This is a genomic window from Burkholderia seminalis DSM 23518 (genome assembly GCF_902832885.1).
GTDB lineage: Bacteria > Pseudomonadota > Gammaproteobacteria > Burkholderiales > Burkholderiaceae > Burkholderia > Burkholderia seminalis.
The window spans coordinates 514,748-743,240 of the sequence record NZ_CADFDK010000001.1 but is presented as its reverse complement, the minus strand read 5'-3'; the positions used below and the strand labels follow the sequence as shown (position 1 = coordinate 743,240).

The following is a 228,493-nucleotide window of genomic DNA, read 5'->3' as shown; positions in this document are numbered from 1 at the left end:
TTCGATACGACAACCGACTGAAGGAGCGACACCCATGTCCACGTCCGTCAAACCGATCCCGGAAGGGATGCGCACGCTGACGCCGCACCTGATCTGCGCCGGCGCGACAGCCGCCATCGACTTCTACAAGCGCGCATTCAATGCAGTCGAACAGTTTCGCCTGGCAATGCCTGACGGCCGGCTCGCGCACGCGTGCCTCACGATTGGCGATTCGACGCTGATGCTGGTGGATGAAATGCCCGAACACGGCGCGCTCGGGCCGAAGGCGCTGAAAGGCACGTCGGTCTGCCTGCATCTGTACGTACCGGACACCGATGCGGCGATCGCGAAGGCGGTCGCAGCCGGTGCGACGGTCACGATGCCGGCCGCCGACATGTTCTGGGGCGATCGTTACGGCCAGGTCGAGGATCCGTTCGGCCATCGCTGGTCACTCGCGACGCATCAGCGCGACCTGACGCCCGAGCAGATCGCGGAGGCCATGGCCAGCGCGCCGCCCTGCGGGAGCTGACGCAGCGGCGCCCCCGCGGCTGAACGGCGGGGCGGCGGCAAGTACCCGCGGCCGGCTTGCCGCGGTTACGCGCCGGTCATCTTGCCGCGCTGCTTGTCCTCGTACATCAGTTGATCGGCCGATGCGAGCAGGTCGGCCACGCCCGGATGGCGGGCGGGATCGTACGCGACGTGGCCGACGCTGAACCGGATCGCGTAGCCGCGTGCGTCGGCCGCATTGCGCAAGGCGAGCGCCTGCGTCACGCGTTCGACCGGCTCGACGACGTCGGCCAGATCGGTGGCGCTCAGCAGCACGACGAACTCGTCGCCGCCGAGCCGTGCGATCACGTCGCTGTCGCGCAGCGCACCGGTCAACGTGTCGGCGAACGTCTTGAGCGCACGATCGCCTTCGGCATGGCCAAAGCGATCGTTGATCGCCTTGAAACCGTTCAGGTCGAAGAACAGCAGCACCGCGTGACGGCCGAGGCGGTCGCACAGGCTCAGCACATGACGGGCGAGGATCTCGAAGCCGCGCCGGTTCGTCAGTTGCGTGAGTTCGTCGGTGGTCGCGAAATGCAGCGCAGCGATTTCGCGTTCCGTCATGTGGGCGAGATCGCCGAGCAGGGCGAGTTCTTCGGGTTCGAGCGAACGCGGCCGCGTGTCGATCAGGCAGAGCGTGCCGATGGGGGCGCCGTTCGGTGCCGCGAGCGGCCGGCCGGCGTAGAAGCGGATGCCCGGTGTGCCGGTGACGAGCGGGTTGTCGTGGAAGCGGCCGTCGTTCAGCGCGTCCTGGATAACCATCGTGTCGCCCGCGAGCAGCGCGTGCGCGCAGAACGATACGTCCCGCGATGTCTGAGTGGCGTCGAGGCCCGCGTGGCTCTTGAACCACTGACGATTCTCGTCGACGAGGCTGACGAGCGCGATCGGTACGTCGAACAGCCGGCGCGCGAGACGCGTCAAGCGGTCGAATCGCTCTTCGGGCGGCGTGTCGAGGATCGACAGCGAATGCAGCGCGTCGAGTCGAGCCGCCTCGTTGGCCGGTTTCGGTGCGATTTGCATGGGCCTGGTCGCTTGTCCCGGCTGCAAGGCCGGTCACAGGATCGTATGTTGGACAGTATCGCGCATTATTCGGCGCGTCGCCAACCCGCCCCTCGGTGACGGGCATTCCCGACGCTGTCCCGATCGACGCAGATGCAGTGAGAAGCGGGTGGCATGCGTCTGCGTTGCATCACGATGCAGAATCGGCTGCGCGATGTCTCAAGGTGCGCGGTGCAATGCCGTAAATAGGGCGAGTCCAATCGTTCTTCGCATCCCACCGCCCCATGGTTCGAATTCTGTACGCGGGTTATCTCGCATTTGCGCTGTATCTTCTTTACCCGATGGTTCAGAACACCCTGGCGTTCAGCACGGATTGCGTGCGCAATGCGCTGCCTGCTGTGTCGACGACGCCGGCAAGCAGCGTGGACGGGCACGCGAACCGCTGTGTCCCGACCACGCAGGCCGGTGCCGCGACAGGACGGATCGCTGAAATCCATTGAATGCGCCGTCCGGCGCGCATGTCGTTCGAGGCGTGAAGCGGCGACTGGCCATTCGGCCGAATTGAGCGTCGCGTCACGCTCGCCGATCATCTGCATCACGGCGGTGCGAGCGCGGGGTATCGGGAAGCGGCGCCCAGCCCGTGGCGTGCGTCAGTAGCTGGAGCGGTACGGCGCGCCCTGGTCGAAGCGGCTTTGCCAGTGCGTGAGGTAGCGCGACGCGAGTTGCCGATTGTTCCAGACCACGACGACGTTTTCCGAATTGCGGCTGGCCGCCGACGCGCTGTAGTTGAACGAACCCGTTTCGACGTGCTCGGCGTCGATCACGAGGTATTTGTCGTGGTGGATCGCATAGGTGTCGATCGTGCGGGTCGGGATGCCGGCGTTGACGAGCAGGTTCAGTGCCTGCTTGCTGCTCTTGGCACGGTTGCCCTTGTCGTCGACGACCACCGCGACATTGACGCCGCGTCGCTTCGCGTCGAGCAGTGCGCGCGTGACGGGCGGCGACGTGAACGAATACGCGGCCACGCGGATCGAACTGCGCGCGGCGCCGATCGCTTTCAGCACGAGTGCCTCGGCGCCGCCGTCGGGCGAGAACGCCGATTCGACCACCTGCGTCGCGGGCGCTTCATGCGTGGGCGTCGGCAGCCATCGCGACACGAGGTCGATCGCCTGCTGGAGCAGCGATTCACTTTGCGTCTTGCCGAAGGCGGCGAAGGGTGTGGCGAGCAGGGAGGCGGCGAGACAGGCAGCGGCGAGGCGATTGCGCGACAACATCTTGGACAGCGAATAATTTCGAGACAGCGGGCCGTGAGTGTAACGCAGACGTAGCAGCGCGGTCACGCGCGTATCGCGACGCGATGTCGCGCGCGATGTTCATTCGTGCAGAGCCGATGCAGTGAAGTTGCGTCGCGCGTCAATCCTTGACCGTCGGCGTGCCGGTTTCGCGCGCAGCGATCCACCCGGGGCCGGGCTCGGGTTGCACGTCGCGCGCATCGAGTGGTTCGCCGCAGGCCGAGCAAACGGTGACCGCATGCATCAGCTGGCCGCAGGTACGGTGGCGCAATTGCACCGGCGGCCCCTGGCCGTCGTCCTTCCAGCGATCGCCCCATGCCGTCAGCGCCAGCAGCGCCGGGTAGAGGTCGCGGCCCTTGTCCGTCAACCGGTATTCGAAGCGCGGCGGCCGCTCCTGATACGCACGCTTGACCAGCACGCCTTCGTCGACGAGCCGCGCGAGCCGTTCGGCCAGCACGTGGCGCGTGAGGCCAAGCTGGGTCTGGAACGCATCGAAGCGGCGGCAGCCGAGGAACGCGTTGCGCAGAATCAGCATGGTCCAGCGGTCGCCGAGCACGGCGAGCGCGCGCGCGACCGAACAGTTCAGCGTGCCGATGTCATCCCATTTCATCGTCGAGTCTCTTGCGTCTTGCTGCGGTTCAGCGAAATAGCGGGTTCGATTATAGAACCCGCCTTCGGTTGTCACAGGCGCGGCTGCGTTGACAACGGCCGGCATCGTTGTCAATAATGAGTTCCAATTTAGAACTTACTCGCGCGGCGACGCGCTTTCAACCCGGAGACAACCCGATGAATCCGCTTTCAGGTCTCGATCTGCTGCGCGCAGCCGTCTCGGGCGATGCGCCGCTCGCGTCGATTTCCGAGACGATTCCGATGCGCCCGCTCGACGTCGAACTCGGTTACGTGAAGTTTTCCGCGCGGGCGGACGGCCGTCACCTGAATCCGCTCGGCGGCGTGCATGGCGGGTTCGCCGCGACGGTGCTCGATTCGGTCACGGGGTGCGCGGTGCATTCGATGCTCGACGCGGGCGTCGGCTACGGCACGGTCGACCTGCACGTGAAGATGCTGCGGCCGGTGCCGCGCGATGTCGATCTGGTCGCGGAAGGGCGCGTGATTCACCTGTCGCGTTCGCTGGGCGTCGCCGAGGGGACGCTGAAGACGCCGGACGACAAGATCGTCGCGCATGCGTCGGCGACCTGCTTTATCCAGCGGCCGCAGTAACGGCGGGCCGCAACGCTGCCGTCCGGGCCCGCGGGGGACGCGCCGGGCGGCGTCGAAGGCGGCTTGTAAGCGTGCGCGGCGCACATCTGAAGCGGTCGCTTCAATATGATAGCGTTTCTGCTTTCCACCGACGCGACAGGAACAGCATGGAATACCGCACACTCGGCGATTCGGGCATCGAGGTCAGCCTGATCGGGCTCGGCACGATGACGTGGGGCGAACAGAACTCGGAGCGCGACGCGCACGAGCAGATCGACTACGCGATCGCGCAGGGCGTGACGCTGATCGATGCCGCGGAGATGTATCCGGTGCCGCCGAAGCCCGACACGCAAGGCCGCACCGAGCAGTACATCGGCACCTGGCTCGCTCAGCATCGTGCGCAGCGCGAGCGCATCGTGCTCGCGACGAAGATCGCGGGCCCCGCGCGGCAGCCGCACAACCCGCGCCATATCCGCGGCGAGGGCAACCAGTTCGATCGCAAGAACCTGACCGAAGCGCTCGACGGCAGTCTCAAGCGGCTGCAGACCGACTATGTCGACCTCTATCAACTGCACTGGCCCGATCGCAGCACGACGACGTTCGGCCGTCCCGCGTATCCGTGGGTCGACGACGCCTACACGGTCCCGATCGAGGAAACGCTCGGTGTGCTCGCGGAATTCGTGAAGGCCGGCAAGGTGCGCGCGATCGGCGTGTCGAACGAAACGCCGTGGGGCGTCGCGCAGTTCCTGCGCGCGGCCGAGAAACTCGGGCTGCCGCGTATCGCGAGCATCCAGAATCCGTACAGCCTGCTGAACCGCACGTTCGAGAACGGGCTGTCGGAATTCACGCATCGCGACGGCGTGGGCCTGCTCGCGTACTCGCCGCTCGCGTTCGGCTGGCTGTCCGGCAAGTACGAGAACGGCGCGCGTCCGGCCGGGGCGCGCATCACGCTGTTCGAGCGCTTCCAGCGCTACAGCAAGCCGCAGGCCGTCGAGGCGACGTCGCGTTACGTCGCGCTCGCGCAGCGCCACGGGCTGTCGCCCGCGCAGCTCGCGCTCGCGTTCGTCAACAGCCGGCCGTTCGTGCGCAGCAACCTGGTCGGCGCGACGTCGCTCGAGCAGTTGAAGGAGAACATCGGCAGCATCGACGTGAAACTGTCCGACGAGATCCTTGCCGAGATCGACGCGCTGCACGAACGGCAGCCGAACCCGGCGCCGTAAACGACGCGCGGCCCGGGCGGCAGCGATGCCGCGGCCGGCCGCACCGGCGGCGCAGCGACGCGCTGCCGCTGCCCGGGTTATCGCATCTTGAGCCGCGTGCGCGCGACGAACAGCGCGGCGAGGCTCAGCACCGCGCAGCCCATCAGATAGAGCGCGGGCGACAGCCGGTTGCCGGTCGCGCTGATCAGCCAGGTGATCATGAACGGCGCAAAGCCGCCGAACAACGTGACGCCCGTGTTGTAGCTGACCGCGAGCCCCGTTGCGCGCGTCTGCGACGGGAACAGTTCGGCCATCAGCGCCGGCAGCGCGCCGCAGTACATCGCCTTCAGCACGCCGATCCAGACCAGTGCGGCGAGCATCGTCGCGAACGACGCGTGATGTGTCAGCCACGCGAACGTCGGCCACACGGTGCCGAGCATCAGCAATGCCGCGGCCGCCATCATGCGGATGCGCCCGGTGCTGTCTGACAGATGGCCGACGACCGGCGTGACGAGCGTCAGCACGAAGCCGGTCGCGAGCGTTGCCGCGAATCCGGTCGACGCAGGCAGCCCGAGCTGCTTGATCGCGTAAGTCGGCATGTACAGGATCATGTAGTTGATCGCGGTCGAGATCACGAGCGCGCCGATCGACAGCAGCACCCGCACCTTCTGCTCCGCGAACAGCTCGCGCACCGGCGCTTCGGAGCGCGCCTGCGTCTTGAACTCGACGCCTTCGTCGACATAACGGCGGATATACAGCCCGACCGGGCCGATCGCGAGCCCGAACAGGAACGGCACGCGCCAGCCCCAGCTTTCGAGCTGCGCGGGTGTCAGCGTGGCCGTCAGCAATGCGCCGAAGCCCGACGCGAGCAGTGTCGCGAGGCCCTGGCTCGCGAACTGCCAGCTCGACATGAAGCCGCGCCGCTGCGGCGCGTGTTCGACGAGGAACGCGGTCGAGCTCGCGAATTCGCCGCCGGCGGAAAAGCCCTGCATCAACCGCGACAGCATGATCCCGAGCGGCGCGAGAATGCCGATCGACGCGTAGGTCGGCATCAGCGCGATCAGCAACGTGCCGGCCATCATCATCGCGATCGACAGCAGCAGCGATGCCTTGCGGCCCGCGCGGTCCGCATAGGCACCGAGCACGAAACCGCCGATCGGCCGGATCAGGTAGGACAGCCCGAACGTGCCGAGCGTCAGCATCAGCGACGTCGCTTCGCTCGTCGCGGGGAAGAACAGCTTGGCGATCGTCACCGCGAAGAAGCCGTAGACGATCAGGTCGAACCATTCGAGCGCGTTCCCGATCGACGCCGCGAAGATGATGCGCCGGATCTTCGCCGCGCTGGGGCGGGCGGCGTCCTGCGAGGTCAGGGTGGTCGTGTTCATCGTATGGGCAGGTCCCGAGAAAGGGGCAAAGCGCGTTACAGGGCAGCGCCGGCCGCGGCGGATGCCGCGCGGCGAACGGGCGGCGCGTCGTCGCCGAGATCCCAGAAGAGGCCGGCCATCATCTGCAGCCCCTCGCTGACGACGCTCGCGAGCAGGTGCTCGTCGGGCGCGTGTTGCGAGCACGCCGGGTACGAGTGCGGCACCCATAGCGTCGGCAGCCCGAGCGTGTCGGCGAACACCTCGTTCGGCAGCGTGCCGCCGAGATTCGGCAGGATCGCGGGCTTCTTGCCGGTGGTGCGCGCCAGCGACGCGACGGCCCAGCGGACCCACGGATCGTCCGGCGGCACACGCGTGGCCGGCGCGCCGCGTTCGACGTCGATTTCGATGTCGGTGAACCCGTGCGCGTCGAGGTGCGCGCGCAGGTGCGCATGCAGCGCTTCCCAGTCGGTGCCGACGACGAAACGCAACTGGCAGTGCGCGTACGCGACGGGCGGGATCGCGTTGACGGGATGCTCGGGATTGCCGGCCTTGAATGCGAGGATCTCGAACGTGTTCCAGCCGAACACGCGCTCGGCCGCGGTGAGGCCGGGCTCGCCCCAGTCGGCATCGAGGGCCGGGTCGCCCGGGCCGCCGCCGACGGAAAGGTCGGCGAGCGCGTCGCGCACGGCGGCCGGGATCGGCGGCGGGCGAAGTCCCTCGACGCGAATCGCGCCGCGCGCGTCGACGAGGCTCGCAAGCGCATGCGCGAGCACGATCGCCGGATTGCGCAACAACCCGCCCCAGTTGCCGGAATGGTGTGCGCCGTCGCGGGCGCGCAGGCTCAGCTTGAAGTTGACCGAGCCGCGCGAGCCGAGGAACACGGTCGGGCGCGCGGCGGCGATGCGCGGGCCGTCGGACGCGATCAGCACGTCGGCCGCGAGCGCGTCGCGCGCCTGACGGCACAGCGCGTCGAGCCCCGGCGACCCCGTTTCCTCGCCCATTTCGATCAGCAGTTTCGCGTTGAAGCCGAGCCGGCCGCCGCGTGCGTCGAGCACGCTTGCGAGCGCGGCGAGGTTGATGGTGTGCTGGCCCTTGTTGTCGGCGCTGCCGCGGCCATACCAGCGGTCGCCGTCGGCCGTCAGCGTCCACGGCGACAGCGGCGCGCGCCACTGCGCGTCGTAGCCGCGCACGACGTCGCCGTGGCCGTAGATCAGCACGGTCGGCAGTGCATCGTCTTCATGGCGCGACGCGAGCAGGAACGGGCCGCCGCCAGCGACGGGGTTGTCGACGATCCGCGAGGTGAAGCCGAGGCGGGCGGCCTCGGGTGCGATCTCGTCGGTCAGGTACGCGCGCAGCGCGGCGTCGTTGCCGCTGTCCTGGCTTTCGGTGCGCAGGCCGACGCGGCGGCTCAGGGTCGTGAAGAACGCGCCGGATTCGAACTGGTTCAGCGCGTGCTGGATGGCGGCGGTACGGCTCAAGTCGTATCTCCTCTGACGGGGGCGCTACACGCGCGGACCGCGCATGCAACGTGAAGTGCGATCGATTCTAGGAAGCCGTTTTTTTTGTCACAATGATCGAATTTCGAACCTTTCTTTGCCGAAAAGGCAAAGCGGCGCGGCCGGATGCGGCGCGGAGACAGAACGATGGCGGCTTTCCTGCATGGCCTGGCGTTGCGGTATTTCGTCGAAGTGGCGCGCACCGGCTCGATCAGCGACGCGTCCGCGCGGCTGCACGTGGCCGTGTCGGCGATCAGCCGGCAGATCGCGAAGCTCGAGAGCGAGCTCGGCGCGCCGCTCTTCGAGCGGCGGCCGCGCGGGATGGCGCTGTCGGAGGCCGGCGAGCGGCTGCTGGCGTTCGCGCAGCGCAGCCTGCTGGAAGCCGAGCACGTGATGAAGGACATCGGCGGCCTCGACGCGCTGCACGGCAGCCTGCTGAAGATCGCGTGTTCCGAAGGGTTCGCGATCGATTTTCTGCCCGGCGCGCTCGCAAGCTTCAAGGCGCGCCACCCGGGCGTCGATTTCACCATGTGGGTCGTGTCGCCGGCGGAAGCGACGCGGCGCGTGCGCGACGGCGATGCGGACATCGCGCTGACGTTCAGTCTTGCACCGGAGAAGGGCGTGCGCGTCGAGCATACCGAGCGCGCGCCGGTCTTCGCGCTGGTGCGGCACGATCATCCGCTCGCGACGCGCGACGCGGTGTCGCTCGCCGATGTCGCGCGGCACGCGCATGCGCTGCCCGAGGCCGGCACGACGGTGCGCCAGCTGATCGACATTGCGTGCGCGCTCGACGGGCTGCTGCTCGAGCCCGAACTGACGAGCAACAACACGGCGGCGATGTACGGCTACGCGCGGCGCACGGGGGCGGTGATGTTCACGGGGCTGCTGTCGGTACGCGACCGTTTCGATGCGGACGGTTTCGTCGTCGTGCCCGTGACGAACCCGCAGCTGCGCGAGCGCAGCATCCAGGTGCAGACGATGGCGGGGCGCGATCTGCCCGCGTCGGTACGTGCGTTCCGCGACCACCTGATCGACGCGATGCGGGTTGCATCGACGCCGCCGACGGCCGAGCGCGGCCCGAGACGCCGGCCGTGAGATAATCGTCAATCCGCCTTCCGTGCCCATGCGGCTCTTCGAGCCGCATCGCCCCTGTTCGACGCCAAATTGAAGAACCTGATTGTCACCCTCGATCGCGCCGGCGAGTTCGACGAGATCATCGACGTGCGCACGCCGCTCGAGTTCGCCGAGGATCATATCCCCGGCGCGCTGAACGCGCCCGTGCTCAGCAACGAGGAGCGCGTGCTCGTCGGCACGATGTACCGCCAGGTATCGCCGTACGAGGCGACGCGCGTCGGGGCGGCGATGGTCGCGCGCAACATCGCGCGCCATCTCGACACGACGTTCGCCGACCGGCCGCGCAACTGGCGGCCGCTGATCTACTGCTGGCGCGGCGGCAAGCGCTCGGGCTCGATGACGACCTGGTTCAACCTGATCGGCTGGAAGGCGCGCCAGCTCGACGGCGGGTACAAGTCGTACCGCCAGTCGGTGTGCGCGACGCTCGATTCGCTGCCGACGCGCTTTCGCTACATCGCGCTCGTCGGCCATACCGGCTGCGGCAAGACGCGCCTGCTGAACGCATTGCGCGACGTAGGCGCACAGACGCTCGATCTCGAGGCGCTCGCGTGCCATCGCGGCTCGCTGCTCGGCGCGCTGCCGGGCAAGCCGCAGCCCGCGCAGAAGGGGTTCGATTCGGGGCTCGTCGAAACGCTTGCACGTTTCGACCCCGAATGGCCGGTGTTCGTCGAATCGGAAAGCCGCAGGATCGGGCTCGTGCAGTTGCCGATCGCGCTGATCGAAGCGTTTCATGCCGGCCCGTGGGTACATGTCGAGGCGGCGCACGACGAACGGATCGCGTTCCTTCTCGACGATTACGCGCACCTGTTCGACGAACCGGACGCGTTCAAGGCGCAACTTCATCGGCTGATCGGCCTGCATAGCCGTGAACAGGTGACGCACTGGAAGGCGTTGATCGATGCGAACGCGCGCGCCGAACTGTTCACCGAACTGATCGACAGGCATTACGATCCCGCCTACGCACGAACCTACCGCGCGGTCTACAACAAGCCGAACCGGGCGCTGACGTTCACGTTCCGGCCCAACGCCGCCGACGTGCGCGATCAGGCGCGCACGCTGCTGGCCGAACTCGCGCGAGCCGGGTTGCCCGCATCGGCCGCGCTTGCCGCGGGCACGCAATCCAAAACCGACAAAGACCAATCGACGACTACACGATGACGACCACACGCACCCAACCCAATCCGGCGCTCGGCTGGATGACCTTCCTGCTGATCGCGGTCGCGGGACTGTTCTATGTGAAATGGTTTCCGTACTACAACAAGGCGTTCGTCGCCGCCGAGCACCATTCGATCGGCCAGTCGATCCTGATGGGCACGTCGGCGAGCGCCCCCGAGCCGTCGTTGAAGGCCGCGCTCGACTACGCCTGGGCGTACGGCAAGGCGATCTGGCAGGCGATGGTGCTCGGCCTGCTGCTCGGCTCGGCCGTGCAGGCGCTGCTGCCCGCGCACTGGGTCGCGCGCGTGCTGGGCCGGACCGGATTCGGCAGCGTTGCCGCGGGCGGCCTGCTGTCGCTGCCCGGGATGATGTGCACGTGCTGCGCGGCGCCGGTCGTCGCGGGGCTGCGTGCACGCCATGCGTCGCCGGGCGGCGCGGTCGCGTTCTGGCTCGGTAACACGGTGCTGAACCCGGCCGCGCTGGTGTTCATGGGTTTCGTGCTCGGCTGGCACTGGAGCGCGCTGCGCCTCGTGCTCGGTATCGCGATGGTGTTCGGGATCGGCTATCTGCTGAACCGCATCGCGCGGCCTGAAGACCGCAGCATCGACGATGCGCAGCTCGCCGCGCTGGCGGCCGAGCAGGCCGCGGCCGGCAATCCGTTCGTCCGCTGGGTGAAGCTGCTCGCGCGCATGGCCGTGCGACTCGTGCCCGAATACATCGTGCTCGTGCTGCTGCTTGGCGCCGCGCGCGCATGGCTGTTCCCGCATATCGGCCCGGACATCGGCAATCATCTCGGCTGGATCGTCGCATTCGCGGTCGCGGGCATGCTGTTCGTGATCCCGACGGCCGGCGAGGTGCCGATCATCCAGGCGATGCTGTCGCTCGGCATGGGTGTCGGCCCGGCCGCCGCGCTGCTGATGACGCTGCCGCCGATCAGCGTGCCGTCGCTCGCGATGCTCGCGCGCTCGTTCAAGCCGTACATGCTGGCGATCGTCGCGACGCTCGTTGTCGTATTCGGGATCGTGAGCGGCTTGCTCGCGCTCGCGCTCGGGTTCTGACGCGCGCAAGCCCGGTGCGATAGCCGTATTCATATTCATCCGGCGCCGCCGCTTCACGCGCGCGGTGCCCTTTACAAGAAGCAAACAGGAAAACGCATGACCCAACCGAAGATTCATCCTCGACTCGAAAAGGCGCTGACGCGCGGCGATCTCGCGATCCGCCAGGCCAATTCCGCGCGGGCGACTGCCGTGTTGAACGCACTCGGCACGATGATCATCGAGGCCTCCGCAACGATCGGCGTCGAGGCCAGCATCGACATTCCGCAGGGCGACCGCATTTACGATCCCGTCAACGGCGTGTGGCCGCAGAAGATGCTGGTGTCGTTCGACGGCCCGGTGGAGGAGGCCGACAAGGAAGAGCTGCGCTCGGTCTATCTGGTGGCCGACGATCCGGGTACGCAGTTCCGCGTCGAATGGCACCGCGCGGACGGCAAGCTCGGTCGCCAGGAAGGCGGCCCGCTCGCGACCGTCGCGTTCCTGACCGACGTCGAGATCCCGTGGAGCGACGACGACGAGTAACGTCGTCGCATCAGACCGGCGCCTGGTGCGCCGGCCGTCAGCGCATCATCCGCCGCCGGAACAGCCACGCGGACAGCACGAATCCGCCGACCGCGTAGCCGGCGAGCACCGCGACGTGCAACGCGATGTCGGTTGCCGGGCGGCCGAGCATCGCGGGCCGGATCAGTTCGACCGCGTTCGCGAGCGGCAGCGCCTGGGCCGCGTGCTGCGCGACCGGCGGCAACTGCGTGATCGGGAAGAACACGCCCGACAGCAGCAGCATCGGCGTCAGCACGAGCGTCTGATAAAACATGAAGAAATCGTAGGACGGCGCAAGCGCCGTCACGATCATCGCGACGCTGGCAAACGCGAGGCCCGCGAGCGCGATCACGGGCAGCGCCGCGAGCATCGACGGAAATCGCGCATAGCCGAGCGCACCCGCGACCAGCATGATCGCGACCCCCGACAGCATCGCCTTGCTGGCCCCCCAGACGATCTCGCCGAGCACGATGTCGCCGAGCGCGAGCGGCGTATGCATGATCGCTTCCCAGGTACGCTGCACGTGCATCCGCGAGAAACCCGAATACATCGACTCGAAGCTCGCGGACATCATCACGCTCGACCCGACCGTGCCGGCCGCGAGGAACGCGATATACGACACCCCGTCGACGTGGCCGAGCATCAGGCCGAGCCCGAAACCCAGCCCGAACAGATAGATCATCGGATCGGCAAGATTGCCGAACATCGATGCGAGCGCGAGCTTGCGCCAGACGAGATAGTTGCGACGCCAGACGGCAATCCAGTTGGTGGCGTTCGCGGGCATCGCGATCGCGAAGCGTGATTCGCGCGAAGGCGCGGACGGTGTGGCGGCGGAATAGTTGCGCACGTCCATGATCGATCAGTCCTGCATTTCGCGGCCCGTGAGCCGCAGGAATACATCTTCCAGATTGGCCGGGCGGTGCAGATAGCGCAACCCCGTGCGACCCTTGAGTCTCGCGCTGAGCGGCTCCGCGTCGCTCACATAGCAGAACAGCGTCTCGCCGCTGATCTCGGTGCGCTTCGCGAATGCCGACAACTCGTCGCGCAGCGCGGCCGGATCCGGCCCGTAGATCTCGATCACGTCGCAGCCGATCTCCGATTCGATCAGCGCGTGCGGCGCGCCCTCGGCGATCTTGCGGCCTTCCTCGATCACGCATAGCCGGTCGCACAGGCGTTCGGCTTCTTCCATGAAGTGCGTGGTGATCAGGATCGTCTTGCCGCGCGCGAGCAGCGAGCGCAAGCGTTCCCACATCAGGTGCCGCGCTTGCGGATCGAGGCCCGTTGTCGGTTCGTCGAGCACCAGCACGTCGGGATCGTTGACGAGCGCGCGGGCGAGCGTGAGGCGACGCCGCATGCCGCCCGACAGTTCACCGACCTTCGCCTCGGCCTTGCTCTCGAGCTTCGCGAATTCGAGCAGTGGCGGCACGAGTGCGCGCGCGGCTTGCGCCGATATCCCGAAATAGCGGCTGAACACGAGCAGATTCTCGCGGACGGTGAAGTCGGGGTCGAGATTGTCGAACTGCGGGACGACACCGACGCGCTGGCGTGCATGCCGCGCACGCGACGGAACCGGTTCGCCGCACAGGGAAATGGTGCCGGCATCGGGATGCGCGAGGCCGAGCAGCATCTTCAGCGTGGTGGTCTTGCCGGCGCCGTTCGGGCCGAGCAGGCCGTAGCATTCGCCGGCCTGCACGTTGAAGGACAGGCCGTTGACGACGAGCTTGTCGCCATAGCGTTTTTCGACGTTGCGGAAATCGATCGGTGCGACGGACATGGGCATGTTGTCGTTGTAAGCGGGCGCGCGTGGCTATCCGATGCGTGGCCGGCAAGCGAACGGATCGCGCGAATGCGTGTCACACGGACATGACCGAAGCGCGCGACGCCGGCGTGGCGATGGCCCGCTGGAGTACGAACGGGCCATTCTAGTGCATCGGCTGCGTCTCTTCAGGGCATGCCTGCACGGTGCGATGCATGCGGGCACCGATCGTGCACTGCATCATCGCGCACGCGCCGAGCGGGGCGAATCAGCGTTTTCCATCCCTTGCATCCTGAATTGCGGCGCACCATGATGAATGCGTAGGCTCGTTGTCGCGATAGGGAGGTTTCATGGCCAGTTACAACAAGATTTTGCTGTGTTACGACGGCACCCTCGAAGGGCGCAAGGCACTGCGCTGCGGTGCCAATCTCGCAATGGACCTGAAGGCGGAAACGCACTTGCTGTCGGTTGTCGACATGCGTTCGAGCATTGCGCAAAGCGCAGGTCTGCTGACGGACGTCGCGTGCGGCCGGTTCGAGGAAACCGCGCGGGAAATCCTGCAGGAAGGCGTGAACTGGCTGCGTGAGCGCGGCGTGCAGGCCGAAGGCCATTTCGCATTCGGTTATCCGATCGACGAAATCGCGAATCTCGCGACGGAACTGAAGGTCGATCTCGTCGTCGTCGGCCACCGGTGCCGCAGCGGGCTGTCGAGATGGTGGATGGGGTCGGGCAATACGCAACTGCTCGATCGCGTGAACTGCAGCATCCTGGTGGCGTGTTCGTCCGCGCAGGAGCAGAAGGAAGAAATCGCGCGCGAGCGTGAAGCGGCCATCGCGAACGGCAAATGATCGAATGATGCGATGACGGCCCGACCGGCGCTGCGAGCCGGTCGGGCGCCGCTGCATCAGCGGCGCGGGTACCGCGCAGCCTGCTACGCGTGCAGGTCGATCGCGGACAATTTCCACGAGAACAGGCCGAAGCGGTGGAATATCGCCGCATAGCGCGTGCCGTCGGCGGTGCGCTGGTACGTGACGACGAATTCATCGATATTCCGGTATCCCGCGCTGGTTTGCTGCTGATGCGGCGGATGCGTTGCATCGCCCGCGCTGGCCGGCGCGGCAGACGGGGATGCGGGTGATGACGCAGCCGTTGCGGCCGCGTTGCTGACGGGGCCGGCGGCGCTCGCCGGCGCCGGGCGGGCGGGCGTGTCGGCTGACGCATCGACTTGCGGCTGATTCGACCATTCGGGCGGACGCTCGCCCGGATTGCCGCGCGGCGGCAATCCGCTCATCAGCGCGGCCACGCCCTCCGGCGTCGCGTACGCATCGACCAGCGGGCCGATCAGTGCGGACCCGATCAGCGCGCCGATCACCGCGAACGGATTGTTCTTCTTCACCGCGTCGATCCGGCGCATCAACTCTTCAGTCACCTGCTGCTTCAGGCTGATGCGCAGCGACGGAAAATCGACGTATTCGCTGATGGCCTGCGCGTCGCGCGCGTCGATCGCCGATTTCAGGCGACCGAGCGCGACGTACGGCGACGCGTACGCGTAGCCGACCGCCGCCACGACGGCGACGGCCAGCACGACGATCAGCAGGGGCTTGAGCCGCCATGCGCGGCCCGACGATCCAGTCACGTTGCCTCCGGTGCGGGGATGTTCCGCAATCAGAGACCACCCGGCGTAGCCGATCGTTCCTCCGCGATGCAGCGGTCGATCATCCGGCATACGGCGTCGATCGTGCCGACCATGATCAGCCGCGAACGGCCGTGATAGACCCGCACCGGCGCGCGGCGCGCGGGTTCCGCATGATTCAGGCCGGCGTTCAGCGATACCCGCGCGAACGCGGGGAGCGCCGACGGCAGCAGGGACGCCTGCCGTTCGACTGCGACTTCTTCTTGCACGGGCGCGGCCGCGGACAGCGGTGCGCAGGGCGTGCGGCCGCGCAGATGACGCAGGCGGCCGAATTGACGGAAAGGCAGCAGACGGGCAAGGCGTTCCATGATGTTCTCCTCAGCGAGACGGAATGTCAGAGTTCGCCTGATCGGATCAGTCCGACGGCGATGCCTTCCAGCGCGAACTCCGCGCTGCCGGCCTTGACGAAGATGTTTTCGTAATCCGGGTTCTCCGCGATCAGCTCGAGACCGCCAGGCCGGCGCATCAGGCGCTTGACCGTGACGTCGTCGCCGAGACGCGCGACGATGATCTGGCCGTCCTTTGCCTCCGTGCGCTTCTGCACGGCGAGGAGGTCGCCGTCGAGAATGCCGGCGTCGCGCATCGACAGGCCGCGCACCTTCAGCAGGTAGTCGGGCTTGCTCGTGAACAGCGCGGGATCGCACGCGTAGTGCTGCGAGATGTGCTCCTGCGCGAGGATCGGGCTACCGGCCGCGACGCGGCCGACGAGCGGCAGCGACAGCTGCATCAGGCCGGCGTGCGGCAGCGTGAACTGATGCGGGGCGTCGTCGATGCCGAGCAGGCGGATGCCGCGCGACGCGCCGGCGGCCAGCTCGATCACGCCCTTGCGCGCCAGCGCGCGCAGGTGCTCCTCGGCCGCATTCGGCGAACTGAAGCCCAACTCGGCCGCGATCTCGGCACGGGTGGGCGGGAATCCGGAGCGCTCGATCGCGCGACGGATCAAGTCGAACACTTGCTGCTGACGGGCGGTGAGTTTGGTCATGGCTCAACTGTATGGATAGACAGTGAGCTGTATTTTTATACAGTACTTCGCGAATTTCAAGTGTTACGTGAGGTTCGACGCGATCGCGCCGGTTCCGGCGTGATTTTGCGACGCCCCGACGGCGGTTTATCTGCCGCAACCGTCCGTCCCGTCTGCGTTAGCACTTTTGAGTATTAAAAAATGAGGAACGATTATTTTTAATCATGTAACCCGTTCGCTAGACTGGCCCGACATCGCAATACCGACAACACTGGAGAACCAAGGATGGCGAAGCGCAATACGGGGCTGGTGGGCGGAGTGGGCCGCCTGATCGCAACACTCGCGCTGGGCGCGGCGGCGGCGCTGGGCGTCGCGACGCATGCCCGGGCCGATACGACGTTCCTGAACGTGTCGTACGACCCGACGCGCGAGCTGTATCAGGACTTCAACCAGGCGTTCGGCAAGGAGTGGAAGGCGAAGACGGGCGAGACCGTCAACTTCAAGCAGTCGCACGGCGGGTCGGGCGCGCAGGCGCGCTCGGTGCTCGACGGCCTGCAGGCCGACGTCGTCACGCTGGCGCTCGCGTACGACATCGACGCGCTCGCGAACAAGGGGCTCGTGAACAAGGACTGGCAGAAGCGCCTGCCCGACAACGCGTCGCCGTACACGTCGACGATCGTGTTCCTGGTGCGCAAGGGCAATCCGAAGGGGATCAAGGACTGGGACGACCTGACCAAGCCGGGCATCTCGATCGTCACGCCGAACCCGAAGACGTCGGGCGGCGCACGCTGGAACTACCTGGCGGCATGGGCGTACGCGGTGCACAAGCCGGGCGGCAACGAGCAGACGGCCAAGGAATTCGTCACGAAGCTCTACAAGAACGCCGGCGTGCTCGATTCGGGCGCGCGGGGCGCGACGACGAGCTTCGTGCAGCGCGGCATCGGCGACGTGCTGATCGCGTGGGAAAACGAGGCATTCCTGTCGGTGAAGGAATTCGGCACCGACAAGTTCGAGATCGTCGTGCCGTCGGTGAGCATCCTGGCCGAGCCGCCCGTCGCGGTGGTCGACAAGGTGGTCGACAAGAAGGGCACGCGCAAGCTGGCCGAAGCGTACCTGAACTTCCTGTACAGCCCGCAGGGCCAGGAGATCGCGGCGCGCAACTACTACCGGCCGCGTTCGAAGAACGTGCCGGCGGAACTGACGAAGCAGTTCCCGAAGCTGAAGCTGTACACGGTCGACGACACGTTCGGCGGCTGGACGAATGCGCAGAAGACGCATTTCGCGGACGGCGGCGTGTTCGACTCGATCTACAAGCCGCAGTAACGCCATAACGACAGCGGCGCGCCACGCAGCGCGCCGCCTCCCCGACGGCCCGCCGGCGCGATTCACTGCGCCGGCGTTTGCGTCGGACCCGTGAGCAGCATCGACCCAGCAAGAGCATCCGATGACGACGTACACCTTTCGCAAGCCGAGCGCGCTGCCCGGTTTCGGCGTGACACTCGGCATCACGGTGGCCTATTTGAGCCTCGTGGTGCTGATCCCGCTCGCCGCCACGTTCCTGAAGACCGCGACGCTGTCGTGGGACCAGTTCGTCACCGCCGTCACGTCGCCGCGCGTGCTCGCGTCGTACCGGCTGACGTTCTCGGCCGCGCTCGGCGGCGCGCTGATCAACGCCGTGTTCGGCTTCCTCGTCGCGTGGGTGCTCGTGCGCTACACGTTCCCGTTCAAGCGCCTCGTCGATGCAATCGTCGACCTGCCGTTCGCGCTGCCGACGTCGGTCGCCGGCATCTCGCTCGCGGCCGTCTACGCGACCAACGGCTGGGTCGGCCAGTATCTCGCGCCGCTCGGCATCAAGATCGCGTTCACGCCGGCCGGCGTGCTGGTCGCGCTGACCTTCATCGGGCTGCCGTTCGTCGTGCGCACCGTGCAGCCGGTGCTCGAGGATTTCGAGCGCGAGCAGGAGGAAGCGGCCGCATGCCTCGGCGCGTCGCGCTGGCTCACGTTCCGCCGCGTCGTGCTGCCGGCCGTGCTGCCGGCGCTCCTCACCGGCTTCGCGCTCGCGTTCGCGCGTGCGCTCGGCGAATACGGCTCGGTGATCTTCATCGCCGGCAACGTGCCGATGAAATCCGAGATCACGTCGCTGCTGATCATCACGAAGCTCGAGCAGTACGACTACGCGGGCGCGACCGCGCTGGCGGTCGTGATGCTGGTCGTGTCGTTCCTGATGCTGCTGCTGATCAACACGCTGCAGTGGTATCTGCAGCGGCGGACGAGCAAGGGCGCAAGCGGCCCCGCGCCCGCCACCGTCGCCGCCGTCGCGGCAGGAGGCCAGCAATGAGCCAGGAGGCCACCGTCGTGCTGAAAACCCCGTCGCCGGCCGTGCGCGCCACGAAACGGCTCGATCCCGTCAGCGAGTCGCGCGTCGTGCGCTGGCTGCTCACCGGCATCGCGCTGGCGTTCCTCGCGTTCTTCCTCGTCGTGCCGCTCGCCGCGGTGTTCGTCGAGGCGCTGCGCAAGGGCGTCGGCTTCTATCTCGAATCGCTGGCCGATCCCGACGCGTGGTCGGCGATCAAGCTGACGCTGACCGTCGCCGTGATCGCCGTGCCGCTGAACCTCGTGTTCGGCGTGTGCGCGTCGTGGGCGATCGCGAAGTTCGAATTCCGCGGCAAGGCGCTGCTGACGACGCTGATCGACCTGCCGTTCTCGGTGTCGCCGGTGATCTCGGGCCTCGTGTACGTGCTGCTGTTCGGCGCGCAGGGCTGGCTCGGGCCGTGGCTGCAGAACCACGACGTGCAGATCATCTTCGCGGTGCCGGGCATCGTGCTCGCGACGATCTTCGTCACGTTCCCGTTCGTCGCGCGCGAGCTGATCCCGCTGATGCAGGCGCAAGGCACCGACGAGGAGGAGGCCGCGCGCGTGCTCGGCGCGTCGGGCTGGCAGATCTTCCGCCGCGTGACGCTGCCGAACGTGAAGTGGGGCCTGCTGTACGGCGTGATCCTGTGCAATGCGCGCGCGATGGGCGAGTTCGGTGCGGTGTCGGTCGTGTCGGGCCATATCCGCGGCCAGACCGACACGATGCCGCTGCACGTCGAGATCCTGTACAACGAATACAACTTCGCGGCGGCGTTCGCGGTGGCGTCGGTGCTGGCGCTGCTCGCGCTCGTCACGCTCGCGCTGAAGCTGATCGCCGAGCGTCATCTCGCCGCCGAACTGGCCGGCGCGAGCGACATCGCGCCCGCACATGCCGGCCCCGCCGCCGTTTCGTCGAAATCGTAAAGAGGCAACCAGAATGGGTATCACCGTCCGTAACCTTCAGAAGCGCTTCGGCGATTTCACGGCGCTCGACAACGTCTCGCTCGACTTTCCGCCGGGCGAGCTGGTCGCGCTGCTCGGGCCGTCCGGCTGCGGCAAGACCACGCTGCTGCGCGTGATCGCGGGCCTCGAGCACGCGGACGCCGGCCAGGTCGTGCTGCAGGGGCTCGACGTCGCGTCGGTCGGCGCGCGCGACCGCCAGGTCGGCTTCGTGTTCCAGCACTACGCGCTGTTCCGCCACATGACCGTATTCGAGAACGTCGCGTTCGGGCTGCGCGTGAAGCCGCGCCGCGAGCGGCCGTCGGAAGCCGTGATCCGCGAGAAGGTGCACGAGTTGCTGAAACTGGTGCAGCTCGACTGGCTCGCGCAGCGCTATCCGTCCGAACTGTCCGGCGGCCAGCGCCAGCGTATCGCGCTCGCCCGCGCGCTCGCGGTCGAGCCGAAGGTGCTGCTGCTCGACGAGCCGTTCGGCGCGCTCGACGCGAAGGTCCGCAAGGAGCTGCGCGGCTGGTTACGCCGGCTGCACGACGACCTGCACATCTCGACGATCTTCGTCACGCACGACCAGGAGGAGGCGCTGGAAGTCGCGGACCGCATCGTCGTGCTGAATCGCGGCCACGTCGAGCAGGTCGGCAGCCCGCAGGACGTCTACGATCATCCGCAAAGCGCGTTCGTGTACGAGTTCCTCGGCGCGGCGAACCGGCTGCCGGGCACGGTGGCCGGGCGCGGCTTCGTGGCCGAGGGCGCGGCCGCGCCGATCGAGGTCGACGCCGATTTCGCGGGCCCCGCGAATGCCTACGTGCGACCGCACGACCTGCAGCTGTGGCCGGCGGGCGAAGGGCACCGGGACGGCATCGCGGTGGACGTGCGCCGCGTGATCCCGCTCGGCGGTTCGGTGCGCGTGGAGCTCGAGGCGCGCGCGGGCGGCGCGCTCGAGGCGGAACTGGATCGCGATGCATGGCGTGCGCTGTCGCTGCAGGTCGGCGACGGTGCGACGGCCGTACCGCGCGCGGTGCGTGTCTTTCCCGCGCGTTGACGAGACAATACAGGGCAGGGGGCGGGACATGCTCCGAATCGACAATCAAACAACGACAGCCTAAGAGGCATACCCATGAATTTTCAGCAATTGCGGTTCGTGCGCGAAGCGGTGCGCCAGAACATGAACCTGACGGAAGTCGCGAACGTGCTGTATACGTCGCAGTCGGGCGTGTCGAAGCAGATCAAGGATCTCGAGGATGAACTGGGGGTCGACATCTTCATTCGGCGCGGCAAACGGCTGACGGGGCTCACGGAGCCCGGCAAGGCGGTGCACCAGCTGATCGAGCGGATGCTGCTCGACGCCGAGAACCTGCGCCGCGTCGCGCGCCAGTTCGCCGACCAGGACAGCGGCCACCTCGTCGTCGCGACGACGCACACGCAGGCGCGCTACGCGCTGCCGAAGGTGATCCGGCAGTTCACCGAGGTGTTCCCGAAGGTGCATCTGGCGTTGCGCCAGGGCAGCCCGCAGCAGATCGCGCAGATGATCCTGAATGGCGAAGCCGATCTCGGCATCTCGACCGAGGCGCTCGACCGCTATCCGGACATCGTGACGTTCCCGTGCTATTCGTGGCATCACACGGTCGTCGTGCCGAAGGGCCATCCGCTCGTCGGCCGCGAGAACCTGACGCTCGAGGAAATCGCCGAGTATCCGATCATCACGTACGACCAGGACTTCACGGGCCGCTCGCACATCGACCAGGCGTTCACGCAGGCGGGCGCCGTGCCGGACGTCGTGCTGACCGCGATCGACGCGGACGTGATCAAGACCTACGTCGAACTCGGGATGGGGATCGGCGTCGTCGCTGCGATGGCCTACGATCCGCAGCGCGACACCGGGCTCGTCGCGCTCGATACGCAGCACCTGTTCGAGGCGAGCACGACGCGCGTCGGGCTGCGCAAGGGCGCGTTCCTGCGCGCCTATGCGTACCGGCTGATCGAGATGTTCGCGCCGCACCTGAACGAAGCGGAAATCGCGGGGCTGTTGCGCGAAGCCGTTTGACGGTTGCGCGCCTCGCGCGCCGTCCGGGCCGTTGCCGCGGATGGCGCGCCGTGCGCGCACGGCACCGAACATCCGGCGGCGGCGAAATGGCCGCCGGCGCGATGACCTGATTCATCGAACCATCGACTGTGCCCGCCGCTCCCGGCCGGGCCCTTCGCCGGATGCGGCGTTCAGCATGCGTTCTCCTGCCGACAGAACAACCAGAAACGGCACGGGCGAACGCGTCGATCCGGTTTCGGCCTCCCGGCCGGGCCATGATTCGGAAGATATGATTCAATGCGCGTGCATGGTCTGATGGCGGGCGTTCACGCCGCACGACGAAGGGGCGAGCAATGAATCCGACATGGTTTCTCTTTTCCTTCAAAGGCCGGACCGAGCGCCTGCCGTGGTGGATCTACTCGCTGGTTTCCGGGTTGATCGGCGCGTTCCTCGATGCCGGTTCGCGCGGCTCACCGGACGACGATCTGCCGCTGGCAGTGGTGCTCGTCGCCGGCGCGATCGCCGTCGTGGCAACGTGGTCGTGGCTGGCGGTTACCGTGAAACGGCTGCACGACATCGACAAGTCGGGATGGTGGGTGCTGCTGCTCGTCGTGCCGATCGTCGGTGCGATCGCGTTGTTCGTGATGAACGGTTTCATCGCCGGTACGCCGCATGCGAACCGTTTCGGCGAGCCGCCGTCGGTCGATGAAGCGACACCTGCGCCGCAGGACCCTGCGTGATGCGCGGCAAGCCGCGACTGTCGCATTTGCGCGTCGTGCAGCCCGATCGCACACTCCGAATAAACCCTTAAATATTGATCAGACAGGTTGCGCGGCGAAGCGAATCGGTACAGCATAGCCTTCACTCCGCCGGCGTCCCGCCGGCGGTGGCGCGTCAACGACAGCACGCGCCAGGCAGTCGGCCGTCTGCCTCGCTTCCATTCCGTGGTACCGATAGCAGCATTGATGGCCATTGCCCGGGTAGTGTGGCGCAAACGTTTGCTCACATTAAAACAACAGTCCGGCCCGACGGGCCAGTCGCCAGGAGATGTGTATGAATGTCCGCTTTCGCCGTCGCTTCCTGACCGCCGCGCTCGCCGCCGTCGCGGTCGCCGCCGCCCCGGCCGTCCACGCGCAGTCCGCGGCCAAGCCGAAGGTCGCGCTCGTGATGAAGTCGCTCGCCAACGAGTTCTTCCTGACCATGGAAACCGGCGCGAAGGATTACCAGAAGCACAACGCGAATCAGTTCGACCTGATCACCAACGGCATCAAGGACGAGACCGACACCGCGAACCAGATCCGCATCGTCGAGCAGATGATCGTGTCGAAGGTCGATGCGATCGTGCTCGCGCCGGCCGACTCGAAGGCACTCGTGCCGGTCGTGAAGAAAGCCGTCGATGCGGGCATCGTCGTCGTGAACATCGACAACCGGCTCGATCCCGACGTGCTGAAGTCGAAGAACCTGAACGTGCCGTTCGTCGGCCCGGACAACCGCAAGGGGGCGCGCAAGATCGGCGACTACCTCGCGAAGCGGCTGAAGGCGGGCGACCAGGTCGGCATCGTCGAAGGCGTGTCGACGACGACCAACGCGCAGCAGCGCACGGCCGGCTTCCAGGACGCGATGAAGGCGGGCGGGATGAAGGTGGTGTCCGTGCAGTCGGGCGAATGGGAAATCGACAAGGGCAATGCGGTGGCTGCCGCGATGCTCAACGAATACCCGAACCTGAAGGCGCTGCTGTGCGGCAACGACAACATGGCGATCGGCGCCGTGTCGGCCGTGCGCGCGGCCGGCAAGCAGGGCAAGGTGCTCGTGGTCGGCTACGACAACATCAACGCGATCAAGCCGATGCTGAAGGACGGCCGCGTGCTCGCGACCGCCGACCAGTACGCGGCGAAGCAGGCCGTATTCGGCATCGACACGGCGCTGAAGGCGATCGCCGAGCATCGCAAGCAGGCCGACATGTCCGGCGTGGTCGAGACGCCGGTGGATCTCGTGACGAAGTAACGCGACTCCGGTCCGGCCGCCGCCCTCAAGAATCCGGCGTGGCGGCCGTTATCCGGAGTGAGCGCGATCACGGCCACTGCATGCACATGCACTTGTGAGCGTCATACCCGCGCGCCGCGTGCGCGCGGCCGCAATCAGGATCGCGATGGAACCGACCTTCCAACCCTCCCGTTCAGCCCAACCCGTGCTGTCCGTATCCGGCATCGGCAAGACCTATGGCGAACCCGTGCTCGCCGATGTCACGCTGACGCTCGAGGCGGGCCAGGCGCTCGCGCTGACGGGCGAGAACGGCGCCGGCAAGAGCACGCTGTCGAAGATCATCGGCGGGCTCGTCGATCCGACCACCGGCACGATGCAGCTCGGCGGCCACGCCTACGCGCCGGCGAGCCGCACGCAGGCCGAGGCGCTCGGCGTGCGCATGGTGATGCAGGAGCTGAACCTGCTGCCGACGCTGACGGTCGCCGAAAACCTGTTCCTGAACCGCCTGCCGCGGCGCTTCGGGATCATCGATCGCGCGCGGCTGCGCGAGGACGCGCGGGCCGCGATGGCGCAGGTCGGGCTCGATGCGGTCGATCCCGATACGCCGGTCGGCGCACTCGGCATCGGCCATCAGCAGATGGTCGAGATCGCGCGCAACCTGATCGGCGACTGCCGCGTGCTGATTCTCGACGAGCCGACCGCGATGCTGACCGCGCGCGAAGTCGAGCTGCTGTTCGAGCAGATCGACCGGCTGAAGGCGCGCGGCGTCGCGATCGTCTATATCTCGCACCGTCTCGAGGAGCTCGCGCGCGTCGCCGAGCGCGTCGCGGTGCTGCGCGACGGCCGGCTCGTGCACGCGGGCGACATGGCCGCGACGACGTCCGACGGGCTCGTCACGCTGATGGTCGGGCGCGAGATCGGCGAGCAGATCGAGCTCGGCGAGCGCCACATCGGCGCGCCGCGGCTCGTCGTGTCGGGGCTCACGCGCGGGACGGCCGTGCGCGACGTGTCGCTCGAGGTGCGCGCGGGCGAGATCTTCGGCATTTCGGGATTGATCGGCGCGGGGCGCACCGAGTTGCTGCGGCTGATCTACGGCGCCGATACGCCGGATGCGGGGGTGATCGCGGTCGGCCAGCCGCCGAAGCCGGCGAAGATCGATTCCCCCGTCGACGCGGTGAAGCTGGGCATCGCGCTGATTACCGAGGATCGCAAGGGTGAAGGGCTGCTGCTGTCGCAGTCGATCACCGCGAACGTGTCGCTCGGCCAGCTCGACCGGCTCGCGCGCGGCGGCATCGTCGATGCCGCACGCGAGACGGCGCTTGCCGAGCAGCAGATCGACGCGTTGCGGATCCGCACGCACGGTGCGGCGCAGGCGGTCGGCGAGCTGTCGGGCGGCAACCAGCAGAAGGTCGTGATCGGCCGCTGGCTTGCCCGCGACATGGGCGTGCTGCTGTTCGACGAGCCGACGCGCGGGATCGACGTCGGCGCCAAATTCGAGATCTACACGCTGATGGGCGCGCTCGCGCGCGAAGGCCGGTCGCTCGTCGTCGTGTCGAGCGACCTGCGCGAGCTGATGCTGATCTGCGACCGGATCGGCGTGATGTCGGCCGGCCGCATGACCGCCGTGTTCGAGCGCGGCAACTGGACCCAGGATGCGCTGCTGGCCGCGGCATTCGCCGGCTTCGGCCGCGAGACGCCGCCGGGCGGCGCGCAACATCCGGACGCGGGGCAGGCGCCAGGCGCCGCCCCCGGCAATTCGACGACAGGACCCCAGCAATGACCCAGCCTCCCGTATCCCCGGCCGACGCAGGCGCCCAGCAGGACGTGACGGGGCGCCGCGCGCGCACGCTGTCCGGCACGCGCCTCGGCCTGTCGAACTATCTCGGGCTCGCCGGTGCGCTCGCCGCGATGATCGCGCTGTTTTCGGTGTTGAGCTCGCATTTCCTGACCTACGATACGTTCAGCACGATCGCGAACCAGATTCCCGATCTCGTCGTGATGTCGGTCGGGATGACCTTCGTGCTGATCATCGCCGGGATCGACCTGTCGGTCGGCTCGGTGCTCGCGCTCGCCGCGTCGATGGTCAGCGTCGCCGCGCTGAAATGGCAGTGGGGGCCGCTGCCGGCCGCGCTGATCGGGATCGCGGTCGCGACCATCACGGGGGCGCTGACGGGGGCGGTCACGGTCGGCTGGCGGATTCCGTCGTTCATCGTGTCGCTCGGCGTGCTGGAGGCCGCGCGCGGCCTCGCGTACCAGCTGACGAATTCGCGGACGGCGTATATCGGCGACGCGTTCGATTTCCTGTCGAACCCGATCGCGCTCGGCATCTCGCCGGCGTTCCTGATCGCGGTCGCGGTGATGATCGCGGCCCAGTTCGTGCTCACGCGCACGGTGTTCGGGCGCTACCTCGTCGGGATCGGCACGAACGAAGAAGCCGTCCGACTTGCCGGGGTTAACCCGCGTCCGTATAAAATTCTCGTATTCGCGTTGATGGGGGCGCTCGCGGGGCTTGCGTCGCTGTTCCAGATTTCGCGGCTCGAGGCGGCCGATCCGAACGCGGGCGCGGGCCTCGAACTGCAAGTCATCGCGGCCGTCGTGATCGGCGGCACGAGCCTGATGGGCGGGCGCGGCTCGGTGATCAGCACGTTCTTCGGCGTGTTGATCATCTCCGTGCTGGCCGCGGGGCTGGCGCAGATCGGCGCGAACGAGCCGACGAAACGGATCATCACCGGCGCGGTGATCGTGGTGGCCGTCGTGCTCGATACGTATCGCAGCCGGCGGGCGCGCGCGCGGTAGAAAGACAGACAGAACAGACCAGAGAGAAACGGGAAATGGCGACGATCAAGGATGTGGCAGCCATGGCGGGCGTGTCGTTTACGACCGTCTCGCACGTGGTGAACAATTCGCGGCCGGTGTCCGCGGATGTGCGTGCGAAGGTCGAGGGCGCAATCCGCGAGCTCAATTACGTGCCGTCGGCCGTGGCGCGCTCGCTGAAGGCGCGCGCGACGGCGACCATCGGCCTCGTCGTGCCGAACAGCACGAATCCGTACTTCGCGGAGCTTGCGCGCGGCATCGAGGATCAGTGCGCGGCCAACGGCTATTGCGTGTTCTTCTGCAATTCGGACGACGATCCCGTGAAGCAGCGCAACTACCTGCGCGTGCTGCAGGAAAAGCGCATCGACGGGCTGATCGTCGCATCGGCGGGCGAGGATGCGGTGCTCGCGCAGACGCTCGCCGATATCCATGCGCCGCTCGTCGTCGTCGACCGCAACATCGAGGGGCTTGCGGCCGACCTCGTGCAGATCGACCACGAGCGCGGCGCGTACCTCGCGACGCGCCACCTGCTCGAACTCGGGCACGCGAAGATCGGCTGCATCACGGGGCCGACCGACACCGCCGTCAGCGCGATGCGCGTGCACGGTTTCATCCGCGCGATGGCCGAGCGCGGCGTCGACATCGTGCCGGGCGCGATCGCGGAAAGCGACTTCTCGTGCCTCGGCGGCTATCACGCGGCGTCGCGGCTGTTCGAATCGGTGCGGCCGAGCGCGATCTTCGCGGGCAACGACCTGATGGGCGTCGGCGCGCTGCGCGCGGCGGCCGAGCGCGGGCTGCGCGTGCCCGACGACTGCTCGATCATCGGTTTCGACGACATCGAGTTTTCCCGCTACACGTATCCCGCGCTGTCGACGGTCGGCCAGTCGGTGCGCGCGCTCGGCGAAATGGCCGCGCAGACGCTGATCGAGCGGATCGGCGGCGGCTCGACGGCCGTGCCGAGCCGTCGTCGCGTGGTGTCGCCGCGCCTCGTGCTGCGCGAGTCGACGGCGGTCTATCGCGAGCCGCCCGCGTCGGGCGGCCGCGCATGACGGCGCCCGCAGCGGGTGCCGGCCGCGTCACGGTGGTCGGCAGCCTCAACATGGATCTCGTCGTGCGGGCGCCGCGGCTGCCGCTGCCGGGCGAAACGCTCGCCGGGCATGCGTTTGCCCAGGCGGCCGGCGGCAAGGGCGGCAACCAGGCCGTCGCCGCCGCGCGGCTCGGTGCGCAGGTCGCGATGATCGGTTGCGTCGGCGCGGATGCGCACGGCGCGGCATTGCGCGCGGGCCTGGAAGCCGAGGGCATCGACTGCACCGGGCTCGCGACGAGCGCGTCGGCGTCGACCGGCGTCGCGCTGATCGTCGTCGACGACGCGAGCCAGAACGCGATCGTGATCGTCGCGGGCGGCAACGGCGAGGTCACGCCCGCGACGGTTGCGCGGCACGAGGCCGCGCTGGCGTCGGCCGACGTGCTGATCTGCCAGCTCGAAACGCCGCCGGACGCCGTATTCGCGGCGCTGTCGGCCGGGCGGCGGCTCGGCCGCACGGTGGTGCTCAATCCGGCGCCGGCCGTCGCGCCGCTGCCGGCGGGCTGGCTGCCGCTCGTCGATTACCTGATCCCGAACGAGGTCGAGGCGGCCGCGCTGACCGCGCTGCCGGTGCGCGACCCGGCGGAGGCGGAAACCGCCGCGCGTGCGCTGCAGGCCGGCGGCGCGCGCAACGTGCTGGTCACGCTCGGCGCGCGCGGCGTGCTCGCGCTGACGGCCGACGGCGTCGCGCGGCACTATCCGGCGCCGGTCGTGCAGGCCGTCGACACGACGGCGGCGGGCGATACCTTCATCGGCGGTTTTTCCGCACGGCTCGCGGCCGGCGCGGATGTCGATGCGGCCATCCGCTTCGCGCAACGCGCGGCGGCGCTGTCGGTCACGCGGGCGGGCGCGCAGCCGTCGATTCCGACGCGCGCCGAACTGGCCGACTAGGGCCGGATCGCCGGTTTCCGTTTCCCGATCGCGGCCGGCCGTCTCGTGCGAGGCGCCGGCCGGTCGCGCTTGCGGCAACGTGCCGGCCGGTCGCCGGGCCTTCCCCCCTCCATTTCTCGAATTGGCCCGAATTTGCATCATTCGTTCAGCTATTTGTAATAAATAGACGAATAATTCGAAAAAATCACGCCAAAACCATCAAGTTGTGCGTCGCGCAGTCGTAAATGCAACCAGTGAAGCAATGCTTCCAGCCAACGGGCCCGGCCCGTTCATGACGACGCAATACAGGATGGATGATGGTGTTCAGGAACCTGACGATTCGTGCGCGCATCGGTTTGACGATGGCGTTTCTGGCGATGCTGCTGGGCGTAACCGGCGTGCTCGGGCTGTACGGGATGACGCGTTCGAACGTGTCGACGCGCGAGATTTTCACGAACCAGATGCCGAGCGCGGTCGACGTGGCGGTCGCGGAAATGTTTTCGGCACGCGAACGGCTCGCACTCGACCGCGCGGCGCTGCTGGCCGGCACGCCCGAGTCGGCGGCCGCCGTCGAGCGCAGCCGCGCGATGCGCGCGCAGTCCGACGCATGGTGGCAGAAATACCTCGCGCTGCCGCGCGGCCCCGAGGAAGACCGGCTCGCGCAGGACGTCGCCGCGAAGCGCGTGGCGCTGCAGCGCGCCTGTGACGCGTTCGCGAGCCTGCTCGGGGCGGACCAGCGCGATCGCTTCGGCGACGGCGCCAAGCAGCTCCAGACGCTCTATACCGACCTCTCGGTGGCCGGCGAAGCGCTGCGCAACTTCCAGTTCACCAATGCGCAAGTGCTCTTCGATCAAGCGGAATCGGTGTTCGACACGCTGCGCGTACTGTCGATCGTCGCGCTGCTGGCCGGTGTCGGCGCCGCACTGCTGTCATGGGTGGCGCTGAGCCGCGCGATCGGTCGCCCGATCGCCGACGCGCTGTCGCATTTCGACGCGATTTCCGCCGGCGACCTGCGCCGGCCGATCGTCGTGGAACGGCGCGACGAGATGGGCCAGCTTCTCGAAGGGCTCGCGAAGATGCAGCGCGGGCTGGTCGACACGGTGCGCACCGTGCGCGGCGGCAGCGAGTCGATCGCGACCGCGGCGCGCCAGATCGCGGCCGGCAACATCGATCTGTCGTCGCGCACCGAGGAGCAGGCCGCCGCGCTGCAGGAAACCGCGTCGAGCATGGAACAGCTGACCGGCACCGTGAAGCAGAACGCGGACAATGCGCGCCAGGCAAGCGCGCTGGCCGCGAATGCGTCGGAGATTGCAAACAAGGGCAATACGGTGGTCGGCCAGGTCGTCGGCACGATGGGCGAGATCAACGACAGCTCGGCGAAGATCGCCGACATCATCGCGATCATCGAGGGAATCGCGTTCCAGACCAACATTCTCGCGCTGAATGCGGCCGTCGAAGCCGCGCGTGCGGGCGAGGAGGGCCGCGGCTTCGCGGTCGTCGCCGGCGAGGTGCGCAGCCTCGCGCAACGCTCGTCGAGCGCGGCGAAGGAAATCAAGGCGCTGATCGACGCGTCGGTGGAGCGCATCCGCACCGGTTCGACGCTGGTCGACGAAGCCGGGCGCACGATGAGCGACGTGATCGGCGCGGTGCAGCGCGTGACCGACATCATGGGCGAGATCGCGGCGGCGTCGGAGGAGCAGAGCGGCGGGATCGACCAGGTCGCGCGCGCCGTGGCGCAGATGGACGAAGTCACGCAGCAGAATGCGGCGCTCGTCGAGGAAGCCGCCGCCGCCGCGCAGTCGCTCGACGAGCAGGCCGGGCGCCTGCGCGAAACGGCGGCGGTATTCCAGCTCGACGACGAAACGGCGCGCGCCGTCGCGCCGGTTGCGGCGCGTCGCGTGACGCACGTTCCGCGCTCGCCTTCCGCCGCGGTTGCCGCGCCCGTGCAGCCGCCTGCGCGCGACGATCGCGATGCACCGCCGCAGCGCACGGCCGCCACGATGCCCGCGCGCAAGCCCGTCGCGGCCGCTGCCGCGCCGGCACCGGCTGCCGCCACCGCCGGCGGTGACGACTGGGAAACCTTCTGATTCGCGCGTGCCGCGCATCTATCCCCATTTGGTGACGAACGACGCCCGCGACATGCGGGCGTCGTCGTTTGCGCGGCGGACGCGACGTGACGGGTGCGAACGCACGATCGCGTATCGCCGCGTGCATCGCGCGGCCCGCATCGATGGATGCGCGGCGGCGTGCGCGTCATGTTCCCGCATCCGTCGTACGGGTATCTCCGTAAGGGCGCTGCGAAAAAAATTTGTAACGGTGCACGCGGCGTGTCATCGCACGCGGCTGCTCGAACGTATAGGGATGAAGGGAGGCGGTGACGACGTCGGATGTCTCCAACGCACAAGACGTTTCGTCGTTCGACGAGAGGTGGCGGATGCAGTTTCTGCGGCTCGGGAGATCGATTGTAAAACGACGAAATGCGTTGTCAAAGCGATGTTGTCGAGAATGACGAACTTCATACGAAGAGTTCGTGAAAAAAAATAAGAAAGGGTTTAGGATGAATTCGAACGCGCTTGCTTCTGCGCAGTCGTACGAAGGCAGGCACGTCTTCAGACTTAGGCGAGGGAGGTAGCATGGATATTTACAGCAGCTTCGCGAACCGCTTCGAAAAAACGCGAGAGGAAGAGCTCTCGCTGGAGGAGTATCTCGCGCTCTGCAAGAACGATCCATCCGCGTACGCGACGGCTGGTGAACGCATGCTGGCAGCAATCGGGGAACCTGAACACATCGACACCCGCAACGATCCGCGCCTGTCGCGCATCTTTGCGAACAAGGTCATCAAGGTCTATCCGGCGTTCCGTGAGTTCTACGGAATGGAGGAAGTGATCGAGCAGGTGGTCGCGTATTTCCGCCACGCCGCGCAAGGGCTCGAAGAGAAGAAGCAGATCCTCTATCTGCTGGGCCCGGTGGGCGGCGGCAAGTCGTCGATCGCCGAGCGTCTGAAGCAACTGATGGAGCGCGTGCCGTTCTATTCGCTGAAGGGCTCGCCCGTCAACGAATCGCCGCTCGGGCTGTTCGACTACGACGAAGACGGCCCGATCCTCGAGGAACAGTACGGCATCCCGCGCCGCTACCTGAAAAGCATCCTGAGTCCGTGGGCCGTCAAGCGCCTGCACGAATACAACGGCGACATCCGCCAGTTCCGCGTGGTGCGCCGCTATCCGTCGATCCTGCGGCAGATCGGCATCGCGAAGACCGAGCCGGGCGACGAGAACAACCAGGACATCTCGTCGCTGGTCGGCAAGGTGGACATCCGCAAGCTCGAACAGTACGCGCAGGACGATGCCGACGCCTACAGCTACTCGGGCGGCCTGTGTCTCGCGAACCAGGGCCTGCTCGAATTCGTCGAAATGTTCAAGGCGCCGATCAAGGTGCTGCATCCGCTGCTCACCGCGACGCAGGAAGGCAACTTCAAGGGCACCGAAGGCTTCGGCGCGATTCCGTTCGACGGCGTGATCCTCGCGCACTCGAACGAGTCGGAGTGGAAGGCGTTCCGCAACAACCGCAACAACGAGGCACTGCTCGACCGGATCTTCGTCGTGAAGGTGCCGTATTGCCTGCGCGTGTCGGAAGAAACCAAGATCTACGAGAAGCTGATCCGCAACTCGTCGCTGGCCGAAGCCGTGTGCGCGCCGGGCACGCTGAAGATGATGTCGCAGTTCTCGGTGCTGTCGCGCCTGCACGAGCCGGAGAATTCGAGCCTGTTCTCGAAGATGCAGGTGTACGACGGTGAAAACCTGAAGGACACCGATCCGAAGGCGAAGTCTTACCAGGAGTATCGCGACTACGCGGGCGTCGACGAAGGGATGACCGGCGTGTCGACCCGCTTCGCGTTCAAGATCCTGTCGCGCGTGTTCAACTTCGATTCGAGCGAGGTCGCGGCGAACCCCGTGCACCTGATGTACGTGCTCGAACAGCAGATCGAACGCGAGCAGTTCCCGCCGGAAATCGAGCAGAAGTACCTGTCCTTCGTGAAGGACGTGCTCGCGTCGCGCTACGCGGAGTTCATCGGCAAGGAGATCCAGACGGCCTACCTCGAGTCGTATTCGGAATATGGTCAGAACATCTTCGACCGTTATGTCACGTATGCGGATTTCTGGATCCAGGATCAGGAATTCCGCGACCACGATACCGGCGAAAGCTTCGACCGCGCCGCGCTGAACGCGGAGCTGGAGAAGATCGAGAAGCCGGCGGGCATCAGCAATCCGAAGGATTACCGCAACGAGATCGTGAACTTCGTGTTGCGCGCGCGTGCGGCGAACGCCGGCAAGAACCCGGTGTGGACGAGCTACGAGAAGTTGCGCGTCGTGATCGAGAAGAAGATGTTCTCGAACACCGAGGAACTGTTGCCGGTGATTTCGTTCAACGCCAAGGGTTCGGCGGAGGAGCAGCGCAAGCATGAGGACTTTGTGAACCGGATGGTCGCGAAGGGCTATACGCCGAAGCAGGTGAGGCTGCTTTGCGACTGGTACCTGCGCGTGCGCAAGTCGTCATGACGCGCGCGGTTCCGCGCCCGTACGGCGAGTCCGTACGGGCACTTTCAGAGACGCCGCCCGCATGACGGGAGACGGCATGTGCGGCGAGCGTCCCGGCATATCGACATTCGAGCGGGAGACCGGGAGTGCTTCATCAAATCATCGACCGCAGGCTGGCCGGCAAGAACAAGAGCATCGCCAATCGCGAACGCTTCCTGCGTCGCGTCAAGAACTACATTCGTCGTGCCGTGTCCGACGCGGTGCGCGACCGTAGCATCAAGGATATCCAGAGCACGCAGAGCATCACGATCCCGCGCAAGGACATCGCGGAGCCGAATTTCCGGCACGCGCCTGGCGGGCGTCGTGAGTACGTGCACCCCGGCAACGAGGACTACGTGCGCGGCGACAAGATCCCGCGCCCGCAGGGCGGCTCGGGCGGCGGCGGCAGTCAGGCGAGCAACGAAGGCGAGGGGCAGGACGACTTCGTGTTCGAACTGTCGCGCGACGAGTTCATGCAGTATTTCTTCGACGATCTCGAACTGCCGCGCCTCGTGAAGACGCATCTGCTGACGGTGCCGAGCTGGAAGAACGTGCGCGCGGGCTGGTCGGCGGAAGGCACGCCGAACAACATCGACGTCGTGCGTTCGCTGCGCAGCGCGCTTGGCCGGCGCATCGCGCTCGGCTCGCCGCTCGTCAACGAACTGCGCGAGCTCGAAGCGCAACTCGAGGCACTGAAGAACGACCCCGAGGACCGCCGCACCGAAATCGCGACGCTCGAGGCCGAGATCCATCACCTGAAAGGGCGCATCTGGCGGATTCCGTTCATCGATCCGTTCGACCTGCGCTACATCAACCGCGTGAAGCAGCCGCAGCCGTCGAGCCAGGCCGTGATGTTCTGCCTGATGGACGTGTCGGGCTCGATGGACGAGCAGCGCAAGGATCTCGCGAAGCGCTTCTTCATCCTGCTGTACCTGTTCCTCAAGCGCAACTACGAACGGATCGAGGTCGTGTTCATCCGTCACCACACGCGCGCCGAGGAGGTCGACGAGGACACCTTCTTCCATTCGACCGAGAGCGGCGGCACGGTCGTGTCGAGCGCGCTCGAACTGATGCGCAAGGTGATGGACGAACGCTACTCGCCGACCGAGTGGAACATCTACGGCGCGCAGGCGTCCGACGGCGACAACTGGACCGACGATTCGCCCAAGTGTCGCAAAATCCTGGAAGAGGATATCCTCACGAAGACGCGTTACTTCGCGTATATCCAGGTCGCGCCGGAAGAGCAGAACCTGTGGCTGGAATACGCGCAACTGGCGTTGTCGCAGCCGCATCTCGCGATGAAAAAAGTGGAATCGGCTGCCGACATTTACCCGGTGTTTCGCGAATTGTTCGAAAAGCAGGTGGAAACGTCATGACAACCCGCCATCTGCACAACGAGTCGCGCGGCTACGAGCCGCGCCCTTCCGGCGACGCCCCGGCCGGCCCTGACGCAGTGCAGCAACGCGCGCAGGCCGAACCGCCGCCGCCGGCCGCCGACTTGCCCGGTTCCGGGCAGAAGGAAGCGCGTATGAACGTTGCCGAACGCAAGCCGCTGCCGTGCCCGTCCGACTGGACGTTCGAGTTGCTCGAGGAGTACGACACGCACATCTCGCAGGTCGCTGAACAGTACGAGCTCGATATCTACCCGATCCAGCTCGAACTGATCAGCGCCGAGCAGATGATGGATGCGTATGCGTCGGTCGGGATGCCCGTCAACTACCGTCACTGGTCGTTCGGCAAGCACTTCCTCGCGACCGAGAAGAGCTATCGCCGCGGCCAGATGGGCCTCGCGTACGAAATCGTCATCAATTCGAATCCGTGCATCGCGTACCTGATGGAAGAGAACACGATGACGATGCAGGCGCTCGTCATCGCGCACGCGGCGTACGGGCACAACTCGTTCTTCAAGGGCAACTACCTGTTCCGGCTGTGGACCGACGCGCACGCGATCATCGACTATCTCGTGTACGCGAAGAACTACGTCGCGGAATGCGAGGAGCGCTACGGCCTCGATCGCGTCGAGGAACTGCTCGATTCGTGCCATGCGCTGATGAATTACGGCGTCGACCGCTACAAGCGCCCGCAAAAACCGTCGCTGTCGAAGGAAGCGGCGCTGCGGCGCGAGCGCGAGGCGTACCTGCAGTCGCAGGTGAACGAACTGTGGCGCACGCTGCCGGGCAAGAAGCCCGAGCTGATGGAGGAGCAGGAAGAGCGTTATCCGCCCGAGCCGCAGGAGAACCTGCTGTATTTCGCGGAGAAGAATGCGCCGCTGCTCGAGCCGTGGGAGCGGGAAGTGATCCGCATCGTGCGCAAGATCGGCCAGTATTTCTACCCGCAGCGGCAGACGCAGGTGATGAACGAAGGCTGGGCGACGTTCTGGCACTACACGCTGCTGAACACGCTGTACAACCAGGGGAAGCTGGAAGACGGCTTCATGATGGAGTTCCTGCATTCGCACAGCAACGTGGTCTACCAGCCGCCCGTCACGAAGCCGTACTACAGCGGGATCAACCCGTATGCGCTCGGTTTCTCGATGATGAGCGACATCCGAAGGATTTGTGAGGCGCCGACGGAGGAGGACTACAAGTGGTTCCCGGAGATCGCGGGTACCCCGTGGCTGCCGGCGATGCACTACGCGATGCGCAACTTCAAGGACGAGAGCTTCATCGCGCAGTACCTGTCGCCGAACCTGATCCGCGAGATGCGCCTCTTCTCGGTGCTCGACGACGACATGCGCGATTCGCTCGAGGTTTCGGCGATCCACGACGATTCCGGCTACCAGTACGTGCGGCAGGCGTTGTCGCGGCAGTACGACATCCATCACCGCGAGCCGAACATCCAGGTGTGGGCCGTCAACACGCGCGGCGACCGCAGCCTCACGCTGCGTCACTTCATGACCGACAACCGCCACCTGTCCAGCGACAGCGACGAAGTGCTCAAGCACATGGCGCGGCTCTGGCAGTTCGACGTGTATCTCGAAAGCGTCGACGAGGCCGGCACCGTGCGCAAGCGCTACGAGTGCCGCTACGTGCCGCCGGAGATCCGCGTTTGACCGGTGTCTTCGGCAATGTTTGCATCGGACGCCAGCCTGACGGCTGGCGTTTTCATATGACGAACGCGCGGCGGGAGAAAATTTTTCTACATCCGGACGAACCCGGAGCGCCTGTTACTTTACATTTCGCTAAAATCCCGTAGCGTCGGGCACCGGAACCGGTGCCACATGCGACCGCACGCGGCGGCCCCCAGCCGTCTCGCCCAGAAAGCACTAAAAGGAACAGACCAACCCATGGATGTCCAGACCGACCAAGCTGCGCTGTCCGCGCACGACACCCGGCGGCGCGTGTTCGCCATCGTCGGCGCCTCATCGGGCAACCTCGTCGAGTGGTTCGACTTCTACATCTACTCGTTCTGCGCGCTGTACTTCGCACCGGCATTCTTTCCGAGCGGCAACACGACGACGCAGTTGCTGAACACGGCCGGCGTGTTCGCTGCCGGCTTCCTGATGCGTCCGATCGGCGGCTGGCTGTTCGGCCGCATCGCCGACCGTCACGGCCGTCGCGCGGCGATGATGATCTCGGTGCTGATGATGTGCGGCGGGTCGCTCGTGATCGCGGTGCTGCCGACCTACGCGCAGATCGGCGCGCTCGCGCCGGCGCTGCTGCTGGTCGCGCGCCTGTTCCAGGGCCTGTCGGTGGGCGGCGAATATGGCACGAGCGCGACCTACATGAGCGAGGTTGCGCTGAAGGGGCGCCGCGGCTTCTTCGCGTCGTTCCAGTACGTGACGCTGATCGGCGGCCAGCTGTGCGCGCTGCTCGTGCTCGTGATCCTGCAGCAGACGCTGTCGGCCGGCGAACTGAAGGCGTGGGGCTGGCGCATTCCGTTCGTCGTCGGCGCGGCGGCCGCGCTGATCTCGCTGTACCTGCGGAAATCGCTCGACGAGACGTCGACGAGCGCTTCGCGCGACAAGAAGGACGCCGGCACGATCCGCGGCGTGTGGCAGCACAAGGGCGCATTCTTCACGGTGGTCGGTTTCACGGCCGGCGGCTCGCTGATCTTCTACACGTTCACGACGTACATGCAGAAATACCTCGTGAACACGGCCGGCATGCATGCGAAGACGGCCAGCAACGTGATGACCGTCGCGCTGCTCGTGTACATGCTGATGCAGCCGGTGTTCGGCGCGCTGTCCGACAAGATCGGCCGTCGTACGTCGATGATCCTGTTCGGCTCGTTCGCGGTGATCGGCACGGTGCCGCTGATGCATGCGCTGAAGGACGTGGCGAGCCCGGTGGCCGCATTCGTGCTGATTACGGTCGCGCTGGCGATCGTCAGCTTCTACACGTCGATCAGCGGCCTCATCAAGGCCGAGATGTTCCCGCCCGAAGTGCGCGCGATGGGCGTCGGCCTGTCGTATGCGGTGGCGAACGCCATCTTCGGCGGCTCGGCCGAGTACGTCGCGCTGTGGTTCAAGTCGATCGGCAGCGAGGAAACCTTCTACTGGTACGTGACCGCCCTGTGCGCGATCTCGCTGATCGTGTCGTGGCGGATGCGCGACCCGAGCAAGGAAGGGTATCTGCGTCACGAGCCGTGATCGGCGGCGCGTTGCGCACCCCGGCATCGTGACGAACGTCCCGCCCATCGGCGGGACGTTTTTTTTGTGCGCGCGCTTACGCGGACGGCGGCTTCGCGTGGTCGGGCGCCGGGGCCGCCACGCTCGACCGGATGCCTTGCTCGACCAGCCAGTCGAACATTTGCCCGACGATCGGCGAGCGCGACGGGCCTTCCATCCGCGACAGCCACCACGTGGTGCCGGGCAGGCGCGGGTAGTCGGCCAGCACGGTCAGCGCGTGCTGGTCGAGGCCGGCCTGCGCGACGAGGCGCGGCAGGCACGCAATGCCGCGGCCGCGCTGCACGGCGTCCAGCACGAGCCGCTGGTCGTCATAGATCGCCTGCATCCGGAAGTCCGACAGTCGTTCGCGAAAGACCGTCGCCATGCGCTCGTCGGTCAGGCTCGCTTCGAGGCAGACGAGCCCCGCGTGCCGCGCGTGTTCGGCGCGCGGCACGCGGGCGAGCGTCTCGGCGAGCGGTGTCGCGCACACGGTCACCCACTCGTCGCGCATGAACGGGATATCGACCAGGCCCGGCTGCAGCATCGGCCGCGTGCCGATCGTCATGTCGACGTCGATCTCGTCGACGTAGCGCGCGGTTTCGTCGGTCGACAACAGCGGGCACAGGTCCGGCAGTGCCTGTTGCAATTGCTCGAGGCGCGGCTGCAGCCAGCCGTGCAGCAACGGCGCCGGACACACCAGCACGACGAGCCCCGGGTTCAGGTAGGTCGCGATGCGGTCGAGGCCGCCGCGCAACGTGTCCATCGCGCGCTGGACGCTGCGCTGCAGGACCTCGCCGGCAATGGTCAGCTCGACGCCGCGGCCGCGCCGGCGGAACAGCGGCTGCCCGAGCTGCGCTTCGAGTTGCTGGATCTGATGGCTGATCGCCGATTGCGACAGGTGCAGTTCATCGGCTGCGCGCGAGAAATTGCCCAGCCGGGCCGCGGCTTCGAAGCCGCTCAGCAGTTTCAGGGACGGAACGCGTTGCATCGAGATATGAGGTGAATTGATTGATCAAGCCAATAAATATCAATATTCATCAAGTTTAACCTGACGGAAAATCGCTCATCAATCACAACGGAGTCGGATCGATGGGTCGCTTTGATGCTCGCCAGCGCGGTTACCGGATGCCCGCCGAATGGGAATCCATGCACGCCACGTGGCTCGGATGGCCGGTGCTCGACAATCGCGAGGACCTCTGGGGGGCGCATTACGCGCAGGTCTGCCGCGAATTCGCGCTGGTCGCGCGGACGATCGCGCGTTACCAGCGCTGCGTGGTCGCGGTACACCACAGCCAGGCCGATGCCGCGCGCGAGTTGGTGGGCCCGAGCGTCGACGTGCTGCCGGTCGCGGCCGAGGACAACTGGCTGCGCGATTGCGGGCCGATCTTCCTCGTCAGCGAACGGCACGGGCTCGGCGCGGCCGTGTTCCGCTTCAACTGCTGGGGCGAGAAGTACCAGCCGTACGACGGCTGCCAGCAGGCCGGGCAGGACATCGCCCGTGCGGCCGGCGCCGAGATCTTCAATTCGCACATGGTGCTGGAGGGCGGTTCGTTCTACGTCGACGGGCAGGGTACGCTGGTCACGACTGAAAGCTGCCTGCTGCATCCCAATCGCAACCCGCACCTGAGCCGCGCGGAGATCGAGGCGGAGCTGCGCCGGATGCTGGGCGTCGAGAAGATCGTGTGGCTGCCGGGCAACCCGGACGAAGTGGAGACGAACGGGCACGTGGACGGCATCGCGTCGTTCGTCGCGCCGGGGCGGATGCTGTGCCAGACCGCAGCGCCCGAGCAGGGCGACTATTTCCGCGTGATGCGCGAAAACCGCCGTGCGCTGGAACTCGCGACCGATGCGGCGGGGCGCCGTTTCGAGCTGCTCGACCTGCCGTCGCCGATCGTCGGCGAACGCTTCGGCTCCGAGCGCTACTGCGATTGTTACGCGAACTACATCCTGGTGAACGGCGCGGTGATCGTGACCGCGTTCGGCGTTGAACAGGACGAGGCCGCACGCGATGCGTTCAGCCGCGCGTTCCCGACGCGCAAGGTGCAGATGCTGCCGATCCCGACGCTGTCGATCGGCGGCGGCAGCATTCATTGTTCGACGCAGCAGCAGCCGTCCGTCGCGCACTGAGCGACGTTTCGTCAGCGGTTTCCGGTTTCACCGAGGAGCAACGCAATGCCGTCCAAACACATCACCGTCGCCGCCGTGCAGATGGCGTCGGGCAGCTGGAATCTCGAAGACAACATGGCCGCCGCGGAGCGCCTGATCCGCGCGGCCGCCGCACAGGGCGCGAATCTCGTGCTGTGCCCGGAACTGTTCGCGATGCCGTACTTCTGCCTCGACCAGAACGTGCGTCATCTCGAACACGCGCAGCCGTTCGAAGGCAACGCGCAGATCGCCCGTTTCGCGGCGCTGGCCGGCGAGCTCGGCATCGTGCTGCCGATCGGTTTCTTCGAGCGCGCGGGCAATGCCGCGTACAACTCGATCGCGGTGGCGGACGCCGACGGGCGCGTCCTCGGCGTCTATCGCAAGACGCATATTCCGGACGGGCCGGGCTATACGGAGAAGTTCTATTTCACACCGGGCGACACCGGCTTCAAGGTGTGGGACACGCGTTTCGGGCGGATCGGCATCGGCATCTGCTGGGACCAGTGGTATCCGGAGACGGCGCGCAGCCTCGCGCTGATGGGCGCGGAGATCCTGTGCTTTCCGACCATCATCGGCTCGGAGCCGTTCAGCAGCGCGTTCGATTCGGCCGGCCACTGGCAGCGCACGATGCAGGGTCACGCAGCGGCCAACATGGTGCCGGTCGTGGCGGCGAACCGGATCGGCCGCGAAGTCGGCATCGGCAACGGCAATCCGCGGCAGCAGGGGCTGACCGGCGTGTTCTACGGGTCGAGCTTCATCGCGGATCACACCGGCGAGAAGCGGGCCGAGGCGAACCGCACCGACGAAGCCGTGCTCGTGCAGACGTTCGACCTCGACGCGATCCGCGCCGACCGGCAATCGTGGGGCTTTTTTCGCGATCGCCGCCCCGAGATGTACCGCACGTTGCTGACCAGCGACGGCGTGTCGTCCTGTTATCGATGAGGGATTCGCGATGAAACACCAAGGATGGCTGCGCATCGCGGTGCCGGGCCTCGCGCTGTGCGTGCTGGCCGGTGCGGCCCGCGCCGACGAAGAGAACGTGCTGAACCTGTACAACTGGAGCAACTATTTCGCGCCGGACACGATTGCCGCGTTCGAGAAGGAAACCGGCATCAAGGTGCGCTACGACGCGTACGACAGCGACGAGACGCTGCAGTCGAAGCTGCTGACCGGCAACAGCGGCTACGACCTCGTGTGGCCGACCAACGACTTCATGGCCAGGCAGATCCAGGCCGGCGTGTACCGCAAGCTCGACAAGGGCCGGCTGCCGAACCTGAAGTATCTCGACCCGTCGCTGCTGAAGCAGATGGCGCAGTCCGATCCCGGCAACCAGTACGGCGTGCCGTACATGTGGGGCACCGTGGGCGTCGGCTACGACCGCGCGAAGGTGCGCGCGATCCTCGGCAAGGACATGCCGGCCGACAGCCTCGACCTCTTGTTCAACCCGGCGATCGCGGCACGCGTCGCCGCGCAATGCGGGCTCGGCCTGCAGGACTCCGCGAGCACGGTGCTGCCGCTCGCGCTGCGCTACGTCGGCCGCGACCCGATGCGGCCGTCCGCGCAGGATTACGCGGCCGCGCAGGCGATGCTGATGAAGGTGCGGCCGTTCATCCGCCAGTTCGTCGGCTCGTCCGATGCCGACGCGCTGATCGACGGCGAGCTGTGCGTGACGGTCGGCTTCTCCGGTGCGATCAACCTGGCCGCGCAGAAGGCGAAGGCGCGCGATCCGAAGCGCGACATCGTGTACGACATCCCGCGCATCGGCAGCCTGATGTGGTTCGATGCGATGGTGATTCCGGCATCGGCGAAGCATCCGGACAACGCGCACGCGTTCATCGACTACATCCTGCGTCCGGACGTGATCGCGAAGATCTCGAATGCGACGCGCTACGCGAACGCGAACCGGGGCGCGCTGAAGCTGATGGACCCGGCACTGGTGCGCGATCCGGGCATCTATCCGGACGAGGCGACGCGGCGCACACTGTTCACGCCGATCGCCGAATCGCCGGCCGCGATGCGCCTGGAAGGCCGCACCTGGCTCGGCTTCAAGACCGCGCGGCCGTGACGGCCCGCGCAGAAACAATCGAAATAACCGGCAAGCGAAAGAGGAATGCGATGACCACACGACGTCAACTGTTGAAACGCGGCCTGTCCGTATCGGGCGCGGCGCTGGCCGCCGGCGCGATGGGCGGGTTGTTCGGCCGCGCCGCGCACGCGCAGCAGGGCGCGACCTGGCACATGCCGGACGAAGGCGCGCCGCACACGGCGACCTGGATGGCGTTCGGCCCGAGCGCGGACATCTGGGGCGCGCGGCTGTTGCCCGTGGTGCGCGAGAACCTGGCCGCGGTCGCGAAGGCGATCGCCGCGCACGAGCCGCTCAAGATGCTGGTGCGGGAGCAGGACTACGCGCTCGCATCGCGGCTGTGCGGCGCGTCGGTCGAGCTCGTCCAGCATCCGGTCGACGATCTGTGGATGCGCGATACGGGGCCCGTGTTCGTGAAGAACGCGTCGGGCCAGCTCGGCGGCGTGAGCTTCAATTTCAACGGCTGGGGCAACAAGCAGGAACACGACCAGGACGCGGAAGTCGCGCCGTTCGTGGCCGAACGCGCCGGCGCGCGGCCGATCGACACGAAGCTCGTGCTGGAAGGCGGCGGCATCGAGGTGGACGGCGAGGGCACGGCGATCATCACGCGCAGCTGCGTGCTCAATGCGAACCGCAATCCGGGCGTCAGCCAGGCGCAGTGCGAAGCCGAGCTGAGCCGCCTGCTCGGGCTGAAGAAGATCATCTGGCTGCCCGGCATTGCCGGCAAGGACATCACCGACGGGCATACCGACTTCTACGCGCGTTTCACGAGCCCGGGTGTCGTGGTGGCCGGGCTCGACACGGATCCGGCGTCGTACGACCATGCGGTGACGCGGCAGCACCTCGAGATCCTGCGCAAGTCCACCGATGCGAAGGGGCGCCCGCTGAAGGTCGTCGTGCTGCCGGGGCCGAGGACCGTCCGGCATGCGTACGAGAACGACGAGTTCGCGGCCGGCTACATCAATTTCTACGTATGCAATCGCGCGGTGATCGCGCCGCAATTCGGCGACAGTCGCGCCGACCGCAACACGCGCGACACGCTCGTCGACCTGTTTCCCGGCCGCGAAGTCATCCAGTTGAACATCGACGGCATCGCCGCGGGCGGCGGCGGCATTCACTGTACGACGCAGCAGCAGCCGGCCTGAGCGGGGGCGCGGACCGGTCCGCGTGACCGGTTCGAATGCCGCTGCCATTTTTATATATTTTCGGATTACTGAATAACAATGCGGAATCCGTTTCGTGGAACGGATTCCGGCGCGTACGCATGCGCGCCGTCCGCGCAATGGAGTGGAATACATGGCGAAGCAACGAAACGACGTGATCACGAACCCGAACGCGTCGCCCATGCCGGATGCCGGCCGACGCGGATTCATCCGCTGTTCGGCCGCCTGGCTCGGCATGCCGCTGCTGGGTGGACTGGCCGCATGCGGCGGCGGCGACGGCGGTACGGCCGACGCGGCGTCCGCCTCGCGCCCGACACCGTCGGCACGGCAGGCCGTGTACCGGCTGCCGGCGGAAGATGCGCCGCACGCGTCGACCTACATGACCTTCGCGTCCGGCGTGGACGGCATCTGGTCGCCCGTCACGTCACAGAGTACGGATGCCGGCATCGATCGCGTGCGGGCCGACCTGATGGACGTCGCGAAGGCGATCGGCGCGACCGAACCGGTCACCATGCTGGTGCTGCCGGTCGATCTGGACGCGGCCCGCGCGCTGCTCGCGAGCGCGAGTGTCGCGAATCCGGACCTGCATGCGCGCTATGCGGCGCGCGCCGCGGGCACGGGCGGAATCACCCTCGTGCCGCTCGCCGACGGTTTCAACGATTTCTGGGTGCGCGACACGGGGTGCGTGTTCGTCCGCGACACGGCGAACGGCAATGCACTGAACGCGATCGGTTTCAATTTCAACGGCTGGGGCAACGCCAACACCGACGGCGCCGGCCAGAGCGCGGGCACGATTGCGCCGGCGATCCTGGCCGCGAGCAACCGGTCGAAGGCCGGCAAGTTCTTCCAGCCATTCAGCCAGGACGGCAGGGTGGCGGGCTGGATGGCGCAGACCCAAGGCGCGACCCTGGTCCGCAGCACGTTGACGCTCGAAGGCGGCGCGATCGAATTCGACGGCGACGCGACGGCGATCCTCACCGAATCGGCCGTGCTGCACGTGAACCGCAATCCGCAGCTGTTCGACATCCCGAATGGCGTGATCGCCAACGCCACGCTGCTGCCGACGGCCCGCGAGGTCGTGCTCGCCGAACTGCAGCGCACGCTCGGGGTGCGGAAGATCATCTGGTTGCCGGGCACGCCGACCTATCCGCGCGGCAGCGGCGTGGGCGGTGCCGGCGGCGCGGCGACGCCGGCCGGCGAGAGCGACATCACGAACGGTCACGTCGATTTCTATGCGCGTTTTCTCGCGCCCGGCGTGGTCGCCTGCTGTTACGACGCGTCGAATTCGACCGGCGAGCGTGCGTTGACGGACGCGAACCGGAAGCGCCTGGCGGGCCAGACCGACGCGAACGGCCGGCCGCTGCGGATCGTCGAGCTCGTGCCGCCCGTCAGCTTCGGGACCTCGGCCGGCACGACGCTCAGCGAGCGACAGATGTCGCATTTCGCGGCCGGCTACATCAACTTCTATACGTGCAACGGCGCGATCGTGATGCCGAAGTTCAACGATGCGGCGGCGGACGCGGCCGCGGTCGCCGCGATCCGGCCATATGCGGGCAGTCGCGCGATCGTGCAGGTCGACATCCTCGGCATCGCGTCGGGCGGCGGCGGCATCCACTGCGCGACCCGGGAAGTACCGGCGTGAGCGTGTCGCGTCATATCGATATGGAAATCGATTCGTTGTCCGTTTCACGCGAATTCCTTAATCTGGGCCTGTAGTTCGTGTGACACCTCCTTGACTGGGATTCGCGCCCGCTGCGTGCAGCGGGCGTCTTTTTTTTGTGCGCCGTACCGCGCGCCTCATCACGAAACCCGCAGAGCAAAGCACCATTTGTTGGTTCGGATTCGCCGCACGCGCTGCTACGTTAGCGGCTTCGCGGCGACACACTGCGTCGCGATGTTCTTCGAACCGGGCCGCCGCGCGATCCGCGGCGGCCTTCATAACAAATCAGGTCGTGCTCATGAAATTCCACACTCTCGCTACGTGGCTCGTCGGGGCCGCGCTCATCACCGCAGGCACCGTCGCGCATGCGGACCGGCTCGACGACATCAAGAAGGCCGGCGTGCTGCGCGTCGCGACGTTCGACAGCAACCCGCCGTTCGGTTATGTCGACGCGAAGAACAACCACATCGTCGGCCTCGACGTCGACTACGCGAAGGCGCTCGCCGACAAGCTCGGCGTGAAGCTGCAACTGCAGCCGACCAATCCCGCGAACCGCATCCCGTTCCTGACGTCCGGCAAGGTCGATCTCGTGCTCGCGAACTTCACGATCACCGACGAGCGTGCGAAGCAGGTCGACTTCAGCATTCCGTATTTCTCGTCGGGCCAGCAGTTTCTCGCGAAGAAGGGCGTGCTGAAATCGGCCGACCAGCTGAACGGCCTGCGCGTCGGCGCGGACAAGGGCACGACCAACGAGATCACGCTGCGCGAGAAATTCCCGAAGGCGACGATCGTCGCGTACGACGATACGCCGTTCGCATTCGCCGCGCTGCGCGCCGGCAACGTGCAGGCGATCACGCAGGACGGCCCGAAGCTGATCGGCCTGCTCGCGAATGTGCCCGACAAGCAGAACTACGAGATCCCGGCATTCACGATCTCGAACGACTACATGGGCGTCGGCGTGCCGAAGGGCGAGACGCGCCTGCTCGGCTTCGTCAACGACACGCTGAAGGGCCTCGAGGCGAACGGCCGCGCGACGCAGATCTACGACGCGTGGTTCGGGCCGACGACGAAGACGCCGCTCACGCGCATCTTCCGCATCGGCGACAAGACCTGATTCAGGCTCCGGCCGCACGTGCGCCGCGTGAGCGCCGGGATACCGGCGTCGCGGCGCTTTTCGTTTTCTTTCGATCGCGCGTTTCGCGCCCGTCATACGACATGCTCGGGTTGGCTCCCAAATATCTGTCCTGGCTCTGGCAGGGCTTCCTGCTGACGCTCGGTCTCGCGGCCGCGTCGGCCGTTGCGGCGACCGTCGGCGGGCTGCTGCTCGCCGTCATGCGTCATGCACGCGGCGCGGCACCGCGCGCGGCCGCCGCCGCGTACATCGTCGCATTTCGCAACACGCCGCTGCTCGTGCAGTTGCTGTTCTGGTATTTCGGCGTCGCGTCGTTGCTGCCCGACACGTGGATCGCGTGGCTGAATGCGCGCCATGCGGTGAGCGCCGGTCCGTTCACGCTCGCGTGGCCGTCGTTCGAATTCGTCGCGGGCTGGGTCGGGTTGAGCGCCTACACGGCCGCGTTCGTCGCCGAGGAGTGCGAAGCCGGCCTGCGCGGCGTGCGGCGCGCGCAGCATGACGCGGCCGCCGCGCTCGGCCTCACGCCGATGCAGTCGCTGCGCTACGTGGTGCTGCCGCAGGCCGTGCGGATCGCGTTGCCGCCGTTGTTCGGCCAGTACATGAATCTCGTGAAGAACTCGTCGCTCGCGATGGCGATCGGCGTGGCCGAGCTGTCGTATGCGTCCAGGCAGGTCGAGACCGAGACGTTCAAGACCTTCGCCGCGTTCGGCGTCGCGACGCTGCTGTACGTCGCGGCGGTGGCCGCGATCGAGGCCGGTGCGTACGCGGCCACGCAATGGCGTGACCGGCTCGGCGCGGGGCGGTGACGATGGACCTTTCGCTGCTCCTCTCCAACCTGCCGTACCTGCTCGTCGGCGCATATCCCGACGGCCCGCTGGGCGGTGCCGCGCTGTCGCTGGTGCTGGCGATCGCGTCCGCCATCGCGTCGGCGGTGCTCGGTGTCGCGCTCGGCGTCGCGATGGCACTCGCACGCGGCCCGGCACGCGTGCTGTTGCTCGCGTTCATCGGCTTCTTCCGCGCGATTCCGGTGCTGATGCTGATCTTCTGGACGTATTTCCTGATGCCCGTGCTGCTGCACATGGACGTGCCGGGGCTCGCGACGGTCGTGTGCGCGCTTGCCCTGATCGGCGGCGCGTATCTCGCGCATGCGGTGCATGCGGGCATCGTCGCGGCGGGTGACGGGCAATGGCAGGCCGGGCTGTCGCTCGGGCTCACGCGCTGGCAGACGGTGCGCTACGTGCTGCTGCCGCAGGCGATCCGGATCATGACGCCGTCGTTCGTCAACCAGTGGGTCGCGCTCGTGAAGGACACGTCGCTCGCGTATATCGTCGGCGTGCCGGAGCTGTCGTTCGTCGCGACGCAGGTGAACAACCGGCTGATGGTGTATCCGGCGCCGATCTTCCTGTTCGTCGCGGTGATCTATCTGGTGCTGTGCACGTCGCTCGACGGCGCGGCACGCTGGCTGCTGTCGCGCCGCCCGCGCGCGCAACGCGCCGTGCAGGCGGCGGAGTGCACGGAACCCGCGCAGTAACGGCGCGCCGGACGCAGCGGCACGCGCGTTACGACGCCGAGTAGTGCGTATTGAAGACCGCGCGCAGCGTCGATTTGTCGGTCGCGAAATCGCCCCACAGCGGCCCGTCGTTCTGCGCGAACCCGAACGGCGCCGTATTGATCGACGCGAGGCGGAAGCGCCATTGCGCGGCTTCCTGGCGGAACGCGGTGAGCTGCATGTCAGACAGCGCCGTCTGCGCGCTGGCGAGCGTGACGAGCGGGTCGACCGGATCGTTCGCGACACGCACCTCGAAATGCAGGTGCGGGCCCGTGGCGGCGCCCGTCATCCCGACCGAGCCGATGCGCTGGCCCTGCTTGACGGTTTCGCCGACCTTGAGCCCGCGCGCGAACGCGGACAGGTGCGCGTAGTAGGTCGAGTAGCCGTCCGCATGATCGACGATCACGTAGCGGCCGTAGCCGCCCGGATCGAACCCGGCGAACGATACGACGCCGTCGGCCGCCGCATCGACGGGCGTGCCGCTCGGCGCGGCGAGATCGACACCCGTATGGAACGCCATCGCCTGCGAGAGCGGATGGATGCGCTCGCCGAAGAACGAGCTGATGCGCGTCCACTTGACCGGCATCGTGAACGCGGCCGCTTCGAGCGGCGCGCCGTCGAGCGTGTAGTACGCGCCGTGCTGGGCGCCCGGCGCACGGAACCAGATCGCGCCGAACGTGCGGCCGGCGACGCGCAGCTCGAGCGCGGTGAGGCGCGGCGTGCCGTCGTTCGTGTCGAACGCGACGCGGTAGTAGTCGCCGCGCTGCGCGCTTGCGCGCATCGCGACCTTGCCGGTGACGAGATCGCCGAGCTGGATGCGCACTTCGGGCGGTACGTCGAGGCGGTTCAGCGTGTCGGACAGCGTGAGTTCGATGTCGCCCGCGCGCATTCCGTTCTGGTTCTCGGGCGCCGCGAACCGGAACAGGCTCGCATAGCCGAGCATGTCGTTGCGGTGCGCGCTGAGCGGGGCGAACAGGCCCGGCTGCTGGCTGCGGTCGTTGAGATCGACATGTTCGTTGCGCTCGCCGATCGTGCGGGCGAGTTCGCTCGTCACGAAATGCTGCGCGGTCGGAAACGGCGTGTCGGACAGTACGCGCTGCGGCAGCGCGGCCGTGCCGGAATCGACGGCGCCGGGCAGTTGCGATACGGCCGGCAGCGCGGCGGCGAGACCGAATGCGGCGAGGGCGCCGAGCACGGCGGCCGGCACGAGCGCGCGCGCGATGCGCTGCGCGCGGCCGGGCGCGAAAGCATCAGGAGTAGCGGCAGACTTGACCAAGGTGTCCACATCCAGGAAAGCGGTTCAAAGGGGTGTGGGCAGGGGCCGCCGGCGGCTCATCCGTCGAACGGCGACGGGGCGGGCGGCGGGCGTGCAACAAAACAGGCCCCGCCAGGGGCCTGTGTCGTTTCCGTTCGACCCAACATACGGGGCGAGCCCGCTTCGAACGGCGGCGTGCATACCGGGTCGAACCCGGTTATCACGAAGACGCTAAAGAAAGATGACAGCGTCAGTCTACCGATGTTCCGGGAAACGTTAAAAATTTTAAAGAGGGTCAGCTCATTCGTTTCGCAGTGCGGTAAATCGGGCTAAATCAGCATTTGTTACGACGTTTTTCACTGGCCTGGCAATTTTTGCGCGCGAACGCGCAACGCGGCCGATGTCCGGACGGTGTCGAAACCGGCGTCGAGCATCGCTTCGGCGTCGTTCCACAGATTGCCGCGCAGCCGGTTGGTCCAGATCATCGACGCGAACACGCCTTCGAGCAGCGACACGAGATAGACGGCGGCCAGGTGCACGTCGAGATCGGCGGCGATTTCGCCGGCCGCGATCGCGCGGCGCAGCAGCGCCTTCGTGATCCGCAGCATCTGCAGTTCGAGCAGCATGCGGCGCCGCTGCAGCGCGCCGTTTTCCTCGCTTTGCTCGCACTTCGTATAGAGGATCACCAGCACGCGCTGCATCGGGCCCGGTGCGCCGCATTCCTGCAGGTAGTGCGACGCCGCGCGCCGCAGCGTGGCGAGCGGCGGCAGGCCGTCGCCCGCGTCGAAGCCTTCCGACGTGCGCGCGAACGCGCGGTCGCACATCGCGAGACACACTTCCATCTTGTTGCGGTAATGGCCGTAGACGGCGCCCCGCGGCATCCCGGCGGCCTCGGCGAGGTCCGCCATCGCGGTTTGCGCGACGCCTTTCTCGAGCAGCACGAGCTCGGCGGCGTCGAGGATCCGGTGCTTGATGGCGAGCGATTCTTCCCGGGTCTTGCGGGCCATGTCGTGAAGCTCCTTACAATTCGCTGTCGTTTTATTGAGACAGTGTGTCGGTCAGATTGAAACGGAAAGTATTTAATCAGTCGTGACTGATTATAATCGGCCACCCTGAGCCGCCGCATTGTATCGGCGGCGAACGATCCGAGGTCACACATGAATAACAATCGCTCCCTGTCGCGCCACGGGCTGGCGCCGTTCGCGCTGGCGGCCGTGCTGGCCCTGGCCGGATGTGGAAAGGGCGACAAGGACGCCGCGCCGGAGACCGCGAAGCAGGCCACCGTCGTGACGGTACGTCCGACGGCCGTGCCGATGACCGTCGAACTGCCGGGCCGGCTCGACGCGTACCGGCAGGCGGAAGTGCGCGCGCGGGTCGCGGGCATCGTCACCGCGCGCACCTACGAGGAAGGTCAGGAAGTGAAGCAGGGCGCGGTGCTGTTCCGCATCGATCCCGCGCCGCTGAAGGCCGCCCGCGACGCCGCGCAGGGCGCGCTCGCGAAAGCGCAGGCCGCGGCGCTCGCGGCGAGCGACAAGCGCCGCCGCTACGACGATCTGGTGCGCGACCGCGCGGTGAGCGAGCGCGACCATACCGAAGCCGTTGCGGCCGATACGCAGGCGAAGGCCGAGGTCGCATCGGCGAAGGCCGAGCTCGCGCGTGCGCAACTGCAGCTCGACTATGCCACCGTCACCGCACCGATCGCGGGCCGCGCGCGACGCGCGCTCGTGACCGAAGGCGCGCTCGTCGGCCAGGACCAGGCGACGCCGCTCACGACCGTCGAGCAGCTCGATCCGATCTACGTGAACTTCTCGCAGCCGGCCGCCGATGTCGACGCGTTGCGCCGCGCGGTGAAGAGCGGGCGCGCGACGGGCATTGCGCAGCACGACGTCGCGGTGACGCTGCTGCGCGCCGACGGCACCGCGTATCCGTTGAAGGGCAAGCTGCTGTTCAGCGATCTCGCGGTCGATCCGACCACCGACACCGTCGCGATGCGCGCGCTGTTCCCGAATCCGGAGCGCGAACTGCTGCCGGGCGCGTACGTGCGGATCGCGCTCGACACGGCGGTCGACCAGCGCGCGATCCTCGTGCCGCGCGACGCGCTGCTGCGCACCGCCGACCGTACGTCGGTACGCGTGGTCGGCACGAACGGCAAGGTCAAGGACGTCGAGGTCACGGCCGACCAGATGAGCGGCCGTGACTGGCGCATCACGCGCGGCCTCGCGGGCGGCGAACGCGTGATCGTCGACGACGCGTCGCAGTTCGCGCCCGATACGGCCGTCAAGCCCGTCGAGAAGTCGCCGCCGTCGAAGGCGGCGCCGGCCGCGGCCGCTTCGCAGGCGGCCGCCCGTCAAACCTGACCGGTTCAAACCAACATGGCACGTTTCTTCATCGATCGCCCCGTCTTCGCGTGGGTGATCGCCATTTTCATCATGCTGGGCGGCATGTTCGCGATCCGCGCGCTGCCCGTTGCGCAGTACCCGGACATCGCACCGCCCGTCGTCAGTATCTATGCGACGTACCCGGGCGCGTCCGCGCAGGTCGTCGAGGAATCGGTGACCGCGCTGATCGAGCGCGAGATGAACGGCGCGCCGGGGCTGATGTATACGTCGGCCACCAGCAGCGTCGGGATGGCGTCGCTGTACCTGACGTTCAAGCAGGGCGTGAACGCCGATCTCGCGGCCGTCGAAGTGCAGAACCGGCTGAAGATGGTCGAGGCGCGCTTGCCCGAACCGGTGCGCGGCGACGGCATCCAGGTCGAGAAGGCCGCCGACAACATCCAGCTCGTCGTGTCGCTCACGTCCGACGACGGCCGGATGACCGACGTGCAGCTCGGCGAATATGCATCGGCGAACGTCGTGCAGGCGCTGCGTCGCGTCGAGGGTGTCGGCCGGGTGCAGTTCTGGGGCGCGGAGTACGCGATGCGGATCTGGCCCGACCCGGTGAAGATGGCCGGGCACGGCCTCACCGCGTCGGACATCGCGTCGGCCGTGCGCGCGCACAACGCGCGCGTGACGATCGGCGACATCGGGCGCGGCGCGGTGCCGGCCAGCGCGCCGATCGCGGCGACCGTGTTCGCCGATGCGCCGCTGAAGACGCCGGCCGAATTCGGCGCGATCGCGCTGCGCACGCAGGCCGACGGCTCCGCGCTGTTCCTGCGCGACGTCGCGCGTGTCGAGTTCGGCGGCAACGACTACAACTACCCGTCGTACGTGAACGGCAAGGTCGCGACCGGGATGGGCATCAAGCTCGCGCCGGGCTCGAACGCGGTATCGACCGAGAAACGCGTGCGCGCGACGATGGACGAGCTGTCCCGGTTCTTCCCGCCGGGCGTGAAGTACCAGATCCCGTACGAGACCTCGTCGTTCGTGCGCGTGTCGATGAACAAGGTCGTCACGACGCTGATCGAGGCCGGCGTGCTGGTGTTCCTCGTGATGTTCCTGTTCATGCAGAACCTGCGCGCGACGCTGATCCCGACGCTCGTCGTGCCGGTCGCGCTCGCGGGCACGTTCGGCGTGATGTATGCGGCCGGCTTCTCGATCAACGTGCTGACAATGTTCGGGATGGTGCTCGCGATCGGCATCCTCGTCGACGACGCGATCGTCGTCGTCGAGAACGTCGAGCGGCTGATGGTCGAGGAGGGGCTCGGGCCGTACGACGCGACCGTCAAGGCGATGAAGCAGATCAGCGGCGCGATCGTCGGGATCACCGTCGTGCTGACGTCGGTGTTCGTGCCGATGGCGTTCTTCGGCGGCGCGGTGGGCAACATCTACCGGCAGTTCGCGCTGTCGCTCGCGGTGTCGATCGGCTTCTCCGCGTTCCTCGCGCTGTCGCTGACGCCCGCGCTGTGCGCGACGCTGCTCAAGCCCGTGTCCGGCGACCATCACGAGAAGCGCGGCTTCTTCGGCTGGTTCAACCGTTTCGTCGCGCGTGCGACGCAGCGCTACGCGACGCGGGTCGGCACGATGCTGAAGAAGCCCGTGCGCTGGCTCGTGGTGTACGGCGCGCTGATCGCGGCCGCGGTGCTGATGCTCGCGCAGCTGCCGACCGCGTTCCTGCCGGACGAGGACCAGGGCAACTTCATGGTGATGGTGATCCGCCCGCAAGGCACGCCGCTCGCGGAAACGATGCAGAGCGTGCGCGAGGTCGAGTCGTATATCCGCAAGGACGAGCCGGCCGCGTATACGTTCGCGCTCGGCGGCTTCAACCTGTACGGCGAAGGGCCGAACGGCGGGATGATCTTCGTCACGCTGAAGAACTGGAAGATGCGCCAGGCGGAACGCGATCACGTGCAGTCGATCGTCGCGCGCATCAACGCGCGATTCGCGGGCACGCCGAACACCACGGTGTTCGCGATGAACGCGCCGGCGCTGCCCGATCTCGGCTCGTCGAGCGGCTTCGACTTCCGGCTGCAGAACCGCGGCGGGCTCGATTACGCGACGTTCAGCGCCGCGCGCGAACAGCTGCTCGCCGCGGGCGGCAAGGACCGTGCGCTGACCGACCTGATGTTCGCGGGCACGCAGGATGCGCCGCAACTGAAGCTCGACATCGATCGCGCGAAGGCGTCCGCGCTCGGCGTGTCGATGGACGAGATCAATACGACGCTCGCGGTGATGTTCGGTTCGGACTATATCGGCGACTTCATGCACGGCACGCAGGTGCGGCGCGTGATGGTGCAGGCCGACGGGCTGCACCGGCTCGATCCGGACGACGTGAAGAAGCTGCGCGTGCGCAACGCGCGCGGCGAGATGGTGCCGCTCGCGGCGTTCACGACGCTGCACTGGACGCTCGGGCCGCCGCAGCTCACGCGCTACAACGGCTATCCGTCGTTCACGATCAACGGTTCGGCCGCGGCCGGCCACAGCAGCGGCGATGCGATGACCGCGATCGAGCGGATCGCCGCGCAGCTGCCGGCCGGCATCGGTTATGCGTGGTCGGGGCAATCGTTCGAGGAGCGGCTGTCGGGCGCGCAGGCGCCGATGCTGTTCGCGCTGTCGGTGCTCGTCGTGTTCCTGGCGCTCGCGGCACTCTACGAGAGCTGGTCGATCCCGTTCGCGGTGATGCTGGTCGTCCCGCTCGGCGTGATCGGCGCGGTGCTCGGCGTCACGCTGCGGGCGATGCCGAACGACATCTATTTCAAGGTGGGGCTGATCGCGACGATCGGGCTGTCCGCGAAGAACGCGATCCTGATCGTCGAAGTCGCGAAGGATCTCGTCGCGCAGCGCATGTCGCTCGTCGACGCCGCGCTCGAGGCAGCACGCCTGCGGCTGCGGCCGATCGTGATGACGTCGCTCGCGTTCGGCGTCGGCGTGCTGCCGCTCGCGTTCGCGTCGGGCGCCGCGTCCGGCGCGCAGATGGCGATCGGCACCGGCGTGCTCGGCGGCGTGATCACGGCGACCGTGCTCGCGGTGTTCCTCGTCCCGCTGTTTTTCGTGATCGTCGGCCGCCTGTTCGACGTCGGCCCGCGCCGGCGCGGCGGGGCGCGGCCGGCGGCGATGGAGGGTTCGCAATGATGGTTGCGCTGAATGCACGCGCGGTGCTGCGGGTTCGGCTCGCGCTGGTCGCCGCGCTCGCGCTCGCCGGGTGCTCGCTCGCCCCGCGTTACGAGCGGCCCGCGGCACCGGTGCCGTCGAGCTATGCGCCGGTCGACGGCAGCGCGGCGCCGGCCGCCGAACCGGTTGCGGCGCGGGATGCCGCGCTGCTCGACGACTGGCACGCGTATTTCACCGATCCGGCGCTGCAGGCGTGGATCGACGCCGCGCTCGCCAACAACCGCGACCTGCGGATCGCGGCCGGCCGGCTCGACGAAGCGCGCGCGCTGTACGGCGTGCAGCGCGCGGACCTGATGCCGTCGGTCGATGCGAATCTCGGCTACGAGCGCGCCCGCCAGTACGACCCGGTCGTGCGCGAAAGCGCGATCAGCGGGCTGTACCGCGCGGGCGTCGGCGTCAGCGCGTACGAGCTCGACCTGTTCGGGCGCGTGCGCAACCTGTCCGATGCGGCGCTTGCCGAGTATTTCGCGACGGCCGACGCGCAGCGCACGGTTCGCATCGGCGTGATCGCCGAAGTGGCGGGCGCGTACGTGTCGGAACGCTCGCTGCACGAACAGCTTGCGCTCGCGCAGCGCACGCTCGATGCGCGCGAACGCATGGCCGCGCTCACGCAGCGTCGTTATGCGGCCGGCACGAGCGACGCGATCGAGCTGCGCTCGGCCGAGATGCTGGTGGCCTCCGCGCGTGCCTCGCAGGCCGCGCTGCAGCGCGAGCATGCGCAGGCCGTGCGGGCGCTGCAGCTGCTAGCGGGTGACTTCGCACGCAACGGGCCCGACGACGCGAGCGCGCTCGACACGCTGTCGATCGCACCGGTGGCGCCGGGCGCGCCGAGCGCGCTGCTCGAACGGCGGCCAGACATCCGGCAGGCCGAGGCGCGGCTCAAGGCCGCCAACGCGCAGATCGGCGCCGCGCGCGCGGCGTTCTTTCCGCGCATCGCGTTGACCACCGACTACGGCTCGGTCAGCGACGCGTTTTCGAGCCTGTTCTCCGCCGGCACGAGCGTATGGACGTTCGCGCCGCGCATCACGCTGCCGATCTTCGCGGGCGGCCGCAATCGCGCGAATCTCGACGTCGCGAACGCACGCAAGCACATCGCGGTCGCCGAATACGAGAAGGCGGTGCAGACCGCGTTCCGTGAAGTGGCCGACGCGTTCGCCGCGCGCGACTGGATCGATCGCCAGCTTGCCGCGCAACAGGCGGTGTATGCGGCCGACGGCGCGCGGCTGAAGCTCGCCGAGCGTCGTTATGCGGGCGGTGTCGCGACGTATCTCGAACTGCTCGACGCGCAGCGCAGCACGTACGAGTCGGGGCAGGAGCTGATCCGGCTCAAGCAGCTCAGGCTCGCGAATGCGATCGCGCTGTACCGCGCGCTCGGTGGCGGCTGGACACCGGCCTCGGCCGAGGCGGCGATTTCCGCGTGACATGCGTGTCGTCGCCCGGTGCCGCGGCGCACCGCACGACATGACGGCGGCGGTACGATCCGGCGTGCGGCCGCCGCCGCGACAGTCGTACTGCCGGCCGTATCGCCGGTCGCTGTCGGCACTTCCTTTCGCTGTCCGGCGAATCCTCCAGGTGTGATTCATTTCGCGGCGGGGCGCACGCGCGCCTTCCGCGGCAACCCGCATCCGACGACCGCTCGTGTCGCCTGCCGGCGCAAACGTATGCGCTGCATTCTCGTCTCTTCGTCTCGTTCCTCCGGGCCGGCCAATCGCGTTCCGATGACCGCGCAGGCGTGCGATTTCAAATGGGCAATTGACGAATGGATTAATCAATGAATTGGAATTAATCATGGCGGCAAAGTGTCGCAGTAAAACGTTTGTATCTTTTCGCAATCGTTTGCGCGGCGATTCCGTATTGGTTAAATACCTCGGTTAATTTCCTGTCAGTTGGAAATGATTTGAGATTGCCGTTGTCTCCGGACAACGATGGCGGCATTGGACAATATTTTGTCTTTTGATTGGCGGTGATTGCCGGGGTCAATACAGGCGGGGCGATGCGGGGTGTCGACGGTCATCGGAAAGATTTTCCCCTAATCTTCAATCGGTTCCGTGAAATAAAAAAGGACTGCGGATGGAAAATGCAGGATTGGAAATCGAGCGGAAGGAATGTGGTTCAAGAGGGGTAAATCGGAGATTGTCATAAGCATTTGACAATGATTTACAGAAAACTTTCACGATTATCTCGATAATGCCGCCTCGTGTCGGACGGGGGTCGCCATGCGCTGCCGTTTGTGTCCGATACGTCGTCCATTCCATTTGCACTCCTTACGGGAAACGTCATGAAAAAATCCATCCTGACCGCTGTCGCACTCGCGGCCCTGTCCACCTCGGCCTTCGCAGCGGGCACCGGCACGATCAACTTCACGGGCGAGATCGTCGCGGGCGCATGCGGCATCGACTCGGGCTCGGTCAACCAGACCGTGAACCTCGGCAAGGTGCCGACCAACGTGTTCAAGCAAGCCGGCGACAAGTCCACGCCGACCAACTTCGACATCAAGCTGACCGACTGCGACACGAGCATCGCGCAGAACGCGTACTTCACGTTCACGGGCACGTCGAGCGCGGGCCAGCCGAAGCTGCTCGCCACGATCGGTTCGGCGACCAACGTCGGCATCCGCCTGCAGGCGGCGTCGGGCGAATACCTCGACAACGGCGCCGAGCAAAAGGCACCGACCGTGCTGCAGAACGGCACGAACATCGCTCGCTTCGCAGCGATGTACGAAGCGACGGCAGCCGGCGTGACGCCGGGTACCGCCGACGGCGTCGCCAACTTCACGGTCCGTTACCAGTAAGCGGCCGTACCGGAGGAGGGATGCGCGCATCCCTTCCTCCTTCTTCCTTCCTCCCGTTTTCTTCTTCCTGGACTTCCGGTAGCGCCGCGTGCGAATCAGACATTCCTTCCTTTGCGTCTCCGTGCTGGTCGTCGGCAGCCAGAGCCATGCGACGGAATTCAATTCGTCGTTCCTGAACATCGACGGCACGAACAATGTCGATCTGTCGCAGTTCTCGCAGGCGGACTTCACGTTACCGGGCGAGTACATGCTCGACGTGCAGGTCAACGACCTGTTCTACGGGCTGCAGGCGATCCAGTTCATCGCGCTCGACTCATCCGGCGCGGGCAAGCCGTGCCTGCCCCCGGAACTCGTCGCGCAGTTCGGGCTGAAACCGTCGCTCGCGAAGGACCTGCCGCGCTTCCAGGGCGGACGTTGCGTCGACCTCGGCGCGATCGAGGGCGCGACCGTGCGTTACCTGAAGAGCGACGGGCGGCTCAAGATCACGATTCCGCAGGCCGCGCTCGAATTCACCGATTCGACCTATCTGCCGCCGGAGCGCTGGTCCGAAGGGATTCCGGGCGCGATGCTCGACTATCGCGTGATCGCCAACACGAACCGCAACTTCGGTGCGGGCGGCGGGCAGACGAATTCGGTCCAGGCCTACGGGACGGTTGGCGCGAACTGGGATGCATGGCGCTTTCGCGGCGACTACCAGGCGCAATCGAACGTGGGCAACACGGCGTACGCGGACCGCACGTTCCGCTTCAGCCGGCTGTATGCATTCCGCGCGCTGCCGTCGATCCAGTCGACGGTGACGTTCGGCGACGACTACCTGACCTCCGACATCTTCGACACGTTCGCGCTGACCGGCGCGTCGATCCGCAGCGACGACCGCATGCTGCCGCCTTCGCTGCGCGGCTATGCGCCGCTGATCTCGGGCGTCGCGCGCACCAACGCGACCGTGACGGTGTCGCAGGCGGGCCGCGTGCTGTACGTGACGCGCGTGTCGCCCGGCGCATTCGCGCTGCAGAACATCAACACGAGCGTGCAGGGCACGCTCGACGTCGCGGTCGAGGAGGAGGACGGCAGCGTCCAGCGCTTCCAGGTGACGACGGCCGCCGTGCCGTTTCTCGCGCGCACCGGGCAGCTGCGCTACAAGGCCGCGGTCGGCAAGCCGCGCCTGTTCGGCGGCGCCGGCATCACGCCGTTCTTCGGCTTCGGCGAAATCGCGTACGGCTTGCCGTTCGACATCACCGCCTACGGCGGCTTCATCGCGGCATCGGGCTATACGTCGGTCGCGCTCGGCGTCGGCCGCGATTTCGGCGCGTTCGGCGCGGTGTCGGCCGACGTCACGCATGCGCGTGCGCGGCTGTGGTGGAGCGGCGCGACGCGCAACGGCAACTCGTATCGCATCAACTACTCGAAGCACTTCGACGGGCTCGATGCCGACGTGCGCTTCTTCGGCTATCGCTTTTCCGAGCGCGAGTACACGAACTTCGCGCAATTCTCGGGCGACCCGACCGCGTACGGTCTTGCCAACAGCAAGCAGCGCTATTCGGCGACGATGTCGAAGCGTTTCGGCGACACGTCGACCTATTTTTCATACGACCAGACGACCTACTGGGCGCGTTCGTCCGAGCAGCGTGTCGGCCTCACGCTGACGCGTGCGTTCTCGATCGGCACGCTGCGCAACCTGAACGTCAGCGTGTCGGCGTTTCGCACGCAGAGCGCGGGCGCGAGCGGCAACCAGTTCTCGGTGACCGCCACGCTGCCGATCGGCGGCCGCCACACGGTCACGTCGAACCTGACGACCGGCAGCGGCAGCACGAGCGTGAACGCCGGCTACATCTACGACGATCCGGCCGGCCGCACCTACCAGGTCAATGCGGGTGAAACCGACGGCCGCGCGTCGGCGAACGCGAGCTTCCGCCAGCGCACGTCGGCGTACCAGCTCACCGCGCAGGCGTCGACGCTCGCGAATGCCTACGCGGCCGCGTCGCTCGAAGTCGACGGCTCGTTCGTCGCGACGCAGTACGGCGTGTCCGCGCACGCGAACGGCAATGCGGGCGATACGCGCCTGCTGGTGTCGACCGACGGCGTGCCCGACGTGCCGCTGTCCGGCACGCTCGCGCGTACGGATGCGCGCGGCTACGCGGTGCTCGACGGCATCTCGCCGTACAACGTGTACGACGCGACGGTCAACGTCGAGAAGCTGCCGCTCGAAGTGCAGGTGACGAACCCGATCCAGCGCATGGTGCTGACCGATGGTGCGATCGGCTTCGTGAAGTTCTCCGCCGCGCGCGGCAGCAACCTGTACCTGACGCTGACGGATGCAGCCGGCAAGCCGTTGCCGTTCGGGGCGTCGGTGCAGGACGCGGCGAACGGCAAGGAGCTCGGCATCGTCGGCGAGGGCGGTGCGGCGTTCCTGACCCAGGTTCAGCCGAAGTCGACGCTGGCGGTGCGCGCGGGCGAACGCACGCTCTGCACGGTCGATGCACTGCCGAACCAGCTTCAACTCGAAGGCACGCCGATCCCGGTGACGTGCCAGACGTCCGGCGAGTCGCATGCAGCGGCCGCGCGGGTCGAACGATGATTTCATGGATCCAGCGATGAAGAACGCTTTCTCCCTTTCCTTTTCGCGGCGCGCATGGTGCGTGCTCGCGACCGCCGGTACGTTGCTCGCGGGCGCCGCGCAGGCGGCGATCGTGCCCGACCGCACGCGCGTGATCTTCAACGAAGGCGAACAGGCGGCGATCGTCACGATCACCAACAAGAGCACGACGTATCCGTATCTCGTGCAGTCGTGGCTCGAGGACACGAAGGGCAACAAGATCGCGACGCCGCTGATGGTCGTGCCGCCGCTGCAGCGCGTCGAGGCGAACGAGCGCAACGTGCTGCGGATCGCGAAGCTGCCGGGCACGGAGCTGCCGGCCGACCGGGAATCGGTGTTCTACCTGAACATCCGCGAAGTGCCGCCGAAGACCGACACGCCGAACACGCTGCAGATCGCACTGCATACGCAGATGAAGCTGTTTTACCGGCCGAAGGCCGTGCAGCCCGCGCGCGACGAGGACTGGACGCTGCCGATGACGCTGCGCGTCGACGCGGCCGCGCACAAGCTGGTGTTCGACAACCCGACGCCGTATCACGTGACGGTGGTCGACGTGAGCGCGGGCGCGCAGAAGACGACGGTGCCGATCGAGCCGGTGATGGTGAGCCCGATGAGCACGGCCGACGTGCCGTTCAAGGCCGCGACGCCGTCGACGCTGTTCGTCACGCATATCGACGATTACGGCGGCCAGGTGGCGGTCGAGTATGCGTGCGACGCCGGTGCCTGCAAGAGCGTGAAGAAATGAGCGGGCGAATGCATCTTCGGGCATCCTCCGCGGCCTGGTTACGCTGGATCGTGCTCCTGCTGCTGGTCGCGGCCGTGCAGCCCGCCTGGGCGCTGCGCTGCCTGACCAACAGCGGCGCAACTTCGTTGACGGAGCCAATCGGCGGCGTGGCGTCGTATCCGACCGATGCGCCGGACGGCTATGTGATCTGGGTGTCGCCCGTGCGCACAACCTCGGGTTATTGCTACAAGGACCTGGGTGACGACAGCAGCCTGAAAGTGGTCGACAACATCTATTTCTACGCGAATCCGAACCGCACGAATCCTGCCGCATGGGGGCTCGAGATCGGTATCCGCTACCAGGGGGTCGATTACTTCGACAAGACCAGCAACCGCGGGGGTGGGGTGTTCACCGGCTATTCGGTGCCGCCGTGCAGCAGGTACGACTTCGACCGTAAGCGTTGCCTGCAGACGCGAATCAGCATCGACTATCAGGTTGTCGTACGCAAGAAGGGCAACTGGGTTCAACCGCCGAGCGACATCTATACGGTGTTCCAGTTCGACGGCGAGTTCGGGCTGAATGCTTACAACCCGAGCTTCCAGTACCGCCTGAGCGGGCTACGCAATCTCAAGCCGACACCGTGCTTCGTCGACGTGCTCGTGACTCCCGAGCCGGGCATCGTCAATTTCGGGCAGGTGCAGGCGGTGGGCAACGGCTTCCTGCCGGCGGTGCCGCGCAAGCGGTTTTCGCTGTCGTTGACGAAGAAATGCAACGTTGCGGTACGCGTCGACGGGTACTTCGAAACGAGCTATCCGGTGCAGAACGGCTTGCTGGTGCCCGCGAAGGACAGTAATTTCGGGATCGGCATCGAGGACAGTCAGGGCAAGGCGATTCCGTTCAACGAACAGTTCAACCTGGCTCAATTCCCGTCCAACGTCATGAACCAGAGCGTATTGATGGACGCGGTGCTGAAGTCGTTCGGGCCGCCGAAGATTGGTCGGTTCGACGCGACGGCGACGATCCGGCTGTTCATCTACTGACGCGGGCGAATGCGAGGGGCGACAGCCGGGCGTTTTGTCCCGGAGGAGACGGGGATACGCTTGAAGGGCACCACGATGGCCGTCCTGTTCGTTGTCTCGACGATGGGCGCGGCGCATGCGCAGACGATGTCGGTCGGCGGGTATGCGTTGACGGTACTCGACGACCTCGGCGGGCCGCGCGGCGGTCACGACTATGGTGCGACGGTCAGTGCGGCCGGGAAGACGATCGCTGGCTTTTACCAGCGCGACGCGTCGCCCTCCCATGTCGAATCGCGCAGTCTCGCGAAGGGGCGGTCGAGTTGGCGGACGGTATCAACGGCGCCGGGCTCGCGGTGATCCTGTCGTTTCAGGCAGGGCTGGCGCCGGAGCACTGGCAGCGCTAGCGCCCGGCCATCCGGTCCGTTCCTGTCGCGACGACAAAAAAGCGCCGGCTTGCCGGCGCTTTTTCGCATCTGCCGCACGGCGCTCAACGCACCCAGCGGCACACCTTGTGGTGGTGATGCTCGAAGTGGCATACGCGGTGCGGATGCGCTTCGGCCATGGCCGGTACGAGCACGGCGGCGGCGACGGCCGCGGCGGTCAGGGTTTTCAGTAGCGTTTTCATGTCGAGTTCCTGTCGTTGAATGGCGGATCAGGGGAGCGGCCTTTCTTTACCACTGCGGCCGCTGATCGTCGCGACGGTCGTCACGCGGGCCGGGGTGCCGGGCTTCCCAGTCGCGGCGCTCCCAATAGCGATTGCCGTCCCAGTACCGATCGCCATGCCAGCCGATCGTGACTTCGGCAGGGCCGGGGTAGGCAACGCATCCGGTCAGCATCACGCTCGACAACGCGCCAGCCATGACAGCGGACAACACGATGGATTTCATGGTTTTCTCCCTTGGAAACGGCAAGTCGATCGTACGAGCCCCCAAAATTTCACGTAGTAAGAAGTTGCTACCGCCCATGACACGTGCAGGCGTTTCGTCAGGCGCGTGAAAGATCGCGTCGGCCGCCCGCAAACCGGGTACGCCGGACGAACGCACGCTCCCTCCGCCCGCACGACGATTCCGCCGATTGTTCAGACAAATCCTGACAACTGAAAGGGTCATCCTGTAATCGGATTGAGAATGATTTGCGTTTACGTTAAATTGCGCTATCTCGGAATTAGACGGAGCAGATCGATGGCCATGGCGGAAGTGCTCGACCGACCGGCGGCGGCAGCGGCGAACCCGTTCCTCGGCAGTTGTCCGGACCTGCCGCCGCGCGCCGCGCCGCGTACGCGCCGTGCGTCGGAGCCCCGCGCGCAGGGCGCGCTGCTCGATGTGCTGATCTCGCATCGTACGATGCTCGTCAATGTCGCGCGCGGCTTCGTCGGGTGCGCGAGCCGCGCCGAGGACGTCGTGCACGACGTGTTCGTGAAGCTCGTCGAATTCCCGAACCAGGACGCGGTGCGCCAGCCGGTCGCGTACGTGACGCGGATGGTGCGCAATGCGTCGATCGACGCGTGCCGCCGGCAAAGCCTCGAAAACGTCTATCACACGGAAGAGGACGACGGCTTCGACGTGCCGTCGCCCGAGCCGACACCGGAAGCCGCGCTGATGACGCGCGACACGCTGCGGCGCGTGTGGGCCGCGCTCGACGACCTGCCGGCGCGCAGCCGCGCGGCCTTCGAGATGGTGCGGCTGCGCGAGGAAACGCTGCAGACCGCGGCGCGCGCGCTGAACGTATCGCAGACGCTCGTGCATTTCATGGTGCGCGACGCGGAGCGCCACTGCGCGGAATGCCTCGACGCGTGCCATCGCGGCGTCGCATGCCCGGTGTTCCTGGGCGGCCGCGCGCGGCGGCGGTAAAAAAACGCGCCGGCCAATCGTCTATCAGGCAGGAGCGGCCGAACCCGCCGCTTCGCCTCCTTCAACCGCCTCAGCGATTTCCGATCATGACGCAAGCCCCGACGCCTACCGCCGACACCGACGATCTCGTCTACACGGTCGTCATCAACGACGAAGAACAGTATTCGATCTGGCCGACGTTCCGGCCCGTGCCGGCCGGCTGGCGCGAAGTCGGCGTGAGCGGCCCGAAGGCGGACTGTCTCGCGCACATCGAGACCGTCTGGACCGACATGCGCCCGGCGAGCCTGCGCCGCGCGATGGACGGCGAGCGCGCGACGCGCGCATCGTGACCTGCTGCGCCGTGATCCGGCGCGCCACCTGAAGAGGACGTTGCATGACCCTGCTTTCGTTGCCGACGCTCGACGACCTGCGTATCGAGCCGGGGCTGCCCACCGTCGTGTCGCCGCGCGGCGGCGACGGGATGTCGATCGACGATGTCGCGCCGCTCGCGCGCGAGATCGCGGCCGACGCGCTCGAACGGGCGGGCGGTGTGCTGTTCACGGGTTTTCACGTGCCGTCGATCGACGCGTTCCAGCAGTTCGCGGCATCGTTCGGCGATCCGCTGATCGGCTATGAATACGCGTCGACGCCGCGCAGCCAGGTCGAGGGCGCGGTCTACACGTCGACCGAATATCCGCCGCACCGCGCGATTCCGCTGCACAACGAGCAGTCGTACACGCGCGAATGGCCGCTGCGGATCTGGTTCCACTGCGCGCTCGCCGCGCCGAAGGGCGGCGCCACGCCGATCGCGGACAGCCGCGCGGTGTATCGCGCGCTCGATCCGGCGCTGGTCGCGCGTTTCAAGAAGCGCGAGCTGCTGTACGTGCGCAATTTCGGCCAGGGGCTCGACCTGCCGTGGCAGCAGTCGTTCGGCACCGACGAGCCGGCCGAGGTCGAGCGGATGTGCGCGGCGCGCGGCATCGAATGCGCGTGGCGCACCGACGACGACGGCGAGCTGCTGCTGCGCACGCGCGAACGCTGCCAGGCCGTCGCGCGCCATCCGCGCACCGGCGACCGCGTGTGGTTCAACCAGGCGAACCTGTTCCACCTGTCGGCGCTCGACGACGACATGCAGGAAGCGCTCGTCGATGCGGTCGGGCTCGAGAACGTGCCGCGCAACGTGTACTACGGCGACGGCGAACCGCTCGAGGCCGACGCGCTCGCGGAGATTCGCGGCGTGCTCGACCAGCAGCGCATCGTGTTCCCGTGGCGCACCGGCGACGTGCTGATGCTCGACAACATGCTGACCGCGCACGCGCGCGACCCGTTCGAGGGGCCGCGCAAGGTCGTCGTCGCGATGGCGCAGAGCTATACGGTCCCGCGCGACCGAACGGAGGATTGATGACGCGTAGTACCGCCGCGCTTGCCGCGCGCGGGCTGTCGGTAGGGTATCGCGACCATGTCGTGATCGACGGGCTGGACCTGTCGATCGCGGCCGGCCGCGTCACCGCGCTGTGCGGACCGAACGGCTGCGGCAAGAGCACGCTGCTGCGCACGCTCGCGGGCCTGCAGCCCGCGCGTGCCGGCCATGTCGAGGTGAACGGCCGGCCGCTCGCATCGTTTCGCCGTCGCGCGCTCGCGCGCGAGCTGACGATGCTCGCGCAGTTCAACCAGATTCCGTCGGGCCTCACGGTGCGCGAACTCGTCGCCTACGGGCGCTATGCGTACGGCGGCTTCCTGCGCGGCCTGTCGCGGGCCGACCATGCGGCGATCGACGAGGCGCTCGACACGAGCGGCCTCGCCGACGACGCGGAGCGCGACGTCGGCGCGCTGTCGGGCGGGGAACGCCAGCGCGCGTGGATCGCGATGGCGCTCGCGCAGCAGGCGCCGATCGTGCTGCTCGACGAACCGACGACCTATCTCGACATCCATCACCAGCTCGACATCCTCGACGCACTGCGCACGCTGAACCGCACGCGCGGGCTGACGATCGTATGGGTGCTGCACGACCTGAACCAGGCGGCCGCGTACAGCGACGAGATCGTGCTGATGCGCGCGGGCCGTCTCGTCGCGCAGGGCACGCCCGACGCGATGCTCGATCCGGCGCGGCTGCGCGCGGCGTTCGGCGTCGACATGCTGAAGCTCGCGCATCCGCAGACGGGCGCGCCGATGTGCGTACCGGCCTACGGTCCGACCACCGACGGCGCGCCGCGGGCGGCCGGCGTCTTCGACCGGGATCTCGCCGTATGACGACGTTCGCGATGCGCAAGCGCCTCGCGGCGGCGGGCAAGGGCGCGGCTACCGGGCGGGCCGGCGCGATCGCGTTCGGCCTCGTCGCGCTGATCGTCGTACTCGCGGCGCTGCGTGTCGCGCCCGACCTGCGCGTGTGGTGGGACGCGGCGCCCGGCAGCGATGCCGCGGCGCTCGCGCACGTGTTCCTGTTCGACCTCAACCTGCCGCGCGTCGCGGCCGCGCTCGTCGCGGGCGGTTGCCTCGGGATCGCCGGCGCGTTGTTCCAGTCGCTCACGCGCAATCCGCTCGCGTCGCCCGACCTGCTGGGCGTGACGGGCGGCGCCCAGCTCGGCCTGCTCGCGGCGATGCTCGTGCCGGCGCTGGCGGGCGTCGCGTCGGTGCCGCTGCTGTTCGTCTGCGGGCTGGCCGCCGCCGCGTGCGCGATCGCCGCGGCCGGCGGCTGGCGCGCGACACCGCTGCGGCTCGTGCTTGCGGGCAGCGTGTGCATGCTGCTGTTCGCCGCGCTGTCGACGCTCGTGCTCGCGTTTTTCGAGCAGAACATCGCGGGCGCCGCGCTGTGGACCAACGGCAGCCTTTACCAGCCGGGCGCGACGGGCCTCGCGCTCGCCGCCCGCTGGCTCGTCGTGCCGCTGGTCGCGCTGCCGTTCGTGATCCGGCCGCTGAATCCGCTCACGCTCGGCGACGACGCGGCGGCCGCGGCCGGCGTGCGTGTCGATGCGACACGGCTCGCCGCGACGATCGTCGCGGTCGCGTTCACGAGCGTGGCCGTCAGTATCGCGGGCCCGCTGTCGTATGTCGGCCTCGTCGCGCCGAACCTGCTGCGCCAGGTGCGCGGCGCGCGCGCCGCGCGGCTCGGCGTGCTGGTGCCGCTGTCGGCGCTCGCCGGCGGCGCGCTCGTGCTCGTCACCGACAGCGCGGTACTCGCGTCGGGCCTCGACGCGACGCTGTCGACCGGCGTCGCGATCGCGCTGGTCGGCACGCCGTTAATGCTCGCGATGATCCGGCGCGGCGCCGCCTGGTCGGGCGTGCTCCATGCCGCGGCGGAACCGGCGGCGGGCGGCGGCTCGGCGCGGCTCGTCGGCTGGCTCGAACGGCTCGGCTGGCCGCTGCGCACGGCGCTGTTCGTCGTGGCCGGCGCACTCGCGGTGTGGGTCGGCGTGTCGGCCGGCCCCGAATGGCTGTCGCCCGCGCGCTGGTCGGCCGCGCTGTCGGGGCAGGATGGGCTCGCGCGGATGCTGATCGACCTGCGCATGCCGCGCCTGCTGTGCGCGCTGCTCGCGGGTGCGCTGCTCGCCGTCAGCGGCGTCGCGATGCAGAGCGTCGTGCGCAATCCGCTCGCGGGCCCCGAAGTGCTCGGCGTCACGCAGGGCGCGGGGCTCGTCACGTTGTTCGCGTTGTCGACGTGGCCGCTGATGGGCCACGTGACGCTCGCGGCCGCCGCGCTGATCGGCGGCGGCCTGTCGCTCGCGATCACGCTCGCGCTGAATCACCGGCATCGCTACGCGCCGCTCGCGGTCGCGCTGACCGGGATCGTCATCGGCGCGTTGTGGACCACGCTCGCGCAATGGCTGATCACGCAGGAAAGCGTGCAGCCCGCGCGCTTCGTCGTGTGGCTCGTCGGCGGCACCTATGGCCGCAGCTGGGGCGAGGTGTCGATGCTGCTGCCGTGGTGCGTGCTCGCGGTGCCCGTGTTCGCATGGCTCGCGAAACCGCTCGACATGCTCGCGCTCGGCGACGACCAGGCCGCCGCGCTCGGCTTGCCGGTGGCCGTGCTGCGGCCGCTCGCACTGACGATCGCGACGCTCGCCGCGTGTGCGGCCGTCGCGGCGGTCGGGCCGGTCGGCTTCATCGGGCTGATGGCGCCGCACGTCGCGACGATGCTCGGCGCGCGCCGGCATCGCACGCGGCTGTGGCTCGCGGCCGCGTGCGGCGCGCTGATCCTCGGTGTCGCGGATCTGGCCGCGCGCACGGTCGTCGCGCCGCGCGAAGTGCCGGCAGGCGTGCTGACCGCGCTGATCGGCGCACCGTATCTGCTCGGGCTGCTGATCCTCGAGGGGCGCCGCGCCCGGCGCGCGGGGCGATGACGCCGGTGCTCGACGAGACGCGCGCCACGCGCTTTTCGGCGTTCGCGCCGCAACCGTTCGCCGAACCTCTCGATGTCGTCTGGCTCGGCATGCCCGACGACGCGCACGCGCCGGATCGCATCGTCGTGCCCGTCACCGAATTGCCCGCGCATCGCGACATCGTGCTCGACGCGATGGTCGGCCACTACGGCGGCGATCCCGCGCGGCATGCGCGCGCGCTGATGTCGCAATGGAGCAAATACTATTTCGGTCGCGCGGCGCCGGCCGGTGTCGTCGCCGCGTTGACGCTCGGCCGGCCGCTCGACATGAACCCGGCGCGCACGTTCGTCGCGCTCGACGACGGGATGCCGGCCGCGCTGTATTTCGCGCCGGACGCGCTCGGCGCGCCGTGCGACGATCCCGCGCCGCGCTATGCGGGGCTCCTCGCGCATCTCGGCGCGGTGATCGACCTGCTCGCGGCGATGGGCCGCGTCACGCCGCGCGTGCTGTGGAGCAACGCGGGCAACCTGCTCGACTATCTGCTCGATACGTATCGTTCGCTGCCGTGCGCGGCCGACCCCGTCCGCGATGCGGACTGGCTGTTCGGCTCGACCTGCGTGCGCGGCGAACCGAATCCGCTGCGGATGCCCGTGCGCGACGCCGTGCCGCGCTCGGCACTGCTGCCGACGCCGTTTCGCGCGCGCCGCGTGTGCTGCCTGCGCTACGAAATTCCTGGAGAAACGCAACTGTGTGGAAGCTGCCCCCTGCTACTGACGATGGACGACGCGGCGCTGGCCGAGCAGGACGCGATCCGGTGACGCGCGCCGGCCGCCGGCATGCGCTCGGCGTACTCGCGGCGGCACTCGGCGCCGCGTGTTGCGGCGCGTTTCCCGCCTCGGCTGCCGCGGCTTCCGTTGCCGACGGCGCGCGCGGCACGCAGGGCACCGCGTCGCTCGCCGGCAACCCCGTCGTGTCGCAGGCGAGCGCGAAGATGCCGGTGCGGCCGCAGCGCGTGGTCGCACTCGACTTCATGTTCGCGGAAAGCGTGATCGCGCTCGACCTCGTGCCGGTCGGGATGGCCGATACCGCGTTCTACCCGGGCTGGCTCGGCTACCGGAGCGAGCGGCTCGCGCACGTGACCGACATCGGCTCGCGGCAGGAGCCGGGGCTCGAGGCGATCGCGGCGGTCAAGCCCGACCTGATCATCGGCGTCGGTTTCCGCCACGCGCCGATCTTCGACGCGCTCGACCGGATCGCGCCGACGATCCTGTTCCAGTTCAGCCCGAACGTATCCGACGGCGGCGTACCGGTCACGCAGCTCGACTGGATGCGGCAGATCTTCCGGACGATCGGCGCGGTGACGGGGCGCGACGCGCGTGCGCAGGCGGTCGATGCGCAGCTCGACGCCGGCATCGCGCGCAATGCGGCGCGGCTCGCGGCCGCGGGCCGCACGGGCGAGCGCGTCGCGCTGCTGCAGGATCTCGGCTTGCCCGATCGTTACTGGGCCTACACGGGCAACAGCACGTCGGCGGGCCTCGCGCGTGCGCTCGGGCTCGATCCGTGGCCGCGCAAGCCGACGCGGGAAGGCACGCTGTACGTGACGTCGGCCGATCTGCTTCGTCAGCGCGACCTGGCCGTGATGTTCGTCACCGCATCGGGGATGGACGTGCCGCTGTCCGCGAAACTCGATTCGCCGGTGTGGCGCTTCGTGCCCGCGATGAAGGCGCGCCGGATCGCGCTGATCGAACGCAACATCTGGGGGTTCGGCGGACCGATGTCGGCGCTGAAGCTGGCCGACGTGATGACCGATACGATGCTGACGCTGCCGGCCGTGCGCAAGAGCTGACGGGCAGGGTGTCGCGATCGGCGCGATCAGTGCATTGCCCGCCGGCACGATTCGCTTCCGAAATGCAAATCGCCGACGCACTGCCATGGCAGCGCGTCGGCGATTTTTTTGTCGCCCGTCGCTCAGGCGCTCAGTGCATCGACACCATCCTGCGCACGCGAGCGCGCAGGCATCGTGTCGCTGACGATGCGCCCGTTGTCGAGCTTCAGCAGCCGGTCGGCGAGATCGAAGTAGCGGTCGTCGTGCGTGATCACGATCACGGCCTTGCCGCGCGCGCGCAGCTCGGGCAGCAACTGCTCGTAGAACACGGCCTTGAACGACGGGTCCTGGTCGGCCGCCCATTCGTCGAACAGGTAGAACGGCCGGTCTTCCAGATAGGCGACGACGAGCGCGAGCCGCTTGCGCTGACCGGTCGACAGCGCGCGCGTCGAGAACGCGCCGTCGACCACCTTCACCTTGTGGTCGAGCGCGAGCTTCGCGACGAGCGCGTTCGCCCGTGCGTCGGCCTGCGCGCGCGACGGATCGTCCGGATCGACGATGCCGAGCAGCGCATCGAACAGGTGGAAGTCGTTGAATACCGCGCTGAAGCGCTGCCGGTACGCGGCGCGCTCGCGCCAGCCGATCGTGCGGCCGTCGACCTCGATCGTGCCTTCCTCCGGTTCGTAGAGCCCCGTCAGCACCTTCGCGAGCGTCGTCTTGCCGCTGCCGTTGCCGCCGACGATGAACACGAGTTCGCCCGGCTTGATCGTCAGGTCGATCGGCCCGATGCTGAACATCCGTTCGTCGCGTTCGTGGAAGTACGCATGCGTGACGCCGCGCAGCGTGACGGCGCCGGCCGGCGGCACGTCGGGTGCGTCGGCGGCGGGCGGCACCGTACGCAGCGCGCCGAATTCGGCCATCACGCCTTCGATCCGCGTGAGCGACACGCGCGCGGCGTTGACGGTCGGCAGGTTGTTCAGCAGACCGTCGAGCGGCACGAGCATGAACAGGAACACGACGACGTAGCCGGCGGCGGCGGCCGGGTCGGCATGCACGCCGAGCTGCGGCCAGAACGACGCGACGCCGAGGAACACGTAGAACAGGAAGATGATCCAGCCGACCCCGACCGCGTATGCGCTGAACGCGCGGCGGCGGTGGTCGCGCACTTCGCCGATCGCGGCGCCGAGCTGGCCGTCGACGAACTGGCGGGCACGCGCGTCGTGCAGCTTCAGTTCCTTCGCGCCGGAGAACAGCGAGCCCAGATAGCCGAACAGGCGGTCCTGCGCGTGGCCGGCCGCCTCGAGCGACGCGATCGCGCGGCGGTCGCCGGTGTGATAGCCGAGCGAGCCTGCGATGATCGCGGCCAGCGCCAGCAGGCACACGGGCCACGACAGCCAGGCGAGATAACCGAGGCAGCCGAACACGATCGAACCGTGCATGACCAGGTTCGGCAGCGCGAAGAACAGCATCGACACGTTGGTCGCGTCGTCGGTCAGCACCGACTGCACGGGCGCCGCGCCGATCCGCTCGATGTCGCGCAATTCGGCGGAGCCGACGCGTCGCGCGAGATGGACGCGCAACCGCGCCATCGTGTCCTGCGACAGGCGGGCGAACAGCGTGCCCGACACGATCCGCGTGACGAGCGCGATCACCGCGCACAGGGCGAAGCGCCACGCGAGCGATGCATCGGCCGCGCCCGGTTGAGAGAGCGCGCGGTTCAGCGTCGCGACGAGCAGCACGCTCGCGACACCATTCAGGACGCACGCAGTGAGCGCAAGCGTGAGCGACACGCGGCTTTCGCGCAGCAGCGCAAGGATCAGGCGCGCCGCGGGGCGGCCGGGAGAGGCGTCGAGGGACGGCGGGGAGGAAGGCTCGTGGGCGGCTGTCATCGGCAACGTCGGTAAAGGGAAGGCAGGCAAAAACGCGGAAACGGTGAATCTGACGCGAAAGCGGCGGGCGAGGCGGGGCCCCGTTCCGGCTTCCTCCCTGATAGACGAACGGGGCACGCAAATATTTAGCGGCACCGTCAAAAAAATGCGGCCGCACGCACTTTGCGTGCAAAACGGTAAAAAATCGGCCGCGTCGTTCGTCACACCAGTGAAGCCGCCCCAAGCGGCCCCGAGACTTGGCCGAAGCGGCCGGACCGAAGGACTTCACGCACATGACGAGTTTCCCGACTGCGCTGCATCACCGAATCCGCGAACTGGCGCGCATCGCGCCCGACGCACCCGCGATCGCGGTTCCTTTCCAGAATGACCTGCGCCTGTCGCGCGGCGCGCTCGACGCGCGGGCGGCGTACCTGGCCCGGCAACTGCGCGCGGCCGGTGTCGGCGCGGAAGTGCGGGTCGGCGTCTGCGTCGAGCGTTCGTGCGAACTGTTCGTCGCGCTGCTGGCCGTGCTGAAGGCGGGCGGCGTGTTCGTGCCGCTCGATCCGCGCCATCCCGCCGCGCGCCTCGACTGGATCGTCCAGGATGCGCAACTGCGGCACGGCATCGTCGACGCGGCCGGCCGCGCGGCGCTCGGCACGCCGTTCGAACATGCGTTTGATCCGGCGGCGGCATCGGGCAAGCAGGATCTCGTCGCCGGCGACGAAGCCGTGCCGGTTCACCCGCGTTCGGCCGCCTACATGATCTATACGTCGGGCTCGACCGGCACGCCGAAGGCGGTCGTCGTCGAGCACGGGCCGCTCGCCGCGCATTGCGCCGCGCTCGCGGCCGCGCTGCCGATCGAGGCCGGCGACCGCCTGCTGCATTTCGCATCGGTCAATTTCGACGCCGCGCACGAATGCTGGCTCGCGCCGCTCGCCGTCGGCGCCGGCATCGTCGTGGCGCCGCCGCAGCCGTTCGCGCCGGACGCCGCGCATGCGCTGCTCGTGCGCGAGTCGGTCAACGTCGCCGCGTTCCCGCCTGCCTACCTGCGCGAATTCGCGGCCGTCGCCGCGCGCGACGGCGTGCCGCCGGCGCTGCGCGTGCTCGCGTTCGGCGGTGAAGCGCTGCCGCAACAGGCATTCGAGTTCGTACGCGGCACATTTCCGTCGGTACGACTGATCAACGGCTACGGGCCGACCGAGGCCGTGATCTCGCCGATGCTGTGGCCGGTCGAGCCGGGCGAGACGCCCGTGCTGGCGGCCGACGACGCGTATGCATCGCTGCCGATCGGCCGCGTGATCGGCCCGCGCGTCGCGCGCGTCGACGGCGCCGCGGCCGATGGCGTGGGCGAGCTGCTGCTCGGCGGTGTCTGCGTCGCCCGCGGTTATCACGGTCGCCCGGCCTTGACGGCCGAACGTTTCATTCCCGATGCGCAGGGTGAACCCGGCGCGCGCGTCTACCGCACCGGCGACCTCGCGCGGCTGCGCGACGACGGCGCATTCGATTATCTCGGCCGCCTCGACGATCAGGTCCAGGTGCGCGGCGTGCGCGTGGAGCCGGCGGAAATCGCCGCGTGCCTGCGCTCGCACCCGGCCGTGGCCGACGCGGCCGTGGTCGCCGAAACCGGCAACGGACCGACACGGCTGATCGCGTGCGTCGCGCTGCGCGCGGCGGCCGACGATGCAGCGCTGAAAGCGCACGTGGCCGCGCAATTGCCGGCCGCGTGGCAACCGCACCGCTTCGTGCGGGTCGATGCGTTGCCGTATACGTTGAACGGCAAGATCGACCGTGCCGCGCTGCGCGAACGGATTGCCGCCGCGCGCGACACGACGCAAGGTGCGGGCGATACGCCGCGTACGCCGACCGAACGACAACTGGCCGATCTGTGGCAGACGCTGCTGGGCCTTGACGTCATCCCGTCGCGTGACGACCGGTTCTTCGCGCTGGGCGCCGATTCGCTCGCCGCGATGCAGCTGCAGGCCGCGATTCGGGCGACCCTGCGCGTGAACCTGCGGCTCGACACGCTGTTCGCCGATCCGGCGCTGGCCGAACTGGCCGGGACGGTCGATCGGGCGGAACGCGAGACCGGCGAGCCGCTGGCCGCGATTTCCGCGCGTCGCGCCGCGGCCGATCCAGCGGCATCGGCCGCGGCGCATGTCGACCGTGCGGCCTCGCTTGCGCAGCAACGTTTCTGGGTGCTCGCGCAAACGCGTGACGCGAGCGCCGCGTATCACATCGCCGCGCACTGGACGATCGACGGTGCACTCGCGCGCGACGCGCTGCAGCGCGCGCTCGATCACGTGATCGGGCGTCATGAGGCGTGGCGCACGACGCTCGTCGACAACGACGACGGCATCGTGATGCAGCGGATTCATGCGCATCTGCCGGTGCCGATCGCCGATATCGACCTGCGCGACCAGCCGCCCGCCGCCCGCGACGCACAAGCCGCGCGCCTCGCCGAGCGCGACGCGGCCGAGCCGTTCGACCTCGCGCGCGGCCCGCTGCTGCGCGCGACGCTCATCGCGCTCGCCGACGACCGCCACCGCCTGCTGTTGACCGCGCATCACGCGATCACCGACGGCTGGAGCTCGCGCTGCGCGTTCGACGATCTGTCGGCCGCGTACCGCGCGTACGCCGAGGGCCGCGAGCCGTCGCTGCCCGAGCTGCCGATCCAGTACGCCGACTACGCGGACTGGCAGCGCGACATGCTGGCCGGCGGCGAGGGCGAGCGCCAGCTCGACTACTGGCGCGGCGCATTGCGCGACGTGCCGGGCCCGCTTGCGCTGCCGGTCGACCGCCAGCCGGGCGCCGTGCGCACGCTGCAGGGTGCGCGCGTGTCGGTGCGCCTGCCCGACGCGGTTGCGGCAGACGTGCGGCAACTCGCACGCGACGCGCAGGCGACCGTCTTCACGGTGCTGCTCGCCGCGCTCGACGCATGGCTGTCGCGCCTGACCGGCGCAACGGATGTCGTCGTCGCGGTGCCGGTCGCGCATCGCCAGCGCCCCGAAACGCGCGCGCTGCTGGGCCTGTTCCTGAATACCGTCGCGCTGCGCGTGCAAGTGGCGCCCACGCTGCCGTTCCGCGCGCTCGTCGACGCGGCGCGCACGGCGGCGCTCGATGCGGTCGCGCACCAGGACGTGCCGTTCGAGCGCGTCATCGATGCGGTGAAGCCGCCGGTCAAGCGCGGCGACGAATGGCTGCGGGTGAAGTTCGCGCAACAGTTCGATGCGCGGCACGACAGCGTGCTGCCGGGCGCCACGGCAGTCGCGACGCCGGGGCCCGATCTCGCCGCGCGCTTCGATTTCGCGGTGGATTTCACCGACGACGCGAACGGGATCGAACTGGTCGCCGCGTACGCGACCGACTGCATCGACGCGGACACCGCGCGTGCCTGGCTCGACAGCTATGCGGCGCTCGTCGGCGCGGCCGCGCACGATCCGCAACACCCGACGGCCGTACTGCCGTGCGACGCGTCGGCAAGCTCGCGCCAGCCGCGCGACGGGCGCGCACTGCGCATCGAGCATGCCGACGTCGTCGCCGCGTTTGCGCGGCAGGCGGCGGCCTACCCGCATCGCGTCGCGCTGTCCGACGCATCGACCTCGCTGACGTTCGCCGAGCTCGACGACGCGTCGAACCGCGTCGCACGCGCACTGGTGCAGCGCGGCATGGCCGCCGAGGCGTCCGTGATCGTCTGCATAGAACGGTCGGCACGTTTCGTCGTCGGCCTGCTGGGCGCGCTGAAGGCCGGCGCGCTCGCCGTGCTGCTCGATCCCGCGCAGCCGGCCGCACGACTCGGTGCCGCGGCGGCCGACTGCGGCGCACGCTGGGCGCTCGTGGCGGACACGGCCGCGTGGCCGGCCGGCATCGATACGCAGCCGCTCGACGTCGACACGCTCGCGCAGGATGCGACGCTCGCCCACGCGGCCGGCGTGCGCGTCGCGCCGCATCCGGAGCAGGGCGCGTACCTGATCTACACGTCGGGCTCGACCGGCACGCCGAAGGGCGTCGTCGTGTCGCACGGCGCACTGGCCGACTACGTGCAGGGGATGCTCGATGAACTCGCGTTCGCACCCGACGCCTCGTTCGCGATGGTGTCGACCGTCGCGGCCGACCTCGGCCATACGACGCTGTTCGGCGCGCTGTGCGCCGGCCGCACGCTGCATCTGCTGCCGGCCGCCTGCGCGTTCGATCCGGACCAGTTCGCGGACGAAATGCGCCGCCGTGAAGTCGGCGTGCTGAAGATCGTGCCGAGCCACCTGCAGGCGCTGCTCGACGCGCGCGTGCCGGCCGACGTGCTGCCGCGCCACGCGCTCGTGACGGGCGGCGAGACGCTCACGTGGGCGCTCGTCGCGCGCCTGGCCGCGCTCGCGCCGGCCTGCCGCGTGATCAACCATTACGGGCCGACCGAAGCGACGGTCGGCGCGATCGCGTGCGACACCGCGTCGATCGCCGCCGATGCGCGCGACCCCGCGAGCGGCGTGCCGCTCGGGCTGCCGCTGCCGAATGCGCGCGCGCTCGTGCTCGACGCGTTCGGCGCCTGCGTGCCCGCCGGCGCGACGGGCGAGCTGTATCTGGGCGGGCCGGGCGTCGCGCGCGGTTACCTCGGGCGCCCGGCGCAAACCGCCGAGCGTTTCGTGCCCGATCCGTTCACGCCCGGTGCGCGGCTGTATCGCACGGGCGACCGCGTGCGACTGCGCACGGATGGCCGTCTCGCCTTCCTCGGCCGTATCGACGACCAGGTGAAGATCCGCGGCTACCGCGTCGAGCCGGGCGAGGTGAGTGCGGCCGTGCGCGCGGCCGCGCCGGTCGCGCAGGCCGAAACGCTCGCGATCGAGCATGACGGCCGCCTGCGGCTCGCGACGTTCGTCGTGATGCGCGACGACGCGGCCTTCGACGAAGCCACCGTGCGCGCGGCACTTGCCGCGAAGCTGCCCGACTACATGGTGCCCGCGCAGTTCGTCGCGCTGGCTCGCCTGCCGGTGACGGCGAACGGCAAGATCGATCGCGCGGCATTGCGCGAGCTGGCTGCCGCGCCGGTTGCGGTTGCGTCCGGCGATGCGCCGCGCGGTGCGGTCGAAACCGTGCTCGCCGAGGTCTGGCAGGCCGTGCTGAAAGCGCCGAAGGTCGGCCGCGACGACAATTTCTTCGAACTCGGCGGCGATTCGATCCTCGTGCTGCAGGTGATCGCCCGTGCCCGCAAGCGCGGCGTGCGCTTCACGCCGAAGCAATTGTTCGACGGCCCGACGGTGGCCGAACTCGCGCGCATCGCGAAGACCGACGATGCGGCCGCCGCCGTCCAGCCCGCGAGCGCTGCCGCGACGCCGGTGGCCGCATCGGTCCTGACGCCCGCGCAGCAGCGCTTCTTCGCGCTCGACGTTCCGCATCCGGGCCACTGGAACCAGTCGGTTGCGTTCGACGTGCGCGGTGCATTCGACGCCGACGCATTCGCGCGCGCATTCGACGCGCTGCTGACGCATCACGACGTGTTCCGCCAGCGCTTCGCGCGCGGCGCGGACGGCGTCTGGCGCACAAGCGAGGCAGCCAAGCCGTACGACGCATTGCCGTTCGTCGAAGTCGCCGCACGCGACGCAGCCGACGGGCTCGCACGCTTCGACGCGCTGCAGCGCCGTCTCGACCTCGGCCGCGGGCCGCTCGCCTGTGCATGCGCGGCGCGCCTGCCGGACGGCTCGACGCAGCTGTATCTGGCGATTCACCACGTGATCGTCGACGGCGTGTCGTGGCGCATCCTGCTCGACGACCTCGACACGGCCTACCGCGCCGCATGCGAACGCACGCCGGTCCGCCTGTCGCAGCCGGGCCTGCGCGCAGACGCATGGGCCGCGCGGCTCGCGCGTGCCGCGACGGAACCGGGCTCGCCGTTCACGGCGGAGGCCGCATACTGGGCCGGCATGGCGCAGGGCGACGACGTCGTCCCCGATCATCCGGACGCAACGGCCACGAACGCCGATGCGGCCGTCGTCGTGCAGACGATCGACGCGGCATTGACCCGCGCCGCGTTGACCGACGCGCATGCCGCCTATCGCACGCAGACGATCGAGCTGCTGGGCGCGGCGCTCGCGCTGGCGCTGGCCGGCGCGCGCGACGCCGCTGCGTGCCGCGTCGAACTGGAAGGACACGGCCGCGAAGCGCTGTTCGACGAGGCGGACGCGAGCCGGACGATCGGCTGGCTGACGAGCCATTACCCGGTGACGCTGCCGGTCGCGGCGACCGCGCGCGACACGCTGTGCGCGGTCAAGGACACGCTGCGCGCCGTGCCGCACAAGGGGCTCGGCTTCGGCGTGCTCGCGCACTACGGCGATGCGGCGATGCGCGCGGCGCTGGCCGCCGTGCCGCGCCCGCGCGTCACGTTCAACTATCTCGGCCAGTTCGACGCGCCGCGCGATGCCACGCTCGTACCGCGCTTCGGCGGCACCGGCGTCGAGCGCGATCCGCGGGGGCCGCTCGGCAACACGCTCGCGATCCACGCATACCTCGATACGGACCGCGACGGCGCGCGTACGCTCAAGGTGCACTGGGTCTACGGTGCGCCGCAGTTCGAGCGCGCGACGATCGACGCGTTGGCCGAACGCTTCGCGTCGGCGCTGCGCGAACTCGTCGACGCGTGCGCGTCGCGCATCGCGCATCGCGGCGCCGGCGCGACGCCGGGCGATTTCCCGCTCGCGCAGGCCGCCGGGCTCACGCAGGCCGCGATCGAACGCACGCCGCTCGACTGGCGCGCGATCGACGACGTGTATCCGCTGTCGCCGATGCAGCAGGGCATCCTGTTCCACGCGCTGTTCGCACCGGGCCACGCGAGCTACGTGAACCAGCTCGTCGCGACCGCGACCACGCTCGACGCCGACCGGCTCGCGGCGGCGTTCGACGCGTCGATCGCGCGTCACGACATTCTGCGCACGAGCGTGATGCCGGACGAAGCCGCGCCGCTGCAGTGCGTGCACCGCCATGCGCGGATCCCGGTCGAGCAGCTCGACTGGCGCGAGCGCGGCGACACGCTCGACGCCGATTTCGACGCCTGGCTCGCGGCCGACCGCACGCGCGGCTTCGACTGGCGCGAGCCGCCGCTGATGCGGCTGACGCTGATTCGCGTGTCGGACGACGCATGGCGCGTCGTGTGGACGCGTCACCATGTGCTGCTCGACGGCTGGAGCACGGCGCGCCTGCTCGCCGACGTGCTGCGCGACTATCGCGACCCGGATGCCGTGTCGCCGTTCGCGAGTCGTCCGGCGCTGCGCTACCGTGACTTCATCGCATGGCTCGGCACGCGCGACCGCGACGCCGACGAGCGTTTCTGGACCGGGCGTCTTGCCCGCCTGGATGCACCGACGCTGATTGCCGACCGGTCGGCCGATCGCGCCGAGGCCGAGATGGTCACGTGGCGTGCGACGCTCGATGCGCACGCGCTGGCGCGCGTCGCGCAGACGGCGCGTGCGCTGAAGCTGACCGTCAACACGCTGGTGCAGGGCGCCTGGGCGCTCGCGCTGCAGCGGATGACGCATCAGCCGGCCGTCGCGTTCGGTGCGACCGTCGCGGGCCGTCCCGACGCGCTCGCGGACGTCGACTCGGTGCTCGGTCTGTTCATCAACACGCTGCCGGTCATCACCGCACCGGCGCCGCAGCAACGCGCGGCCGACTGGCTGCAGGCGCTGCAGCGCGAGAACGCGGCCGCCGCCGAACATGCCCACACGCCGCTGGCCGACATCCAGCGCTGGGCGCGCGGGGCGGGCGGCGCACTGTTCGATACGCTGGTCGTGTTCGAAAACTACCCGGTCGACGACACGGCGCGCGACGCCGATCCGCGCGCGCTGGCATTGAGCGGCGTGCGCAGCATCGAGGCAACCGATTTCGCGCTGACGCTCGTGATCGAAAGCGGCGCCGAACTGACGATCGACTACGGTTACGACGCCGCACGTGTCGATGCGCGTCAGGTCGAGACCTGGCATCGTGCGTTCGCATGTGCGCTCGATGCACTGGCCCGTACGCCGTACGCGCTGCTCGGCACGCTGTCGATCGCCGACGCCGCCACCCGCGACGCACTGGCGCATGCGCAAGACACCGCGCATGCGTGGCCGATCGCGCAACGGCAGCCGCTGCACCTGCAATTCGCCGAGGCGGCGCGGGCGACGCCGGACGCGATTGCACTCGAATACGCCGACGTTCATGGCGGCGTGCATCGTGCGACCTATCGCGAGCTCGACGTGGCAACCTCGCGCATCGCGGCCGCGCTGCGCCGGCGCGGTGTGCGGCCCGACACGCCGGTCGCGCTGTGCGTCGAGCGTTCGTTCGACATGGTGATGGCGCTCGTCGGCGTGCTGAAGGCCGGCGCCGCGTACCTGCCGGTCGACCCCGACTATCCGGCCGAGCGCATCGCGTACCTGCTGCGGGACGCGCGGCCGGCCGTCGCAATCACACAGGCCCATCTGCGCGAGCAGGTCGAGGCCGCGCTGGGTGAAGGCGCCGACACGCAGTTGCTGACGGTGGCGGACCTGCTTGCCGATGCGGCGGACGAAGCGGACGGCGCGCCCGCAAGCGGCACCGCCGCGATCGACGACGCACGGCTCGCCTACCTGATCTATACGTCCGGCTCGACCGGCAAGCCGAAGGGCGCCGGCAACACGCACGGCGCACTCGCGAACCGGATTGCGTGGATGCAGCACGCGTACCGGCTGACGCGCGACGACGTCGTGCTGCACAAGACGCCGTTCGGTTTCGACGTGTCGGTCTGGGAATTCGTGTGGCCGCTGGCGATCGGCGCGAAGCTCGCGATCGCCGCACCGGGCGACCATCGCGACCCGGCGCGTCTCGCGGCCGCGATCCACGCGCACGGCGTGACGGTGCTGCATTTCGTGCCGTCGATGCTGGCCGCGTTCGCCGCTCATCTCGACGACTTCTCGGCCGCCGCGCAATGCGACAGCGTGCGCCTGATCGTCGCGAGCGGCGAAGCGCTCGCGCCCGAACTCGTCGCGAAGATGGCGCGGCTGCTGCCGAATGCCACGCTCGTGAACCTGTACGGACCGACCGAAGCCGCGATCGACGTGTCGCACTGGACTTGCGGCCCCGACGACGCGAATGCGGTCGCGGTGCCGATCGGTCATCCGATCGCGAACCTGCAGCTGCACGTGCTGGACGCCGCGTGGCAGCCGGTGCCGGCTGGCGCGACCGGCGAACTGTACCTGGCGGGCGCCGGTCTCGCGCGCGGTTATCTCGGCCGCCCGGCGCTGACCGCCGAGCGCTTCGTGCCCGATCCGTTCGTGCCGGGCGCGCGCATGTACCGCACCGGCGACCTCGCGCGCCGGCGCGCCGACGGTGCGCTCGACTACCTTGGCCGCGTCGACACGCAGGTGAAGCTGCGCGGCCAGCGGATCGAGCCGGGCGAGATCGAAGCGCTGCTGCGCGCGGCGCCCGGCGTGAACGATGCGGTCGTGATCGTGCGCGACGAGCAATTGATCGGCTACGTGGCCCGCGGCGATGCGGGCCCGCTCGACCGCGCGGCGCTGCTCGACGCACTGCGCGCGCAACTGCCGGCGTACATGGTGCCGTCGCAACTGATCGAGCTCGACGCGTTGCCCGTCACGCCGAACGGCAAGTGCGACCGTCATGCGCTGCCCGCGCCGGTGCGCGACACGGCCGAAGCCGTCGAACTCGCGACCGACACCGAACGCGCGCTCGCGGCAATCTGGCAGCGCGTGCTGCACGTGGACGCGATCGGCCGCGACGGCGATTTCTTCCTGCTCGGCGGCCACTCGCTGCTCGCGACGCAGGCCCACGCGCAGGCCAACCTGCACTGGGGTCTTGCGCTGCCGCTGCGCACGCTGTTCGACACGCGCACGCTGGCGCGCTGCGCGGAAGCGATCGACGCGGCCTGCGCGGCGCGCGGCGAGACCGATGCGGCGAGCGCGATCGACGCGCTGCTCGGCGAACTGGAAACCCAATAAGGACGACGGATGACGAAGGCTCAACCCGACTGGCTCGCGCTCGCGACGCGTTTCGCGCAACTGCCCGACGCGCAGCGCGCGGTCTTCATCGACAAGCTCGGCGCGGCCGGCATCGACTTCCGCGTGCTGCCGATTCCGCCGCGCGCGCCGCGCAGCGAGCGCGTGGCGGCTTCGTTTGCACAGACGCGGCTGTGGTTGCACGCGCGGCTGATCGACGCGCCCGACGCGTATCACATCACCGAGCGCCTCGCGCTGACGGGCCCGCTCGACGTGCATGCGCTGCGTCTCGCGTGCGATGCGCTGATCGCACGTCATGAAGCGCTGCGCACGACCTTCGACGAAGCGCAGGACGGTGTCGCGCAAACGATCCACGCGCCGCTGCGCTGCCCGTGGCGCGAGACCGACCTGGAAGCGTTGCCGGCCGCGCAGCGCGCGGCGCGCGCGGAGGCCGTCGCGACGGCCGACGAAGCCGAGCCGTTCGATCTCGGCACGGCGCCGCTCGTGCGCGCGCACCTGGTGCGCTTCGACGCGACGCATCACTGGCTCGCGCTGACGGTCCATCACATCGTGTCGGACGGCTGGTCGTCCGGCGTGATGCTCGACGAACTCGCGGCGTTCTATCGTGCGTATGCGTCCGACCGGCCGGTGCCGCTCGCGCCGCTGCCGATCCAGTACGCCGACTACGCGCTGTGGCAGCGCCGCTGGCTCGATGCCGGCGAGCGCGACCGTCAGCTCGCGTTCTGGCGCGAGCGCCTCGACCCGCAGCGCGGCGTGCTGACGCTGCCGGGCGCGGCCGCGCGGCCGGCGCGCCGCAGCGCACGCGGCGCGCGTCATGTGTTTTCGCTCGACGCGCGCGTCGGCGCGCAACTGCGCGCGTTTGCGGCCGCATCGGGCGCGACGCCGTTCGCCGTGCTGCTGGCCGCGCTCGATGCACTGCTCGCGCGCGCGACCGGCGACGCGCGGATCTGCGTCGGCGTGCCGGCCGCGAACCGCGAACGCGCGGAAGTCGCCGGCCTGATCGGCTTCTTCGTCAACACGCTGGCGATCGACGTCGACGTGCCCGCGCACGGCGATTTCTCGTCGCTGGTCGCTCGCACGCAGCGCGCGCTCGTCGACGCGCAGATGCACCAGGACGTGCCGTTCGAGCAGGTGGTCGACGCGCTCGGCGTGCCGCGCAGCGCGAGCCATCATCCGCTGTTCCAGGTCATGGCCGCGTATGGCGAGCGGCGCGCGCTGCCGGCGCTCGGCGCGGCGTCGGCCGCGTTGCTGCCGTCCGGCACGCCGTCCGCGAAATTCGACCTGACGCTGTCCGTCGAGGCGACGCCCGACGGCACGTTCGACGCCGCTTTCATCTACGCGCTCGACCTGTTCGACGCGGACGCGATCGCGCGGCTGGCCGCGCGATTCGTCACTCTGCTGACCGATGCGCTCGCACGTCCCGACATGCCGGTCGGCGATCTCGACTGGCTGCCCGCCGACGAGCGTGCCCAGCTCTTTGCGTGGAACGCGCCGGCCGGCGCGACCGATGCCGAACCGTTCGTGCCCGTGCATGCGCGTATCGCCGCGCATGCGCAAGCGCGGCCGGACGCGCGCGGTGTCGCCGATATCGACCGCGCGCTGACGCGCGGCGAAGTCGATGCACGCGCGGCGCGCCTCGCCCGCCATCTGGTCGCGGCCGGCGTCCGGCCCGAGATGCGCGTCGGCGTCGCGCTGCAGCGCTCGGTCGACCTGCTCGTCGCGCTGATCGCGGTGCTGAAGTCGGGCGCCGCGTTCGTGCCGCTCGATCCCGCGCATCCGCGCGAACGGCTCGCGCAGATCGTCGGCGACGCGAACATCGCGCACGTGCTGACCGACGGCGCAAGCGCCGCATCGCTGCCCGAACTGCCGGCGCTGCGCGTCTGGCGCGCCGATGCGATCGATGCGCTCGACGAGGCCGGGCACGTCGTGCTGCCGGACGTGCTGCCGGGCCACGCGGCCTATGCGATCTACACGTCGGGCTCGACCGGCAAGCCGAAGGGCGTGATCGTCGACCATGCATCGTTCGCGCTGCATTGCGCGGCGATCGCCGAGCGCTACGGCGCGGGCGAGCACGACGTGTTCCTGCTGTTCCAGTCTGTCAACTTCGACGGCGCGCATGAAGGCTGGTTTTCGCAATACATGTCGGGCGCCGCCGTGTCGGTGACGGCCGACGTTCTGTGGCCGCCCGCGCAGACCTGCGCGATGATGGTGCGCGACGGCGTGACGATGACCTATGTGCCGCCGGGCTGCGCCGCGCAACTCGCCGAATGGGCGCTCCAGCACGGTGCGCCGCCGACGCTGCGTTCGCTGACCGTCGGCGGCGAGGCCACGTCGCGCGAAGCGTTCGCGATGCTGCGCCGTGCGCTGCCGAACGTGCGCGTGGTCAACGGCTACGGCCCGACCGAGACGGTCATCACGCCGACGCTGTGGATGTTCCGGCCCGGCGACGATCTGGCGAAGCTCGGCGACGCCGCTTACCTGCCGATCGGCACGCTGGTCGGCGCGCGCACCGCGCATGTGCTCGACGCGCGGCTGCATCCGCTGCCGGTCGGCGTGATCGGCGAACTGTATCTGGGTGGCGAGGGGATCGGCGTCGCGCGCGGCTATCTCGACCGTCCGGCACTGACGGCGGAGCGCTTCGTGCCCGACCCGTACGGCGCGGCGGGCGCGCGGCTGTACCGCACCGGCGACCTCGTGCGCCGCCGCGCGGACGGCGTATTCGACTTCATCGGTCGCGTCGACCACCAGGTGAAGCTGCGCGGGCTGCGCATCGAACTCGGCGAAATCGAGGCGCAGCTGGCCGCGCACGATGCGGTGCGCGAGGCGTGCGCGGTCGTGCACGGGCAGGGTGCGCTCGCGCAGCTCGTCGCGTATGTCGAGCTGACCGCCGATGCGCGGGCCGCCGCGCAGCCGGTCGAAGCCGCGACGCTCGATGCGCACCTGCGCCGCACGCTGCCCGATTACATGGTGCCCGCGCAACTGATCGTGCTCGACGCGCTGCCGCGCAACGCGAACAGCAAGGTCGACCGTGCGCGGCTGCCGGCGCCGGTGCGCGTCGAACGCGCGTACGAGGCGCCGCGCGACGGCGACGAAACCGCGCTCGCGGCGATCTGGTGCGACGTGCTGAATCTCGAGCGCGTCGGCCGCGGCGATCACTTCTTCGATCTCGGCGGCCATTCGCTCGCGGCCGTGCGGGTCGCGACACGCGTGGCGGAACGGCTCGGCCGCGACGTGCCGGTACGCGCACTGTTCGAGGCGCCCGTGCTCGCACAGTACGCGCGGCAGGTAGTCGATGCGCCGCGCGCCGCGCATGCCGGCGCCGCCGCGCCGGGCGTCGCGGTGGCGAAGCCCGACGCGCATGGCGTGTGGCCGCTGTCGCCCGCGCAGCTCGGCCTGTGGTTCCTGTGGCGCGCGCAGCCGGACAGCGCCGCGTACAACATTCCGGTTGCGCTGCGCGTGCGCGGCCCGCTCGACGTCGATGCGCTGCGCGCGGCGTTCGCGGATGCCGCGGCCGTTCATCCGGCATTGCGCGCGCGGCTCGTGGCGCGCAACGGCGCGCTGCCGGGCCAGCGGATCGACGCGGATGTTGGCGTCGAACTGCCCGTGATCGACCTGTCGGCCCAGGCCGATGCGCTTGCCCGAGCCGCCGCACTGACCGACGAGGATGCCCTCGCGCCGTTCGACCTTGCGGCCGATGCGCCGCTGTGGCGTGCCCGCGTGCTGCGGCTCGACACGGACGACCACGTGCTGTCGGTGACGATCCATCACATCGTGTCGGATGGCGAATCGATCGAGCTGTGGCTCGATGCGGTGCGCACGCGTTATGTCGCTCGGGTGCACGGCGACGCGCTGCCGGCGCTGGACGCGATCCAGCCGGCCGCGCCGCTCGTGCTGCCCGCGCCGTGCCATCCGGCCCGCGTCGCGTATTGGCAGGATGCGCTGGCCGATCTGCCGTCGCGCGTGCTGCCGCAGCGTGCGGACGCGCCGGCCCATCCGCAATGGCGAGCGGCCCGTCTCGCATTCGAATTCGATGCGCACCTGATCCGCGCCGCACGCGACGCCGCATCGGCCGCGCACGCCACGTTGCCGATGCTGCTGCATGCGGCGCTCAATACCGCGCTGTTCCGCGTGACGGGCGCGGCCGACCAGCCGGTCGGCGTGCTGGCGTCGACGCGCGCGCTCACCGGCGATGCGGCCCGCGACGCGCTCGGTCTCTTCATCAACTCGGTCGTCGTGCGCACGCGGATCGACCCGGCAGACCGCCGCGCGGACGTGCTCGCGCAGGTGCGCGATACGGCGCTCGCCGCGTATGCGCATGCCGACGTGCCGTTTGCCGACGTCGTCGCCGCGCTGCGCGCACCGCGTGCCGCGCAGGCCAATCCGCTGTTCCAGGTGATGTTCAACTACCTGCGTCCGACCGGCGCGGCCGCGCGCGACTGGGCCGGTCTGTCGCTCGCCGAATTCGACGACGTGCGCCATCGCGTCGTGTTCACGCTGGAGCTGGACGTCGTCGAGCATCCGGACGGGCGCGTCAGCGCTGCGTTCTCGTATGCGGACGAACTGCTCGACCGCGGTTTCGTCGATGCGCTCGTCGATGTCTATCACGATGAAGTTGCCCGCTTCGCCGGTGCGTCGGAAGCGGCGCTCGGCGTGCCGGACGCACGCGACGCCGCGTTCGGCGCGCATGCACACGCGGCAGCACGGGGCCACGCGCCGTCGTCGCATGCGGCGGCGGTGCTGGCGGCCTTGTGGTCCGACACGTTCGCGACCGCCGCACCCGAGCCCGATGCGGACCTGTTCGAAGCCGGCGCGACGTCGTTCGACGTCGTGCGCTTCGTCGACGCGGCCGGCCGTGCCGGTCACGCGCTGACGGTCGCCGACGTGTTCGCGTCGCCGACGCTCGCAGCCCTCGGTGCACGGCTGGATGCGCGTGCGGAAACAGCACAGGAGGCGCGCCATGCTGGCTGAAGTGCGTCCGGACGGATTCACGATGCTCGATACGTACCGCCTCGCATTCGCGGACGGCCTGTTCGCGCTGCGCGACGGCACGGAGATCCGTGTCGCGCAGGGCGACGGCATCGGCGCGCAGCTGCTGCGCGCGCAACTCGGCGACGACGGTGCGCTGCGCCTCGTCGCATACAACCATCGCGCGGCGCCGGCCGACCAGCGGCGCGCGCTGCTGGCGGCGCTGGCCGCGGCGTTTTCGGACAGCGCGCGCCATGCGGCGATCCGGCTCGACCCGGCCGCATGGCCGGCGGTCGCGCTCGATGCGCTGCGCGCGAGCGGCGTGCTCGCCGACGGCGGCCGCTGCGTGCGTGACGGCTGGGCGCAACAGGCCGACCTGTGGCTCGTCGGCCCGCATCTGCCGTGCGCGACGCTGCCGATGCTCACCGACGGCCGGCGCCACCCGCGCCGGCCGCCCGCGCCGCGCGGCGACGTCTACGCGCGCGACCTGCCGGCGCTCGGCGTGCGCTTCACGCTGCGCGGCTGGCAGCCGGCGGAGGACACCGAACGGCTCGCGCGCTGGTTCGACGAACCGCGCGTGCGCGACGGCTGGCCGGGTGCGCACCCCGCGCCGCGCGGCACGGACGGCGCGCGAGGCGCCGCCCTCGACGCCGATCCGCACGTGACGCCGCTCGTCGGCTGTTTCGACGGCGAGCCGTTCGCGTATTTCGAAGCGTTCTGGCTGAAGGAGGACGCGCTCGCGCCGCACGTCGCGGCGCGCGACTACGACCGCGGGCTGCGGATGCTGGTCGGCGAGTCGCGCTGGCGCGGCCCGCATTGCGTGGCCGGCTGGTTGCCGTCCGTCGTGCATTACCTGTTTCTCGACGACCCGCGTACCGAAGCGGTCGGCTGTGCCGTTCCGGCCGGCCACGCGCGGGTTGCCGACCATCTCGCGCGGCATGGCTTCGCGCGGCAGCGCCGTCTCGCGCTGGCCGACGCGCAGCCGCTGTGGATGCGCACGCTGCGCGAGACGTTCTTCTCCGGCCGTCACGTCTGACGGGCCGGATTCACCGACAAGGGAGCTGAGACATGCAGAGAGAAACCGTATTCGACCTGATCGGCGTCGGCTTCGGGCCGTCGAATCTGGCGCTGGCCGTGCGCCTCGCGGAGCGCAGCGGCGCGCGCACGTTCGCCCATTGCTTCGTCGAGCGCCAGCCGGAATTCGGCTGGCATCGCGGGATGCTGCTCGACGACTGCCGGATGCAGATTTCGTTTCTGAAGGATCTCGTCACGATGCGCGATCCGAAAAGCCGCTACACGTTCATCAACTACCTGTTCGAGCGCGGCCGGCTGAACGAATTCGTCAACCTGAAGAACTTCTATCCGACCCGCGTCGAATTCCACGACTACCTGAGCTGGGTCGCCGACGCATTCGACGACCGCGTGCACTACAGCGAGACCGTGCTGGCGATCGAGCCGGTACGTGGCGACGGCGCGAAGATCGACGCGCTGCGCGTGCTGTCGCGCGACGCGGCGGGCCACGAGCGCCAGCGCGTCACGCGCGCGCTGTCGGTCGGCGTCGGCGGCACGCCCGCGATTCCGGACGCGTTCGCCGCGCTCGGCCGCGACCGCGTGATCCATTCGTCGTCGTACCTGACCGACATCGACCGACTCGTCGCATCGCCCGACGGCGAGCGCCGCCGCGTCGCGGTGATCGGCGCGGGGCAGAGCGCGGCCGAGGTGTTCATCGACCTCGCGCGCCGCTTCCCGCATGTCGACGCGAGCCTCGTGATGCGTGCCGGCGCGCTGAAGCCGGCCGACGACAGCCCGTTCGTCAACGAGATCTTCAGTCCCGAGTTCACCGACGTCGTCTATGCGCAGCCGCACGACGCGCGCCGCGCATTGCTCGAGCGCTACCGCGACACCAACTACGCGGTGGTCGACCGGCCGCTGATCGAGCAGATCTACGAAATGCTGTACCTGCAGCGCATCGACGGCACGCCGCGCCATGCATTGCTTGCGAACAGCGCGATCGAGGCCGCGGTGCGCACGGCCGACGGCCGCATCGAGCTGACGCTGCGCGACCGGTTGAGCGGCGCCACCCGCGTCGAGCGCTTCGACGCGCTGGTGCTCGCGACCGGCTACCGCCGCGACACGCACTCGGCCTTGCTCGAAGGGCTGGCGCCGCACCTCGGCGATGCGCTCACGCGCGGCGACGTCACGCGCGATTACCTGCTCGCGACGCCCGCGGACTTCGCGCCGCGCATCTACCTGCAAGGCTGCTGCGAAGACAGCCACGGATTGTCCGACACGCTGCTGTCGGTACTGGCGCGCCGCGCGGACGAAATCTGCGCGTCGCTCGAAGACGGGATCGCGCCCGGCCATGACGAAGGCGCGGCCCGGGCAATGCACGAAAAACGACCGGAAAACGGGGTGAGCGCGGGCCGGATGGCTTTCGCTCTTTGACAAAGGCGCGGTCGGAGACCGCATGAAAAAAGTGGAGCAGAGAAAGATGGAGTGGGCAACAGGCACGCGTTTGCGTGCGATCGCAGCCGCGGCGAGCGTGGCGTTCGGTACGGCGGCGGCAGGGCACGCATACGCCCAGACGGCGCCGGCCGTGAACGCGGGCGTCGCGGCGTCGGCCAGCAGTGCACAGAACGGCGCGGCGGCCGGTCCGTCGACCAGCGCGCAGAACGGCACGCTGCCGGCGATCACCGTCAACGCGGCCTCGGCCGGCGACGGCACGGTCGGGCTCGTCGCGAAGCGCAGCCGGTCCGGTACCAAGACCGACACGCCGATCAACGAGATCCCGCAGACGATCAACGTCGTCACCGCGCAGCAGATCGAGATGACCGGCGCGACCGACGTGAACGCGGCGCTGCGCTACGTGCCGGGCTTCTCGTCGTACGGTTCGGACAACCGTTCGGACTGGTATGCGGCGCTGCGCGGCTTTACGCCGACGGCCTACGTGAACGGCCTGCAGGTGCCGAACACGATCAACCTCGCCAGCTGGCGTGTCGATCCGTACATGATCGACAGCATCAGCGTGCTGCGCGGGCCGACCTCGGTACTGTACGGCGCGGGCGACCCGGGCGCGATCATCGACGTGCAGACCAAGCTCGCCGACGGCGAGCGCGTGCGCGAGGCCGGGGTGCAGATCGGCAACTACGCGCGCAAGCAGTTCATGATCGACGTCGGCGACAAGCTCGACCCGGACGGCAAGTACGCGTACCGGTTCGTCGGCGTCGCGCGCGACGGCAACGCGCTGACCGGTCCGAACAACGACCAGCGCGTCGCGCTCGCGCCGTCGTTCCGCTGGCGCCCGGACGCGGATACGTCGCTGACGCTGTCCGCGACGTACCTGCAGGACTGGGGCGACATCTCGTCGAACTTCGTCCCGGCGGTGGGCACGGTGCTGCCGAACCCGAGCGGGCAAATCAACAAGGACGTCTACGAAGGTGACCCGAACTTCAACTACTACCGCAAGAAGCAGTGGTCGGTCGGCTACCAGTTCGAACGAAACCTGACGCCGGCGTGGACGTTCCGCCAGAACACGCGGCTGATGCACCTGTCGCTCGACAACGGCTCGGTGTTCGGCAACGGCTTCGTCGACGGCAGCACGACCGACGTGTCGCGCTGGGCCGGCGTGTTCCAGATGAACTACAGCCGCTTCGACATCGACAACAACCTGGAAGGCCGGTTTGCAACGGGCCCGCTCCAGCACACGCTGCTGCTCGGCTTCCAGTACAACCGCCAGACCGCGACCGACAGCGAATGGCTCGCCGCCGCGTCGCCGCTGAACATCTACAACCCGGTCTACACGCCGGTCACGCTGTCGGTGTTCTCGAATCCGGACACCACGTTCCGTACGAACACGTACACGACGATGAACACGTTCGGCCTGTACGCGCAGGACCAGATCAAGTGGAACCGCTGGACGCTGACGCTCGGCGGCCGCGAGGACTGGGTCAACATGCGGATGGACGACCGCGCGGGCGGCACGTCGACGAAGGCGGACGTCACGGCGTTTACCGGCCGCGTCGGCCTCACGTACCAGGGCGATTACGGGCTGTCGCCTTACGTGAGCTATGCGACGTCGTTCAACCCGCTGATCGGCGTGAACCTGCTCGGCGGCGGGCTGCCGCAGCCGACGCGCGGCAAGCAGATCGAGGCCGGCCTGCGCTGGCAGCCGCCCGGCAAGAACCTGATGCTGAACGCGGCGATCTACCAGATCAACCAGACCAACGTGCTCACGTCGGCGTTGCCGGGCCAGGACCCGACCGGCACGAAGTCCGTACAGACGGGCGAAGTGCGTTCGCGCGGGATCGAGCTGAGCGCGACCGGCAAGGTCACGTCGAATCTGTCGGTGATCGCGTCGTACGTCTACCAGGACGTGAAGAACGTGCAGGCCAACGACGTGTCGCTGAACAACTGGCCGGTCGACATTCCGCGGCCGCGCCAGATGGCGTCGCTGTGGACCGACTGGACGTGGCACACGGGGCCGCTCGCGGGCTTCGGCCTCGGCGGCGGCATCCGCTACCAGAGCGCGTCGGCCGGTGCGGCGGACAACTCGCTGACGGTGTCGAGCGTCACGCTGTTCGACGCGGGGCTGCATTACGACGTGCGTAACTGGCGCTTCGCCGTGAACGGGACGAACCTGTTCAACCGCCATTACATCAGCGGTTGCCAGTCGTACAACGTCTGCGTGTTCGGAACCGACCGCACGGTGATCGCGACCGCGAAATACAACTGGTGATGTTGCGCGCCGCGGTCCGCCGGCCGGCCTTCGCGGCCGGCGCGGGCGGGCCGCGGCGCCTTCGTCCGCTTTTCCTCGACGCATCCATGCCGAAAAAAAATCTCGTCTACATCCAGTCGCTGCGCAACGGCGCGGCCGATCGCGCCGGCCAGCCGGTCGCTTATCGGGGCGGCACGCGCTACATGAAGGCGCCGCTCGAATTCCTCGTCGAACGCCTGAACGATTCGCCGCTCGGCGAGCGCTACACCCTCAAGGGCGTGATCGTCGACGACGACGAAGGCTCGCCGGCCGACCGCGCGAAAGTGGCCGACTACGGCTTCGCGCGCACGCCGGGCCGCCCGTGGATCCTGCCGGAGGGGTTGACGGTGCAGGGCACGCCGGTCGACGCGCTGTTCAGCGCGATTCCGTCGACGTACCGGCGGCTGCCGCGCGACGCGCGCGAGCGCGTGGCCGGCAAACAGGCGTTCGAGCGCCGCCTGCTCGAGCGCCTGCTCGAACTCGATGCCGACATCGTCGTGCTCGACGGGCTGCTCGTGATTCTCGATGAGCTCGTGCGGCCGGGCGCGCGCTTTCACCGGCGCATCGCGAACATCCACCCCGGCATCACGGCCGACGATTCGCCGTACCAGCGGCGCGGCGCGTGGGCGACGCTCGATGCGCTGCACGGCGCGCGCGGCGAACGGGTCGACTGGGCGAGCGGCACGACGTCGTCCGTCGAGCCCGTGACGATGACGGGCGCGTCGTTTCACTACGTCGACAACGGCATCGATTCCGGCGAGGTGATCTGCGACGTGCTCGACACGCCGATCGCGCCGGACGACACGATTCTCGAACTGCGCTGGAACAACTTCCAGCGCAGCCTGTTCCCGGCGCTCGAGCGGGGGCTGCATGTCCTCGCCGACCGCCACGACGCGGGAGTACTGTGATGGAAGACACGCTGACGAAACCGGCCGGTGCCGCCGACGCCGTCGCAGGCGAGGTGGCTGCCGCACTCGACGGCGCCGCGCAGGGGCAGGCCGTGGCGGTCGTCGAGCACACGCTCGACGCCTGGCGGCCCGACGGTGCGCCGGACGAGCTGCTCGCGGCGTTCGTCGCGCTGTTCAACACCGACACGCGGTACGACATCGCGACGATCTCGGTGCCGCTCGCCGGCGCGGAGGCGGCAGCCGTCGAGTCGTACGTCGCGCGCGCGGTGCGCGAGGGCGTGATCGACGGCGCGCAGGTCGTGGGCGACACGCTGCGGCTCACCGTGTCGCGCACGACGTTCTGGCAGAACCCGCGGCCGTGGCTGAAGGCGCCCGCGTCGGGCGGGATGCCGCTGCGCTACGCGATCACGAACGGCCACCGGCATCCGGTGCGCCCGCCGTCGCCGGCCGGCGAGATCTATGCGCGCTACATGCCGCAGGTCGGGATGACCTTCAGCCTGCGCACCGTCGACGTCGACGCGCATGCGGACCTGTTCAGCGGCTGGATGAACCTCGATCGGGTCGCGCATTTCTGGGACCAGCGCGGCACGCGCGACGAGCACGCGGCCTACCTTGCCGAGCGGCTCGCCGATCCGCACATGCACCCGATGATCGGTTATTTCGACGATACGCCGTTCGGCTATTTCGAGTTCTACTGGGCGAAGGAGGACCGCCTCGCGCCGTTCTACGACGCGCACGACTACGACCGCGGCTTGCACCTGCTGATCGGCGACTCGCGCTTCCAGAGCGCCGGCAAGCTGCATGCGTGGTGGAGCGGGGTGCTGCACTACATGTTCGTCGACGAACCGCGCACGCAGCGGCTCGTCGGCGAGCCGCGCGTCGATCACGTGCGGCACATCGCGTACATGCACCGGCTCGGGTTCTACACGCTGAAGGAATTCGATTTCCCGCACAAGCGCGCGGCGCTCACGGTGATCGAGCGCGATACGTTCTTTGACACTTTCCGCTTGCCGTGACGGCGCGGGCGCGCGGCGTCGGCACGCGCACGGGCCGCGCATCGAAGCGCCGGGTTGCGCGGCCGAACGCAGGGCAGGCTTCGTCGAGAAGGTGCTGTTTCGACCTCGGGAGCGTGGTGTTCTTGCGCATCAGGAAGGATCGCTTGTTCACTTTTGCATCAGCGCACACAAAAAACGTACAAGCGTCGAAAAGTGAACAGGATTTCGCAAGCCTTTGATGTAAAGGCACTATTTTCTCTACATGAGCGGCCACGCTTTCCTCTCATACGAACCATCGATGTGAAGCGCGCAGTTTTGCGTGTCGACGGCACGCCGGGCAGTCGTCCAGATGGTCGGGCCCCTGCGGCGCGAGTCGTGCCCGCATCCGGCAACTCCAGGTTGCCACCGTGACGACTTTCCGTCTGTCCGGTTGCCGTCGAATCGACTATCGTTGCCTGCATGTTCCGCACCGTACTTCAGGAGACGACACCGTGACGCACAGCGTGATCCCCGCAGGCCTGGCCGACGAAATGATCCAGATCCGGCACCGCATTCATGCCCACCCCGAACTGGGGTTCGAGGAATTCGCGACGAGCGACCTCGTCGCGGAGCAGTTGCAGTCGTGGGGTTATACGGTGCATCGCGGGCTCGGCGGAACCGGCGTCGTCGGGCAGTTGAAGGTGGGCGATGGCGCGCGGCGCCTCGGCCTGCGTGCCGACATGGACGCGCTGCCGATCCACGAGGCGACCGGGCTGCCGTACCAGAGCACGATCGCCGGCAAGATGCATGCGTGCGGCCACGACGGCCACACGGCGATGCTGCTCGCGGCCGCGAAGCATCTCGCCCGCGAGCGCCGTTTCTCGGGCACGCTGAACCTGATTTTCCAGCCGGCCGAGGAAGGGCTCGGCGGCGCGAAGATGATGCTCGACGAAGGGCTGTTCGAGCAGTTCCCGTGCGATGCGATCTTCGCGATGCACAACATGCCGGGCTTCCCCACCGGCCAATTCGGTTTCCTGCCGGGGCCGTTCATGGCGTCGTCGGATACCGTCGTCATCGACGTGCAGGGCCGCGGCGGCCACGGCGCGGTGCCGCACAAGGCGATCGATCCCGTCGTCGTGTGCGCGCAGATCGTGCTGGCGCTGCAGACGATCGTGTCGCGCAACGTATCGCCGCTCGACATGGCGATCGTCACGGTCGGCGCGATCCACGCGGGCGACGCGCCGAACGTGATTCCCGATCGCGCGCAGATGCGCCTGTCGGTGCGCGCGCTGAAGCCCGACGTGCGCGACCTGCTCGAAACGCGCATCAAGGAAGTCGTCCACGCGCAGGCCGCCGTGTTCGGCGCGACCGCGACGATCGACTACCAGCGCCGCTACCCGGTGCTCGTCAACGACGCGGAAATGACGGCGTTCGCGCGGGGCGTGGCGCGCGAGTGGGTCGGCGATGCAAACCTGATCGACGGGATGGTGCCGCTCACCGGCAGCGAGGATTTCGCGTTCCTGCTCGAAAAGCGGCCGGGCTGCTACCTGATCATCGGCAACGGCGACGGGGAGGGCGGCTGCATGGTGCACAACCCGGGCTACGACTTCAACGACGCGGCGCTGCCGACCGGCGCGTCGTACTGGGTCAAGCTGGCCGAGGCGTTTCTGGTATGACGCGGTTTCGCGAACGTCGTCGTTGCCGGGCTCGCATGAGCTTTTCCGGCCGCGACGGATGTGCTCGGATTTGACGCTCCTTGACATCGGCGGGACAGGTCGCGTGCTACGCTGCGCGCGACGCCGGATCGGCTCGATGAATACAGGTGTGAATGACATGCGAAAACAGCTTCTGACCGTGCTGACGGCCTGTGCGGTGGGCGTTCTGGCGGCCGGGTGTGACGACCAGAAGGTGGCGGACGCGGTGAATTCGATCAAGCCCGACCCGCTCGCGTTCGGCAAACTGCAGCCGGGTGTCTCGACGACCGAGGACGTGCTCCGCCAGGCAGGCAAGCCCGAGATGGTCAGGCAGGGCGACGACGGCTCGCAGCGCTTCGAGTACCCGCGCGGCCCGTACGGCACGCGTACCTACATGCTCGATTTCGGGCCGGACGGCCGGCTCGTGTCAATCACGCAGGCGCTGACCGCGGCCAACATCGCGAAGGTCGTGCCCGGCATGTCGAAGGACGACGTGCGGCAACTGCTCGGCAAACCGACCGAAGTCGCGCAATACGCGTTGAGCCATGAAGAGGTGTGGAGCTGGCACTGGGCCGAGGGCGGCGTATCGGGCGACGCGATGTTCAACGCGCATTTCTCGCCCGACGGCACCGTGATCCGGACGTCGCGCTCGGAGGCGCCGGGGCGCGAAAAGCCCTGACGTCGCGGCACGCACGCAGGCTGTTCCGTCAGAATGCCGTGCCGCCGAACAGGGCCGCCGCCATCTCCGGATTCGACGGCCAGTACATGTGCATGTACGTCGCGACGATCGCGCTGCTGCGGTAGACGGCTTCGCCGCTGCCCGGCGCGCCGTCGGGGCGCGCGGCGCTCGCGACCGGCACCAGCGGCGTCGCGAACCGCGAATAGTGGAACGTATGGCCGCGCATCGGCCCGTTGCGCGTCTCGAGTTGCTGCATGCCGAGCGCCGCGAACCGGCGCTGCATCGTCGCATGACCCGGCAACACGCCCAGCATCGGCGTCGTCACGCCGTCCACGTCGGTCAGCGATTCGCACAGATACACCATCCCTCCGCATTCCGCGACGATCGGCCGGCCGGCCGCCGCGTGCGTGCGAATCGTCCGCGCGGTCCCGGCATTCGCCGCGAGCGTCGCCGCATGCAGTTCCGGATAACCGCCCGGCAGGAACAGCGCGTCGCAATCGTCGGGCACCGGTTCGTCGGCGAGTGGCGAGAAGAACCGCACCGCCGCACCGAGCGCATCCAGCAGCGCGAGGTTCGCCGGATAGATGAACGAGAACGCCGCATCGCGTGCGACGGCGATCCGCTTGCCCGCAAGCACGCGCGGCAGCGGCGCCGCGGCGTCCGGTGCCGCGAACGCGACGGCCGGCGGCAATTCGGCGAGCGCCGTCCGCGCGAGCACGTCGGCCGCGCGCTCGAGCCGCGCATCGAGATCGTCGATGTCGGCCGGTTGATGCAGGCCGAGATGCCGCTCCGGCAGCGTGATGCCCGCATCGGCCGGCACGTGTCCGAGCCAGCGGAGGTCGCCGGGCAGCGCCTGCTGCAGCAGTTCCGCATGCCGCGCGGAGCCGACGCGGTTTGCCAGCACGCCGTGAAACGGCAGTGTCGGCCTGAACCGGGCGAGCCCGAACGCGATCGCCGCGAATGTCTGCGCCATCGCCTTCGCCGAAATCACCGCGACGACCGGGACGCCGAACGCGGCCGCGAGATCGGCGCTGCTCGGCGTGCCGTCGAACAGCCCCATCACGCCTTCGATCAGGATCAGATCCGCGTCGCGCGCGGCATCGGCGAGCAGCGCGCGGCAGCCGGTTTCGCCGACCATCCCGAGATCGAGCGCATGCACGGGCGCGCCGCTCGCGCGCTCGAGCAGCATCGGATCGAGAAAGTCGGGCCCGGTCTTGAACACGCGCACGCGGCGGCCCAGCCGGCGGTGCAGCCGTGCAAGACCGGCCGTCACCGACGTCTTGCCCTGGCCCGACGCGGGTGCGCTGACGAACAGCGCGGGGCAGGCCGGCACGCTCAGAACTCCACGCCGCGCTGCGCCTTCACGCCTTGCTCCTTGTACGGGTGCTTGACGAGCCGCATTTCGGTGACGAGATCGGCCGCGTCGATCAGCGCATCGGGCGCGTGCCGTCCCGTCACGACGACGTGCACCGAAGCGGGACGTGCGGCGAGCGTCGCGAGCACTTCGTCGAGCGGCAGGTATTCATACTTCAGCACGGTGTTCAGCTCGTCGAGGATCACCATCCGGTAGTCGCCGCTCTCGATCATCCGGCGCGCCTCGTCCCAGCCCTTGCGCGCGGTCGCGATATCCGCGTCGCGGTTCTGCGTGTTCCACGTATAGCCGTCGCCCATCGTCACGAAATCGCACTCCGCGACCGCGCCGAGAAAGTCGCGCTCGGACGTATGCAGCGCGCCCTTGATGAACTGCACGACACCGAGCCGCATGCCGTGGCCGAGCACGCGCACGGCCATGCCGAACGCGGCCGTGCTCTTGCCCTTGCCGTTGCCGGTATTGACGATCAGCAGGCCCTTTTCCAGGGTGGCGGCGGCCTGCTTCTTCTCGTGGCCGGCGCGGCGGCGTTCGGTCATCCGCTGATGGGATTCGGCATCGGTCTTCATCGGAAATCGTCCTGTCGAAAGCGAAACAAAGGGTTCAGAGCGGGCCGGCGAGGGCAACCGTCACGCCGTCCCGGATGGATTTGGGGCCCAGCAGCCGGCCATGCGGTGCCGCGAGCTGCGCGCAGGGTTCGGCCACGCCCGCCACCCCGAAGCGCGCCAGCGCGGCGTCCGACGGGCTGCTCGCGGCCAGTTCGGGACGGCTCGCCAGCTGCGCCGCGTCGAACGCGACGAGCGGCCAGCCGCGGCGCGCGCACAGCACGCGCAGCGCCCGCGCACACGCCTTGTCGGCGAGCGTCGCGACGAGCGCCGGTTCGGCGGCCGGGTAACGCGCCAGCGCCGCCCGGATCGCGGCGTCGAGCTGCGCGGCCGTGACGCCCGCGCGAAAACCGATGCCGAGCGCGACGCGCATCATGCGCGGCCGCCGAGCGCCGCACGCACGGCCGGATCGTCGGCAAGCGCCGCGACGCGGCCGATCACGACGATGGCCGGTGAACCGATGCCGGTTGCGCCGACGCGTTCGACGAGCGTGTCGAGCGTCGCGAGGACGTGCCGCTGCTCGGGGCGGGTCGCATGCTCGATCGCCGCGCACGGCGTATCGCCGGGCAGGCCGCCGCCGCGCAGCGCGGCGGTGATCGCCTCGAGCCGGCGGATGCCCATGTAGATCACGATCGTCATGCGCGTGGCCGCCAGCGCGCGCCAGTCGGGCTCGTCGGCGCCCGCGCCGTGGCCCGTGACGAAGATCACGCCCTGCGCGGCGCCGCGCTGCGTGACGGGAATGCCGAGCGCGGCCGGCGCGGCAATGCCTGCCGTGACGCCGTTCACGATCTCGACCGCAAAACCCGCCGCGCCCAGCGCGGCCAGTTCCTCGCCGCCGCGGCCGAACACGAACGGATCGCCGCCCTTGAGCCGCGCGACGCTGCGGCCCGCCCGCAAGTGCTCGAGCATCGCGGCGACGATCGCTTCCTGCGGCGTCGACGCATGGCCGCCGCGCTTGCCGACGTGCTCGACCTGCGCGTCGGCGCGTGCATGGCGCAGCACGTCGGGATTCACGAGATCGTCGACGAGCAGCACGTCGGCCGCGCCGATCGCACGCACGGCCTTGAGCGTCAGCAGGTCGGCGTCGCCGGGGCCGGCGCCGATGAGCCACGCGCGGCTCATCACACGCGGCACGGCACGCACCGTGTCGAAACAGTGGAAGGGAACAGGCGGGCGGCACCTCGGCGGCCGGCGGGCAGGCAGTGCATGACGGATCGGACGAAGCCCGCGCGGACGCGGGCGGAATGCGCACCCCATCCGTCCCCCGCGGATCGGGCGTTCGGCGAGCATCGGGCTCGCCCCTTGCGTCGGCCGGTATCCGGGCTGGCCGCTTGCCAGGCCGCAGCCTTCCCGCCCGGTGAAGGGCAGTGGCATCGCGGGCGGCCTGGGCGCGTGCGCGGGGAGCGCGGCGCGCGGGCGGCGTACCGTTGCGGGGACAGCACAGGCCGGGCGGTCGTCCGCCTCCTGTTTCCCGTTTAACTGCATGCGCGGAATGCGCATGCGAGCACCGAACGCGGCGCATACGATAGCACAGCGGTTCGCCCGCGCGAACCGGCCACGGCCGGCCTCCGACACGGTGCGCCGGCGGTGCGCAACGCGGTCCGGCGCACCGTGCCGCCTTGACGCTCCCGGCCCCGCCGCCTACACTCGCACGCGTTTTGGTGCTCGCGCGTGCCGCTCCGGCGCGCGCAGTTAAACGGGAAACAGGGAGCCTGCCTGCACCGCAGTCGAGCCAACCTGTGCTGCCCCCGCAACGGTAAGCGAACGTGTCGCGCGCGAGCGCGATGCAGCGCCGCTTCGCCGCCTGCCGCGTGCAGGCGGACGACCGCCACTGGATGCCGCGCGCATCCGGGAAGGCGAAGCGGCGTGTTCGCCAGCCCGGATACCGGCCTAAACGTTGGGGTTCAGCGCCGCGGGGAGGCGGCGCATCGTCCACGGCCGCAGCAGGCCCGACGCCCGGGGTGTTCCGCTTCCTCCGCCGATCTGCCCCCCGCGCGAACGCGCCGGGCCTGGACGGCGAACGGCAGGCGGCCCGGGCAGGGCCGACGGCAGCCGTGTTGGCATTCACGATGTCGACCGTTCGCAAGGAAGCACCATGTCCGATTCGTTGTTCCGCCCGTCGCGCGGTTGTTCGCGCGGATCGCGCGGCGGTCTGCCTGCGCGTCGCCCGATGAATGGCCTCGCCGCCGCCAATGCGACGATCCCGTCCTGATTCCCTCTTCGACACCGGACCTACCATGACCCTACGCAAGCTTCCCGTCACGATCGTCACGGGCTTTCTCGGCAGCGGCAAGACGACGCTGATGCGCCACATCCTGCAGCACGCCGCGGGCCGCCGCATCGCGGTGATCGTCAACGAATTCGGCGAGCTCGGCATCGACGGCGAGATCCTCAAGGGCTGCGGCATCGGCTGCGAGGACGGCGACGGCGCGCAGGGCGAAGCGTCGGGCCAGCTGTACGAACTCGCGAACGGCTGCCTGTGCTGCACCGTGCAGGAAGAGTTCTACCCGGTGATGGAGGCGCTCGTCGAACGGCGCGCGGACATCGACCACGTGCTGATCGAGACATCGGGCCTCGCGCTGCCGAAGCCGCTCGTGCAGGCGTTCAACTGGCCGACGATCCGCAACAGCTTCACGGTCGACGCGGTCGTGACCGTGGTCGACGGGCCGGCCGCCGCGAGCGGCCAGTTCGCGGAAAACCCGCAGGCCGTCGACGCGCAGCGCCGCGCCGATCCGAACCTCGACCACGAATCGCCGCTGCACGAACTGTTCGCCGATCAGCTGTCGTCGGCCGATCTGGTGATCGTGAACAAGGCCGATCTGGTCGGCGACGCGGAATTCGCCCGGATCGAAACCGCGATCCGCGACGAGATCCCGCCGCAGGTGAAGATCGTGCGCGCGACGCGCGGCGAGCTCGATCTCGCGATGCTGCTCGGCCTCGAATCGGCATCGGAAGACACGATCCACCTGCGTCACGATCATCACGGCTCGGCCGACGACGGCGATCACGATCACCATCACGACGATTTCGACTCGGTGGTCGTGTCCGGCGACGCCGGCACGCGCGAGGCGACGATCGCCGCGCTGCAGCGCGTGGTCGAAGCGCACACGATCTACCGCGCGAAAGGGTTCGCCGCGCTGCCCGGCGCGCCGATGCGGCTCGTGATCCAGGGCGTCGGCCGCCGCTTCGACAGCTATTTCGACCGACGCTGGCGGGACGGCGAAACGCGCGCGAGCCGCTTCGTGCTGATCGGCGAGGATCTCGACGCGGCCGCGCTGCAACGCGCGTTCGACGCCGCGTGCGCGGCCGAGCCGCAACAGGCGTAACGCACGATGCATCTGCTGCGCACCACGCCGGGCGGCTTCGTCGACGATACGCAGGGCGTCGTCCGGATCGACCAGCAGCCGGCCGACATCGTGATCCTGAGTTCGGCCGACACGACGCTGTCGCTGCTCGCGAGCGTCGTGCCGCGGTTGCCGGCCGGGTTCCCGAGCGTGCGGCTCGCGAACGTCACGTTCCTGCGGCAGCCGGCGTCCGTCGATTTCTACGTCGACGACGTGCTGCGTCATGCGAAGACGGTCGTGATCGATCATCTCGGCGGCGAAGCGTACTGGCCGTACGGGATCGAGCAGGCCGTGTCGCTCGCGTCGAAGCGCGGGCAGCAGCTCGCGATGTTCTCGGGCGACCTGCAGGAAGATCCGAACCTCGTCGCGAAGAGCACCGTCACGCCGGCGCTGTGCCGGCTGTGGTGGCGCTATCTGCGCGAGGGCGGCGTGCACAATGCCGACGCGCTGCTGCGCAGCATCGCGTTCCATACGCTCGGTTTCGGCGCCGAACCCGAGCCGCCGCGCCCGCTGCCGGCCGCCGCGCTGTATCACCCGGCGCGCGACCGCGCGAGCGTCGACGACTGGCGGCCGCGCTGGACGCCCGGCGCGCCCGTCGTCGCGATCCTGTTCTATCGCGCGCACTGGCAGGCCGCGAACACGGCCGTGTTCGACGCGCTGGCCGACGCACTGATCGCCGAGGGGCTGAATCCGTTGCCGATCGCGGTGACGTCGCTGAAGGATGCGGTGAGCCGCGAAGTCATCACGCAACTTTGCGACACGCACGGCGTCGCGCTCGTATTGAACACGACCGCGTTCGCGGCCGGCGCGATCGACAGCCCCGAACACGACGTGCTCGCCGGCGACGCACCGGTGCTGCAGGTGATCCTGTCCGGCGGCAACCGCGACGCGTGGGTGGCCGACAACCAGGGCCTGCATGCGCGCGACATCGCGATGCATATCGCGCTGCCCGAAGTCGACGGGCGCATCGTCACGCGTGCGGTGAGCTTCAAGGGGCTCGCGTATCGCTGCCCGCATACCGAGGTCGACGTCGTGCGCTATCAGCCGGACGCCGAGCGGATCGCGTTCGTCGCGGCGCTCGCGCGCGGCTGGTGCCGGCTGCGCACGCTCGACAACGCCGACAAGCGCATTGCGCTGATTCTCGCGAACTACCCGCAAAGCGAAGGGCGGATCGGCAACGGCGTGGGGCTCGACACGCCGGCATCCGCGCTGCGCGTGCTCGCGGCGCTGCGCGACGCGGGCTACACGCTGGCCGGCCTGCCGCCCGACGGAGACGCGCTGATCGCGCGCCTCACCGAAGGCGTGACCAACGACGCGGCCGTGCATGCATTGCGACCCGCGTTCCAGAGCTTCCCGCTGGCCGACTACATCGCACGCTTCGCGCGGCTGCCGGCCGCCGTGCGTGACGCGCTGAACCAGCGCTGGGGGCCGCCCGAAGCCGACCCGACGCTGCGCCATGGACGTTTCACGATCGCCGGCTGGCGCGCCGGCAACGTGTTCGTCGGCATCCAGCCGTCGCGTTCGCGCGGCGAGAACGACTACGCGAGCTATCACGATGCGGATCTCGTGCCGCCGCACGCGTATCTCGCGTTCTATTTCTGGCTGCGCGATGCGTATCGCATCGACGCGGTCATCCACCTCGGCAAGCACGGCAACCTCGAATGGCTGCCGGGCAAGAGCGTCGCGTTGTCCGACGCGTGCTGGCCCGACCTGACGCTCGGGCCGTTGCCGCATCTCTATCCGTTCATCGTCAACGATCCGGGCGAGGGCAGCCAGGCGAAGCGCCGCGCGCAGGCCGTGATTATCGATCACTTGATGCCGCCGCTCACGCGCGCGGAAAACTACGGGCCGCTGCAGGATCTCGAGCGGCAGGTCGACGAATACTACGAAGCGCTGATGGTCGACGCGCGGCGCGCGAAGCTGCTGCGCAAGACGATCCTCGCGACGATCGCCGAGCATCGCCTGCACGACGAGCTGAGCGTGTCGCCGCCGCGCGATGCGGGCGACGAGGATGCGCTGCTCACGCGCGTCGACGCGTGGCTGTGCGAACTGAAGGAAGCGCAGATTCGCGACGGGCTGCACGTGTTCGGCGCATCGCCGGCCGCTCGCCAGCGCCGCGACACGCTGCTCGCGCTCGCGCGTTTTCCGGTCGGCGACGGCAAGGGCGCGCGGGCGGGGCTGATCGGCGCGCTGGCGCGCGATCTCGCGCTCGGCGACGACTTCGATCCGCTGTCGGCGGACTGGGCCGCGCCGTGGATCGGCCCGCGCCCGGCGATCCTGCAGGCGCTCGACGCATCGCCGTGGCGCCACGCGGGCGATACGCGCGAGCGCCTCGAATGGCTCGCGCAACAATGGCTGGACGGGCTGTGCGCGGCCGACGGCGGAAACACGGGTGCCGACGCGACGCCGCCCGGCGAATGGCCCCACACGCTCGCGGTGCTCGGGCGCGTTCGCGCGACGCTGCTGCCCGCGCTCGACGCGTGCGGCGGCGAGGAAATGCGCCAGCTGCTGCGCGGGCTCGACGGCCGTTTCGTGCCGCCGGGGCCGAGCGGTTCGCCGTCGCGCGGCCGCCCCGACGTGCTGCCCACCGGCCGCAACTTCTACTCGGTCGACACGCGCGCGGTGCCGACGCAGGCCGCGTGGTCGCTCGGCCTGAAATCCGCGCAGCAACTGATCGAGCGCCATCTGCAGGATCACGGCGACTATCCGCGCGCGATCGGCCTGTCGGTATGGGGCACGGCGACGATGCGCACGGGCGGCGACGACATCGCGCAGGCATTCGCGCTGCTCGGCGTCCGGCCGAAATGGGCGCACGGCAGCCATCGCGTGACCGACTTCGAGATCCTGCCGATCGAGATCTTCGACCGGCCGCGCATCGACGTGACGCTGCGCGTGTCCGGCTTCTTCCGCGACGCGTTCCCGAACCTGATGCACCTGTTCGACGCGGCCGTGCAGGCCGTCGCCGCGCTCGACGAGCCCGAGGAACTGAACCCGATCCGCGCGCGCGTCGAGCGCGAGCGCGCGAAATGGATCGCGCAAGGGGTGACGCCCGACGAAGCGCGGCGCCGCGCCGGCTGGCGCGTGTTCGGCGCACGGCCGGGCAGCTACGGCGCGGGCCTGCAGGACCTGATCGACCAGCGCCGCTGGCAGACCGACGCCGAGCTCGCCGATGCGTATCGCCAGTGGGGCGGCCACGCGTATGCGCAGAACAGTGCCGGCGACGCGGCGGCCGACGTCTTCGGCGAGCGGCTCGCGACGATCGACGTCGTCGTGCAGAACCAGGACAGCCGCGAGCACGACATCCTCGATTCGAACGACTACTACCAGTTCCAGGGCGGGATGACGGCGGCCGTGCGGCACTTGTCCGGGCAGCAGCCGAGCATCTACCACGGCGACCATGCGAACCCGGTCGCGCCGACGATGCGCACGCTGCGCGAGGAAATCGCGCGCGTGATCCGCTCGCGCGTCGTCAACCCGAAATGGCTCGACGGCGTGAAGCGTCACGGCTACAAGGGCGCGGCCGAGATGGCCGCGACCGTCGACTACCTGTACGGTTATGACGCGACCGCGCGCGTGCTGTCCGACCACCAGTACGCGCTCGTCGCCGACGCGTACCTGTTCGACGACGCCACCCGCGCATTTCTCGAACGGCACAACCCGAAGGCGCTGCACGGCATCTGCGAACGCTTCGTCGAGGCGATGCAGCGCGGCCTGTGGCAGCAGCCGGGCGACTATCGCGAGCGGATCGAAGCGGTCTGGCTCGCGAGCGAACAACTTCAGGAAGGGGGGGCGGCGATGACCGATCCGACGACGCACCGCGCCCGCGCGGTCTTTCCGTTTGCGGCGCTCGTCGCGCAAGATGCGCTGCAGCAGGCGCTGCTGCTCGCCGCGATCGACCCGTCGCTCGGCGGCGTGCTCGTGAGCGGCCCGCGCGGCACCGCGAAATCGACCGCCGCACGCGGCCTTGCGGAACTGCTGCCGGAAGGGCAGTTCGTCACGCTGCCGCTGTCGGCGAGCGACGAGCAGGTGACGGGCACGCTCGATCTCGCGCATGCGCTGGCCGGTAACGGCGTGCGCTTCCGGCCTGGATTGCTCGCACGCGCGCACCTCGGCGTGCTGTATGTCGACGAAGTGAACCTGCTCGCCGACGGGCTCGTCGATACGCTGCTGGACGTCGCCGCGAGCGGCGTGAACATCGTGGAGCGCGACGGCGTGTCGCACGCGCACGACGCGCGCTTCGTGCTGGTCGGCACGATGAATCCGGAGGAGGGGGAACTGCGCCCGCAACTGCTCGACCGCTTCGGGTTGATGGTCGAACTGGAGAACTGTTTCGACGCCGCGCAGCGCGAACGGATCGTGAAGGCGCGACTCGCGTTCGATCTCGACCCGGACGCATTTCGTGCACGTCATGCGCCCGTCCAGCGTGAACTCGGCGACCGGATCCATGCGGCGCGCGCGCGGCTGGCGACGCTCGATTTCGACGATGCAGTCCATGCGCGCGTCAGCGCGCTGTGCATCGACGCGGCCGTCGACGGGTTGCGCGCCGACCTCGTGATGCTGCGCGCCGCGCGCGCGCTGGCTGCGCTGGAGCAGGCCGACGCGGTGACGGTGTCGCATGTCGAGCGTGTGGCGCAAGCGGTGCTGCGGCACCGGCGCCATGCGGATACGCCGCCGTCGCACGGGTCGTCGCAACACGGCGGCGATCGAGACGAACGTTCGCCGCCGGATGCGCGCCAGCGGGACGACAACCGGCAGGACGAGACGCGAGGCGAGGCATCCGCCGCGCAGAGCGACTGGGGTTACCTGCCGCCCGAGCCGGCCGGCCTGCGCGAAGTGAAAGGCGTGGTGCCGCTGCCGCTAAAAAAACGCTGAGCCATCGAGCCGGCGCCGCCGCGAACGCCGTTCGCGGTCCTCGATGGCAGTCAGGCGCAGCCGCGCACGTACCGGGCACGGCACGCGCGGGCACGACCGTTGCGTGGCCGGCGACGCTCGCCGCGAAACGCGGCGGCCCGCTGCTTCACGAACATGTGCGGTTCCGGAAACGCGCAGGGACGCCGCATGCACTGCATTGCTTCGTGCTCGACTGTTCGGCGTCGATGCTGTCGAACGACCGGCTCGCGCTCGCGAAGGGCCTGATCGTCGCGTATTTCGATCGGGCCGCGCGCGATCGGGTCGAAACCGCGCTGATCTGCTTCGGCGGTCAAGGCGCCGCCCGGCGTTTCGGCCCGGCCGTCCCGCGCTGGTGGAACGCACGCTGGCTCGAACCGGTCGACGGCGGCGGCGGCACGCCGCTCGCGGACGGCATCGCCGCGGCCGCGCAGCTGCTCGCGCGAGACGCACGGAGCGAGCCCGGCAAGCAGCGCTGGCTGTGGGTCCTGTCCGACGGGCGCACGCGCGAAACGCCGCCGAAACCCGCGTCGGCCGACCACGTCGTGTTCGTCGACTTCGACGATGCGGCCGTGCGGATCGGGCGGGGCGCGCGGCTCGCCGCCGCCTGGGGCGCGCAGTGGCTGACGGCCGACGCGCTTCGCACGGATCTCGCGCGCTGAGGGCCGGCTGGCGGTGCGCTATGATCGCCGCTTCTGCTCATGCCTACTGGAAAACCCCGCCATGCAAGTACTGGTCGATGCCGACGCGTGTCCCGCCGTCATCAAGGACATGCTGTTTCGCGCCGCGCGTCGTGCCGAAATCAGCGTGACGCTGGTCGCGAACCAGTTCCTGCGCACACCGCCGTCGCCGTTCATCAAGGCCGTCCAGGTGCCGGCCGGCTTCGACGTGGCCGATGCGCGCATCGTCGAGCTGGCGGAAGCCGGCGACCTCGTGATCACGGCCGACATCCCGCTGGCCGCGGCCGTCCTCGACAAGGGCGCGCATGCGCTCGACCCGCGCGGCAACTGGTTCAGCCGCGAGAACATCGAGGAGCGCCTGTCGACGCGCGCGATGATGGACCAGTTGCGCAGCGCGGGCATCGACACGGGCGGCCCGGCGCCGTTCAGCGCGCGCGACGGCAAGGCGTTTGCGTCGCAGCTCGACCGGTTCCTGGCGCGGCAGGGCAAGCCGTAAGGCTGCATGTCGGCAGGCACGCGTTGCCGCGTGTGCGCAGATGGAACCGAAGCGCGCACACGTGGTGTATGAATCGTCCGCCGATGCGCAGCGGTGCGCGCGCTTCGCGCCTGTCCAGGATGCAGGGTTGCGCCGACGCTGCTATCGTGACGCAAACCACAATACAGGAGCGCACGCGTGTCACCGACCCAACTTCTCGTTCCGACCTTCACCCAGATGCTGCGCGCGCAGTCCGCATGGCTCGACAAGGCCGTCGCGCACCGGCAGGCCGCGGGGATCGAACCCGACGCGGTGACGACGTTGAAGCTCGCGCCCGACATGTACCCGCTCGCCGCCCAGGTGCGCTTCTCGTGTTTCCAGGCGATGGAACCCGTCTACCGGCTGCGCGGCGAAGCGTTGCCGGCTGCGTTGCTGTCGTTGCGTGAAGCGGGATGGAACGCGGATGCGCAGCCGGGTTCGCCGGGCGACGCGCAGTCGATCATCGCCGGCACGCTCGCATTTCTCGGCGAACTCGCGCCAGATGCGCTCGATGGGGGCGCCGCGCGGCCGATCGCGCTCGAACTGCCGAACGGGATCGCGTTCGACATGACGGGCGAACAATACGCGCGCGACTGGGCGCTGCCGCAGTTCTACTTCCACGCGATCGCCGCGTACGCGATCCTGCGCCATCACGGCGTCGATCTCGGCAAGGCCGACTACGTGCCGCACATGCTCGCGTATGTGCGGCCGGACACCATTCCGCAAGGGTAAGCGGGCCGCCCGCGGCCAAGCGCGAAGCGACATGACACGGACACTGTTCATCTGCAGCCGCAACCGGCTGCGCAGCCCGACGGCCGAAACGATGTTCGCCGCATGGCCGGGCATCGAAACCGACTCCGCGGGCCTCGCGCCCGATGCCGACACCCGCCTGTCCGCCGAGCAGCTCGACTGGGCCGACATCGTGTTCGTGATGGAGCGCGCGCACAAGGCAAGGCTGTCCACGCTGTTCGGTGCGCATCTGAAGGGCAAGCAGATCGTCTGCCTCGAGATTCCCGACCGCTACGCTTTCATGCAGCCCGAACTCGTCGCGCTGCTCGAGCGCAAGGCCGGGCCGTTCCTGCGCGCGTGACCGGCGTGCGCAGGAACGGCCCTCAACGAAGCGGGCCGTTGACGATCGCCGAAAAACAGTCGAGACGCAGCAGCTCGATGATCTTGCGCGTCGGCACGCTCGCATGGAGCGTGTCGAGCCGGTCGGCGGCGAACCACTTGCAGCGGGCGATCTCGTTGCTCGCGCGCGGCGTCAGGTGCGCCGGCACCTCGGCCACGAACACGTGATGGAGCTTCGTCAGCCCGCCGAACTGCACCGCGTAGTCGAGCGCGAGCCCTTCCAGCCGCGTTTCCTCGGCAAGCTCCCGCCGCGCGGCTTCGAGCGGCGTCTCGCCGCGCCGGATCGTGCCGCCCGGCAGCGACCAGCGCGATGCCGTGCGGGCGACCAGCAGCACGCTGCCGCGCTGACGGCACACGATGGTGGCGCGTTCCTTGGTGACGGCGAGGGTATCCGGCCCGGTGCTCATGTTCGGCAAAGCAGGTACTGAATCGTGGGGAAGTGCGCGGCGGCGGCGGGTTGTCCGGCAACGGGGCGCGACGGCGTACAAGCTGCCGCGTGGAGGTTACCCGCCGTTCGTGACAGTTCCGTGCATGGCGCCGGGCGCCGCGTTACGCGTGCGTATAGATGCCGTTGCGCGTCGGCTTCGCATGGCGCGAGTGGCGACGTTTGTGAACGGCGCGCCGGTGATGCGGCGACGGCGCGTGCCGGGCCGTGGGCGCGCCGGCCTGCGGTGCCGCGGCGGGCATGCGCGTCTGTCCTTCGCCGAAATGGAAAGTTTGGGTTTGCGCGCGCGCGGCGCCGAGCGTCGACGCCAGCATGAAGGCCGCCAGCCATATCCGTTTCATGAATGCTTCGCCTGACTATTTTCGGGATGAACGTTTCCGCCAGCTTAACGAAGGGCGGGCCGACCTCGCAACCGGCCCGCATTCGGTGTCGTCCCCACTTGCGCTCGACCACGTTATCCGCGCGGCACGCCGGGTGTATCCGGGCTTGACAATGAAATTCCTGAGTGTGAATATAAATTCACACACAAGAATTATTCGTCGAGTCCGACGGGCGCGCCGCAGGCATTGGCCCGCCGGTGCCGACAGTCCGATCAACCGGAACCAGGAGCGGGACGCATGGCGGAACACGAGCAGCAGGGCGCGCTGGCGGGATTGCGCATCATCGACCTGTCGCGGGTGCTGGGCGGCCCGTACGCGACGCAGATCCTCGCCGACCATGGCGCGGAGGTGATCAAGGTCGAGCCGCCGTCCGGCGACGAGACACGTACCTGGGGGCCGCCGTTCGACGGCGACACCGCATCGTATTTCCTCGGCGTGAACCGCAACAAGCTCGGCGTTGCGCTCGACCTGACGCAGCCGGCCGACCGCGAGCGGCTGCTGGGCCTGCTCGAACACGCGGACGCCATCGTCGAGAACTTCAAGATCGGCACGATGGAGCGCTGGGGGCTCGGCTTCGACGCGCTGCATGCGCGGTTTCCTCGCCTCGTCCATTGCCGCGTGTCGGGGTTCGGCGCGGACGGGCCGCTGGGCGGGCTGCCCGGCTACGACGCGGCCGTCCAGGCGCTCGCGGGGCTGATGAGCGTCAATGGCGAAGCGGGCGGCGCACCGCTGCGCGTCGGCGTGCCGATCGTCGATCTCGTCACGGGTCTGAACGCGGCGCTCGGCGTGCTGATGGCGCTGCGCGAGCGCGATGCGAGCGGCCGCGGCCAGTTCGTCGAATCGACGCTGTTCGACTGCGCGCTGTCGATCCTGCATCCGCATACGCCGAACTTCTTTCATTCGGGCAACGCACCCGTACGTACCGGCAACGCGCATCCGAACATCACGCCGTACGACAGCTTTCCGACGGCGAGCGTCGACATTTTCCTGGCGGTCGGCAACAACGGGCAGTTCGCCGCGTTGTGCGACGTGCTCGGCACGCGCGGCTGGCTCGACGATCCGCGTTTCGCGGACAACCGCGCGCGCAGCGCGCACCGCGCCGCACTGCGTGCGCTGCTCGAAACGGCGCTGGCCGGACATGACGGCGCGGCGCTCGCCGAGCAGCTGATGCGCCGCGGCGTGCCGTGCGCGCCGGTGCTCGGACTCGATGCGGCGCTCGATCATCCGCATGTCGCGCATCGGGAGATGAAGGTGACGCTGGGCCGGCATCGCGGCATCGCGTCGCCGATCAAGCTCGGCCGCACGCCGGCGACGTACCGTCGACCGCCGCCCGCGCTGAACGAGCACGCGGCGCAGGTGTTTGCGGACCGCGACGGCCGCCACGACGATCGCAGGGACTGACCGGCATCGCGGCCGCCGGCCGCGCGGGCCGGCACGCCATCATTCGGACATCACGCCGGCTTGCGCACGGAAGACGCCGTACCGGCGGAAGAGGAGACGCATCATGCTTGCATGGATCGGCGCGATCGCCATCGTCGCGCTGTTCGGCCTGATCATCACGAAGCGGCTGTCGCCGCTCGTCGCGCTGATCGTCGTGCCGGTGGCCGCGTCGCTCGCGGCCGGCTTCGGATTGACGACCGGCAAGTTCGTCGTGCACGGCGTACAGAACATCGGCCCGATCGCCGGGATGTTCGTTTTTGCGATTCTATTTTTCGGAATCCTCACCGATGCGGGGATGCTCGACCCGATCATCGCCGGCGTACTGCGCTTGATCGGCTGCCATCCGCCGCGCATCGTGATGGGCTCGGCGCTGCTCGCGCTGCTGATCCACCTCGACGGCTCGGGCGCCGTCACGTTTCTCGTCACGCTGCCGGCGATGATGCCGCTCTACACGCGCCTCGGGATGGACCGGCGGATTCTCGCGTGCGTCGCGTCGATGGCGGCCGGCGTCAATTTCCTGCCGTGGGTCGGGCCGATGCTGCGCGCCTCGGCGGCGCTGCACATCCCCGGCTCGGCGATCTTCACGCCAATGATTCCGGTGCAGATCGTCGGGCTCGCGTTCGTGTTCGGCACCGCGTACGTGCTCGGCGTGCGCGAGGCGAAACGGCTCGGGCTCGACCGCGCCGGCGCCGCGTCGCTGGCGATCGCGCCGCGCGAGCTGACCGACGCCGAACGCGCGTTGCGCCGGCCGGGCCGCTTCGGGATCAACGTCGTACTGACGCTCGTCGTGCTCGTCACGCTGGTGTCGGGCGTCGTCGACCCGATGGTGATGTTCATGCTCGGCACGGTCGCCGCGCTCGTGATCAACTACCCGGACGTGCAGGCGCAGCGCGAGCGGATCGACGCGCACGCGAAGGCCGCGCTGATGATGGCGAGCGTGCTGCTCGCGGCCGGCGCATTCACCGGCATCATGTCCGGCACCGGCATGCTGAAGGCGATGGCCGGGGTCGTCGTCGCGCACGTGCCGGTCGAGCATGCGCGCCACATGCCGTTCGTACTCGGGCTGCTGTCGATGCCGCTCAGCCTGTTGTTCGATCCCGATTCGTTCTACTTCGGCGTGCTGCCGGTGCTCGCGGAGAGCGGCAAGCTGCTCGGCGTGCCGCCGATCCAGATGGCGCAGGCCGCACTGCTCGGCCAGATGACGACCGGCTTTCCGGTGAGCCCGCTGACGCCCGCGACGTTCCTGATCGTCGGCCTGACCGGCGTCGAGCTCGCCGAGCACCAGAAATTCACGATTCCGTTTCTGTTCGCCGCCACCGTGCTGATGGTGTTCGCCGCGGTCGCGACGGGCGTGTTTCCGCTATGAACGGCCGGGCCGTTCACGTTTCCCGGGAGAGCAGTCCATGCAGTTCGACCTGACCGACGACCAGCGCGCGATCGAAAGCGCGATCGAGAAAATCTGCGAGCGCTTCGGCGACGACTACTGGCTCGAACGCGATCGCGCGGGCGGCTTTCCGGCCGACTTTCACGCGGCGCTCGCCGAAGCCGGTTGGCTCGGCATCGCGATGGACCCGGCCCACGGCGGCGCCGGTCTCGGGATGACCGAGGCCGCGCTGATGATGCGCACGATCAGCGCATCGGGCGCCGGCCTGTCCGGCGCGTCGGCCGTGCATATGAACATCTTCGGGCTGAATCCCGTGCAGGTGTTCGGCAACGACGCGCAGAAGGCGCGCTTCCTGCCGCCGCTGATCGCCGGGCGCGACAAGGCGTGCTTCGCGGTGACGGAGCCCGACGCGGGCCTCGACACCACGCACCTGAGCACGCAGGCGCGCCGCGACGGCGACCACTACGTGCTCAGCGGGCGCAAGATCTGGATCTCGACCGCGCAGGTCGCGAACAAGATGCTGATCATCGCGCGCACGACGCTGCTCGACCAGGTCGCGAAGCCGACCGACGGGCTGAGCCTGTTCTACACCGACCTCGACCGTTCGCATGTCGAGGTACGCGAGATCGAGAAGATGGGCCGCAAGGCCGTCGATTCGAACATGCTGTTCATCGACAACCTGCGCGTGTCGCGCGACGACCTGATCGGCAACGAAGGCGACGGCTTCCGCTACCTGCTGCACGGGCTGAATCCCGAACGGATCCTGATCGCGGCGGAGGCGATCGGGCTCGGGCAGGCCGCGCTGCGCCGCGCGACGCAGTATGCGTGCGAGCGCGTCGTGTTCGGTCGGCCGATCGGGCAGAACCAGTCGATCCAGCATCCGCTCGCGCAGGCGTGGATGCAGCTCGAGGCCGCGTGGCTGATGGTGATGAAGGCCGCGGCGCGCTACGACGCGGGGCAGTCGTGCGGCGCGGAGGCGAACGCGGCGAAATACCTCGGCGCGGAAGCGGCGTTCCAGGCGTGCCAGACGGCGGTCGCGACGCTCGGCGGGATGGGTTACGCGAAGGAATACCATGTCGAGCGCTACCTGCGCGAGTGTATGATTCCGAGGCTCGCGCCCGTGAGTCCGCAACTGATCCTGTGTTACATCGCGGAGAAGGTGCTCGGGCTGCCGAAGTCGTACTGACGCGCGGCGACTCGCCCGGCGCGCGGTTTCCCGTTTCGATTCAAGCGCTCGTCATGGACGTCAAACTCGTTGCCCGCACGCTCGACCTGTTCGAGCTGTTCGCCGCCGAACGGCGGCCGCTGCCGCTCGCCGAACTCGCGCGCCTGCTCGATGTGCCGCCGTCGAGCTGCCTCGCGATGGCGCGCACGCTCGTGAGCCGCGGCTATCTGTACGAAGTGCGCAAGCGCGGCGGCTACTACCCGACGCGGCGCCTGCAGACGATCGCCGCCGCGATCGACGCGACCGATCCCGTCGTCGACATCGTGCACCCGCACCTCGTCGCGCTGCGCGACGCGAGCCGCGAGACAGCCGTGCTCGGCAAGATCCAGGGCGTGTCGGTCACGTATCTCGACGTCGTCGAGTCGGAGCAGGCGATCCGCTATACGCGCCAGCCGGGCGAGCTGCGCCCGCTGCATGCGAACTCGATCGGCAAGGCGATCTTCGCGGAACTCGCCGGCGACGCGCAGCAGGCGCTCGGCATGCAACTGCCGTTCGAACGTTTTACCGACGCGACGGTGGCCGACCTGCCGGCGCTCGTCGCGCAGACCGCGCGGTTTCGCGAACTCGGCTGGGCCGAGAACTTCGGCGAGAGCGCGCCCGAGCTGTCGGCGATCGCGGTCGCGCTGACGCTCGACGGCGACTGGTACGGGCTGTCGGTCGTCGGGCCGACCGAACGGATCCGCCAGCAGCGCGACGCGCACGCGGCGCTGCTCGTCGACGCGAAGGCGCGGCTGCTGGCCGAGCACGCGCGCGGGTAGGGCCGCCCGCCGGCGCACGATCCTGCTGCGCCGGAAGCGGCCCGCCGCGCGTCACGCGCGCGCGCGTCGCGGCATCACGACTTCACCCACACGCCGCCCGCACTCGGGTTGTCGCCCTGTGTCCACCATTTCGCGCAGTACTTCGCGCCCTGGTACATCACGCAGGTGCCGCCCGGGTAGGCGGTCGTCGCCGACCACACCGGCGAGCCGCCGCCGACCGGCTTCCATACGGCCGCCTGGCCGGGCACGTCGCCCTGGGTCCACCACTGCGCCTGGTACGTCGTGCCCTGGTAGGTGACCGTCGCGCCGGCCGTATAGACCTGGCCGGCCGCCCAGGGCGCGCCGGGCTGCGGCGTGCCGCCGTCCGAGCCGCCGCCGTAGTTCGGATCCTGCGTGACGCCCGCGCCCCACTTGCCGTCGATCTGCTTGAAGATCGTCGCGAACGCGTACGGCTGCTGCGCGACGCCCGAGCAGGTCGGCGACGCATACGTGCCGCCGGACGGGCACGCCTGATCGCGGCCGACCGACCAGTTGCCGAAGAAACCGTAGCCGTTGCCGATCGCCGCGTTCACCACGCTTTGCGCATTCGCGAGCGTGAAGGTTTCACCCTGCACGTCGTTCACGCCGATCATCGGCGTGACGCCGACCATCTGCCAGAGCTGCGCATGGGTTTTTGGTTGGCCGGCCGACTTGAACGCCGTGTCGAGCTGCGCGTACAGCGCCTGCGCGGCGCTGATCGCGGCGGCGCCCATGTCGATGTTCGCGGGGCCGTAATCCATCGCCATCACGTTGACCGCATCAAACGCGGCCCGATTCGCGAGCGCCGCGTTGACGACGTTCAGGCCGTCCTGCGTGAGTCCGGTCGGCATCGTCGGTAGCGTCAGCGTGACGTGTAGCGGCTTGCCCTTCGCCGCGTAGTCGGACTGCAGTTGCGCGACGGCCTGGAAGTTGCGCGCGACCGCGGCCGTGTCCTGCTGCGACGCGCCTTCGATGTCGAAATCGATATGCGTGAGTCCGTACGTGTCGATCACGGTCTGGTAGGCCGCCTTCAGCGCGGGGACCGTCGAGCACGCCTGCATCAGCGGCGTGCCGTTCGCGCCGCCGAACGAGACGGCGACTTCGCCGCCTTTCGCGCGGTAGCTCGCGATCGACGTCGACAGCGCGGTCAGGAGGCCGCCGCTCGCGCCGTTGCCGATCGGTTGCACGCCGCCCCACGACGGCACGCAGCCGTTGCCCGCGACCACGAACGCGAGCGTGAATTGCTGGATGCCTTGCCGGACGCCGATCTGATCGACGAGCGGCGTCGGATAGAGCGTCACGTCGACGAAGGGCGCATAGACGCCGGCACCCTGGGACACGCTCGCCACGGCAAGCAGACAACCCGCGGCAAGTGCACGCGGGATGAAACGCGGCAACAGATTGTTGTTCATTGTGTTCTCCAAGTGGAAGAGGGATACGCTGGCCTGCGTATCGCTGCCGGCCGGGTGACCGGGCGTGCCCGGCCGGCAGCGTGCTCATCTTGGAGGATTCGCGCCGAATAGTGAATGGTTAGGTGTTCTTTTTGTTATTTGATTCCCGATACGTAACGATCTTGCCGATTCGACACGATCGTGCAACGCGGGGCGGGCGATTTTCCCGATCGGTGCCCGCGGCGCGATACGTGCCGCTTACGTCGATGCCGGCTGCGCCAGCGAACGAGCCAGCGCAACGAAGCGCTCGACGCACGCCGACGAAAACGGCGCGTTCCACGACACGATCTGCTCGACCGCGCGCGCGCCGGCGAGCGGCACGTAGACGACACCGGCGCGTTGCAGCGTTGCCGTGAAGGCCGGCACGATCGCGACGAGCGGTTCGCGCGACACGATGAACGGCGCATCCGGCCTTACGCATGCCGACGCGCGCACCGTCACGCTGCCGCGGTAACCGCGATCAGCGATACCAGCGCGGCGTATAGACCCATTCGCGCGCGTTGCCGATCGCGAAGCGCCGCGTCGTCGACGAGCCGACGATCACCATCGTCCGCATGTCGACCTGGTCGCTGCGCAGCGCGCCGAGCGTCGTCGTCGCGAGCGTCGCGCCCGGCCGGCCGATGTCGCGGCCGAGTACGACCACCGTATCGGCCGCGCGATGCGCACGCACGAGGTCGAGCGCGCGGTCGAGCTGCCACGGCCGCGCACGCGAGATCGGGTTGTAGAACGCCATCACGAGGTCGGCTTGCGCCGCATGCAGCAGGCGCGTCTCGATCACGTCCCACGGCTTCAGGTTGTCCGACAGCGAAATCGCGCAGAAGTCGTGACCGAGCGGCGCGCCGGCCTGCGCGGCCGTCGCGAGCGACGCCGAGATGCCGGGCTCCACGCGCAGGTCGACCGCGGCCCATTGCGGGTCGCGCGTTTCGTCGAGCGCTTCGAGCACGGCCGCGGCCATCGCGAACACGCCGGGGTCGCCCGACGACACGACCGCGACGCGCCGGCCTTCGGCCGCCAGTTCGAACGCATGGCGCGCACGCTGCATTTCCTCGCGATTGTCGGTGCCGTGCACGCGCTGGTCGCCGCGGAACGGGCCGGCCATGTTCACGTAGGTCGTATAGCCGAGGATGTCGGTCGCTTCCGCGAGCGCGGCGCGAGCGGCCGGCGTGAGCCATGCGGCGCCGCCCGGGCCGAGGCCGAGCACCGTCAGGCGGCCGCGCGCGCGGCCGAGCGTGGCGGGATCGACCGGATGCGACGCGACCGCGCATGCAAGGCCGTTCGATACCGGACGCAGCGTATGCGCGACACGCAACGTGCGGCCGAGCAGCGCGGCTGCATCGGCGGGCGCGCTGCCGTCGGCATCGGCGAAACGCAGCGGCACGTCGAGTGCCCGCGCGGCTTCCTCCAGCGCGGGTTCGCCGATCGACGACGCCGGCGCGACGAGGGCCGCGAGTGCCAGCCGCGCGAGACCTTGTGCGTCGAGCATGGCGGCGATGCGTGTGGCAAGCGCCTCGTGCGCGTGCATGGCATCGCCTGCGATGCCGACCACCACGCTGCGAGGATGGATCACGAGTTCGTCATGCGTGCCGCGCCATGCGTCGGGCGTCACGCGGATCGCATGCTTGGCCGCGTCGTCGCGCGGCAGCGCGACATCGTCGAGCCACGCCGCCGCGCCGTCGACACGCGTCGATGCGCCCGCGAGCAGGTCGGACACGAAGCGCTTGCCCTGCGCGAGATCGGCCAGCGCATACCCGTCGGGCGGATTGAGCACGCATGCGCCGAAACGCAGTTCGCCGCTGGTCGTGATCGCCGGCGCGACGCCCACGCATGCGGCGATTTCGCGCGCGATCACGTTGACGCCCGTCAGCCCGCCGAGCAGCGGCACGACGGCCGAACCGTCTTCCGCAACCGCGAGCACGGGCGGCTCGACGCCCTTGTCCGCGAGCGCGGGGGCGAGGCAGCGGATCACGATGCCGGCCGCGCACAGCGCGACGATCGGCAGGCCGCGTGCGTAGAGTTCGCGCAGGTGCGCACCGAGTTCGTCGAACCGCACGTCGGCATCGACGCGCGACGCGAGGCCATGCACGCTAGCGCCCGGATAGCGCGCCTGGATGCGTCGCGCGGTGTCGAGCGCGCCGGCACCGAGGATCACGATCGCCGGCGGGGTCGTCATCCTTGCCATTTTTCCCCCGGCACGACGAGCAGCGAGAAATACGGCGACGCCATCGGATCGACTGCGTCGAGCGGCACGATGCGCTGGTTCGCCATCGTCGCGCGCTCGACGTACAGCGCGCGCTTCGCGAGCCCGAGTTCGTCGAGCACGCGCCGCACCTTGTCGAAATTGCGGCCGAGCTTCATCACGACGGCCGCGTCGGCGCGCGCGAGCCGCTCGCGCAGTTCATGCTCGGGCAGCACGCCGGACAGCACCGACAGGCTCTGGTTGCGATAGACGAGCGGCTGGCCGAGCACGGCCGTGCCGCCGAGCATCGCGCAGACGCCCGGGATCACCTCGGTGTCGTAGCGCGGCGCGAGGCGGTCGTGCAGGTACATGTACGAGCCGTAGAAGAACGGGTCGCCTTCGCAGATCACCGCGACGTCGCGTCCCGCGTCGAGATGGGCGGCGACGATCTCGGCGGCCGTGTCGTAGAAGTCGGCGATCACGGTCTCGTAGCAGAGCGGCGGCGGCAGCACTTCGGTCGTCACCGGATAGACGAGCGGCAGTTGCGTCTGCCCGTCGAGCAGATGGGCTTCGACGATGCCGTACGCATTGCCCTTCTTGCCCTTCGCGACGAAATACGCGACCACGGGCGCCGCCTGCAGCACGCGCAACGCCTTGATCGTCATCAGTTCGGGATCGCCGGGGCCGACGCCGACCCCGAACAGCCGGCCGCGCGTGGTCGTCATTCGACCTCCGTGGCCAGGGCGTTGACCGCGGCGGCGGCCATCGCGCTGCCGCCGCGCCGGCCGAGCAGCGCGACGTACGGCACGCCGCGGCTGTCGGCATCGAGCATCGCCTTGGATTCGGCCGCGCCGATGAAGCCGACCGGAAAACCGAGGATCAGCGCGGGGCGTGGCGCGCCGGCGTCGATCATGTCGAGCAGGTGGAACAGCGCGGTCGGCGCATTGCCGATCACGACGACGCTGCCCGCGAGATGCGGCCGCCACAGTTCGAGCGCCGCCGCCGAGCGCGTGTTGCCGAGATGGCGCGCGAGATCGGGCACCTCCGGCTCGCCGAGCGTGCAGATCACGCGGTTGTCGGCCGGCAGCCGCGCGCGCGTGATGCCTTCGGCGACCATCCGCGCGTCGCACAGGATCGGCGCGCCGGCCGCGAGCGCGGTGCGGCCGGCCGTGCCGGCGCCAGCCGAAAAGCGCAGGTCGTAGACGACGTCGACCATCCCGCACGCATGGATCACGCGCACCGCGAGTTTCTCGAGGTCGGGCGGAACGCGCGACAGGTCGGCCTCGGCGCGGATCGTCGCGAACGACTGGCGGTAGATTTCCTGCCCGTCGCGAATGTAGTCAAGCATCGGTGGTGTCCTGGCTGTGCCGCGCGTCCGTCAAACGGGCCGCGGCCTGGTCAATCGTCAGATGGCGCGCGAGCGGGGCGCCAAGGCCCGCGGCCGCGTCGCGCCGGTAAAGGTCGTAGTGCGCGGGCGCCACCGCGACGAGCGTGTGCGCCGCGGGATGCGGCAGCGCGCAGTGGCGCTCGCAGCCGGTCAGGTGCACGTCGACCGGATGGCCGATGCGCGCGGCGAGGGCGAGCGCGTCGTGTTTCGTGTCGGCCCGCGCTTTCGCGCAGCCCGTGCTGCCGGTGCAGGCGACGAGGGTCGCCAGCGGGTCGGACGATGCGCAGACGAGGCCGAGCGACGCCAGTGCCGCCAACGTGGCCGGGGCGCGTTCGTTCGGCACGCCGTGGAGAAACACGCCTTGCCACGGCGTCATCGACAACGTGCCGTCGCCGTCGGCTTCGGCCAGCGCGGCGAGCCGTTCCAGTCGTGTCGCGTCGAGCCGCCCGAGCACGCATTGCGCGCCGACGCTGCAGCGTGCCGCATCGCGCGACGGGCGCATGCCGAAACGCAGCGCCGGATCCGCGCGCGTGCGACGCCAGCCGGCGAGCGCGGGATCGGCCGTGAGCGGGAAGGGCAGGTAGTGCTGCGCGCGTGCGAGCAACGCGCATTCGCCGGCGGTCGCGAGCACCCCGCGCATCCGCGTGACCTCGGCCGGTGCGAGATCGAGGAACGCGAGCAGCAGTGCGCGAACCAGTGCGACGGCCTGATCGGGCGACACGTCGACCGATGCGGGCCGGTCGTCCTGCGCGACCGGCGGGCAGCCGGACAGCCCGGCCGCGACGCGTACCGCGCCGTCCGCGCGGCGCCAGGCGGCCAGCCAGATGTCGTGCGGGTGATCGAGCGCCGCAACCGATTCGCCGCCGTCGAGCTGGATCGAGAATTTCGGCGACAGCTCGCCGCGGCGCGGCTCGCCGGCCAGCATGTCGAGCAGCGGCATCGCGAGCGCGCGGCTGTCGACGAGCGCGGCGGGATCGTGCCCGGCGAGCGGGCTGAGCAGGAGGTTGCGGACGTCGTCGCTCGCGGCGAGCGCGGCCGTCTCGTCGACCGCGCCTGCGGCAGCGTCGACGCGCGGGCCGAGCCCCGCCTCGAGCAATGCGCGCGTCAGCGCATCGGCGGCGCTGTCGCGAATGCCGCGCAGCTGGAGATTCGCGCGATTGGTCGCGTCGATCGCGCCGGAGCCGTACGCGCGGGCGGCGGCGGCAATCGCACGCGCCTGGCGCGCATCGAGCCGGCCGCCCGGCAGCTTGACCCGGCACAGCCCGCCATCGGCGGCCGTGACCACGCGCACGAGCCCCGGGCAGGCCGACGGGCGCACGACGGGCGACGCAGGAATCGAATCGGGGGCGGAACTCAACGGGATACCGGGACAGTGTCGCGCCGCGGCCAACGCGTCGGTACACCCCGCCCGACGCCGACTGGCACGCACGCACTTTCTGGCCGGCAGGTCTCCTGGCTGACAGGTCGACGCCGGCTCCCGGCCTTCCCGGTGAAACCAGTGGCATGAGGGGGAGATCGGCTCGCTGTCTACAGTTGCGGGGGCAGCCACAGCGGCGCGTGGCGCGCCCTGTGTTCCCTCTTCGGCCCCGAAGGGCACCGGCGAACGAACGGCCGTAGGATACCCGATTTCGGCACCGGCCCGACATCGGCCATGTGCGTCGCAACCGTGTCGCAGCATGGCTGCGACGACCTGCGCGCGGCAGCGCGGATGGTACGATTGGCGGCTCGGCACTGGATCGGCGACACGCCGGTATCCGCGACGATGAAACTGGGCGGGGCCAGCTGTTCGCCATGCGGATCGCGCGGGCCTGGCCGACACCGCTGGCGCGTCCCGCGCCGGGCAGTCGGCGCCGACGGCAATCGCCGGATCGACGCGCGGCGGCGCAACGGCCGCGCATCGCAACACACTGGATGAAATCGAACGATGGGGAAGGGTGCATGACGGCGTGGCTGACGGTAGTGGGCATCGGCGACGACGGTTACGCGGGGCTTGGGCGCAATGCGCGACGCGCGCTGCTCGGCGCGACGCGCGTGGTCGGCGCGAAGCGGCATCTCGACATGCTGCCCGCGCGGTTGCCGGCCGCGCGCGAAGCGTGGCCGTCGCCGTTCGATCTCGCGGGCGTGCTCGCGCGGCGCGGCTCGCCCGTCTGCGTGCTCGCAAGCGGCGACCCGATGCTGTTCGGCGTCGGCGCGACGCTCGCGCGCCAGCTTTCTCCCGACGAATGGCGCGTACTGCCCGCGCCGTCGTCGCTGTCGCTCGCGGCCGCACGCCTCGGCTGGGCGCTGCAGGACGTCGGCGCGGTGTCGCTCGTCGGCCGTCCGCTCGCGACGCTCGCGCGTCATCTGCTGCCGGGCCGGCGCCTGTTCGTGCTGAGCGCCGACGGCCGCACGCCGGCCGCCGTCGCGGCCGAACTCACCGCACGCGGCTTCGGGCCGACGCGCATCAGCGTGTTCGAACATCTGGGCGGCCCGCTCGAACGGCGCGTCGACGGCCTCGCGCAGGACTGGAAAGTCGCCGAAACGGCCGCGCTCAATCTCGTCGCGCTCGACTGCCGGGCCGGCCCCGACGCGCCGCGCCGCGCGCTCACGCCGGGCCTGCCCGACGATGCATACCGCCACGACGGCCAGCTCACCAAGCGCGACTTGCGCGCGATGACGCTCGGGCGCCTCGCGCCCGCACCTGGCGAGCTGCTGTGGGACGTCGGCGCGGGCAGTGGCTCGATCGGCATCGAATGGATGCGTGCGCATCCATCCTGCCAGGCGATCGCGGTCGAGGCGCATGCGGAACGGCAGCGCTTCATCGAACACAACCGCGACGCACTCGGCGTGCCGGGCCTGCAGCTCGTCGCGGGCCGCGCGCCCGACGCGCTGGCAGGGCTCGCCACGCCCGACGCGATCTTCATCGGCGGCGGTGCGACGGCGCCCGGCGTGCTCGACGCGTGCTGGGTCTCGCTGAAACCCGGCGGCCGGCTCGTCGCGAACGCGGTCACGCTGCAGGGCGAGATGGCGCTCGCCGCGTGGCGCGACGCGCACGGCGGCACGCTCACGCGCGTGTCGCTCGCGCATGCGGAACCGCTCGGCCGCTTCGACACGTGGCGCCAGCCGCTGCCCGTCACGCTGTACGACGTGCGCAAGCCCGACGCGGCTGACAGGGTCGAGACGGCCGATGCGATCGACATAGCCGGCGCATCGAACCCGGCGAACGCAACGGACGCGTGATGCGCGACGAAACCCCCGAACAGCCCGCGCCGCTGCGGTTCGGCTACACGACCGGCAGCTGCGCGACCGCGACGTCGCTCGCGGCCGCGCGGCTGCTGCTCGCGGGCCGGGCGGACGACGCGGTCGAGATCGTGCTGCCGAAAGGGCAGCGCGTGATGATGCGGCTCGAGTTCTGCCGCCTCACGGCCGAAGGCGCGGAAGCCGGCACGATCAAGGATGCCGGCGACGATCCGGACGTCACGCACGGCGCGCTGATCTTCGCGCGTGTCGCGCTCGCGGCCGCGCCCGGCGTGCGCTTTCACGCGGGGCCGGGCGTCGGCACGGTCACGCGCGCGGGGCTGACGCTGCCGGTCGGCGAACCGGCGATCAACCCGGTGCCGCGCCAGATGATGACGACGCATCTGGAGGCCCTCGCAGCCGAGCACGGCTACGCAGGCGGCTTCGACGTGACGATCGGCGTCGAGGGCGGCGAGGCGCTCGCGCTGAAGACGATGAACCCGCGCCTCGGCATCGTCGGCGGGCTGTCGATCCTCGGCACGACGGGCATCGTGCGGCCGTTCTCGTGTTCGGCCTATATCGCATCGATCCACCAGGGGATCGATGTCGCGCGCGCCAACGGCATCGCGCATATCGCCGCGTGCACGGGCAACGCGAGCGAGGACGCGATGCGCGCGCACTACGGCTTGCCCGACATGGCGCTGATCGAGATGGGCGATTTCGCGGGCGCGGTGCTCAAGCACCTGCGCCGCGCACCGGTCGCGCGGTTGTCGATGTGCGGCGGATTCGGCAAGCTCAGCAAGCTCGCGGCGGGCCATCTCGACCTGCACAGCCGCCATTCGAGCATCGACCTGCCGCTGCTCGCGCAATGGGCGGCTGAAGCCGGCGCGAGCGAGGCGCTGCAGGCCGCGATGCGCGCCGCGAACACGAGCCAGGAAGCGCTGAAGCTCGCCCTGGCCGACGGCGTGCCGCTCGGCGATCTCGTCTGCGCGCAGGCGCTGCGGGTCGCACGCGACATCGTGCCGCCGTCGGTCGCCGTCGAGATGTTCGCGATCGACCGGCAGGGCCGCTTCGTCGGGGAAGCGCGATGAGCATGCGCATCCTGCTGCTCGGCGGCACCGGCGACGCGCTGAAGATCGCACGCGCGCTCGGCCCGCATCACGTCTACAGCCTGGCCGGTCTCGGCAAGGTGCCGGACGACCTGCGCTGCGACGTGCGCGTCGGCGGCTTCGGCGGGGCCGCCGGGCTGGCCGCGTATCTTCGCGACGCCGGAATCGGCCTCGTGATCGACGCCACGCATCCGTATGCCGCGCAAATCAGTACGAACGCCACTGCCGCGACGCGCGACGCGGGCGTACCGCTATGGGCGCTGCGCCGCGCGCCCTGGACGCCGCAACCGGGCGACGACTGGCGGATGGTCGACGACTGGGCCGGCATCGAGGCCGCGCTCGCGCCGTTCAGGCGGCCGCTGTTCACGCTCGGCCGCGAACCGCTCGCGCACCTCGATACGATCCCGCCGCACCAGTTCTGGCTCGTGCGCTGCCTCGACGCGCATCCCGGCAATGCGCATGCGCAGGTCATCGCCGCGCGCGGGCCGTTCACGCTCGACGGCGAACGTGCGCTGTTCGCGCTGACGGGCATCGACGTCCTCGTCAGCAAGAACAGCGGCGGTGCGGCCACCGAGGCCAAGCTCGATGTCGCGCGCGAACGCAGGGTGCCGGTCGTGATGCTGCGCCGGCCGTCGCTGCCCGATGCCGACCGGGCGTTCGATTCGGTCGCGGCACTGCTCGACGCACTCGATCCGGCCGCGCGCGTTTGACGCCGCGCAGCGGATCATCCAACGTATTGACGGAGAATTTTCGATGACGGTGTATTTCATCGGCGCGGGGCCCGGCGACCCCGAGCTGATCACGGTGAAGGGCCAGCGCCTCGTGCGTACGTGCCCGGTGATCCTGTATGCGGGCTCGCTGGTGCCCGCGGCCGTGCTCGACGGTCATCGCGCGGAGCAGGTCGTCAACACGGCCGAACTCGACCTCGACGCGATCGTCGCGCTGCTCGCGGACGCGCATGCGCAAGGGCGGGACGTCGCACGCGTGCATTCGGGCGACCCGTCGCTGTACGGCGCGATCGGCGAGCAGATCCGCCGGCTGAAGGCGCTCGGGATTCCGTACGAAATCGTGCCGGGCGTGACGGCGACGGCCGCGTGCGCGGCGACGCTCGGCGTCGAGCTGACGTTGCCCGGCGTCGCGCAGACGGTGATCCTCACGCGCTTCGCGGGCAAGACCACGATGCCGGAAGGCGAGGCGCTCGGTTCGCTCGCCGCGCACCGCGCGACGCTCGCGATCCATCTCGGCGTGCGCCATCTCGAGCGCATCGTCGACGAAGTGCTGCCGCACTACGGCGCGGATTGCCCGGTCGCGGTGATCTATCGCGCGAGCTGGCCCGACGAGGAGCGCGTGACCGGCACGCTGGCGGACATCGTCGACAAGGTGCGCGGCACGCAGATCGAGCGCACCGCATTGATCCTGATCGGGCGCGTGCTCGATGCCGACGGGTTCGCGGATTCGACGCTGTACGCGAGCGCGGGCTGATCACGCCGGCCCGGCGGACGGGCCGCTCAGGCCCGCGCCGTCTGCCGCGCCAGCCGCGGCGCAAACCCGGCCGCCAGCGCGAACAGCGCGACACACAGGCACGCCATCGCGATCCACGCGGGCGTCAGGTCCGCGAGATGCTGGCGCACGAGCCCGGCCGCGAACGGGAACAACCCGGCGACCAGATAGCCGACACCCTGCACGAACCCTGTCAGCGATGCAGCGTCGGCCGGCGTTGCCGCATGGTCGACCGTGACGATCAGCGACAGCGGAAACAGCGCGCCGATCCCCGCGCCGAGCAGCAGCGCGGCCGGCAGCGCGAACGCGTCGGGTGCGGCCAGCATCGCCAGCAACCCCGCGAACAGCGACGCGATCGCCGCATGCAGCGCGGGCCGGCGATCGGGCAGGCGGTCGATCGTTGCCGAGATCGTCAGCCCCGCGATAACTTCCGCGAGCGTCACGCCGCCGAGCAGGCTGCCGGCCGCCGTCGGCGACCAGCCGAGCCGCATGTAATACGGCGGCAGCCAAGCGAGCACGAGCGTGTAGGCGCCCGTCGCGATCCCGAAGAACAGCGCGAGCCGCCACGCACGCGCCGAACGCGACGGTCGTGCATTCGACGTCGAGACCGGCCCGGTGGCGAAGCCGTCGCCGCCGCGGCTGGCGAGCGGCCATGCGAGCGCGGCCACCGCGGCCGGCAGCGCCCAGCCGGCCAGCGCGGCGAGCCAGCCCCAGCGCGCCGCGGCGAACGGCGCGACCACGCTCGCCAGCACCGCGCCGCCCATGATCGACGTCGAATAGACGCCCATCGCGCCGCCGATGCGCGTCGCGAAATGCGCCTTCACGAAACCGGGCAGCAGCGCCTGCACCATCGCGATCCCGACGCCCGCGCAGCAGGCGCTCGCGAGCAGCAGCCACGCGTGCCGCGCGCCGATGCGCGATGCGCAGGCCAGCCCGATCAGCGCGACGCCGAGCCAGACACCGCCCGCGATGCCGGTAACGCGCTGCAGGCGCCGCGCGCCCAGTGCGCCGAGCCCCATCAGCAGGATCGGAATCGTCGTCAGCAGGCTGGCCGCGCCGTCGCCGATACCGGTCGTGCGCTGGATCATGTCGAGCAGCGGGCCGACCGCGGCGAGCGCGGGACGCAGGTTCAGCCCGACCAGCACGATGACGGCCAGCCGCCATCCCGGGGAAGTGAAGCGATTCATCGACGAGGCCCTCGATATCGGTGCGCGGCTGCCGTCGAGACGCCGCGCGTTTTTCAGGTAAAGTATCTCGACATCAAGATAAACGCCGATTTATCTCGACGTCAAGATAACTGGTGAGCCGAGGAGGGTTAATGGATCGAGCCGCGCATGCGCTCGCGCAATGGCGCGCCGAGCGTCCGGATCTGGACGCGTCGTCGATGGTCGTGATGGGGCGGCTGCAGGAAGCCGCGCTCGTGATCGCGCGCGACCGTCTCAATCCGCTGTTTGCGCGCTACGGGATGCAGCCGGGCGAATTCGACGTGCTCGCGACGCTACGGCGCAGCGGCGCGCCGTTCGCGCTGACGCCGACCGCGTTGTACGACGCGCTGATGATGTCGTCGGGCGGCATGACCGCACGCATCGACCGGCTGCAGAAGGCCGGTTGGGTCGAGCGCCGGCCGAACCCGGCCGACGGGCGCGGCACGCTCGTCGCACTGACGGACACAGGTCGCGCGCTGATCGACGACGCGGTCGTTGCCCACATCGAGAACCAGCGCGCGCTGCTGGCCGTGCTGTCGGAGGCGGAGCAGGCGCAGTTGTCGCACCTGCTGGGAAAGCTGCTGGCCGGTCTCGAAGGTGCGGCGCCGGAGGCTTGAGGCGGGTGCCCGGTGCGGGTGACAAAGGCATCGTGGACGTCGCTTGCCGACCCCGAGCCGCCATTCGACTCAGTGGGTCGTCAGCGACCGTTATCCAACTGGAACGGCCAACGTGGTGGCCGTACGCGAAGCCGTGTGCCACGACCGCGTCCTTCCATTCCGCATTGCTACGCGAGCACCGCGCGCAGTACGCCCCTACGATTGACCGATTTGCTGTGCGGCCATCCGGTATCGATCGAGTAGGCGAGTCGTCGAAGTCGCGCGGGCAGGTCGTCTCGGATTTGCAATCAAGGATTGGTCGAACGTCGATGACGGTCGGGCACGACTTCTGTCAGGCGAACGCCGGCTGGTTCTTGACGCTGGGGCGCTCCCGCATTCTCGTGTACCAATCCAATAGCGCCTCGCACTCCGCGGGCACGGTCAACTTCACGATCGACGCAAAGACCAGACCGCCGATGACGGTGATGTCGGCCATGGAGAAGGCATCCCCAGCGACAAACGGCTGCTTTTTCAGAACGTCATCGAAGTAGTGCATGCCCCTCAGGGCCTTGTCGCGCTGACGAAGCCCCCATTCGGCGTTCTGATAGCGCTCGACGTTGGGTCCCAATCCTGGCGTGGCATGGTGGAAATAGACACTGATTGCGTCGAGCAACTCCAGCTCGGCGCGCTTGCTCATCATGTGGATCACGCCCTTTTCGAGTGGTGTCTTGCCGGTCAGCGTGGGTGCGCCATCAAGCGTATCGAGGTATTCGGTAATGGCAGTGCATTCGGCGATGCACGTTCCGTCGTTTAGTTCAAGGACCGGCAGCGTTCCCGAGTAGTTTTTCTCGGAGATGAATTCGGGCCTTTTGTGCTCCCCCTTGTAAAGGTCGACCATCACGAACTCGACGCGCGATCGCAGACCTTTCTCGGCCAGGGCGATACGGACGCGTGTCGGATAAGGTCCCTTGGGGAAATCGTAAATCGTCATGATCGGGAGTTGGGTTACGTCGAAATCGGTGGTGCTGAAAGTCATGCGTGCCTCTCTATGCGGTTTGTCACACGGGATTGGACGATAAGGGGAATGGTCACTCATGCCTACCTAACGTTCGTTAGGTTTACCATAGAAGGTATAATTGCCGGTGTCAACGGTCGTGGAGGCGGTAGCAGAGTGAAGAACGAGTCAGGCCTGAGTTCCAGGGAGCGAATCCTGGTGGCCGCCACAAAGATTGCCCAGGCGCACGGCTACGGCGGGCTGAACTTTCGTGATCTCGCTGAAGCCGTCGGTATCAAGGCTGCGAGCATCTACCACCACTTCGCAAGCAAGGCCGATCTTGGCGCAGCGGTGGCGAGGCGGTATTGGGAGGAATCGGCAGCTACGCTGGATGCGATCTTGGCCGAATCCGCAGATCCGATCGATTGCCTGCGCCGCTATCCCGATACGTTTCGCAAGGCGCTTGAGCGTGGCAATCGCATATGCCTGTGCAGCTTCATGGCTGCCGAATCCGATGACCTGCCGGAAACGGTGACGAAAGAGGTCCAGACTTTTGCCGATGTGAATGTTGCGTGGCTGAGCAAGGTGCTGTCCGCTGCGGCCGTGGTCAGCGCCGAGGATAGCGAACGGCGTGCTCGCGCGATCTATGCCGCGGTCGCCGGCGCTCAGCTCGTTGCCAGGAGTCGCTCCGATATTTCCGTCTACGACGGGTTGATTGAAAGTTATCGCATTGCGGGTCTTCTGCCGGCATAGCCGCCGCATCGAGCAAGTCGACTTTGCGGACTTTCGTCTCGGCGAGGTACGGACGGTTGCGTTTCGCAGTGAACGGATCTACGAACGTGGGATCAGGCGTCGCTCATGATGTCGCTTCCTGATCGAATGTGGTCGGCCTCCGCTCGGTGACACATGACCGGCGCAGATCGACCCATTGCGGCCAGCAGCGGCACTTCGAAGCGGACACTGAAAAGAAGGGGAAAGTCCCCATCACTGGTTGTTCCCACTGCTGAAAATTGTTGTCCTATCAGCTCTCTTGAGAAGCTGACATGTAGACATTGATGTACTCCTCTAAATGCCGTTCTCGCAATAGTGACAAATCAATTACATCCTTACCCGATTTTCCATTGGCGTTTTTAAATTTCACCACGACCGATGGAGTCCTCCTGTATCCACCAGTCACAGTTACATTTTCAATGAAAGACCATGGGAGTTGCAAATCTCCGTGTTGATAGCCAGTTTTTGAAAGCATTACTGCAGGCGTGTTGATATTCCACAAAATTCGGACAACGTCACGAGCCTTCTTTCCAAAGAAAAACGTTGCGGGTAACAACATGGTGCCAAACACGATTGCAGCCAGATGATCATTTGGCTGCTTCACGGGAGCCCAAAACCACACCGTGTTTATGAACAGAAACACTCCGGTGATGACTAGTAAAGCCATCGCCTCAAATGCAACGACCCGTTTTGAATAGAAAAAATTCGTGGATTGAGGGATATCTTTGGTTTCTAATATTTTCTTGACCTCGGCATGCCACTTTTCGGCGTCTCTTCCAATTTTTACCATTCCATACGGAACGATGACGAGGAGTGCAGGCAATATCAGTAAAAAAATCAATTTACCCAATTCTCAACCCCCTGACTCAAGCGATAGATCATGGATTACTTTCAATTCATCTTCGAGATTTTTATAGAAGAAAGTGGCCCCAAACTAAGCGTATTGCAATGTAACCCGACCCAACCACTTGCACGCAGTAACCGCCCCCCCAGCTAGGGTATCGCCGATTGTCGACGATTTCTCCTGATGTGTCGAATGTCGCTTCCTGGCCGAACGCCGACATTCCTCCCCGGCGTCCCCCCGGAACTCCACGAAGAACAAAAAAGCCCGCCGCGCAATGCGGCGGGCTTGAGCAAAACAGCGGCCACCTGCAGCGGGCCGCCCAGATTCAGCCGCGTGCCGGGATATTGAGCCCGCGCGCGACGGCCGGGCGGGCAACGAACGCGTCGAGCGCGCGTGCCACATGCCGGAATTCACTGAAGCCGACCAGGTCGCCTGCTTCGTAGAAACCGACAAGGTTTCGCACCCACGGGAAGATCGCGATGTCGGCGATCGTATAGGTGTCGCCCATCACCCACTGGCGGTTCGCGAGATGCGCGTCGAGCACGGCGAGCAGGCGTTTCGACTCGGCGACGTAGCGATCGCGCGGACGCTTGTCCTCGTAGTCGCGGCCGGCGAACTTGTGGAAGAAGCCGAGCTGGCCGAACATCGGCCCGATGCCGCCCATCTGGAACATCACCCACTGGATCGTCTCGTAACGGCCGGCGAGATCCTTCGGGATCAACTGGCCGGTCTTGTCCGCGAGATAGATCAGGATCGCGCCCGATTCGAACAGCGGCAGCGGCTTGCCGTCGGGGCCGTTCGGGTCGATGATCGCCGGGATCTTGTTGTTCGGGTTCAGCGACAGGAATTCGGGCGAAAACTGGTCGTTCGTGTCGAAGCGCACGAGGTGCGGCTCGTATGGCAGGCCGGTTTCCTCGAGCATGATCGACACCTTGACGCCGTTCGGCGTCGGCAGCGAGTAGAGCTGGAGACGGTCGGGATGCTGGGCCGGCCACTTTTGCGTGATCGGGAAGGCGGACAGATCGGGCATGAAGGTTCGCTCGTCGAAGGGAATGTTCCGCGCTCCGTCCGTACTGCCGCGCGCTCCGATGGACCACGCACGGCGGCGGGCCGGGGCGCGCCGAAAACGCCCACTGTAGCCGATCCCCGGAATCGATGCAGGCGTCGGCCGACCCCGCACGCAGGCAGCCGTCAGCGTTCGATGACGCAAACACGCGCACCGGCCTCACTTGCGCGTCGACGGACATGGTGGGGCAGGGCATCTCGATTCCGCGCGTCGCCGACCTTGAAGACCTCATGGTCGACATGGCCGACGCGAGCGTCACGAGCGAGGAACGGGCCGAATATTTCCATGCGCTCCGGGAATTGTCGCGGCCGCGCTGAAAGCGTTCTCTACCGGATCATTCACATGGCAGGCCCTTGGCGGTCGTCCAGCATGAGTCGATCCGCCACGCGACATATGATGTCCTAACACGTATCGCGTCACGCGGCATGGCGATCCCCGAAATAGTCTCTGCCAGTCGGATCGTATCTCGGCGGAAGGTTTTTGTCAGGGAAAGTCCCGTCCCGCGCGCCACGGTTTTTTGTTGACCGACATCGTATAACGCCGTCATGATTTCCTGAAAAGAAAGGTCCCATCTACCGACCGAAGTGAGGAGACATGAACACCACCACGATCGCTCGCCGTGTCCGCCGGATCGCACTCGCACTGGGTTTCTCGCTGTCTGCCGCGGCGGCCGTTGCGGCGCCCGTGTCGCTGAACATCGTCGACGTCGCGGGCAACCTCCAGCTCACGCAGAAGGCCATCGAGGCGTTCCGGGACAAGAACCCGACCCTCGTGTCGAACGTCACGTTCACGAATGCGCCGGCGCCGCAGCTGCCGGGCAAGATCAAGGCGATGCAGGCGGCGGGGCGCGCCGACATCGACCTCGTGCTGACGGGCACCGACGCGCTGGCCGCCGGCATCGAACAGAACCTGTGGCTCAAGCTCCTGCCCGACAATGCAGCCGCGTTCCCCGGCGTGCTCGACAGATACGCGCCCGGCCCGCGCAAGATGCAGGATCTCGCGCAGGGCTTCGGCCTCGAAGTCACCTACATGCCGGCCGGTCCGCTGCTCGAATACAACCCGGCGAAGGTCGGCAACCCGCCGAAGACGCCCGATCAGTTGCTCGCCTGGTGCAAGGCGCACCCGAACAAGCTGATCTATGCGCGGCCGGCGAACTCCGGCCCGGGTCGCACGTTCCTGATGGGGCTGCCGTACGTGCTCGGCGACAAGAATCCGCAGGACCCGATCAACGGCTGGGACAAGACCTGGGCGTTCCTGAAGGCGCTGAACGACTGCGTGCCGTACTACCCGGGCGGCACGTCGGCGGTGATGAAGGAGCTCGGCGAAGGCACGCGCGACATGACCGTGACCGTCACGGGCTGGGACATCAACCCGCGCGCGCTCGGCATCGTGCCGGCCGAGTTCCGGATCCAGGCATTCGACGACATGACGTGGGTCAACGACGCGCATTTCATGGTGATTCCGAAGGGCGTGCCGAAGGACAAGCTCGACGTGCTGTTCAAGCTGATGAACTTCCTGCTCGAACCGGCGCAGCAGGCGATGACCTACGACGACGGCTATTTCTATCCGGGCCCGGCGGTGAAGGGCGTGACGCTCGAGATGGCGCCCGCGCACAGCCAGGACGTGGTCCGCAAGTTCGGCCGCCCCGAGTACGCGAAGCTGCTCGCCGATCGCCCGCACGTGCAGCCGCTCAGCGCACAGGCGATGGTCGCCGCGTTCCAGAAGTGGGATCGCGAGATCGGTTCGCAGAAGTCGAAGTGACGCCAGTACCGGCGGGCGCCGCGGCGCCCGCGTCGAGGGAGTTTCGTGCAATGAAGCACAGTTTCGAACGGTTGCGGCTCGACGGCGTGTGCCGCAGTTTCACCAATGCGCAAGGGGCGCAGGTCGCCGCGCTGAACGGTCTCGACCTCGAGATCCGGCGCGGCGAGTTCATCGCGCTGCTCGGCCCGTCGGGCTGCGGCAAGTCGACCGCGTTGAACTGCATCGCGGGGCTGCAGCCGCTGACGCGCGGCGGCATCTGGCTCGACGACACGCGCATCGACGTGCTGCCGCCCGAGCGCCGCGGCTTCGGGATGGTGTTCCAGAACTACGCGCTGTTTCCGCACATGTCGGTGCTCGAGAACGTCGGCTTTGGCCTCAAGATGCGCGGCGTGCCGAAGCAGGAAACGCGGCGGCGCGCGCAGCAGGCGCTCGAACTCGTGCAGCTCGTCGGCCATGAGGGCAAGCTGCCCGGGCAGCTGTCGGGCGGCCAGCAGCAGCGCGTCGCGATCGCGCGCGCGATCGTGATCGAGCCGCCGCTCGTGCTAATGGACGAACCGCTGTCGAACCTCGACACGAAACTGCGCATCGAGATGCGCGCCGAGATCCGCCGCATCCACACGCAGCTCGAGCGCGCGACGATCTATGTGACGCACGACCAGGACGAAGCGCTGTCGATGGCCGACCGCATCGTCGTGATGAAGGAGGGCGTCGTGCAGCAGGTCGCGTCACCGAAGGACGTCTACACGCGCCCGCGCAACCTGCACGTCGCGCGCTTCATGGGCTACCGCAACGTGCTGCCGTTCACGCTCGAGGGGATGGCCGGCGACGACGTCCGGGTCGCGGCCGGCGGCGTCAGCCTCACGGGCGTCCCGATGGCCGGCTTCGATACGAAGGACGTCGTGGTCGCGCTGCGCCCCGACGACATCGAGCGCGCGGACGAAGGCAGCCACAACGCGTTCGACGCGACCGTCGAAACGGTCGAATACGGCGGCCGCGACTCGCTGCTCCGCGCGGTCACGCCGTTCGGCGCGATCTGGGCGCGCGTCGCCGGCGATTTCGCGCAAGGCGAGCGGTTGCGGCTGCGCGTCGCGCCTGCCCGGACGCTCGTCTACGCGGCGGAGCGGGCATGAGCACGCTCGCGTCCGGCGCGCCGCGCGACGCGAAGGCGTGGCTCGTCACGCCCGCGCTCGCGTTCATCGCCGCGCTGTTCGTCTATCCGTTCGCGTACGGCCTCGTGCTGTCGTTCCAGCCGATGAACGGCGGCGGCGCGCTCGCGAACTACGTGCAGTTCTTCACCGACACCGCGATGTGGCCGACCGTGCTCGTCACGCTGAAGCTCGCGTTGCCGGCGACGCTGCTCAACGTCGGCATCGCGGTGCCCGTCGCGTTCGCGCTGCGCCGCCACTCGCCGTACCAGAAGCTCGTCACGACGCTGCTCGTGATTCCCGTCACGCTCGGCACGGTGCTCGTCGCCGACGGGATGCTCACGTATTTCGGGCCGAACGGCTGGTTCCCGCAGGTGCTGCAGGGGCTGCACCTGTACACCGACGAGGTGCGCCTGACGCACAACTACTGGGGCGTGCTGCTGTCGCTGATCGTGTCGGGCTTTCCGTTCGCGTTCCTCCTGATGCTGTCGTACATCAGCGGCATCGACCCGACGCTCGCGCGCGCCGCGGCCACGCTCGGCGCGAACCCGTGGCAGCAGTTCCGGCAGATCTACCTGCCGCTGCTCGTGCCGGGGCTCACGATGGCCGCGTGCCTGTCGTTCGTGCAGGCGTTCTCGGTATTTCCGTCGGCCGTGCTGCTCGGCGCGCCGGCCGGGCCGACGCGCGTGATCTCGATCGCGGCCGCCGAGGCTGCGTTCGAGAGCTACGACTATTCGCTCGCGTCGGCGATCGCCATCGTGATGGGTTTCGTCCAGCTGCTGGTGGTCGCGTCGATGCTCGGCGCGCGCCGCTTCTTCTATACGGGCGCGGTGACGGGAGGCAAGGGCTGATGGCAACCGACAATCATGCCGCGCGCGCATGGCCGCCGAAGCACGACGCGCCCGATGCACGGCCCGTCGACGCAAGGAAACCGCACCGGATGAAAAACAACCTCGCCGGCCGTGCCTGGAAGGCGCTCGTCTGGGGGCTGATGGCGTTCTTCCTGCTGAACGTGCTGCTGCTGATCGCGACCGTCGCGGTGAACTCGGTCGCGACGCGCTGGTTCGGCACGCCGCTGCCGCAAGGCTTCACGCTGCACTGGTACGCGAAGGCCTGGGCGGACTTCCAGCTCGCGAGCGTGCTGTGGGTGACCGTCGAAGTCGTCGGCGCGGTCGTGCTGCTGTCGATCGCGCTCGGCGTGCCGGCCGCGTATGCGCTCGCACGCGTGCGGTTTCGCGGCAAGCGCTTCGCGCTGCTGGTGTTCCTGCTGCCGCTGATGGTGCCGCCCGTCACGTACGGGATCCCGATGGCGACCGTGATGTACAAGATCGGGCTCGCGGGCACGCTGCCCGGCGTGATCCTCGCGAACCTCGTGCCGGCGCTGCCGTTCGTGATCCTCGTGATGACGCCGTTCATCGAGCAGATCGATCCGAACCTCGAAGCCGCCGCGCGCATCTTCGGCGCGAACACGTGGCGCTATTTCCGCTACGTGCTGCTGCCGCTGCTGGTGCCCGGCATGCTCGCGGCCGGGCTGCTCGTGCTGGTGCGCACGATCGGGATGTTCGAGCTGACGTTCTTCACCGCGGGGCCGAGCACGCAGACGCTCGTCGTCGCGCTGTATTACGCGGTGTTCTCGACTGGCGTGCGCGCGCCGCAGTCGATCGACGCGATGGCGATGATCTACATGGCCATCACGCTCGTCTGGGTCGTGATCGCGCTGCAGTTCGTGAGCCCGACGCAACTGGTCAGCCGCGTGAAGCAGGAGCGTCAGTAGACGAGGGGGCAAGCGGTCGCGCGCGGCATCCGTGCAATTGGTTACAAATGGATACCGCGCCCGGCACGCGGACGTTGCAGACTACGCGGCGTTCCACTCGATCGACGGATCTCCATGAAGTTTCAAACGCTGCTGACACTCGCCGGCGCAACGACGCTACTGGCCGCCTGCAACCTGCTCCACGACGGTCCCGGATCGAGCGACGTCGACGCGGCCGTGCGCCGCGCGCTCGAAGCGGAAAACCACGGCGGCCTGAACGCGCTGTTCGGCCAGCCGCTGCCTGTCTCGGCCGATGTCGTGTCGGCCAAACCCGACGGCGACTGCAAGAAGCTCGGCGATCGTACGTACGCGTGCGACGTTGTCGTCACGTGGCGCAATGCCGACTACTCGCCGTCGCGCGCGAACCTGACCTTCGTGAAGGCCGCCGACGGCTCGTGGCAAACGTCGGGCGTCGATGCGGCGCTCGTGACGGGCACCGCGAAATCGCTGATCGACCATATCGGCAACGCGTGGCCCGGCAATGCGGCAAGCGGCGCGTCGGCGCCGCAATGATGGGCCGGCGGCACGCCTTCGGCGCCTTCTGCCGGTACGCGGCCGCGTCCTGATCGGCCTCTCGGTCTCGCTGCTCCCCCTCCCCAAAAAGGGCGCGTACACTGGCCCGATTCCGATCGAAGGCATCCTCGGTATGCGGGCCGGCTTATAGGGAAAACCCTTATTTCGAGATATAATGGCGGCCTAAGAGAAAGGTCGGACCATGCCTGAACGCTTCCAAACCCTTGAAAAATTTGTGTTTTCCCTCGTCGTGATGTCTGCCGTGGTGTGCTCGGCATTCCTCGCCTACGAGCGTCACCCCGAGATCAAGATCGCGCTGCACGAAGGCGAAGCGCTGATGCGCGAGAGCGCGAAGTACTCGGTGATCTGCTCGCCGTCCAAGGTCGATCCTTGCGTCGAGATGTCCGCATACTGAGCGGTTTTGCGGGCTTGCCCTGCATCGTCGTCGATCTGAATCCCTTGAAGCCGCGCTCACCGGGTGTCCGGAAACCGGCCGCAAGACAGGCCGGATGCACGAACCCGCCACGAGCCGAGTCGCTGGCGTAAGCAGCCCCGAATCCAGCCGGCCCCGCTTCGAGCAATCGAGCGGGGCCGTTCCGTTTCTGCCCGCCTCACACGACATGCCGCGGCGCGCCGCCGGCGAACGCGGCCACGTTGTCGACCAGCTGGTCGGCGAGCGCCTGCATCGCCTCGTCGCTCGCCCACGCGACGTGCGGCGTCAGGATGAACGCCGGATGCGACAGGATCGCGTGGAACGGATGTGCGGCCGGCAGCGGCTCCTGTGTCACCACATCGAATCCCGCACCCGCGATCCGCCCCGACTGCAACGCGTCGACGAGCGCGCGTTCGTCCACGAGGCCGCCGCGCGCCGTGTTGATCAGCAGCGGCCGGCGCGCCATCCGGGAGAATGCTTGCGCATCGATCAGGTGGCGCGTCGCCGGTGTGAGCGGGCAGTGCAGCGTGATCACGTCGCTGTCGCGCAGCAGCGTGTCGAGCGGCACATGGTCACCACCCGCGGTATCGCCGTGCGCCGCGAACAGTACGCGCATGTCGAGCGCACGGGCGATACCGGCCACCGTGCGGCCGAGCACCCCGTCGCCGACGATCCCGAGCGTCGCGCCCGCCAGGTCGCGGATCGGGTGATCGAAGAAGCAGAACTGCCCGCTGTCGAGCCAGCGCCCCGCGCGCACCGCATCGCGATACGCCAGGAGGCTGCGTCGCAGCGCGAAGATCAGCGCGAACGTGTGCTCCGGCACCGTGCGGACCGCATAACCGCGAATGTTGCTCACGACGATGCCGCGTGCCGCGCACGCAGCGAGATCGACGAGGTCCGTGCCGGTGGCGGCAATCGCGATCATCCGCAGGTTCCGCGCGTCGGCGAGCGCCGCCGCGTCGAGCCGCACCTTGTTGATCACGACGATGTCCGCGTCGTCGATGCGCGCGGCGACGTCGTGTGCGGCCGTCCGGTCGAACGTTCGCATCACGTGCGGAAACGGGAACGGCTTCAGCACGGTCTGCGGCGACAGCGTCGCACGGTCGAGAAACACGATCTTCGCGGGAGCGGAAACGGAAAACATGGCGGGTCTCGCTGACAGGCGCCCGGTGGCGCGGAACGGCTTCGATTCTGCCGGCGGCGCGCGCGCCGTCGTTTGACCGTTGCGCGAGCGCGCTTTCCCGGACGGAAAGGCCGGCGCACCGCACGGTGGCCGGCGCACCGCACGGTGGCCGGCGCGACGCTCGTGCTGCCGCGCGCCTTTCCGTTTCGGAAAGCCTGGTTGAGCATCGATCGATTTTCGCGGTGCGCGAACGCCGTCATGATCGCCGTCATCGATTCCACGATCTGAACGGAGACAACCATGACACGACCGCTCGACGGCATTCGCGTGCTGGAACTCGGCCAACTGATCGCCGGGCCGTTCGCGGGCCGGATGCTTGCCGAATTCGGCGCGGACGTGATCAAGGTCGAACCGCCCGGCCTCGGCGATCCGCTGCGCAAGTGGCGGCTGCTGCACGACGGCACGTCGGTCTGGTGGGCCGTGCAGTCGCGCAACAAGACGTCGCTTACGCTCGACCTGCGCACGCCTGAAGGGCAGGACGTCGTGCGCCGCCTCGCCGCCGAGGCCGACGTGCTGATCGAGAATTTCCGGCCCGGCACGCTCGAAGGCTGGGGGCTCGGCTGGGACGTGCTGTCCGCGCTCAATCCGGGGCTCGTGATGCTGCGCGTGTCGGGCTTCGGGCAGACGGGCCCGTATCGCGACCGGCCGGGCTTCGGCGTGATCGCCGAGGCGATGGGCGGCCTGCGGCACCTGACCGGCGAGCCGGGCCGCACGCCGGTGCGCGTCGGCATCTCGCTCGGCGATTCGCTGTCGGCGCTGCACGGCGTGATCGGCGTGCTGCTCGCGCTGCGGCATCGCGAGCAGCAGGGCGGCAAGGGGCAGGTCGTCGACGTCGCGCTGTACGAATCGGTGTTCAACCTGATGGAAAGCCTGCTGCCCGAATACGCGGCGTTCGGCGCGGTGCGCGAGCCGGCCGGCAGCAGCCTGCCCGGCATCGCGCCGACCAACGCGTACCGCTGCCGCGACGGCAAGTACGCGCTGATCGCCGGCAACGGCGACAGCATCTTCCGGCGCCTGATGGACCTGATCGGCCGGCCCGACCTCGGCCACGATCCCGCGCTCGCGCACAACGACGGGCGCGTCGCGCAGGTCGAGCGCATCGACGCGGCGATCGGCGCGTGGAGCGCGCGCCACGATCTCGACGACGTGCTGGCGGCGCTGAACGAGGCGCGCATCCCGTCCGGGCGCATCTACGACGTGGCCGACATCGCGGCCGACCCGCATTACCGCGCACGCGACATGATCGTCGACGCCGCGCTGCCCGACGGCACGCCCGTGCTCGTGCCAGGCATCGTGCCGAAACTCGACGTCACGCCCGGGCGCATCGAGCGTCCGGCGCCCGCGCTCGGCGCCGATACCGACGCGGTGCTCGAATCGCTCGGCATCGATGCCGCGACGCGCGACGACTGGCGCACGCGCGGCGTGATCTGAACCGGACCCGGGAGAAGACGACATGAGCGGGCAACGCAAACGGCTCCATATCCACGAAGTCGCGACGCGCGACGGTTTCCAGAACGAAGCGGCCTTCGTCGACACCGACGACAAGATCGCGCTCGTCGACGCGCTGAGCGCATGCGGCTACGCGAAGATCGAGGTCACGTCGTTCACGTCGCCGAGGGCGATCCCCGCGCTGCGCGACGCGGAGGCGGTGATGCACGGCATCGTGCGCGCACCGGGCGTCGTCTACACGGTGCTCGTGCCGAACGTGCGCGGCGCCGAGCGCGCGCTGTCGTGCGGCGTCGACGAAGTGAACCTCGTGATGTCGATGAGCGAAAGCCACAACCGCGCGAACCTGCGGATGACGCGCGAGCAGTCGTTCGCGCAGCTGCGCGGCGTGATCGACGCGGTACGCGGCGCGCGGGTCGCGATCAACGTGTCGCTGTCGACCGCGATGGGGTGCCCGATGGAAGGCGATGTGCCGGCCGAAACGGTGCTCGCGTGGATGCAGCGCTTCGCGGATCTCGGCGTGCACGGCTTCACGCTGTGCGACACGACGGGCATGGCATTTCCGTCGCAGGTGCGCGCGTTGTCCGAACGCGCACGCGAACGCTTCCGCGCGCTGCCGCTCACGCTGCATTTCCACAATACGCGCGGGATGGCGCTCGCCAATACGCTCGCGGCGCTCGACGCCGGCATCGACCGCTTCGACGCATCGCTCGGCGGGCTCGGCGGCTGCCCGTATGCGCCGGGTGCGACCGGCAACGCATGCACCGAGGAACTCGTGCACATGCTCGAACTCGACGGCTACGATACGGGCGTCGACCTCGCGGCCGTGCTGGCCGCGTCGGCGCGACTGCCCGCGCTGATCGGGCACGATGTGCCGAGCCAGATCCTGAAGGCCGGCCGCCGCTCGGACCTGCATCCGCCGCCGCGCGCCGACGCGGGCGAGATGCCCGCGCAACGCGCTTTCTCATGAACGACAACCGGAGCGAATTCCATGGCGCTGATTGACCACCTCGACCATCTCGTGCTGACCTGCGTCGATCCGGACAAGACCCGGCATTTCTACACCGAGGTGCTGCAGATGCAGCTCGAAACGTTCGGCGCCGGCCGGCTCGCGTTCCGCTTCGGCAACCAGAAGATCAACCTGCACGTGCGCGGCGCGGAGTTCGAGCCGAAGGCGCACGTGCCGGTGCCCGGCGCGCTCGACCTGTGCTTCATCGCATCGGTGCCGCTCGACGACGTGATCGCGCACCTGCGGCGCGTCGCATGGCCGATCGTCGAAGGGCCCGTCGAGCGCACGGGCGCCACGCGGAAGATCCGCTCGGTCTACGTGCGCGATCCCGACCTGAACCTGATCGAGATCGCCGAGCCGATCTGAGCCGAAGCAGCCGGTCGCCCGCGAGCACGCGACGTTCGCAGTCCTTCGCCGAAAGCGGACAGGCGGGCGCCGCGCCCGCCGATTCCGGATAGCCGGACGCGGCCGCGCCGCGGATAATGGCGCAACGGCGTCGGCCCGGCCGTCGCCTGCTCAACGCGCACGGCGAACCTGCTTCCCGCGCATCCGCAACCCGATCCAGGCGCTCCCCGAATGACGATCCTCTATCGCGGCATGGACCGCGCGGCGCTCGATGCCGCGTACCTGAACACGAAAGCCGTTCCCGATTTCCCGGCGCTGCTCGCGTCGTGCCAGGCGCGCAGCGCCGCGTTGTACGACGCGACGCCCGGCCGCCGCGACCTGCGTTACGGCGCGCAGCCCGCGCAACGCTTCGACTGGTTGTCGTGCGGGCAGGCCGGTGCGCCGCTGTTCGTGTTCATTCACGGCGGCTACTGGCAGCACTGCACGAAAGCGGATTTCGCGTATGCGGCGAGCGGGCCGCTCGCCTGCGGCTTCGACGTCATCCTGGCCGAATATACGCTCGCGCCGGTCGCGACGATGACCGGCATCGTCGCCGAAATCGGCATGCTGCTCGATCATCTCGCCACCGACCCCGACCGCCTCGGCACCGCGCGACGCCCGATCCACCTGAGCGGCCACTCGGCGGGCGGCCACCTGACGGCCATGCATCGCGCGCATCCGGCCGTCGTGTCGGCGCTCGCGATCAGCCCGCTCGTCGACCTCGAACCGATCTCGCTGTGCTGCCTGAACGACAAGCTGCAGCTCACCGCGCACGAAGTCGACGCGTGCAGTCCGCTGCGTCATGTCGGGCCCGGCGCGCCGACCGTCGTTGCGGTCGGTGACGCCGAACTGCCCGAACTCATCCGGCAGGCGGACGAATACGCGACGGCATGCGAAGCGGCGGGCGAACGGATCGCGCGCGTCTGGCTGCCCGGCATGCAGCACTTCGCGGTGCTCGACGATCTCGCGCGGCCGGACGGGGCGATGCTCGCCGCGCTGCGGTCGATCGCGCCGCGCTAGCCGCAGCGCTTCACACGCGCACGGCCGGGCGTATGATCGGCGTCAGGCCGTCGCGGCAACGTGTGCGCCGCACGGTTTTCCCAGGACCCACGACATGGTGAACCCGCTTCATTTCGATCTGCAGTCGCTGCGCGTGTTCGCGCTCGTCGCCGAGCACGGCAGCCTGACGAAGGCGGCCGAGCATGGCCAGCTCACGCTGTCCGCGGTCAGCAAGCGCATCGCCGAACTCGAAAGCGTGACCGGCAGCGCGCTGTTCGTCCGGCATGCGCGGGGCGTCGAGCTGACGCCCGCGGGCCGTGCGCTGCTCGACCATGCAGCGAAGGTGATCGAGCAGGTCAACCGGATGGCGCACGAGATGAGCGACTACGCCACCGGCGTGCGCGGCCACATCCACGTGTGGACCAACACGTCCGCGATCGTCCAGTTCCTGCCCGCCGATCTCGCCGCGTTCCTCACCGACAACCCGGGTATCAAGGTGAGTCTAGAGGAGCGGCTGAGCCACGAGATCGTCGACGCGCTTGCCTCCGGCAAGGCCGATCTCGGCGTGTTCGCCGACAACGTGCCGGCGCCCGGCATCGACCGGCGGCTGTACCGGCACGACGAGCTGGTGCTGCTCGTGCCGCGCACGCACCGGTTCGCCACGCGCGACAGCATCCGCTTCGCGGAGACGCTCGACGAGGACTACGTCGGCCTGAGCGACGGCAGTTCGCTGCTCGCGCGCATGACCGACGCCGCGTTCGCGGCCGAGCGCTCACTGAAGCTGCGGATCCAGGTATCGAATTTCGACGGCGTGAGCCGGATGATCGAGGCCGGGCTCGGTATCGGCGTACTGCCGCGCGAGGCGGTGACGGGCGAACGCGCGGCCCGGCTCGGCGTCGTGAAACTCGACGACGCGTGGGCGACGCGCACGCTGTGGGTCGGCGTAAAGGCGGGCAGCGTGTTGACCACCGATATCGCGAAACTGTTCGATTTCATGTCGGCGCGGTGAAGGCGCCGGCACGACGAAACACGGGGCGCGCGCCTGCGTACCCCGGCCCCGTCACCGCGTTACACCGGATTGATCTCGTCCTGGCTGCGCCGCGTGGTCAGCGGCCCGAGCACGCGCAGCGTCACCGCCACGATACCGAGCGCGACCGAAATCACACCGAACATCGCACCCCCGCCGTAGTTGCCGAGCACCGGCAGCAGCACGAACGGCAAGACGCCGCTGACGATGCGCGACAGCGCATAGGTACTGCCGATCGCCGTCGAGCGCACGCGTGCCGGGAAGATTTCCGCCTGGTACACGTGATACGCATTGCTGAACACGTTCGACGCGCAGGTCGTCAGGAACCCGAAGCCGACGATCAGCACGGTATGGCCGGAATACGCGAAGCACAGCCCGAATACCGCGATCGACAGGATCGACACGATCACGAGCGTGCGGCGCTCGATCCAGTTCAGCAGCGGAATCGACAGCAGCGAACCGATCGGGTAGCCGATGAACGACAGCGCGATGAACAGCGTGCTGTCCGTCACGTCGAAACCGCGGCTCTTCACGACCGTGCCGGCCAGCGTACCGAACCCGTAGTAGCCGAAGCCCTGGAACAGGTGAAAGATCGCGAGCATCAGGTAGCGCGCGCCGTAGGGCTCACGACGCAGCAGCGCGATGCGCTCGCGGAGGCCGAGCGGCCGCTGCGGCTCGACCGGCTCCGCGAACTGCTCGGGCACGCGCACGCCGGCGCCGTCCGCGAAACGCTGCAACGCCGCGTGCGCGTCGGCGGTGCGGCCCTGCGCGAGCAGCCAGCGCGGGCTCTCGGGCAAGCGGTGCTGGACGAGCAGCACGTACACGGCGCCGAGACTGCCGATCGCGAGGATGATGCGCCAGCCGGCCACACCGGCCACATGCAGCGGGTTCAGCCACAGCGCGAGGAAGCCGACGAGCGGCACCGCGACGTAGGAAGTCGTATAGGCCCACGCGGCGAGCCGCCCGCGTTTTTCCTTCGGCAGGATCTCGGACAGGAAGCTGTCGGCGACCGGATAGATCGCGCCGACGCCGATGCCCGTCAGGAACCGGCATGCGACGAGCATGTCGGCGTTCACCGAAAACGCGCCGACCAGCGAAAACGCGCTGTACCACGCGAGCGTCAGCAGGAACGCCTTGCGCCGGCCGATGCGGTCGGCGAGGCTGCCCAGGCACATCGCGCCGACGAACATGCCGATGAAGGCCGACGCCAGCAGCAGCTTGAAATCGGCGCTTTGCCGGCTCAGCCCGTATTCGTTCTGCAGCGCGGAGCCGATCGTGCTGACGAGGAAGATCTCGTACATGTCGAAGAACAGCCCGATGCCGATCACCCAGACGACGAACCGGTGCAATGCGCCGACCGGCAGGTCGTCCATGAAATCGCCGAGCGTGACGCGACGGGCGGCAAGGGCCGCCGCATCGGCGCCGACGCCGGAGGAAGCGGCCGGCAGTCGGGCGGACGCGGGGCCGCCCGCGCGGCCGCCGAGATCGAGGGATGGGCTGTTCATCGTGTCTCCTGATTGTCGATATGCCGTGGCGCGCGGCCCGGCCGTTCGCAGCCGGCGTGACGCGCCCGGCCGCACGACGCGGCGGCAGGCATCGCAAGGCCCTCAAAGGGCCGGACATGCGCGCTGCGCCGATCGTCCGACACATGGTGGGCATATCGGCGGCGCGTGATAATTGCGGATGCTTCAAGCATCCTTTCCCGGGCAGAAAGGGTAGGGCGCGTGCGGCGGCCCGGATTCGCGCAGCGGGCCGCTGCGGCTTGCGCGGCACGTGATGCCGCGCCGGCAACGGTGTGCCCGCGCAGTCGAGCGGACCGGGAAAACCATGAGGCTTCGGCCGTCAGACCGCGCCGCGCATGGCTGCGAGAATCAGGCTTCTGAAGAACACGACGGACCCGGCGCGCGCCGGTACGCCGCATGTCTCCGCGGCACACCGGCGACGTACATCATTTCTCAACTCGCGATGACGATGAATGCCGTCAGCGCGATCGGGAACAGTGCGAGGCCCAGCAGGCCCAGCGCGCCGTCCGCCGCCATCGTGATCGGCGACAGCGCGAGCTTCGCGCCCTTGCCGAGCATCGACGGCCGCTCGACGACCTCGACGTCGTACGCATGATTGAACGCCTGCGGGAGCGTCGCCGGCGTGACGTCGTTCGGCTGGTAACGCTTGCCGCTGATCGTGCCGCTCTCCGTCAACTGGTGGCGCTGGTCCTTGAAACCGTCGGCGAGCGCGCGCTCGCGAAGCTCGGAGCCAGGCGGCGCGTCCTCGCGCGAAAGCCGCAGCACGTAACGCCCGGCGATCTGGTCGCCATGCGTCTCGAAATCGTAGAAATCGGTATACAGCTTCGGGCGATAGGGCGCCGTGAGGTTGACGGCAAGCGCCGGCGGCACATCGAAGATGTAGTGATACCGCTTGCCGATCACGACAAGTTTCTTCCCGTCCGCGCTGATCAGAAACGCCGACAGCGTTTCCCGGTATTCCGGATCCTTCATCATGCGATCGGTGACGGGGCCGATGCTGACGTTGGTGCAGCCGGCCAGCATGCCGGCCGCCGCCACGGCGGGCAGCGCGAGGAATGTTCTTCTTTTCATAGGTGCTGTAGTTGTGTTGTTGGTTATTCAGCGCAACCGCTTGAATGTCGGGCCCGGCGTTCGAGGAACGCGGCTCCCTGACGGCCGTTCGTGCGGTTTCTTCGCTCGCGCATTGCAGGGCCAAATCAGCGATACGGCATCCCCGCGGCCGGACGGCTTGCCCGCGTGCGGTAGACTGCACGCTCGCTTGCCCGCCGCCCATTACACGACCGCCCGCGCCCTGCACACACGCCATGGATCGAATCGATGCGATGAAGGTGTTCGTCGCCACGCTGGACGAGGGCAGCCTCGCGGGCGCGGGCCGACGGCTTGGCCGGTCGCCGGCGGCAGTCAGCCGCGCGATCGCGTTTCTCGAGGAACACACCGGCACCGCGCTGCTGTACCGCACCACCCGGACGATCCGACTGAGCGAGGCCGGCGAACGCTACGCGGCCGCGTGCCGCCGCATCCTGTCGGATCTGGAAGAGGCCGACATGCTGGTTGCCGACGAACGCGCCGCGCCGCGCGGCATGCTGACGGTCACCGCGCCGGTCGCCGCCGGCGAGGACGTGCTGCGTGCGCTGCTCGATGCATTCATCGAACGCCATCCGGCCGTGTCGATCCGCCTGCAACTGCTCGACCGTCCCGTCAGCCTCGTCGACGAAGGGATGGACGTCGCGCTGCGCATCGCGCACCTGTCCGATTCGACGCTCGTCGCGATTCCGGTCGGCTCCGTGCGGCGGGTCGTCGTTGCATCCCCCGCTTACCTCGCGAAGCATCCGGCCATCGACGCACCGGCCGATCTCGCGCGGCACCGGATCATCTCGATGACGCACTTCGGGCTCGACTCGTGGAGCTTCCCGCCGGCGGCGCCGTCGGCACTGCCGCAGGTCGTCCAGTTCGCGCCGCGCTTCATCATCAACACGATCCGCGGCGCGGTCGCGTCGGCCGTCGCCGGCCACGGCGTCACGCGGCTCTTTTCGTATCACGTCGCCGAACAGGTACGCGACGGCACGCTGCGAATCGTGCTGCGCGACAGCGAGCATGCGCCGCTACCCATCCATCTCGTGACGCCGTACGGGCGGCTGTCGGTCCCCAAGGTACGTGCGTTCGTCGATTTCGCGGCGCCGCGCCTGCGGGAGCATTTCTCGCGGCTGGCGGCCATCACCGACGGCGATTGAACCGCCATGCGGAAGAATGACTTTCGCACGACGGTGATTCTCCCGGCATTCGACTCAATCTAGACTTTCCTCGACCGACGGACGCGCCTGGCGTCCGTCCAGCGAATGGAGGTCGACATGCATCGGGCACTTCCGGATCAACCGCGCGGGCGCGCAGTCCACGCGTCGCCCGGCACGGCGGGCGCGACGCCTGCGGCGAGGGCGCGATGAGCACGACCGTCCACGCACCGGCCGCCGCGCGCGCCGAGCGTCCGGCCGTCAGTTATGCCGAACGCAACCTGCGCTACTGGCGGCGCAATCTCGCCGTCTGCGTGTTCGGGTCATTCACGACGCTCGTCAGCCTGAGCATGCTGCTGCCGTTCTTGCCGCTGTACGTGCGGCAGCTCGGCGTCGACGCGCAGTCGGCCGTCATCCAGTGGTCGGGCATCGCGTTCGGTGCGACGTTTCTCGGCACGGCCGTCACCGCGCCGCTGTGGGGCCGCCTCGCGGACCGCTTCGGCCGCAAGCCGATGCTCGTGCGCGCGGCGATCGGAATGGCGATCGTGATGTCGCTGATCGGCGTCGCGCACAACGTGGTCGAACTGGTCGCGCTGCGGTTGATCGCAGGGCTCGTCGGCGGCTACGCGTCGGCGTCGACCGTGATGGTCGGCACGCAGGCGCCGCGCGAACGCGCGGGCTGGGCGCTCGGCATGCTGTCGACCGGCGCGCTCGCGGGCAATCTGGTCGGCCCGCTCGTCGGCGGATTGCTGCCCGGCTGGGTCGGCATTCGCGGCACCTTCTTCGCCGGCGGCGCGATGATCGCCGTCGCCGCGCTGCTGACGATCTTCGTCGTGAAGGAGGACTTCCACGCGGGCACCGACGCGCAAGCCCGCAGCGCCGGCACGGCCACCGGCACGACGCACCGGACGAATCGCGCAGCGGTCGCCGCCTTGCTGGTGACGGCGATGATGGTGCTGCTCGCGAACATGTCGATCGAGCCGATCATCACGGTCTATATCGGCGGACTCGGCGTCGCCGGCGCCTCTCTCGCGCGAGTCGCCGGCGTCGTCATGGCGTGTTCGGCGCTCGGCAGCATGCTGACCGCCGCGCGGCTCGGCGCGCTCGCCGACCGGATCGGCAGCTGGAACGTGATCGTCGGCTGCCTGCTGCTGACCGCGCTCGCGATGGTGCCGCAAGCGTTCGTCACGCACTGGTGGCAACTTGCCGCGCTGCGCGGACTGATGGGCATGACGCTCGCGGGGCTGCTGCCGTCGATCGGCAAGCTCGTGCGGCAATCGGTCGACGAGCGCTCGACGGGGCAGATGCTCGGCTACCTGCAGTCCGCACAGTTCAGCGGGCAGGTGATCGGCCCCGTGATCGGCGGGCAGATCGGCGTCGCATTCGGCCTGCATTCGGTGTTCTTCGTGACAGGCGCGCTGCTGGCCGCTTGCGCCGGGCTCGCGCACTGGGCACGCGGCCGCTAGCCGCCGGCCCGCGGGCCGACGTCTGGCGTAGGATGGATAGCGTTGCCGGTACCGCATCCGGACGCAGGCAGCACCGCACGGGCGCCCACCTTTTTCTCGTGACCGGTGCGCGCGAAGCACGACTTGCACGCGCCGGGCCGAACCGGACTCACGCGCGTCGGCGCGCAGGCGACCGGCGCCTTTCGATCACGGCTATGGGGAGACAAGCGACATGAATCAACCGACCGACAACCGGGCGCTGTTGCGCACGCTCGGTATCCGCGCACCGATCGTCCAGGCGCCGATGGCCGGCGTCAGCACGCCGGCGCTGGCCGCCGCCGTGTCGAACGCCGGCGGGCTCGGCTCGCTCGGTGTCGGCGCGACGCATGCCGACGGCGCACGCAAGATGATCCGCGAGACACGCGCGCTGACCGACCGCCCATTCAACATCAACGTGTTCTGCCATGCCCCGGCCCGCGCGGACGCAGCCGTCGAACGCGCGTGGCTCGACTGGCTCGCGCCGGCGTTCCGCGAATACGGCGCGACGCCGCCCGCGTCGCTGTCGGAGATCTATACGAGCTTCGTCGCGGACGATGCGATGCAGGCGATGCTCGTCGAGGAGAAACCGGCCGTCGTCAGCTTCCATTTCGGGCTGCCGCCAGCGGACGTGATCGCCGCGCTGAAACGCGCGGGCATCACGCTGTTCGCGACCGCGACGCATCTCGACGAGGCACGGCAGATTGCCGCCGCCGGCATCGATGCGATCGTCGCGCAGGGCATCGAAGCCGGCGGGCATCGCGGCGTGTTCGATTCGACCGCGCATGACGATCGCCTCGGCACGTTCGCGCTGACCCGCCTGATCGTGCGCGAATGCGCGCTGCCCGTGATCGCCGCCGGCGGCATCATGGACGGCGCAGGCATTGCCGCCGCGCTCGCGCTCGGCGCGCAGGCCGCGCAGCTCGGCACCGCGTTCGTCGCGTGCCCGGAGACGTCGATCGACGACGGCTATCGCCGCGCGATCCTCGGCGACGCGGCGCGCCGCACGACGTTGACGGCCGCGATCTCGGGCCGGGCCGCACGCGGCATCGCGAACCGGCTGACCGCGCTCGGCGACGATCCGCACGCGCCGGCCACGCCCGCGTATCCGATCGCCTACGACGCGGGCAAGGCGTTGCATGCGGCCGCGAAGGCGAAGGGCGAATTCGGCTACGGCGCGCAGTGGGCCGGGCAGGCGGCGGCGCTCGTGCGCACGCTGCCGGCCGCCGAGTTGTTCGCCGCACTCGAAAGCGAAGCGCGGGCGGCGATCGAGCGGCTTCGGCACGCGCTGGACTGATCGCGCGCACCGCGGATGTGCAAGGCTTTGTATCGGCACGAACTGCAGATACAGAGCGATACAACGGCCCCGCGCGGGTTCGCTATAAAGCAGGCATGACCGCTTCCGGAGTCCATCATGTCTGCAACGTGGTTCAAGGGATCCTGCCATTGCGGGGCCGTCAAATTCGAAGTCAGGGCGGCCATTACGCCGGCCGTTCGCTGCAACTGCAGCCTGTGCCGCCGCCGCGGCGCGCTGATGAGCCCGATGTTCGCCGCCGCCTGTCTGACCATCGTCGAAGGCGAGGACGTGCTGACGTGCTACCGCTTCAACACGCGCACGGCCCGTCACTATTTCTGCAGCCGGTGCGGCGTCTATCCGTTCCATCAGACGCGCAAGGACCCGGCATGCTGGCGCGTCAATCTCGGCTGCCTCGACGGCATCGATCCGTATGCGCTCGACGCGACGGTCGCCAACGGGGCAAGCCTGTCGGTCGTGGAGGACGCATGAAACGCTGGCTGATGATCCTGCTGTTTGCCGCAGGCGGGCTCGCGACTGAAATCGCGCATCCGGTGCAATGCTCGCTGCTGTCGGTCAGCCGTCAGCAGACCGGCAAGCGCCGCGGGCACGGCTGAGGCCGCACCGGTTCATCGAGACCGATTGTCATGCTTCCGATAAGATCGCATGCGATATATAATGCGGTTGTCTGCGACCGTTCGCGTCGCTGGAGGAAGCCCATGAAACCGACCGAAGCCTCATCGCCCGCCACGCCGAAGCTGTCCGAGTTCCTTTGCTTTGCGATCTACTCGGCGAATCTCGCGTTCGGCAAGGCCTACAAGCCGATCCTCGACGAGCTCGGCCTCACGTATACGCAATACATCACGATCATCGCACTGTGGGAGCAGGACAACCAGACCGTCGGCCAGCTCGGCGAGAAGCTGTTCCTCGAATCCAATACGCTGACGCCGATCCTGAAGAAGCTCGAAGCGATGGGCTACCTGGAGCGGCACCGTGACCCGTCCGACGAACGCCAGGTGCTCGTCAGCCTGACGAAAAGCGGCCGCCGCGTGCGCGAGAAGGGGCTCGACATGAATCTGGTCGAAGCCACCGGATTGAAGCCGGACGAATTCGCGAAGGTGCAGAAGGCGATCGTCACGCTGCGCGGCAACCTGATCCGTTCGACCGAAGAAGCATGAGCCGATGAACCGCCGGCGGCCGGCGCGTGCATCGCGCCGGCCGCGTCGTCATGCGTGCGCGTCGCCCAGCACCAGCAGGCGCATCTCGCGGCGCACGACGAAACCGAGCGCGACATAGCGCTCGATCGCCACCTGGTTCGTTGTGAGGACGTGCAGGAAAGGCGTTTCCGCGCGCGCACCGATCGACGCGATCAACGACCGGATCAGGCGCGCCGCAAGGCCTTGCCGCCGAAACGCGGCATCCACGCACACGGCGCTGATCTCCGTATACCCGTCGACCCGCATCCGCTCGCCAGCCATCGCGGCGAGCCGGCCTGCGCTGCGCACGCCGATGTAGCGGCCAAGCTCGACCGTGCGCGGGCCGAACGGGCCCGGCTGCGCCGCCGTGGTCAGCGCGAGCATGTCCGGCACATCGGCTTCGCCGAGTGTCACATGCTCCGATTCGTCGGCCGGATCGGGCGCGCCTTGCCAGACCATTTGCAGCAGTGTCGCGCGCCGGACGACCGCCCATCCCGCCGGCGGCTCGATTTCGTCCGGCGTGACGAGGGCCGCTGGCCCGTGCGCGGCGACCAGTTCGCGCAGCGCGTCGAACGAAGCCGCGCTCGTGTCGGCGATCGCGGCGAATGGCGCAATGGCCGACGGAAACCGCCACGCGCGGTCATTGCCGAGCGCCAGATGGCGCTGCTTGCCCGTCAGTGCGTTCCAGGCGACCGGATCGAGCACGTGTGTATCGCCTGTCGCGTTTCCGGTCGTGGCATCCGGCATCGGCTGCTCCTCGAATGAAGATGGGGGACGCACAGCATAGACCGGATGCTCGAGGCAGGTAGCAGCGTCGATCCAGACACCGGCTTCCCCATGACAAAAGCGCATGCGATTACATCGCATGCGCTTTATAAGGCGATAGAGGGCGACCGTTTTCGTCGTGCCGCGCTCAATGGCCGAAATAAACCGAGCGCCCGGCCATGCGAACCCCGTCGCGGCTGCCCGACTGCGCCGCGCCGCTCGCGTCGCTGCCGTATCCGGCTGCCTGCGTGTCGGCCGCATCGGCGCCATTGTCGTGAATCCGGTTCAGCGCCGCCTGGATATTGTCCGGATAGTTCGGGTCGTTGGGGCGGTTCGGCAGGTAGCCGGCCGTTTGCAGCGCGACCAGTTCCGCACGCACCTGCGCGCGCGTGACGGTGCTTTCGCTGGCGAACGCCGGCGCGGCGGCGGAGGCCGACACGGCGACGAGAAGGGCTGCGATCAGTTGGGTCTTCATCATTTACCTCGACAGGGAAACAGGCATTCAGGGGTTGCGTACGGTACGCCGGCCATCGGCGCCGTTCGCGGTTTCATTCAGTGACCGAAGTAGATCGAACGTTCGGCGATGCGCGTCGCGGGCCGGCTGCCCGACTGCGTCGCGGCGGCAGCGTCGGGGCCATAACCCGACGACGCGGACGTGTCGGCCGCCACGGCGTCGTTCGCGTGAACGCGCGTCAATGCGGCCTGCAGGTCGTCCGGGTAATGCGGATCGTTCGCCCGGCCGGGACGGTAACCGGCCTGTTCGAGCTGGACGAGTTCGGCGCGCACCTGCGCGCGGGACACGGCGGCCTGGTCGGCGAACGCCGGGGCGGCGGCGGAAGCGGAAACGGCGACGAGCAGCGCAGCGATCAATTGGGTTTTCATCATTCACCTCGACAATCTGGAAACGGGAAAGGATTCAGGGTTCGCACACCGGCGCGCCGCTCAATGACCGAAGTACACCGAGCGCGCGGCCACGCTGAGCGCGGGCCGGCGGCCGGATTGCGTCGCGGCGTCGCCGTTGCTGCCGTAGCCGGACGCCGGCACGTGGGCAACGACGGCATCGTCGGCATGGATCTGCGTGAGCGCGGCCTGCAGATCGTTCGGATAGGTCGCGTCGGACGCACGGTTCAGCGGATAGCCGGCCTGTTGAAGCTGGGCAAGCTCGGCGCGTACCTGTGCACGCGTCACGGCGGTTTCGTTGGCGAACGCCGGGGCGGCAACGGTGGCCGAGACGGCGACGAGCAGGGCAGCGATCAATTGGACTTTCATCATTCACCTCGATAGAAAAGAAATCGGAAATTCGGGCGGGCGGCGTTCGGCCGCCCAATACGACGTTCAGGCGATGCGGATGTCGACGTCGATGTTGCCGCGCGTCGCCTTCGAGTACGGGCAGGTCTGGTGCGCGGCGTCGACGATCCGTTGCGCGACGTCGCGGTCGAGCCCCGGCACGCTCACGTTCAGCCGGGCCTGCAGGAAATACGCGTTGCCGCCGGTGCCGAGATCCACTTCGGCGTCGACCGCGAGATCGGCCGGCAGCGTCACCTTCGCGGCACGCGCCGCAAGCTGCATCGCGCCGATGAAACAGGCCGACCAGCCGGCGGCGAACAGCTGTTCCGGGTTGGTGCCGGTGCCGGCGCTGCCCGGCGACGACAGCTGGATGTCGAGGCGGCCGTCGGAACTGCGCGCCGCGCCGTCGCGGCCGCCGGAAGTCGTATGCGTCTTGCCCGTGTACAGCACTGTTTCGATCTTGCTCATCATTGGCTCCATCAGTGGGGTTTGTTTCAGATGCGATTCGATCGCATGCGATGCAGTTTGGTCGAGACGACTTCCTCAGTCAAGCGTATTCGATTAAATCGTATGCGATATTTTGTATTTCAATGTATCTGGCACGTGTCGCGCCTTTCCGGACAAGGCTTTCCGACGATCGCGCCCTGATATCGAGCAGATCGGCAAACGTGCCGGATTCCGGGCAGGGCACACGAAAACGCCCGGGAGACGGGATGACCGCCCCGCAGGGCGGCCGTTCCATCAGGCTGAGGCAATCTCGGCGATCACGACGAGGATGACGGCCGCATCGGCCGGCAACTGGCGCGGGGAGAACGCCGAACGCGCGTGTCGCAGGGAAGGCTGCTTGCCGCGCCGGCATCGGAAACGCGCCGATCTGCCTGCCTCGAAACCCGCAGTTTGATAAAACGATCGACATATCCGGATAACTTTTCTTATCACAACACGACGATTGAATATCCAAACTCGTCGCTTCAAAAACGCTTCCGACATCGAACAGGGGGCGCCTCGCAGGGCAGGGCAGCGAACACGCGCCGTCAATCCGGCGCGCCCAGCCGCGCCAACAGCACCGTCAGCACGTCCGCCGTCGCCCGCGCGACACCGTGAGCGGTCGTGTCGACCAGCGCATGCGCGCATTCGCGATACAGCGGGTCGCGCATCCGGTATTGCGCGGCGAGCGTTTGCCGCGGTTCGGCCACCTGCAGCAGCGGCCGCCGCGTGTCGTCGCGGGTCCGGCGCCACAACGCATCGGGATCCGCATGCAGGTAGACCACGCAGCCGCGTTCGTTCAGGCGCGCGCGGGTGCGCGGATTCAGGATCGCGCCCCCGCCGGTCGCCACGATCACGTTCGCGCGCTGCGTCAGTTCGTCGACGATATGCGTTTCGAGCAGCCGGAAACCGCGTTCGCCGACGCTGTCGAACAGCGCGGCGACCGAGCGGCCCGTGCGCCGCTCGATCTCGTCGTCGCTGTCGGCGAACGCCCAGCCGAGCGATGCCGCCAGTGCACGGCCGAGCGTCGACTTGCCCGCGCCCATCATGCCGACCAGGAACGCGCGCGCGGGCAGCGCACGCGCACCGGCCGTCACGACGACGGCGCTCATAGCCGCCGGGCGAGCGGCCAGCCGGCCCGCGTCGCCAGGCAGATCCGCCGCGTGCGCACCGCGTCCGACAGCGTATCGAGCGCCGCGCCGGTCGACGCGTCGTCGGCGTCCAGCAGCGCGCCGAGCACCTGTTCGCCGGGATTGCCCGCTGCGAGGTGTTCGGCCGCCTCCGCCGCAATGGTCCGCGGCGTGCGGTCCGGCCCCCCGTCGCCCGCCGGCCGCCGCCACCGCCCGTGCCGGTCGCGCCATCGCACGACCAGCCCGTAGAGCAGCGCACCGCCAGGCACGACCGTGTCGTCACGTGCCGCCGCCGGGCCGTCCGGCGTCGTACACCGTGTGACCCAGCTCGCGAACTCGAGCAGCGACGCATCGTGCACGAGAGTCGCCGCGTCGAGCGCGACGGCCACGCCGGCGTCCCGCAACCGGCCGAGCAGCGGCCGCACGCCGTCGTGCGCGCCGCCGCACGGCTGCAGCAGCACCTCCAGCTCGTCCTCGTGGCGGTACGCGAGCACACGGTGCCGCTCGAGCGCAGCCGGCTCGAGCAGCGCCTGCGCCGCCTGACGGACGATCACGATCGCACGATCGTCACGCCGCTCGACGATCGCGCCGATCCGGCGCCGGGCGCGCGCCACCGGGCAGTTCACGTGTCGCTCCCGACCGCGTGAGCGCGGCTCACAGCGAACCCTGGAATTCGAGCACGCGCGTCTTGAATTCGTCGGGCACGGCCAGCGTCGTGTTGTTCGCGTAATCGAACATCACGTGCGTCGACACGCCGCGCGCGACGATGGTCTGGTCGTCGCGCTCCATCAGGTGTTCGAGATCGAAGCTCTTGCTGCCGAAGCGCACGATGCTCGAGCGGATCGTCAGGTTGTCGCCGAATTGCGCCGGTGCGAGGTACTCGCATTGCGTCTTCACCATGATGTGCGGCAGCTTCTCGCTGCGCGGCAGGCCGAGCAGGTCGAACATGTAGCAGAGGTACGAATGCTGCAGATAGTCGTAATAGACGGGACTGCTCACATGCCCCATCGAATCCGTATCGCGATACTTGACGTGAATGGGCGTTTCGTAATGTCGCTTCGCCATGGTGATTCTCCGCAATGACTGGGTTGATTTATATTTTCTTGCCCGAGTGGCCTGTCGGGCATCCGAAAATTAATCGAACGACTATCGGGCCGCCACTATCAGAACGAATAGCAACCCCGCGTGGAGCCCCGTAAAATCAAGACTTCCCTTCAACCGGATCGCTCCCCTGATTTCCAAATGAAAATCGAATGACCGACCGCCTTCGCCTCCTGCAACCCGGCACGAAAGATGCCGGAATTATCGAATTCGACGCTTATTTCCCTCATTCATAAGATTATGAATTAGAAACTGATAAATGTGTTAGTTGCGCACCAAAAGCACCATTCAATACAGTCGCGCTGTAGTAAAAAGTCCCGTTCATTATCGACAGGAGGGCAGTCCCCATGCATGCAAACGCCTGGACGACAAACCGCGACGCCGTGCTGCGCTTGCCGTCCCCTGCGGATCTGGCCGGCGCGCTGCCGCCGGCCTTGCGCGCGTCGCGCACCGTTCATACGACCCGCCGTGCGATCGTCGACGTGCTCGACGGCACGGACGACCGGCTCGTGGTCATCGCCGGTCCGTGCTCGGTGCACGATCCGGCCGCCGCGCGCGACTACGCGGCACGGCTCGCGCTGCAACGCGCGCGCTTCGCCGACGAGCTGGAAATCGTGATGCGCGTGTACTTCGAGAAGCCGCGCACGACCATCGGCTGGAAAGGGCTGATCAACGATCCGCTGCTGGACGGCAGCGACCGGATCGATGCCGGGCTGCAGGCGGCCCGCGCGCTGCTGTGCGACATCAACGGTGCGGAGATGCCGGCCGCGACCGAGTTTCTCGATCCGCTGTCGCCGCGCTACCTCGCGGATCTGGTTGCGTGGGGCGCGATCGGCGCGCGCACCGTGGAGTCGCAGGTGCATCGCGAGCTGGCATCGTCGCTGCCGATCCCGATCGGCTTCAAGAACGGCACCGACGGCAACGTCCAGGTGGCCGTCGATGCGATGCGCGCGGCGGCGCATCCGCACCGGTTCCTGTCGATCGATGCGGATGGCCGGTTATGCGCGGCTGCGTCGCCCGGCAATCCGCACACGCACGTCGTGCTGCGCGGCGGGCGCGAGCCGAATTTCGACGCGGCCGCCGTGAATGCGGCATGCGAGCGCATGACCGGCGCGCAGGTCGCGCCGCGCGTGATGATCGACGTCAGTCACGGCAACAGCCGCCGCCAATACCGCAACCAGCTCGGTGTCGGCGCGGAAGTCGCCGCGCAGGTGGCGGCCGGCGATACGCGCATCGTCGGCGTGCTGATCGAGTCGAACCTGATCGAAGGGCGGCAGGACCTCGTGCCCGGCGTGCCGCTGCGCTACGGGCAGAGCATCACCGACGCGTGCCTGTCGTTCGCCGATACCGCGCGGCTCTTCGAGACGCTCGCTCACGCCGTGCGTACGCGGCGACGCGGCCATGCGCTGCCGCCCGGCGTCGAGTTCGCACACGAGCCGCTGCTCGCGTGCTGCGCGTGAGCGGCCCGGCGCGCCGCGCTCAGACGGCGGCTTCGTCATGAATCCGCGTCGCGTCGCCGGCCCATGCGTCGCGATAGCGGGCCAGCCAGTGCTCGGCCTGGGTCGGCGCGCCGGCGACGATCGCGTCGAGCGGGGCGAGATACCTCGATTCGTCGTGGCCGGCCGCGTCCCGGCGCGCCCGCGCACGCAGGCCGCGATGCGCGATCCCAAGCGCGTCGGCCGCCAGCGCGCGCAATGAACGACCGTCGACGCGCGTGTCGAGCCCGGTACGCGGCACGTCGCGACGCAGCGTGAGCAGCGTGCCGCGGTCGATCCCGGCCGCCAGCGTCTCGGCCTCCGACAGCGCGGCCGGATCGTACAGCAGGCCGGTCCAGAACGCGGACAACGCGACCATCATGTCGGGCGAGCCGGCATCGGCGCCGCGCATCTCGAGATAGCGCTTGAGCCGGACCTCGGTAAACACCGTCGTCAGGTGGTCCGCGAAATCCCCCAGTGTCGGCGTCTCGCCTTCGAGATGCGGAATGCGCCGCCGCATGAAGTCGCGGAACGTGTGCCCGGTCGCCTCCGCATAACGATCGCCGCGCCGCACGAAATACATCGGCACGTTGTCGAGCAGCCAGCTCACGTAGCGCTCGAAGCCGAAGCTGCGCGACAGGAACAGGGCCGGCGCGCCGCAGCGATCCTCGTCGGTGTCGAGCCACGTGTGCGCACGCGTCGACAGCAGGCCCGACGGGCGGCCGTCGCGAAACGGCGAATTCGCGAACAGCGCGGTCGCGACCGGCTGCAGCGCGAGCGACACGCGCATCTTGCGCGCCATGTCGCTTTCCGACGCGAAATCGAGGTTGACCTGCACGGTGCAGGTGCGCTGCATCATGTCGAGCCCGCGCGTGCCGACGCGCGGCATGTAGCGCCGCATGATCCCGTAGCGCTGCTTCGGCATCCACGGCAGCGCTTCGCGCGACAGGTGAGGGTGAAAACCGAGCGGCACGCAGCGCAGGCCGAGCGGATCGCATGCCGCGCGGGCCGCGGCGAGGTGCGCATGCAGTTCGGCGTGCGTGTCGTGCAGCGTATCGAGCGGCGCGCCCGACAGTTCGAGCTGGCCGGCCGGCTCGAGCGAGATCGCCGCGCCGTCGCGCTGGATCACGCCGACGACCTGGCCGGCATCGACGATCGGCGTTCCGTCGCCGCGCAGCCGCTCGAGCACCGCGGCAATGCCGGACGATCCCTCGTAACGCGCGGCCGCGTGCGTCGCGCGGGCCACGACGAACTTCTCGTGCTCGGTGCCGATCCGGAACCGCGCGGCCGGCTTGCAGCCGGCGGCCAGATGATCGGCGAGCTGCTGCTCGGAGACGATCGGCGTGTTGTCCGATCCGACGGCATTCGACATCGACATCCTCCACAGGTCACATTGAGCGACCGACCGGCCGGTCGCACGGCGACTATAGCGACGTCGCCGCGCGCGCAGTACTGGCAGGGGTGATAGGGCGTCGTGCGATTCCGCGCCGCGTTACGGCTGCTTGCGCTTCGCGAAGTAGTGCGCGGGCGAATCGCCGAACGCGCGGCGGAACATCGCGATGAAATTGCTCGGCGTCGCATAGCCGAGCGCGTCGGCGATGTTGGCAACGCTGTCGCCGTTCGCCAGCCGTTCGAGCGCGTGCGTGAGCCGCGCCTGCTGCCGCCACTGCGCGAAGCTCGTGCCGGTTTCCGCGACGAACAGCCGGCTCAGCGTCCGGGCGGACAACCCGGCCCATTCGGCCCACGCGTCCAGCGTGCGGCTGTCGTGCGGCTGCCCGAGGATCGCGTTCGCGATGCGCAGCAACCGCCGGTCGTGCGGCATCGGCAAGTGCAGCGGTTCGTGCGGCGCGCGCCGCATCTCGTCGAGCAGCACGACGCTGATGCGCGCCTGTTCGATGTCGAGCCGGTCCTGGTCGGCCCACGACACCGCGCGCCGCACGAGCGCGCGCATCAGGTCGGTGATCGCGATCACGCACGGTTGATCCGGCATCCGGCGGCTCGCGGCCGGCGCGATCACGACGCTCCAGCCGCTCAACGCACCGCTGATGCTGACCTTGTGCTGCTCGCCCGGCGGAATCCAGCCCGCGCGATGCGGCGGCAGCAGCCACGAACCGTGCGGCGTGCGCACGTGCGCGAAACCGCTTTCCACGCAGAACACCTGGCCGCGCAGATGGCTGTGCCAGTCGACCTCGCGCGTGCCGAGCTGATACGCGTTGCTGCCGTCGTCCTCGCCCCAGACGGCGATCAGCGACGGGCCGTCCGCGCGTTCGCTCGGATCGGCGTCGGCGCGTGGCATGGCACGGGAGGGAGAAGCTTCTCGGATGGGCATGGCCGGAATTCATTATTTTTTGTCTAAACAACATTATCAGCTTTGCCCGGGAGCGTCCAACAATGCGTGTCGTGTTCAAACCCAATCGAAGCAGAGGAATGCGATGCATGCAGCACTTGCTCCCTCGCCACGCGATGCCGTCGCGCTGCGCGCCCTGTCGCGAACGGCCGTTGCCGTGGCGCTCGCCCTGCTCGGCGCCTGCGCGAGCCGCGACGGGCTCGCGCCCGCCGGCACGCTGCGCGGCGCCGATACGCTCGCCGCGTCGCGCAGCCTCGCGCATGCGCCGATCGCCGACTGGCCGGCCGCCGACTGGTGGCTTGCGTTGCACGATGCGCAGCTGGATGCATTGATCGACGAAGCGCTGGCCGGCAATCCCGATCTCGCGACCGCCGATGCGCGTGCGCGCGAGGCGCAGGCGCTGGTGATCGAAGCGCAGGCCGCGCGACTGCCGCACCTCGTCGGCCGCGCGAGCGCGAAGGGCGAACGCACGTCCGGCACGCAGTTTTCGACGGACCAGGGCGGCGGTGTCTTCAGCCACACACGCGAGATCAATCTCGGCCTGAGCTGGGATCTCGATCTGTGGGGCGGCCGCCGGGCGACGTGGGAAGCCGCGCTCGGCGAAGCGCGTGCGGCGCGGATCGATGCGCAGGCCGCGCGCGTGCTGCTGTCCGTCAACGTCGCGCGCGCCTACGTGAATCTCGCCTATGCGTTCGATCAGCAGGATGTCGCGCAGGCCGAATTCGACCGCGCCGACGAAGCGCTGTCGCTGACGCGCCAGCGCGTCACGAAAGGCATCGACAACGTCGCGCAGCAGCGCCAGGCGGAAAGCGAAGTCGCGGCGGCGACGCGCGAGCAGGCCCGCGCGGCGCAGGCGATCGACAGCGCGCGCATCGCGCTCGCGATCCTGCTCGGCGCAGGCCCCGATCGCGGCCTCGCGCTCACGCGGCCCGCGCCGCTGCCGACCGCCGCGCTCGCGGTGCCGGCCGACCTGCCGGCCGCGCTGCTCGGCCGGCGCGCCGACCTCGTCGCCGCGCGCTGGCGCGTGGAGGCCGCGAGCCGCAACGTCGCGGCCGCCCGCGCGGATTTCCTGCCCGACGTCAGTCTCACCGCGCTGATCGGGCTCGCGACGCGCGGCGGCGCATCGCTGTTCCAGGCCGCCTCGCGCACCTACAACGTCAACCCGGCCGTGAGCCTGCCGATCTTCGACGGCGGCGAACGGCGCGGTGTGCTGCGCAAGCGCGACGCGCAATACGACCTCGCGGTCGCCGGCTACAACAAAACGCTGATCGGCGCGATCGGCGAGGTGGCGGACGATCTGCACCGGCTGCGTTCACTCGCCCAGCAGGCCGATGCGCAGCAACGTGCGTTCGACTCCGCCGCCGATGCATGGCGGCTCGCGGACGCGCGCTACCGGGCCGGCGTCGGCAGCTATCTCGATGCGCTCGTCGTGCGCCAGCAGCTGCTGATCGCGAGCCGCGAGGTCGCCGCGCTGCGCGCCCAGCGCGCGGACCAGTCGCTGCAGCTCGTCGCGGCGCTCGGCGGCGGCTTCCGCGCCGAGCCGGACGACGTCGCGCTCGCCGCCACTCCTTCCCACCGTCCTTGACATCGAACCATGAGCAGCGACAACACCTTGCAGACTCCCGCGCGACCGGCAGTCGCCGATTCCGCCAGTGCCCGCCAGCAACCCGCGGCCGACCACACCGGTGCGCCGCGCGCGCCGGGCGCACCGGACGCCCGCGCGCAACCGTCGCCGGGCGGCGCCGCACCGGCGACGCCGCCGCCCGCGCGACGCAAGCACCTCGTGCGCGCGCTCGTCGGGGTGTTCGCGTTCGGCATCGTCGGCTGGGGCATCTGGTACGCGCTCGTCGGCCGCTGGTACGAAGCCACCGACAACGCCTACGCGCAAGGCAACGTCGTCGAGCTGACGCCGCAGGTAACGGGCACCGTCGTGTCGATCGACGCGGACGACGGCAACCTCGTGCGCGCCGGCACGCCGCTCGTCCGTCTCGACGCGAGCGACGCGCAGATCGCGCTCGCGGCCGCGCAGGCCGATCTCGCGGCCACGGTCCGCAAGGTGCGCGGCCTGTACAGCAATGAACGCGGGCTCGCGAACAGCATCGACGGCGCACGCGCCGACCTCGACGCGCGACGTACCGCGCTCGACAAGGCGAAGGCCGATTACCGGCGCCGCGAGGACCTCGGCCGCTCCGGCGCGATCTCGCGCGAGGAGCTTGCGCACGCGCTCGACACGCTGACGTCCGCGCAAAGCGCATATGCCGCCGCGCAAAGCGCGCTCGCCACGTTGAGCGAACAGCACCAGACGAGCAAGGCGCTCGTCGACGATACCGCGGTCGCGTCGCATCCCGATGTCCAGGCCGCGGCCTCGCGGCTGCGCGCCGCGTATCTCGCCCGCGCGCGCACCGATATCGTCGCGCCCGTCACCGGCTATGTCGCGAAACGCACGGTACAGGTCGGGCAGCGCGTGTCGCCCGGCGTGCCGTTGCTTGCGGTCGTGCCGCTGCGCGAGCTGTGGGTCGACGCGAACTTCACCGAGAAGCAGCTCGAACACATGCGGATCGGGCAACCGGTCGAGCTGACGGCCGACCTGTACGGCGACGCGGTGCGCTACACGGGCCGCGTGCAGAGCCTCGGCGTCGGCACCGGCAGCGCGTTCTCGCTGCTGCCCGCGCAGAACGCGACCGGCAACTGGATCAAGATCGTCCAGCGGCTACCGGTGCGCATCGAACTGACGGATCCGGCACAGCTCGACGCGCATCCGTTGCGCATCGGCCTGTCGATGCACGCGCGCGTCGACCAGCACGACCGCAGCGGCGCGATGCTGTCGCGCCGCGAGCAGCGTTCGCCGGTGTTCCGCACCGACGTGTACCGCGACGAACTCGCGCGCGCCGACAGCCTGATCGCCGACGTCGTGCACGCGAACCTGCCGGCGGCGGTACGCACGGAGCGTGCGCAATGAGCGGCCCGATGCCGGCCGCCGATGCCGGTTTTCGTCCGTCGAGCGTCGCGCTGACGACGTTCGGCCTCGCGCTCGCGGTCTTCATGCAGGTGCTCGACGGCACCGTCGCGAACGTGTCGCTGCCGACCATCGCCGGCAACTTCGGCGTGAGCACGACGCAGAGCGCCTGGGTCGTCACGACGTTCTCGGTCAGCAATGCGATCGCGCTGCCGCTGACCGGGTTTCTCGTCAAGCGCGTCGGCCAGGTGAGGCTGTTCGTATGGGCGACGCTGGCGTTTACGTTCGCGTCGCTCTTGTGCGGCCTCGCGCAGAACCTGCCGCAGCTCGTCGCGTTCCGCGCGCTGCAGGGCCTCGTGGCCGGGCCGATGATTCCGACCACGCAAGCGCTGATGTTGTCGATCTACCCGCCGCAGCGGCGCGGCTTCGCGCTGTCGATGATCGCGATGGTCACCGTCGTCGCGCCGATCGCGGGCCCCGTGTTCGGCGGCTGGGTGACGGAACATTACTCGTGGCGCTGGGCGTTCCTGATCAATCTGCCGATCGGCGTGTTCGCCGCGATGTGCGTGTTCGCGCAGATGCGGGCGCGCGTCGAGACGACGGTCGCCGCGCGCGTCGACTACGTCGGGCTGGCCGCGCTCATCGTCGGCGTCGGCGCGCTGCAGATCGTGCTCGACAAGGGCAACGAGGCCGACTGGTTCAACTCGACGTTCATCGTCGTGATGTCGGTGGTCGCCGCGTTCGGGATCGCGCTGTTCCTGATCTGGGAGCTCAACGAACCGAATCCGATCGTGAACCTGCGGCTGTTCGCGCATCGCAACTTCGCGGCCGGCACGCTGACGCTCGTGCTCGCGTACTCGGCCTTCTTCGCGGTCAACGTGATCGTGCCGCAGTGGCTGCAGCGCACGCTCGGCTACACGGCGTTCTGGGCCGGGCTGGCGGTCGCGCCGATGGGCGTGATCCCCGTGCTGATGACGCCGTTCATGGGCAAGTACGCGCCGCGCTTCAACATGCGCGTGCTCGTGTGCTGCGCGTTCGCGATCCTCGGCACGTCGTCGTTCCTGCGCGCGGGCTTCGTGCCCGACATCGACTTCACGCACATCGCGCTGATCCAGCTGCTGCAGGGCCTCGGCCTCGCGCTGTTCATCATGCCGATCAACAGCATCCTGCTGTCCGACCTGAAGCCGGACGAAATCGCCGCGGGCTCCGGCCTGTCGACGTTCCTGCGCACGCTCGGCGCGAGCTTCGCGGTGTCGATCACGTCGTTCCTGTGGGACCGGCGCGCCATCCTGCATCACGCGCAGCTCAGCGAACACCTGAGCGGTTTCGATCCGGCCGTGCGTGCCGAAGTCGCACGGCTCGGCGGCGGCGATCCGCAACGCGCGGCGACGCTGCTCGGCAACCTGGTCGACGCGCAGGCGTACCAGATCTCGTTCAACGACGTGTCGTTCGCGCTCGGCTGCGTGTATCTCGCCGTGATCGCGGTGGTGTGGCTCGCCCGCCCGCCGTTCGGCCCCGGCGCGGCCGCGAAACGATGAAGCGGGCGCTGCGCGGCCCGTTCCGACCCATGCTGTTCAATTCGATGGAGATTGACCCGATGCCTACCTCCCACGCTGGAAACACGCCGCCCGAACTGGCGACGCTCGCCGTGTTCGACGTCACGGAATTTCCGCTCGTCGTCGTGCGCAACGACGCGATCGCATCCGGCGGCTACGCGCAGCGCTGGCTCGACGACATGCACGCGCTGATGCGGCACGGCGAGCCGTTTGTCATGATCTTTCCGCCGGCCCGCCCGGACGAACCGCACGACGACCGCAAGGAACGCGGCATGTGGCTCAAGCAGAACCGTGCCGCGCTTGCCGCGGTCTGCCGCGCGCTCGTGTCGGTCGAACCGGACCCGACCGAGCGCGAAGCGGCCATCGCGAACGCGTCCGGCATCGAAAAGGCGTTCGGGATTCCGTTCGACGTGACGGCTTCGCTCGACGACGCGAAGCACGCGGGTCGGCGACGTCTGACCGAGGCGCTCTAGCGCGGCCCGTTCGCGCGCAACGCCTCGAACCGGTTGCGCAAGTCCGCCTGACTGCAGATTCCAACTAATAAACGGGGTGGCTTGTATGAAAGGACTGGATTGTCTGAAATGGTTGGTACCCGGCGACACGGACGCGTCATGGCAGCGGATGACCGACGCGGCCGCCGGAATGGGATTCGACAAGGTCGTGCTGATCGTGTTGCCGTTTACCGGCGCGTCGTTCGATCTCGCGCGCAAGTGGAGCAGCGGCGTGCCGGGCTGGACGGCGCTGTACCGGCAGCGCCAGTTCGACCGCGTCGACCCGATGCTGCGGCATTGCTTCCGTTCGGCACTGCCGCTCGTATGGGACGACGCGCTGTTCGCGCAGCCCGGGCAGCGGCCGTGCTACGAAGCGGCGGCCGCGTACGGCATGCGCAGCGGCGTCGTGCTGCCCGTGCGCGGCGCGAAAGGGGAGGTCGGCATGCTGTCGTGCGCGAGCGCGGACGATCTTGCCGCCACGCGCGAGCGCTGCGACCGTCACCTCGCGGCGCTGACGCTGCTGCGCGACGTCGCGTGCGAAGCGATCGCCGGCACGCCGTGCCACGCACCGCCCGACAGCGTGCCGCGGCTGAGCCGGCGGGAAGTCGAGTGTCTGCGCTGGCATGCGGCCGGCAAGACGTCGTGGGAAATCGGCCACATCCTGAACGTGACCGAGTCGTGCATCAATTTCCACTTCATGAACATCCGCCGCAAGTTCAACGTGTCACGTCGGCATGAAGCCGTGCTGCGCGCGGTCGAGTGGGGGCTGATCAGTATCTCCGACGTGACGGTGCCGACCTGATGCCGGCGCATCGTCGAGCCAGCGGTCGAGAAACGCGCTGAGCCACGCAGCCGTCGCGCGGTCGTGCCGCCGGCCTTCGCTCGCCTGCGTCGCGAGATCCTGCGCGCCGGGCGCCGCCAGCTTGTGCGCGGCGGCCGTGCTCCAGCGCCGCATCATCGGAAAGCTGACTTCCGGATGGAACTGGACGCCGTACGCGCGCTGCCCGTAGCGCACGGCCTGGTTCTCGAAGTGCTCGCCGGTCGCGAGGATCTCGAGCCCGGCAACGCGCTCGAAGCCCTCGCGATGCCACTGGTACACGTGCGACGGCCATGAACCGAGTCGCCGGCCGGCGTGCGTCGCGGCGATCGGCCAGTAGCCGATTTCCGCGCGCCCGTCGCGGTGCGCCGTCACGCGGCCGCCCAGATGACGGATCATCATCTGCGCGCCGAGGCAAACGCCGAGAAACGGTGCCGACTCGCGCAGCGGCACGCCGATCCAGTCGATCTCGTCGCGGATCCAGCGATCGCCGTCGTTGGCGCTCATCGGGCCGCCGAACACCACGGCGCCCGCATGCCCGGCAAGCGTCGCCGGCAGCGGGTCGCCGAGCGGCGGGCGGCGGATGTCGAGCGGATGGCCGCGCGCGGCCAGCAGCCGCCCGATCCGGCCGGGGCTCGACTGTTCGCGATGCAGTACGATCAGGATCGGACGAAGTGCGGAGTGCGTCATGTCGTGTGGTCGGATAGAAGGTCAGCCCGGCTGGCCGCGCAGCGCGTCGAACGACACCATCACCTGTTCGCGGTAGGCAGGCCGTCGGCACAGGCGGGCGTACCAGGCCTCGACGTGCGGCAACGGCGGCCGCTCGACGTCGAGCGAGAAGTAGCGGAACAGCGTCGCGCCAGCCGGAATGTCGGCCAGGCCCGGCGTCGCACCGCCGAGAAACGGCTGGGTCGACAGCAGCCGGTCGAGCAGCCGGTAATGCGTCGCGCTGCGCGCGGCCTTGTCGAGCACGATCGCGTCGTCGCGCCGCTCCGGCGGCGTTCGCACGAGTGCCCAGAACAGCCCGGTCATCACGTCGGGTTCGAGCGCGGTCTGCGACCAGTCCATCCAGCGCTCCGCGCGCGAACGCGCGTACGTGTCGCGGCACCAGAACGGATTGTTCGGCACGCGCGCGGCGAGATAGCGCAGGATCGTGTGCGACTCCCACACGACGTCGCCGTCCCAGTCGATCACCGGGATCCGGCAGGTCGGATTCAGCGCCGCGAACGCGGGCGTCTGCAGCGTGCCGTGTTCGCCGCCGGCCGCGATATGCCGATACGGCAGGCCCAGCTCGCCGATGAGCCACAGCACCTTCTGCACGTTGAACGACGTGCGGCGCCCCCAGACGGTCAGCATCGCGCGGCATCCTCGCGGGCAGCGGATCGCGCGCATGCCGCATAGCGGTCGAGACCGGCGGCAAGATCCGCGATCAGGTCGTCCGGATCCTCGAGTCCGATGTGCAGGCGCACGCCGCGGCTGCCGGGCGGCCAGCGTTGCGCGAGGCCGTGCGCGTCCAGTTCGAACGGGAGCGCGAGGCTCTCGTAGCCGCCCCACGAATAGCCGAGCCCGAACAGCGCCAGGTGGTCGAGAAACGCGTCGATCGCGTGCGGCGCCGCCGGTTGCAGCACGACCGAGAACAACCCGGACGCGCCACGGAAATCGCGTCGCCACAGTGCGTGCCCGTCGTCGCCGGGCAGCGCCGGATACAGCACGCGCTGCACCTCGGCGCGCGTCGAGAGCCAGGTCGCGACCGCGAGCGCGTTGCGCTGATGCTGCCGCAGCCGCACGCCGAGCGTGCGCAGTCCGCGCAGCGCGAGATACACGTCGTCGGGGCCGGCGCACAGGCCGAGATCGCCATGCAGTTGCTTCAACGCCGGCCATGCGCGTTCGTTGGCCGACACCGTGCCGAGCATGGCGTCCGAGTGCCCGACCAGATATTTGGTGCCCGCCTGGATCGACAGGTCGATACCGAGCGCATGCGGCTGCAAGAAGAGCGGCGTGGCCCAGCTGTTGTCCGCGATGACCCGTGCGCCGTGCGCATGGGCGAGCCGCACGAGTGCGGGGACGTCGTGCATGTCGAACGTGTAGGAGCCGGGCACCTCGACGTACAACGCACGCGTGTTCGACCGGAACGCGGCCGCGACCGGCGTGCTGCCGTCGTACCACGTCGTCTCGACGCCGAGTCGCGCGAGTACGCCTTCGCACGCATGACGCACCGGGCCGTAGACCGATGCGGTCATCAGCAGGTGATCGCCGGGCTTCAGGCACGACAGCAGCGCGAGCGTGCACGCGGACAGGCCCGACGGGCACAGCACCGTACCGGCGCCGCCTTCGAGGCTCGTCACCGCGCGTTCGAGCGCATCCGTCGTCGGCGTGCCGCGGCGGCCGTAGATATACGGCTGCGTGCGGTTCAGCAGATCCGACACCGTCGGGCTGAGCACGGTCGACGCATGGTAGACGGGCGGGTTGACGAAACCGTGCCATGCGGCGCTGTCGCGGCCCGCGTGCGCGAGCCGCGTGTCGTCTTGCAGGCGGTCATGCGGGCCGTCGCGCGGCGGCGACGGCGGTTCGACGGACTTCACGGCCATAGCGCGCACCGCTCCCAATGCTGGCCGGCACGCCGGTAAGCCTGCCGCGCGAAGCGGCGCGCACTGTCGGCCCGCCAGAATTCGGCTTCGTCGGGCGCCAGCGTGTACAGGTGCCAGTCGTCCGACACGAGCGCCGGATCGGCGGCCAGCCGCTCGAGCTGCGCGTCGATCGCGCGCGTCAGGTCGGCCGGATCGTCGAGCCGTTCGCTTTGCCGTCCGGCCAGGATGCTCGCGCGCGATCGTTCGGGGCGGCCCGCGAAATCGGCGCGGCCTTCGGCGGCCGGCAGCCGCTCGACCGGGCCGCTCAGCCGGATCTGGCTCGCGATCGCGGGCCAGTAGAACGTCATCGCCGCGTACGGCCGGTTCGCGAGCTGGCGCCCCTTGGGGCTGCGCGCATTCGCCGCGAAATGCCAGCCGCGCGCGTCGACGTTGAGCAGCACGACGGAGCGTGCATCGGGCCGTCCGTCCGGGTGGACCGTCGACAGCGTCATCACCTGCGGCTCCAGTGCGCCGGCGGTCACGGCTTCGTCGAGCCAGCGTTCGAACTGCGCGTGCGGCGTGTCCGCCCAGTTTTCGGGCGGTACGTGCGGCGCGGCATGCGCGAGGGTTTTCAGCGCCTTCAGGCGCGTTGCGATCGTATCCATGGCGACCCTCATGCGATGCCGAATTGCGTCGCGCGGGCGATCAGCCGATGCGCGGCGAGATAGTCGGGGACTTCCGCGAGGAAACCGTCGACGACGGCGGCCGCCACGCGCCGGCCGCCGGACGCGCGCCGCGCGGTGTCGAACGCGTCGATCACGCGGCGGGCGAGGGCGACTTCGTCGGCCGTCGGCGTCAGCACGCGATTGACGACCGGCACGAACTGCGCGTTGACGATCGCTTTCGCCTGGTACCCGAGGCCGCGCGACACGCGCATGTCGAGTTCCGCGCCTTCGTTGTCGGCATAGCTGTACGGACAATCGATCGCGGTGACGCCGACGGCCGCGCATTCGACGCGAAAACGCGAGCGCACGTAATCGAGCTCGCGGCCCGCACGCGTGCGCTCGGCCCCCATGTCGGCCACCATGTCCTCGGTCGCGACGAGCACCGCCGACACGCGCGGGCTCGACCGCGCGATCGCCATCGTGTTCACGAGGCCGAGCGTCGTCTCGACGTTCGGCACCAGCTCGGTCGAACCGGGTGCGATGTCGTATTCGCGTTCAAAGCGCGTGACGGCGTCGTCGAGCGCGACGACCTGCTCGGGCGTCGCGACGTACGACATCATCACGATGTCCGGACGGCCGCGCATCGCGGCGCGCAGGTCGTCGATGCCGCCCGCATCGAGCGGGTTCACGCGCACGGACGCCAGCGCGCCGGCATCGCGCCAGCCCGCGAGCACGCGCTCGCTCAGTTCGCGCGCGGCCGGGCGCCGGTCGGGCGGCGTAAAGGTTTCGAGTTCCTGGATCAGCACGTCCGCACCGCTCGCGGTGCCGTCAACGAGCGCATCGTGATCGGCGCCGGCGAGAAAGAGCCAGGAGCGGCGCAGGCGGGAAGGGCGTCGGTTCGTCGGTGTCATGCGTGGTTTCCTGTAGGTCGCGTGGTACGCGGGGCGATGGCGCGGGCCGTCAGCCGGCGCGCATCATCTGGTTGAAGATGTTCTTGCGATGCATTTCCTCGGTACCGCCGACGCTCATGAAGCCCAGCGCGTCCGACGCGAACGCGGCCACCGGCCCGGCCTGGTAGCCGAGGCTGCCGTACAGCCGCACGAGGCCGAGCGCGCTGTCGACGAGATCCTGCGCGCCGACCAGCTTCGCGATCGAGCAGGTCATCAGCGCCTGCGGGTGATCCGTCAGCAACTGCGCGAGTGCGCCGCGCGCGAGCCACGTGCCGCGCTCGATGCCGATCTGCAGGTCGACGAGGCGGCGCTGCACGTACTGGTGTGCATCGATCGTGCTGTCGAAGCTGCGTCGTTCGCGGCAGTAGCCGATCGCATCGCGCAGGTACGGCGCCGTCACCTGGGCGGCGACGAGGCCGTAGTAGAGCCGGCCGAGCGAGATGATGTCGATCAGGTTGCCGAGCCCCGCGCCCGGTTCGCCGAGCAGCTGGCCGCGCGTGATCGGGCAATCGTCGAAATGCAGCGCGCCGGTGGGCAGGTCGTCGAGGCCGAGCTTGCGGTCGGGCGCGGCCACCGTCATGCCCGGCTGGTCGCGATCGACGATCACGAGCGCGGTGTTGCGCCGGCCCGGCGTTTCGATGCGCGTGACGACGAGGATGAAACGCGCGAGCGGCGCGTGCGCGATATTGAATTTGCTGCCGGTCAGGCGGTAGCCGTCGCCGTGCTCGGCGAGCGTCGTCGCGATGCTGCGCACGTCGGTGCCGGTGCCCGGTTCGGCGATCGCGGTCGCACTCAGTTCGCCGCGCAGGATCGCGCCGAAATAGCGGTCCTGCTGCGTCGCCGTGCCGTATCGCTCGAGTGCGCGCACCATGCCGGCCTGCGCGATCACCGACAGCAGCAGCGCCGGGCGGCGGATCGACGATGCAAGCCCTTCGAGCGCCGCGGAAAAATGCCACCAGCCGTGACCGTCGCCGCCGTACGTCTCCGGCACGATCATGTCCCACAGTCCTTCGTGCCCGAGCCGCGCCCAGCCGGCTTCGTCGAATCCGGCGGGCGCGCGGCCGTCGTGCGCCGCGGCCGCGGCGATCTCCGCGCCGATGTCGCGAAAGCGCGCCAGCGTCGCGTGCTGTTCCTGCGTCCAGTCAAATGGCATCTGTCGTGTCTCCGGTCGAAGCGGCGCGGCCTGCGACGGCGCGCCAGCGATGCCGACAAGGTTAAGGGGGCACGGACAGCGGAGGTACTGGCAGTAGTGGTAGTTGCCGCGCCAGTGACGGCGATGACACCCGGCACATGGCGCACCGGTTTCGCGTTGCCGGCCCATTGTTTCCGCGCGGCCAACTGTGAAGTCTTCCGCCAGGCATCGATCGGGCGGGCGGCCGTTCCGATAATCGATGCACAAGGTCAGGGCAGGGTACGCGGCGATCCGGTCGCGACACGCCCGACCCGCGGGAAAAGGCGGAGGGCATGATGGATACGATGGCGCCCGAACGGAAGGCCTGCATCACGGCCGGGCAGGACGCGCCGGCGCTCGGCATTCGGCGCATCTGGGGCGCGAAGGACGGAACGCCGATCCTCCTGCGCGCGATCGAGCCCGGCGATCTCGACATCGAACGCGAGCTGGTCGACCGTCTGTCGAGCCGCAGCCGCTACATGCGGTTGATGTCCGCGCGCAAGCCGACCGAAGACGAGTTGATCCGATGGACCCGCATCGATCGCCGGCGGGAAGGCGCGGTGATTGCGACGATCCGCGCCGGCGGCCGCGAGCGGTTGATCGGCGTTGCGCGTTATGCGACGGACGACGGAGCAACCGAGGTCGTCGAATGCGCGATCGTGATCGACGACGTATGGCAGCGGCAAGGGCTCGGCCGTGTGCTGCTGTCGAGCCTGATCGATCTGGCGCGGCGCTCGGGCATGCGGCAGATGGTCGGCACGATGCTGACCGAGAACAGTGCGATGAAAGGCCTTGCGCGTTCCGTCGGCTTCACGCTGTCACGCCAGCCGGGGCGCGCATTCGTGACGGATCTGCGGCTCGACCTGGATACCCGTTGGGGAGCTTGAAGGAGGGCGCTTGCAGGCTTCCGGGGCGCCACGACACGCGGTGAATCATGCGGATTCACCCGCTCTTGCCGGATCGTCGAACAACGCAAGGAGCGCGGATTGCGACCCGACACCGAGCTTTGCGTAGCGATGCTTTTTATGCGCACGCACGGTCTCGAACGAGATCGACAATTTCTCGCCGATCGCGCACGACGAGAACCTGCTCAACGACAACATCGCCACTTCGACTTCGTGCGTCGTCGACGCACCGCGGCCGTTCTTGCCGGTCAGCACGCCGAAGCGCGCGCGGATCGGGGGTCTCGTTTTCCGTTGCACGCGGCGCCTCCTTCGCGGGGAACGTTTCGAAGCACAGACGCTGCTGCACAAGGCCATCTCGCGGTCGTCGTACTTGCTCGTCTTGCCGAGCAAAAAACCCGCGTGTGATCGCGATCGATCACGAGGCCCGTGTTCTCATAGCCGGGCGACCAGCCGGCGAGTCTGTCGTGTCGTCAATTCCAGCCGTTCCGCCGCACGGCCGGGCAGCTTACGCGGCACGAAAGCGGACATTTCAATCTAGCCACTACAATCCAAACTGTCGATAATTATGATTATGTCAAATAATATATTTCCGTCCGGATTGGCACCATCCAACCGCTGACCCGACCGAAAACGACCCGCTTCCCACCCTCAATCCACCTCCAGATCCCCGACCGTTTCCGCCCGCCGCGCGTCGCGCGGCGTCCCGACAGCCTGCCGGCCGCGCCGGCCGGCGGACGCCACCAGACGAAACGCGACCGGCGCAAACACGAGCCCGAACAGCGTCGCCGCCAACACGCCTCCAAACGCGCCCGTACCGATCGACCGCCGGCTTTCGGCGCCCGCGCCCGTCGCCAGCACGAGCGGCACGACGCCGAGCAGGAATGCCATCGACGTCATCACGATCGGCCTGAACCGCGCGGCAGCCGCGTCGATCACCGCCTGCCGCAGCGGCACGCCGCGCGCGGCCAGGTCACGTGCGTACTGCACGATCAGGATCGCGTTCTTCGCCGCCAGCCCAACCACCGTGATCATCCCGACCTTGAAATACACGTCGTTCGGCATGCCGCGCGCGAACGCCGCCGCGATCGCGCCGATCACGCCGAGCGGCACGATCGTCAGCACGGACAGCGGAATCGTCCAGCTTTCGTACAGCGCGGCGAGCGCCATGAAGACCGCGAGCACCGACAGCCCGACGAGCAGCGGCGTCTGCCGCGCGGCAGCCTGTTCCTCGCGCGCCGCATCGACCCAGTCGAAGCCGATTCCGGCCGGCAGCGCGCCGGCGAGCCGCTCCATCTCCGCCATCGCCGCGCCCGAACTCGTGCCGGCCGCCGCCCGGCCGCTGATGTCGAGCGACGGATAGCCGTTGTAACGGTTCAGCATCACCGGGCCGATCGTCCAGTGCGGCGCGGCGATCGCCGACAGCGGCACCATGTCGCCGGTGCGGTTCGGCACGGTCAGCGCCATCAGTTGCGTGTCGGTCGCGCGGGCGCCCGGCTCGGCCTCGATGATCACCCGGCGCATCCGGCCCGACGCCGGAAAATCGTTGATGTAGTTCGAGCCGAACGTGCCGCCCAGGAGCCCCGCGATCCGCTCGAACGGTACGCCGAGCGCATACGCCTTCGCGCGATCGACGTCGAGCTCGATGCGCGGCGCGTCCGGCAGGTCTTCGAAATGCACGGCAGCCAGCAGCGGATCGGCCTTCGCGTGTTCGGACAGTTGCTCGCGAGCCGCCTTCAACGCATCGAGCCCGACCCCGCCGCGATCCTCGAGCCGGAACGTGAAGCCGTCGGCATGCCCGATGCCGCGCACCGAAGGCGGCAGCGACGCCTCGACGTCGCCGTCGAGAATCTCGCCGAAACGCCCGTTGAGCCGGTCGCGCAACGTCATCGCGTCGACGTCGCGCCGTGCCCAGTCCTTCAACTCGACGAACGCCATCCCGACGTTCTGCCCGCTGCCCGCGAAACTCCAGCCGACCACGCTCGTCACGTTCGCGATCGCCGGCTCCGCGCGCAAGATCGCCTCGACACGCTCGACGACCCCGAGCGTGCGCGCCTGCGTCGCGCCAGCCGGCAACTGGATCATCACCTGCAGCTGCCCCTGGTCCTCGGTCGGCAGGAAACCGCCCGGCATCATCCAGTACAGCAGCGCGCATGCGATCACGAGCGCCGCGTAGACCGCGACGACGACGCCGGTGCGCCGCACCGCGAGCACGGCGACGCGCCGATACCCGGCCTCGACGCGCGCGAAACCCGCCCCGAACCGGTCGGCCAGCCGTGCGCCGATGCCGCGGCGCCGCGCATCGGCGGCCCTGCCGTCGTGCCGCGCGACCGGCTTCAGCAGGTTCGCGCACAGCGCGGGCGTGAGCGACAGCGCCATGAACGACGACACCAGCATCGACGCGATCATCGCCACCGCGAACTGCCGGTAGATACCGCCGACGGTCCCGGAAAAGAACGCCATCGGCACGAACACGGCGGTCAGCACCGCCGTCACGCCGACGATCGCCCCGCCGATCCGCTTCATGGCGCGCCGCGTGGCATCGCGCGGCGACACGCCCTCCTCCATCACGCGGTGCACGCTCTCGACGACGACGATCGCGTCATCGACGAGGATGCCGATCGCCAGCACGAGACCGAACATCGTGAACACGTTGATCGACAGCCCGAACGCCCACATGGCGACGAACGCGCCCATCAGCGTGACCGGAATCACGACGGTCGGCACCAGCGTGTAGCGCAGGTCGCGCAGGAACAGCCACATCACGCAGAACACCAACACGACCGCCTCGAGCAGCGTCAGCACGACCTCGCGGATCGCGATCGTCACGAAATGCGCGCCGTCGAACGGGATCTCGATCGCGACGCCCGGCGGCAACGTCCTCGACAGCTCGGCGAGCCGCGCACGAATCGCATTCGACGTTTCGAGCGCATTGCCGCGCGGGCCGAGCTGGATGCCGACCGTCGCGGCCGGCCGGCCGTTCAGCCGCGAATAGAACGAGTAGTCGTCGCGGCCGATCTCGACGCGCGCGACGTCGGCGACGCGCACCGCCGAACCGTCCGTCTTCGACTTCAGCACGATCCGGCCGAACTCGTCCGGCGACGCGAGCTGCCCCTTGACGACGATCTGCGCGGTGAGCTGCTGGCCGCCCGGAAACGGCGCGTCGCCGATCGCGCCGGCCGTCACCGTCGCGTTCTGCGCGCCGATCGCCGCGATCACGTCGTCGGCGCCAAGGCCGTATTCGCGCAGCTTGTGCGGATCGAGCCAGACCCGCAGCGCCTCGTCGGCGTCCCACAGCTCCGCCGCGCCGACGCCCGGCGCGCGCTTCAGTTCGCGCAGCACGTAGCGGTTCAGGTAATCGCCGAGCTGCGCGGAATCGCGCATGCCGTCGGTCGACGTCAGCGTGACGAGCATCAGGAACGTGTTCGCCGCCTTGAACACGCCGATCCCCTGCTGGACGACCTGCTGCGGCAACCGCGACTCGACCTGCTTCAGCCGGTTGTTCACGTCGACGAGCGCGATGTCGGGATCGGTGCCCGGCGAAAACGTCACGTCGATCTCGAGGTTGCCGTGACCGTCGCTGCTCGTCTCGTAGTACAGGAGCCCGTCGGCCCCGTCGAGGCTTTCCTCGATGATGCTGCCGACGTCGCCGTCGACCGTCTCGGTCGACGCGCCCGGATACGCGGCGGTGATCACGACGCGCGGCGGCGCAAGGCGCGGATATTGCGCGATCGGCAGTTGCGGAATCGCCAGCACGCCCGCGACGACGACCGCGAGCGCGACGATCCACGCAAACACCGGACGATCGATGAAGAACGACGGCATCGACATGCGTCAGCGCACCGCCGGCGTTCGGCCGCCCGGCACGCGGGCGGCCTGGGCGCGCTGCGCCCGGTACACGTCAATCATCGGTTCTCTCTCGGGAGCCGCGCACCGGCGCCAGCATCGACGACGCCAGCAGCGCGCGCGTATACGGATGGGACGGCGCCTGCAGCACGTCGAGCGTATCGCCCTCCTCGACCACGCGCCCCGCCTTCATCACGACGACCCGGTGGGCCATCGCACGCATGACCGCGAGATCGTGCGTAATGAACAGGTAGCTCAGTTTGTACTTCTTTTGCAGATTCGTCAGCAGATTCAGCACCTGTTTCTGGATCGACACGTCGAGCGCGCTGGTCGGCTCGTCCAGCACCAGCAGTTCCGGCTCGACCGCCAGTGCGCGCGCGATCGCGATCCGCTGGCGCTGGCCGCCGGAGAATTCGTGCGGATAGCGCAGCATCGACTCGGCCGGCAGGCCGACTTCCTGCAGCAGCGCGGCGATCCGCGCGCGCCGCGCGTCCCCGGCCACCTGCGGCCGGTGCACCGCGAGCCCTTCGCCGACGATCTGCTCGACCGTCATCCGCGGCGACAGCGAGCCGAACGGATCCTGGAACACCACCTGCATCCTGCCGTACAGCGCGCGCCTGCCGCCCCTGGTCCGCAGCGTGTCGAGCGGCAGGCCGTCGATTTCGATCGCGCCGGCCGCCGGCCGCTGCAGGCCGAGCACCGTCGCCGCGAGCGTCGATTTCCCCGAGCCGGACTCGCCGACGATCCCGAGCGTTTCGCCGCGCTTCAGCGACAGCGTCACGTCGTGCACCGCGCGGAACGTCGTCTTGCCGAGCGCCCCGCGCCAGCCTTTCACCGCGATGCGGTAGTCGACCGCGAGATCGCGCACGTCGAGGATCGTCCGCGCCGCGGCCGCGACGGGCTCGACGGCCCGCTGCGGCGCGCTGTCGAGCAACCGGCGCGTGTACGCATGCTGCGGCGCGGCGAACAGCGCATCGGTCGTGTTCGTCTCCACCAGCACGCCCTGCTCCATCACGGCCACGCGCTGCGCGAAGCGCCGCACCAGGTTCAGGTCGTGCGTGATCAGCAGCACGGCCATGCCGCGCGCGGCGGCTTCCTGCTCCTGCAGTTCGAGCAGCAGATCGACGATCTGCTGGCGCACCGTCACGTCGAGTGCCGTCGTCGGTTCGTCCGCCAGCAGCAGCCGCGGCCGGCAGGCCAGCGCCATCGCGATCATCGCCCGCTGGCGCTGCCCGCCCGACAGCTGATGCGGAAAACTGTCGATGCGCCGCTCCGGCTCCGGAATCCCGGTGCGCCGCAACAGCGCGATCCCGCGTTCGCGTGCGTCGCCGGGCCGCAGCCCCTCGTGCAGCCGCAGGCTCTCGGCGATCTGCTTGCCGATCGTATACAGCGGATTCAGCGCGGTCATCGGCTCCTGGAACACCATCGCGATGTCGGCGCCGCGAATCCCGCGCATCTGCTGTTCGGTCTTCGCGAGCAGGTCCTCGCCGTCGAACAGGATCCGTCCCGACAGCGCCGCCTGTTGCGCGAGCCGCAGGATCGACAGCGCCGTCACGCTCTTGCCCGACCCCGATTCGCCGACGAGCGCGACACGCTCGCCGCGGCCGATCGACAGGCTCAGGTCCCGCACCGCGGGCTTCGCGCCGAAGCGCGCCGAAAACCCGTCGATCTGCAGCAACGCGTTCGCCATCATCGCCCTCCGCCGAACGCCGAGCCGCGCGCACGCGTGTCGAGCGCGTTGCGCAACGCGTCGCCCATGAACGTCAGCAGCAGCAGCGTCACCACCAGCGCGGCGAATGCGGAGATCGAGATCCACCACGCATCGAGGTTGTTCTTGCCCTCCTGAAGCAGCTCGCCGAGGCTCGGCGTCGGCGGCTGTACGCCGAGACCGAGGAAGTCGAGGCTCGTCAGCGACAGGATCGCGGCGCTCATCCGGAACGGCAGGAACGTGATCACCGGCGTGAGGCTGTTCGGCAGCACGTGACGCCACATGATCTGCGCATTCGTCAGCCCCATCGTGCGGGCCGCTTTCACGTAATCGAGCATGCGGTTGCGCAGGAATTCGGCGCGTACGTAGTCGGACAGCACGAGCCAGCCGAACATCGACAGCAGGATGAACAGCAGCCACAGCGACGGCGTGAAGATCGATGCGAAGATGATCAGCAGGTAGAGGTCCGGCAGCGCGCTCCAGATCTCGATCAGGCGCTGGCCGATCAGGTCGGTGCGGCCGCCGTAGAAGCCCTGCAGCGCCCCCGTCAGCACGCCGACCAGCACGCCCGACACGGTGAGCGCGAACGCCATCAGCACCGACAGCCGAAAGCCGTACAGCAGCCGCGCGAGCACGTCGCGCCCGAACTGGTCGGTGCCGAGCCAGTTGCTCGCCGACGGCGGCGCCGGATACGGCCGCGACGCGAAGTAGTCGATCGTGTCGTAGCGATAGCGATTCGGCGGATAGATCGCGAAATTGCCGTGCGACTCGAGCTTCGCACGGATGTACGGATCGAGGTAGTTCGTCTTCGCGGGAAAGTCGCCGCCGAACTCGGTCTCCGGGTAGTCCTTCACGATCGGGAAATAATAGTGCCCGTCGTAGCGCACGAGCAGCGGCCGGTCGTTCGACAGGCCATCGGCACACAGGCTGAGCGCGAACAGCACGACGAAGATCACGAGGCTCGCATGGCCGAGCGGCTGCGCGCGAAAGCGCTGCCAGGTACGCCGCCACGGCGAAGGCGACGGCGCGCACGCGGGATCAGTGGTCCAGGCGGCTGAACTGGATACGGGGGTCGACGAGGACATAGCAGATATCCGCGATAAGCTTGGTCAGCAGACCGATCAGGGTGAACAGGAACAGCGAGCCGAGCACGACCGGATAGTCGCGACGGATCACCGCGTCGTACGACAGCTGCCCCATTCCGTCGAGCGAGAACAACGTCTCGATCAGCAGGTTGCCGTTCAGGAATGCGCCGACGAAGGCCGCAGGCAGCCCGGTGAGCAGCGGGATCGCCGCGTTGCGCAGCACGTGCTTCCACAGCACGTCGCGCTCAGGCGCCCCCTTCGCCCGCGCGGTCAACACGTACTGCCGGCCGATTTCCTCGAGGAACGTGTTCTTCGTCAGGATCGTGACGATCGCGAAATTGCCGATCACGGCCGCCGTGACGGGCATCACGATGTGCCACAGGTAGTCGAGCGTCTTGCCGATCAGCGTCAGGTCGTCGAAGTTGTCCGACGTGAGCCCGCGCATCGGGAACACCTGCCAGAACGTGCCGCCGCCGAACAGCATCAGCAACAGCACGCCGAGCACGAAACCCGGCACCGCGTAGCCGGTCAGCACCAGCACACTCGTCACGGTGTCGAACCGCGAGCCGTTGCGCACCGCCTTCGCGATGCCGAGCGGCACCGACACGAGATACGTGAGGATCACCGTCCATAGCCCGAGCGTGATCGAGACCGGCAGCTTCGAGCGGATCACCGCCCACACGCTGCGGTGTGCGAAGTAGGACTGGCCGAGGTCGAACGTCGCATAGCTTTTGAGCATCAGCAGGTAGCGTTCGAGCGGCGGCCTGTCGAAGCCGAACTGTTTTCGGATTTGCGCGATCTGCTGCGGGTCGACGCCCTGGCTGCCGTGATAGCCGCCCCCGCCTCCGCCCGCCTCGCCCCCGCGTGCGCTGCCGTGCCGCAACTGCGCGAGCACCTGCTCGACCGGGCCGCCCGGCACGAACTGCGTGACCGCGAACGTGATCGTCACGACGCCGACCAGCGTCGGAATCATCAGCAGCAGCCGCCTGAATATGTATGCCAGCATCGTCGTTCCCCGTCAGGCCGCCGGTGCGGGTTGTGCCGCCGGCTTCTTCACGTACCAGTAGTCGATGATCCAGTCCTCGTACTGATAGGAGTTCGGCACGACCGCCGGATGACCGAGCGTCGCCTTGTACCCGATCCGCGCGTTCGGCAGGTAGTACTGCGGGATCAGCACGTACAGGTTGATCAGCACGCGGTCGAGCGCATGCGTGGCCGTCTCGAGATCGTCGAGCGTGTCGGCCGCGAGCGCCGCGCGGATCAGCGCATCGACGGCCTTCGACTTCACGCCCGGATAGTTCTCGGAGCCCGGCTGCGACGCGGCCGCGCTGCCGAACCGGCGCGTCAGCTCCGCGCCCGGGATCGTCACGGGCAGGTAGATGTACGTCGTCATGTCGTACTCGAAATTGTCGAGCCGCTTCAGGTAGACGGCGCTGTCGATCTCGTGCAGGTACGCGTGGATGCCGAGCGTCGCGAGCGCCTGCGTGTACGGCAGGATCAGGCGGTCCATGCCGGGCTGGTCGTCGATGATCTCGATCGTCATCGGCGTGCCGTTCGCATCCCGCAGCGCGCCGTCCCGGTAGTGCCAGCCGGCCTGCTCGAGCAGGTCGCGCGCCTGCTTCAGGTTCGCGCGCAGCGAGCCGGGCGGCAGCGTCGACGGCTGCGCGATCATCGGGCCGAATACGGCCGGCGGCAACGTCGACCGGTATGGCTCGAGCAGCGCGAGTTCCTTCGCGCTCGGCATGCCGGACGCCGCGAACGGGCTCGCCTCCCAGAAGCTGTTGGTACGGCGGTACTGTCCGTAGAACATCATCCGGCTCATCCAGTCGAAGTCGAACGCCAGCGCGAGCGCATGCCGCACGCGCACGTCCTGGAACATCGGCTTGCGCAGGTTCATCAGGAAGCCCTGCATCTGCGCGGGGCCGTCCGGGAACTCGCCCTTCCTCAGCATCCCGTTACGGAAATTCTTGCCGACGTACTTGCGTGCCCACTGCGTCGAGCTGTACTCCATCCGCGCATCGATGTCGCCGGCCTTGAACGCTTCGAGCGACGTGTACTGGTCCAGGTAAAGCTTGAACGTCACGTGCGCGAAGCGGAACATCCCGCGCCGCGACGGCAGGTTCGCCGCCCAGTAGCGCGGGTTGCGCACGTAGCGGATCTGCTTGTCGTTCCTGCGCTGCTCGATCAGGTACGCGCCGCTCGCGATCGGCGGCACGTTCGCGATCTGGTCGAACGGCGGCCGCGTGCCGTCCGCGCGTTGCCCCCATTTCGGCGAGAACACCGGCAGGTCGCCCGCGATCAGCGCCGCGTCGCGCTCCGCGTGCTTGAACTCGAAGCGGATCGTGTGGCCGTCGACCACCACCGCGCGCTTGATGATCGAGAACTGCGCGTTGTAGAGCGGCGACGCCTGCGGGCTCGTCAGCGTGTCGAACGAGTACTTGACGTCGGCCGCGGTGATCGCGTCGCCGTTCGAGAATCGCGCGGCCGGGTTGAGGTGGAACGTCGCCGACAGCCGGTCCGGCGCAACCTCGACGTCATCGGCGATCAGCGCGTATTCGGACGCGAGTTCGTCCCAGCTGCGCTGCATCAGCGTGTCGAACATCAGGTTCTTGATGTCGGGCGCGGGCGAACCGCGCACGAGGAACGGGTTCAGCGAGTCGTAGCTCTGCGCTTCGTCGTAGTTTTCGAAATCGAGCGTGCCGGTGTCGGGTGCGTTTACATCCGCGTAGTCGAAATGCGTGAAGTCCGGCGGATATTTCGGCTGATCGTATTGCGAGATCGCCGGCGCCGCGAGCGCGTCCCGCGGCAGCGCACCGCTCGACACGAGCAGCACCGCGCAGGCAAACAACGCGGCACGCACGCCGCGACGCATTCGCGCCTGCGCGCGCATCAGACGTGTGCGGTGCGACACGCGTGCCCCTCGCCATTTCAACAGTCTCATGGTCAGTCTGTCCGGAAGCGTGCGGGCGCGAAGCCTTCGCACGGTCGATGCCTGTGCCGGACGCCGCGTGCCGGCCGCGTCCCGCTGGTGGTTCATGGTGCAAGATCGAAACGCCGCGCCGTCGCGTGCCGCGATTGCGGGCCCGCGTGGCGCCAGGCGAAAAAGGGCCGCTCCAAACAAAGGGGAGGTGTGGACGTGGAGCGGCCCGTCCAAGCCTGTCAATCCATCGCCGCCTCCATCAGAACTTGTACGTCGCGCCGACCTGCGCGAACCGGCCGATGTACGAGTACACCGACGTGTCGTACCCGCTCTGGCTCAGCGTGCCGTTCGCGAAGATCGGATCGTACGGCGGCGTGCGGTTGAAGATGTTGTCGATGCCGCCGTAGATCGTCCAGTTCTTGAAGCCCGTGTACGTCAGCATCAGGTTGAACTGGCTGTACGAACCGACTTTCGGCGGCTCCGCCATCAGGTTCTGCGCGTACGGGCCCGTGAACTGCCACGTCAGCGCCGCATCGAACTTGCGATAGTTCCAGTCCAGCGTCGTGTTGCCGCGCCAGCGCGGGAAGCTGCCGCCGAACGGCTGCGTGATCGTGAAGTTGTTGCCCGCGCCGTTCACCGGTGCGCCGCCCGGGAAGCCGATCTTGTAGCTGTTGATGTACGCCCAGTCGCCCGACAGCGTGAGCATGCCCCAGCCCTTGAGCGGCAGCCCCTGGCGGAACGTGCCTTCGAAGCCGTTCGTGTCGAGGTAGCCGAGGTTCTGGTACGGAATGACCTTGTACAGCAGCTGGCCGGTCGTCGGGTCGGTCACGACCTGCGACGGCTTGCCCTGGCCGATCACGTTGTCGATGCGGATCTTGTACCAGTCGAAGCCGATGTCCGTGTAGCGGGCCGGCGAGACCTGGAAGCCGATGTTGAAGTTGCGCGTGCGCTCCGGCGCGAGGTTCGGGTTGCCGACCGTGATCGACGTGTAGTTCTGCCCGGTGGCCGGATCGACCTGGATGCCGAGCGTCTGCGACTTGCTGTCCTCGACGAAGGTAGGCGCACGGAACCCGCGGTTGTACGACGTATACAGCGTCAGCGCCTTGATCGGCTGGTAGCGCAACGCAAAGCGCGGCGAGAAGGCGCCGCCCACGTCCGTGTAGTGGTCGTAGCGGCCCGCCTGGCTGAACGTCAGGTTCTCCAGGATCGGCACGTTGATCTGGTAATAGACGGCCGCGACGTTGCGCGCACCGTTCACCGTCTCCAGGTCCGGCGAGATCACCGCGCCGGACAGGTACTCCGAGCCCGGCGTCAGCGTTTCGCTCTGGTGCGTGAACTGTGCGCCGAAACCGATGCCGACGTCACCGGTCGGCAGATGGAACAGGTTCGGCGTCGACAGCGTCGCATCGATCGTGTCGAGCTTCGAGATGCCGAGGTTGTTCGCTTCCTGGTACAGCCCGTTGAACGCGTTCGGCGTCGCGGCCGGGTTCGCGAAGTTCAGCGTACCGTTCTGGTAGATGTTGTTCAGCGCGTTGACGTTCAGCTGGTTCGTGAACACGTTCGACACCGTGCTCTGCGAATGGCTGACCGACGTCGCCCAGTCCCAGTCGCCGTACGGCAGCGTGAAGGAACCCTTGATGCCGGCCGCCGCGCGCCAGTAGTTCGCCCAGGTCTTCTGCGCGACCGTGTTCGGGAACGCGTAGGTCAACGGCGTCGCCGCGCCCGTCGTGTTGTACGGGTTGGTCACCGGCACGACCGTGTTGAACGGCGACAGCAACTGCGTCTGCGGATTCCAGACGAGCGCCGGGTTCTGCGGGTTGCCGATCACGTTGTTCCACAGGCCGTCATTGGTCGTGGTCGTGTTGTAGCTTTCCAGGAAGTCCGCGAACGCCGTCGTCGTGTCGTTGATCTTGAAGTCGCCGTGCAGCTTCGCGTTCAGGCGTTCGGTCATCGGCAGGATCGACGTGCTTTCCGCCGTGTTGAACGCGCAGATCGTGCCCGGCAGGCCGGCCGACAGCGAGTTCGGCGCGGCCGGGCGAACCGCCCCGCCGGACGGGCAGCCGTTCAGCGCCTGCGCACTGCCGTCGGGCATGTTCCAGTAGGACGGCGCGAGCAGCGAAAAACCGCCCGGCTTGCCCGTGAAGTCCTGGTTGCGCGTCGAATCGCGATCGGCCAGCGTGAAGCCGTTCGACTTGTAATAGCTGAGTGCCGCCGTCACGTTGAAGCGGTCGGCGTTCAGGTCGCCGAAGCCGCCGAGCACGCCGAATTTCGTCGTGCCGTCGCCGTTGCCGGCATTGATCGCGCTGCCGATGCTGCCGTCGAGTTGCAGCCCGCGGAAATTGTGCTTCGTGATGATGTTGACGACGCCGCCGATCGCGTCCGACCCGTATTGCGACACCGCGCCCGTCTTCACGATTTCGATGCGCTCGATGTCGTTGAGCGGCAACGTGTTGAGGTCGAAGAACGAATCGACGCTGTTCGAGAAGAACGCATACGGCGCCACGCGCTGGCCGTCGACCAGCACGAGCGTGTATTTCTCCGACAGGCCGCGCAGCGCGATGCCGGCTGCGCCGGCCGCGAAGTTGCCCGATTGCCCTTCGCCCCAGCTGTTCGCCGAGTTGGCCGTCGCATTGCGCAGGAAGTCGGTCACCGTCACCGCGCCGCTGGCCTGGATTTCCTTCGGCGTGATCGTCTGCACCTGCTGGAAGCCCGTCTTGTCGGATTGCCGGATCAGCGAGCCGGTCACCTCGAACCGCTTGATCTGCGCGACCTTGCCCTGCCCGTTCTCGGCGGATGCCGCAGGCGTTGCCTCGGCTGCCGCACCGGACGCCACATCGGGGGCCGCGGCCCCCGCAGCGGCGGCGCCGCCCGCCTGCGCGACGGTCACGGGTGCGCCGTTCGCGACCGCATCCGCGATGGCGACGGCGCCCGGCGCCGGCTGGCTCTGGGCGAACGCCGACGGCGCCAGTGCGGCCGTCAACGCGAGTTCCGCCCAGACTATCCTCTTGATGGCCAACGCCAACACTCTCTGCTTCATCTTGTTTCCTCTCGCTCGTAGTAAGACCCCACCTGCCGTGCGCCGGAACCTTGTGAATTCCTTGCGCGTCCTGGGTGCCCGTGTACCGGAACCCGCGATTGCCACTGTTTCGACTGCCATGACTCGAACGGATCGGCCTCGGGGCACCCGCACCATTCAGCACGACCGTTTTTTCTTTTGATTCGTCATACTAATTACCTACATTGAGCGCACCGCCTGCTTCCTCCCGGTTCGACGGATGGCGCATCGTGACGCGCGCCCCTCCTTCGATCGGGTACTTCTCCTTCGTCGCGGCCCGAAGCGTGGCCGGCGCCGCTAGAACAACCTCGGCGTGCCGACCCAGACGATCACGGCTTCCTCGTCGGCCGTGTTGTGCCACGCATGCGGCATCGTCGACTCGTAATGCGCGGTATCGCCCTCGTTCAGCGTGAACGTGCAGTCCTCGAGGGTCAGCGCGACCTGCCCGCGCATCACATAGACGAACTCCTCGCCCGCATGCGTGGTCATCTCGGACGGCTGCTGCCCCGCCGGCATCCTGACGAGGATCGCGTCGAGCTTGCGGTCGTCGGCCGGATTCGTCAGCCGCGCGAACAGGCTCGCCGAGTTCGCGAACTGGAAATATCGCAGCGCGTTGCCGCGACACACCGAACGCGCTTCCGTCGGCGTATCGATGAAGTACTGCATCGTCACGCCCAGCGCTTTCGCGATCCGGACCAGCGACGTGATCGACGGCGTGGCCCGCCCGCGCTCGACCTGCGACAGGAACGGCTTCGAGATACCGGCGATGCCGGCCGTTTCGTCGAGCGTGAGTTTCAGGCGCTGGCGCAGCGCCCGGATCTTGTTGCCGAGCGACACGGCGACGAGCACCGACTCATCAGGGGGCACAACCATGGAAGGACGGAGCCTCGCAGTCGAAATCGGTTTGATGTCGGCGATCGTTGACCGAAGCCACGATGCGCACGGCCCGGCGCGATACCGGCCCGTGCACGGCAGCCGCGGGCGGGCCGTGCGCGGCGCGGCGCGGTACCGTCGCGGCCCGCGCGCACGCGTCTCGCTCATTTCATTCGGTTTACTAACTAACAAGGTTGCCCCTTTTCGTCGTTGAACCTGACCGCCATGCATCGGAACGCTCGCGGCGGCACGCCGCTTGCCGACTGACTGCGCCCGCGTCGTGTGCCGGCGCCCTTTCGTTGCGTTACCGGGAAGCCACCGCCGTCCACAGCCTGGCCAGGTCACCGGAACCGTCGGTTCCCTTGACCGTGCGCAGCACCTGCACCGCACGCGCCTTCTGGCCGGCCACGTAGTACGCCTCGCCGAGCCGCAGTCGCGCCGCGTCGGGATGCTCGAGGCCGCCCTTGGCGATCGCCTGCTCCATCATCGGCAAACCCTGCTGCGCCCGGCCCGAAAAGACGAGATTCATGCCCGTGTCGAGCGGCGTCACCGGCGTCGCGGCGTCCCCGCCCGGTTGCGCGCGCTTCGCGGCAAGCGCCTGCAGCCGCTTCTCGCGATCCGCCTGTGCGTCCTTGCCGAGTACGCCGGTCGCGAACCCCTGGTCGATCACCTGCTTGCCTTCGGCGGGAGACCCCGCAACCAGCGCGAGTTGGGTCATCTCCATGTACGCGTCGGCCGTCGCAAGCGAGCCCGTCGCACGTCGCAACCGGTAGATGTCGAGGTCGAGCGACGACAGATACCCGGGCGTGCCGCGAATGGCCGCGATCATTTCGTCCCAGTACGCGGGACTCGGATGGTAGGCGACCAGCAGCCCGAGTGCCCCGCGATACGCGTTGCCGTCCTTCACTTTCTGCGCGCACGTCGCGAGCATCTGCAACTGCCCTTCGTCCGGCGCGTGCCCGCCGTTCGCCTGCGCGTCGGTGCTCGCCTTCAACTGGCTCACGACCGGCGCGCAATCGTTCGACAGGTAGTACGACTGCGTGAGCAGCGTGCGCATTTCGGGATCCGTGCCGCCGGCCTTCAGGTAGCGCTGTGCGGTCCGGATCGCCAGCGGGTAGTTCTTTTGCTGGAAGTAGATGCCGGCCAGCGCGGCCGTGGTGCGCTGCTCGTCCTCGCCCGACAGCCGCCCCGAGTTCAGCACCGACTCGTACGCCTGCGCGGCCGTGCCCGTGTCGCCAGCCGCCATCGCCGCCGCGCCGCGCATCTCCTCCACCATGTACGTTTCGTACGGCGTCCGGTTGGGCACGGCCGCCGCCTGGGCGATCTTGCCGAGCGCGTCGCGATACTTGTGCGCGCGGTACAACTCCTGCGCCGCCGCGAGCGGTTTCGCCACGTCCGGCCGCAGCGCGTCCGCCGGCAGCGCCGGCCGGCCGAGCATGCAGGCCGCGCCGAGCGCCGTCACCGCCACCATCCGTTTCCATCGTCGCTGGTTCATCGGCTCGTCCGTTTCGTCATTGCATGAACTGTTCGTTGCCGATCAGGCCGATCTTGGTCGCGCCCACGCGCTGCGCGGACGCCAGCACGGCCGCCACGTCCTTGTACGGCACCAGCTTGTTCGGGCGCAGGTGGATCTCCGCCTGCACGGGTTCCGCCGCGACCTGCGACAGTTTCGCCTCGAGCGCCGAACGGTCCGGCACCGGCGCGCCGTTCCACGTCGTCGTGCCGTCGAAGTCGATATCGATCTGCACGACTTCCGGCGGCGCGGCCGGCGGCGGCGGGTTGCCGACCGGCAGGTCCATCTTCACCGAATGCATCTGGATCGGAATCGTGATGATCAGCATGATCAGCAGCACCAGCATCACGTCGATCAGCGGCGTGGTGTTGATGTCCACCATCACGTCCGGTTCCGCATTGCTCCCGCCCGAAGGCACGTTCATCCCCATCGTCGACTCCTGTGGATCCGCGTTGGCGCCTAACCGCCGCGCGCCGGCGGCTCCGTAATGAAAGACAGCTTCGCGATCCCCGCGCGCTCGCACATCGTGACCACTCGCCCGATGAACTCGTAGCGCGTGTTCTGGTCGCCCCGCACGTGGACGCTCGGCTGCGGCTGTTGTTGCGACACGCTCTTGAGCTTCGCGAGCAGCGTTGTCGCGTCCACCAGCTGCTCGCCCCAGAAGAAATCGCCGTCGCGATTCACCGCGATCTCGATGCTTTTCGGCGTCGTCTGCAGCGGCTGCACCGTCTCCTTCGGCAACTGAAGCTGGATCGTGTGCGTCACGACCGGAATCGTGATCAGGAAGATGATCAACAACACCAGCATCACGTCGACGAGCGGCGTCGTGTTGATGTTGGCGATCACCTCGTCGCTATCGTCCTGCCCGACGTTCATGGCCATCGCGCGCCTCCGTCAGCCGGTCAGTTCGCGAGCGACGCCGCCGGCGCCCGCACCGGGCGCCGGTTGCCGGCCAGCAGCACCGTGTGCAGTTGCGCGCCGAAGTTGCGGACCCGCTCCATCACCGACTTGTTGCGCCGGACCAGGAAGTTGTAGCCGAGCACCGCCGGCACCGCGACGGCGAGGCCGATCGCGGTCATGATGAGCGCCTCGCCCACCGGGCCCGCGACCTTGTCGATCGAGGCCTGGCCCGCGATGCCGATCGCCGTCAGCGCGTGATAGATTCCCCAGACGGTGCCGAACAGCCCGACGAACGGCGCGGTCGACCCCACCGTGGCCAGGAACGCGAGGCCGTCCTGCATCCGGTTCGATACGTTCGTGATCGAGCGCTCGACCGATACGTCGATCCACGTGTTGCGGTCGACCGCTTCGAGCAGCGCGTCTTCGTGATGCTCGCCGGCTTCGATCGCGGTTTCGGCGATGAACCGGAACGGCGACGCCTCGTCGAGCATCCTGGCGCCCTCGGCCAGCGACGGCGCGGTCCAGAGCTGCGCGTCGGCCAGTTTCGCGCGGCGATTCGCGCGCAACTGCTCCAGGAACTTCGTGATCATGATGTACCAGCTTCCCATCGACATGATCACCAGCAGGATCAGCACGAAACGCGCGACGAAATCGCCGTTCTTCCACAGCGCGCCGAGCCCGTACGGATTGTCGACCGCGACCGTCGTGGCCGGCGCGGGCGGCGGAGCCGGCTCGGCGGCGGCCGGGACCGTGGCCGGCGCGGCCGACGGCGCCGCGGCCTGCGCCGATGCATCGGCCGCCCCGCTGGCCTGCGCATGGGCGAGCTGCGGCGCAACGAACCCGTCGACCACGGCGACGGACATCAACATGCTTGCCGCCAGCGCGGCCAGTGAACGCTTCGTCATACCCCACTCCAGTTCTTTCGGTGAACTTATTACGTAAGTTCGAGACGGTTTTCCCCGACCCGGCGCGTGCCGGGCCGCCCACTGCATCAATTCAGATTGAACGAGAACGGCACCTGGACCCGCACCGACTGGCCCTGTGCGACGCATTTGAACCGTTTCACGGTGTTGTACGCGGCTCGATCGAGGATCGGATCCGCGGACTGCGCGACGCGCTCGTTCGTGATGTTCCCTTCCGCATCCACGACGAACTCGATCGTCACGTCACCGGTGATGTTGTTTTCCTGCGCTTCCTTCGGATACTGGATCGACGCACGCAGCGCGTCCGAATTCGGGCAGACGACCCCGACGTCATGGCTGACCGGCTTGGCCGGTGCCGGCGGCGCCACCACCGGCGCCTGCACGGCCGGCGCGGACGGCACCGGGGCCGCCTGGTGCGTGATCGTCGCCTGCGGCGGCGCCTGCACCTGGACTTCCGGCGGCGGCACGAACGGCGGCGGCGGTGGTGCGAATTTCGGTGGCGGGAGTTTGACCACCGGCATCGGCGGTGGCGGCGGCGGTTTGACCGGCTCGATGATGCGGGTCTCGATCGGATGCTGGATCACCTGCACGACTTTGGTCGCGAGGCCGTTGAGCAGCGCGTAGATCAGCACTGCATGCAGTACCAGGACGATCCCGATGCCGCCGAACCGGCGCACCGGGTTCTGCTGCTTCTTGCCGAACTCTCTCGGACGCCCCAGCGTGGCCAGCCCGCTGTTCGAAGTAGCCAGATGTTCTTCGACTTTCATGCCCACCATCCATCCCCCAAGCGATTCGCCCAGTTTCGGGTTGCGGCCGGCAGCGCAGCCAGGTCGGCAGCGCCACCGCATCACCCCGAACATTTCATTTCAAATTCAATTAGCAATCCGAATTGAAAGAATCACATTCGAATTCCAATTCATTCTTTTTCACGAAATCGTTGCGCCGATGCGGCCCGGATTTATACCGGAAAAACACCCACCCGCGCGGTCAGGCAATTGTCAGCTGAGCTGGCGCCCCTCGCAATTCGTATGACGATTCGCCGTTCGTTACGCGGTGATGTCAATGGCGCCGTTCACTTGGGTGCAGACGATAGCAAGGAAAAAATTTTGCCGTCAAACTTTATTTGATGCCCAAATACAAAGTTTGGAGGGCTTATTCAAATAATATTCCGGTAAGCACAAATCAAGTATTTATTATTGAATTGGTAATTGATTTGTATGGATATATTCCAATCCGTATATCGAACCCGTCCGACATGGATTTTCGTGTATTTCCCGTGCGGCACGGGAAATGACCTCCCCCTTGGGGGCAACGAGCCGAACGTACCCCGCCACGCGTCAATATGGGAGGCGGTCGACCGGCGCTTCGGGGCGCCCGCATCGAAGCACGCCGGTATCGCATGCCGTGACACGTCGACGGGACGAGTCAACCTTGCTGGAATAAACAGGAATCCGACACAACAAAGGTCGAATTGAATTTAATTCAGACCTCGTGAAATAGATTCGTATGTCGAATTAACTGGATGGAACATCGCAATCAAGCAGGCACACACCCTCCCCGCCGGTGCGCATGCCTGCGCACCGGCCCTGCGCATCACCGCATTCGAGGCTCCCTCAGGACAGCATCATCCCTTGCATCTTGTGCGAGAAATGCGCGCGTTCGGCCGTCTCCATCAGCGTCAGGAATTCATCCTGCATCATGTGGATCAGCGCTTCGTGGTCGCCGGCCTCGAAATAGACTTCCGGCTGCTGCGCGAGACGTTCCTCGAGGAACGTCTTCATCCCGTACGCCATGCATACCGGCGGCAGCGCGCCCATGTCGCAGTCCTTGAACAGTTCGCGCAATTCGACCTCCCGGGCGAGCACGAGATGGCGTCCCGTCTTCACCCAGAGATCCGACAGGCGCACCGCGTGCGTGGTCGGCAAGACCGCGGCGACGTAGCCCTCGTCGTCCTCGAGGAGCACGGTTTTCGCGAGGCGGTCGCCGGGGATATGCGCGGCGGCGGCCGTCTCCATGCTCGTATGGCTATAGGGGTGGTACACGACTTCGTACCGCGATGACTTCTGGCGCAGGCAATCCTGCAGGGTGGCTGATACAGGCATGGCTCACCTCGTCTGGGCGAATCGGGCGAACGGAGTTCGCTCCGGATTCGTTCAGCATAGGTCGCATTCCGGCCAATGGAAACGCCCGCGCGCAGCGCCCGCCCGGGCGGCCCCGCGCACGGTTCCGATCCATTTTCGCCGGCCCCGGAAGCCGCCGCCGGCACGTGGAATCCCCGGCCGGAATGGACGTGACTGCCCCTCTTTTCCTGCAGACGATTCCAGGCACCAGTGCTGTGGTGCGAAGGCGCCCGTCACTATCCGGGCGCTTTGAAAACCAGACCGTTAGTTGCGTTTATTCCAAAATGTCGACGAAAGCCGGTCACACATTTCGATCCGTCCGACGCCCTGACAACCGTGCGCCGCGCCGCGCAAAGCGCACTGCCAAAGGCCGTACGGTGCCCTATACTGAGCCGGCCGGCCCGCGATCCGGCGGCACCCACCGACTCCGGGAGCGATCATGCATTACCAGTTGATCTACGAACTCGTCGACGATTACCTGTCGCGGCGCGAACCCTTCCGCGCGCAGCATCTCGCACTCGCGCAGGCCGCGACCGAGCGCGGCGAACTGATGCTCGCCGGTGCGCTGGCGGACCCGGCCGATCAGGCCGTGCTCGTGTTCGAAGGCGATTCGCCGGAAGCGGCCGAATCGTTCGCGCGCGCCGATCCGTACGTGCAGAACGGCCTCGTGAAATCGTGGCGCGTGCGGCCGTGGCGCGTCGTGGTCGGCAAGCACGCGCCACGCCAGGCCTGAGCCGGCTACAGCCACCCTGCCCGCTTGAAACGCCACCACAGCGCGAGATCGGCGACGACCATCACCGCGATGCAGCCGTAGAAGCCGTATTTCAGGTGCAGCTCGGGCATGTTCGCGAAATTCATCCCGTAGATGCCGGCGATCATCGTCGGTATCGCGAACAGCGCGGCGAACGAGCCGAGCCGCTTCGTCACTTCGTTCTCGGCGAGCGAAATCATCCCGAGGTTGACCTGGATCGCCGTGACGACCATCTCCCGGCGTCCTTCAATCGTCTTCACGATCCGCTGCAGATGGTCGTACACGTCGCGGAAATAAGCGGCCATCCCGCTGCACACCTGCGGCACGCGCCCGCCGGTGAGCTTGGCGAGCGGCTCCATCAGCGGCGCCGTGTGCTGGTACAGCATCACGAGCCGGCGTTTCAGCGAATAGAGATCCTCGATGATCGCGCGCGACGACGCGGGCGTCGCTTTCGCGAAGATGCGGTCCTCCAGTTCCTCGAGCTCCGCACCGAGCGTTTCGAGGATCGGAAAGTAGCGGTCGACCACCTGGTCCATCAACGCGTAGAACACGAACGCCGAGCCCTCCCGCAGCAGATGCGGCTCCCGCTCGCAGCGCTTGCGCACGTCGCGGAAATCATGCTCGGTATGGTTGCGGATCGACAGCACGTAGTTCGGGCCGACGAACACGTTCAGTTCGCCGACCTTGAATTCGTCGTCCTCGTCGAGCTCGACCGTATGCAGCACGGCGAACAGCGAATCGCCGTACTCCTCGATCTTCGGCCGCTGGTGCCCCTTGCGGGCGTCCTCGAGCGCGAGCTCGTGCAGCCCGAACTCCTCGCCCATCAGGTCGATTTCCTCCGGCGTCGGATCCTTCAGCGCGACCCACACGAAGCACTCGGGCTTCGACACGTAGTCGCTGATGGCGTCGATATCGATGTCGGCCAGCTTGCGGCCATCCTGGTATGCAGCGCAGTTGATCAGCATGTCGTCCGTCATGTTGCGGTTTGTGCATCAGTTTACCGGTTTGCTGCGCGGACGGCCCGGCTTGCACGGCACGCCGATATTGGTCATGATCGGGCTGCGTGCGCCGCAGCACGCGCATCGGGGTACTTCGACCGGCCCGCGGCACCTGCGTTGCGCAACGCACAACGCCCGTGCGGCCCAACCGTCAAGGAGGCAGACCTATGTGGTATTTCTCGTGGATACTCGGCATCGGCGTGGCGCTCGGCTTCGGCATCATCAACGCGATGTGGCTGGAAGCGGAAGTCTTCTCGCGCGGCGACAGGCGCAACGACGCGTCGGGCACGCGGCCGGGGAGCCAGGCTTCGTGACGCACCTGGTGTTCTTCTGCGGTCACGCCGGCACCGGCAAGACCACGCTCGCGAAGCGGCTCATCGGGCCGCTGATGCGCGCCACCGGCGAGGCGTTCTGCCTGCTCGACAAGGACACGCTGTACGGCCGCTACAGCTCGGCCGCGATGGGCGCGCTCACGGAAGATCCGAACGACCGCGACAGCCCGCTCTACCTGAAACACCTGCGCGATCCCGAATATCACGGCCTGCTCGATACGGCCCGCGACAATCTCGCGCTCGGCATCAGCGCGATCGTCGTCGGCCCGCTGTCGCGCGAAGTGCGCGACCGGCGCATCCTCGATCGCGCGTGGCTCGGCATCGCGCCCGACGTCACGCTGACGGTCGTCTGGGTCCACACGTCGGAAGACGTTGCACACGCACGGATCGTCGCACGCGGCAATCCGAACGATGCCTACAAGCTCGCGCACTGGGACGAATACCGGCAGCGCCGCTTCGTGCCGACCGGCCAGGAATGCGACGGCATCGTGATGTTCGACAACACCGCACCGTCCGACGCGGACGTCGACGCGCTGCTGTACCGCATCGTGCCGCCGCCGCAACCTGCGACGATCGTCCCGCCGCTGCCGGCCTGAGCGCACCGCACCGTTCCCGCCTTGCGCGTCACAAACGACAACGCCGGAAGCGCTGCTGCGCTCCCGGCGTCGTACGGCCCTCGTGCCCGAGGCTGGCGGAGGGTCAGGCGAGCGCGTGCACGCGCTCCATCGTGCCGCCGTCGTACAGCTTGCCGAAGCGGTTCGACAGGAACGCCTTCAGCGACACCTTTTCCTGCGGGATGAAACCGCTCTGCGGCAGCTTCTTTTCGCGGAACAGATCCAGCACCGCGCACATCGCGCCGGCCGTCGTGATCTGGATCGCGCTCATGTGCATCCCGCACACGTCCTTCGCGAAGATCTTGCGCGTGAACACGTCCTGCACGAGCTGGCCGTCCTTCACGCCCGTCACCGTGACGAACACCAGCACGACGTCCTGCTTCGTCGACGGCACCGCACGGCGCATGATCGACTTCAGCGTGTCGCGGTCGGTCGACAGGCGCAGGTCTTCCAGCAGGAACTGGACGAGCTCGCGGTGGCCCGGATAGCGCACCGACTTGTAGTCGAGCGTCTCGACCTTGCCCGACAGCGTCTCGCACAGCGTGCCGAGGCCGCCCGACGTGTTGAACGCTTCGTATTCGGTGCCGTCCAGCGAGAAGTGCTCGAGGCCTTCGAGCGGCTGCACCCACTGCTTGCGGCCGTCGCGGATCGCTTCGCACGGCTGGCAGTATTCGTTGATCAGGCCGTCGACGCTCCACGTCAGGTTGTACTTCAGCGCGTTGGTCGGATACTCGGGCAGCGCGCCGACGCGCATCTTCACGTCGCGCACTTCGCTGAAGCCGTTCACGAGTTCGTGCGCGGCGATGCCGATGAAGCCCGGCGCGAGGCCGCACTGCGGCATGAACGCACGGTCGGAGCCGTCGGCCAGTTCGCGGATCGCGTGGGTGGCGCGCACGTCTTCGGTCAGGTCGAAGTAATGGACGCCGGCAGCCTTCGCGGCGGCGGCAACGTTCACCGCGAGGTAGTAAGGCAGCGCATTGACGAGCGCATCGAAGCCCTTCACTGCTTCGCGAATCGCATTCGCATCGGCGGAATCGACGCGTTGCGTCGCGATGCCTTCGCGCGACAGCTTCGTGAGCGCATCCGCGTCGCGGTCGAACGCGACGACTTCGTAGTCGCCCGTTTCACGCAGCATGTGAGCAATGGTGTGGCCGATCAGACCTGCGCCGACGATGGCGATTTTCATGCGCTTATCTCCTGATGATGGGTTGGTGTTGTGAACGGCGTCGAGCCATGAACACAGTTTAGGGACGCGCAAAATCAGTTCCAAGACGAAGAATGATGCGAAACGACCGATAATTTCGACGTTATGACGATACATTTCGTCGAAACGTCCGATTCATCTAAAAATCGCGTATAAGCGCGCCTGCAGGCAGGCCGTTGCAGGCTTCACGCGCAAGAACGAAGGACGAAGGCGAAGACGAGGAATGGCATGGCGCCGACGCACGAACCGCGCGCGTCAGGAGCGGCACGCCGGTCGAAGCAGGCGACACGAAGGCGTTCGGAAGGAAGAGACGCGCCGGATGCGCAGGCAGGCGACGGCCGGCACCCTGCCCATCAGGCAATGCGCCGGCGGTCGGGACGAATATGGCCGCGGGCGGGCGGCAAGCGAAACCCCACGACGTCGCGCAAACCCGCGCAATGCACGCGCTGGCACGCTCGCGCACGGCAACGCGTGCGGCAGGTCAGCCGCCGATCGTCCCGCGATCGATCTTGCGCGACAGGATGATCGACGTCGTCGTGCGCTCGACGCCTTCGAGCGTCCCGATCTGGTCGAGCAGGTCGTTGAGCCGTTCGGGCGAATCGGCGCGCAACCACGCGACGTAGTCGTACTCGCCGCTCACCGCGCACAGCAGCTGCACTTCGGGCATCCGGTCGAGCTTGCGCAATACGTCCTTGCCGAACTTCGGCGTGAGGATGATGCCGACGTACGCATAAATGCTCGCGTCGAGCACGTCCTGCCCGAGCCGCACGCTGTACCCGGCAATCACGTTGGTGCGTTCGAGCCGCGCGATGCGTGCGACGACCGTCGTGCGCGCGACGTCGAGCTGGCGCGCGAGATCCGCGACGCTGGCGCGCGCATCGGCTTGCAGCAGCGCGACGAGTTGCCGGTCGAGATCGTCGAGTTGGTCGAGGCGGGGTGGACGCATGAGGCTGGGCCGGCACGCAACGCGCCGGCTGAGTGGAAGGTGACGCGATGATAGCGCCGAACGCCCGCGTGCCCAACCGGCATCGCCCGAATCCGGGCCTTTCAATTTCGATTCGTATCGGATGTAAGCAAGTGTCGCATTCACTGCCGCGCCGCACGCAACGTGCTACTAATAACGGCGACGCGAGAAGCGCGCTTGCGGCGGTGACCGCCGCGCCCGCTCGCACGACACCACCCCGGAGAGCCAATCATGAAGAAAATCTCGCTCACCCTCGCTACGCTCGCCGTTGCAGCCAGCGCGTTCGCGCAAACCCCGGCACAGCCGCAAGCGCCCGCGCAGGCCCCGGCCACGACGGCCGCGGCGTCGGCCCCGAGCGCCGAGCAGCGCGCGGCACGCCACGAAGCGCGCATCGAGCAGCGCATCAAGTACCTGCACGACCAGTTGAAGATCACGTCGGCGCAGGAACCGCAGTGGAAGACGTTCGCCGACACGATGCGCGACAACGGCGCAACGATGGGCCGCCTCTACAGCGAACGGATGGCCAAGCACGACGTCTCCGCACTCGACGACATGAAGCAGTATGCGGAACTGTCGCAGGCGAACGCCGACGGTGCGAAGAAGCTCGCCGACGCCTTCGCGCCGCTCTACGAGAGCTTCCCGGCCGAGCAGAAGGCGCTGGCCGACACGACGTTCCGCAGCTGGCTGCACCACGGCGGCGAGCATCGCGGCAAGGGCAAGGCGAAGGGCAAGGAAGGCAAGGCGGCAGCCGCGCCGGCCGCCAGCGCACCCGCGCAACCCTGACGCCCACCCCGCCGGCGCCGTGCTGCCCCGCCCGGGCGGACGGCGCCGCGTCTCCGCCGGCGATCGGCGCGCCACACGGCGCGCCGAATTCGGGATAAGCTCCCGGCTTTTCCAGCTTTCCCGTACCTTCCCGCCATGCTCGAACTCAAGCACCTCGATCTGCGTACCGATCCGCAGGCCCGTCGCGTCGTCAAGGACGAAACCGTCGCCGTGGCTTTCGCGGATGCCGACGGCGAACTGATGAGCCTCGAAGGTCCGAACCGCTACGTCGCGGGCGACGCGCTGATCACCGGCTCGACCGGCGATCGCTGGGTCGTGTCGCGCGCACGCTTCGACGCCAAATACCTGCCCGCCGATCCGGCACTCGCGCACGGCACGCCGGGCGCCTACCGGAACCGGCCGGCCGTCGTGCTCGCCCGCCGGATGGACGAGCCGTTCACGATCGCCCGCTCGGAAAACGGCGACACGCTGCGCGGCGTCGCCGGCGACTGGGTCATGCAATACGCGCCCGGCGACTACGGCGTCGTGCAGGCGCAGCGCTTCGCGCAGGTCTACCGCGACGCGTAACCCGCCGCGCCGGCACGATGCCGGCGCACCCGCTCACGCAAAGTCCTCGTCGAGCTCGAGTTCCGCGTTGCGCTCGACGGCCTCGCCGGCCGCATGCCGCTCCTCGAGCGAGCCGAGCATCGCTTCCGTGTACGCATGCAGCACCGCATGGCTGCGCGCACGCTGCATCGGCTTGAGCGCAAGATAGCGCGCGAACGCCGCCGGCACGATGCGGATATCGAGCGTCATCCGCTTCGGCGTCGCGCCGAAACGCATCGCGAGCCAGTGCACGGACAGGAAGCGCCCGCGCGCATCGCTGCTTTCGGCAAAGCGCGTCTGCTCCGGAAAGAGATCGCAGATCACGCGCGCGAGCGCGTCGAATTCCGCGCTCTGGCATTCGATCAGATAGTCATCCATTACGCTCCCCCGTCAGGCTGCCGTTCGCGACGGCCGGCACGTCTTCACCAGCACGGCGACCAGGACCGCGCCCAGCACGAAATACGCGGCCTCGACCCACGCGGCCGGCAGCACGCGCACCTGGTACAGCAGCGTCGGCACGGCCGCGAGCGCATGCAGCACGATCGCGAGCGGCAACACGCCCGCGCGACCGGCGCGCACGCCGCGCCAGACCAGCACCGACAGCGCGAGCTGCACCGCGAACGCCGCGCAGCGTTCGAGCAGCAACAACAGGATCGACTGCGCCGACAGCGTCGCGAGCATCATGTGCAGCCGCACCACGGTGTCGACCGGCAGGTCGGACAACTGCGTCTCGAGCTGGCCGCGGCTCGCGAGCCACGCGAGATACGACCACTGGCCCCACACGAGCACGCCGACGAACCATGCTTCGGCGCCGGCATGACCGATCCCGTAGCCGATCCCGCGGCCGTCGCCGGCCGACTCGCCGTAGCGGCGGTTCAGGAAACGCATCCCGAGATAGCGGCCGGCTTCCTCGAATACGGCCGTCGCGAGCGCGCTGTACGCGACGAACGCGAGCGGCTGCGTCAGCCAGCCGTCCTCCGGCGTGCGGCTCAGCACGAGCCCGTGAAACGCGCGCTCGGCGATCATCGCAAACAGCGTGAAGACGGCGACGCCGACGATCGTGTCGCGGCGATTGAGCGCAAGCGGCTTGCGCAGGATGCGGAAGAGGACGAGCGGCAGCAGCGCGATGATCAGCGTGGCGGCGATCAGCAGCGCCAGCGTGACGGGAGCGACAGTCATGTATTTCCTTGTTCGGGGCAGCGCACCTGACGCGCTGCGTGCCCCGCATGATACTCAGCTTGTGGTCGACGCGCGCGCACACAGCTCGCCGGGCAGCATCGCGACGCGTACGTCGCCCGCCGCGCCGTCGATCCGCTCGTGCACAAATTCGACGGCCTTGTAGCCGATTTCGTAGGTCGGCTGACGAATCGTCGTGATGCCGATCAGCTCGGCCCATTCCGGATCGTCGATCGACAGCAGCGCCGCCTTCTGCTGCCACGCGGCGCCGAAACGCGCACGCAGGTGGCGCGCGATCGCGAGCGCGACCGGCGCGTTCGCGGCGAACAGCGCCGCACGCACGCCGCGCCGCGAGGCGGCGTCGATGCGGGTGTCGATGTCGGCCAGCGCCGCGGCGGCCGCGTCGGGCGCGTTCAGGTCGAGCACGACCGTCGGCGGCACCGGCAGCCCGCGCGCGTCGAGCGCCGCGCGGAATGCCGCCTCGCGCACGCGCCGCGAGCTGACGCGCTCGAACGGCTGCACGACGAAATGGATCGCGTCGAAGCCGTGTTCGACCAGGTGCGCGAGCGCCATCTCGATCGCGTCGGCGTTGTCGAGGCCGATCAGGTCGGCCTCGAAGCCCTCGACCGTCCGGTCGACGAGCACGGCCGGGATCCCCGCGCCGCGCAACGGGCGCAGCACGTCCTCCTCCGCGCCGAGCGCGTTGACGATCAGCCCTTCGACCCGGTAGGTCGTGAGCAGCTGCAGGAAGCGCCGCTCCATCTCGACCTCGTTCGCCGCGTGACAGATGAGCGGCATGTAGCCGAGCGCATGGCACGCGGCCTCGACGCCCTGCAGCACTTCGACGGTGTAGGGATTGGTCAGGTCGGCCGCGAGCATGCCGAGCAGCCGGTTGCGGCCGCGCTTGAGCCCGCGCGCCATCTGGTTCGGCCGGTAGTTGAGCCGCGCGATCGCCGACTCGATCCGCTGGCGCAGATCGACGGACAGCACGTGGGTTTCGCCGTTCAGGTAGCGCGACACGCTGGTCTTGCCCGTGCCGGCCTCGCGCGCGACGTCGCTGATCGTCGCCGGACGCGTCGTGGAAGGTTGCGAATCGGTCACTGTCGTGCCTCGCGACGTACGATCCGCGCCGCTTCGTGAGCAGACGGACCTTTGTTGTTGGAAACGTAAGCCACCCGGCGGACTCCCCTGTCTGAGCGCTTCTGCGCCTGCGCCGGCCCCGTGTTTCGCGGTCGACCAGCGCCCGCCAGTCGCGTGCATCGGCAATCGGCCGCCCGGACCTGGCGCGGATTCCCGCCGCGCGACGCCACCGGCAGTGTAGCCGGCGCGTCGATGCAACGAGAGCGGGCGATCATAACGCAGCCGGCCCGCCCGCACCAAGACCCTCGACTCTAACCGTGCCCGCGCCGTCCCGGCCGGGTGCCGGCGGCGGCTCAGGCGTGCGCGAGCGCGTCCGGATTGACGAGATTCGTGCGCAGCGTGCCGGCCAGCGCGCCGACCAGGTTTTCCGCGGCGCAGCGCGCCATCGCGTGGCGCGTCTCGTGCGTCGCCGAGCCGATATGCGGCAGCGCGACGACGTTCTTCATCCGCAGCAGCGGCGAATCCGCCGGCAGCGGCTCCTGCTCGAACACGTCGAGCCCCGCCCCGCGGATCGTGCCCGCGCGCAGCGCGTCGACCAGCGCGGCCTCGTCGACGACGGGCCCGCGCGACGCGTTGATCAGGATCGCGCCGCGCTTCATCTTCGCGAATTCGGGTGCGCCGATCAGGTGGCGCGTCTCCGGCGACAGCGGCACCTGCACGCACACGAAATCCGACTGGGCGAGCAACGCGTCGAGCGTCACGCGCCGTGCGCCGTACTGCGTCTCGGCTTCCGCATGCGCGGAGCGGTTCGCGTACAGCACCTGCATCCGGAAGCCGAGCGCCGCGCGGCGCGCGACCGCGCCGCCGATTCGGCCGAGCCCGACGATGCCGAGCGTCTTGCCCTGCACGTCGGTCCCGTACAGGTCGGGGCCGATGCTGCGATGCCAGTGGCCGGCCTTGACCCACTCGGCCAGTTCGACCACGCGCCGCGCGGACGCCAGGATCAGCGAGAACACCGTATCGGCGGTCGACTCGGTCAGCACGTCGGGCGTATGCGCGAGCACGATGCCGCGGCGCGTGAGATCGGCGACGTCGAAGTTGTCGTAGCCGACCGAGATCGTCGACCACGCCTTCAGCCGCGGGGCGCGATCGAGCATCTGCGGCGTGACCTTCAGGCTCGCGCCGATCGCGCCGTCCGCGTCGCCGAGTGCGGCGGCAAGCGCATCGGCGCCATCGGCCTGCACGACGTCCGCATGCTCGCGCAGGTACGCGAGAACGTCATCGGGCAGCGGCTTGTACGCGACGATACGGGGCTTCATGTTTCATTTTCCTTGCAGCGGCGCGGCGAGCGGATGCGCATCGCGCGCCTGGGGTTTGACGGACAGCGTGAGGATCACCGCGGCGACGAGCGCGGCGCTCATGAACGCATACGATGCGACGGGCGACCCGGTCGCACCGTTCAGGTAGCCGACGAAGTACGAGCCGACGAACGAGCCGAGCGCGCCCATGCTGTTGATCAGCGCCATCGCGCCGCCGGCGACGTTCTTCGGCAGCAGTTCCGGCACGATCGCGAAGAACGGGCCGTACGGCGCATACATCGCCGCACCCGCGACGACCAGGAGCGCATACGAGATCCAGAAATGCGACGAGCCGAGCGCGTACGACGCGGCGAACGCGGCCGCGCCGATCAGCAGGAACGGCCACACGAAGCCGCGGCGCGAGCCGACCTTGTCGGAGGCCCACGAGGCGGCGAGCATCGCGATCGTCGCCGCCAGATACGGCAGCGCGGACAGCCAGCCGGTCGCGACCATCCCGAGCTCGGAACCGTTCTTGACGATCGACGGCAGCCACAGCACGAAGCCGTACACGCCGATGCTCCAGCAGAAATACTGCGCGCACAGCTTGATCACGGCCGGCGAGCGGAATGCCTCGCCGTAGTTGCGCACGGGCTTGATCGCTGCCTGCTCGGCCGCGAGCGCGGCGTCGAGGTCACGCTTTTCCTGTGCCGAGAGCCGCGGCGAATCGGCCGGCTTGTCCTGCACGAGGAACCACCAGCACACGGCCCAGATGACGGCCGGCACGCCTTCGGCGATGAACATGTGGCGCCAGCCGAATTCATGCACGAGATAACCCGACACGATCGACATCCACAGCACCGTGACCGGGTTGCCGAGGATCAGGAACGTGTTCGCGCGCGAGCGCTCGTTCTTCGTGAACCAGTTGCTGATGTAGATCAGCATCGCCGGCATCACGGCCGCTTCGACGACACCGAGCACGAAGCGGATCGCCATCAGCGACGGGATGTTGCTGACCACGCCCGTGAGTGCCGCGCAGGCGCCCCACAGGATCAGGCTGACGAACACGAGCTTCTTCACGCTGCGGCGCTCCGCATAGATCGCGCCGGGGATCTGGAAGAAGAAGTAGCCGAGGAAGAACAGCGCGCCGATCAGCGACGACAGGCCCTTGCTGACCCCGAGGTCCTGGTTGATGCCGGCCGCCGCCGCGAACCCGTAGTTCGCGCGGTCGAGGTAAGCGAGGCTGTACGTGATGAACACGATCGGCATGATCGTCCACCAGCGTCGGGTTGCAAGATTGGCTGCCATGAGCGTGTCTCCGTATGTCGACCGGACTGGGTGCCTGGACACCCGTCGGCCTGGAACAAAACTGCGTGTGCGTCGCACACGAAATGGATCCGCGGATTGTGCCGTGTCCGGCCTCTCATTGCGCGGTGACGGTTTCCTCTAAGCGATCGGTGCGATTGCTGACATTTTCGAGCCGGTCGAGGGCTTCACGCGTCGGCAACCCTTCCGAATCGCCGATCACCTGGATGGCGAGCGCGCCGATCCGGTTGCCGCGCGCGACGGCCTGCTCGACGCTGCGGCCTTCCAGCAACGCGCTGACCACGCCGACCGCGAAACCGTCGCCGGCGCCGACCGTGTCGACCACCCGTTCGACGCGCTCGCCCACGACCGTGCCCTCGCGGCCGTCGGCCGTGCGGAAATACGCGCCTTCGGCGCCGAGCTTGATCACGACGCCGCGCGCACCCTGCGCGAGATAGAAGCCCGCGATGTCGGCCGGCGTGTCGTGCCCGGTGAGCTGCTGCCCTTCGGCGAGGCCCGGCAGCACCCAGTCGGCGAGCGTCGCGAGCGCGTTCAGCGTTTTCGCCATCACGTCGGCGGACGGCCACAGCGTCGGGCGCAGGTTCGGGTCGAACGAGATCGTCTTGCCGGCCGCGCGCATTTCGCGCGCCAGCTGGAACGCCAGCTCGCACGAGGTCGCGGAGATCGCCGGCGCGACGCCCGTCAGGTGCAGGTGGCGCGCGCCGAGCACGTAGTCGGCCACGTAGTCGTCGCACGACAGATGGCTCGCGGCCGAGCCCTTGCGGAAATATTCGACGGTCGGATCGCTGCCGTCGTCGTTGCGCGACTTCAGCTGGAAACCGGTCGGGTAACGCGGATCGACCGTCACGCACGACGCGTCGATGCCTTCGCGCGCCAGCGTGTCGAGCACGTAGCCGCCGAACGAATCGCGGCCCACGCGGCTCATCCAGCCGACCCGGAAACCGAGCCGCGACAGGCCGATCGCGACGTTCAGGTCGGCGCCCGCGATCCGCTTCGTGAATTGCCCCGCCTGCGCGAGATGGCCGGGCTCGGCCGCGACGAACATCGCCATCGCTTCGCCGTAGGTCACGACATCGAGTGCTGCTTTCATGAATGAACTCCTCGGGATGCGGGTGCGATCACGCGGCCGCGAGCCATGCGACCCGGCGACATGCATCGCCCGCCGGATCGGCCGCGTCGAACGGAAACTCGATGCCGCGCGGCGCGTGCGGCGGCAGCGCCGCGAGCACGCCGGTCACGAGCGCGTCGTCCGGTGCCGGCGCGACCGCGAAACGGCGCGCGCCCTCGCCTTCGACGGCCTTGCAGTGAATGTATTCGACATGCGGCGCGAGCACCTGCGCGCAATCGAGCGGCGCTTCGCCCGGCCACTGCCAGTTGCCGATGTCGAACGTCATCCCGAGCGCATCGCGCACGCCAGCCGCGGCCAGCGCGTCGAACAGCCCGCGGAACTGCATGAGCGCCCCGCCGACCGGAAGCTGGCCGTTCTCGACCACCACACGCGCCTTCGCGCCGCGCGACAGCGCGACGATGTCGGCCGCGTGCGCGTCGCCGGCGAAACCGCCGAGCTGGAATTTCACGAAGCGCGCGCCGAGCGCGTCGGCTTCCGCGAGCGCGTCGTGCAACGCATCGGCGTCGAGCGCACCCGTTTCCGTGTACAGCGTGGCCGGCGTCGAGTACACCGACCACAGCCCGTGGCCGGCGATCTGCGCGCCGAGCGCGGTCAGCGCGCCGGGCGTCGCATCGTCGTCCGACGCGAACAGTTCGCGCCGCACCTCGAAGCCGGTCGCGCCGGATGCCGCGACGGTCGCGATGAATGCACTGTGGCCCTCCTGGCGCACCCGGTCCATCCCGAATGCGCTCGCCACGATCACGATGTCTGCCATTTTGCCCTTTTTTACCGGAATGGAACCGGTTCCATTTGCTTGAGACGGATGGTGCGCCTCGCGCCGGAGCCACGCCATAGAGGAAATCCCTAAGACCTGGCGGGACGCAAACGCGCGCCCGGCAGCCCGCAACGCCCGTTCCCGCGCGGGCCCGGCAGGCGGTTTCGGCGCCTCAGGCGAGGTCCTGCGCGAGGCTCATGTCGAGGAATTGCGCGGCCACGCGCGACGGCGCGCCGCCGTGCGGCAAGAGAATGGAAAAATGCCGGGTGAGCGGCGCCGGCGCGAGCGAGCGCAGCACGAGCGCCGCATCCGGGTGACGCAGCGACATCGCGGACACGAAGCCGACGCCCATCCCCGCGCGCACGGCCTCCTTCACGGCCTCGACCCCGGCGATCTCGAACGCGACGCGCATCGGCGCGCCGCCGTGCGCGAACGCGCGCTCGACGAGTTGCCGCACGGCCGACCCTTCCTCGCGCAACACGAGCGGGTGCGCGGCGAGCGCATCGAGCGTCACCCCCGCGTCGTAGCGTGGCGCGGCCAGCGGATGGCCGGCCGGCACGATCGCGACGATCTCGTCCTCGTGCCACGCATGGACGGCCGTACCGGGCGGCAGCGCCTCGCCGGGCGGCCCCTCGATCAGCGCGATGTCGAGCGACGGCAGCGCGGCCACGACGTCGGCCGTATTGCCGCTCATCGTCTGGATGGTCACGCGCGGCGCAAGCGGCTGGAACGCCGCGATCAGGTACGGCAGCAGGTAGCTCGCGGGCGTCGTGCTCGCGCCGATGCGCAGCGTGCCGGCCTCGAGCCCGCGCACCGCGTCTCGAAACGCACGCGCCTGCGCGAACGTGTCGCGCTGCGCCTTCGCGTACTGCGCGAGCTGCTCGCCGACCGGCGTGAGGCGAATGCCACGGCCGTCGCGCTGGTACAGCGGCTCGCCGAATTCGTCCTGCAGCAGCCGCAACTGGCCCGACACGGCCGGCTGCGACAGATGCAGCGCCACGGCGGCGCGGCTGATGTTCAGGTGTTCGGCGACGGCGGCGAACGTTATCAGTTGATCCGGGGTCATGGGGACGAATTATCGTCTTTCCGGATAGTTTACGTCACAAATCACAATTTTTCATATCGATATAACAAAATTAGGATTACAGCATCGCCACACGCTCCATCACGGTGCTCTCATGTCCACTGCTCCGACTCCCCCTCTCAGCCATGCCGCGCCGTCGATGCGCGGCCAGTTGAACGGCGTGCTGTTCGTCGCGCTGTTCGCCGCCGCCGTCACGAGCCTGTCCGAGCTTCCCGCGATCGCGGGGCTCGGCCTGTCGCCGCTGATCGTCGGCATCGTCGCCGGCGCGCTGTACGGCAATGCGCTGCGCGACGGCATGCCGGCCAGCTGGGCCGCCGGCGTGAACTTCTCCGCGCGCAAGCTGCTGCGCATCGCGGTCGCGTTCTTCGGGTTGCGCGTGAGCCTGCAGGAAATCGCGCAGGTCGGCCTGCCGGGCCTCGCGGTATCGGTGCTGGTCGTCGTCAGCACGCTCGCGATCGGCACCTGGGCCGGCATGAAGCTGATGAAGCTCGACCGCGACGCCGCGCTGCTGACCGCCGCCGGCAGCGCGATCTGCGGCGCGGCCGCCGTGCTCGCGTTCGAATCGACGCTGCAGTCGAAGCCGCACCAGAGCGCGATGGCCGTGGGCAGCGTCGTGCTGTTCGGCACGCTGTCGATGTTCCTGTACCCGGTCGCGTATCACGCCGGGCTGCTGAACCTCGATCCGGCCGGCCTCGGCCTGTTCTTCGGCGGCACGATCCACGAAGTCGCGCAGGTCGTCGGGGCGGCCAGCGACATCAGCCCGGAGGTCGCACACGTCGCGACGATCGTGAAGATGACGCGCGTGATGCTGCTGGTCCCCGTGCTGCTGGTGCTCGGCTGGTGGCTCGCCCGCTCGGCGCGGGCAACGGCCGGCGGCGCGCACGGCAAGCGCAAGGTGGCGGTACCCTGGTTCGCGCTCGGCTTCCTCGGCTTCGTGATCGTCAATTCGCTGAACGTGCTGCCGACCGACGTCACGCATACGCTGAACGTGCTCGACACCTTCGCGCTGACGATGGCGATGACCGCGCTCGGCATCGAGACCCGCGTCGCGCAGATCCGCGCCGCCGGCCCGCGTGCGCTGATGACCGGCCTGATCCTGTACGTGTGGCTGCTCGTCGGCGGCTACGGGATCACCTGGGCCGTGCAGCACTGGCTTGGCTGAATTGCCCGCCCGTGACACTTCGCGCGCCGCGCCCGACGGGACCGTCCCGCCGGCGCGGCGCAGTGCTATGCTTCGCGTCGTTTTCCATCGCCCTCTTTCAGCCGTGCTCTCGTTCCTGCTGAAGCTGCGTACTCGCGCCCAAAAGCTGTTCCGCCTGTCGGACGCCCACACGATGCTGATCTGGTCGGCCATCGTCGGCGTCGGCGGCGCCTTCGCCACGATGGCGTTCCGCGAAGGCATCGACCTGATGCAGCGCCTGATCTCGGGGCACAGCGGCAGCTTCGTGCTGATGGCCAAGAGCCTGCCGTGGTACGTCCGGTTCTGGATGCCGGCGGCGGGCGGCTTCCTCGCCGGCTGCGTGCTGCTGCTCGCGACGCGCGGCGACAGGCAAGCCGCCAAGACCGACTACATGGAATCCGTCGCGCTCGGCAACGGCGTCGTGCCGGTACGGCAGAGCCTGTGGCGCAGCGTGTCGTCGCTGCTGACGATCGGCACCGGCGGCTCGATCGGCCGCGAGGGCCCGATGGTGCAGCTCGCGGCGCTCGCCGCGTCGCTCGTCGGCCGCTTCGCGCACTTCGACCCGCCGCGCCTGCGCCTGCTGGTCGCCTGCGGGGCCGCCGCCGGCATCACGTCCGCCTACAACGCGCCGATCGCGGGCGCGTTTTTCGTGTCGGAAATCGTGCTCGGCACGATCGCGATGGAGAGCTTCGGACCGATGGTGGTCGCGTCGGTCGTCGCGAACATCGTGATGCGCGAATTCGCCGGTTACCGGCCGCCGTACGAGATGCCGGTGTTTCCGGCCGTCACGGGCCCCGAGGTCCTGCCGTTCGTCGTGCTCGGCGCGCTATGCGGCGTGCTCGCGCCGCAGTTCCTGCACCTGCTCGACGCGTCGAAGCACCAGTTCAAGCGGCTGCCCGTGCCGCTGCCCGTGCGGCTCGCGCTCGGCGGCCTCGTCGTCGGCGTGATCTCGGTGTGGATTCCGGACGTCTGGGGCAACGGCTACAGCGTCGTGAACCACATCCTCCATGCGCCGTGGACCTGGCAGGCGCTCGTCGCGGTGCTCGTGTTCAAGGTGATCGCGACGGCCGCGACGGCCGGCTCGGGCGCGATCGGCGGCGTGTTCACGCCGACGCTGTTCGTCGGCGCGGTATTCGGCTCGCTGTTCGGGCTCGCGATGGACGCGCTGTGGCCCGGCCATACGTCGGCCTATTTCGCGTATGCGATCGTCGGGATGGGGGCGTTCATGGCGGGCGCCACGCAGGCGCCCCTGATGGCGATCCTGATGATCTTCGAGATGACGCTGAGCTACCAGGTCGTGCTGCCGCTGCTGGTGTCGTGCGTGTTCGCGTACTTCGTCGCGCGCGCGACGGGCACGACGTCGATGTACGAGATCACGCAGCACCACTACCAGGATGCACAGGAGCGGCAGCGGCTGCGCACCACGCAGATGCGCGAGCTGATCCAGCCCGCGCAGACGGTCGTCCCGCTCACCGCAAGCGTCGCCGACATGACGCGCGTATTTCTCGAATACCCGGTGAAGTATCTGTACGTGACCGACGACGCGGGACGCTTTCGCGGCGCGGTCGCGCTGAAGGACATCACGTCGGACCTGCTCGACAAGCGCGACACGGCCGACAAGACGGCCGCGCACTACGCGCACACGCCGTTTCCGCTGCTCACGCCCGACATGCCGCTCGCGACCGCGCTCGAACGCTTCATGGCGTTCCAGGGCGAACGGCTGCCGGTCATCGAAAGCGAAGCCGAACCGACGCTCGCGGGGGTCGTCTACAAGACCTCGCTGCTCGACGCCTACCGCCGGATGACCGGCGAGCGCTGACGCGCGCAGCCGGCCCGCCCGCGCCGGTCAGTCCGGCGTGCGCCCCAGCACGACCCGCGCGAAGAACCCCGCCAGCACCGATTCGGCCACGTCGGCCGACACGTGCTGCGGATCGGCCGTGTAGTACGACTGCACGCCGTCGCACAGGCACATCAACCCGAACGCGAGCGTGTCCGCCGGCAGCAGCAGCGGCGTGCCGGACCGTTCGGCGAAGCGCTCGATGAACTCGGCCATCTGCACGCGCTTGCCGTGCAGGAACTGGTTGAAGCGCACGCGGAACTTCGCGTCGCGCGCGGCCTGCAGCTTCGCCTCGCCCCACAGCAGCGAATACTCGTCGTCGCGAAACAGCGTGCGGTAATACGCGAGCGACATCGATTCCATCTGCTCGCGCGATCCGCCGCCTTCGAAAATAGCCTCGAAATCGGCCCGCACCTCCGCGTGGTTGCGCTCCAGCAATTCCAGCAGCAGGTCGGACTTGCTGCGGAAGTTCGAATAGAACGCGCCGCGCGTATAGCCGGCCGCCGCCGCGACGTCCTCGACGCTCGCGGCCACATAACCTTTCTTCAGAAAAATGCGATGCGCGGCTTTCAGCAGACGTTCGCGCGTCTGGTCCCTGCTCTGCTCGCGAGTTAAGCGCTGTGGTTTCATGGCGCGCAGTCTAGCACCATTCCCCTTTCAGATTCATCTTTGCATTCAGATACAGGTGTGTATTAGAATTCGCCACAGTTTTCGAAAGTGCTGTCCGCGCGCCCGTGCCGGCGCCGTTTGGGGCAAGCGCTCCCGCGCTTGCCGGCTTCGTTCCGCTCTACCTCACCTGGGGGTTTCGTGAATCGCTCCGGTTCCCGCGCCACGCTGCTGATCGGCGCCGCGCTTGTCCTTGCCGCCTGTCATCCGAAAGAATCCGCACCGCCGGCCCCGCGCCCCGTCGTCGCGCTGCCCGCGCGGGCCGACACCGCGGCGGCGGCCCGCTCGCTGCCCGGCGACATCCAGCCGCGCTACGCGACCCCGCTGTCGTTCCGCATCGCCGGCAAGATCATCGAGCGCAAGGTGCGCCTCGGCGACACGGTCAAGGTCGGCCAGGTCGTCGCGCTGCTCGATCCGTCCGATGTCGAGAAAAACGCCGCGAGCGCACAGGCGCAACTCGACGCCGCGACGCACAGCCTCGCGTTCGCGAAGCAGCAGCTCGACCGCGATCGCGCGCAGGCGCAGGAACACCTGATCGCGACCGCGCAGCTCGAACAGACCCAGAACAGCTACACGTCGGCGCTCGCGCAGCGCGACCAGGCGCAGCAGCAGCTCGCGCTCGCGAAGAACCAGCTTCGGTATGCGACGCTCGTCGCCGATCATGCGGGCTACATCACCGCCGAACAGGCCGATACCGGCCAGAACGTGTCGGCCGGCCAGCCCGTCTACCAGCTCGCGTGGTCGGGCGACGTCGACGTCGTCAGCGACGTGCCCGAGGCCGCGCTCGCGTCGCTCGCGCCCGGCCATGCGGCGACCGTCACGCTGCCGTCGCTGCCGGGGCGCCAGTTCGCCGCGAAGGTGCGCGAAATCGCGCCGGCCGCCGATCCGCAAAGCCGCACCTATCGCGTAAGGCTCACGCTCGCCGCACCCGACCCGGCGATCCGGCTCGGCATGACCGCGAACGTCGCACTCGACGGCGCGCCGGCCGCCGGCGACGCGCAGCCGGTCACGCTGCCCGCGACCGCGCTGTTCCACGACGGCGCGCAGCCGGCCGTCTGGGTCGTGCGCGCGAAGGACGACACGCTCGAATTGCGCCGCGTCGACGTCGCCCGCTTCAACGAGCGCACGGTGACGGTGTCGCACGGACTGCAGCCGGGCGAGCGCGTCGTGCTGCAGGGCGTGCATACGGTCAACGCGGGCGAGAAGGTGCGCCCGGTCGCCCCGCTGCATCCGGAGGACTTCGCATCGTGAGCACCCCGCACGAAGAAGGCCGCTTCAACCTGTCGGCGTGGGCACTGCGCCACCAGGCGCTCGTCGTCTACCTGATCGCGCTCGCGACGCTTGCGGGCATCCTCGCCTACACGCGCCTCGCGCAATCCGAAGACCCGCCGTTCACGTTCCGCGTGATGGTGATCCGCACGTTCTGGCCCGGCGCGAGTGCGCGGCAGGTGCAGGAACAGGTGACCGACCGGATCGGCCGCAAGCTGCAGGAGACGCCGGCCATCGACTTCCTGCGCAGCTATTCGCGCCCCGGCGAATCGCTGATCTTCTTCACGATGAAGGATTCGGCGCCCGTGAAGGACGTGCCCGAGACCTGGTACCAGATCCGCAAGAAAGTGGGCGACATCGGCTATACGCTGCCGCCCGGCGTGCAGGGCCCGTTCTTCAACGACGAGTTCGGCGACGTCTACACCAACATCTGGACGCTCGAGGGCGACGGCTTCACGCCCGCGCAACTGCACGACTACGCGGATCAGCTGCGCACCGTGCTGCTGCGCGTGCCGGGCGTCGGCAAGGTCGACTATTTCGGCGATCCCGACCAGCGGATCTTCATCGAGGTGAACAACGCGCAGCTCACGCGCCTCGGCATCTCGCCGCAGCAGCTCGGGCAGGCCATCAACGCGCAGAACGACATCTCGTCGACCGGCGTGCTGACCACCGCCGACGATCGCGTGTTCGTGCGGCCGAGCGGCCAGTTCGACAACGTCGACGCGATCGCCGATACGGTGATCCGCATCAACGGCCGCACGTTCCGGCTCGGCGATCTCGCGACGGTGGAGCGCGGCTACGACGACCCGGCCGTCACGCAGATGCGCGCGAACGGCAAGGCCGTGCTCGGCATCGGCGTGACGATGCAGCCGGGCGGCGACGTGATCCGGCTCGGCAAGGCGCTCGACGCGGAATCGAAGGACCTGCAGGCGCAACTGCCGGCCGGCCTGAAGCTGACCGAAGTGTCGAGCATGCCGCACGCGGTGTCGCATTCGGTCGACGACTTCCTCGAAGCCGTCGCCGAAGCCGTCGCGATCGTGCTGGTCGTGAGTCTCGTGTCGCTCGGCCTGCGCACCGGGATGGTCGTCGTGATCTCGATTCCGGTCGTGCTCGCGGTCACCGCCCTCTTCATGTACCTGTTCGACATCGGGCTGCACAAGGTGTCGCTCGGCACGCTCGTGCTCGCGCTCGGGCTGCTCGTCGACGACGCGATCATCGCGGTCGAAATGATGGCCGTGAAGCTCGAACAGGGCTACAGCCGCGCACGCGCCGCCGCGTTCGCGTACACGAGCACCGCGTTCCCGATGCTGACGGGCACGCTCGTGACCGTGTCGGGCTTCCTGCCGATCGCGCTCGCGAAATCGAGCACCGGCGAATACACGCGCTCGATCTTCGAGGTGTCCGCGATCGCGCTGATCGCGTCGTGGTTCGCCGCCGTCGTGCTGATCCCGCTGCTCGGTTACCACCTGCTGCCCGAGCGCAAGCGCCAGGCGCACGAGGCGCACCTGCCCGACGATCACGAACACGACATCTACGACACGCGCTTCTACCGCCGGCTGCGCGGCTGGATCGCGTGGTGCATCGAACGGCGCTTCGTCGTGCTGCTGATCACCGGCGCGCTGTTCGTCGTGTCGCTGATGGGCTTCTCGCTGGTGCCGCAGCAGTTCTTCCCGAGCTCCGACCGTCCCGAGCTGCTGGTCGACCTGCGGTTGCCCGAAGGCGCGTCGTTCGCGGCGACGCTGCGCGAAACCGAACGCCTCGAGAAGGCGATCGACAAGCGCCCCGAGATCGACCATTCGGTGAACTTCGTCGGCAGCGGCGCGCCGCGTTTCTACCTGCCGCTCGACCAGCAGCTGCAACTGCCGAACTTCGCGCAGTTCGTGATCACCGCGAAATCGGTCGAGGATCGCGAAAAACTCGCGACCTGGCTCGAAACCACGCTGCGCGACCGCTTCCCGGCCGTGCGCTGGCGCCTGTCGCGGCTCGAGAACGGCCCGCCGGTCGGCTATCCGGTGCAGTTCCGCGTGAGCGGCGACAGCATCGCGACGGTGCGCTCGATCGCCGAGAAGGTCGCGGCGACGATGCGCGGCGACGCGCGCACGGTCAACGTGCAGTTCGACTGGGACGAGCCGGCCGAGCGCTCGGTGCGCTTCGAGATCGACCAGAAGAAGGCGCGCGAGCTGAACGTCACGTCGCAGGACGTATCGAGCTTCCTCGCAATGACGCTGTCCGGCACGACCGTCACGCAGTATCGCGAGCGCGACAAGCTGATCGCGGTCGACCTGCGCGCGCCGAAGGCCGATCGCGTCGATCCGGCGAAGCTCGCGGGCCTCGCGCTGCCGACACCGAACGGCCCCGTGCCGCTCGGCTCGCTCGGCCGCTTCACGCCGACGCTCGAATACGGCGTCGTGTGGGAGCGCGACCGCCAGCCGACCCTCACCGTGCAGTCGGACGTGCGCGCCGGTGCCCAGGGCATCGACGTCACGCATGCGGTCGACGCGAAGCTGAACGCGCTGCGCGCGCAGTTGCCGGTCGGCTATCAGATCAACATCGGCGGCTCGGTCGAGGAAAGCGCGAAGGCGCAGGCGTCGATCAACGCGCAGATGCCGCTGATGGCGATCGCGGTGTTCACGCTGCTGATGATCCAGCTGCAGAGCTTCTCGCGCGTGCTGATGGTGGTGCTGACCGCGCCGCTCGGGCTGATCGGCGTGGTCGCGACGCTGCTGCTGTTCGGCCAGCCGTTCGGCTTCGTCGCGATGCTCGGCGTGATCGCGATGTTCGGGATCATCATGCGCAACTCGGTGATCCTCGTCGACCAGATCGAGCAGGACATCGCGGTGGGCCACGGCCGCATCGACGCGATCATCGGCGCGACCGTGCGGCGGTTCCGCCCGATCACGCTGACGGCCGCGGCCGCCGTGCTCGCGCTGATCCCGCTGCTGCGCTCGAACTTCTTCGGGCCGATGGCGACCGCGCTGATGGGCGGCATCACGAGCGCGACCGTGCTGACGCTGTTCTACCTGCCCGCGCTGTACGCGACGTGGTTCCGCGTGAAGCGCGACGAACGCGACCCGCAGGACGGCCCGCCGCCAGGCGGCAGCGCATCGGCCGCGCCGTCGGGAGCCTGACCATGGATGAATCGATGAACCTGAAAACGAAAGCCGTGCGGGCGCTCGCGGTGGCGAGCCTCGCCGGCCCGCTCGCGGGCTGCGCGTGGTTCGCGCCGAGCGGCGAGCCGCCCGCGATGCCGTCGCCCGCGCACTACGGCACCGTGCCGCAAGTACAGCAGACCGTGTCCGCGCAAGGCGTCGCGCAGCAGTTCGAAGTCGGCGCGCAGCCGGTGCCCGACTGGTGGAAACAGTACCGCTCCGACGCGCTGAACGCGCTCGTCGACGAAGGGCTGCGCAACAGCCCGACGCTCGGCGCGGCGTCGCATTCGCTGGACGCCGCGCGCGAACAGCTGCGCGGGCAGATCGGCAGCTCGATGCTGCCGTCGATCGACGCAGGCGCCCAGGCGACACGCCAGCGCGCGCTCGGCGTGCCGATTCCCGCGCTCGGCGCGCCGACGCTGCTGTACGACACGTTCGTCGGGCAACTGCAGGCCAGCTATACGATCGACCTGTTCGGCGTGTCGCGCTTCGCGAACCGCGCGCTCGCGAAACGCGTCGACGTCAGCGCGTTCCAGCTCGAATCCGCGCGGCGCGCGCTGGCCGCGAACATCGTCACCGCGTCGATCACCGTGTCGGTGCTCAACGCGCAGATCGGCACGACCGAGCGGCTCGTCGCGCTCGCGAACGACCAGGCGCACGACGCCGAACGCCGCTATGCGCTCGGCTCGGCGTCGCGCAGCGACGCGCTGAACGCGCGGCAAAGCGCCGACACGTTCGCGGCGAGCCTGCCCGCGCTGCGCCAGCAGCGCGACTCGGCGCGGCATGCGCTCGCGGTGCTGGTCGGCCGCACGCCCGACCGGCCGCCGGCGGATCTCGCGCTCGCCGATCTGCATCTGCCCGAGCAGGTGCCCGTCGTCGTGCCGTCGGACCTCCTGAAAAGCCGCCCGGACATCCAGGCGGCCGATGCGGGGCTGAAGGCAGCCGCGGCCGAAGTGGGCCTCGCGACCGCGCAGATGTTCCCGCAGCTGTCGCTGTCGGCCGCGATGGGACGAGGCGGCTTCAGCTGGCCGACGATGCTGTCGGGCGCCGGCGCGATCTGGAACGTCGGCGCGTCGCTGAGCCAGCCGATCTTCCACGGCGGCGCGCTGCTCGCGCAGCGCCGTGCGGCGAAGGCGACCTACGAGGCCGCGGTCGACCAGTACAAGCAGGCCGTGCTCGGCGCGTTCCAGAACGTCGCCGATTCACTGGCGGCGCTCGAACACGATGCGGAAGCGCTCGATGCGTCGTCGCGTGCCGCCCTTTCAGCGCGCGGCGCATACGACGACGCGGCGGCCCGCGTGCGGCTCGGCGCGCTGCCGCCGTCGGCCGCGCGCGCGAGCGAGCTGCAGTACCGCAACGCGCGGCTCGACGAGATCCGCGCGACCGGCGCGCGGTTCGCGAATACCGCGCGGCTGTACCAGGCGATGGGCACGCCGCCGGCCGGCAACGGCGACACATCCGCCAAGACCGGCAGCACGGCCGGCGATGCCGCAACCGGCCAGCAGGCCCACGCCGCCGCGCCCGATACCGCCCCTTCGACGCCATGACCGGCCCCTTCGGCCGGCCGCGTGCGGCGACCCCGCACGCGTCCGGCCGCCGAATGCCGATCTTCCGCTTGACCCTCACGTAGCGTAACGTTCGAGACTCCAGTGTGCGCACCGAACGGAGGAACGAATGCGGCTGAAAGTGGGAGAACTGGCGAAACGCAGCGGACTGACCGTCCGCACGCTTCATCACTATCACGCAATCGGTTTGCTGACGCCTTCGGCGCGCGCCGACAACGGCTACCGGCTGTACGACCGCCACGACATCGCCCGGCTCCACCAGATCCAGGCGCTGCGTCGCTTCGGCCTGTCGCTCGCCGAAATCGGCGATCACCTGAACCAGCCCGGCACCCCGCTCGTCGAGCTCGTCGCGAAGCAGATCGCGCTGCTCGACCGTCAGCTGGCGCAGACCGCGCAGCTGCGCGAGCGGCTCGTGAACCTGCATGCGCAGCTCGCGGCGGGCACGGAGCCGGAACTGGCCGATTGGCTCACCACACTGGAGTTGATGACCGTGTACGACAAATATTTCTCCGAGGAAGAACTCGCGCGCATGCCGATGTACCGGAAGAGCCAGACGGGCGACGCGGAATGGATCGCGCTCGTCGACGAGGTCCGTGCGCTGTATGACGCGGGCGTGCCCGCCGAGGACGAGCGCGTGCGTGCGCTCGCCGCACGCTGGATGGCGCTGCTCGTGCGCGACACGAACAACGATCCGCGGTTGCTCGCGAAGCTCAACCGGATGCACGAGCACGAACCGGCGATGCAGTCGAAGATCGGCATCTCGACCGCGCTGCGCGACTACGTGCTGCGCGCATCGTCGGAAACGAAGATGCGGCTCTTCGAGCCGTACCTCGCGCCGGACGAGATCCGCTTCATGCGCGCGCACTACGCCGAACGTGCGATGGAATGGCCGCAACTGATGGCCGACGTGCGCGACGCGATCGACGCGGGCACGCGGCCCGATTCGCCGCAAGGCCGCGCGCTCGCGCAGCGCTGGCTCGAACTGTTCCGCAGCTACGCGGGGCACGATCCGGCCACGCACGCGAAATTCCGCGCGGCGCTGATGAACGAGCCGGCGCTGACGAAGGATTCGTGGACCGACGAGACGCTGCTCGGTTTCGTGCGCGAAGCGATGGCAACTGGCGCCCGTGCGCTGAGCGCATGACGAGGCGGGCGGCGGACGGGCCGCGGTGTGCCGCCCGATCACCCTGCACGCATCGGCCGCCGGCCTAGTCGTTGCGTGCGCTGATCCCGCGCCAGCGCTTCGTCATGTAACGCAGAAGCACGGGCTGCGCCTTCAGGTCCGCGTTCGGCACGGGCGCCGCGCCGCCGTCGACGAACTTGCCGTTGACCGTCACGGTTTCCTCGCCGCGCAGCACGTATTTCGTGCCGGCATCCACCAGGAAATACTTGACCTGATCGGCACTGACGTCGCCGCGGCAGCCGATCTTGTACGCGAACAGGAACTGCTTGCGGCCGTTGCCGAGCAGGTCGCGCATTTCGATCGACTTCGGTACGACGTCGAGGATCACATCGACCGGACAGGCCTTCACGTAGTCGCGCACCGTCCAGTCGGGATGGCCGTCGAGCGTCGCCGCCACCTTCAGCTCGACATCGTCGCCGGACTCGGTCCTGGCCAGCGTCACCGCGTGCGCGCCGGCCGCATCGGTCCACGTATAGTCGGCGGCCTGGGCCGGGTTGCACGAGACGGCGGCCGCAAGAAACAGGCAAGGCGAAAGGAAGCGTCGGTTCATCGGCGAAGAGGCGGAACGGGAATACGTCATTATCGGCAAACCCGTGTACCGTTGCCAGCCGCGCGCGACATGCGCGTTCAACGCTCGCGCGAACCTACGCCGAGCGCCTTAATCCGCCGGTACAGCGTCCGCTCGCTCATCCCGAGCCGCTCGGCAAGCGCCTTGCGCGTGCCGTCGAACGTACGCGCGATACGCACGAGTTCCGCGTCCGGCACGTCGCGCGCGTCCGCCGCGGGATCTTGCGGCGCCGCCGCTGCCGCGACCAGTTCGGCCGGCAGATGCTCGACCCGGATCGTCCCGTCGTCCGCGAACAGGCACGCGCGTTCGAGCACGTTGCGCAACTCGCGGATGTTGCCGGGCCACGCATACGCGTCGAGGCACGCGCGTGCGTGTTCGGTCAGCCTGTACGGCCGCGCATTCGCGTCGCCTGCCTTGCCGCGCGCATTCGCGATCCGTCGCAGGATCGACTCGGCCAGCAGCGCGACGTCGCCCTGCCGTTCGCGCAACGCCGGCAGCGGAATCGGAAACGCGTTGATCCGGTAGTAGAGATCCTGCCGGAACCGGCCGTCGTCGATCATCTCGCGCAGCGGCTTGTGCGTGGCCGCGACGAGCCGGAAATCGGCGCGCAGCGCCTCGACGCCGCCGACGCGCCGGAACGTGCCCGACTCGATCAGCCGCAGCAGCTTCACCTGCATCGGCAGCGGCACGTCGCCGATCTCGTCGAGAAACAGCGTGCCGCCCTGCGCGGTTTCGACGAGGCCCGGCTTGCGCTGGTTCGCGCCCGTAAACGCGCCTTTCTCGTAACCGAACAGTTCGCTCTCGAACAGCGTCTCGGCGATCCCCGAGCAATCGACGACGACGAACGGCCCCATCGCGCGATCGCTCGCCTCGTGCAAGGCGCGGGCGAACAGTTCCTTGCCGGTGCCCGATTCGCCGAGCAGCAGCACCGGCAGCGTCCACGGCGCGACGCGCTGCAGCGCGCCGAGCGCCGCATTGAAGGCGTCGGAGCCGCCGACGAGCCCCTCCGCGCTCGGTTGCGCGGATGCGCTGCGCACCGTCGTCAGCCGCTCGACATAGGCGATCACGTTGCCGTCCGCATCGAAGATCGGCCGCAGCTCGACGTCGACATGCTCGGGGCCGCGCGGCGTGCGATGGATGTGCAGCACGCGGTTCAGCCCGCGCGATTCGAGCGCCTGCTTCATCGGGCAATGCTCGCCGGCCTGGTCGCACGGCACGTCGTAGTGATGCGAAACCTGGAAACAGTGCCGGCCCACGTGCTCGACGCCGGCTACACCGAACTGGCGCCGGTACGCCTCGTTCGCCGCGAGGATGCGGTAGTCGGGATCGACCACGATCATCGGCTGCGGGTCCTGCTCGAGATAAGCGACGAGCGCGCGCACGTCCGGCAGCGCGTCGCGACGCGGCGCGGGAACGATCGGAATGGTGTCGTGCGGATGCATGCGGAGGCTCGCTCGGTGAAGAGGCGCCCGGGCGGACTGCCAGGCGGACTGCCAATTCTGCCACGACACTGCCAGTTGTGGCAGTCTTCGTCCGCCACCGGGTGTCGCTGCCACCATCACGAGGCCGCCGACGCACCGAAAACCCGAGCCGAATCAAGCCCCTGTCTAATCGGCCGATGCCGCACCGCTGGCTGGCACGCTTCTTGAAGTAAAGATCGCGATTGCAGATGCAGAACCCGATCGAGGACACCCCGTGAGCAACGCCCCCGCCCTGTCGGTCGAAGGCTTTTTCGACCCGGCGACCCACACCGTCAGCTATCTCCTGCTCGATACCGACAGCCGCGCGTGCGCGCTGATCGACAGCGTGCTCGACTACGACCCAACATCCGGCCGCACGCGCACGGCCAGCGCCGACCGGCTGATCGCCCGCGTCGCCGAACTCGGCGCAACCGTCGAGTGGCTGCTGGAAACGCACGTGCACGCCGACCACCTGTCGGCCGCGCCGTACCTGAAAGCGCGGGTCGGCGGCCGGATCGCGATCGGTTCGCACGTGCGCCGCGTGCAGCACGTGTTCGGCACGCTGTTCAACGCCGGCCCCGGCTTCGCGGAAGACGGCCGCCAGTTCGACCGGCTCGTCGACGACGGCGACACGCTCGCGCTCGGCGCGCTGACGATCCGCGCGCTGCACACGCCGGGCCACACGCCCGCGTGCATGACCTACTGCGTCGACGACGCGACGCAGCGCGCGGCATTCGTCGGCGACACGCTGTTCATGCCCGACTACGGCACGGCCCGCTGCGACTTCCCCGGCGGCGACGCACGCACGCTGTACCGCTCGATCGCGCGCGTGCTCGCGCTGCCGCCCGACACGCGCCTGTACCTGTGCCACGACTACCAGCCGGGCGGCCGCGACGTGCAGTTCGTGACGACGGTGGCCGAGCAGCGCCGCGCGAACGTGCACGTGAAGGACGGCGTGACCGAGGACGATTTCGTCGCGATGCGCACCGCACGCGACGCGACGCTCGACATGCCCGTGCTGATGCTGCCGTCCGTGCAGGTCAACATGCGTGCCGGCCACCTGCCCGAGCCCGAGAACAATGGCGTGCGCTACCTGAAGATCCCGCTCGACGCGATCTGAGCCGCACGCGCTGCCCCAACCGAGACCCCGACATGACCTCCATCCGCAAGCTGACCGACACGCTGTCGGTCTCGCCGCAAATCACCGCGGCCGACCTGCCCGCGCTTCACGCGGCCGGCATCCGCGCGATCGTCTGCAACCGGCCGGACGGCGAAGGCGCCGACCAGCCGACCGTCACCGAAATCCGCGCGGCGGCCGCGCCGCTCGGCATCGACGTGCTTTACCTGCCGGTCGATACCGGCAAGGTCACCGACGACCAGGCCGCGCAGTTCGGCGCGCTGCTCGCGTCGCTCGACGGCCCGGTACTCGCCTACTGCCGCAGCGGCACGCGTTCGGCCACGCTGTGGGCGCTGTCGCAGGCGGGTCTGCGGCCGCTGAACGACATCATCGCGACGGCCGGCGCGGCCGGCTACGACCTGGGCGGAATCGCGTCGCGCATCGCATCGGGCGGCCGGCAAGCCGCGCCACCCGTCGTCGACGCACGGCACGACATCGTGATCGTCGGCGCGGGTGCGGCCGGCATCGCGGTCGCGTCGAGCCTGCTCGCGCGCGACGCGTCGCTCGACATCGCGGTGATCGATCCGGCCGACGTCCACTACTACCAGCCGGGCTGGACGATGGTCGGCGCGGGCGTGTTCCAGCCGGAAACCACCGCACGCCGGATGACCGACGTGCTGCCGCGCGGCGTGCACCGGATCCAGGCCGCCGTCGCGGGCTTCGAGCCCGACGCGCACACGGTCGTGCTCGACGGCTGCCGCCGCATCGGCTACCGCAAGCTCGTCGTGTGCCCGGGACTCAAGCTCGACTGGCACGCGATCGACGGCCTCGCCGACACGCTCGGCCGCAACGGCGTCACGTCGAACTACCGCTACGATCTCGCGCCGTACACGTGGGAACTCGTGCGCGCGTTCCGCGGCGGCCATGCGCTGTTCACGCAGCCGCCGATGCCGATCAAGTGCGCGGGCGCGCCGCAGAAGGCGATGTACCTGTCGTGCGACCACTGGCGGCGCGCAGGCCGGCTCGACGCCGCGAACGTCGAATTCCTGAATGCGGGCGCGGCGCTGTTCGGCGTCGCCGACTACGTACCGGCGCTGATGGAATACGTGAAAAGCTACGACATCGCGCTGTCGTTCGGCCACAACCTCGTCGCGATCGACGGCCCGGCACGCCAGGCGACGTTCGCGCGCACGCTGCCGGACGGCGGCAAGGAAACCGTCGTGCGTGGGTTCGACATGATCCACGTCGTGCCGCCGCAAAAGGCGCCCGACTTCGTGCGTTCGAGCCCGCTCGCCGACGCGGCCGGCTGGATCGACGTCGATCCGGCGACGCTGCGGCACCGGCAGTTTCCGGACGTCTACGCGCTCGGCGACGTCACCAACACGACCAATGCGAAAACGGCCGCCGCCGCCCGCAAGCAGGCGCCCGTCGTCGCGCACAACCTGCTCGCGTCGCTCGGCCGCGCGCACGGCGATGCCGCGTACGACGGCTACGGCTCATGCCCGCTCACCGTCGAGCGCGGCAAGATCGTGCTCGCCGAATTCCTGTATGGCGGCAAGGTCGCGCCGACCTTCCCCGCATGGCTGATCGACGGCAAGCGCCCGTCACGGCTCGCGTGGCTGCTCAAGGAACGCGTGCTGCCGCCGCTCTACTGGAAGGCGATGCTCAAGGGCCGCGAATGGCTCGCGAAGCCCGCCGTCGCACGTTGACCGGAGCGCGATGACGTCATGCTGATTTCCCTCGTACTGGGCAGCTTCGTCGGCGCCGTGCTCGGGCTGACCGGCGCCGGCGGCGGCATTCTCGCGGTGCCCGCGCTCGTCGTCGGAATGAGCTGGCCGATGCAGCAGGCCACGCCCGTCGCGCTCGTCGCGGTAGCAGGCAGTGCCGCGCTCGGTGCGCTCGAAGGCTTCCGCCGCGGGCTCGTGCGCTATCGCGCGGCGCTGCTGATGGCCGTGGCCGGCGTGCCGCTGACCACGCTCGGCGTACGGCTCGCGCACATGTTGCCGCAGCGCCTGCTGCTCACGCTGTTCGCACTGACGATGCTGGTCGTCGCCGGCCGCCTGTTGCGGCAGGCGCTGCGGCAGGCAGCGGTCGACGCCGACGCGTCGCCGCTGTGCGTCGGCCGCGTGAATCCCGATACGGGCCGGCTGGTGTGGTCCTGGCCGGTCGTCGTGGCGCTGGCGTCGACCGGCGCGATGACGGGACTGATGACGGGGTTGCTCGGCGTCGGCGGCGGCTTCGTGATCGTGCCGATGCTGCGCAAGTTCACGAATGTATCGATGCACGGCGTGGTCGCGACGTCGCTGATGGTGATCGCGCTGGTCGGCACGGGCGGCGTGCTCGCGACGCTCGTGTCGGGCACACGTGCGCCGCTCGACGTGACGCTGTGGTTCACCGTCGCAACCGCGTTCGGCATGGCCGCCGGCCGCGGCGCGTCGCGCCGCCTCGCCGCGCGGCACGTGCAGGCCGGCTTCGCGGCCGTGCTCGTGTGCGTTGCGCTCGGGTTGCTGGCGAAAGCCGCGTTCGGCGCATGAGCCACCGGCGGTGCCGCGCACGCGTCGCCAAACGAAACGCCCGGCCCGACTCGTCGTCGGCACCGGGCGTTTTTCATCGCGGCCGCGGCCTGTCCGTCAGCCCGCGTAACCCGCCATCCGCTTGCGTTCCTGACGCAGCATCACGAAGTTCGCGATCACGACACCGGCCGTCACCGCGACGATGAACAGCGTCGCGAGCGCGTTCATCTCCGGATTCAGGCCGAGACGCACGCGCGAGAACACGACGAGCGGCAGTGTCGTCGAGCCGGGGCCCGACAGGAACGCCGACAGCACGAGGTCGTCGATCGACAGCGTGAACGACAGCAGCCAGCCCGCGATCAGCGCCTGCGAGATCAGCGGCAACGTGATCGTGAAGAACACCTTCAGCGGCGTCGCGCCGAGATCGAGCGCGGCCTCTTCCAGCGACGGGTTCAGCTCGCGCACGCGCGACTGCACGATGATCGCGACGTACGAGATGCACAGCATCACGTGGCCGAGCCAGATCGTGAACACGCCGCGCTCGGCCGGCCAGCCGATCCACTTCGCCAGTTCGATGAACAGCAGCAGCAGCGAGATCCCCTGAATGACTTCGGGGATCACGAGCGGCGCGTTGATCATCCCGCTGAACAGCGCGAAGCCGCGAAAGCGCCCCATCCGCGCGAGCACGAAGCCGGCCCACGTGCCGATGAACACCGACGCGAACGCGGTCAGCACGCCGATCTTCAGCGACAGCCACGCGGCCGTCAGCAGCTCGTCGTCCTGCACGAGCGCCGCATACCAGCGAAACGAGAAGCCCGACCACACGGTGACGAGCTTCGACTCGTTGAACGAATAGACGATCAGGCTGAGGATCGGGATGTACAGGAACGCGAAGCCGGCAAACAGCGCCGCGAACTGCAAATAACGGTTCGGCTTCATCGACGGCCTCCCTGTTCCTTCGCCTGGAAGTGCTGGAACATCGCCATCGGCACGAGCAGCAGCAGCACCATCGCGCAGGTCACCGCCGACGCCATCGGCCAGTCCGCGTTGTTGAAGAACTCGTTCCACATCACGCGGCCGATCATCAGCGTGTTCGCGCCGCCGAGCAGCTCCGGAATCACGTACTCGCCGACCGCCGGGATGAACACCAGCAGGCAGCCCGCGATGATCCCGTTCTTCGACAGCGGCAGCGTGATCTGCACGAACGCCTTCCACGGCTTCGCGCCGAGGTCGTACGCGGCCTCGAGCAGGCGCAGATCCATCTTCACGAGGTGCGCGTAGAGCGGCATCACGAGGAACGGCAGGTACGAGTACACCATCCCGATGTACACCGCGTAGTTCGTGCGGTACAGCTCGATCGGCGTGTGCGTGAGGCCGATCCACATCAGGAAGTTGTTCAGCAGCCCGTTGTTCTTCAGGATGCCGATCCACGCGTACACGCGAATCAGGAACGACGTCCAGAACGGCAGCATCACGCCCATCATCAGCAGGTTGCGGGTCGCCGGATTCGAGCGCGCGATGTAGTACGCCATCGGATAGCCGACCAGCAGGCACAGCAGCGTCGTGATCGCGGCCACCCACACCGAGTTCACGTAGGTCGCGAAATACAGGCTGTCCGTGAACAGGAACGCGTAGTGCGACAGGTTCAGCGCGATGTGCACGACGCCGTCGGTATACGACGCGAGTTCCGTGTACGGCGGGATGCCGAGCTGCAACTCCGCGAAGCTGATCTTGACGACCAGCACGAACGGCACCAGGAAGAACAGCACGAGCCACGTGAACGGCCCGGCGACGACCGCCGACGCGCCCGTCAGGTTGAAGCGCCGCACCGGCCACTCGAGCAGGGACTTGAACGCGTTCATGACGTCAGCACCACGCCGGCCGTCGCGCTCCAGCGCACGTAGATCTCGTCGCCGAGCGCCGGTGTGTCGAGCTCGGAAATCGCGAGGCTCGACACGTTCGCGATCACCGTCTTGCCCGCGTCGAGCTTCACGTGATACAGCGAATAGCCGCCCATGTACGCGACGTTGCTGATGCGGCCGCGCGCCCAGTTGAACGCGCCTTCGGGCGGCTTGCGCGTGAGCGCGATCCGCTCGGGGCGCACCGACACCGTGACCGGCATCCCGAGCGGGCCCGAGATCCCGTGGCTCACGTACAGCCGGCTCGGCAGCTCCGGCGATTCGATGTACACGTGGTCGGGTTCGTCCTCGACGGTCACGCCGTCGAACAGGTTCGTCGAGCCGATGAATTCGGCCGAGAAGCGGCTGTTCGGGTATTCGTAGACTTCGTTCGGCGAGCCGATCTGCACGATCTGGCCTTCGCTCATCACCGCGAGGCGGTTCGCCATCGTCATCGCTTCTTCCTGGTCGTGCGTGACCATGATGCAGGTGACGCCGACCTTGTTCAGGATGTTGACGAGCTCGATCTGCGTGCGCTGGCGGATCTGCTTGTCGAGCGCGGACATCGGCTCGTCGAGCAGCAGCAGCTTCGGGCGCTTGACCAGCGAACGGGCCAGCGCGACGCGCTGCTGCTGGCCGCCGGACAGCTGGTGCGGCTTGCGCTTCGCGTACTTGCTCATCTGCACGAGTTCGAGCGCGGACGCGACGCGTTCCTTCAGCTCGGCCTTCGGCGTGCCTTCCTGCTTCAGTCCGAACGCGACGTTCGACTCGACCGACATGTGCGGGAACAGCGCATACGACTGGAACATCATGTTCACGGGCCGCTTGTACGGCGGCATCTGCGCGAGGTCCTCGCCGTCGATCAGGATCTTGCCCGACGTGACCGTCTCGAGGCCCGCGAGCATCCGCAGCAACGTCGACTTGCCGCAGCCCGAGCTGCCGAGCAGCGCGAACAGCTCGCCCTGGCGCACGGTCAGGTTGACGCTGCGCACGGCCTCGGTGTCGCCGAATTTCTTGACGACGTCGACGATCTGGACAAAGTTCTCGGCGCGCGCATCGGCGCCGGAGGAGGAAACGGAGAACGGCGCGCCCGCGACCGGCGCACCCGACTGGCTATTCATGATGTGCTGCTTCTCTCCTGCGTTAGACGAACAAAGCCCCCGGGGGCACCAGGGGCTTCATGACTGCGGGTTCACTTCGGCTCGCGTCAGCGGCCCGACTTCAGCTCGGTCCACAAACGCGTCTGCAGACGCTGGATTTCAGGCGGCAGCGGCTTGAGCAGGAACAGCGTCTTCACGACGTCGGCCGGCGGGTAGACGGCCGGGTCGTTCGCGACGTCGGGCCGCACGTACTTGCGGGCCTCGGCGTTGGCGCTCGGGTAGTACACCGCGTTCGTGATCGCCGCGTGCACCTTCGGGTCCTCGATGTAGTTGATCCACGCGAGGGCCGCTTCCTTGTTCTTCGCGTCCTTCGGGATCGCCATCACGTCGAACCACACCGGCGCGCCGCCCTTCGGAATGTAGTACTCGACCTTGTACGGCTTCTTCGCCTCGATCGCGCGATGCTTCGCGATCACGACATCGCCCGACCAGCCGAACGCGAAGCAGATGTCGCCGCCGACCAGGTCGTTGATGTAGCCCGACGAGTTGAATTGCGTGATGTACGGGCGGATCTTCTTCAGCACTTCCATCGCGGCCTTGTAGTCGGCCGGGTTCGTGCTCATCGGATCCTTGCCGATGTAGTGCAGCGTCGCCGCGAACATCTGGTCGGGCGCGTCGAGCACCGACACGCCGCAGGTCTTCAGCTTCGAGAGGTTTTCCGGCTTGAACAGGATGTCCCAGTTGTCGAGCGGCACCTTGCCGAGCGCCTGCTGCGCCTTCGTCAGGTTGTACGCGAGACCGGTCGTGCCGTACGCCCAGGGCACCGAGTACTTGTTGCCCGGGTCCGCGCCGGCGACGAGCGCCATCAGTTGCGGATCGAGGTACTTGAGGTTCGGCAGCTTCGACTTGTCGAGCGGCGCGAAGATGCCGGCGGCGATCTGCTTGCCCGCGTAGTTGCTGGTCGGCACGACGATGTCGTAGCCCGAGCTGCCGGTCAGCAGCTTCGCCTGCAGCGTGTCGTCGCTGTCGTAGTTGTCGTAGCGGACCTTGACACCCGTCTGCTTCTCGAAGTTCGGGATCGTATCCTTCGCAATGTAGTCCGACCAGTTATAGACATTGAGCTGCGTATCCTTCGCCGCTGCCGCCGACGCCCCCACGCACAGCGCGAGCGCTGCGAACCGGCCCACTACCTTTGCTTTCATCCCGTTCTCCCTCCGGCCGGACACGTTGCCCGGCTGCCGTCTGCCTCGTCATGGCGGCGCATTCTGGCGCGCCACCCCTCGAAAACCCCGAAAACTACCATCATTCGCGCGCCGTCACAAAAAAAACATGCCGGTGTCGCGCAAACGGAACAGATTCCCGCCGCCGGCCAGCCAGGCTGCCCGCGCGGCGGGGCGTTCCGGGGGAATTCTATCGGGTAATCGGCATCTGTCCACCGGGAAAAACGGTCAGGGGCGAAACCGCGGTCGCATACCGGGCGCGCGGCCGGACGGTCGCGCCGGCGCACCGGGATCGCATGCCGGCCGGCGCCGGCCGACCCGGCGGCCGCGATGCATTAAAATGGCGGTTCACGATTCAACCGCGCGAACCCTTCCGATGGCCTCCAATCTCCACGACCTGCCCGACAGCCCCTGCATCGGCGTGTGCTCGACCCTCTTCGACGAAGTCTGCAAGGGTTGCGGCCGCACGGCCGCCGAAGTGTCGAACTGGGTGTTCCTGAGCGACGACGAAAAGCGCGCGGTGTGGGAGCGCATCACGCGCGAAGGCACCGCGATGCGCTTCCAGTACGACAAGCTGTAAATCCGCCGCACAAAAAAAGAGCGGCATGCCGACCGCCATGCCGCCAACCCCAACTCTGTTCTTTTCCTGCCGCGTCAGAACTTCATCCCGACGCCCACGCCGACGATCAGCGGATCGATGTGCAGCGTGCCGATGCCCTTGTCGCCCAGCGTCGCATCGGTGCTCATCCAGATCTTCTTCACGTCGACGTTCATGAACACCTTCTTCGTCAGTTGCACGTCCACGCCGAACTGCAGTGCGGGGCCGAAGCTGCTCTTGTTGATCGACACGCCCTCCCCGCCGACGTTGAGCCCGTTGTTGTAGAAGTACGTGTAGTTCAACCCGGCGCCGACGTACGGCCGTACCTTGCCCGCGTGGTTGAAGTGATACTGCAGCAGCAGCGTCGGCGGCAGCACGCCCACGCCGCCGAGATTGCCGAGGCTCGACGTCATCTGGTGCCGCGACGTGCCGAGGATCAGCTCGACGCCGAGGTAGTCGCGGATCATGTACGTGAAGTCGAGCTCCGGCACGATCGCGTTGTTCACGCCCGTGTTGATCGCGCCGAGCGTATCGCTCGCGCGCTCGTTCGGCTGGATGCTGATCGCGCGAAGCCGGACCAGTACGTCACCCTGGTTGATGCCGTCACCGGGCGATGCCGCGTGCGACAGCGACGGCATCGCGACGAAGGTGGCCGCGACGGCGGCTGCGGTGACACAAGTTCGAATCGTTTTATGCATGGTACGGACCCCCAAAGAATGGTTTCCATTCTCCATGTAGGGTCTTTTCGTCATCTTGATATTGGTCAAGCCAGCGTAAACGTGGGACGGTTTGCCGCAGGCTCGGTCGCACTGCCCGTCAGCAGCAGGTCGAGCAGATCGCGCACGCTGCGGATCGCGCGGCCGAACGGCAACGCTTCGCGGCCGCGGAAGAACAGCCCGTTCGCGACGTCGCCGCGCAGCGCGGCCGCAAGCCGCGTGTCGATGCAGAAGTGGCCGAATTTCTCGATGCCGTCGCGCAGCCCGCATACGCTCAGGCATTCGAGCGCGGTCGGGCAACGCTGCTTGAACGCGCCGAGCTTGTTGCGAATGCGCGTCTCGTTGCGCAGGTAACGATCGAGCCACGGCGTCTTCACCGCGCGGGCGGGCAGCCCCGTCACACTGACGAATTCGACGATGTCGTCGGGCGTCGCATCGGCAAGCACGCGCTTGAAGTACGGATGCGCATCCCCTTCTTCCGTCACCGCGAACGGCGTTCCGACCTGCACGCCATTCGCGCCGGCCGCGAATGCCGCGCGCACCGTGTCGTGACTGTTCACGCCGCCCGCCACGACCAGCGGAATCGTTTCGCGTTCGAGACCGAGCGACGCCATCACCTGCGCGGTCTCGTCGAGCACCCGCGCGAAATCGAAACGCGCGTCGTGCATGTCGTCGATCTGCGTGACGCCGAGGTGGCCGCCCGCGTGCGCCGGATGCTCGATCACGATCGCATCGGGCAGGCGCCCCTTCTTCATCCACTTCTTCAGCACCAGCGCGATCCCGCGGCTGTCCGACAGGATCGGGATCAGCGCGATGTCGTGCCCTTGCGTGAGATCGGGCAGGTCGAGCGGCAGGCCCGCGCCCATCACGATCGCGTCCGCGCCCTCGTCGCACGCGACGCGCACGTAGTCCGCGTGCGCGCTCACCGCCTTCATCACGTTGACCGCGATCATCCCGCGCCCTTCGCTGTACGTCTTAGCGAGACGGATCTCGCGCGCGAGCGCCTCGCGGTTCGCGGCCTCGAGCGTCGCGCGATCGGGTTGCGCGCGGCAGCGTGCGAGCAGGTCCGCATGATGGTGGCGCAGGTCGATGCTCGCAATCGTGCCGACCGCGCCTTCGCGCGCGACGCTGCCGGCCAGCCGGTGTGCGGAGATGCCGACGCCCATGCCGCCCTGCACGACGGGCAACAAGGTGCGGCCGCGAATCGTCAGCGGCGGAAAGGAACTGCGTACGGTCATCTGAAACCTCGTCGGAACATCGGAACCGCGATGATCGACGATCCACCGACGCGCACCTTGACGGCCGTCAATAAAAAAACGGCACGCGAGCGTGCCGTTTCCGTTCCATGCGGCGCGCGGCGCTCAGGCAGGCTTCGCCGGCTTCAGCTGCATCGACTTGTACTCGAGATACTCCTCGAGCCCGTACACGCCGTTCTCGCGGCCGTGCCCCGACTGCTTGTAGCCGCCGAACGGCGCCGCGGCGTTCCACGTGCCGCCGTTGATGTCGACCTGCCCCGTGCGGAGGCGGCGCGCGACGCGCATCGCGCGTTCGTCGCTGCCGGCCCACACCGCGCCGCCGAGCCCGTACGGCGAATCGTTCGCGATGCGCACGGCTTCCTCTTCATCGCGATACGTGATGATCGACAGCACCGGCCCGAAGATCTCTTCCTGCGCGATCGTCGATTTCGGATCGACGCGGCCGAACACCGTCGGCTTCACGAAGAAGCCCTTCGCGAGGCCGTCCGGCAGGCCCGTGCCGCCCGTCACGAGTTCCGCGCCTTCGTCGATGCCGCGCTGGATGTACGCCTGCACGCGCTGCTGCTGCACGGCCGACGCCAGCGCGCCGAGGCGCGTCGTATCCTGCCGCGGGTCGCCCGCGACGTACGCTTCGGCCGCGGCCTTCGCCAACGCGCGCGCTTCGTCGTAGCGCGCTTCCGGCACCAGCATGCGCGTGTGCGCCGAGCAGGTCTGTCCCGCGTTCAGGTAGCACGCGTTCACCGTACCCTTCACGGCCGTCGCGAAATCGGCGTCGTCAAGAATCACCGATGCCGACTTGCCGCCCAGCTCCAGCGCGACGCGCTTGACGCCCGCGGCCGCCAGCTCGGCCACGCGCTTGCCCGCGCGCGTCGAGCCCGTAAACGACACCATGTCGACGTCCGGATCGGTGGCCAGCACCTCGCCGACGACCGGGCCATAACCGCACACGAGGTTGAACACGCCGGCCGGCAGCCCGGCTTCGTGAATCGCTTCGGCGAGCATGAACGCGTTGAGCGGTGCGACTTCGGACGGCTTCAGCACGACCGTGCAGCCGGCCGCGAGCGCCGGCGCGACCTTCAGCGTGACCTGGTTCAGCGGGTAGTTCCACGGCGTGATCGCCGCGACGACGCCGACCGGCTCGCGCACCACGAGCGAGTTGCCGACCTGCGCCTCGAATTCGAACGACTCGGCGAGCTTCGCGTACGCCTTCCAGTTGTAGATCGGGCCGCCGACCTGGATCGCGCGCGACAGCTTGATCGGCATCCCGACTTCGCCGGTGATCGATTGCGCGAGTTCCTCGCTGCGCGCCTGCAGATGCTCGACGATCTTGCGCAGGTAGCCCGCGCGTGTCGCGGCCGGCGTGGCCGCCCATGCGTCGAAGGCCGCGCGCGCCGCGCGGATCGCGTCCTGCGCGTCGGATGCGACGCCTTCGGGAATCCGGCCGATCACGGCCTCGGTGGCCGAGTCGATCACGTCGATCGTGCCGGTTCCGGCCGGTTTGCGCCATGCGCCGTCGATGTAGAACTGGTCGTAGATTTTCATCGCTTCCGTCTCCTGTCGACCAGAGTTGGCGCTTTAGCGCTTACTCTGGTCCCATGCCCTTGTGCGGTCGACCAGAGTTGGCGCTTTAGCGCCTACTCTGGTCCCATGCCCTTGCGCGGTCGACCCGAGTTGGCGCTTTAGCGCTTACTCTGGTCCCATGCCCTTGTGCGGTCGACCCGAGTTTGCGCTTCAGCGCTTGCTCTGGTCCCATGCCCTTGCGCGGTCGACCAGAGTTGGCGCTTCAGCGCTTGCTCCGGTCCCATGCGTCGCGGGAAAGCCGACATTCTAGCGAGCGTTTCGGTCGGCCGGCATGACGATTGACAGCCATTCGAAAGAATCGGGGAGCCGTCGCGCCGCGTGGCGCTCGCCGGCCGCGCATGCCGCCGGCGGCGTGTGCGCGACCGCCGCCACATCAGCATCGGCCCGGGTGCGCGGGCAGGCCCGCATCGTGCTATGTTTTTAATATCGGCACCGGCTCATTGCATCCGGCGCCGCCAGGAATCGACGCATTTCGTGAGCGCTGCCATGACCGACGCATCCCATACCCTCGGCTCGCAAGACCGCCTTGAGCTGCTCTGCTGGCTCACCTGCGGCAACCTCGGCGCGTTTTACCTCAACGAATCGTGGCCGGACGCCACGTTCCAGGTCCAGGCCGCGCACCGCTGGCTCGACCGCCATCACCGTCAGGCCGACTGGCTCGCGGTCGCGAAGCTCGCGGCGCTCGCGCAGGACATCGCGAAGCGGCATGCGGGGTTCGTCGACGCGTCGTGGGCGCGCGACGCGGTCGAGGAAATCGTCGACACCGACGATCTCGATTACCGCGCGAAACTCGTGCAATGGGTGTATGAAGACTGCTGCAAGGCCCTCGCGGACAAGCGGCTGGCCGACTGAGCCGTGGTGCGCGCGGGCCGCGGCGTCGCCCGGCGCGACGGTCTTGTCGCCGCTGCGGAAGTAACGGCCTGAATGGCTGA

The 228,493-nt window shown here is 68.5% G+C and carries 200 protein-coding genes, 3 pseudogenes and 3 riboswitches; of the genes and pseudogenes, 115 read left to right on the top strand and 88 right to left on the bottom strand.

Annotated elements, in window-relative coordinates; genetic code table 11:
* The first annotated feature begins 34 nt into the window (after nt 1-34).
* Entirely contained in the window at nt 35-508 is a 474-nt protein-coding gene (locus tag HWX00_RS03360; protein ID WP_034186975.1) for a VOC family protein, read from the top strand.
* Nucleotides 509-573: 65 nt separating this feature from the next.
* Here the strand turns inward: HWX00_RS03360 and HWX00_RS03355 are convergent, their stop codons facing one another.
* On the bottom strand, nt 574-1,545 hold the full coding sequence (locus tag HWX00_RS03355; protein ID WP_049036172.1) for a sensor domain-containing diguanylate cyclase: 972 nt from the start codon (nt 1,543-1,545) through the stop codon (nt 574-576).
* A 263-nt stretch (nt 1,546-1,808) separates the two neighbouring features.
* Here HWX00_RS03355 and HWX00_RS36680 point away from each other — a divergent pair, with 263 nt between their 5' ends.
* Nucleotides 1,809-2,024, top strand: a complete 216-nt coding sequence (locus HWX00_RS36680) for a hypothetical protein (RefSeq protein WP_034186973.1) — start codon at nt 1,809-1,811, stop codon at nt 2,022-2,024.
* Nucleotides 2,025-2,174: 150 nt separating this feature from the next.
* On the opposite strand, the gene HWX00_RS03350 is transcribed toward HWX00_RS36680, so the two are convergent.
* Both HWX00_RS03350 and HWX00_RS03345 read right to left on the bottom strand, forming a co-directional pair.
* Nucleotides 2,175-2,798 (bottom strand): phospholipase D family nuclease, encoded by a 624-nt coding sequence (locus tag HWX00_RS03350; RefSeq protein WP_069705173.1) that lies wholly within the window; start codon nt 2,796-2,798, stop codon nt 2,175-2,177.
* Nucleotides 2,799-2,937: 139 nt separating this feature from the next.
* On the bottom strand, nt 2,938-3,426 hold the full coding sequence (locus HWX00_RS03345) for a winged helix-turn-helix transcriptional regulator (protein WP_049036170.1): 489 nt from the start codon (nt 3,424-3,426) through the stop codon (nt 2,938-2,940).
* Nucleotides 3,427-3,602: 176 nt separating this feature from the next.
* On the opposite strand from HWX00_RS03345, the gene HWX00_RS03340 reads away from it, so the two are divergent.
* Both HWX00_RS03340 and HWX00_RS03335 read left to right on the top strand, forming a co-directional pair.
* Complete coding sequence (locus HWX00_RS03340; RefSeq protein WP_175026921.1) at nt 3,603-4,034, top strand: PaaI family thioesterase; 432 nt, start codon at nt 3,603-3,605, stop codon at nt 4,032-4,034.
* A gap of 146 nt (nt 4,035-4,180) precedes the next feature.
* Complete coding sequence (locus HWX00_RS03335; RefSeq protein WP_059557780.1) at nt 4,181-5,233, top strand: NADP(H)-dependent aldo-keto reductase; 1,053 nt, start codon at nt 4,181-4,183, stop codon at nt 5,231-5,233.
* Between the two features lie 77 nt (nt 5,234-5,310).
* Here the strand turns inward: HWX00_RS03335 and HWX00_RS03330 are convergent, their stop codons facing one another.
* Together HWX00_RS03330 and HWX00_RS03325 are read right to left on the bottom strand one after the other, a co-directional pair.
* On the bottom strand, nt 5,311-6,597 hold the full coding sequence (locus HWX00_RS03330; RefSeq protein ID WP_175026920.1) for an MFS transporter: 1,287 nt from the start codon (nt 6,595-6,597) through the stop codon (nt 5,311-5,313).
* 35 nt (nt 6,598-6,632) lie between these two features.
* Complete coding sequence (locus HWX00_RS03325) at nt 6,633-8,054, bottom strand: M20 family metallopeptidase (RefSeq protein WP_034186967.1); 1,422 nt, start codon at nt 8,052-8,054, stop codon at nt 6,633-6,635.
* A gap of 165 nt (nt 8,055-8,219) precedes the next feature.
* On the opposite strand from HWX00_RS03325, the gene HWX00_RS03320 reads away from it, so the two are divergent.
* The 4 genes from HWX00_RS03320 (at nt 8,220) to HWX00_RS03305 (ending at nt 11,938) form a co-directional block, all read left to right on the top strand.
* Nucleotides 8,220-9,167 (top strand): LysR family transcriptional regulator, encoded by a 948-nt coding sequence (locus HWX00_RS03320; protein WP_175026919.1) that lies wholly within the window; start codon nt 8,220-8,222, stop codon nt 9,165-9,167.
* Nucleotides 9,168-9,236: 69 nt separating this feature from the next.
* Complete coding sequence (mnmH, locus tag HWX00_RS03315; RefSeq protein ID WP_034186966.1) at nt 9,237-10,364, top strand: tRNA 2-selenouridine(34) synthase MnmH; 1,128 nt, start codon at nt 9,237-9,239, stop codon at nt 10,362-10,364.
* Nucleotides 10,361-11,419: a permease gene (locus tag HWX00_RS03310; RefSeq protein ID WP_034186965.1), complete on the top strand. Its 1,059-nt coding sequence runs from the start codon at nt 10,361-10,363 to the stop codon at nt 11,417-11,419. Before mnmH ends, HWX00_RS03310 begins: the two co-directional genes overlap by 4 nt.
* A 96-nt stretch (nt 11,420-11,515) precedes the next feature.
* Nucleotides 11,516-11,938 (top strand): hypothetical protein, encoded by a 423-nt coding sequence (locus tag HWX00_RS03305; RefSeq protein ID WP_034186964.1) that lies wholly within the window; start codon nt 11,516-11,518, stop codon nt 11,936-11,938.
* A gap of 37 nt (nt 11,939-11,975) precedes the next feature.
* Here HWX00_RS03305 and HWX00_RS03300 read toward each other — a convergent pair whose 3' ends face one another.
* Nucleotides 11,976-12,809, bottom strand: a complete 834-nt coding sequence (locus HWX00_RS03300) for an ABC transporter permease (RefSeq protein ID WP_034186963.1) — start codon at nt 12,807-12,809, stop codon at nt 11,976-11,978.
* 6 nt (nt 12,810-12,815) lie between these two features.
* A complete protein-coding gene (nodI, locus tag HWX00_RS03295; protein WP_034186962.1) occupies nt 12,816-13,730 on the bottom strand; it encodes a nodulation factor ABC transporter ATP-binding protein NodI in 915 nt (304 codons plus the stop codon).
* 332 nt (nt 13,731-14,062) lie between these two features.
* Here nodI and HWX00_RS03290 point away from each other — a divergent pair, with 332 nt between their 5' ends.
* The gene (locus tag HWX00_RS03290) at nt 14,063-14,560 is read left to right on the top strand and encodes a universal stress protein (RefSeq protein WP_034186961.1); all 498 of its coding nucleotides are present in this window, start codon (nt 14,063-14,065) and stop codon (nt 14,558-14,560) included.
* 83 nt (nt 14,561-14,643) lie between these two features.
* Here HWX00_RS03290 and HWX00_RS03285 read toward each other — a convergent pair whose 3' ends face one another.
* Genes HWX00_RS03285 through lexA form a run of 3 tightly spaced genes read right to left on the bottom strand, consistent with a single transcriptional unit; the run spans nt 14,644 to nt 16,387 of the window.
* Nucleotides 14,644-15,348, bottom strand: a complete 705-nt coding sequence (locus tag HWX00_RS03285; RefSeq protein WP_124607966.1) for a DUF2939 domain-containing protein — start codon at nt 15,346-15,348, stop codon at nt 14,644-14,646.
* 29 nt (nt 15,349-15,377) lie between these two features.
* Nucleotides 15,378-15,713, bottom strand: coding sequence for a hypothetical protein (locus HWX00_RS03280; RefSeq protein ID WP_006476078.1), 336 nt, complete (start codon nt 15,711-15,713; stop codon nt 15,378-15,380).
* 26 nt (nt 15,714-15,739) lie between these two features.
* The gene (gene lexA / locus HWX00_RS03275) at nt 15,740-16,387 is read right to left on the bottom strand and encodes a transcriptional repressor LexA (RefSeq protein ID WP_006754655.1); all 648 of its coding nucleotides are present in this window, start codon (nt 16,385-16,387) and stop codon (nt 15,740-15,742) included.
* Nucleotides 16,388-16,651: 264 nt separating this feature from the next.
* Here lexA and HWX00_RS03270 point away from each other — a divergent pair, with 264 nt between their 5' ends.
* From HWX00_RS03270 to HWX00_RS03195, 16 genes are all read left to right on the top strand, one after another.
* A complete protein-coding gene (locus HWX00_RS03270; protein WP_175026918.1) occupies nt 16,652-17,689 on the top strand; it encodes a sulfate ABC transporter substrate-binding protein in 1,038 nt (345 codons plus the stop codon).
* A 121-nt stretch (nt 17,690-17,810) separates the two neighbouring features.
* Nucleotides 17,811-18,704, top strand: a complete 894-nt coding sequence (gene cysT / locus HWX00_RS03265; RefSeq protein ID WP_034186957.1) for a sulfate ABC transporter permease subunit CysT — start codon at nt 17,811-17,813, stop codon at nt 18,702-18,704.
* Nucleotides 18,701-19,642, top strand: coding sequence for a sulfate ABC transporter permease subunit CysW (gene cysW / locus HWX00_RS03260; RefSeq protein ID WP_175026917.1), 942 nt, complete (start codon nt 18,701-18,703; stop codon nt 19,640-19,642). The genes cysT and cysW overlap by 4 nt, the downstream gene beginning before the upstream one ends.
* A gap of 13 nt (nt 19,643-19,655) precedes the next feature.
* Nucleotides 19,656-20,714, top strand: coding sequence for a sulfate/molybdate ABC transporter ATP-binding protein (locus HWX00_RS03255; protein WP_034186955.1), 1,059 nt, complete (start codon nt 19,656-19,658; stop codon nt 20,712-20,714).
* A 75-nt stretch (nt 20,715-20,789) separates the two neighbouring features.
* Nucleotides 20,790-21,716 carry a CysB family HTH-type transcriptional regulator gene (locus HWX00_RS03250; protein WP_034186954.1) on the top strand — a complete coding sequence of 309 codons (927 nt, stop codon included), beginning with the start codon at nt 20,790-20,792 and terminating at the stop codon, nt 21,714-21,716.
* A gap of 332 nt (nt 21,717-22,048) precedes the next feature.
* Nucleotides 22,049-22,435 (top strand): DUF805 domain-containing protein, encoded by a 387-nt coding sequence (locus HWX00_RS03245; RefSeq protein ID WP_059557770.1) that lies wholly within the window; start codon nt 22,049-22,051, stop codon nt 22,433-22,435.
* A gap of 313 nt (nt 22,436-22,748) precedes the next feature.
* Nucleotides 22,749-23,699, top strand: a complete 951-nt coding sequence (locus HWX00_RS03240) for a sugar ABC transporter substrate-binding protein (protein ID WP_034186953.1) — start codon at nt 22,749-22,751, stop codon at nt 23,697-23,699.
* 145 nt (nt 23,700-23,844) lie between these two features.
* Nucleotides 23,845-25,458, top strand: coding sequence for a sugar ABC transporter ATP-binding protein (locus tag HWX00_RS03235; protein ID WP_124607964.1), 1,614 nt, complete (start codon nt 23,845-23,847; stop codon nt 25,456-25,458).
* Nucleotides 25,455-26,474: an ABC transporter permease gene (locus tag HWX00_RS03230; protein WP_124607963.1), complete on the top strand. Its 1,020-nt coding sequence runs from the start codon at nt 25,455-25,457 to the stop codon at nt 26,472-26,474. Before HWX00_RS03235 ends, HWX00_RS03230 begins: the two co-directional genes overlap by 4 nt.
* A 35-nt stretch (nt 26,475-26,509) precedes the next feature.
* The gene (locus HWX00_RS03225) at nt 26,510-27,541 is read left to right on the top strand and encodes a LacI family DNA-binding transcriptional regulator (RefSeq protein ID WP_034186950.1); all 1,032 of its coding nucleotides are present in this window, start codon (nt 26,510-26,512) and stop codon (nt 27,539-27,541) included.
* Nucleotides 27,538-28,467 (top strand): ribokinase, encoded by a 930-nt coding sequence (gene rbsK, locus HWX00_RS03220; protein WP_059557763.1) that lies wholly within the window; start codon nt 27,538-27,540, stop codon nt 28,465-28,467. Before HWX00_RS03225 ends, rbsK begins: the two co-directional genes overlap by 4 nt.
* Nucleotides 28,468-28,763: 296 nt before the next feature.
* Nucleotides 28,764-30,533, top strand: coding sequence for a methyl-accepting chemotaxis protein (locus tag HWX00_RS03215; RefSeq protein ID WP_175026916.1), 1,770 nt, complete (start codon nt 28,764-28,766; stop codon nt 30,531-30,533).
* A 546-nt stretch (nt 30,534-31,079) separates the two neighbouring features.
* Nucleotides 31,080-33,002 carry a PrkA family serine protein kinase gene (locus HWX00_RS03210; protein ID WP_034186948.1) on the top strand — a complete coding sequence of 641 codons (1,923 nt, stop codon included), beginning with the start codon at nt 31,080-31,082 and terminating at the stop codon, nt 33,000-33,002.
* Nucleotides 33,003-33,127: 125 nt separating this feature from the next.
* Nucleotides 33,128-34,396 carry a YeaH/YhbH family protein gene (locus tag HWX00_RS03205; protein ID WP_034186947.1) on the top strand — a complete coding sequence of 423 codons (1,269 nt, stop codon included), beginning with the start codon at nt 33,128-33,130 and terminating at the stop codon, nt 34,394-34,396.
* Nucleotides 34,393-36,072: a SpoVR family protein gene (locus HWX00_RS03200; RefSeq protein WP_049029302.1), complete on the top strand. Its 1,680-nt coding sequence runs from the start codon at nt 34,393-34,395 to the stop codon at nt 36,070-36,072. Before HWX00_RS03205 ends, HWX00_RS03200 begins: the two co-directional genes overlap by 4 nt.
* Nucleotides 36,073-36,306: 234 nt before the next feature.
* Nucleotides 36,307-37,611, top strand: coding sequence for an MFS family transporter (locus HWX00_RS03195; RefSeq protein WP_175026915.1), 1,305 nt, complete (start codon nt 36,307-36,309; stop codon nt 37,609-37,611).
* A 76-nt stretch (nt 37,612-37,687) separates the two neighbouring features.
* On the opposite strand, the gene HWX00_RS03190 is transcribed toward HWX00_RS03195, so the two are convergent.
* Nucleotides 37,688-38,617: a LysR family transcriptional regulator gene (locus HWX00_RS03190; protein WP_034186944.1), complete on the bottom strand. Its 930-nt coding sequence runs from the start codon at nt 38,615-38,617 to the stop codon at nt 37,688-37,690.
* A gap of 101 nt (nt 38,618-38,718) precedes the next feature.
* Here HWX00_RS03190 and HWX00_RS03185 point away from each other — a divergent pair, with 101 nt between their 5' ends.
* The 8 genes from HWX00_RS03185 (at nt 38,719) to HWX00_RS03150 (ending at nt 47,343) form a co-directional block, all read left to right on the top strand.
* Nucleotides 38,719-39,756, top strand: coding sequence for an agmatine deiminase family protein (locus tag HWX00_RS03185; RefSeq protein WP_124669097.1), 1,038 nt, complete (start codon nt 38,719-38,721; stop codon nt 39,754-39,756).
* Between the two features lie 45 nt (nt 39,757-39,801).
* Nucleotides 39,802-40,716 carry an N-carbamoylputrescine amidase gene (aguB, locus tag HWX00_RS03180; protein ID WP_049031076.1) on the top strand — a complete coding sequence of 305 codons (915 nt, stop codon included), beginning with the start codon at nt 39,802-39,804 and terminating at the stop codon, nt 40,714-40,716.
* A gap of 10 nt (nt 40,717-40,726) precedes the next feature.
* On the top strand, nt 40,727-41,839 hold the full coding sequence (locus tag HWX00_RS03175) for a polyamine ABC transporter substrate-binding protein (RefSeq protein WP_049031075.1): 1,113 nt from the start codon (nt 40,727-40,729) through the stop codon (nt 41,837-41,839).
* Between the two features lie 50 nt (nt 41,840-41,889).
* Nucleotides 41,890-43,002 (top strand): agmatine deiminase family protein, encoded by a 1,113-nt coding sequence (locus tag HWX00_RS03170; RefSeq protein WP_034186940.1) that lies wholly within the window; start codon nt 41,890-41,892, stop codon nt 43,000-43,002.
* 151 nt (nt 43,003-43,153) lie between these two features.
* The gene (locus HWX00_RS03165; RefSeq protein ID WP_175026914.1) at nt 43,154-44,662 is read left to right on the top strand and encodes an agmatine deiminase family protein; all 1,509 of its coding nucleotides are present in this window, start codon (nt 43,154-43,156) and stop codon (nt 44,660-44,662) included.
* Nucleotides 44,663-44,978: 316 nt separating this feature from the next.
* Nucleotides 44,979-45,794 (top strand): ABC transporter substrate-binding protein, encoded by an 816-nt coding sequence (locus HWX00_RS03160; protein ID WP_034186939.1) that lies wholly within the window; start codon nt 44,979-44,981, stop codon nt 45,792-45,794.
* Nucleotides 45,795-45,895: 101 nt separating this feature from the next.
* The gene (locus HWX00_RS03155) at nt 45,896-46,618 is read left to right on the top strand and encodes an amino acid ABC transporter permease (protein ID WP_069705165.1); all 723 of its coding nucleotides are present in this window, start codon (nt 45,896-45,898) and stop codon (nt 46,616-46,618) included.
* A 2-nt stretch (nt 46,619-46,620) separates the two neighbouring features.
* On the top strand, nt 46,621-47,343 hold the full coding sequence (locus HWX00_RS03150) for an amino acid ABC transporter permease (RefSeq protein ID WP_034186937.1): 723 nt from the start codon (nt 46,621-46,623) through the stop codon (nt 47,341-47,343).
* A 28-nt stretch (nt 47,344-47,371) separates the two neighbouring features.
* Here HWX00_RS03150 and HWX00_RS03145 read toward each other — a convergent pair whose 3' ends face one another.
* Together HWX00_RS03145 and HWX00_RS03140 are read right to left on the bottom strand one after the other, a co-directional pair.
* A complete protein-coding gene (locus tag HWX00_RS03145; protein WP_175026913.1) occupies nt 47,372-48,637 on the bottom strand; it encodes a M23 family metallopeptidase in 1,266 nt (421 codons plus the stop codon).
* A gap of 335 nt (nt 48,638-48,972) precedes the next feature.
* Nucleotides 48,973-49,623, bottom strand: coding sequence for a TetR family transcriptional regulator (locus HWX00_RS03140; protein WP_175026912.1), 651 nt, complete (start codon nt 49,621-49,623; stop codon nt 48,973-48,975).
* Nucleotides 49,624-49,773: 150 nt separating this feature from the next.
* Between HWX00_RS03140 and HWX00_RS03135 the strand changes: the two genes are divergently transcribed.
* From HWX00_RS03135 to HWX00_RS03125, 3 genes are read left to right on the top strand one after another with little or no spacing between them, the layout of a single operon-like run.
* Nucleotides 49,774-50,973 carry a MexX/AxyX family multidrug efflux RND transporter periplasmic adaptor subunit gene (locus tag HWX00_RS03135; protein WP_034186934.1) on the top strand — a complete coding sequence of 400 codons (1,200 nt, stop codon included), beginning with the start codon at nt 49,774-49,776 and terminating at the stop codon, nt 50,971-50,973.
* Between the two features lie 15 nt (nt 50,974-50,988).
* Entirely contained in the window at nt 50,989-54,126 is a 3,138-nt protein-coding gene (locus tag HWX00_RS03130) for a multidrug efflux RND transporter permease subunit (protein WP_175026911.1), read from the top strand.
* Complete coding sequence (locus HWX00_RS03125; RefSeq protein WP_175027010.1) at nt 54,126-55,586, top strand: efflux transporter outer membrane subunit; 1,461 nt, start codon at nt 54,126-54,128, stop codon at nt 55,584-55,586. Before HWX00_RS03130 ends, HWX00_RS03125 begins: the two co-directional genes overlap by 1 nt.
* Before the next feature lie 615 nt (nt 55,587-56,201).
* Here HWX00_RS03125 and HWX00_RS03120 read toward each other — a convergent pair.
* Nucleotides 56,202-56,420, bottom strand: a complete 219-nt coding sequence (locus tag HWX00_RS03120; RefSeq protein ID WP_175026910.1) for a hypothetical protein — start codon at nt 56,418-56,420, stop codon at nt 56,202-56,204.
* A 23-nt stretch (nt 56,421-56,443) separates the two neighbouring features.
* On the opposite strand from HWX00_RS03120, the gene HWX00_RS03115 reads away from it, so the two are divergent.
* The 5 genes from HWX00_RS03115 to HWX00_RS03095 all read left to right on the top strand — a co-directional run bounded on the left by HWX00_RS03115 (nt 56,444) and on the right by HWX00_RS03095 (nt 61,649).
* Nucleotides 56,444-56,956: a fimbrial protein gene (locus HWX00_RS03115; protein ID WP_034186931.1), complete on the top strand. Its 513-nt coding sequence runs from the start codon at nt 56,444-56,446 to the stop codon at nt 56,954-56,956.
* 88 nt (nt 56,957-57,044) lie between these two features.
* Nucleotides 57,045-59,531 carry a fimbria/pilus outer membrane usher protein gene (locus tag HWX00_RS03110; RefSeq protein WP_455737871.1) on the top strand — a complete coding sequence of 829 codons (2,487 nt, stop codon included), beginning with the start codon at nt 57,045-57,047 and terminating at the stop codon, nt 59,529-59,531.
* A 16-nt stretch (nt 59,532-59,547) separates the two neighbouring features.
* Entirely contained in the window at nt 59,548-60,294 is a 747-nt protein-coding gene (locus HWX00_RS03105) for a fimbrial biogenesis chaperone (RefSeq protein WP_175026909.1), read from the top strand.
* An 8-nt stretch (nt 60,295-60,302) separates the two neighbouring features.
* A complete protein-coding gene (locus HWX00_RS03100) occupies nt 60,303-61,313 on the top strand; it encodes a fimbrial protein (protein WP_175026908.1) in 1,011 nt (336 codons plus the stop codon).
* A gap of 60 nt (nt 61,314-61,373) precedes the next feature.
* A complete protein-coding gene (locus HWX00_RS03095; RefSeq protein WP_059557746.1) occupies nt 61,374-61,649 on the top strand; it encodes a hypothetical protein in 276 nt (91 codons plus the stop codon).
* Nucleotides 61,650-61,779: 130 nt separating this feature from the next.
* Here the strand turns inward: HWX00_RS03095 and HWX00_RS03090 are convergent, their stop codons facing one another.
* Both HWX00_RS03090 and HWX00_RS03085 read right to left on the bottom strand, forming a co-directional pair.
* Complete coding sequence (locus HWX00_RS03090; protein WP_167361868.1) at nt 61,780-61,917, bottom strand: HHHH-motif protein; 138 nt, start codon at nt 61,915-61,917, stop codon at nt 61,780-61,782.
* Nucleotides 61,918-61,963: 46 nt separating this feature from the next.
* The gene (locus tag HWX00_RS03085; RefSeq protein ID WP_175026907.1) at nt 61,964-62,179 is read right to left on the bottom strand and encodes a hypothetical protein; all 216 of its coding nucleotides are present in this window, start codon (nt 62,177-62,179) and stop codon (nt 61,964-61,966) included.
* 294 nt (nt 62,180-62,473) lie between these two features.
* Between HWX00_RS03085 and HWX00_RS03080 the strand changes: the two genes are divergently transcribed.
* The 7 genes from HWX00_RS03080 (at nt 62,474) to HWX00_RS03050 (ending at nt 69,283) form a co-directional block, all read left to right on the top strand.
* Nucleotides 62,474-63,142 (top strand): RNA polymerase factor sigma-70, encoded by a 669-nt coding sequence (locus HWX00_RS03080; RefSeq protein WP_049029660.1) that lies wholly within the window; start codon nt 62,474-62,476, stop codon nt 63,140-63,142.
* A gap of 86 nt (nt 63,143-63,228) precedes the next feature.
* Nucleotides 63,229-63,471, top strand: coding sequence for an MbtH family protein (locus HWX00_RS03075; protein WP_034186926.1), 243 nt, complete (start codon nt 63,229-63,231; stop codon nt 63,469-63,471).
* A gap of 44 nt (nt 63,472-63,515) precedes the next feature.
* A complete protein-coding gene (locus tag HWX00_RS03070; RefSeq protein WP_175026906.1) occupies nt 63,516-64,523 on the top strand; it encodes a TauD/TfdA family dioxygenase in 1,008 nt (335 codons plus the stop codon).
* Nucleotides 64,523-65,371 carry an ABC transporter ATP-binding protein gene (locus HWX00_RS03065; protein WP_069705159.1) on the top strand — a complete coding sequence of 283 codons (849 nt, stop codon included), beginning with the start codon at nt 64,523-64,525 and terminating at the stop codon, nt 65,369-65,371. The genes HWX00_RS03070 and HWX00_RS03065 overlap by 1 nt, the downstream gene beginning before the upstream one ends.
* Nucleotides 65,368-67,458: a Fe(3+)-hydroxamate ABC transporter permease FhuB gene (gene fhuB, locus HWX00_RS03060; protein WP_175026905.1), complete on the top strand. Its 2,091-nt coding sequence runs from the start codon at nt 65,368-65,370 to the stop codon at nt 67,456-67,458. Before HWX00_RS03065 ends, fhuB begins: the two co-directional genes overlap by 4 nt.
* A complete protein-coding gene (gene fhuF / locus HWX00_RS03055; RefSeq protein WP_059557739.1) occupies nt 67,455-68,255 on the top strand; it encodes a siderophore-iron reductase FhuF in 801 nt (266 codons plus the stop codon). The genes fhuB and fhuF overlap by 4 nt, the downstream gene beginning before the upstream one ends.
* Entirely contained in the window at nt 68,252-69,283 is a 1,032-nt protein-coding gene (locus HWX00_RS03050; RefSeq protein ID WP_175026904.1) for an ABC transporter substrate-binding protein, read from the top strand. The genes fhuF and HWX00_RS03050 overlap by 4 nt, the downstream gene beginning before the upstream one ends.
* A gap of 122 nt (nt 69,284-69,405) precedes the next feature.
* Here the strand turns inward: HWX00_RS03050 and HWX00_RS03045 are convergent, their stop codons facing one another.
* A complete protein-coding gene (locus HWX00_RS03045) occupies nt 69,406-71,151 on the bottom strand; it encodes a cyclic peptide export ABC transporter (RefSeq protein ID WP_175026903.1) in 1,746 nt (581 codons plus the stop codon).
* Between the two features lie 272 nt (nt 71,152-71,423).
* On the opposite strand from HWX00_RS03045, the gene HWX00_RS03040 reads away from it, so the two are divergent.
* The 9 genes from HWX00_RS03040 to bamE all read left to right on the top strand — a co-directional run bounded on the left by HWX00_RS03040 (nt 71,424) and on the right by bamE (nt 95,074).
* A complete protein-coding gene (locus HWX00_RS03040; RefSeq protein WP_175026902.1) occupies nt 71,424-81,083 on the top strand; it encodes a non-ribosomal peptide synthetase in 9,660 nt (3,219 codons plus the stop codon).
* 9 nt (nt 81,084-81,092) lie between these two features.
* Complete coding sequence (locus tag HWX00_RS03035) at nt 81,093-86,069, top strand: non-ribosomal peptide synthetase (RefSeq protein WP_175868088.1); 4,977 nt, start codon at nt 81,093-81,095, stop codon at nt 86,067-86,069.
* Complete coding sequence (locus tag HWX00_RS03030; protein ID WP_034186918.1) at nt 86,059-87,102, top strand: GNAT family N-acetyltransferase; 1,044 nt, start codon at nt 86,059-86,061, stop codon at nt 87,100-87,102. Before HWX00_RS03035 ends, HWX00_RS03030 begins: the two co-directional genes overlap by 11 nt.
* Nucleotides 87,103-87,134: 32 nt before the next feature.
* Complete coding sequence (locus HWX00_RS03025; RefSeq protein WP_124669085.1) at nt 87,135-88,511, top strand: lysine N(6)-hydroxylase/L-ornithine N(5)-oxygenase family protein; 1,377 nt, start codon at nt 87,135-87,137, stop codon at nt 88,509-88,511.
* 46 nt (nt 88,512-88,557) lie between these two features.
* The gene (locus HWX00_RS03020) at nt 88,558-90,801 is read left to right on the top strand and encodes a TonB-dependent siderophore receptor (RefSeq protein ID WP_455737872.1); all 2,244 of its coding nucleotides are present in this window, start codon (nt 88,558-88,560) and stop codon (nt 90,799-90,801) included.
* 86 nt (nt 90,802-90,887) lie between these two features.
* Nucleotides 90,888-91,727: a formyl transferase gene (locus HWX00_RS03015; RefSeq protein ID WP_059557857.1), complete on the top strand. Its 840-nt coding sequence runs from the start codon at nt 90,888-90,890 to the stop codon at nt 91,725-91,727.
* The gene (locus tag HWX00_RS03010; protein ID WP_124607952.1) at nt 91,727-92,743 is read left to right on the top strand and encodes a GNAT family N-acetyltransferase; all 1,017 of its coding nucleotides are present in this window, start codon (nt 91,727-91,729) and stop codon (nt 92,741-92,743) included. The genes HWX00_RS03015 and HWX00_RS03010 overlap by 1 nt, the downstream gene beginning before the upstream one ends.
* Before the next feature lie 470 nt (nt 92,744-93,213).
* On the top strand, nt 93,214-94,377 hold the full coding sequence (locus HWX00_RS03005) for a M20 aminoacylase family protein (protein WP_059557725.1): 1,164 nt from the start codon (nt 93,214-93,216) through the stop codon (nt 94,375-94,377).
* A gap of 157 nt (nt 94,378-94,534) precedes the next feature.
* A complete protein-coding gene (gene bamE, locus HWX00_RS03000) occupies nt 94,535-95,074 on the top strand; it encodes an outer membrane protein assembly factor BamE domain-containing protein (RefSeq protein WP_034186913.1) in 540 nt (179 codons plus the stop codon).
* 28 nt (nt 95,075-95,102) lie between these two features.
* Here bamE and HWX00_RS02995 read toward each other — a convergent pair whose 3' ends face one another.
* From HWX00_RS02995 to cobA, 4 genes are read right to left on the bottom strand one after another with little or no spacing between them, the layout of a single operon-like run.
* Nucleotides 95,103-96,407, bottom strand: a complete 1,305-nt coding sequence (locus HWX00_RS02995) for a cobyrinic acid a,c-diamide synthase CobB (protein ID WP_175029347.1) — start codon at nt 96,405-96,407, stop codon at nt 95,103-95,105.
* A gap of 2 nt (nt 96,408-96,409) precedes the next feature.
* Entirely contained in the window at nt 96,410-97,012 is a 603-nt protein-coding gene (gene cobO, locus HWX00_RS02990) for a cob(I)yrinic acid a,c-diamide adenosyltransferase (RefSeq protein ID WP_034186911.1), read from the bottom strand.
* A gap of 34 nt (nt 97,013-97,046) precedes the next feature.
* Nucleotides 97,047-97,424, bottom strand: coding sequence for a cobalamin biosynthesis protein (locus HWX00_RS02985; RefSeq protein WP_175868087.1), 378 nt, complete (start codon nt 97,422-97,424; stop codon nt 97,047-97,049).
* Entirely contained in the window at nt 97,421-98,170 is a 750-nt protein-coding gene (gene cobA / locus HWX00_RS02980) for a uroporphyrinogen-III C-methyltransferase (protein WP_175028572.1), read from the bottom strand. Before cobA ends, HWX00_RS02985 begins: the two co-directional genes overlap by 4 nt.
* Nucleotides 98,171-98,340: 170 nt before the next feature.
* Nucleotides 98,341-98,576: riboswitch (cobalamin riboswitch) on the bottom strand.
* Between the two features lie 114 nt (nt 98,577-98,690).
* Nucleotides 98,691-98,956: riboswitch (cobalamin riboswitch) on the top strand.
* A gap of 329 nt (nt 98,957-99,285) precedes the next feature.
* Here cobA and cobW point away from each other — a divergent pair.
* From cobW to HWX00_RS02945, 7 genes and pseudogenes are all read left to right on the top strand, one after another.
* The gene (cobW, locus tag HWX00_RS02975; RefSeq protein ID WP_175028573.1) at nt 99,286-100,374 is read left to right on the top strand and encodes a cobalamin biosynthesis protein CobW; all 1,089 of its coding nucleotides are present in this window, start codon (nt 99,286-99,288) and stop codon (nt 100,372-100,374) included.
* Nucleotides 100,375-100,380: 6 nt separating this feature from the next.
* A pseudogene (gene cobN / locus HWX00_RS02970) lies at nt 100,381-104,181 on the top strand (cobaltochelatase subunit CobN); the annotation flags it as partial.
* A 6-nt stretch (nt 104,182-104,187) separates the two neighbouring features.
* The gene (locus HWX00_RS36675; protein ID WP_175028599.1) at nt 104,188-105,264 is read left to right on the top strand and encodes a magnesium chelatase ATPase subunit I; all 1,077 of its coding nucleotides are present in this window, start codon (nt 104,188-104,190) and stop codon (nt 105,262-105,264) included.
* 140 nt (nt 105,265-105,404) lie between these two features.
* A complete protein-coding gene (locus HWX00_RS02960) occupies nt 105,405-105,941 on the top strand; it encodes a vWA domain-containing protein (RefSeq protein ID WP_175028600.1) in 537 nt (178 codons plus the stop codon).
* Between the two features lie 61 nt (nt 105,942-106,002).
* Nucleotides 106,003-106,455, top strand: a complete 453-nt coding sequence (locus HWX00_RS02955; RefSeq protein ID WP_049028295.1) for a YaiI/YqxD family protein — start codon at nt 106,003-106,005, stop codon at nt 106,453-106,455.
* Nucleotides 106,456-106,632: 177 nt separating this feature from the next.
* On the top strand, nt 106,633-107,205 hold the full coding sequence (locus tag HWX00_RS02950; RefSeq protein WP_034186904.1) for a DUF1993 domain-containing protein: 573 nt from the start codon (nt 106,633-106,635) through the stop codon (nt 107,203-107,205).
* 31 nt (nt 107,206-107,236) lie between these two features.
* Complete coding sequence (locus HWX00_RS02945; protein ID WP_175028574.1) at nt 107,237-107,563, top strand: low molecular weight protein tyrosine phosphatase family protein; 327 nt, start codon at nt 107,237-107,239, stop codon at nt 107,561-107,563.
* A gap of 22 nt (nt 107,564-107,585) precedes the next feature.
* Here the strand turns inward: HWX00_RS02945 and HWX00_RS02940 are convergent, their stop codons facing one another.
* Nucleotides 107,586-108,008: an NUDIX hydrolase gene (locus HWX00_RS02940; RefSeq protein ID WP_034186902.1), complete on the bottom strand. Its 423-nt coding sequence runs from the start codon at nt 108,006-108,008 to the stop codon at nt 107,586-107,588.
* A gap of 142 nt (nt 108,009-108,150) precedes the next feature.
* Nucleotides 108,151-108,387 (bottom strand): hypothetical protein, encoded by a 237-nt coding sequence (locus HWX00_RS02935; RefSeq protein WP_049028297.1) that lies wholly within the window; start codon nt 108,385-108,387, stop codon nt 108,151-108,153.
* A 276-nt stretch (nt 108,388-108,663) separates the two neighbouring features.
* On the opposite strand from HWX00_RS02935, the gene HWX00_RS02930 reads away from it, so the two are divergent.
* From HWX00_RS02930 to HWX00_RS02915, 4 genes are all read left to right on the top strand, one after another.
* Entirely contained in the window at nt 108,664-109,827 is a 1,164-nt protein-coding gene (locus HWX00_RS02930; protein WP_175028575.1) for a CaiB/BaiF CoA transferase family protein, read from the top strand.
* A gap of 103 nt (nt 109,828-109,930) precedes the next feature.
* A complete protein-coding gene (locus tag HWX00_RS02925; protein ID WP_175028576.1) occupies nt 109,931-111,232 on the top strand; it encodes a CitMHS family transporter in 1,302 nt (433 codons plus the stop codon).
* Between the two features lie 37 nt (nt 111,233-111,269).
* Nucleotides 111,270-112,436, top strand: a complete 1,167-nt coding sequence (locus HWX00_RS02920) for an acyl-CoA dehydrogenase family protein (protein WP_175028577.1) — start codon at nt 111,270-111,272, stop codon at nt 112,434-112,436.
* A gap of 53 nt (nt 112,437-112,489) precedes the next feature.
* On the top strand, nt 112,490-113,233 hold the full coding sequence (locus HWX00_RS02915) for an IclR family transcriptional regulator (protein ID WP_034186898.1): 744 nt from the start codon (nt 112,490-112,492) through the stop codon (nt 113,231-113,233).
* A gap of 74 nt (nt 113,234-113,307) precedes the next feature.
* Here HWX00_RS02915 and HWX00_RS02910 read toward each other — a convergent pair whose 3' ends face one another.
* From HWX00_RS02910 to cobG, 6 genes are all read right to left on the bottom strand, one after another.
* On the bottom strand, nt 113,308-114,663 hold the full coding sequence (locus tag HWX00_RS02910; RefSeq protein ID WP_059557703.1) for a chitinase: 1,356 nt from the start codon (nt 114,661-114,663) through the stop codon (nt 113,308-113,310).
* A 237-nt stretch (nt 114,664-114,900) separates the two neighbouring features.
* The gene (locus HWX00_RS02905; protein WP_049034975.1) at nt 114,901-115,095 is read right to left on the bottom strand and encodes a type 2 periplasmic-binding domain-containing protein; all 195 of its coding nucleotides are present in this window, start codon (nt 115,093-115,095) and stop codon (nt 114,901-114,903) included.
* 67 nt (nt 115,096-115,162) lie between these two features.
* Nucleotides 115,163-116,872 carry a precorrin-3B C(17)-methyltransferase gene (cobJ, locus tag HWX00_RS02900; protein ID WP_175028578.1) on the bottom strand — a complete coding sequence of 570 codons (1,710 nt, stop codon included), beginning with the start codon at nt 116,870-116,872 and terminating at the stop codon, nt 115,163-115,165.
* Nucleotides 116,869-117,603: a precorrin-2 C(20)-methyltransferase gene (locus HWX00_RS02895; protein ID WP_059557697.1), complete on the bottom strand. Its 735-nt coding sequence runs from the start codon at nt 117,601-117,603 to the stop codon at nt 116,869-116,871. The genes cobJ and HWX00_RS02895 overlap by 4 nt, the downstream gene beginning before the upstream one ends.
* Entirely contained in the window at nt 117,600-118,226 is a 627-nt protein-coding gene (locus tag HWX00_RS02890) for a precorrin-8X methylmutase (protein WP_034186893.1), read from the bottom strand. The genes HWX00_RS02895 and HWX00_RS02890 overlap by 4 nt, the downstream gene beginning before the upstream one ends.
* On the bottom strand, nt 118,219-119,583 hold the full coding sequence (cobG, locus tag HWX00_RS02885; protein WP_279612805.1) for a precorrin-3B synthase: 1,365 nt from the start codon (nt 119,581-119,583) through the stop codon (nt 118,219-118,221). The genes HWX00_RS02890 and cobG overlap by 8 nt, the downstream gene beginning before the upstream one ends.
* 107 nt (nt 119,584-119,690) lie before the next feature.
* A riboswitch (cobalamin riboswitch) is annotated at nt 119,691-119,881 on the bottom strand.
* A gap of 322 nt (nt 119,882-120,203) precedes the next feature.
* Here cobG and cbiE point away from each other — a divergent pair.
* From cbiE to cobM, 4 genes are read left to right on the top strand one after another with little or no spacing between them, the layout of a single operon-like run.
* Entirely contained in the window at nt 120,204-121,484 is a 1,281-nt protein-coding gene (cbiE, locus tag HWX00_RS02880; protein WP_175028580.1) for a precorrin-6y C5,15-methyltransferase (decarboxylating) subunit CbiE, read from the top strand.
* On the top strand, nt 121,484-122,572 hold the full coding sequence (locus tag HWX00_RS02875) for a cobalt-precorrin-5B (C(1))-methyltransferase (RefSeq protein ID WP_059557693.1): 1,089 nt from the start codon (nt 121,484-121,486) through the stop codon (nt 122,570-122,572). The genes cbiE and HWX00_RS02875 overlap by 1 nt, the downstream gene beginning before the upstream one ends.
* Nucleotides 122,569-123,300, top strand: coding sequence for a cobalt-precorrin-6A reductase (locus HWX00_RS02870; protein ID WP_175028581.1), 732 nt, complete (start codon nt 122,569-122,571; stop codon nt 123,298-123,300). The genes HWX00_RS02875 and HWX00_RS02870 overlap by 4 nt, the downstream gene beginning before the upstream one ends.
* A gap of 43 nt (nt 123,301-123,343) precedes the next feature.
* Nucleotides 123,344-124,072, top strand: coding sequence for a precorrin-4 C(11)-methyltransferase (gene cobM, locus HWX00_RS02865; protein WP_175028582.1), 729 nt, complete (start codon nt 123,344-123,346; stop codon nt 124,070-124,072).
* 26 nt (nt 124,073-124,098) lie between these two features.
* On the opposite strand, the gene HWX00_RS02860 is transcribed toward cobM, so the two are convergent.
* A complete protein-coding gene (locus HWX00_RS02860; protein ID WP_175028583.1) occupies nt 124,099-125,277 on the bottom strand; it encodes an MFS transporter in 1,179 nt (392 codons plus the stop codon).
* Between the two features lie 131 nt (nt 125,278-125,408).
* Between HWX00_RS02860 and HWX00_RS02855 the strand changes: the two genes are divergently transcribed.
* Entirely contained in the window at nt 125,409-125,912 is a 504-nt protein-coding gene (locus HWX00_RS02855) for a MarR family winged helix-turn-helix transcriptional regulator (protein ID WP_175028584.1), read from the top strand.
* Between the two features lie 331 nt (nt 125,913-126,243).
* On the opposite strand, the gene HWX00_RS02850 is transcribed toward HWX00_RS02855, so the two are convergent.
* The gene (locus HWX00_RS02850) at nt 126,244-126,927 is read right to left on the bottom strand and encodes a glutathione S-transferase (RefSeq protein ID WP_175028585.1); all 684 of its coding nucleotides are present in this window, start codon (nt 126,925-126,927) and stop codon (nt 126,244-126,246) included.
* Between the two features lie 135 nt (nt 126,928-127,062).
* Here HWX00_RS02850 and HWX00_RS02845 point away from each other — a divergent pair, with 135 nt between their 5' ends.
* Nucleotides 127,063-127,638: a TetR/AcrR family transcriptional regulator gene (locus HWX00_RS02845; RefSeq protein WP_059557685.1), complete on the top strand. Its 576-nt coding sequence runs from the start codon at nt 127,063-127,065 to the stop codon at nt 127,636-127,638.
* 268 nt (nt 127,639-127,906) lie between these two features.
* Here HWX00_RS02845 and HWX00_RS02840 read toward each other — a convergent pair whose 3' ends face one another.
* Together HWX00_RS02840 and HWX00_RS02835 are read right to left on the bottom strand one after the other, a co-directional pair.
* Nucleotides 127,907-128,506, bottom strand: a complete 600-nt coding sequence (locus tag HWX00_RS02840) for a hypothetical protein (RefSeq protein ID WP_124607933.1) — start codon at nt 128,504-128,506, stop codon at nt 127,907-127,909.
* A gap of 319 nt (nt 128,507-128,825) precedes the next feature.
* Nucleotides 128,826-129,530, bottom strand: coding sequence for a glutathione S-transferase N-terminal domain-containing protein (locus tag HWX00_RS02835; RefSeq protein ID WP_034186882.1), 705 nt, complete (start codon nt 129,528-129,530; stop codon nt 128,826-128,828).
* Nucleotides 129,531-129,655: 125 nt separating this feature from the next.
* On the opposite strand from HWX00_RS02835, the gene HWX00_RS02830 reads away from it, so the two are divergent.
* The 7 genes from HWX00_RS02830 to HWX00_RS02800 all read left to right on the top strand — a co-directional run bounded on the left by HWX00_RS02830 (nt 129,656) and on the right by HWX00_RS02800 (nt 135,213).
* Nucleotides 129,656-129,883, top strand: a complete 228-nt coding sequence (locus HWX00_RS02830; protein WP_175028586.1) for a hypothetical protein — start codon at nt 129,656-129,658, stop codon at nt 129,881-129,883.
* A 277-nt stretch (nt 129,884-130,160) separates the two neighbouring features.
* Entirely contained in the window at nt 130,161-131,327 is a 1,167-nt protein-coding gene (locus HWX00_RS02825) for an ABC transporter substrate-binding protein (RefSeq protein WP_175028587.1), read from the top strand.
* 50 nt (nt 131,328-131,377) lie between these two features.
* Nucleotides 131,378-132,457, top strand: coding sequence for an ABC transporter ATP-binding protein (locus tag HWX00_RS02820; RefSeq protein ID WP_175028588.1), 1,080 nt, complete (start codon nt 131,378-131,380; stop codon nt 132,455-132,457).
* A complete protein-coding gene (locus tag HWX00_RS02815) occupies nt 132,454-133,323 on the top strand; it encodes an ABC transporter permease (protein WP_175028589.1) in 870 nt (289 codons plus the stop codon). Before HWX00_RS02820 ends, HWX00_RS02815 begins: the two co-directional genes overlap by 4 nt.
* Nucleotides 133,323-134,246: an ABC transporter permease gene (locus HWX00_RS02810; RefSeq protein ID WP_175028590.1), complete on the top strand. Its 924-nt coding sequence runs from the start codon at nt 133,323-133,325 to the stop codon at nt 134,244-134,246. Before HWX00_RS02815 ends, HWX00_RS02810 begins: the two co-directional genes overlap by 1 nt.
* A 114-nt stretch (nt 134,247-134,360) precedes the next feature.
* The gene (locus tag HWX00_RS02805) at nt 134,361-134,798 is read left to right on the top strand and encodes a hypothetical protein (protein WP_034186876.1); all 438 of its coding nucleotides are present in this window, start codon (nt 134,361-134,363) and stop codon (nt 134,796-134,798) included.
* Between the two features lie 202 nt (nt 134,799-135,000).
* Nucleotides 135,001-135,213, top strand: a complete 213-nt coding sequence (locus tag HWX00_RS02800; RefSeq protein ID WP_006497261.1) for a hypothetical protein — start codon at nt 135,001-135,003, stop codon at nt 135,211-135,213.
* A gap of 196 nt (nt 135,214-135,409) precedes the next feature.
* Here HWX00_RS02800 and HWX00_RS02795 read toward each other — a convergent pair whose 3' ends face one another.
* The gene (locus HWX00_RS02795) at nt 135,410-136,375 is read right to left on the bottom strand and encodes a D-2-hydroxyacid dehydrogenase (protein WP_175028591.1); all 966 of its coding nucleotides are present in this window, start codon (nt 136,373-136,375) and stop codon (nt 135,410-135,412) included.
* A gap of 279 nt (nt 136,376-136,654) precedes the next feature.
* Here HWX00_RS02795 and HWX00_RS02790 point away from each other — a divergent pair, with 279 nt between their 5' ends.
* The 5 genes from HWX00_RS02790 to HWX00_RS02770 all read left to right on the top strand — a co-directional run bounded on the left by HWX00_RS02790 (nt 136,655) and on the right by HWX00_RS02770 (nt 141,261).
* A complete protein-coding gene (locus tag HWX00_RS02790; protein ID WP_034186874.1) occupies nt 136,655-137,845 on the top strand; it encodes a CaiB/BaiF CoA transferase family protein in 1,191 nt (396 codons plus the stop codon).
* A gap of 22 nt (nt 137,846-137,867) precedes the next feature.
* The gene (locus tag HWX00_RS02785) at nt 137,868-138,830 is read left to right on the top strand and encodes a hydroxymethylglutaryl-CoA lyase (protein WP_124607927.1); all 963 of its coding nucleotides are present in this window, start codon (nt 137,868-137,870) and stop codon (nt 138,828-138,830) included.
* 21 nt (nt 138,831-138,851) lie between these two features.
* Complete coding sequence (locus HWX00_RS02780; RefSeq protein ID WP_034186872.1) at nt 138,852-139,235, top strand: VOC family protein; 384 nt, start codon at nt 138,852-138,854, stop codon at nt 139,233-139,235.
* A 210-nt stretch (nt 139,236-139,445) separates the two neighbouring features.
* Nucleotides 139,446-140,273, top strand: a complete 828-nt coding sequence (locus HWX00_RS02775; protein WP_175028592.1) for an alpha/beta hydrolase — start codon at nt 139,446-139,448, stop codon at nt 140,271-140,273.
* A 94-nt stretch (nt 140,274-140,367) separates the two neighbouring features.
* Nucleotides 140,368-141,261 carry a LysR family transcriptional regulator gene (locus tag HWX00_RS02770; RefSeq protein WP_034186870.1) on the top strand — a complete coding sequence of 298 codons (894 nt, stop codon included), beginning with the start codon at nt 140,368-140,370 and terminating at the stop codon, nt 141,259-141,261.
* A gap of 59 nt (nt 141,262-141,320) precedes the next feature.
* Here HWX00_RS02770 and HWX00_RS02765 read toward each other — a convergent pair whose 3' ends face one another.
* Nucleotides 141,321-142,784, bottom strand: coding sequence for an MFS transporter (locus HWX00_RS02765; protein WP_175028593.1), 1,464 nt, complete (start codon nt 142,782-142,784; stop codon nt 141,321-141,323).
* A gap of 450 nt (nt 142,785-143,234) precedes the next feature.
* The gene (locus HWX00_RS02760; protein WP_175028594.1) at nt 143,235-143,873 is read right to left on the bottom strand and encodes a 5-formyltetrahydrofolate cyclo-ligase; all 639 of its coding nucleotides are present in this window, start codon (nt 143,871-143,873) and stop codon (nt 143,235-143,237) included.
* Between the two features lie 233 nt (nt 143,874-144,106).
* Between HWX00_RS02760 and HWX00_RS02755 the strand changes: the two genes are divergently transcribed.
* The 6 genes from HWX00_RS02755 to HWX00_RS02735 all read left to right on the top strand — a co-directional run bounded on the left by HWX00_RS02755 (nt 144,107) and on the right by HWX00_RS02735 (nt 148,983).
* Nucleotides 144,107-145,033 carry a LysR family transcriptional regulator gene (locus HWX00_RS02755; protein WP_034186867.1) on the top strand — a complete coding sequence of 309 codons (927 nt, stop codon included), beginning with the start codon at nt 144,107-144,109 and terminating at the stop codon, nt 145,031-145,033.
* A gap of 206 nt (nt 145,034-145,239) precedes the next feature.
* Nucleotides 145,240-146,496: an MFS transporter gene (locus HWX00_RS02750; RefSeq protein WP_049035546.1), complete on the top strand. Its 1,257-nt coding sequence runs from the start codon at nt 145,240-145,242 to the stop codon at nt 146,494-146,496.
* Between the two features lie 211 nt (nt 146,497-146,707).
* Nucleotides 146,708-147,808, top strand: a complete 1,101-nt coding sequence (locus HWX00_RS02745) for an NAD(P)H-dependent flavin oxidoreductase (protein ID WP_175028595.1) — start codon at nt 146,708-146,710, stop codon at nt 147,806-147,808.
* Nucleotides 147,809-147,925: 117 nt separating this feature from the next.
* A complete protein-coding gene (locus HWX00_RS02740; RefSeq protein WP_034186864.1) occupies nt 147,926-148,297 on the top strand; it encodes a GFA family protein in 372 nt (123 codons plus the stop codon).
* Nucleotides 148,294-148,422 carry a hypothetical protein gene (locus tag HWX00_RS37135; protein ID WP_257786206.1) on the top strand — a complete coding sequence of 43 codons (129 nt, stop codon included), beginning with the start codon at nt 148,294-148,296 and terminating at the stop codon, nt 148,420-148,422. Before HWX00_RS02740 ends, HWX00_RS37135 begins: the two co-directional genes overlap by 4 nt.
* A gap of 102 nt (nt 148,423-148,524) precedes the next feature.
* Nucleotides 148,525-148,983 (top strand): MarR family winged helix-turn-helix transcriptional regulator, encoded by a 459-nt coding sequence (locus tag HWX00_RS02735; RefSeq protein ID WP_034186863.1) that lies wholly within the window; start codon nt 148,525-148,527, stop codon nt 148,981-148,983.
* Between the two features lie 48 nt (nt 148,984-149,031).
* Here HWX00_RS02735 and HWX00_RS02730 read toward each other — a convergent pair whose 3' ends face one another.
* From HWX00_RS02730 to HWX00_RS02695, 9 genes and pseudogenes are all read right to left on the bottom strand, one after another.
* On the bottom strand, nt 149,032-149,748 hold the full coding sequence (locus HWX00_RS02730) for a GNAT family N-acetyltransferase (protein ID WP_175028601.1): 717 nt from the start codon (nt 149,746-149,748) through the stop codon (nt 149,032-149,034).
* Between the two features lie 166 nt (nt 149,749-149,914).
* On the bottom strand, nt 149,915-150,244 hold the full coding sequence (locus HWX00_RS02725) for a DUF4148 domain-containing protein (protein WP_049035551.1): 330 nt from the start codon (nt 150,242-150,244) through the stop codon (nt 149,915-149,917).
* Nucleotides 150,245-150,318: 74 nt separating this feature from the next.
* Complete coding sequence (locus HWX00_RS02720) at nt 150,319-150,648, bottom strand: DUF4148 domain-containing protein (RefSeq protein ID WP_034187022.1); 330 nt, start codon at nt 150,646-150,648, stop codon at nt 150,319-150,321.
* Nucleotides 150,649-150,708: 60 nt separating this feature from the next.
* Nucleotides 150,709-151,035 (bottom strand): DUF4148 domain-containing protein, encoded by a 327-nt coding sequence (locus HWX00_RS02715; RefSeq protein ID WP_059557853.1) that lies wholly within the window; start codon nt 151,033-151,035, stop codon nt 150,709-150,711.
* Nucleotides 151,036-151,101: 66 nt separating this feature from the next.
* Nucleotides 151,102-151,521 carry an organic hydroperoxide resistance protein gene (locus HWX00_RS02710; RefSeq protein ID WP_034187020.1) on the bottom strand — a complete coding sequence of 140 codons (420 nt, stop codon included), beginning with the start codon at nt 151,519-151,521 and terminating at the stop codon, nt 151,102-151,104.
* 273 nt (nt 151,522-151,794) lie between these two features.
* Nucleotides 151,795-151,881, bottom strand: a pseudogene (locus HWX00_RS37255) (RidA family protein); the annotation flags it as partial.
* A gap of 206 nt (nt 151,882-152,087) precedes the next feature.
* Nucleotides 152,088-152,651, bottom strand: coding sequence for a shikimate kinase (locus HWX00_RS02705; RefSeq protein WP_226193748.1), 564 nt, complete (start codon nt 152,649-152,651; stop codon nt 152,088-152,090).
* The gene (locus tag HWX00_RS02700) at nt 152,648-153,295 is read right to left on the bottom strand and encodes a hypothetical protein (protein ID WP_069245627.1); all 648 of its coding nucleotides are present in this window, start codon (nt 153,293-153,295) and stop codon (nt 152,648-152,650) included. Before HWX00_RS02700 ends, HWX00_RS02705 begins: the two co-directional genes overlap by 4 nt.
* A 28-nt stretch (nt 153,296-153,323) precedes the next feature.
* A complete protein-coding gene (locus HWX00_RS02695; protein WP_034186859.1) occupies nt 153,324-153,734 on the bottom strand; it encodes an acyl-CoA thioesterase in 411 nt (136 codons plus the stop codon).
* A gap of 383 nt (nt 153,735-154,117) precedes the next feature.
* Between HWX00_RS02695 and HWX00_RS02690 the strand changes: the two genes are divergently transcribed.
* Nucleotides 154,118-155,230 carry a 3-deoxy-7-phosphoheptulonate synthase gene (locus HWX00_RS02690; RefSeq protein WP_175028596.1) on the top strand — a complete coding sequence of 371 codons (1,113 nt, stop codon included), beginning with the start codon at nt 154,118-154,120 and terminating at the stop codon, nt 155,228-155,230.
* 19 nt (nt 155,231-155,249) lie between these two features.
* Here the strand turns inward: HWX00_RS02690 and HWX00_RS02685 are convergent, their stop codons facing one another.
* Together HWX00_RS02685 and HWX00_RS02680 are read right to left on the bottom strand one after the other, a co-directional pair.
* Nucleotides 155,250-156,617 (bottom strand): glutamate--cysteine ligase, encoded by a 1,368-nt coding sequence (locus HWX00_RS02685; protein ID WP_175028597.1) that lies wholly within the window; start codon nt 156,615-156,617, stop codon nt 155,250-155,252.
* 120 nt (nt 156,618-156,737) lie between these two features.
* A complete protein-coding gene (locus HWX00_RS02680) occupies nt 156,738-157,574 on the bottom strand; it encodes an AraC family transcriptional regulator (RefSeq protein WP_059557657.1) in 837 nt (278 codons plus the stop codon).
* Nucleotides 157,575-157,677: 103 nt separating this feature from the next.
* Here HWX00_RS02680 and HWX00_RS02675 point away from each other — a divergent pair, with 103 nt between their 5' ends.
* The 5 genes from HWX00_RS02675 (at nt 157,678) to HWX00_RS02655 (ending at nt 163,397) form a co-directional block, all read left to right on the top strand.
* Entirely contained in the window at nt 157,678-159,177 is a 1,500-nt protein-coding gene (locus HWX00_RS02675; RefSeq protein WP_175868086.1) for an efflux transporter outer membrane subunit, read from the top strand.
* A gap of 9 nt (nt 159,178-159,186) precedes the next feature.
* Nucleotides 159,187-160,551, top strand: coding sequence for an HlyD/EmrA/EmrK family protein (locus tag HWX00_RS02670; protein ID WP_083286592.1), 1,365 nt, complete (start codon nt 159,187-159,189; stop codon nt 160,549-160,551).
* On the top strand, nt 160,548-162,086 hold the full coding sequence (locus tag HWX00_RS02665; protein WP_069706256.1) for a DHA2 family efflux MFS transporter permease subunit: 1,539 nt from the start codon (nt 160,548-160,550) through the stop codon (nt 162,084-162,086). The genes HWX00_RS02670 and HWX00_RS02665 overlap by 4 nt, the downstream gene beginning before the upstream one ends.
* Before the next feature lie 59 nt (nt 162,087-162,145).
* Nucleotides 162,146-162,577: a hypothetical protein gene (locus HWX00_RS02660; RefSeq protein ID WP_049034540.1), complete on the top strand. Its 432-nt coding sequence runs from the start codon at nt 162,146-162,148 to the stop codon at nt 162,575-162,577.
* An 85-nt stretch (nt 162,578-162,662) separates the two neighbouring features.
* Nucleotides 162,663-163,397: an autoinducer binding domain-containing protein gene (locus HWX00_RS02655; protein ID WP_059557651.1), complete on the top strand. Its 735-nt coding sequence runs from the start codon at nt 162,663-162,665 to the stop codon at nt 163,395-163,397.
* Here HWX00_RS02655 and HWX00_RS02650 read toward each other — a convergent pair.
* Genes HWX00_RS02650 through HWX00_RS02625 form a run of 6 tightly spaced genes read right to left on the bottom strand, consistent with a single transcriptional unit; the run spans nt 163,320 to nt 168,747 of the window.
* The gene (locus tag HWX00_RS02650) at nt 163,320-164,102 is read right to left on the bottom strand and encodes a glutamine amidotransferase (protein ID WP_175029063.1); all 783 of its coding nucleotides are present in this window, start codon (nt 164,100-164,102) and stop codon (nt 163,320-163,322) included. The two genes, HWX00_RS02655 and HWX00_RS02650, sit on opposite strands and share 78 nt — an antisense overlap.
* A 21-nt stretch (nt 164,103-164,123) precedes the next feature.
* Nucleotides 164,124-164,768 (bottom strand): glutathione S-transferase family protein, encoded by a 645-nt coding sequence (locus HWX00_RS02645; RefSeq protein ID WP_034187012.1) that lies wholly within the window; start codon nt 164,766-164,768, stop codon nt 164,124-164,126.
* Entirely contained in the window at nt 164,762-166,000 is a 1,239-nt protein-coding gene (gene metC / locus HWX00_RS02640) for a cystathionine beta-lyase (RefSeq protein WP_175029064.1), read from the bottom strand. The genes HWX00_RS02645 and metC overlap by 7 nt, the downstream gene beginning before the upstream one ends.
* The gene (locus tag HWX00_RS02635; protein WP_175029065.1) at nt 165,991-166,644 is read right to left on the bottom strand and encodes a pyridoxine/pyridoxamine 5'-phosphate oxidase; all 654 of its coding nucleotides are present in this window, start codon (nt 166,642-166,644) and stop codon (nt 165,991-165,993) included. The genes metC and HWX00_RS02635 overlap by 10 nt, the downstream gene beginning before the upstream one ends.
* Before the next feature lie 8 nt (nt 166,645-166,652).
* Nucleotides 166,653-167,555, bottom strand: a complete 903-nt coding sequence (locus tag HWX00_RS02630; RefSeq protein ID WP_034186854.1) for an HpcH/HpaI aldolase/citrate lyase family protein — start codon at nt 167,553-167,555, stop codon at nt 166,653-166,655.
* A 49-nt stretch (nt 167,556-167,604) separates the two neighbouring features.
* The gene (locus tag HWX00_RS02625; RefSeq protein WP_034186853.1) at nt 167,605-168,747 is read right to left on the bottom strand and encodes an acyl-CoA dehydrogenase family protein; all 1,143 of its coding nucleotides are present in this window, start codon (nt 168,745-168,747) and stop codon (nt 167,605-167,607) included.
* 311 nt (nt 168,748-169,058) lie between these two features.
* Between HWX00_RS02625 and HWX00_RS02620 the strand changes: the two genes are divergently transcribed.
* Nucleotides 169,059-169,652 (top strand): GNAT family N-acetyltransferase, encoded by a 594-nt coding sequence (locus tag HWX00_RS02620; protein ID WP_175029066.1) that lies wholly within the window; start codon nt 169,059-169,061, stop codon nt 169,650-169,652.
* 45 nt (nt 169,653-169,697) lie between these two features.
* Here HWX00_RS02620 and HWX00_RS36610 read toward each other — a convergent pair.
* From HWX00_RS36610 to HWX00_RS02550, 14 genes and pseudogenes are all read right to left on the bottom strand, one after another.
* A pseudogene (locus HWX00_RS36610) lies at nt 169,698-170,092 on the bottom strand (helix-turn-helix transcriptional regulator); the annotation flags it as partial.
* A gap of 226 nt (nt 170,093-170,318) precedes the next feature.
* On the bottom strand, nt 170,319-173,492 hold the full coding sequence (locus tag HWX00_RS02610; RefSeq protein WP_175029071.1) for a multidrug efflux RND transporter permease subunit: 3,174 nt from the start codon (nt 173,490-173,492) through the stop codon (nt 170,319-170,321).
* 76 nt (nt 173,493-173,568) lie between these two features.
* Nucleotides 173,569-175,203 (bottom strand): ABC transporter ATP-binding protein, encoded by a 1,635-nt coding sequence (locus tag HWX00_RS02605; protein WP_175029067.1) that lies wholly within the window; start codon nt 175,201-175,203, stop codon nt 173,569-173,571.
* Entirely contained in the window at nt 175,203-176,306 is a 1,104-nt protein-coding gene (locus HWX00_RS02600; protein WP_059557640.1) for an ABC transporter permease, read from the bottom strand. The genes HWX00_RS02605 and HWX00_RS02600 overlap by 1 nt, the downstream gene beginning before the upstream one ends.
* Nucleotides 176,260-177,312, bottom strand: coding sequence for a microcin C ABC transporter permease YejB (locus HWX00_RS02595; RefSeq protein WP_034186847.1), 1,053 nt, complete (start codon nt 177,310-177,312; stop codon nt 176,260-176,262). The genes HWX00_RS02600 and HWX00_RS02595 overlap by 47 nt, the downstream gene beginning before the upstream one ends.
* A gap of 12 nt (nt 177,313-177,324) precedes the next feature.
* Nucleotides 177,325-179,247 carry an extracellular solute-binding protein gene (locus HWX00_RS02590; protein WP_175029068.1) on the bottom strand — a complete coding sequence of 641 codons (1,923 nt, stop codon included), beginning with the start codon at nt 179,245-179,247 and terminating at the stop codon, nt 177,325-177,327.
* A 238-nt stretch (nt 179,248-179,485) separates the two neighbouring features.
* Nucleotides 179,486-182,263, bottom strand: coding sequence for a TonB-dependent receptor (locus tag HWX00_RS02585; protein ID WP_049029071.1), 2,778 nt, complete (start codon nt 182,261-182,263; stop codon nt 179,486-179,488).
* Nucleotides 182,264-182,578: 315 nt separating this feature from the next.
* The gene (locus HWX00_RS02580; protein ID WP_034186844.1) at nt 182,579-183,154 is read right to left on the bottom strand and encodes a helix-turn-helix domain-containing protein; all 576 of its coding nucleotides are present in this window, start codon (nt 183,152-183,154) and stop codon (nt 182,579-182,581) included.
* Between the two features lie 304 nt (nt 183,155-183,458).
* Nucleotides 183,459-184,649, bottom strand: a complete 1,191-nt coding sequence (locus HWX00_RS02575; RefSeq protein ID WP_175029069.1) for a tetratricopeptide repeat protein — start codon at nt 184,647-184,649, stop codon at nt 183,459-183,461.
* Between the two features lie 16 nt (nt 184,650-184,665).
* Nucleotides 184,666-185,097 carry an ExbD/TolR family protein gene (locus HWX00_RS02570; protein WP_034186842.1) on the bottom strand — a complete coding sequence of 144 codons (432 nt, stop codon included), beginning with the start codon at nt 185,095-185,097 and terminating at the stop codon, nt 184,666-184,668.
* Nucleotides 185,098-185,126: 29 nt separating this feature from the next.
* Entirely contained in the window at nt 185,127-185,549 is a 423-nt protein-coding gene (locus HWX00_RS02565; RefSeq protein ID WP_089472862.1) for an ExbD/TolR family protein, read from the bottom strand.
* A 20-nt stretch (nt 185,550-185,569) separates the two neighbouring features.
* Nucleotides 185,570-186,472, bottom strand: coding sequence for a MotA/TolQ/ExbB proton channel family protein (locus tag HWX00_RS02560; RefSeq protein WP_124607907.1), 903 nt, complete (start codon nt 186,470-186,472; stop codon nt 185,570-185,572).
* Between the two features lie 86 nt (nt 186,473-186,558).
* Nucleotides 186,559-187,257, bottom strand: coding sequence for an energy transducer TonB (locus HWX00_RS02555; RefSeq protein WP_034187008.1), 699 nt, complete (start codon nt 187,255-187,257; stop codon nt 186,559-186,561).
* Between the two features lie 846 nt (nt 187,258-188,103).
* Nucleotides 188,104-188,592 (bottom strand): aminoacyl-tRNA deacylase, encoded by a 489-nt coding sequence (locus HWX00_RS02550; protein WP_034186839.1) that lies wholly within the window; start codon nt 188,590-188,592, stop codon nt 188,104-188,106.
* A gap of 457 nt (nt 188,593-189,049) precedes the next feature.
* Here HWX00_RS02550 and HWX00_RS02545 point away from each other — a divergent pair, with 457 nt between their 5' ends.
* Nucleotides 189,050-189,343 (top strand): YciI-like protein, encoded by a 294-nt coding sequence (locus HWX00_RS02545; protein ID WP_034186838.1) that lies wholly within the window; start codon nt 189,050-189,052, stop codon nt 189,341-189,343.
* Nucleotides 189,344-189,348: 5 nt separating this feature from the next.
* On the opposite strand, the gene corA is transcribed toward HWX00_RS02545, so the two are convergent.
* Complete coding sequence (gene corA, locus HWX00_RS02540) at nt 189,349-190,326, bottom strand: magnesium/cobalt transporter CorA (RefSeq protein WP_034187007.1); 978 nt, start codon at nt 190,324-190,326, stop codon at nt 189,349-189,351.
* Nucleotides 190,327-190,526: 200 nt separating this feature from the next.
* On the opposite strand from corA, the gene cydX reads away from it, so the two are divergent.
* Entirely contained in the window at nt 190,527-190,673 is a 147-nt protein-coding gene (gene cydX, locus HWX00_RS02535; protein ID WP_049032060.1) for a cytochrome bd-I oxidase subunit CydX, read from the top strand.
* On the top strand, nt 190,670-191,287 hold the full coding sequence (locus HWX00_RS02530) for a P-loop nucleotide/nucleoside kinase family protein (protein ID WP_034186836.1): 618 nt from the start codon (nt 190,670-190,672) through the stop codon (nt 191,285-191,287). The genes cydX and HWX00_RS02530 overlap by 4 nt, the downstream gene beginning before the upstream one ends.
* A 103-nt stretch (nt 191,288-191,390) precedes the next feature.
* Here HWX00_RS02530 and HWX00_RS02525 read toward each other — a convergent pair whose 3' ends face one another.
* A complete protein-coding gene (locus HWX00_RS02525) occupies nt 191,391-192,491 on the bottom strand; it encodes a saccharopine dehydrogenase family protein (protein WP_175028083.1) in 1,101 nt (366 codons plus the stop codon).
* A gap of 499 nt (nt 192,492-192,990) precedes the next feature.
* Nucleotides 192,991-193,455 (bottom strand): Lrp/AsnC family transcriptional regulator, encoded by a 465-nt coding sequence (locus HWX00_RS02520; RefSeq protein ID WP_006481526.1) that lies wholly within the window; start codon nt 193,453-193,455, stop codon nt 192,991-192,993.
* A 249-nt stretch (nt 193,456-193,704) separates the two neighbouring features.
* On the opposite strand from HWX00_RS02520, the gene HWX00_RS02515 reads away from it, so the two are divergent.
* Complete coding sequence (locus HWX00_RS02515) at nt 193,705-194,256, top strand: Spy/CpxP family protein refolding chaperone (protein ID WP_034186834.1); 552 nt, start codon at nt 193,705-193,707, stop codon at nt 194,254-194,256.
* Nucleotides 194,257-194,391: 135 nt separating this feature from the next.
* Nucleotides 194,392-194,823, top strand: a complete 432-nt coding sequence (locus tag HWX00_RS02510; protein ID WP_034186833.1) for a PGDYG domain-containing protein — start codon at nt 194,392-194,394, stop codon at nt 194,821-194,823.
* A 33-nt stretch (nt 194,824-194,856) separates the two neighbouring features.
* Here the strand turns inward: HWX00_RS02510 and HWX00_RS02505 are convergent, their stop codons facing one another.
* From HWX00_RS02505 to HWX00_RS02470, 8 genes are all read right to left on the bottom strand, one after another.
* The gene (locus HWX00_RS02505) at nt 194,857-195,219 is read right to left on the bottom strand and encodes a DUF3022 domain-containing protein (protein ID WP_034186832.1); all 363 of its coding nucleotides are present in this window, start codon (nt 195,217-195,219) and stop codon (nt 194,857-194,859) included.
* 12 nt (nt 195,220-195,231) lie between these two features.
* Complete coding sequence (locus HWX00_RS02500; protein WP_034186831.1) at nt 195,232-196,020, bottom strand: YhfC family intramembrane metalloprotease; 789 nt, start codon at nt 196,018-196,020, stop codon at nt 195,232-195,234.
* Nucleotides 196,021-196,074: 54 nt separating this feature from the next.
* Nucleotides 196,075-197,118 carry a LacI family DNA-binding transcriptional regulator gene (locus HWX00_RS02495; RefSeq protein ID WP_175028084.1) on the bottom strand — a complete coding sequence of 348 codons (1,044 nt, stop codon included), beginning with the start codon at nt 197,116-197,118 and terminating at the stop codon, nt 196,075-196,077.
* A 332-nt stretch (nt 197,119-197,450) separates the two neighbouring features.
* Nucleotides 197,451-198,416, bottom strand: a complete 966-nt coding sequence (locus tag HWX00_RS02490) for an NAD(P)-dependent oxidoreductase (protein ID WP_175028085.1) — start codon at nt 198,414-198,416, stop codon at nt 197,451-197,453.
* Between the two features lie 3 nt (nt 198,417-198,419).
* The gene (locus HWX00_RS02485; protein ID WP_175028086.1) at nt 198,420-199,700 is read right to left on the bottom strand and encodes an MFS transporter; all 1,281 of its coding nucleotides are present in this window, start codon (nt 199,698-199,700) and stop codon (nt 198,420-198,422) included.
* 115 nt (nt 199,701-199,815) lie between these two features.
* Nucleotides 199,816-200,808 (bottom strand): sugar kinase, encoded by a 993-nt coding sequence (locus HWX00_RS02480; RefSeq protein WP_034186827.1) that lies wholly within the window; start codon nt 200,806-200,808, stop codon nt 199,816-199,818.
* A 28-nt stretch (nt 200,809-200,836) separates the two neighbouring features.
* Nucleotides 200,837-201,601: a sugar phosphate isomerase/epimerase family protein gene (locus HWX00_RS02475; protein WP_059557635.1), complete on the bottom strand. Its 765-nt coding sequence runs from the start codon at nt 201,599-201,601 to the stop codon at nt 200,837-200,839.
* 172 nt (nt 201,602-201,773) lie between these two features.
* Nucleotides 201,774-202,667 carry a LysR family transcriptional regulator gene (locus tag HWX00_RS02470; protein WP_175028087.1) on the bottom strand — a complete coding sequence of 298 codons (894 nt, stop codon included), beginning with the start codon at nt 202,665-202,667 and terminating at the stop codon, nt 201,774-201,776.
* 112 nt (nt 202,668-202,779) lie between these two features.
* Here HWX00_RS02470 and HWX00_RS02465 point away from each other — a divergent pair, with 112 nt between their 5' ends.
* Nucleotides 202,780-203,847, top strand: coding sequence for a YeiH family protein (locus HWX00_RS02465; RefSeq protein ID WP_034186824.1), 1,068 nt, complete (start codon nt 202,780-202,782; stop codon nt 203,845-203,847).
* 103 nt (nt 203,848-203,950) lie between these two features.
* Nucleotides 203,951-205,684, top strand: coding sequence for a ClcB-like voltage-gated chloride channel protein (locus tag HWX00_RS02460; RefSeq protein ID WP_197423870.1), 1,734 nt, complete (start codon nt 203,951-203,953; stop codon nt 205,682-205,684).
* Between the two features lie 27 nt (nt 205,685-205,711).
* Here the strand turns inward: HWX00_RS02460 and HWX00_RS02455 are convergent, their stop codons facing one another.
* Nucleotides 205,712-206,332: a TetR/AcrR family transcriptional regulator gene (locus tag HWX00_RS02455; RefSeq protein WP_034186822.1), complete on the bottom strand. Its 621-nt coding sequence runs from the start codon at nt 206,330-206,332 to the stop codon at nt 205,712-205,714.
* A 177-nt stretch (nt 206,333-206,509) separates the two neighbouring features.
* Here HWX00_RS02455 and HWX00_RS02450 point away from each other — a divergent pair, with 177 nt between their 5' ends.
* From HWX00_RS02450 to HWX00_RS02435, 4 genes are all read left to right on the top strand, one after another.
* The gene (locus HWX00_RS02450) at nt 206,510-207,619 is read left to right on the top strand and encodes an efflux RND transporter periplasmic adaptor subunit (protein ID WP_175028088.1); all 1,110 of its coding nucleotides are present in this window, start codon (nt 206,510-206,512) and stop codon (nt 207,617-207,619) included.
* On the top strand, nt 207,616-210,765 hold the full coding sequence (locus HWX00_RS02445; protein WP_175028089.1) for an efflux RND transporter permease subunit: 3,150 nt from the start codon (nt 207,616-207,618) through the stop codon (nt 210,763-210,765). Before HWX00_RS02450 ends, HWX00_RS02445 begins: the two co-directional genes overlap by 4 nt.
* A gap of 2 nt (nt 210,766-210,767) precedes the next feature.
* Nucleotides 210,768-212,333, top strand: coding sequence for an efflux transporter outer membrane subunit (locus HWX00_RS02440; RefSeq protein ID WP_175028090.1), 1,566 nt, complete (start codon nt 210,768-210,770; stop codon nt 212,331-212,333).
* Between the two features lie 127 nt (nt 212,334-212,460).
* Nucleotides 212,461-213,495: a MerR family transcriptional regulator gene (locus tag HWX00_RS02435; protein WP_175028091.1), complete on the top strand. Its 1,035-nt coding sequence runs from the start codon at nt 212,461-212,463 to the stop codon at nt 213,493-213,495.
* A gap of 64 nt (nt 213,496-213,559) precedes the next feature.
* Here HWX00_RS02435 and HWX00_RS02430 read toward each other — a convergent pair whose 3' ends face one another.
* Nucleotides 213,560-214,084 (bottom strand): M949_RS01915 family surface polysaccharide biosynthesis protein, encoded by a 525-nt coding sequence (locus HWX00_RS02430; RefSeq protein ID WP_034186817.1) that lies wholly within the window; start codon nt 214,082-214,084, stop codon nt 213,560-213,562.
* 77 nt (nt 214,085-214,161) lie between these two features.
* A complete protein-coding gene (locus HWX00_RS02425; RefSeq protein WP_175028092.1) occupies nt 214,162-215,544 on the bottom strand; it encodes a sigma-54 interaction domain-containing protein in 1,383 nt (460 codons plus the stop codon).
* Between the two features lie 253 nt (nt 215,545-215,797).
* On the opposite strand from HWX00_RS02425, the gene HWX00_RS02420 reads away from it, so the two are divergent.
* Genes HWX00_RS02420 through HWX00_RS02410 form a run of 3 tightly spaced genes read left to right on the top strand, consistent with a single transcriptional unit; the run spans nt 215,798 to nt 219,213 of the window.
* Entirely contained in the window at nt 215,798-216,682 is an 885-nt protein-coding gene (locus HWX00_RS02420; protein WP_034186815.1) for an MBL fold metallo-hydrolase, read from the top strand.
* A gap of 32 nt (nt 216,683-216,714) precedes the next feature.
* A complete protein-coding gene (locus HWX00_RS02415; RefSeq protein ID WP_034186814.1) occupies nt 216,715-218,388 on the top strand; it encodes a bifunctional protein tyrosine phosphatase family protein/NAD(P)/FAD-dependent oxidoreductase in 1,674 nt (557 codons plus the stop codon).
* Nucleotides 218,389-218,406: 18 nt separating this feature from the next.
* Entirely contained in the window at nt 218,407-219,213 is an 807-nt protein-coding gene (locus HWX00_RS02410; RefSeq protein ID WP_049031625.1) for a sulfite exporter TauE/SafE family protein, read from the top strand.
* Between the two features lie 96 nt (nt 219,214-219,309).
* Here HWX00_RS02410 and HWX00_RS02405 read toward each other — a convergent pair whose 3' ends face one another.
* The 4 genes from HWX00_RS02405 to HWX00_RS02390 form a co-directional block, all read right to left on the bottom strand.
* Nucleotides 219,310-220,131 (bottom strand): ABC transporter permease subunit, encoded by an 822-nt coding sequence (locus HWX00_RS02405; RefSeq protein WP_034186812.1) that lies wholly within the window; start codon nt 220,129-220,131, stop codon nt 219,310-219,312.
* Nucleotides 220,128-221,054, bottom strand: a complete 927-nt coding sequence (locus HWX00_RS02400) for an ABC transporter permease subunit (protein ID WP_034186811.1) — start codon at nt 221,052-221,054, stop codon at nt 220,128-220,130. Before HWX00_RS02400 ends, HWX00_RS02405 begins: the two co-directional genes overlap by 4 nt.
* Nucleotides 221,051-222,211, bottom strand: coding sequence for an ABC transporter ATP-binding protein (locus HWX00_RS02395; protein WP_034186810.1), 1,161 nt, complete (start codon nt 222,209-222,211; stop codon nt 221,051-221,053). The genes HWX00_RS02400 and HWX00_RS02395 overlap by 4 nt, the downstream gene beginning before the upstream one ends.
* An 86-nt stretch (nt 222,212-222,297) precedes the next feature.
* Complete coding sequence (locus HWX00_RS02390; RefSeq protein ID WP_034186809.1) at nt 222,298-223,392, bottom strand: polyamine ABC transporter substrate-binding protein; 1,095 nt, start codon at nt 223,390-223,392, stop codon at nt 222,298-222,300.
* A 394-nt stretch (nt 223,393-223,786) separates the two neighbouring features.
* Here HWX00_RS02390 and HWX00_RS02385 point away from each other — a divergent pair, with 394 nt between their 5' ends.
* On the top strand, nt 223,787-223,990 hold the full coding sequence (locus HWX00_RS02385) for a DUF1289 domain-containing protein (protein WP_006493160.1): 204 nt from the start codon (nt 223,787-223,789) through the stop codon (nt 223,988-223,990).
* 74 nt (nt 223,991-224,064) lie between these two features.
* On the opposite strand, the gene HWX00_RS02380 is transcribed toward HWX00_RS02385, so the two are convergent.
* The 3 genes from HWX00_RS02380 to HWX00_RS02370 form a co-directional block, all read right to left on the bottom strand.
* A complete protein-coding gene (locus tag HWX00_RS02380; RefSeq protein ID WP_034186808.1) occupies nt 224,065-224,706 on the bottom strand; it encodes an OmpW/AlkL family protein in 642 nt (213 codons plus the stop codon).
* Between the two features lie 65 nt (nt 224,707-224,771).
* The gene (locus HWX00_RS02375) at nt 224,772-225,962 is read right to left on the bottom strand and encodes an NAD(P)H-dependent flavin oxidoreductase (RefSeq protein ID WP_049029491.1); all 1,191 of its coding nucleotides are present in this window, start codon (nt 225,960-225,962) and stop codon (nt 224,772-224,774) included.
* 123 nt (nt 225,963-226,085) lie between these two features.
* Nucleotides 226,086-227,522, bottom strand: a complete 1,437-nt coding sequence (locus HWX00_RS02370) for an aldehyde dehydrogenase family protein (RefSeq protein ID WP_175028093.1) — start codon at nt 227,520-227,522, stop codon at nt 226,086-226,088.
* A 525-nt stretch (nt 227,523-228,047) separates the two neighbouring features.
* Between HWX00_RS02370 and HWX00_RS02365 the strand changes: the two genes are divergently transcribed.
* On the top strand, nt 228,048-228,413 hold the full coding sequence (locus HWX00_RS02365; RefSeq protein ID WP_034186805.1) for a hypothetical protein: 366 nt from the start codon (nt 228,048-228,050) through the stop codon (nt 228,411-228,413).
* The last annotated feature ends 80 nt before the right edge of the window (nt 228,414-228,493 follow it).

Excerpts from the sequence above, each read along its gene's own strand:
- HWX00_RS02735 (WP_034186863.1), top strand. The coding sequence starts at position 148,525 with ATGAAACCGACCGAAGCCTCATCGCCCGCCACGCCGAAGCTGTCCGAG.
- HWX00_RS03160 (WP_034186939.1), top strand. The coding sequence starts at position 44,979 with ATGAAATTCCACACTCTCGCTACGTGGCTCGTCGGGGCCGCGCTCATC.
- cobM (WP_175028582.1), top strand. The coding sequence starts at position 123,344 with ATGACGGTGTATTTCATCGGCGCGGGGCCCGGCGACCCCGAGCTGATC.
- HWX00_RS03250 (WP_034186954.1), top strand. The coding sequence starts at position 20,790 with ATGAATTTTCAGCAATTGCGGTTCGTGCGCGAAGCGGTGCGCCAGAAC.
- HWX00_RS02480 (WP_034186827.1), bottom strand. The coding sequence starts at position 200,808 with ATGAAAGCAGCACTCGATGTCGTGACCTACGGCGAAGCGATGGCGATG.
- HWX00_RS03100 (WP_175026908.1), top strand. The coding sequence starts at position 60,303 with ATGCATCTTCGGGCATCCTCCGCGGCCTGGTTACGCTGGATCGTGCTC.
- cobW (WP_175028573.1), top strand. The coding sequence starts at position 99,286 with ATGACCCTACGCAAGCTTCCCGTCACGATCGTCACGGGCTTTCTCGGC.
- HWX00_RS03300 (WP_034186963.1), bottom strand. The coding sequence starts at position 12,809 with ATGGACGTGCGCAACTATTCCGCCGCCACACCGTCCGCGCCTTCGCGC.
- HWX00_RS03195 (WP_175026915.1), top strand. The coding sequence starts at position 36,307 with ATGGATGTCCAGACCGACCAAGCTGCGCTGTCCGCGCACGACACCCGG.
- HWX00_RS02390 (WP_034186809.1), bottom strand. The coding sequence starts at position 223,392 with ATGAAAGCAAAGGTAGTGGGCCGGTTCGCAGCGCTCGCGCTGTGCGTG.
- HWX00_RS02490 (WP_175028085.1), bottom strand. The coding sequence starts at position 198,416 with ATGAAGCCCCGTATCGTCGCGTACAAGCCGCTGCCCGATGACGTTCTC.
- HWX00_RS02745 (WP_175028595.1), top strand. The coding sequence starts at position 146,708 with ATGAATCAACCGACCGACAACCGGGCGCTGTTGCGCACGCTCGGTATC.
- HWX00_RS03330 (WP_175026920.1), bottom strand. The coding sequence starts at position 6,597 with ATGAACACGACCACCCTGACCTCGCAGGACGCCGCCCGCCCCAGCGCG.
- HWX00_RS03350 (WP_069705173.1), bottom strand. The coding sequence starts at position 2,798 with ATGTTGTCGCGCAATCGCCTCGCCGCTGCCTGTCTCGCCGCCTCCCTG.
- HWX00_RS02720 (WP_034187022.1), bottom strand. The coding sequence starts at position 150,648 with ATGAAAACCCAATTGATCGCTGCGCTGCTCGTCGCCGTTTCCGCTTCC.
- HWX00_RS03035 (WP_175868088.1), top strand. The coding sequence starts at position 81,093 with ATGACGAAGGCTCAACCCGACTGGCTCGCGCTCGCGACGCGTTTCGCG.
- HWX00_RS03305 (WP_034186964.1), top strand. The coding sequence starts at position 11,516 with ATGACCCAACCGAAGATTCATCCTCGACTCGAAAAGGCGCTGACGCGC.
- HWX00_RS02570 (WP_034186842.1), bottom strand. The coding sequence starts at position 185,097 with ATGGGGATGAACGTGCCTTCGGGCGGGAGCAATGCGGAACCGGACGTG.
- HWX00_RS02855 (WP_175028584.1), top strand. The coding sequence starts at position 125,409 with ATGGATCGAGCCGCGCATGCGCTCGCGCAATGGCGCGCCGAGCGTCCG.
- HWX00_RS03040 (WP_175026902.1), top strand. The coding sequence starts at position 71,424 with ATGACGAGTTTCCCGACTGCGCTGCATCACCGAATCCGCGAACTGGCG.
- HWX00_RS03345 (WP_049036170.1), bottom strand. The coding sequence starts at position 3,426 with ATGAAATGGGATGACATCGGCACGCTGAACTGTTCGGTCGCGCGCGCG.
- HWX00_RS03310 (WP_034186965.1), top strand. The coding sequence starts at position 10,361 with ATGACGACCACACGCACCCAACCCAATCCGGCGCTCGGCTGGATGACC.
- HWX00_RS02830 (WP_175028586.1), top strand. The coding sequence starts at position 129,656 with ATGCAGGCGTCGGCCGACCCCGCACGCAGGCAGCCGTCAGCGTTCGAT.
- HWX00_RS02650 (WP_175029063.1), bottom strand. The coding sequence starts at position 164,102 with ATGACGCACTCCGCACTTCGTCCGATCCTGATCGTACTGCATCGCGAA.
- HWX00_RS02815 (WP_175028589.1), top strand. The coding sequence starts at position 132,454 with ATGAGCACGCTCGCGTCCGGCGCGCCGCGCGACGCGAAGGCGTGGCTC.
- HWX00_RS03190 (WP_034186944.1), bottom strand. The coding sequence starts at position 38,617 with ATGCAACGCGTTCCGTCCCTGAAACTGCTGAGCGGCTTCGAAGCCGCG.
- HWX00_RS02475 (WP_059557635.1), bottom strand. The coding sequence starts at position 201,601 with ATGGCAGACATCGTGATCGTGGCGAGCGCATTCGGGATGGACCGGGTG.
- HWX00_RS03290 (WP_034186961.1), top strand. The coding sequence starts at position 14,063 with ATGGCCAGTTACAACAAGATTTTGCTGTGTTACGACGGCACCCTCGAA.
- HWX00_RS02680 (WP_059557657.1), bottom strand. The coding sequence starts at position 157,574 with ATGCCCATCCGAGAAGCTTCTCCCTCCCGTGCCATGCCACGCGCCGAC.
- HWX00_RS02730 (WP_175028601.1), bottom strand. The coding sequence starts at position 149,748 with ATGCCGGATGCCACGACCGGAAACGCGACAGGCGATACACACGTGCTC.
- HWX00_RS03200 (WP_049029302.1), top strand. The coding sequence starts at position 34,393 with ATGACAACCCGCCATCTGCACAACGAGTCGCGCGGCTACGAGCCGCGC.
- HWX00_RS02405 (WP_034186812.1), bottom strand. The coding sequence starts at position 220,131 with ATGAAGCCGAACCGTTATTTGCAGTTCGCGGCGCTGTTTGCCGGCTTC.
- HWX00_RS02630 (WP_034186854.1), bottom strand. The coding sequence starts at position 167,555 with ATGACACCGACGAACCGACGCCCTTCCCGCCTGCGCCGCTCCTGGCTC.
- HWX00_RS03090 (WP_167361868.1), bottom strand. The coding sequence starts at position 61,917 with ATGAAAACGCTACTGAAAACCCTGACCGCCGCGGCCGTCGCCGCCGCC.
- HWX00_RS02645 (WP_034187012.1), bottom strand. The coding sequence starts at position 164,768 with ATGCTGACCGTCTGGGGGCGCCGCACGTCGTTCAACGTGCAGAAGGTG.
- HWX00_RS03245 (WP_059557770.1), top strand. The coding sequence starts at position 22,049 with ATGAATCCGACATGGTTTCTCTTTTCCTTCAAAGGCCGGACCGAGCGC.
- HWX00_RS02690 (WP_175028596.1), top strand. The coding sequence starts at position 154,118 with ATGCATGCAAACGCCTGGACGACAAACCGCGACGCCGTGCTGCGCTTG.
- HWX00_RS02515 (WP_034186834.1), top strand. The coding sequence starts at position 193,705 with ATGAAGAAAATCTCGCTCACCCTCGCTACGCTCGCCGTTGCAGCCAGC.
- HWX00_RS03120 (WP_175026910.1), bottom strand. The coding sequence starts at position 56,420 with ATGGAATGGACGACGTATCGGACACAAACGGCAGCGCATGGCGACCCC.
- HWX00_RS02510 (WP_034186833.1), top strand. The coding sequence starts at position 194,392 with ATGCTCGAACTCAAGCACCTCGATCTGCGTACCGATCCGCAGGCCCGT.
- HWX00_RS03140 (WP_175026912.1), bottom strand. The coding sequence starts at position 49,623 with ATGGCCCGCAAGACCCGGGAAGAATCGCTCGCCATCAAGCACCGGATC.
- HWX00_RS02805 (WP_034186876.1), top strand. The coding sequence starts at position 134,361 with ATGAAGTTTCAAACGCTGCTGACACTCGCCGGCGCAACGACGCTACTG.
- HWX00_RS02425 (WP_175028092.1), bottom strand. The coding sequence starts at position 215,544 with ATGCATCCGCACGACACCATTCCGATCGTTCCCGCGCCGCGTCGCGAC.
- HWX00_RS02930 (WP_175028575.1), top strand. The coding sequence starts at position 108,664 with ATGGCGGAACACGAGCAGCAGGGCGCGCTGGCGGGATTGCGCATCATC.
- HWX00_RS03070 (WP_175026906.1), top strand. The coding sequence starts at position 63,516 with ATGACCCTGCTTTCGTTGCCGACGCTCGACGACCTGCGTATCGAGCCG.
- HWX00_RS02740 (WP_034186864.1), top strand. The coding sequence starts at position 147,926 with ATGTCTGCAACGTGGTTCAAGGGATCCTGCCATTGCGGGGCCGTCAAA.
- HWX00_RS02915 (WP_034186898.1), top strand. The coding sequence starts at position 112,490 with ATGGACGTCAAACTCGTTGCCCGCACGCTCGACCTGTTCGAGCTGTTC.
- cobO (WP_034186911.1), bottom strand. The coding sequence starts at position 97,012 with ATGAAGACCGATGCCGAATCCCATCAGCGGATGACCGAACGCCGCCGC.
- HWX00_RS03015 (WP_059557857.1), top strand. The coding sequence starts at position 90,888 with ATGCCGAAAAAAAATCTCGTCTACATCCAGTCGCTGCGCAACGGCGCG.
- HWX00_RS02370 (WP_175028093.1), bottom strand. The coding sequence starts at position 227,522 with ATGAAAATCTACGACCAGTTCTACATCGACGGCGCATGGCGCAAACCG.
- HWX00_RS02780 (WP_034186872.1), top strand. The coding sequence starts at position 138,852 with ATGGCGCTGATTGACCACCTCGACCATCTCGTGCTGACCTGCGTCGAT.
- HWX00_RS02835 (WP_034186882.1), bottom strand. The coding sequence starts at position 129,530 with ATGCCCGATCTGTCCGCCTTCCCGATCACGCAAAAGTGGCCGGCCCAG.
- HWX00_RS03215 (WP_175026916.1), top strand. The coding sequence starts at position 28,764 with ATGGTGTTCAGGAACCTGACGATTCGTGCGCGCATCGGTTTGACGATG.
- HWX00_RS03335 (WP_059557780.1), top strand. The coding sequence starts at position 4,181 with ATGGAATACCGCACACTCGGCGATTCGGGCATCGAGGTCAGCCTGATC.
- HWX00_RS03235 (WP_124607964.1), top strand. The coding sequence starts at position 23,845 with ATGGAACCGACCTTCCAACCCTCCCGTTCAGCCCAACCCGTGCTGTCC.
- HWX00_RS02935 (WP_049028297.1), bottom strand. The coding sequence starts at position 108,387 with ATGAAACGGATATGGCTGGCGGCCTTCATGCTGGCGTCGACGCTCGGC.
- HWX00_RS02675 (WP_175868086.1), top strand. The coding sequence starts at position 157,678 with ATGCATGCAGCACTTGCTCCCTCGCCACGCGATGCCGTCGCGCTGCGC.
- nodI (WP_034186962.1), bottom strand. The coding sequence starts at position 13,730 with ATGTCCGTCGCACCGATCGATTTCCGCAACGTCGAAAAACGCTATGGC.
- HWX00_RS02580 (WP_034186844.1), bottom strand. The coding sequence starts at position 183,154 with ATGGTTGTGCCCCCTGATGAGTCGGTGCTCGTCGCCGTGTCGCTCGGC.
- HWX00_RS03185 (WP_124669097.1), top strand. The coding sequence starts at position 38,719 with ATGGGTCGCTTTGATGCTCGCCAGCGCGGTTACCGGATGCCCGCCGAA.
- HWX00_RS03355 (WP_049036172.1), bottom strand. The coding sequence starts at position 1,545 with ATGCAAATCGCACCGAAACCGGCCAACGAGGCGGCTCGACTCGACGCG.
- HWX00_RS03130 (WP_175026911.1), top strand. The coding sequence starts at position 50,989 with ATGGCACGTTTCTTCATCGATCGCCCCGTCTTCGCGTGGGTGATCGCC.
- rbsK (WP_059557763.1), top strand. The coding sequence starts at position 27,538 with ATGACGGCGCCCGCAGCGGGTGCCGGCCGCGTCACGGTGGTCGGCAGC.
- HWX00_RS02695 (WP_034186859.1), bottom strand. The coding sequence starts at position 153,734 with ATGGCGAAGCGACATTACGAAACGCCCATTCACGTCAAGTATCGCGAT.
- HWX00_RS02790 (WP_034186874.1), top strand. The coding sequence starts at position 136,655 with ATGACACGACCGCTCGACGGCATTCGCGTGCTGGAACTCGGCCAACTG.
- HWX00_RS02775 (WP_175028592.1), top strand. The coding sequence starts at position 139,446 with ATGACGATCCTCTATCGCGGCATGGACCGCGCGGCGCTCGATGCCGCG.
- HWX00_RS02665 (WP_069706256.1), top strand. The coding sequence starts at position 160,548 with ATGAGCGGCCCGATGCCGGCCGCCGATGCCGGTTTTCGTCCGTCGAGC.
- HWX00_RS02685 (WP_175028597.1), bottom strand. The coding sequence starts at position 156,617 with ATGTCGAATGCCGTCGGATCGGACAACACGCCGATCGTCTCCGAGCAG.
- HWX00_RS36680 (WP_034186973.1), top strand. The coding sequence starts at position 1,809 with ATGGTTCGAATTCTGTACGCGGGTTATCTCGCATTTGCGCTGTATCTT.
- HWX00_RS02860 (WP_175028583.1), bottom strand. The coding sequence starts at position 125,277 with ATGAATCGCTTCACTTCCCCGGGATGGCGGCTGGCCGTCATCGTGCTG.
- HWX00_RS02610 (WP_175029071.1), bottom strand. The coding sequence starts at position 173,492 with ATGCCGTCGTTCTTCATCGATCGTCCGGTGTTTGCGTGGATCGTCGCG.
- HWX00_RS02770 (WP_034186870.1), top strand. The coding sequence starts at position 140,368 with ATGGTGAACCCGCTTCATTTCGATCTGCAGTCGCTGCGCGTGTTCGCG.
- HWX00_RS02635 (WP_175029065.1), bottom strand. The coding sequence starts at position 166,644 with ATGGATACGATCGCAACGCGCCTGAAGGCGCTGAAAACCCTCGCGCAT.
- HWX00_RS03270 (WP_175026918.1), top strand. The coding sequence starts at position 16,652 with ATGGCGAAGCGCAATACGGGGCTGGTGGGCGGAGTGGGCCGCCTGATC.
- HWX00_RS03010 (WP_124607952.1), top strand. The coding sequence starts at position 91,727 with ATGGAAGACACGCTGACGAAACCGGCCGGTGCCGCCGACGCCGTCGCA.
- HWX00_RS02890 (WP_034186893.1), bottom strand. The coding sequence starts at position 118,226 with ATGCTTGACTACATTCGCGACGGGCAGGAAATCTACCGCCAGTCGTTC.
- HWX00_RS02825 (WP_175028587.1), top strand. The coding sequence starts at position 130,161 with ATGAACACCACCACGATCGCTCGCCGTGTCCGCCGGATCGCACTCGCA.
- HWX00_RS02795 (WP_175028591.1), bottom strand. The coding sequence starts at position 136,375 with ATGTTTTCCGTTTCCGCTCCCGCGAAGATCGTGTTTCTCGACCGTGCG.
- HWX00_RS02955 (WP_049028295.1), top strand. The coding sequence starts at position 106,003 with ATGCAAGTACTGGTCGATGCCGACGCGTGTCCCGCCGTCATCAAGGAC.
- HWX00_RS02600 (WP_059557640.1), bottom strand. The coding sequence starts at position 176,306 with ATGTCCTCGTCGACCCCCGTATCCAGTTCAGCCGCCTGGACCACTGAT.
- HWX00_RS02750 (WP_049035546.1), top strand. The coding sequence starts at position 145,240 with ATGAGCACGACCGTCCACGCACCGGCCGCCGCGCGCGCCGAGCGTCCG.
- HWX00_RS02520 (WP_006481526.1), bottom strand. The coding sequence starts at position 193,455 with ATGCGTCCACCCCGCCTCGACCAACTCGACGATCTCGACCGGCAACTC.
- HWX00_RS03075 (WP_034186926.1), top strand. The coding sequence starts at position 63,229 with ATGACGCAAGCCCCGACGCCTACCGCCGACACCGACGATCTCGTCTAC.
- cbiE (WP_175028580.1), top strand. The coding sequence starts at position 120,204 with ATGACGGCGTGGCTGACGGTAGTGGGCATCGGCGACGACGGTTACGCG.
- HWX00_RS02560 (WP_124607907.1), bottom strand. The coding sequence starts at position 186,472 with ATGACGAAGCGTTCACTGGCCGCGCTGGCGGCAAGCATGTTGATGTCC.
- HWX00_RS02485 (WP_175028086.1), bottom strand. The coding sequence starts at position 199,700 with ATGGCAGCCAATCTTGCAACCCGACGCTGGTGGACGATCATGCCGATC.
- HWX00_RS02465 (WP_034186824.1), top strand. The coding sequence starts at position 202,780 with ATGTCCACTGCTCCGACTCCCCCTCTCAGCCATGCCGCGCCGTCGATG.
- HWX00_RS02940 (WP_034186902.1), bottom strand. The coding sequence starts at position 108,008 with ATGAGCACCGGGCCGGATACCCTCGCCGTCACCAAGGAACGCGCCACC.
- HWX00_RS03080 (WP_049029660.1), top strand. The coding sequence starts at position 62,474 with ATGGCCATGGCGGAAGTGCTCGACCGACCGGCGGCGGCAGCGGCGAAC.
- HWX00_RS02440 (WP_175028090.1), top strand. The coding sequence starts at position 210,768 with ATGGATGAATCGATGAACCTGAAAACGAAAGCCGTGCGGGCGCTCGCG.
- HWX00_RS02875 (WP_059557693.1), top strand. The coding sequence starts at position 121,484 with ATGCGCGACGAAACCCCCGAACAGCCCGCGCCGCTGCGGTTCGGCTAC.
- HWX00_RS03085 (WP_175026907.1), bottom strand. The coding sequence starts at position 62,179 with ATGAAATCCATCGTGTTGTCCGCTGTCATGGCTGGCGCGTTGTCGAGC.
- HWX00_RS02400 (WP_034186811.1), bottom strand. The coding sequence starts at position 221,054 with ATGAACGCGTTCAAGTCCCTGCTCGAGTGGCCGGTGCGGCGCTTCAAC.
- HWX00_RS02470 (WP_175028087.1), bottom strand. The coding sequence starts at position 202,667 with ATGACCCCGGATCAACTGATAACGTTCGCCGCCGTCGCCGAACACCTG.
- HWX00_RS02595 (WP_034186847.1), bottom strand. The coding sequence starts at position 177,312 with ATGCTGGCATACATATTCAGGCGGCTGCTGCTGATGATTCCGACGCTG.
- HWX00_RS03320 (WP_175026919.1), top strand. The coding sequence starts at position 8,220 with ATGGCGGCTTTCCTGCATGGCCTGGCGTTGCGGTATTTCGTCGAAGTG.
- HWX00_RS02785 (WP_124607927.1), top strand. The coding sequence starts at position 137,868 with ATGAGCGGGCAACGCAAACGGCTCCATATCCACGAAGTCGCGACGCGC.
- HWX00_RS02820 (WP_175028588.1), top strand. The coding sequence starts at position 131,378 with ATGAAGCACAGTTTCGAACGGTTGCGGCTCGACGGCGTGTGCCGCAGT.
- HWX00_RS03230 (WP_124607963.1), top strand. The coding sequence starts at position 25,455 with ATGACCCAGCCTCCCGTATCCCCGGCCGACGCAGGCGCCCAGCAGGAC.
- HWX00_RS03155 (WP_069705165.1), top strand. The coding sequence starts at position 45,896 with ATGCTCGGGTTGGCTCCCAAATATCTGTCCTGGCTCTGGCAGGGCTTC.
- HWX00_RS02670 (WP_083286592.1), top strand. The coding sequence starts at position 159,187 with ATGAGCAGCGACAACACCTTGCAGACTCCCGCGCGACCGGCAGTCGCC.
- HWX00_RS03255 (WP_034186955.1), top strand. The coding sequence starts at position 19,656 with ATGGGTATCACCGTCCGTAACCTTCAGAAGCGCTTCGGCGATTTCACG.
- HWX00_RS02925 (WP_175028576.1), top strand. The coding sequence starts at position 109,931 with ATGCTTGCATGGATCGGCGCGATCGCCATCGTCGCGCTGTTCGGCCTG.
- HWX00_RS02760 (WP_175028594.1), bottom strand. The coding sequence starts at position 143,873 with ATGAAAAGAAGAACATTCCTCGCGCTGCCCGCCGTGGCGGCGGCCGGC.
- HWX00_RS02705 (WP_226193748.1), bottom strand. The coding sequence starts at position 152,651 with ATGAGCGCCGTCGTCGTGACGGCCGGTGCGCGTGCGCTGCCCGCGCGC.
- HWX00_RS03170 (WP_034186940.1), top strand. The coding sequence starts at position 41,890 with ATGACCACACGACGTCAACTGTTGAAACGCGGCCTGTCCGTATCGGGC.
- HWX00_RS02910 (WP_059557703.1), bottom strand. The coding sequence starts at position 114,663 with ATGAACAACAATCTGTTGCCGCGTTTCATCCCGCGTGCACTTGCCGCG.
- HWX00_RS02920 (WP_175028577.1), top strand. The coding sequence starts at position 111,270 with ATGCAGTTCGACCTGACCGACGACCAGCGCGCGATCGAAAGCGCGATC.
- HWX00_RS02525 (WP_175028083.1), bottom strand. The coding sequence starts at position 192,491 with ATGAAAATCGCCATCGTCGGCGCAGGTCTGATCGGCCACACCATTGCT.
- HWX00_RS03175 (WP_049031075.1), top strand. The coding sequence starts at position 40,727 with ATGAAACACCAAGGATGGCTGCGCATCGCGGTGCCGGGCCTCGCGCTG.
- HWX00_RS02380 (WP_034186808.1), bottom strand. The coding sequence starts at position 224,706 with ATGCATAAAACGATTCGAACTTGTGTCACCGCAGCCGCCGTCGCGGCC.
- HWX00_RS02660 (WP_049034540.1), top strand. The coding sequence starts at position 162,146 with ATGCCTACCTCCCACGCTGGAAACACGCCGCCCGAACTGGCGACGCTC.
- HWX00_RS03115 (WP_034186931.1), top strand. The coding sequence starts at position 56,444 with ATGAAAAAATCCATCCTGACCGCTGTCGCACTCGCGGCCCTGTCCACC.
- HWX00_RS02755 (WP_034186867.1), top strand. The coding sequence starts at position 144,107 with ATGGATCGAATCGATGCGATGAAGGTGTTCGTCGCCACGCTGGACGAG.
- fhuF (WP_059557739.1), top strand. The coding sequence starts at position 67,455 with ATGACGCCGGTGCTCGACGAGACGCGCGCCACGCGCTTTTCGGCGTTC.
- HWX00_RS03025 (WP_124669085.1), top strand. The coding sequence starts at position 87,135 with ATGCAGAGAGAAACCGTATTCGACCTGATCGGCGTCGGCTTCGGGCCG.
- HWX00_RS03020 (WP_455737872.1), top strand. The coding sequence starts at position 88,558 with ATGGAGTGGGCAACAGGCACGCGTTTGCGTGCGATCGCAGCCGCGGCG.
- HWX00_RS03240 (WP_034186953.1), top strand. The coding sequence starts at position 22,749 with ATGAATGTCCGCTTTCGCCGTCGCTTCCTGACCGCCGCGCTCGCCGCC.
- HWX00_RS03280 (WP_006476078.1), bottom strand. The coding sequence starts at position 15,713 with ATGGAACGCCTTGCCCGTCTGCTGCCTTTCCGTCAATTCGGCCGCCTG.
- HWX00_RS02850 (WP_175028585.1), bottom strand. The coding sequence starts at position 126,927 with ATGACTTTCAGCACCACCGATTTCGACGTAACCCAACTCCCGATCATG.
- HWX00_RS02550 (WP_034186839.1), bottom strand. The coding sequence starts at position 188,592 with ATGCCTGTATCAGCCACCCTGCAGGATTGCCTGCGCCAGAAGTCATCG.
- HWX00_RS02605 (WP_175029067.1), bottom strand. The coding sequence starts at position 175,203 with ATGGCGAACGCGTTGCTGCAGATCGACGGGTTTTCGGCGCGCTTCGGC.
- HWX00_RS02395 (WP_034186810.1), bottom strand. The coding sequence starts at position 222,211 with ATGAATAGCCAGTCGGGTGCGCCGGTCGCGGGCGCGCCGTTCTCCGTT.
- HWX00_RS03105 (WP_175026909.1), top strand. The coding sequence starts at position 59,548 with ATGAAGAACGCTTTCTCCCTTTCCTTTTCGCGGCGCGCATGGTGCGTG.
- HWX00_RS02565 (WP_089472862.1), bottom strand. The coding sequence starts at position 185,549 with ATGGCCATGAACGTCGGGCAGGACGATAGCGACGAGGTGATCGCCAAC.
- cobA (WP_175028572.1), bottom strand. The coding sequence starts at position 98,170 with ATGAGCCGCGCGTGGCTCATCGGCGCCGGCCCCGGCGACGCCGACCTG.
- HWX00_RS02365 (WP_034186805.1), top strand. The coding sequence starts at position 228,048 with ATGACCGACGCATCCCATACCCTCGGCTCGCAAGACCGCCTTGAGCTG.
- HWX00_RS02585 (WP_049029071.1), bottom strand. The coding sequence starts at position 182,263 with ATGAAGCAGAGAGTGTTGGCGTTGGCCATCAAGAGGATAGTCTGGGCG.
- bamE (WP_034186913.1), top strand. The coding sequence starts at position 94,535 with ATGCGAAAACAGCTTCTGACCGTGCTGACGGCCTGTGCGGTGGGCGTT.
- HWX00_RS02500 (WP_034186831.1), bottom strand. The coding sequence starts at position 196,020 with ATGACTGTCGCTCCCGTCACGCTGGCGCTGCTGATCGCCGCCACGCTG.
- HWX00_RS02870 (WP_175028581.1), top strand. The coding sequence starts at position 122,569 with ATGAGCATGCGCATCCTGCTGCTCGGCGGCACCGGCGACGCGCTGAAG.
- HWX00_RS02620 (WP_175029066.1), top strand. The coding sequence starts at position 169,059 with ATGATGGATACGATGGCGCCCGAACGGAAGGCCTGCATCACGGCCGGG.
- HWX00_RS03210 (WP_034186948.1), top strand. The coding sequence starts at position 31,080 with ATGGATATTTACAGCAGCTTCGCGAACCGCTTCGAAAAAACGCGAGAG.
- HWX00_RS02385 (WP_006493160.1), top strand. The coding sequence starts at position 223,787 with ATGGCCTCCAATCTCCACGACCTGCCCGACAGCCCCTGCATCGGCGTG.
- cysW (WP_175026917.1), top strand. The coding sequence starts at position 18,701 with ATGAGCCAGGAGGCCACCGTCGTGCTGAAAACCCCGTCGCCGGCCGTG.
- HWX00_RS03340 (WP_175026921.1), top strand. The coding sequence starts at position 3,603 with ATGAATCCGCTTTCAGGTCTCGATCTGCTGCGCGCAGCCGTCTCGGGC.
- corA (WP_034187007.1), bottom strand. The coding sequence starts at position 190,326 with ATGCTGATCAACTGCGCTGCATACCAGGATGGCCGCAAGCTGGCCGAC.
- HWX00_RS03125 (WP_175027010.1), top strand. The coding sequence starts at position 54,126 with ATGGTTGCGCTGAATGCACGCGCGGTGCTGCGGGTTCGGCTCGCGCTG.
- cysT (WP_034186957.1), top strand. The coding sequence starts at position 17,811 with ATGACGACGTACACCTTTCGCAAGCCGAGCGCGCTGCCCGGTTTCGGC.
- HWX00_RS02430 (WP_034186817.1), bottom strand. The coding sequence starts at position 214,084 with ATGAACCGACGCTTCCTTTCGCCTTGCCTGTTTCTTGCGGCCGCCGTC.
- HWX00_RS02945 (WP_175028574.1), top strand. The coding sequence starts at position 107,237 with ATGACACGGACACTGTTCATCTGCAGCCGCAACCGGCTGCGCAGCCCG.
- metC (WP_175029064.1), bottom strand. The coding sequence starts at position 166,000 with ATGGCCGTGAAGTCCGTCGAACCGCCGTCGCCGCCGCGCGACGGCCCG.
- HWX00_RS02590 (WP_175029068.1), bottom strand. The coding sequence starts at position 179,247 with ATGAGACTGTTGAAATGGCGAGGGGCACGCGTGTCGCACCGCACACGT.
- HWX00_RS03135 (WP_034186934.1), top strand. The coding sequence starts at position 49,774 with ATGAATAACAATCGCTCCCTGTCGCGCCACGGGCTGGCGCCGTTCGCG.
- HWX00_RS03165 (WP_175026914.1), top strand. The coding sequence starts at position 43,154 with ATGGCGAAGCAACGAAACGACGTGATCACGAACCCGAACGCGTCGCCC.
- HWX00_RS02765 (WP_175028593.1), bottom strand. The coding sequence starts at position 142,784 with ATGAACAGCCCATCCCTCGATCTCGGCGGCCGCGCGGGCGGCCCCGCG.
- HWX00_RS02710 (WP_034187020.1), bottom strand. The coding sequence starts at position 151,521 with ATGAGCAAGATCGAAACAGTGCTGTACACGGGCAAGACGCATACGACT.
- HWX00_RS02545 (WP_034186838.1), top strand. The coding sequence starts at position 189,050 with ATGCATTACCAGTTGATCTACGAACTCGTCGACGATTACCTGTCGCGG.
- fhuB (WP_175026905.1), top strand. The coding sequence starts at position 65,368 with ATGACGACGTTCGCGATGCGCAAGCGCCTCGCGGCGGCGGGCAAGGGC.
- lexA (WP_006754655.1), bottom strand. The coding sequence starts at position 16,387 with ATGACCAAACTCACCGCCCGTCAGCAGCAAGTGTTCGACTTGATCCGT.
- HWX00_RS03045 (WP_175026903.1), bottom strand. The coding sequence starts at position 71,151 with ATGACAGCCGCCCACGAGCCTTCCTCCCCGCCGTCCCTCGACGCCTCT.
- cobJ (WP_175028578.1), bottom strand. The coding sequence starts at position 116,872 with ATGACGACCCCGCCGGCGATCGTGATCCTCGGTGCCGGCGCGCTCGAC.
- HWX00_RS02505 (WP_034186832.1), bottom strand. The coding sequence starts at position 195,219 with ATGGATGACTATCTGATCGAATGCCAGAGCGCGGAATTCGACGCGCTC.
- HWX00_RS36675 (WP_175028599.1), top strand. The coding sequence starts at position 104,188 with ATGACCGATCCGACGACGCACCGCGCCCGCGCGGTCTTTCCGTTTGCG.
- HWX00_RS02575 (WP_175029069.1), bottom strand. The coding sequence starts at position 184,649 with ATGAACCAGCGACGATGGAAACGGATGGTGGCGGTGACGGCGCTCGGC.
- HWX00_RS02410 (WP_049031625.1), top strand. The coding sequence starts at position 218,407 with ATGCTGATTTCCCTCGTACTGGGCAGCTTCGTCGGCGCCGTGCTCGGG.
- HWX00_RS02800 (WP_006497261.1), top strand. The coding sequence starts at position 135,001 with ATGCCTGAACGCTTCCAAACCCTTGAAAAATTTGTGTTTTCCCTCGTC.
- HWX00_RS02985 (WP_175868087.1), bottom strand. The coding sequence starts at position 97,424 with ATGATGCGCGTCGCGCTCGGCATCGGTTTTCGCGCGGGCGTCACGGCC.
- HWX00_RS02455 (WP_034186822.1), bottom strand. The coding sequence starts at position 206,332 with ATGAAACCACAGCGCTTAACTCGCGAGCAGAGCAGGGACCAGACGCGC.
- HWX00_RS02715 (WP_059557853.1), bottom strand. The coding sequence starts at position 151,035 with ATGAAAGTCCAATTGATCGCTGCCCTGCTCGTCGCCGTCTCGGCCACC.
- HWX00_RS02435 (WP_175028091.1), top strand. The coding sequence starts at position 212,461 with ATGCGGCTGAAAGTGGGAGAACTGGCGAAACGCAGCGGACTGACCGTC.
- HWX00_RS02625 (WP_034186853.1), bottom strand. The coding sequence starts at position 168,747 with ATGCCATTTGACTGGACGCAGGAACAGCACGCGACGCTGGCGCGCTTT.
- HWX00_RS02725 (WP_049035551.1), bottom strand. The coding sequence starts at position 150,244 with ATGATGAAGACCCAACTGATCGCAGCCCTTCTCGTCGCCGTGTCGGCC.
- HWX00_RS02555 (WP_034187008.1), bottom strand. The coding sequence starts at position 187,257 with ATGAAAGTCGAAGAACATCTGGCTACTTCGAACAGCGGGCTGGCCACG.
- HWX00_RS02375 (WP_049029491.1), bottom strand. The coding sequence starts at position 225,962 with ATGACCGTACGCAGTTCCTTTCCGCCGCTGACGATTCGCGGCCGCACC.
- HWX00_RS03150 (WP_034186937.1), top strand. The coding sequence starts at position 46,621 with ATGGACCTTTCGCTGCTCCTCTCCAACCTGCCGTACCTGCTCGTCGGC.
- HWX00_RS02655 (WP_059557651.1), top strand. The coding sequence starts at position 162,663 with ATGAAAGGACTGGATTGTCTGAAATGGTTGGTACCCGGCGACACGGAC.
- HWX00_RS03065 (WP_069705159.1), top strand. The coding sequence starts at position 64,523 with ATGACGCGTAGTACCGCCGCGCTTGCCGCGCGCGGGCTGTCGGTAGGG.
- HWX00_RS02415 (WP_034186814.1), top strand. The coding sequence starts at position 216,715 with ATGACCTCCATCCGCAAGCTGACCGACACGCTGTCGGTCTCGCCGCAA.
- aguB (WP_049031076.1), top strand. The coding sequence starts at position 39,802 with ATGCCGTCCAAACACATCACCGTCGCCGCCGTGCAGATGGCGTCGGGC.
- HWX00_RS02810 (WP_175028590.1), top strand. The coding sequence starts at position 133,323 with ATGGCAACCGACAATCATGCCGCGCGCGCATGGCCGCCGAAGCACGAC.
- HWX00_RS03225 (WP_034186950.1), top strand. The coding sequence starts at position 26,510 with ATGGCGACGATCAAGGATGTGGCAGCCATGGCGGGCGTGTCGTTTACG.
- HWX00_RS03360 (WP_034186975.1), top strand. The coding sequence starts at position 35 with ATGTCCACGTCCGTCAAACCGATCCCGGAAGGGATGCGCACGCTGACG.
- HWX00_RS03030 (WP_034186918.1), top strand. The coding sequence starts at position 86,059 with ATGCTGGCTGAAGTGCGTCCGGACGGATTCACGATGCTCGATACGTAC.
- cydX (WP_049032060.1), top strand. The coding sequence starts at position 190,527 with ATGTGGTATTTCTCGTGGATACTCGGCATCGGCGTGGCGCTCGGCTTC.
- HWX00_RS02895 (WP_059557697.1), bottom strand. The coding sequence starts at position 117,603 with ATGACGACCACGCGCGGCCGGCTGTTCGGGGTCGGCGTCGGCCCCGGC.
- HWX00_RS37135 (WP_257786206.1), top strand. The coding sequence starts at position 148,294 with ATGAAACGCTGGCTGATGATCCTGCTGTTTGCCGCAGGCGGGCTCGCG.